General features: G+C 70.3%; 184 protein-coding genes, 1 tRNA gene, 3 rRNA genes, 1 other RNA gene and 1 pseudogene (1 of these 190 cut by a window edge). 66 read left to right on the top strand and 124 right to left on the bottom strand.

From position 1 onward, the window contains the following. On the top strand, window positions 1-53 hold the final stretch of the coding sequence (locus M4V62_RS26235; RefSeq protein ID WP_249593002.1) for a hypothetical protein. Its footprint begins 241 nt before the window's first position; only the last 53 of its 294 coding nucleotides appear in the window; the start codon falls outside the window, past its left edge; it ends in the stop codon at window positions 51-53. Between the two features lie 63 nt (window positions 54-116). On the opposite strand, the gene M4V62_RS26230 is transcribed toward M4V62_RS26235, so the two are convergent. Further along, window positions 117-743 carry an RDD family protein gene (locus M4V62_RS26230; RefSeq protein ID WP_249589667.1) on the bottom strand — a complete coding sequence of 209 codons (627 nt, stop codon included), beginning with the start codon at window positions 741-743 and terminating at the stop codon, window positions 117-119. Window positions 744-934: 191 nt separating this feature from the next. Further along, window positions 935-2,491 (bottom strand): RDD family protein, encoded by a 1,557-nt coding sequence (locus M4V62_RS26225; protein ID WP_249589666.1) that lies wholly within the window; start codon window positions 2,489-2,491, stop codon window positions 935-937. 231 nt (window positions 2,492-2,722) lie between these two features. Between M4V62_RS26225 and M4V62_RS26220 the strand changes: the two genes are divergently transcribed. After that, window positions 2,723-3,202: an SsgA family sporulation/cell division regulator gene (locus M4V62_RS26220; RefSeq protein ID WP_249589665.1), complete on the top strand. Its 480-nt coding sequence runs from the start codon at window positions 2,723-2,725 to the stop codon at window positions 3,200-3,202. A 46-nt stretch (window positions 3,203-3,248) separates the two neighbouring features. On the opposite strand, the gene M4V62_RS26215 is transcribed toward M4V62_RS26220, so the two are convergent. Further along, window positions 3,249-4,637, bottom strand: a complete 1,389-nt coding sequence (locus tag M4V62_RS26215; protein ID WP_249589664.1) for an FAD-binding oxidoreductase — start codon at window positions 4,635-4,637, stop codon at window positions 3,249-3,251. Window positions 4,638-4,735: 98 nt separating this feature from the next. Here M4V62_RS26215 and M4V62_RS26210 point away from each other — a divergent pair, with 98 nt between their 5' ends. Beyond that, complete coding sequence (locus tag M4V62_RS26210) at window positions 4,736-6,277, top strand: tetratricopeptide repeat protein (RefSeq protein WP_249589663.1); 1,542 nt, start codon at window positions 4,736-4,738, stop codon at window positions 6,275-6,277. A gap of 974 nt (window positions 6,278-7,251) precedes the next feature. Here the strand turns inward: M4V62_RS26210 and nthA are convergent. From nthA to hppD, 4 genes are read right to left on the bottom strand one after another with little or no spacing between them, the layout of a single operon-like run. Next, window positions 7,252-7,839, bottom strand: coding sequence for a nitrile hydratase subunit alpha (nthA, locus tag M4V62_RS26205; RefSeq protein ID WP_249589662.1), 588 nt, complete (start codon window positions 7,837-7,839; stop codon window positions 7,252-7,254). Next, complete coding sequence (locus M4V62_RS43615) at window positions 7,839-8,117, bottom strand: SH3-like domain-containing protein (protein ID WP_283779111.1); 279 nt, start codon at window positions 8,115-8,117, stop codon at window positions 7,839-7,841. Before M4V62_RS43615 ends, nthA begins: the two co-directional genes overlap by 1 nt. Further along, window positions 8,110-8,451, bottom strand: a complete 342-nt coding sequence (locus M4V62_RS43610) for an SH3-like domain-containing protein (RefSeq protein ID WP_283779110.1) — start codon at window positions 8,449-8,451, stop codon at window positions 8,110-8,112. The genes M4V62_RS43615 and M4V62_RS43610 overlap by 8 nt, the downstream gene beginning before the upstream one ends. 52 nt (window positions 8,452-8,503) lie before the next feature. Further along, window positions 8,504-9,673: a 4-hydroxyphenylpyruvate dioxygenase gene (gene hppD / locus M4V62_RS26195; protein ID WP_249589661.1), complete on the bottom strand. Its 1,170-nt coding sequence runs from the start codon at window positions 9,671-9,673 to the stop codon at window positions 8,504-8,506. Between the two features lie 133 nt (window positions 9,674-9,806). Here hppD and M4V62_RS26190 point away from each other — a divergent pair, with 133 nt between their 5' ends. The 7 genes from M4V62_RS26190 (at window position 9,807) to M4V62_RS26160 (ending at window position 15,080) form a co-directional block, all read left to right on the top strand. Continuing rightward, the gene (locus tag M4V62_RS26190) at window positions 9,807-10,277 is read left to right on the top strand and encodes an Lrp/AsnC family transcriptional regulator (protein WP_160505290.1); all 471 of its coding nucleotides are present in this window, start codon (window positions 9,807-9,809) and stop codon (window positions 10,275-10,277) included. 129 nt (window positions 10,278-10,406) lie between these two features. Beyond that, a complete protein-coding gene (locus tag M4V62_RS26185; protein WP_249589660.1) occupies window positions 10,407-11,054 on the top strand; it encodes an ABC transporter permease in 648 nt (215 codons plus the stop codon). Between the two features lie 73 nt (window positions 11,055-11,127). Continuing rightward, window positions 11,128-12,336 (top strand): betaine/proline/choline family ABC transporter ATP-binding protein, encoded by a 1,209-nt coding sequence (locus tag M4V62_RS26180; RefSeq protein ID WP_249593001.1) that lies wholly within the window; start codon window positions 11,128-11,130, stop codon window positions 12,334-12,336. A 5-nt stretch (window positions 12,337-12,341) separates the two neighbouring features. Continuing rightward, window positions 12,342-13,250 carry an ABC transporter permease gene (locus M4V62_RS26175; RefSeq protein WP_425575213.1) on the top strand — a complete coding sequence of 303 codons (909 nt, stop codon included), beginning with the start codon at window positions 12,342-12,344 and terminating at the stop codon, window positions 13,248-13,250. Beyond that, window positions 13,247-14,215 (top strand): glycine betaine ABC transporter substrate-binding protein, encoded by a 969-nt coding sequence (locus M4V62_RS26170; protein ID WP_425575211.1) that lies wholly within the window; start codon window positions 13,247-13,249, stop codon window positions 14,213-14,215. The genes M4V62_RS26175 and M4V62_RS26170 overlap by 4 nt, the downstream gene beginning before the upstream one ends. A gap of 52 nt (window positions 14,216-14,267) precedes the next feature. Beyond that, on the top strand, window positions 14,268-14,405 hold the full coding sequence (locus M4V62_RS26165; protein ID WP_249589659.1) for a hypothetical protein: 138 nt from the start codon (window positions 14,268-14,270) through the stop codon (window positions 14,403-14,405). A gap of 75 nt (window positions 14,406-14,480) precedes the next feature. Further along, window positions 14,481-15,080 carry an ArsR/SmtB family transcription factor gene (locus M4V62_RS26160; protein ID WP_249589658.1) on the top strand — a complete coding sequence of 200 codons (600 nt, stop codon included), beginning with the start codon at window positions 14,481-14,483 and terminating at the stop codon, window positions 15,078-15,080. Window positions 15,081-15,228: 148 nt separating this feature from the next. On the opposite strand, the gene M4V62_RS26150 is transcribed toward M4V62_RS26160, so the two are convergent. The 6 genes from M4V62_RS26150 to M4V62_RS26125 form a co-directional block, all read right to left on the bottom strand. Further along, window positions 15,229-16,035: a S16 family serine protease gene (locus M4V62_RS26150; protein WP_249589656.1), complete on the bottom strand. Its 807-nt coding sequence runs from the start codon at window positions 16,033-16,035 to the stop codon at window positions 15,229-15,231. Between the two features lie 37 nt (window positions 16,036-16,072). Further along, complete coding sequence (locus M4V62_RS26145) at window positions 16,073-16,714, bottom strand: IclR family transcriptional regulator (protein WP_249589655.1); 642 nt, start codon at window positions 16,712-16,714, stop codon at window positions 16,073-16,075. A 365-nt stretch (window positions 16,715-17,079) separates the two neighbouring features. Beyond that, window positions 17,080-18,879 carry a DEAD/DEAH box helicase gene (locus M4V62_RS26140; RefSeq protein ID WP_249589654.1) on the bottom strand — a complete coding sequence of 600 codons (1,800 nt, stop codon included), beginning with the start codon at window positions 18,877-18,879 and terminating at the stop codon, window positions 17,080-17,082. Window positions 18,880-19,025: 146 nt separating this feature from the next. Continuing rightward, the gene (locus tag M4V62_RS26135) at window positions 19,026-20,483 is read right to left on the bottom strand and encodes an MFS transporter (RefSeq protein ID WP_249589653.1); all 1,458 of its coding nucleotides are present in this window, start codon (window positions 20,481-20,483) and stop codon (window positions 19,026-19,028) included. Between the two features lie 98 nt (window positions 20,484-20,581). Then, a complete protein-coding gene (locus tag M4V62_RS26130) occupies window positions 20,582-20,854 on the bottom strand; it encodes a DUF397 domain-containing protein (RefSeq protein WP_249589652.1) in 273 nt (90 codons plus the stop codon). After that, window positions 20,851-21,723 (bottom strand): helix-turn-helix domain-containing protein, encoded by an 873-nt coding sequence (locus M4V62_RS26125; protein WP_249589651.1) that lies wholly within the window; start codon window positions 21,721-21,723, stop codon window positions 20,851-20,853. Before M4V62_RS26125 ends, M4V62_RS26130 begins: the two co-directional genes overlap by 4 nt. 156 nt (window positions 21,724-21,879) lie before the next feature. Between M4V62_RS26125 and M4V62_RS26120 the strand changes: the two genes are divergently transcribed. The 5 genes from M4V62_RS26120 to M4V62_RS26100 all read left to right on the top strand — a co-directional run bounded on the left by M4V62_RS26120 (window position 21,880) and on the right by M4V62_RS26100 (window position 24,359). Continuing rightward, window positions 21,880-22,311 carry an ATP-binding protein gene (locus M4V62_RS26120; protein WP_249589650.1) on the top strand — a complete coding sequence of 144 codons (432 nt, stop codon included), beginning with the start codon at window positions 21,880-21,882 and terminating at the stop codon, window positions 22,309-22,311. A gap of 264 nt (window positions 22,312-22,575) precedes the next feature. Beyond that, window positions 22,576-23,370 (top strand): helix-turn-helix domain-containing protein, encoded by a 795-nt coding sequence (locus M4V62_RS26115; protein WP_249589649.1) that lies wholly within the window; start codon window positions 22,576-22,578, stop codon window positions 23,368-23,370. A 74-nt stretch (window positions 23,371-23,444) separates the two neighbouring features. Beyond that, the gene (locus M4V62_RS26110) at window positions 23,445-23,693 is read left to right on the top strand and encodes a hypothetical protein (RefSeq protein ID WP_249589648.1); all 249 of its coding nucleotides are present in this window, start codon (window positions 23,445-23,447) and stop codon (window positions 23,691-23,693) included. 173 nt (window positions 23,694-23,866) lie between these two features. After that, entirely contained in the window at window positions 23,867-24,130 is a 264-nt protein-coding gene (locus M4V62_RS26105) for a type II toxin-antitoxin system VapB family antitoxin (RefSeq protein WP_249589647.1), read from the top strand. Window positions 24,131-24,287: 157 nt separating this feature from the next. Then, a tRNA-Cys gene (locus tag M4V62_RS26100) sits at window positions 24,288-24,359 on the top strand. 51 nt (window positions 24,360-24,410) lie between these two features. On the opposite strand, the gene M4V62_RS26095 is transcribed toward M4V62_RS26100, so the two are convergent. From M4V62_RS26095 to M4V62_RS26015, 17 genes are all read right to left on the bottom strand, one after another. Continuing rightward, window positions 24,411-24,905, bottom strand: coding sequence for an AAA family ATPase (locus tag M4V62_RS26095; protein WP_249592998.1), 495 nt, complete (start codon window positions 24,903-24,905; stop codon window positions 24,411-24,413). Between the two features lie 41 nt (window positions 24,906-24,946). Then, window positions 24,947-27,265: a xanthine dehydrogenase family protein molybdopterin-binding subunit gene (locus M4V62_RS26090; RefSeq protein WP_249589646.1), complete on the bottom strand. Its 2,319-nt coding sequence runs from the start codon at window positions 27,263-27,265 to the stop codon at window positions 24,947-24,949. Then, window positions 27,262-28,878, bottom strand: coding sequence for a (2Fe-2S)-binding protein (locus M4V62_RS26085; protein ID WP_249589645.1), 1,617 nt, complete (start codon window positions 28,876-28,878; stop codon window positions 27,262-27,264). Before M4V62_RS26085 ends, M4V62_RS26090 begins: the two co-directional genes overlap by 4 nt. After that, window positions 28,875-29,777: an FAD binding domain-containing protein gene (locus M4V62_RS26080; RefSeq protein WP_249589644.1), complete on the bottom strand. Its 903-nt coding sequence runs from the start codon at window positions 29,775-29,777 to the stop codon at window positions 28,875-28,877. Before M4V62_RS26080 ends, M4V62_RS26085 begins: the two co-directional genes overlap by 4 nt. Window positions 29,778-30,074: 297 nt before the next feature. Beyond that, on the bottom strand, window positions 30,075-31,691 hold the full coding sequence (locus tag M4V62_RS26075; protein ID WP_249589643.1) for a beta-N-acetylhexosaminidase: 1,617 nt from the start codon (window positions 31,689-31,691) through the stop codon (window positions 30,075-30,077). Window positions 31,692-31,788: 97 nt separating this feature from the next. Then, window positions 31,789-32,097: a DUF3039 domain-containing protein gene (locus tag M4V62_RS26070; protein WP_249589642.1), complete on the bottom strand. Its 309-nt coding sequence runs from the start codon at window positions 32,095-32,097 to the stop codon at window positions 31,789-31,791. 90 nt (window positions 32,098-32,187) lie between these two features. Then, the gene (locus tag M4V62_RS26065; RefSeq protein WP_249589641.1) at window positions 32,188-32,739 is read right to left on the bottom strand and encodes a hypothetical protein; all 552 of its coding nucleotides are present in this window, start codon (window positions 32,737-32,739) and stop codon (window positions 32,188-32,190) included. Further along, a complete protein-coding gene (locus M4V62_RS26060; protein ID WP_249589640.1) occupies window positions 32,736-33,500 on the bottom strand; it encodes a hypothetical protein in 765 nt (254 codons plus the stop codon). The genes M4V62_RS26065 and M4V62_RS26060 overlap by 4 nt, the downstream gene beginning before the upstream one ends. Further along, on the bottom strand, window positions 33,497-34,078 hold the full coding sequence (locus M4V62_RS26055; protein ID WP_249589639.1) for a hypothetical protein: 582 nt from the start codon (window positions 34,076-34,078) through the stop codon (window positions 33,497-33,499). The genes M4V62_RS26060 and M4V62_RS26055 overlap by 4 nt, the downstream gene beginning before the upstream one ends. A 13-nt stretch (window positions 34,079-34,091) precedes the next feature. Further along, on the bottom strand, window positions 34,092-35,390 hold the full coding sequence (locus M4V62_RS26050) for a putative T7SS-secreted protein (RefSeq protein ID WP_249589638.1): 1,299 nt from the start codon (window positions 35,388-35,390) through the stop codon (window positions 34,092-34,094). Further along, entirely contained in the window at window positions 35,387-35,701 is a 315-nt protein-coding gene (locus M4V62_RS26045; protein WP_249589637.1) for a hypothetical protein, read from the bottom strand. Before M4V62_RS26045 ends, M4V62_RS26050 begins: the two co-directional genes overlap by 4 nt. 182 nt (window positions 35,702-35,883) lie before the next feature. Continuing rightward, window positions 35,884-36,573: a hypothetical protein gene (locus M4V62_RS26040; RefSeq protein ID WP_249589636.1), complete on the bottom strand. Its 690-nt coding sequence runs from the start codon at window positions 36,571-36,573 to the stop codon at window positions 35,884-35,886. Further along, window positions 36,573-37,136, bottom strand: coding sequence for a hypothetical protein (locus M4V62_RS26035; protein WP_249589635.1), 564 nt, complete (start codon window positions 37,134-37,136; stop codon window positions 36,573-36,575). Before M4V62_RS26035 ends, M4V62_RS26040 begins: the two co-directional genes overlap by 1 nt. 146 nt (window positions 37,137-37,282) lie before the next feature. Beyond that, entirely contained in the window at window positions 37,283-38,629 is a 1,347-nt protein-coding gene (locus tag M4V62_RS26030; protein ID WP_249589634.1) for a putative T7SS-secreted protein, read from the bottom strand. Beyond that, window positions 38,626-38,946 carry a WXG100 family type VII secretion target gene (locus M4V62_RS26025; protein WP_249589633.1) on the bottom strand — a complete coding sequence of 107 codons (321 nt, stop codon included), beginning with the start codon at window positions 38,944-38,946 and terminating at the stop codon, window positions 38,626-38,628. Before M4V62_RS26025 ends, M4V62_RS26030 begins: the two co-directional genes overlap by 4 nt. A gap of 43 nt (window positions 38,947-38,989) precedes the next feature. Next, window positions 38,990-39,532, bottom strand: coding sequence for a hypothetical protein (locus M4V62_RS26020; RefSeq protein ID WP_430626890.1), 543 nt, complete (start codon window positions 39,530-39,532; stop codon window positions 38,990-38,992). 107 nt (window positions 39,533-39,639) lie between these two features. Beyond that, a complete protein-coding gene (locus M4V62_RS26015) occupies window positions 39,640-40,248 on the bottom strand; it encodes a YqgE/AlgH family protein (RefSeq protein ID WP_249589631.1) in 609 nt (202 codons plus the stop codon). 245 nt (window positions 40,249-40,493) lie between these two features. Between M4V62_RS26015 and murA the strand changes: the two genes are divergently transcribed. Beyond that, a complete protein-coding gene (gene murA, locus M4V62_RS26010; protein ID WP_249589630.1) occupies window positions 40,494-41,834 on the top strand; it encodes a UDP-N-acetylglucosamine 1-carboxyvinyltransferase in 1,341 nt (446 codons plus the stop codon). Window positions 41,835-41,904: 70 nt separating this feature from the next. Here murA and M4V62_RS26005 read toward each other — a convergent pair whose 3' ends face one another. From M4V62_RS26005 to M4V62_RS25980, 6 genes are all read right to left on the bottom strand, one after another. Next, window positions 41,905-42,186: an HU family DNA-binding protein gene (locus M4V62_RS26005; RefSeq protein ID WP_016645140.1), complete on the bottom strand. Its 282-nt coding sequence runs from the start codon at window positions 42,184-42,186 to the stop codon at window positions 41,905-41,907. 295 nt (window positions 42,187-42,481) lie between these two features. Beyond that, the gene (locus tag M4V62_RS26000) at window positions 42,482-43,915 is read right to left on the bottom strand and encodes an NAD-dependent malic enzyme (protein WP_249589629.1); all 1,434 of its coding nucleotides are present in this window, start codon (window positions 43,913-43,915) and stop codon (window positions 42,482-42,484) included. 377 nt (window positions 43,916-44,292) lie between these two features. Continuing rightward, on the bottom strand, window positions 44,293-46,677 hold the full coding sequence (locus M4V62_RS25995; RefSeq protein WP_249589628.1) for a HelD family protein: 2,385 nt from the start codon (window positions 46,675-46,677) through the stop codon (window positions 44,293-44,295). An 82-nt stretch (window positions 46,678-46,759) separates the two neighbouring features. Further along, window positions 46,760-47,572, bottom strand: coding sequence for an anti-sigma factor family protein (locus M4V62_RS25990; RefSeq protein WP_249589627.1), 813 nt, complete (start codon window positions 47,570-47,572; stop codon window positions 46,760-46,762). After that, the gene (locus M4V62_RS25985; RefSeq protein ID WP_249589626.1) at window positions 47,569-48,153 is read right to left on the bottom strand and encodes a sigma-70 family RNA polymerase sigma factor; all 585 of its coding nucleotides are present in this window, start codon (window positions 48,151-48,153) and stop codon (window positions 47,569-47,571) included. The genes M4V62_RS25990 and M4V62_RS25985 overlap by 4 nt, the downstream gene beginning before the upstream one ends. A gap of 95 nt (window positions 48,154-48,248) precedes the next feature. Then, the gene (locus M4V62_RS25980; protein WP_249589625.1) at window positions 48,249-48,836 is read right to left on the bottom strand and encodes a CGNR zinc finger domain-containing protein; all 588 of its coding nucleotides are present in this window, start codon (window positions 48,834-48,836) and stop codon (window positions 48,249-48,251) included. 167 nt (window positions 48,837-49,003) lie between these two features. Here M4V62_RS25980 and M4V62_RS25975 point away from each other — a divergent pair, with 167 nt between their 5' ends. Next, a complete protein-coding gene (locus M4V62_RS25975) occupies window positions 49,004-49,588 on the top strand; it encodes an anthrone oxygenase family protein (protein ID WP_344646378.1) in 585 nt (194 codons plus the stop codon). On the opposite strand, the gene M4V62_RS25970 is transcribed toward M4V62_RS25975, so the two are convergent. The 3 genes from M4V62_RS25970 to M4V62_RS25960 all read right to left on the bottom strand — a co-directional run bounded on the left by M4V62_RS25970 (window position 49,540) and on the right by M4V62_RS25960 (window position 53,339). Then, window positions 49,540-50,703 carry a uroporphyrinogen-III synthase gene (locus tag M4V62_RS25970; protein ID WP_249589624.1) on the bottom strand — a complete coding sequence of 388 codons (1,164 nt, stop codon included), beginning with the start codon at window positions 50,701-50,703 and terminating at the stop codon, window positions 49,540-49,542. The two genes, M4V62_RS25975 and M4V62_RS25970, sit on opposite strands and share 49 nt — an antisense overlap. 132 nt (window positions 50,704-50,835) lie before the next feature. After that, a complete protein-coding gene (locus tag M4V62_RS25965; RefSeq protein WP_249589623.1) occupies window positions 50,836-52,182 on the bottom strand; it encodes a nitrate/nitrite transporter in 1,347 nt (448 codons plus the stop codon). A gap of 194 nt (window positions 52,183-52,376) precedes the next feature. Beyond that, window positions 52,377-53,339 (bottom strand): flagellar basal body-associated FliL family protein, encoded by a 963-nt coding sequence (locus M4V62_RS25960; protein WP_249589622.1) that lies wholly within the window; start codon window positions 53,337-53,339, stop codon window positions 52,377-52,379. A 221-nt stretch (window positions 53,340-53,560) separates the two neighbouring features. On the opposite strand from M4V62_RS25960, the gene M4V62_RS25955 reads away from it, so the two are divergent. Further along, window positions 53,561-54,028 (top strand): cupin domain-containing protein, encoded by a 468-nt coding sequence (locus M4V62_RS25955; RefSeq protein ID WP_249589621.1) that lies wholly within the window; start codon window positions 53,561-53,563, stop codon window positions 54,026-54,028. Window positions 54,029-54,075: 47 nt separating this feature from the next. Here M4V62_RS25955 and M4V62_RS25950 read toward each other — a convergent pair whose 3' ends face one another. The 3 genes from M4V62_RS25950 to M4V62_RS25940 form a co-directional block, all read right to left on the bottom strand. Beyond that, entirely contained in the window at window positions 54,076-55,104 is a 1,029-nt protein-coding gene (locus M4V62_RS25950) for a hypothetical protein (protein WP_249589620.1), read from the bottom strand. Continuing rightward, on the bottom strand, window positions 55,101-55,760 hold the full coding sequence (locus tag M4V62_RS25945; RefSeq protein WP_249589619.1) for a hypothetical protein: 660 nt from the start codon (window positions 55,758-55,760) through the stop codon (window positions 55,101-55,103). Before M4V62_RS25945 ends, M4V62_RS25950 begins: the two co-directional genes overlap by 4 nt. 223 nt (window positions 55,761-55,983) lie before the next feature. Beyond that, entirely contained in the window at window positions 55,984-56,565 is a 582-nt protein-coding gene (locus M4V62_RS25940) for a MarR family winged helix-turn-helix transcriptional regulator (RefSeq protein WP_249589618.1), read from the bottom strand. Window positions 56,566-56,706: 141 nt separating this feature from the next. On the opposite strand from M4V62_RS25940, the gene M4V62_RS25935 reads away from it, so the two are divergent. After that, the gene (locus tag M4V62_RS25935) at window positions 56,707-57,651 is read left to right on the top strand and encodes an EamA family transporter (RefSeq protein WP_249589617.1); all 945 of its coding nucleotides are present in this window, start codon (window positions 56,707-56,709) and stop codon (window positions 57,649-57,651) included. 61 nt (window positions 57,652-57,712) lie between these two features. Next, on the top strand, window positions 57,713-58,360 hold the full coding sequence (locus tag M4V62_RS25930) for an NAD(P)-dependent oxidoreductase (RefSeq protein WP_249589616.1): 648 nt from the start codon (window positions 57,713-57,715) through the stop codon (window positions 58,358-58,360). Here M4V62_RS25930 and M4V62_RS25925 read toward each other — a convergent pair. The 5 genes from M4V62_RS25925 to M4V62_RS25905 form a co-directional block, all read right to left on the bottom strand. After that, window positions 58,344-59,840, bottom strand: a complete 1,497-nt coding sequence (locus M4V62_RS25925; protein ID WP_249589615.1) for an RICIN domain-containing protein — start codon at window positions 59,838-59,840, stop codon at window positions 58,344-58,346. The two genes, M4V62_RS25930 and M4V62_RS25925, sit on opposite strands and share 17 nt — an antisense overlap. A gap of 242 nt (window positions 59,841-60,082) precedes the next feature. Further along, a complete protein-coding gene (locus M4V62_RS25920) occupies window positions 60,083-61,405 on the bottom strand; it encodes an acyltransferase family protein (protein ID WP_249589614.1) in 1,323 nt (440 codons plus the stop codon). Then, entirely contained in the window at window positions 61,402-63,648 is a 2,247-nt protein-coding gene (locus M4V62_RS25915; RefSeq protein WP_425575208.1) for a bifunctional polysaccharide deacetylase/glycosyltransferase family 2 protein, read from the bottom strand. The genes M4V62_RS25920 and M4V62_RS25915 overlap by 4 nt, the downstream gene beginning before the upstream one ends. Next, window positions 63,645-64,343 (bottom strand): hypothetical protein, encoded by a 699-nt coding sequence (locus M4V62_RS25910; RefSeq protein WP_249589613.1) that lies wholly within the window; start codon window positions 64,341-64,343, stop codon window positions 63,645-63,647. Before M4V62_RS25910 ends, M4V62_RS25915 begins: the two co-directional genes overlap by 4 nt. 230 nt (window positions 64,344-64,573) lie before the next feature. Then, window positions 64,574-65,560, bottom strand: coding sequence for a LysR family transcriptional regulator (locus tag M4V62_RS25905; RefSeq protein WP_249592995.1), 987 nt, complete (start codon window positions 65,558-65,560; stop codon window positions 64,574-64,576). A 128-nt stretch (window positions 65,561-65,688) separates the two neighbouring features. On the opposite strand from M4V62_RS25905, the gene M4V62_RS25900 reads away from it, so the two are divergent. Further along, complete coding sequence (locus M4V62_RS25900; RefSeq protein ID WP_249589612.1) at window positions 65,689-66,987, top strand: MFS transporter; 1,299 nt, start codon at window positions 65,689-65,691, stop codon at window positions 66,985-66,987. Here M4V62_RS25900 and dacB read toward each other — a convergent pair. The 8 genes from dacB to ftsE form a co-directional block, all read right to left on the bottom strand. Then, entirely contained in the window at window positions 66,911-68,503 is a 1,593-nt protein-coding gene (gene dacB / locus M4V62_RS25895; RefSeq protein ID WP_249589611.1) for a D-alanyl-D-alanine carboxypeptidase/D-alanyl-D-alanine endopeptidase, read from the bottom strand. The genes M4V62_RS25900 and dacB overlap by 77 nt on opposite strands. Before the next feature lie 108 nt (window positions 68,504-68,611). Continuing rightward, entirely contained in the window at window positions 68,612-69,427 is an 816-nt protein-coding gene (locus M4V62_RS25890) for a collagen-like protein (protein ID WP_249589610.1), read from the bottom strand. After that, window positions 69,424-69,696 carry a hypothetical protein gene (locus tag M4V62_RS25885; protein WP_249589609.1) on the bottom strand — a complete coding sequence of 91 codons (273 nt, stop codon included), beginning with the start codon at window positions 69,694-69,696 and terminating at the stop codon, window positions 69,424-69,426. Before M4V62_RS25885 ends, M4V62_RS25890 begins: the two co-directional genes overlap by 4 nt. Window positions 69,697-69,875: 179 nt before the next feature. Continuing rightward, window positions 69,876-70,264: a transfer-messenger RNA gene (gene ssrA / locus M4V62_RS25880) on the bottom strand. Window positions 70,265-70,383: 119 nt separating this feature from the next. Then, window positions 70,384-70,905 carry an SsrA-binding protein SmpB gene (gene smpB / locus M4V62_RS25875; RefSeq protein ID WP_249589608.1) on the bottom strand — a complete coding sequence of 174 codons (522 nt, stop codon included), beginning with the start codon at window positions 70,903-70,905 and terminating at the stop codon, window positions 70,384-70,386. An 18-nt stretch (window positions 70,906-70,923) separates the two neighbouring features. Then, entirely contained in the window at window positions 70,924-72,105 is a 1,182-nt protein-coding gene (locus tag M4V62_RS25870; protein WP_249589607.1) for a S41 family peptidase, read from the bottom strand. Between the two features lie 78 nt (window positions 72,106-72,183). Further along, entirely contained in the window at window positions 72,184-73,101 is a 918-nt protein-coding gene (ftsX, locus tag M4V62_RS25865; RefSeq protein WP_249589606.1) for a permease-like cell division protein FtsX, read from the bottom strand. A gap of 43 nt (window positions 73,102-73,144) precedes the next feature. Beyond that, the gene (gene ftsE / locus M4V62_RS25860) at window positions 73,145-73,834 is read right to left on the bottom strand and encodes a cell division ATP-binding protein FtsE (protein WP_030788113.1); all 690 of its coding nucleotides are present in this window, start codon (window positions 73,832-73,834) and stop codon (window positions 73,145-73,147) included. 240 nt (window positions 73,835-74,074) lie between these two features. Between ftsE and M4V62_RS25855 the strand changes: the two genes are divergently transcribed. Next, window positions 74,075-74,266 carry a hypothetical protein gene (locus M4V62_RS25855; protein WP_160505338.1) on the top strand — a complete coding sequence of 64 codons (192 nt, stop codon included), beginning with the start codon at window positions 74,075-74,077 and terminating at the stop codon, window positions 74,264-74,266. A 128-nt stretch (window positions 74,267-74,394) separates the two neighbouring features. Here M4V62_RS25855 and M4V62_RS25850 read toward each other — a convergent pair whose 3' ends face one another. From M4V62_RS25850 to M4V62_RS25835, 4 genes are all read right to left on the bottom strand, one after another. After that, window positions 74,395-75,060 carry an LPXTG cell wall anchor domain-containing protein gene (locus M4V62_RS25850; protein ID WP_249589605.1) on the bottom strand — a complete coding sequence of 222 codons (666 nt, stop codon included), beginning with the start codon at window positions 75,058-75,060 and terminating at the stop codon, window positions 74,395-74,397. A 271-nt stretch (window positions 75,061-75,331) separates the two neighbouring features. Then, on the bottom strand, window positions 75,332-76,438 hold the full coding sequence (gene prfB, locus M4V62_RS25845) for a peptide chain release factor 2 (RefSeq protein ID WP_249589604.1): 1,107 nt from the start codon (window positions 76,436-76,438) through the stop codon (window positions 75,332-75,334). Window positions 76,439-76,954: 516 nt separating this feature from the next. Continuing rightward, the gene (locus tag M4V62_RS25840) at window positions 76,955-78,193 is read right to left on the bottom strand and encodes a serine/threonine-protein kinase (RefSeq protein WP_249589603.1); all 1,239 of its coding nucleotides are present in this window, start codon (window positions 78,191-78,193) and stop codon (window positions 76,955-76,957) included. A gap of 142 nt (window positions 78,194-78,335) precedes the next feature. Then, window positions 78,336-79,973 (bottom strand): serine/threonine-protein kinase, encoded by a 1,638-nt coding sequence (locus tag M4V62_RS25835; RefSeq protein WP_249589602.1) that lies wholly within the window; start codon window positions 79,971-79,973, stop codon window positions 78,336-78,338. 417 nt (window positions 79,974-80,390) lie between these two features. Between M4V62_RS25835 and M4V62_RS25830 the strand changes: the two genes are divergently transcribed. From M4V62_RS25830 to M4V62_RS25805, 6 genes are all read left to right on the top strand, one after another. Then, complete coding sequence (locus M4V62_RS25830) at window positions 80,391-83,633, top strand: FHA domain-containing protein (RefSeq protein WP_249589601.1); 3,243 nt, start codon at window positions 80,391-80,393, stop codon at window positions 83,631-83,633. A gap of 241 nt (window positions 83,634-83,874) precedes the next feature. After that, window positions 83,875-85,269 carry an ABC transporter substrate-binding protein gene (locus M4V62_RS25825; RefSeq protein WP_249589600.1) on the top strand — a complete coding sequence of 465 codons (1,395 nt, stop codon included), beginning with the start codon at window positions 83,875-83,877 and terminating at the stop codon, window positions 85,267-85,269. Between the two features lie 4 nt (window positions 85,270-85,273). Next, window positions 85,274-86,623, top strand: a complete 1,350-nt coding sequence (locus M4V62_RS25820) for a carbohydrate ABC transporter permease (RefSeq protein ID WP_425575283.1) — start codon at window positions 85,274-85,276, stop codon at window positions 86,621-86,623. Then, complete coding sequence (locus M4V62_RS25815) at window positions 86,620-87,501, top strand: carbohydrate ABC transporter permease (protein WP_249589599.1); 882 nt, start codon at window positions 86,620-86,622, stop codon at window positions 87,499-87,501. The genes M4V62_RS25820 and M4V62_RS25815 overlap by 4 nt, the downstream gene beginning before the upstream one ends. 185 nt (window positions 87,502-87,686) lie before the next feature. Continuing rightward, complete coding sequence (locus M4V62_RS25810; RefSeq protein WP_249589598.1) at window positions 87,687-89,936, top strand: bifunctional glycosyltransferase/CDP-glycerol:glycerophosphate glycerophosphotransferase; 2,250 nt, start codon at window positions 87,687-87,689, stop codon at window positions 89,934-89,936. A 73-nt stretch (window positions 89,937-90,009) separates the two neighbouring features. After that, window positions 90,010-90,927: a class I SAM-dependent methyltransferase gene (locus M4V62_RS25805; RefSeq protein ID WP_249589597.1), complete on the top strand. Its 918-nt coding sequence runs from the start codon at window positions 90,010-90,012 to the stop codon at window positions 90,925-90,927. A 67-nt stretch (window positions 90,928-90,994) separates the two neighbouring features. Here the strand turns inward: M4V62_RS25805 and M4V62_RS25800 are convergent, their stop codons facing one another. From M4V62_RS25800 to M4V62_RS25770, 7 genes are all read right to left on the bottom strand, one after another. After that, the gene (locus M4V62_RS25800) at window positions 90,995-92,179 is read right to left on the bottom strand and encodes a glycosyltransferase (RefSeq protein ID WP_249589596.1); all 1,185 of its coding nucleotides are present in this window, start codon (window positions 92,177-92,179) and stop codon (window positions 90,995-90,997) included. Beyond that, window positions 92,176-95,037, bottom strand: coding sequence for a CDP-glycerol glycerophosphotransferase family protein (locus M4V62_RS25795; protein WP_249589595.1), 2,862 nt, complete (start codon window positions 95,035-95,037; stop codon window positions 92,176-92,178). Before M4V62_RS25795 ends, M4V62_RS25800 begins: the two co-directional genes overlap by 4 nt. Beyond that, a complete protein-coding gene (locus tag M4V62_RS25790; RefSeq protein WP_249589594.1) occupies window positions 95,034-98,528 on the bottom strand; it encodes a bifunctional glycosyltransferase/CDP-glycerol:glycerophosphate glycerophosphotransferase in 3,495 nt (1,164 codons plus the stop codon). The genes M4V62_RS25795 and M4V62_RS25790 overlap by 4 nt, the downstream gene beginning before the upstream one ends. Window positions 98,529-98,747: 219 nt before the next feature. Then, entirely contained in the window at window positions 98,748-99,572 is an 825-nt protein-coding gene (locus tag M4V62_RS25785) for a TylF/MycF/NovP-related O-methyltransferase (protein ID WP_425575284.1), read from the bottom strand. A 55-nt stretch (window positions 99,573-99,627) separates the two neighbouring features. After that, complete coding sequence (locus tag M4V62_RS25780) at window positions 99,628-100,368, bottom strand: class I SAM-dependent methyltransferase (RefSeq protein ID WP_249592992.1); 741 nt, start codon at window positions 100,366-100,368, stop codon at window positions 99,628-99,630. Window positions 100,369-100,448: 80 nt separating this feature from the next. Then, complete coding sequence (locus tag M4V62_RS25775; protein WP_249589593.1) at window positions 100,449-101,621, bottom strand: acyltransferase family protein; 1,173 nt, start codon at window positions 101,619-101,621, stop codon at window positions 100,449-100,451. After that, window positions 101,618-103,414: a hypothetical protein gene (locus M4V62_RS25770; protein ID WP_249589592.1), complete on the bottom strand. Its 1,797-nt coding sequence runs from the start codon at window positions 103,412-103,414 to the stop codon at window positions 101,618-101,620. The genes M4V62_RS25775 and M4V62_RS25770 overlap by 4 nt, the downstream gene beginning before the upstream one ends. A 155-nt stretch (window positions 103,415-103,569) precedes the next feature. On the opposite strand from M4V62_RS25770, the gene M4V62_RS25765 reads away from it, so the two are divergent. Both M4V62_RS25765 and M4V62_RS43605 read left to right on the top strand, forming a co-directional pair. Continuing rightward, window positions 103,570-104,625: a hypothetical protein gene (locus M4V62_RS25765; RefSeq protein WP_249589591.1), complete on the top strand. Its 1,056-nt coding sequence runs from the start codon at window positions 103,570-103,572 to the stop codon at window positions 104,623-104,625. Beyond that, window positions 104,622-107,468 carry a stealth conserved region 3 domain-containing protein gene (locus tag M4V62_RS43605; RefSeq protein ID WP_283779109.1) on the top strand — a complete coding sequence of 949 codons (2,847 nt, stop codon included), beginning with the start codon at window positions 104,622-104,624 and terminating at the stop codon, window positions 107,466-107,468. Before M4V62_RS25765 ends, M4V62_RS43605 begins: the two co-directional genes overlap by 4 nt. Here the strand turns inward: M4V62_RS43605 and M4V62_RS25745 are convergent. Next, window positions 107,450-109,549: a bifunctional glycosyltransferase/CDP-glycerol:glycerophosphate glycerophosphotransferase gene (locus M4V62_RS25745; RefSeq protein WP_249589590.1), complete on the bottom strand. Its 2,100-nt coding sequence runs from the start codon at window positions 109,547-109,549 to the stop codon at window positions 107,450-107,452. The two genes, M4V62_RS43605 and M4V62_RS25745, sit on opposite strands and share 19 nt — an antisense overlap. A gap of 169 nt (window positions 109,550-109,718) precedes the next feature. Between M4V62_RS25745 and M4V62_RS25740 the strand changes: the two genes are divergently transcribed. From M4V62_RS25740 to M4V62_RS25720, 5 genes are all read left to right on the top strand, one after another. Beyond that, window positions 109,719-113,564, top strand: coding sequence for a bifunctional glycosyltransferase/CDP-glycerol:glycerophosphate glycerophosphotransferase (locus M4V62_RS25740; protein WP_249589589.1), 3,846 nt, complete (start codon window positions 109,719-109,721; stop codon window positions 113,562-113,564). Continuing rightward, on the top strand, window positions 113,561-115,153 hold the full coding sequence (locus M4V62_RS25735) for a hypothetical protein (protein ID WP_249589588.1): 1,593 nt from the start codon (window positions 113,561-113,563) through the stop codon (window positions 115,151-115,153). Before M4V62_RS25740 ends, M4V62_RS25735 begins: the two co-directional genes overlap by 4 nt. A 47-nt stretch (window positions 115,154-115,200) precedes the next feature. Next, on the top strand, window positions 115,201-116,844 hold the full coding sequence (locus M4V62_RS25730) for a glycosyltransferase family 2 protein (protein WP_249589587.1): 1,644 nt from the start codon (window positions 115,201-115,203) through the stop codon (window positions 116,842-116,844). Between the two features lie 69 nt (window positions 116,845-116,913). Continuing rightward, window positions 116,914-117,891 (top strand): UDP-glucose 4-epimerase GalE, encoded by a 978-nt coding sequence (gene galE, locus M4V62_RS25725; protein ID WP_249589586.1) that lies wholly within the window; start codon window positions 116,914-116,916, stop codon window positions 117,889-117,891. A gap of 395 nt (window positions 117,892-118,286) precedes the next feature. After that, window positions 118,287-118,454 carry a hypothetical protein gene (locus M4V62_RS25720; RefSeq protein WP_249589585.1) on the top strand — a complete coding sequence of 56 codons (168 nt, stop codon included), beginning with the start codon at window positions 118,287-118,289 and terminating at the stop codon, window positions 118,452-118,454. Window positions 118,455-118,498: 44 nt separating this feature from the next. On the opposite strand, the gene M4V62_RS25715 is transcribed toward M4V62_RS25720, so the two are convergent. After that, window positions 118,499-119,119 (bottom strand): TetR/AcrR family transcriptional regulator, encoded by a 621-nt coding sequence (locus M4V62_RS25715; RefSeq protein WP_249589584.1) that lies wholly within the window; start codon window positions 119,117-119,119, stop codon window positions 118,499-118,501. A gap of 143 nt (window positions 119,120-119,262) precedes the next feature. Here M4V62_RS25715 and M4V62_RS25710 point away from each other — a divergent pair, with 143 nt between their 5' ends. Both M4V62_RS25710 and M4V62_RS25705 read left to right on the top strand, forming a co-directional pair. After that, window positions 119,263-120,183, top strand: coding sequence for an ABC transporter permease (locus tag M4V62_RS25710; protein WP_249589583.1), 921 nt, complete (start codon window positions 119,263-119,265; stop codon window positions 120,181-120,183). After that, complete coding sequence (locus M4V62_RS25705; RefSeq protein ID WP_425575285.1) at window positions 120,176-121,057, top strand: ABC transporter ATP-binding protein; 882 nt, start codon at window positions 120,176-120,178, stop codon at window positions 121,055-121,057. Before M4V62_RS25710 ends, M4V62_RS25705 begins: the two co-directional genes overlap by 8 nt. An 18-nt stretch (window positions 121,058-121,075) precedes the next feature. Here the strand turns inward: M4V62_RS25705 and M4V62_RS25700 are convergent, their stop codons facing one another. The 3 genes from M4V62_RS25700 to M4V62_RS25690 form a co-directional block, all read right to left on the bottom strand. Beyond that, the gene (locus M4V62_RS25700) at window positions 121,076-122,218 is read right to left on the bottom strand and encodes a glycosyltransferase (protein ID WP_249589582.1); all 1,143 of its coding nucleotides are present in this window, start codon (window positions 122,216-122,218) and stop codon (window positions 121,076-121,078) included. Further along, window positions 122,215-125,103 (bottom strand): bifunctional glycosyltransferase/CDP-glycerol:glycerophosphate glycerophosphotransferase, encoded by a 2,889-nt coding sequence (locus M4V62_RS25695; protein ID WP_249589581.1) that lies wholly within the window; start codon window positions 125,101-125,103, stop codon window positions 122,215-122,217. The genes M4V62_RS25700 and M4V62_RS25695 overlap by 4 nt, the downstream gene beginning before the upstream one ends. A 153-nt stretch (window positions 125,104-125,256) precedes the next feature. Then, window positions 125,257-130,203, bottom strand: a complete 4,947-nt coding sequence (locus M4V62_RS25690; RefSeq protein WP_249589580.1) for an NAD-glutamate dehydrogenase — start codon at window positions 130,201-130,203, stop codon at window positions 125,257-125,259. A 541-nt stretch (window positions 130,204-130,744) separates the two neighbouring features. Here M4V62_RS25690 and M4V62_RS25685 point away from each other — a divergent pair. Continuing rightward, a complete protein-coding gene (locus M4V62_RS25685) occupies window positions 130,745-131,311 on the top strand; it encodes a DJ-1/PfpI family protein (RefSeq protein WP_249589579.1) in 567 nt (188 codons plus the stop codon). A 239-nt stretch (window positions 131,312-131,550) separates the two neighbouring features. Here the strand turns inward: M4V62_RS25685 and M4V62_RS25680 are convergent, their stop codons facing one another. From M4V62_RS25680 to M4V62_RS25670, 3 genes are all read right to left on the bottom strand, one after another. Next, window positions 131,551-133,869 carry an ATP-binding protein gene (locus M4V62_RS25680; RefSeq protein ID WP_249589578.1) on the bottom strand — a complete coding sequence of 773 codons (2,319 nt, stop codon included), beginning with the start codon at window positions 133,867-133,869 and terminating at the stop codon, window positions 131,551-131,553. 76 nt (window positions 133,870-133,945) lie between these two features. Continuing rightward, window positions 133,946-134,623 carry an HAD family hydrolase gene (locus tag M4V62_RS25675; RefSeq protein WP_249589577.1) on the bottom strand — a complete coding sequence of 226 codons (678 nt, stop codon included), beginning with the start codon at window positions 134,621-134,623 and terminating at the stop codon, window positions 133,946-133,948. Window positions 134,624-135,125: 502 nt separating this feature from the next. Continuing rightward, a complete protein-coding gene (locus tag M4V62_RS25670) occupies window positions 135,126-135,623 on the bottom strand; it encodes a DUF6912 family protein (protein ID WP_249589576.1) in 498 nt (165 codons plus the stop codon). 378 nt (window positions 135,624-136,001) lie between these two features. Between M4V62_RS25670 and M4V62_RS25665 the strand changes: the two genes are divergently transcribed. Beyond that, window positions 136,002-136,445 (top strand): Rv3235 family protein, encoded by a 444-nt coding sequence (locus tag M4V62_RS25665; RefSeq protein WP_249589575.1) that lies wholly within the window; start codon window positions 136,002-136,004, stop codon window positions 136,443-136,445. 128 nt (window positions 136,446-136,573) lie between these two features. Here M4V62_RS25665 and secA read toward each other — a convergent pair whose 3' ends face one another. Then, a complete protein-coding gene (gene secA / locus M4V62_RS25660; RefSeq protein ID WP_249589574.1) occupies window positions 136,574-139,414 on the bottom strand; it encodes a preprotein translocase subunit SecA in 2,841 nt (946 codons plus the stop codon). 223 nt (window positions 139,415-139,637) lie between these two features. On the opposite strand from secA, the gene M4V62_RS25655 reads away from it, so the two are divergent. Together M4V62_RS25655 and M4V62_RS25650 are read left to right on the top strand one after the other, a co-directional pair. Further along, a complete protein-coding gene (locus tag M4V62_RS25655; RefSeq protein WP_249589573.1) occupies window positions 139,638-140,219 on the top strand; it encodes a GNAT family N-acetyltransferase in 582 nt (193 codons plus the stop codon). A gap of 110 nt (window positions 140,220-140,329) precedes the next feature. Continuing rightward, on the top strand, window positions 140,330-141,520 hold the full coding sequence (locus M4V62_RS25650) for a winged helix-turn-helix domain-containing protein (RefSeq protein WP_249589572.1): 1,191 nt from the start codon (window positions 140,330-140,332) through the stop codon (window positions 141,518-141,520). A gap of 6 nt (window positions 141,521-141,526) precedes the next feature. Here the strand turns inward: M4V62_RS25650 and M4V62_RS25645 are convergent, their stop codons facing one another. The 7 genes from M4V62_RS25645 to mtnA form a co-directional block, all read right to left on the bottom strand. Beyond that, window positions 141,527-142,270 (bottom strand): response regulator, encoded by a 744-nt coding sequence (locus tag M4V62_RS25645; RefSeq protein ID WP_249589571.1) that lies wholly within the window; start codon window positions 142,268-142,270, stop codon window positions 141,527-141,529. Between the two features lie 195 nt (window positions 142,271-142,465). Beyond that, the gene (gene hpf, locus M4V62_RS25640) at window positions 142,466-143,158 is read right to left on the bottom strand and encodes a ribosome hibernation-promoting factor, HPF/YfiA family (protein ID WP_425575286.1); all 693 of its coding nucleotides are present in this window, start codon (window positions 143,156-143,158) and stop codon (window positions 142,466-142,468) included. Window positions 143,159-143,473: 315 nt separating this feature from the next. Then, window positions 143,474-144,262: a ComF family protein gene (locus M4V62_RS25635; RefSeq protein ID WP_249589569.1), complete on the bottom strand. Its 789-nt coding sequence runs from the start codon at window positions 144,260-144,262 to the stop codon at window positions 143,474-143,476. A gap of 158 nt (window positions 144,263-144,420) precedes the next feature. Continuing rightward, window positions 144,421-146,271 carry an LpqB family beta-propeller domain-containing protein gene (locus tag M4V62_RS25630; protein ID WP_425575287.1) on the bottom strand — a complete coding sequence of 617 codons (1,851 nt, stop codon included), beginning with the start codon at window positions 146,269-146,271 and terminating at the stop codon, window positions 144,421-144,423. Further along, the gene (mtrB, locus tag M4V62_RS25625) at window positions 146,261-148,420 is read right to left on the bottom strand and encodes an MtrAB system histidine kinase MtrB (protein WP_249589568.1); all 2,160 of its coding nucleotides are present in this window, start codon (window positions 148,418-148,420) and stop codon (window positions 146,261-146,263) included. Before mtrB ends, M4V62_RS25630 begins: the two co-directional genes overlap by 11 nt. 1 nt (window position 148,421) lies before the next feature. Beyond that, entirely contained in the window at window positions 148,422-149,111 is a 690-nt protein-coding gene (mtrA, locus tag M4V62_RS25620; protein WP_202121190.1) for a two-component system response regulator MtrA, read from the bottom strand. 402 nt (window positions 149,112-149,513) lie between these two features. Next, entirely contained in the window at window positions 149,514-150,695 is a 1,182-nt protein-coding gene (mtnA, locus tag M4V62_RS25615; RefSeq protein ID WP_249589567.1) for an S-methyl-5-thioribose-1-phosphate isomerase, read from the bottom strand. A 140-nt stretch (window positions 150,696-150,835) separates the two neighbouring features. Here mtnA and M4V62_RS25610 point away from each other — a divergent pair, with 140 nt between their 5' ends. From M4V62_RS25610 to M4V62_RS25590, 5 genes are all read left to right on the top strand, one after another. Then, window positions 150,836-152,143 (top strand): DUF7847 domain-containing protein, encoded by a 1,308-nt coding sequence (locus M4V62_RS25610; protein WP_249589566.1) that lies wholly within the window; start codon window positions 150,836-150,838, stop codon window positions 152,141-152,143. Between the two features lie 4 nt (window positions 152,144-152,147). Further along, window positions 152,148-152,849 carry a DUF4129 domain-containing protein gene (locus M4V62_RS25605; protein WP_249589565.1) on the top strand — a complete coding sequence of 234 codons (702 nt, stop codon included), beginning with the start codon at window positions 152,148-152,150 and terminating at the stop codon, window positions 152,847-152,849. Between the two features lie 257 nt (window positions 152,850-153,106). Further along, window positions 153,107-154,450: a DUF4350 domain-containing protein gene (locus tag M4V62_RS25600; protein ID WP_425575288.1), complete on the top strand. Its 1,344-nt coding sequence runs from the start codon at window positions 153,107-153,109 to the stop codon at window positions 154,448-154,450. Beyond that, entirely contained in the window at window positions 154,447-155,439 is a 993-nt protein-coding gene (locus M4V62_RS25595) for an AAA family ATPase (protein WP_249589563.1), read from the top strand. Before M4V62_RS25600 ends, M4V62_RS25595 begins: the two co-directional genes overlap by 4 nt. Further along, entirely contained in the window at window positions 155,439-156,749 is a 1,311-nt protein-coding gene (locus tag M4V62_RS25590; protein ID WP_249589562.1) for a DUF58 domain-containing protein, read from the top strand. Before M4V62_RS25595 ends, M4V62_RS25590 begins: the two co-directional genes overlap by 1 nt. A gap of 92 nt (window positions 156,750-156,841) precedes the next feature. On the opposite strand, the gene rrf is transcribed toward M4V62_RS25590, so the two are convergent. The 4 genes from rrf to M4V62_RS25570 all read right to left on the bottom strand — a co-directional run bounded on the left by rrf (window position 156,842) and on the right by M4V62_RS25570 (window position 163,601). Then, window positions 156,842-156,958, bottom strand: a 5S ribosomal RNA gene (gene rrf, locus M4V62_RS25585). A gap of 91 nt (window positions 156,959-157,049) precedes the next feature. Further along, window positions 157,050-160,172 (bottom strand): 23S ribosomal RNA (locus M4V62_RS25580). A gap of 305 nt (window positions 160,173-160,477) precedes the next feature. Continuing rightward, window positions 160,478-162,002 (bottom strand): 16S ribosomal RNA (locus M4V62_RS25575). Together the 16S, 23S and 5S rRNA genes form the textbook arrangement of a ribosomal RNA operon. 591 nt (window positions 162,003-162,593) lie before the next feature. Then, complete coding sequence (locus M4V62_RS25570) at window positions 162,594-163,601, bottom strand: stage II sporulation protein M (RefSeq protein WP_249589561.1); 1,008 nt, start codon at window positions 163,599-163,601, stop codon at window positions 162,594-162,596. An 89-nt stretch (window positions 163,602-163,690) separates the two neighbouring features. On the opposite strand from M4V62_RS25570, the gene M4V62_RS25565 reads away from it, so the two are divergent. Further along, window positions 163,691-164,677 carry an RDD family protein gene (locus tag M4V62_RS25565; RefSeq protein ID WP_249589560.1) on the top strand — a complete coding sequence of 329 codons (987 nt, stop codon included), beginning with the start codon at window positions 163,691-163,693 and terminating at the stop codon, window positions 164,675-164,677. An 8-nt stretch (window positions 164,678-164,685) separates the two neighbouring features. Here the strand turns inward: M4V62_RS25565 and M4V62_RS25560 are convergent, their stop codons facing one another. Both M4V62_RS25560 and ahcY read right to left on the bottom strand, forming a co-directional pair. Further along, complete coding sequence (locus M4V62_RS25560; RefSeq protein ID WP_249589559.1) at window positions 164,686-165,300, bottom strand: hypothetical protein; 615 nt, start codon at window positions 165,298-165,300, stop codon at window positions 164,686-164,688. 840 nt (window positions 165,301-166,140) lie between these two features. Then, window positions 166,141-167,598 carry an adenosylhomocysteinase gene (gene ahcY, locus M4V62_RS25555; RefSeq protein WP_249589558.1) on the bottom strand — a complete coding sequence of 486 codons (1,458 nt, stop codon included), beginning with the start codon at window positions 167,596-167,598 and terminating at the stop codon, window positions 166,141-166,143. Window positions 167,599-167,983: 385 nt separating this feature from the next. Between ahcY and M4V62_RS25550 the strand changes: the two genes are divergently transcribed. Then, window positions 167,984-170,062, top strand: coding sequence for a fructose-specific PTS transporter subunit EIIC (locus M4V62_RS25550; RefSeq protein ID WP_283779108.1), 2,079 nt, complete (start codon window positions 167,984-167,986; stop codon window positions 170,060-170,062). 79 nt (window positions 170,063-170,141) lie between these two features. Here the strand turns inward: M4V62_RS25550 and M4V62_RS25545 are convergent, their stop codons facing one another. The 7 genes from M4V62_RS25545 to M4V62_RS25515 all read right to left on the bottom strand — a co-directional run bounded on the left by M4V62_RS25545 (window position 170,142) and on the right by M4V62_RS25515 (window position 177,990). After that, a complete protein-coding gene (locus M4V62_RS25545; protein WP_249589557.1) occupies window positions 170,142-171,101 on the bottom strand; it encodes a cation diffusion facilitator family transporter in 960 nt (319 codons plus the stop codon). A 126-nt stretch (window positions 171,102-171,227) separates the two neighbouring features. Then, window positions 171,228-172,382, bottom strand: a complete 1,155-nt coding sequence (manA, locus tag M4V62_RS25540; RefSeq protein ID WP_249589556.1) for a mannose-6-phosphate isomerase, class I — start codon at window positions 172,380-172,382, stop codon at window positions 171,228-171,230. A 90-nt stretch (window positions 172,383-172,472) separates the two neighbouring features. Then, a complete protein-coding gene (locus M4V62_RS25535; RefSeq protein ID WP_249589555.1) occupies window positions 172,473-173,672 on the bottom strand; it encodes an SIS domain-containing protein in 1,200 nt (399 codons plus the stop codon). A gap of 142 nt (window positions 173,673-173,814) precedes the next feature. Beyond that, window positions 173,815-173,991 carry a Trm112 family protein gene (locus M4V62_RS25530; protein ID WP_249589554.1) on the bottom strand — a complete coding sequence of 59 codons (177 nt, stop codon included), beginning with the start codon at window positions 173,989-173,991 and terminating at the stop codon, window positions 173,815-173,817. Between the two features lie 266 nt (window positions 173,992-174,257). After that, entirely contained in the window at window positions 174,258-175,622 is a 1,365-nt protein-coding gene (locus tag M4V62_RS25525) for a phosphomannomutase/phosphoglucomutase (RefSeq protein ID WP_249589553.1), read from the bottom strand. 157 nt (window positions 175,623-175,779) lie between these two features. Continuing rightward, complete coding sequence (locus M4V62_RS25520) at window positions 175,780-177,396, bottom strand: L-lactate permease (RefSeq protein ID WP_249589552.1); 1,617 nt, start codon at window positions 177,394-177,396, stop codon at window positions 175,780-175,782. Between the two features lie 219 nt (window positions 177,397-177,615). Further along, window positions 177,616-177,990, bottom strand: a complete 375-nt coding sequence (locus M4V62_RS25515; RefSeq protein ID WP_030793262.1) for a DUF3499 domain-containing protein — start codon at window positions 177,988-177,990, stop codon at window positions 177,616-177,618. Between the two features lie 354 nt (window positions 177,991-178,344). Between M4V62_RS25515 and M4V62_RS25510 the strand changes: the two genes are divergently transcribed. Then, window positions 178,345-178,806 carry a metallopeptidase family protein gene (locus M4V62_RS25510; protein WP_249589551.1) on the top strand — a complete coding sequence of 154 codons (462 nt, stop codon included), beginning with the start codon at window positions 178,345-178,347 and terminating at the stop codon, window positions 178,804-178,806. Window positions 178,807-178,928: 122 nt separating this feature from the next. Here the strand turns inward: M4V62_RS25510 and M4V62_RS25505 are convergent, their stop codons facing one another. The 3 genes from M4V62_RS25505 to M4V62_RS25495 form a co-directional block, all read right to left on the bottom strand. Beyond that, window positions 178,929-180,428: a DUF5719 family protein gene (locus M4V62_RS25505; RefSeq protein ID WP_249589550.1), complete on the bottom strand. Its 1,500-nt coding sequence runs from the start codon at window positions 180,426-180,428 to the stop codon at window positions 178,929-178,931. Continuing rightward, window positions 180,425-184,099, bottom strand: a complete 3,675-nt coding sequence (locus M4V62_RS25500; protein ID WP_249589549.1) for a glycosyltransferase family 2 protein — start codon at window positions 184,097-184,099, stop codon at window positions 180,425-180,427. The genes M4V62_RS25505 and M4V62_RS25500 overlap by 4 nt, the downstream gene beginning before the upstream one ends. A gap of 204 nt (window positions 184,100-184,303) precedes the next feature. Beyond that, on the bottom strand, window positions 184,304-184,567 hold the full coding sequence (locus M4V62_RS25495; protein WP_016642094.1) for a WhiB family transcriptional regulator: 264 nt from the start codon (window positions 184,565-184,567) through the stop codon (window positions 184,304-184,306). 712 nt (window positions 184,568-185,279) lie between these two features. Here M4V62_RS25495 and M4V62_RS25490 point away from each other — a divergent pair. From M4V62_RS25490 to M4V62_RS25480, 3 genes are read left to right on the top strand one after another with little or no spacing between them, the layout of a single operon-like run. Then, a complete protein-coding gene (locus tag M4V62_RS25490) occupies window positions 185,280-185,795 on the top strand; it encodes a cysteine dioxygenase (protein ID WP_249589548.1) in 516 nt (171 codons plus the stop codon). A gap of 34 nt (window positions 185,796-185,829) precedes the next feature. Continuing rightward, complete coding sequence (gene cofD, locus M4V62_RS25485; RefSeq protein ID WP_249589547.1) at window positions 185,830-186,786, top strand: 2-phospho-L-lactate transferase; 957 nt, start codon at window positions 185,830-185,832, stop codon at window positions 186,784-186,786. Further along, complete coding sequence (locus M4V62_RS25480; RefSeq protein WP_249589546.1) at window positions 186,783-188,117, top strand: coenzyme F420-0:L-glutamate ligase; 1,335 nt, start codon at window positions 186,783-186,785, stop codon at window positions 188,115-188,117. Before cofD ends, M4V62_RS25480 begins: the two co-directional genes overlap by 4 nt. An 84-nt stretch (window positions 188,118-188,201) precedes the next feature. Here M4V62_RS25480 and M4V62_RS25475 read toward each other — a convergent pair whose 3' ends face one another. From M4V62_RS25475 to M4V62_RS25465, 3 genes are all read right to left on the bottom strand, one after another. Beyond that, entirely contained in the window at window positions 188,202-189,212 is a 1,011-nt protein-coding gene (locus M4V62_RS25475; RefSeq protein WP_249589545.1) for a DNA-3-methyladenine glycosylase family protein, read from the bottom strand. Between the two features lie 288 nt (window positions 189,213-189,500). Then, entirely contained in the window at window positions 189,501-190,583 is a 1,083-nt protein-coding gene (manB, locus tag M4V62_RS25470; RefSeq protein ID WP_249589544.1) for a mannose-1-phosphate guanylyltransferase, read from the bottom strand. Window positions 190,584-190,740: 157 nt separating this feature from the next. After that, a complete protein-coding gene (locus tag M4V62_RS25465) occupies window positions 190,741-192,117 on the bottom strand; it encodes a peptidoglycan recognition protein family protein (protein WP_249589543.1) in 1,377 nt (458 codons plus the stop codon). A 138-nt stretch (window positions 192,118-192,255) separates the two neighbouring features. Here M4V62_RS25465 and M4V62_RS25460 point away from each other — a divergent pair, with 138 nt between their 5' ends. The 4 genes from M4V62_RS25460 to M4V62_RS25445 all read left to right on the top strand — a co-directional run bounded on the left by M4V62_RS25460 (window position 192,256) and on the right by M4V62_RS25445 (window position 198,103). After that, window positions 192,256-193,017 carry a TIGR03089 family protein gene (locus M4V62_RS25460; protein WP_249589542.1) on the top strand — a complete coding sequence of 254 codons (762 nt, stop codon included), beginning with the start codon at window positions 192,256-192,258 and terminating at the stop codon, window positions 193,015-193,017. Between the two features lie 117 nt (window positions 193,018-193,134). Next, window positions 193,135-194,421 (top strand): LCP family protein, encoded by a 1,287-nt coding sequence (locus M4V62_RS25455; protein ID WP_249589541.1) that lies wholly within the window; start codon window positions 193,135-193,137, stop codon window positions 194,419-194,421. 227 nt (window positions 194,422-194,648) lie between these two features. After that, complete coding sequence (locus M4V62_RS25450) at window positions 194,649-196,379, top strand: LCP family protein (protein ID WP_249589540.1); 1,731 nt, start codon at window positions 194,649-194,651, stop codon at window positions 196,377-196,379. 83 nt (window positions 196,380-196,462) lie between these two features. Next, entirely contained in the window at window positions 196,463-198,103 is a 1,641-nt protein-coding gene (locus tag M4V62_RS25445; RefSeq protein WP_249589539.1) for an LCP family protein, read from the top strand. Window positions 198,104-198,164: 61 nt separating this feature from the next. Here M4V62_RS25445 and M4V62_RS25440 read toward each other — a convergent pair whose 3' ends face one another. Further along, window positions 198,165-199,205, bottom strand: coding sequence for a glycosyltransferase family 2 protein (locus M4V62_RS25440; RefSeq protein ID WP_249589538.1), 1,041 nt, complete (start codon window positions 199,203-199,205; stop codon window positions 198,165-198,167). 162 nt (window positions 199,206-199,367) lie between these two features. Here M4V62_RS25440 and M4V62_RS25435 point away from each other — a divergent pair, with 162 nt between their 5' ends. After that, complete coding sequence (locus tag M4V62_RS25435) at window positions 199,368-200,852, top strand: LCP family protein (RefSeq protein WP_486388583.1); 1,485 nt, start codon at window positions 199,368-199,370, stop codon at window positions 200,850-200,852. 27 nt (window positions 200,853-200,879) lie between these two features. Here the strand turns inward: M4V62_RS25435 and M4V62_RS25430 are convergent, their stop codons facing one another. Further along, window positions 200,880-201,428: an acyl-CoA thioesterase gene (locus tag M4V62_RS25430; RefSeq protein ID WP_249589537.1), complete on the bottom strand. Its 549-nt coding sequence runs from the start codon at window positions 201,426-201,428 to the stop codon at window positions 200,880-200,882. 129 nt (window positions 201,429-201,557) lie between these two features. Here M4V62_RS25430 and M4V62_RS25425 point away from each other — a divergent pair, with 129 nt between their 5' ends. Continuing rightward, on the top strand, window positions 201,558-202,889 hold the full coding sequence (locus M4V62_RS25425; protein ID WP_249589536.1) for an LCP family protein: 1,332 nt from the start codon (window positions 201,558-201,560) through the stop codon (window positions 202,887-202,889). 164 nt (window positions 202,890-203,053) lie between these two features. Further along, window positions 203,054-204,181, top strand: coding sequence for a dipeptidase (locus M4V62_RS25420; RefSeq protein WP_249589535.1), 1,128 nt, complete (start codon window positions 203,054-203,056; stop codon window positions 204,179-204,181). Here M4V62_RS25420 and M4V62_RS25415 read toward each other — a convergent pair. Both M4V62_RS25415 and M4V62_RS25410 read right to left on the bottom strand, forming a co-directional pair. Continuing rightward, the gene (locus M4V62_RS25415; protein WP_249589534.1) at window positions 204,178-204,576 is read right to left on the bottom strand and encodes a VOC family protein; all 399 of its coding nucleotides are present in this window, start codon (window positions 204,574-204,576) and stop codon (window positions 204,178-204,180) included. The genes M4V62_RS25420 and M4V62_RS25415 overlap by 4 nt on opposite strands. Before the next feature lie 45 nt (window positions 204,577-204,621). Further along, window positions 204,622-204,990 carry a VOC family protein gene (locus M4V62_RS25410; protein ID WP_249589533.1) on the bottom strand — a complete coding sequence of 123 codons (369 nt, stop codon included), beginning with the start codon at window positions 204,988-204,990 and terminating at the stop codon, window positions 204,622-204,624. A gap of 92 nt (window positions 204,991-205,082) precedes the next feature. Here M4V62_RS25410 and M4V62_RS25405 point away from each other — a divergent pair, with 92 nt between their 5' ends. Further along, window positions 205,083-205,610: a CGNR zinc finger domain-containing protein gene (locus M4V62_RS25405; RefSeq protein ID WP_249589532.1), complete on the top strand. Its 528-nt coding sequence runs from the start codon at window positions 205,083-205,085 to the stop codon at window positions 205,608-205,610. Between the two features lie 536 nt (window positions 205,611-206,146). Here M4V62_RS25405 and M4V62_RS25400 read toward each other — a convergent pair. Continuing rightward, window positions 206,147-207,490 carry a UDP-glucose dehydrogenase family protein gene (locus M4V62_RS25400; protein ID WP_249589531.1) on the bottom strand — a complete coding sequence of 448 codons (1,344 nt, stop codon included), beginning with the start codon at window positions 207,488-207,490 and terminating at the stop codon, window positions 206,147-206,149. A 189-nt stretch (window positions 207,491-207,679) separates the two neighbouring features. Between M4V62_RS25400 and M4V62_RS25395 the strand changes: the two genes are divergently transcribed. Continuing rightward, window positions 207,680-208,837 (top strand): acyl-CoA dehydrogenase, encoded by a 1,158-nt coding sequence (locus M4V62_RS25395; protein WP_249589530.1) that lies wholly within the window; start codon window positions 207,680-207,682, stop codon window positions 208,835-208,837. A 685-nt stretch (window positions 208,838-209,522) separates the two neighbouring features. On the opposite strand, the gene M4V62_RS44080 is transcribed toward M4V62_RS25395, so the two are convergent. From M4V62_RS44080 to M4V62_RS25360, 8 genes and pseudogenes are all read right to left on the bottom strand, one after another. After that, window positions 209,523-209,744 (bottom strand): DUF7848 domain-containing protein, encoded by a 222-nt coding sequence (locus M4V62_RS44080; RefSeq protein WP_486388582.1) that lies wholly within the window; start codon window positions 209,742-209,744, stop codon window positions 209,523-209,525. An 18-nt stretch (window positions 209,745-209,762) separates the two neighbouring features. Further along, on the bottom strand, window positions 209,763-210,236 hold the full coding sequence (locus M4V62_RS25390) for a hypothetical protein (RefSeq protein ID WP_249589529.1): 474 nt from the start codon (window positions 210,234-210,236) through the stop codon (window positions 209,763-209,765). A gap of 92 nt (window positions 210,237-210,328) precedes the next feature. After that, entirely contained in the window at window positions 210,329-210,559 is a 231-nt protein-coding gene (locus M4V62_RS25385) for a DUF397 domain-containing protein (RefSeq protein ID WP_249589528.1), read from the bottom strand. Between the two features lie 41 nt (window positions 210,560-210,600). Beyond that, the gene (locus tag M4V62_RS25380) at window positions 210,601-210,777 is read right to left on the bottom strand and encodes a hypothetical protein (RefSeq protein ID WP_249589527.1); all 177 of its coding nucleotides are present in this window, start codon (window positions 210,775-210,777) and stop codon (window positions 210,601-210,603) included. Between the two features lie 170 nt (window positions 210,778-210,947). Then, window positions 210,948-211,778: pseudogene (locus M4V62_RS25375) on the bottom strand (helix-turn-helix domain-containing protein). After that, entirely contained in the window at window positions 211,775-212,299 is a 525-nt protein-coding gene (locus tag M4V62_RS25370; RefSeq protein ID WP_249589526.1) for a DUF6879 family protein, read from the bottom strand. Before M4V62_RS25370 ends, M4V62_RS25375 begins: the two are co-directional and overlap by 4 nt. Next, window positions 212,283-212,474, bottom strand: coding sequence for a hypothetical protein (locus M4V62_RS25365; protein ID WP_249589525.1), 192 nt, complete (start codon window positions 212,472-212,474; stop codon window positions 212,283-212,285). The genes M4V62_RS25370 and M4V62_RS25365 overlap by 17 nt, the downstream gene beginning before the upstream one ends. A 1,919-nt stretch (window positions 212,475-214,393) precedes the next feature. After that, on the bottom strand, window positions 214,394-214,846 hold the full coding sequence (locus M4V62_RS25360; protein WP_249589524.1) for a MarR family winged helix-turn-helix transcriptional regulator: 453 nt from the start codon (window positions 214,844-214,846) through the stop codon (window positions 214,394-214,396). A 119-nt stretch (window positions 214,847-214,965) separates the two neighbouring features. Between M4V62_RS25360 and M4V62_RS25355 the strand changes: the two genes are divergently transcribed. Both M4V62_RS25355 and M4V62_RS25350 read left to right on the top strand, forming a co-directional pair. Next, window positions 214,966-215,523 (top strand): quercetin 2,3-dioxygenase, encoded by a 558-nt coding sequence (locus M4V62_RS25355; protein WP_249589523.1) that lies wholly within the window; start codon window positions 214,966-214,968, stop codon window positions 215,521-215,523. After that, window positions 215,520-216,404: an alpha/beta hydrolase gene (locus M4V62_RS25350; protein WP_249589522.1), complete on the top strand. Its 885-nt coding sequence runs from the start codon at window positions 215,520-215,522 to the stop codon at window positions 216,402-216,404. The genes M4V62_RS25355 and M4V62_RS25350 overlap by 4 nt, the downstream gene beginning before the upstream one ends. Before the next feature lie 69 nt (window positions 216,405-216,473). Here M4V62_RS25350 and M4V62_RS25345 read toward each other — a convergent pair whose 3' ends face one another. From M4V62_RS25345 to M4V62_RS25335, 3 genes are read right to left on the bottom strand one after another with little or no spacing between them, the layout of a single operon-like run. Next, window positions 216,474-217,673, bottom strand: coding sequence for a dipeptidase (locus M4V62_RS25345; protein WP_249589521.1), 1,200 nt, complete (start codon window positions 217,671-217,673; stop codon window positions 216,474-216,476). 5 nt (window positions 217,674-217,678) lie between these two features. Beyond that, window positions 217,679-218,221 carry a 5-(carboxyamino)imidazole ribonucleotide mutase gene (gene purE / locus M4V62_RS25340; protein WP_249589520.1) on the bottom strand — a complete coding sequence of 181 codons (543 nt, stop codon included), beginning with the start codon at window positions 218,219-218,221 and terminating at the stop codon, window positions 217,679-217,681. Beyond that, on the bottom strand, window positions 218,218-219,435 hold the full coding sequence (locus M4V62_RS25335; protein WP_283779168.1) for a 5-(carboxyamino)imidazole ribonucleotide synthase: 1,218 nt from the start codon (window positions 219,433-219,435) through the stop codon (window positions 218,218-218,220). Before M4V62_RS25335 ends, purE begins: the two co-directional genes overlap by 4 nt. Window positions 219,436-219,593: 158 nt before the next feature. Between M4V62_RS25335 and M4V62_RS25330 the strand changes: the two genes are divergently transcribed. Next, a complete protein-coding gene (locus tag M4V62_RS25330) occupies window positions 219,594-220,124 on the top strand; it encodes a GtrA family protein (protein WP_249589519.1) in 531 nt (176 codons plus the stop codon). Window positions 220,125-220,148: 24 nt separating this feature from the next. Here M4V62_RS25330 and M4V62_RS25325 read toward each other — a convergent pair whose 3' ends face one another. Then, a complete protein-coding gene (locus tag M4V62_RS25325; RefSeq protein WP_249589518.1) occupies window positions 220,149-221,426 on the bottom strand; it encodes an ATP-binding protein in 1,278 nt (425 codons plus the stop codon). Between the two features lie 161 nt (window positions 221,427-221,587). After that, window positions 221,588-222,265, bottom strand: a complete 678-nt coding sequence (locus tag M4V62_RS25320; RefSeq protein ID WP_190083462.1) for a response regulator transcription factor — start codon at window positions 222,263-222,265, stop codon at window positions 221,588-221,590. A 476-nt stretch (window positions 222,266-222,741) separates the two neighbouring features. Here M4V62_RS25320 and M4V62_RS25315 point away from each other — a divergent pair, with 476 nt between their 5' ends. Both M4V62_RS25315 and M4V62_RS25310 read left to right on the top strand, forming a co-directional pair. Further along, complete coding sequence (locus tag M4V62_RS25315; RefSeq protein ID WP_249589517.1) at window positions 222,742-224,238, top strand: peptide MFS transporter; 1,497 nt, start codon at window positions 222,742-222,744, stop codon at window positions 224,236-224,238. 188 nt (window positions 224,239-224,426) lie between these two features. Continuing rightward, window positions 224,427-225,257, top strand: coding sequence for an alpha/beta hydrolase (locus M4V62_RS25310; protein WP_249589516.1), 831 nt, complete (start codon window positions 224,427-224,429; stop codon window positions 225,255-225,257). A 176-nt stretch (window positions 225,258-225,433) separates the two neighbouring features. Here M4V62_RS25310 and M4V62_RS25305 read toward each other — a convergent pair whose 3' ends face one another. The 5 genes from M4V62_RS25305 to M4V62_RS25285 form a co-directional block, all read right to left on the bottom strand. Then, window positions 225,434-226,741 carry a hypothetical protein gene (locus tag M4V62_RS25305; RefSeq protein WP_249592985.1) on the bottom strand — a complete coding sequence of 436 codons (1,308 nt, stop codon included), beginning with the start codon at window positions 226,739-226,741 and terminating at the stop codon, window positions 225,434-225,436. Beyond that, window positions 226,741-227,919, bottom strand: coding sequence for a hypothetical protein (locus M4V62_RS25300; RefSeq protein WP_249589515.1), 1,179 nt, complete (start codon window positions 227,917-227,919; stop codon window positions 226,741-226,743). The genes M4V62_RS25305 and M4V62_RS25300 overlap by 1 nt, the downstream gene beginning before the upstream one ends. Window positions 227,920-227,939: 20 nt before the next feature. After that, window positions 227,940-228,914, bottom strand: a complete 975-nt coding sequence (locus tag M4V62_RS25295; RefSeq protein ID WP_344646430.1) for a WxL protein peptidoglycan domain-containing protein — start codon at window positions 228,912-228,914, stop codon at window positions 227,940-227,942. Between the two features lie 109 nt (window positions 228,915-229,023). Continuing rightward, window positions 229,024-229,752, bottom strand: a complete 729-nt coding sequence (locus M4V62_RS25290) for an LPXTG cell wall anchor domain-containing protein (protein ID WP_249589514.1) — start codon at window positions 229,750-229,752, stop codon at window positions 229,024-229,026. A gap of 179 nt (window positions 229,753-229,931) precedes the next feature. Next, complete coding sequence (locus M4V62_RS25285; protein ID WP_249589513.1) at window positions 229,932-230,450, bottom strand: ATP-binding protein; 519 nt, start codon at window positions 230,448-230,450, stop codon at window positions 229,932-229,934. Window positions 230,451-230,686 lie beyond the last annotated feature (236 nt).

Here is a 230,686-nt window from a genome sequence, read left to right as displayed (position 1 = left end):
GCGCCGCCGCTCCCGTGATGGCCGAGTCCGTACGCGAGCCGGCGGGCCCGTAACGATCACGAGCCCGCCGGATCTGCCGCTGTCGCTGCTGCCGCCACAGCAGTGGTCCTCGGTCGTCAGCCGGTGCTGACCACCACTGTCTTGGCCGCCTTGTCGTGCAGGCCCTGCTTGTAGGGCTTGTCGAAGAAGCTCCAGCCGCCACAGATCGCTGTCCAGATGCAGGCACAGCAGAAGGCGAAGGGCAGCCAGAGAACAGCCGCGCGGACGAGCGCGGTCTGCAGGGTGGGCGTCGCCCCGTCATTGAGGTTCGCGACCCGAAGCCCCAGCCACTTCTTGCCCAGGGTCTGGCCCGTCCTGGAGATCATGAAGGTGTCGTACGCGATGTAGAGCACGGCGGCGAGCAGGGACTGGCCGAAGCTCTTTCCGTACTCGACCTCGTCCGGGTCCACGTCGAACTCGTTCGTGCCGAAGGCCCAGGAGAGCAGCCAGACGACCACGCCCACGATGATCATGTCCAGGATGCGGGCGAGGGTGCGCTTGCCGCTCTCCGCCAGGGGCGGCATCCCGGCGAGGGGGTCACCGGCTCCGCCGTAGGGGTCTCCGCCGCCGCTTCCGCCGTACGGCGGGGGTGGCGGGGGTGGGGTGCCGTAAGGGGAGCCCGAGCCGCTGTCCTGCGGGGGCTGCTTCCTGAAGGGGTCGTTGTCGTCGGGGGGCGGCGGGTATTGCGGCGGTTCGGTACTCATGGAGCGAGTCGACCGTGAGGGAGCCGGGTTCGCATCCGGCGAGCGGCTGACTGGGTTAAGCCGGCAAACGACGGAGGGGCTGAAAGATTCAGCCCCTCCGGCGTTTGAGGAGCGGGGTCTGGGGCGGAGCCCCAGGTAGGCCCGGGGCGCAGGCACGGTTTTCGGGAAGGGGCGGGGTTGGGGAAAGAAAACTAGCCCGCCACAAACGTTCCCGCAGCCTTGTCGTGCCAGCACTGGCGCCACGGACGGTCGAACACGCACCACAGGACGCCGACGACCCCGATCACCAGGACGCCCGGCACCACATAGACCAGCCACCGCTTCAACGCCGACCCGAACGTCGGCGTCTCGTGCTCCTCCATGTCCCGCACCTGAAGCCCAAGGACCTTCTTGCCCAGCGTCCGCCCCCACTTGGCCGTGGGCAGCACCTCGTAGAGGACGCCGAACAGAAGCAGCACACCCAGGACCATCCCCAGGTACCCCGCCGTGGTGCCGTCGAGCAGCCACACGGTGACCTTCTCGCCGGACAACTTCGCCGCGTCGATCTTGCTGTCCACGTGATCGGCGGCCTTCGTGCCGAGCGGGAGCGCCGCGGCCCCGGTCACGGCCACGAGGACGACCGTGTCGATGAGCCGTGCGGCAAGGCGCTTGCCGAGCCCCGCGGGCCGCCCCGCGGCCTGGTTCTGCGCCATCGCCAGGAAGGGGTCGTTGGCCACCGGCTTCCACGGCACGACGGGCTGCTGCTGACCGTCCCCCTCGGCGAGCTGGTGCACCTGCTGTGCCCACGAGGGCGAGCCGCCACCGGGCCCCGCGGTCACGGGCGAGGCCGCACCACCCGGCGCACCACCCGGCGCACCACCCTGCTGCGGGACGGTCGGCTGAACGGGAGCAGGCGCGGGCGCAGGGGCGGGCGCGGGAGCGGGCGCGGCGGCCTGGGGAGGCACGACGGCCTGCGGAGGCGCCGGAGTCTGCGCCGCCGTGCCGGAGGACGACTTCGGGCGGAGCGCCCGGATCGCCATGGTGCCCTCGGTCGCGGGCGAGGCGGCGGTGGGCCGCACCGGCCCCGAGGGCCTGCGGAACGTCACCGTGCCCTCGGCCGGGGGCTGCTGGTCCTTCGGCGGCGCGGCAGGCGTACTACCTGACGTACTTGGCGTACGAGGCGCGCCTGCCCCGCCCGACCCGCCCGGCTTGATCGCGCGGATCTGCACCGTGCCGGGCCCGTTCGTCCCCGGAGAATTCGCCCCCGGAGAATTCGTCTCCGGAGCAGGGGAAACAGACGGGGAAGCGGGCGGAGTGTCCCCAGGGGTCGATCCGCTCGGCACCCGAGGGTCACGCGGGTCCCGCGGATCCCCGCCCCACGAGACCCGACGCTCCTGCTCGCCCCCGAGCCCCGTCTGCCGAGCCGCATCGGCCTGCCACGCGGAGGCGGGTTCGGGCCTGCTCCCGTGCTGCGAGGCCTCGGCGTCACCCGCACCGGCAGCACCCGCACCGCCCGATGCCTCGGGCACCGGCATGGGCTCCTCGTCGAAGAAGTGCGGTCCCGTCTCCTCCGCCGGGGGCGTGGACGCGGACGCGGGGCCCGCCCCCGGCGGCGCGGGGAGCGATTCGCCGTCGGTCGGTGCGGGACGGCTGGTCCCTGGCACCCAGGCCGCGCCGTTCCAGTACCGGACATATCCGGGAATGGACGGATCGGGGTAGTAGCCTTCGCGGGGCCTGTCGTCGCCTGGGGCCGGAGTTGGGGCGCTCATGTCCGTCGTCCCGTATCTGCTCGGGGGTCTTTTAGAGGTTCCACATCTATCAGACCTCTGCGTCCCCCTGTGCGTCTCCTGCCCTACAGACCACTTTCCGGGCACAGTTCACCTACGTATCGACTACGTACGGAAAAAGTTTCCGGAACCCGCGTAATGCTCCGCGCCCACCGCGCTCTCTCCTTGCACGGGCCCGCTCCAGGGCTCCGAACAAGGAAGGAACGCACCGACATGCACACCGTGGTGGAACGCGAGCTTGAGCTCAAACTCGTCCTCTCGCCGGAACGCGCCATCCCCGTCCCGGCCCGCCTCACCTACCGCACCGACGACCCCTACGCCGTCCACATCGCCTTCCACATCGGCACCGAACACCCCGTGAACTGGACGTTCGCCCGCGAACTTCTGGTCGAGGGGGTGTTCAGGCCCTGCGGCCACGGCGACGTCCGGGTCTGGCCGACCAAGGTCGAAGGCCGCAGCGTCGTCCTGATGGCGCTGAGTTCACCCGACGGTGACGCCCTGCTCGAGGCGCCCGCGCCCGCCGTCTCCGCCTGGCTGGAGCGCACGCTGCGGGTGGTCCCTCCGGGCTCTGAGGCTGAGCGGCTCGGCATCGACGACGGCCTCGCCGAGCTGCTCACGCCCACCACGGGCCGCGTCGACGAGCTCTGGCTGCGCGACCCCTGGCCCTCCGACGAGTCCAAGGACGGTGAGTGAGCTCCGCCGCCACGGGGGCGAGAGCGGAGCCGCACGTGAGCCGGTGTCAGAACAGCTTGCCGGGATTGAGGAGGGAGAGCGGGTCGAAGGCGGCCTTGATGGCGCGCTGCATCTCCACGCCCACCGGGCCGATCTCGCGCGCCAGCCACTCCTTCTTGAGGACGCCCACGCCGTGCTCGCCGGTGATCGTGCCGCCGAGTTCGAGGCCGAGGGCCATGATCTCGTCGAAGGACTCGCGGGCACGGCGGCCCTCGTCGAGGTCGGCCGCGTCGAAGCAGACGGTGGGGTGGGTGTTGCCGTCGCCCGCGTGCGCGCAGACGCCGATGGTGAGGCTGTATTTATCGGCGATACGGTCGACGCCTTCGAGCATGTCGGCGAGCTTCGAGCGCGGCACGCACACGTCGTCGATCATCGTCGTGCCCTTGACGGCTTCCAGCGCGGTGAGCGACAACCGCCGTGCCTGGAGCAGCAGTTCGGACTCCGCCGCGTCCTCGGCCGGGACCACCTGGGTGGCGCCCGCGGCCTCGCAGAGCGCGCCGACGGCCGCGAGGTCCGCGGCGGGGTCCGCGGTGTCGAAGGCGGCGAGGAGCAGCGCTTCGGTGGTCTCGGGCAGGCCCATGTGGGCCAGTGCGTTGACGGCCCTGATGGTCGTACGGTCCATCAGTTCCAGGAGTGAGGGGACGTGCCCCCCTTCCATGATCTTGCATACGGCGTCGCAGGCGTCCTTGGCCGAGCCGAACTCGGCGGCCAGGACCAGCTGTTGGGGCGGCTGCGGCTTGAGGGCGAGGGTCGCGCGGACCACGATGCCGAGACTGCCCTCGGAGCCGACGAAGAGGCGCGTGAGGTCGTAGCCCGCGACGCCCTTGGCCGTGCGCCGTCCGGTGCTCATGAGGCGCCCGTCGGCGAGGACGACGTCGAGTCCGAGGACGTACTCCGCCGTCACCCCGTACTTCACGCAGCACAGGCCGCCCGATGCGGTGCCGATGTTGCCGCCGATGGTGCAGGTCTCCCAACTCGACGGGTCCGGCGGGTAGTAGAGACCGTGTTCGTTCACGGCGCGGGAGAGCGTGGCGTTGACGACGCCGGGTTCGACGACCGCGATCCGGTCGACGGGGTTGATCTCCAGGATGCGGTCCATCTTGACCAGGGACAGCACGATGCAGCCCTCGCTGGCGTTCGCGCCGCCCGAGAGGCCCGTGCGGGCACCCTGCGGGACCACCGGGATCCGTAGCTCGGTCGCCGTGCGCATGACGTGCTGGACCTGTTCGACGGTGCGCGGCAGGACGACGACGGCCGGGGTGCCCGCGTCGCAGAAGCTCGCCATGTCGTTCGCGTACGAGGCCGTGATGTCGGGGTCCGTGAGGATGGCGTCGGCAGGGAGGCCCTCGCGGCCCTCGTGGCCTTCGCGGAGGAGTTCGATGAGTGTGCGGCTCATGATCACAGCCTCGCACCCGGGGCCATCGGTGTGAACCCGTGTGCGACGCCGGTCCGCATACCGGGATGTGCTCTTCATATTGACGCACAGTGAGCGTCATGGAGATCGAGACCGGGTCCGAGTCCGTGCCCCAGAAGGAACAGCGTCCGCCACCCGCGCCCGCCGTGTGGAGCGAGTCGCCGCGGGGCTCGCGCCGCTCCCCCGTCGTGCGCCGGGTGCTGATCGCCTCGGTCGCCGGGTGCGTGGTGCTCGGCGGGGTCCTGGTGCTGCGGCCCGGCTCGGGCGGCAAGGCGGCGCCGCCCGCACTCGGTCCCGCCGGACGGGCGATGGCGGCGGCGGGGGCCGGGGCTCCCGCGGCGCTGCCGGACCTCACCGTCCTGATCGGGGAGCGGGAGGCACACGTGCGCAAGCATCCCGGGGACGACCAGTCGTGGGCGGTGCTCGGGGCCGCCTACGTCGAGCGTGGCCTGCGGACCGCGGACTCCGCGTACTACCCCAAGGCGGAGGAGGCCCTGCGCACGTCCCTGAAGGCGCGGCCGGAGGGGAACGCGGACGCCCTGACGGGCATGGCGGTGCTCGCGAACGCGCGGCACGATTTCCGCGGGGCGAAGAAGTGGGCCGAGAGCGCGGTGAAACTGTCTCCGAAGCGGTGGTCGACGTATCCCGCCCTGATCGACGCGTACAGCGGTCTGGGCGACGCCAAGGGGGTGGGGAGGGCCCTGGAGACGCTCCAGGAGCTGAACTCGGGCGCTCCCGCCGTGATGGCCCGGTCCGGGCAGGTCTACCGCGACCGCGGCTGGCGCGAGGACGCGGCTTCGAAGCTGATGGACGCGGCGGCGCTGGCGGAGGGGTCCGCGGAGAAGGCGGTGTGCCTGTACCGGGTGGGCGAGCTTGCGTGGGAGCGGGGCGAGCCGGCGGAGGCTTTGCGCTACTACGAGGCGGCACTGCGCTCGGACCCCGACCACCACCCTTCCCTCGCGGGGAAGGGTCGCGCGCTCGCGGCCCTTGGCCGTACGTCGGAGGCGCTGCGGGCCTATCAGAACGCGCTGGTGAGGCAGCCTGCTCCGGAGTACGCCCTGGCGCTCGGCGAGTTGTACGAGTCGCTGAAGTTGGAGCCTGCCGCACGGGCGCAGTACGACGTGCTGCGGGCCCGGGTGAAGCAGGAGGGGGTCAACGGCGTCAACGACGAGCGGATCCTCGGCCTCTTCGAGGCGGACCACGGGGACGCGGACGCGGCGGTGGAGCGCCTGCGCGGGGAGTTCAAGCGCCACGGCAGTCCGGAGGTGGCGGATGCGCTGGGCTGGGCCTTGCATCGGGCCGGTGAGAGTGAGGAGGGCCTGAAGTACGCGACGCGGGCGACGGACAAGGGGCCGCGGAGTGCGGTGTTCGCCTATCACCGGGGTGAGATCGAGCGGGAGCTGGGCCGTTACGGGGCGGCGCGCCGGCACATCGGTGAGGCGCTGCGCCTGAACCCCTCCTTCTCCCCGCTGCTGGCCCCGGCGGCCCGGGAAGCCCTGGAGGCCCTGGGCGATCCCCCGGAGGGCGGTCCGGCCCAGATGTACGCCCCGGCCCCACCACCCCAGGCGGCGCCCCCGGCCTCCCCCCGCCCCAGCCCGACAAAGCCGCCCCAGCAGGGCTGACCCCGGCCTACGGCCCCCGGCGGAACTACGCCTGCGGCCCCGCTCGGGCTGACGCCAACCGGCAGGTGCTTCCCCACGCCCAGCTGTCCCCTTCGCCTGCGGACCACGCACACCCTGCCCCGCCGCTCCGCGCCGGATGTCTCCCTCCCACCCACCCGTAACCCCGCAAGACATCCGGGGGGGCGGGCAGTACGCATCCGCCACGAAGCGCGCACCGACGTCCCGCCACCAGCCGCACTACAACCAGCACCCCGGTGACCCCACTTCGCCTGCGGACCACTCACACCCTGCACCGGCGCTCCGCGCCGGATGTCTCCCACCCACCCACCCGTTACCCCGCAGGACATCGGGTGGGTGGGAGGGAAGTCTCTGGCACGAGGCAATCGGGATGCGTGGGCGGGAGATCTCTGGCGCGGCGCAATCGGGGTGTGTGGGTGAGCGGGAGGGTTCCGGCGCGGGGTGATCGGGTGGGTGGGCGGGGAGGGTCCCCGCGAAGCGGCGGGACAGGGGTGCCACCCGCCACCCGCAGACCACCACCAACAGACCCGCCGGCTCGCCCCCGCACCGCGGGGTAATCGGGTGGGTGGGCGGGAGATCTCTGGCGCGGCGCAATCGGGGTGTGTGGGCGAGCGGGAGGGTTCCGGCGCGGGGTGATCGGGTGGGTGGGCGGGGAGGGTCCCCGCGAAGCGGCGGGACAGGGGTGCCACCCGCCACCCGCAGACCACCACCAACAGACCCGCCGGCTCGCCCCCGCACCGCGGGGTAATCGGGCGGGTGGGTGGGGAGCATCCGGCGCGAAGCGGGAGAGCAGAGGGCTGCCCCACCAGCCCGCGCCTCGGGGTGAACGGGTGGGTGGGTGGGGAGCATCCGGCGCGGAGCGGCGGGACAGGGGTGCCGCATACCAGCCGCAGAAGACCGGCCCGCCCCGCGCGAAGCGGTGGCGAGCCGGGGGGGCGGTCAAGGCCCCCGGCCAGTTACTGCGGGGCCGTGCCGATCAGGGCGTTCCGGGTGATCAGGTCCGTCAGCGCCCGCTCCGGGAGCGATTCCGTGCCCGAGGGGCGGCGGGGCAGGACCATGTAGCGGGTCTCCGCGCTGGAGTCCCAGACCGTGATCTCCGTGTCCAGGGGCACCGCGAAGCCGAACTCCGCGAGCACCGCCCGCGGTTCCCGCACCACCCGCGAGCGGTACGCCTCGCTCTTGTACCAGCTGGGGGAAGGACCGAGCAGCCGCACCGGGTAGCAGGAGCAGAGGGTGCAGACGATGACGTTGTGGGTGTGGGCGGTGTTCTCCACCACCCGCAGGCGCTGCGGCTGGACCCCGCCCGCCGCGTAACCCAGCTCCGCCACCGCCGACGTACCGTCCGCGAGGAGCCGCTCCTTGAACTCCGGGTCCGTCCACGCGCGAGCCACCACCCGCGCCCCGTTCAGCGGCGACGACCCCGCGAGGAACGCGTCGAGGGCCTCGTCCAGGGCGGCACCGGCGACGACCCCCCGTTCCTCCAACAGGGCCTCCAAGCCCCGCACTTGGCGGGAGATCAGCGCATCCGCGTGCGTACCGGACATCAGTCGCCCTCCGGTTCCAAGTGGCTCTCCCACAGGTCGAGCACCACCCCGTGCTCCCCCTCGCCCCACAGCTCCCGCGCGGCGAACCGCACGGCGTACACCTGCTCCACCGGCGCGTCCCCGCGCCCCTGCGCGCTGACGTCCGCCAGCGGATGCCTGCCCTCGGGCTCGATCACCACGCCCCGCTTGCCCCGGGCGTACCGCGGCAGGCGGGTGTGGTGGGTCGGGTCGTGGTGGACGGTGCGGACGCGGGCGCCCGCGGCGAAACGGTCAGCCATCCGACTCACCGCCACCGCCACCGCCACCGTCGCCGCCACCGCCACCGCCCAGCCGAGCCTCCAGCTCGGCCGCCGTCACCACGCCCTTGCGCACCAGCAGCACCCGGATCGCGTGGAACCACCGCTCGTAGTACGAAGCCGCCAGGTACTGTGCCGGCGGCATCGTCTCGACCGCGTCCCTGAACTCGTCCAGGTTGTAGACGCCTTCGCGCACCAGCGCACTGTTGAGCGCGAACACCCGCGCCTCCCAGTCCGCATGGAAGGGCTCCGTGTCGTCGGTGGTGTCGATGGGCCCGAAGCCCGTCATCCCGCCGACGTCGTTGATCCTGGCCATGCCCGCACTCTAGCCAGCAACCCTCCGGGCCGCCGCCCTGGAGACTGCCCCCTTAGAGATTGCCGCGCTTCTCCTGCTCCCGCTCGATCGCCTCGAACAGAGCCTTGAAGTTGCCCTTGCCGAAGCCCATCGAGCCGTGCCGCTCGATCATCTCGAAGAAGACCGTCGGGCGGTCCTGGACCGGCTTGGTGAAGATCTGCAGGAGGTAGCCGTCCTCGTCGCGGTCCACGAGGATCTTCAGCTCGCGCAGGGTGTCGACGGGGACGCGCGTCTCGCCCGCCCACTCGCCGAGCGTGTCGTAGTACGAGTCCGGGGTGTCGAGGAACTGGACCCCGGCCGCGCGCATGGTGCGTACGGACTCCACGATGTCGTTCGTGGCGAGCGCGATGTGCTGGACGCCCGCGCCGCCGTAGAACTCGAGGTACTCGTCGATCTGGGACTTCTTCTTGGCGATGGCGGGCTCGTTGATGGGGAACTTCACCTTCAACGTCCCGTCGGCCACCACCTTCGACATCAGGGCGCTGTACTCCGTCGCGATGTCGTCGCCCACGAACTCCTTCATGTTCGTGAAGCCCATGACCTTGTTGTAGAAGGCGACCCACTCGTTCATCTTGCCGAGCTCGACGTTGCCGACGCAGTGGTCGATCGCCTGGAAGGTCCGCTTGGCCGGCGGCTCGACGATCGGCGACGCGGCCTTGAAGCCGGGCAGGTAGGGGCCGTCGTAGCCGCTGCGGTCGACGAGCGTGTGGCGGGTCTTGCCGTACGTCGCGATGGCGGCGAGCACGACCGTGCCGTTCTCGTCCTTGACCTCGTACGGCTCGGTGAGGCCGCGGGCGCCGTGCTCGACGGCGTACGCGTACGCGGCGCGCGCGTCCGGCACCTCGATGGCGAGGTCGACGACTCCGTCGCCGTGCTCGGCGACGTGGCCCTCGATGAAGTGGCCCCAGTCCGTGGAGGCCTTGATGACGGAGGTGAGGACGAAGCGCGCCCCGCCGTTCGTGAGGACGTAGGAAGCGGTCTCGCGGCTGCCCGTCTCCGGGCCCGAGTACGCCACGAGTTTCATGCCGAAGGCCGTGGAGTAGTAGTGCGCCGCCTGCTTGGCGTTGCCCACGGCGAAGACGACCGCGTCCATTCCCTTGACCGGGAAGGGATCGGCCTCGCGCGCGGTGTGGGGGGTGCCAGAGGTAGCCGACGTGTGCTGGGTGTTCGCGGTAGCTGCCATGTCCGCAGGCTCCCGCCGTATCGCAAGGTGCGCAATAGTTTGCGTATTCAGTGGGCAATCTGCCCAGCGGAAGGTCAGGATGGGCGGGCTATCTGTACATGATGACCACCCCAGGAGCAGAGAAGAGCACGCCATGACGATCGATCATCTGGACGGCAGGCTCATCGTGCTGCTCGCCCGCGAGCCCCGCATCGGCGTCCTGGAGGCCTCACGGCGCCTGGGCGTCGCGCGCGGGACCGTACAGGCCCGGATGGACCGCCTTCAGTCGAACGGAGTCATCCGCGGCTTCGGCCCGGAGGTCGACCCCGCGGCCCTCGGCTACCCCGTCACCGCCTTCGCCACGCTGGAGATCAAACAGGGCCAGGGCGCCGACGTACGGGCGCATTTGGCCACCGTCGCCGAGGTGCTCGAACTGCACACCATCACCGGCCACGGCGACATGCTGTGCCGTCTCGTGGCCCGTTCGAACGCCGATCTCCAACGTGTGATCGACCGTGTGGTGGGTTTTGATGGCATCGTCCGGGCCTCCACGGCGATCGTCATGGAGAACCCTGTTCCGCTGCGGATCATCCCGCTGGTCGAACAGGCGTCAGAAGACACCTGATGCGGGTAGGTAGGAAAGCGAACAGACGAACAGGCACAGCCCAGTACGGCCCCACGACGTACGCAGCACGCGGGCGCCGGGAGACTCCCGGCGCCGTCTGAACCGCGCCCGGGCGAGGTGAGCAGTTCAGTGAACTTCTGGGACTACCTCGGCAACCGCCACCAGCAGTTGCTGACGGATGCCTACCAGCACGCCAGCGCAGTCTTCCAGTGCATGGTCGTGGCGACCGTCATCGGAGTACTGATCGGCGTCATCACGTACCGCAGCGAGTGGGCGGGCAATCTGGCCACGACCGCGACCTCCACCCTCCTGACCATCCCGTCGCTCGCCATGATCGGTCTGCTGATCCCCGTCGTCGGACTCGGCGTCGCACCGACGGTCATCGCGCTGACCCTCTACGGCCTGCTCCCCATCGTGCGCAACGCCATCGTCGGCCTGCGCGGCGTGGATCCCTCGCTGGTCGACGCGGCGAAGGGCATCGGGATGTCGCGCGCCGCCCGGCTCCTCAAGGTGGAGCTGCCGATCGCCTGGCCGCCGATCCTGACCGGCATCCGCGTCTCCACGCAGATGCTGATGGGCATCGCGGCCATCGCCGCGTACGCGTCGGGCCCCGGCCTCGGCAACGAGATCTTCCGCGGCATCGGCTCGCTCGGCAGCAAGAACGCGCTCAACCAGGTGCTCGCGGGCACGCTCGGGATCATCATCCTGGCGCTGCTCTTCGACGCCGCGTACGTCCTGATCGGCCGCCTGACCATTTCGAGGGGTATCCGTGTCTGAGACCACCGCGACTTCCACCGACGGGGCGACGGCCGAGGGCGCGGCGGCCCCGAACGCCACCACGGGCGCGACGATCGAGCTGGAGAACCTCACCAAGCGGTACGCGGGCAGCAACGACCCCGCGGTGGACGCCGTGAACATGGAGATCAAGGCGGGCGAGATCGTGATCCTCGTCGGCCCGTCGGGCTGCGGTAAGTCGACCACGCTGAAGATGATCAACCGGCTCATCGAGCCGACCAGCGGCCGCATCCGCATCGGCGGCGAGGACGTCACCGACATGGACCCGGTGAAGCTGCGCCGCAAGATCGGCTACGCGATCCAGTCGTCCGGGCTCTTCCCGCACATGACGGTCGCGCAGAACATCGCCCTCGTGCCGAAGATGATCGGCTGGGGGAAGTCGAAGATCAAGAACCGGGTCGAGGAGATGCTCGACCTCGTCGGGCTGGACCCGGCCGAGTTCCACGGCCGCTATCCGCGCCAGCTCTCCGGCGGTCAGCAGCAACGCGTGGGTGTGGCACGGGCGTTGGCGGCCGACCCGCCCGTCCTCCTGATGGACGAGCCGTTCGGCGCGGTCGACCCGATCACCCGCGACCACCTCCAGGACGAGCTGATCCGGCTCCAGCACGAGCTGCACAAGACGATCGTCTTCGTCACGCACGACTTCGACGAGGCCATCAAGCTGGGCGACCGCATCGCGGTCCTGCGGGAGCGCTCGCACATCGCGCAGTTCGACACCCCGGAGGCCATCCTCACCAACCCGGCCGACGACTTCGTCTCCGGTTTCGTGGGTGCGGGCGCGGCCCTGAAGCGGCTCAACCTCACCCGCGTACGCGACGTGGAGATCGCCGACTTCGCGACGGTGACCGTCGACGACCCGCTCCAGGACATCTTCGACAAGCTGCGCTCCAGCGGTACGAACGAACTCCTGCTCCTCGACAAACGCCGCCGCCCCTACAAGTGGCTGCGGCGCGGCGACCTGATGCGCGCCAAGGGTTCGCTGGCCCGTGCGGGCACCCTCGTGCACGACACGGTCACCCGCGACGCCACCCTGCGCGACGCGCTCGAAGCGGTCCTCACGGACAACGCGGGGCGGGTCGCGGTCACCGGGCGGCGCGGCGAGTTCACCGGCGTCGTGGACATGGAGACGCTGATGAACTCCGTGCACGAGATGCTGGAGGCCGACCGGCTCGACGCCGTGGAGCACCAGCACGAACTGCAGGAACAGCGCGCCCTGTTGACCCACCACGAGCAGGAGGGCGACGGAGGGGCGGCGAAGGCGTGAGCGGCATCCCCGGGAGCAACCCCCGGATCCCCGACCACAAGCCGTCGCCCGACGACGGGCCCGACCCCAGGCCCGACGGCGAGCACGACGTCAAGGGCCATCACTTCCGTGACACGGGCGAGGCCGAGCCGGAGTCCCCGCCCTCTGCGGCGGACACGGTGGCCACGGGCCGGGCGCGGCGGATCGGCTGGCAGAAGCTGACCATCCTGCCCGCGTTCCTGGCGCTCATCCTGCTGCTGACCTGGTGGTGGTTCGAGCAGGCCGACCTGGACGCGATCTCGAAGAACGCCCTGGCGGACGGCAATGTCTGGCTCAGGCTCCGCCAGCACATCCAGCTGACGGCGATCTCCACCTTCTTCGTGCTGATCATCGCGATCCCGCTGGGCATCCTGCTGACCCGCAAGAAGCTCCGCAAGGGCGCGCCGGTGGCGATGGCCCTGGCCAACATCGGCCAGGCGACACCGGCGATCGGCCTCCTCGCCCTCCTGGTGATCTGGATCGGCATCGGCGAGAAGGCGGCCCTGATCGGCATCATCATCTACGCCGTCCTGCCGGTCCTCTCCAACACGATCGCGGGCCTGAACGCCAACGACCCGACGCTCCTGGAGGCGGCGAGAGGCATCGGCATGTCGACGTGGGGAGTCCTCGGCAAGGTCGAACTCCCGCTGGCCGTACCGCTGATCCTCGCGGGCGTGCGCACCGCGCTCGTCCTGAACGTCGGCACGGCGACGCTCGCCACGTTCGGCGGTGGCGGCGGGCTCGGCGACCTCATCACCACCGGGATCACCAACCAGCGCATGCCGGTGCTCATGCTCGGCTCGATCCTGACGATCGCGCTCGCGCTGCTCGTGGACTGGCTGGCATCACTTGCCGAACTGGTCCTTCGTCCGCGCGGGTTGGAGGCCGGATCATGAGGATGACGTTGCGTACGGCGGCCGTCGGTGTCGTGGGCGGGGCCCTGCTGGTGAGCTGCGGGCTCACCAGCGGCAGCCCGATGGTGGACGACGTCAAGCCGGGCACGATCGGCAAGGGGCTCCCCCTGAAGGGCGCCGACCTCACGGTCACGTCCAAGGAGTTCACCGAACAGCTGATCCTCGGCGCGATCATGGGCATCGCCTTCGAGGCGGCCGGCGCGGACGTCCTTGACCGGACGGGCATCCAGGGCTCGATCGGCGCCCGCGAGGCCGTCAAGGGCGGCGACGCGGACGCCATGTACGAGTACACGGGCACCGCCTGGATCACGTATCTCGGCAACTCCGATCCCATCGACGACCCGCAGAAGCAGTGGCAGGCGGTGAAGGACGCGGACAAGAAGAACGGCGTCACCTGGCTGCCGCCCGCCGAGCTCAACAACACCTACGCGCTTGCCATCAACCAGAAGAACGAGGCCAAGTACAAGCCGAAGACCCTCTCGGACGTGGCGGCCCTGTCGAAGAAGGACCCGAAGGCGGTCACGCTGTGCGTGGAGAGCGAGTTCTCCTCGCGCGAGGACGGCCTGCCGGGCATGAAGAAGGAGTACGGGATGCAGATCCCCAACTCCAACATCACCAAGATGGACACCGGGATCATCTACACCCAGGTCTCCAAGGGGTCGTGCACGTTCGGCGAGGTCTTCACCACCGACGGCCGCATCAAGGCGATGAACCTGTCGGTGATGGAGGACGACAAGCGCTTCTTCCCCAACTACAACGCCGCGCCGTCGATCAACAGCAAGGCGTTGGACGAGTACCCGGAGATGGCGGAGGTCCTGGACCCCATCACGAAGAAGCTGAACAACACGGTGGCCCAGGAGCTGAACTCCAAGGTGGACGTGGAGGGTCAGGATCCGCATGAGGTGGCGCTGGACTGGCTGGTGCAGGAGGGGTTCGTCAAGGAGTGACGCTCGAATTCACCCTGCCCTGGCAGGGCGCGCCGGACCTACGGTGGGCCGCATGAGAATCACGGTCGATCTCCCTGAAGACCTGCTCCAGGAAGCCGAGTTGCGGGCTGCGCGCAGAGGCGTCGCCGTCAGCGTCGTGATCGCCGACGCGCTGCGGGAGGCCTTCGCGCGGGAGGAAGTGCCGGAGTAGCGAGTTCCGAATATGCAAAGACTCCGTTGCAAAGAAAGGGTTGCAACGGAGTCTTTGCATATCTACCGTTGAGGCATGACGGACGGCACGACAGACCCCGAGATCCGCAAGATCCACACCCTCACCCCTCACTCCCTGCGGGGCCTGGCCCATCCCCTGCGCATCCAGCTGCTCACCTCACTGCGGAAGGAAGGCCCGGCCACCGCCTCCCAACTGGCGGACCGCCTGGGCGAGTCCAGCGGCGCGACGAGTTACCACCTGCGCCAGCTCGCCGCGCACGGCTTCGTCGAGGACGCGCCGGAGCGGGGCAAGGGACGCGAGCGCTGGTGGCGGTCGACGCACCAGGGCACGCGCCTCGACGAGTCGCTCATGGCCGACCCGGACCCGACGCTGCGCGGCGCGATCGCCGTCTACCTCCACGAGGTGGCGGCCTTCCACGCCTCGGAGCTCTCCACCTGGATCGGCACGCAGCACGACTGGTCCAAGGAGTGGACGGAGAGCTCCGACATCAGCGACTACACCCTGCGCCTGACGCCCGCGCTCACCGCCGAGCTGGTCGGCAAGATCGACGAACTCATCGAGAGCTACCGCCCGTTGGCGGTGGACCAGGACACTCCCGACTCCGCCAGGGTGCGCCTGCACACCCACGCCTTCCCGACGCACTCCACCGAGTGAGAGGCCTCAGCCATGCACTCCGACGTACACCTGCTGCTGCACCACGCCCGCGCCGCCGAACTCCGGCGAGCGGCGCCCTTACGGCAACGCCGCCCCCAGTTGCGTACTCAACTCGGCTGGACCATGGTGGAGTTCGGCCTCCGCCTGGTCAGCAGCTCGGAACCTTCCCGCCCCGCTCCAGGGAACGCAGCGCGTCAACCGTGCCCTTCAGTGTCGTGACCGGGATCAGTCGCAGGCCCTTCGGCAGCTCCGCCTGAGCGTCCGAGCACTCGGCCTCCGGGACCAGGAAGACGCTCGCGCCGTCGCGCTTGGCGGCCTGCGTCTTCATCGAGACGCCGCCGACCGGGCCGACCTTGCCGTCGGCGGTGATCGTGCCGGTGCCCGCGATGTTCCGGCCGCCCGTCAGGTCCCCTCCGCTGCCGTTGCCGTCGAGGAGGTCGACGATGCCGAGCGAGAGGAAGAGGCCCGCGCTGGGGCCGCCGATCTTGCCGAGGTCGACCTTGACCTTCACCTTGTCCGTACCGTCCACGCCGTTGTCGTCGAGGTAGGCGAGGGCGGACTGCGTGGCCGTGTCCTGCGACTTCTTCATGTCGCCGAGGTTGTGCTTCTCGACTTCCTTCACGTTGTCGCCGGTGGGGTACACCGAGTCCTTGGGCATCACGGAGCGGTCCGTGCGGAACCAGCCGTCCACCACGTCGCTCAGGCTCACGTCCATGTCGGGCCCCGTGGCCACGATCGTCGTCATCCGCAGCTGCCCGCTCGTCTCGCGGGTGGGCGCACCGCTGATCGTGATGACCCGCTTGCCCTCGCTCTCGCCGAGTACGTTCGCCGTCGACCCCGGCTGGGCCACGGCGAACGGCAGCGGCGCAAGGGCCGTGACGGCGAGCAGGGCGACCACGGGGGCGGCACAGACGGCGAGGGCCTTGGGGCGCGTGAGGCGAGAGAGGGAGAACACGGGATCAATCTAACGTGACCGGATAAGAGCTCAGGCCTTACCTCAACGCATCGGCGACCTCGCGGGCCGCGTCCACCACCCTCGGCCCCACCCGCTCCGGCACCGAGTCCGACAGCATGACGACGCCCACGCTCCCCTCGATCCCGGTCACGCCGACCAGCGGCGCCGCGGCCCCGCTCGCGCCGGCCTCCAGCTCGCCGTGCGTCAGCGCGTAGCCGGGGTCGGTGGCGAGCCCCTGCCGGGCGGCGAGGATCGCGCGGCCCGCGGCGCCCCGGTCCAGGGGGTGCCGGAAGCCGGTGCGGTAGGCCACGTGGTAATCCGTCCAGGTCGGCTCGACGACGGCGACGGCGAGTGCCTCGCTGCCGTCGACCAGCGTCAGGTGCGCCGTCGCGCCTATGTCCTCGGCGAGGGAGCGGAGAGCGGGCAGCGCGGCCTCGCGCACCAGCGGATGCACCTGGCGGCCCAGGCGCAGCACCCCGAGGCCGACCCTGGCCCGGCCGCCCAGGTCACGGCGGACCAGGGCATGCTGCTCAAGGGTGGCGAGGAGGCGGTACACCACGGTGCGGTTCACACCGAGCTTGTTCGAGAGCTCGGTCACGGTGAGCCCGTGGTCGGTGTCGGCCAACAGCTTGAGGACACGCAGTCCTCGGTCGAGCGTCTGGGAAGTCTCCGCGGTCACGACGCCCACTCCTTAGGTGAGGGTCGACGGCCCCTTGACGCGGCGGTTGCGTCGCCGGTCCCGTGGGCGACGCGCGTCAGAGGCCGCCGGTCGGAACTCCGGCTGCGCTCCGCGGCGGCGCTGCCACGGGGCGTGTACGTTGCGGGGACAGTAGCGAGGCCGTCCCGCTCAGCGGAAGACTCCGTCCAGAATCCGGTCACGAGACCGGTTGTTAGGGGCGCAATGCCCCATACGCGGGGCACGTCGGCAGGGGTGTGCACGACTCCCGCACACGGCATCCGTACTTGGAACGCGCCCCTCCTCTCCCGCCCGGAGAGAACCCGCTCGGAGGGGACCACCCAGGGACCCCCCGGGGATCACCCGCCCTACTTCATGCGGGTGGCCCACTCCCCGACCTTCGCGATCCGCTGCCGCAGCTGCCCGGCGGTGGCCTCCGCGCTCGGCGGACCGCCGCACGTGCGCCGCAGCTCGGTGTGGATCACGCCGTGCGGCTTCCCGCTCTGGTGGGAGTACGCGCCGACCATCGTGTTGAGCTGCTTGCGCAGTTCGAGCATCTCCTTGTGGGAGACCACGGGCCGCCGCTCGGCGGGGAGTTCGAGAAGGTCCGCCTCCTCGTCGGGCCGCTTCTTGCTGTGCGCGATCTGCCGGGCCTGCCGCTTCTGGAGCAGCATCTGCACCTGGTCGGGTTCGAGGAGACCGGGGATGCCGAGATAGTCCTGCTCCTCCTCGCTCCCCGGGTGGGCCTGCATGCCGAACTCGGCGCCGTCGAAGAGCACCCGGTCGAAGACGGCGTCGGACTCCAGGGCCTCGAAGGAGAACTGCTCCTGCTCGCCGGTGTCCTCGTCCTCCTCCTTGTTCGCCTCGTCCATCTCCTTCTCGGACTCGGCGTAGGGGTCCTCCTCCCCCTCCTTCTTCGGCTTGTCGAGCACGTGGTCGCGCTCGACCTCCATCTCGTTGGCGTGGCCGAGGAGGTCGGGGACGGTGGGCAGGAAGACGGACGCGGTCTCGCCACGCCGCCGGGAACGCACGAAACGGCCGACGGCCTGCGCGAAGAAGAGGGGGGTGGAAATGGTGGTCGCGTACACGCCCACCGCGAGGCGCGGCACGTCGACGCCCTCGGACACCATGCGGACCGCGACCATCCACCGGTCGTTGCTCGCGGTGAAGTCGTCGATCCGCTTCGAGGCACCTGTGTCGTCGGAGAGGACGACCGTGGCCTTCTCCCCGGTGAGCTCGCGGATCAGCTTGGCGTAGGAGCGGGCGGAGTCCTGGTCGGACGCGATGACGAGGCCACCGGCGTCCGGGATGGCCTTCCGCACCTCGGTAAGCCGCTGATCAGCGGCTTTCAGCACATTCGGCATCCACTCGCCGCGCGCGTCGAGCGCGGTACGCCAGGCCTGCGAGATGGCGTCCTTGGTCATCGGCTCGCCGAGCCTGGCCGCGATCTCGTCACCGGCCTTGGTCCGCCACCGCATGTTGCCGGAGTAGGAGAGGAAGATGACGGGACGGACGACGCCGTCGCCGAGCGCGCTCCCGTAGCCGTACGTGTAGTCGGCGGCCGACCGCCGGATGCCGTCGTTCCCCTCTTCGTACGCGACGAAGGGGATCGGGTTGGTGTCGGACCGGAAGGGCGTACCGGTGAGCGCGAGCCGCCGCGTCGCGGGCTCGAAGGCTTCGAGGCAGGCCTCGCCCCACGACTTCGAGTCACCGGCGTGGTGGATCTCGTCGAGGATCACCAGGGTCTTGCGCTGCTCGACGCGGTTGCGGTGCAGCATGGGCCGCACGCCGACACCCGCGTACGTGATGGCGACGCCCTGGTACTCCTTGCTGAGCGGCCCCGCGCTGTACTCCGGGTCCAGCTTGATCCCTATGCGGGCCGCGGCCTCCGCCCACTGCTTCTTCAGGTGCTCGGTCGGCGCGACCACCGTCACCTGCTGCACGACATGGTGGTGCAGCAGCCAGGAGGCGAGCGTCAGCGCGAACGTCGTCTTGCCGGCGCCGGGTGTCGCGACGGCGAGGAAGTCACGTGGCTGCTCCTGGAGGTACCGCTCCATCGCGCCCTGCTGCCAGGCACGCAGCTTGTTGGCGGTGCCCCAGGGGGCGCGGCCGGGGAAGGCGGGAGAGAGGTGGTGGGAGGAGGCGGAGTTGGCGGCGGTGGTAGTCACGGTCTCCGGTTTTTGGCAGCTCGGGTACGTACGACAACCGGGCCACCCTACCGGTGATGTGTTGACGCGGGGCTGATGACAATGCGGGGTCAGGGGCGGGTGCGACGGGTGTCACACGGCTTGCTCGGGCCGCGCGTTGCGTTTGCTCAGGCCGCGCGTTCCTTCAGCCGCGTCGACACCCAGGCCCCCACCAGCGCGACCGCCGCCATCGGCAGGAACACGGCGACGAAGGCGCCCGGATGCGAGCCGCCCGCCTCGCCCGCGCCATGGCCGGCGCCCACCATGCCGCCGCCAAGGGCGGCGAAGGCGGCGCCTCCTGCGGCCAGGAGCAGGGCGTTGGACAGGCCGTCCGAGATCTGGAGGGCGGCGGAGTTGGCCCCCGCGTCCTTCGGCGGCGAGAGCCGAAGCAGCAGGACGCTGGTGGACCCGATGACCGTGCCCATGCCGAGGCAGCCGAAGGCCCAGGCCACCGCGACGATCCACACCGGGACGGCCTCGATCAGGACCGTGGGCGCGGTGGCGATGGCGGCGGCGACCAGGAGCATCCCGACGACCATGAGCCGCGTCCGGTGCGGCTCCATGGCCGGCCGCGACTGTACGAACGATCCGAACGCCCAGGTCGCACCGCCCACGGCGAGCGAGAGCCCCGCCATGGTCGGCGAGAGCCCGCGCTGGGTGACGAGCATCAGCGGCACGAAGGACTCGGCGGCGATGAACGATCCGGCGGCGATGCCGCGAAGCAGCACCACGGAGGGCAGGCCGTGGGCGGCCCGGTACGTGCCGCGCGGCAGCAGACCGAGGACGGCCGGCACGAGCACGGCCGCGCCGAGCACGGCGGGCAGCAACGAGAGCCAGCGCAGCTCCTGACCCGCGTACTGGAGGAGCCCGGCCCCCAGCGAGATACCGAGCGCGAGGCGGATGCGGCGGCGGTCGAAGGGACCGGCGGGCACATCGGAGTCGACAGGACCGGCGGCCCTGCGCCGGATCTGCGGCAGGGCGAGCGCGAGCGGCGCCGCGACGAGCACCGGAATTCCGAGGAAGACCCAGCGCCAGCCCAGGTGCTCGGTGACGGTCCCGGAGACCAGCGGCCCCACCACGGACGGCACGACCCAGCTGGCCGCGAACGCCGCGAGGATGGACGGGCGCAGATGCTCCGGGTAGGCGCGGCTGACGACCACGTACAGCGCGACGATGACGAGCCCGCCGCCGAGCCCCTGCACGGCGCGGCCCAGGATGAACATCCACATGGCCTGGGCGGTCCCGGACAGGACCAGGCCCGCAGCGAAGCCGCCGATGCCGGTGGCGAGGGGACCCAGGGGCCCGCGCCGGTCGGCCCACTGCCCGGCGAGCACCATGCCGAAGAGGCTGGTGGTGAAGTACGCGGAGAAGCCGAAGGCGTAGAGGGAGATGCCGTCCAGTTCACGGGCGGCCACCGGCATCGCGGTCCCTACGGCGGTCGCCTCGAAGGCGATGAGCAGGACCACGGAGACGATGCCGAGACTGAGCGCGCGATAGGGGGCGCGCAGGATTCCGCCCTGGAGCTCGGACGGCGGGACTATCGGGGCGGCTGTGACTTCGGCGTCACGTGGTTCCAGGGCGGTCATGCTGGCCAGCGTAAGGGGCGTGGCGGGCTTTGACCCCTGTCCGGGGTCGGGGGGCCTCTGGTCCCTTGGTCGTACGTCTCCGGATGCCTGCGGTCAGCTCAGCTTTCGGAGGCGTACGTCACGAAGTCGCCCCATGCTGCGGGGGTGACGGCCAGCTGGGGGCCGAGGGTGTTCTTGGAGTCGCGGATGTGGATGGTGGCGGGGGTGGGGGCCACCTCTACGCAGTCCTCGCCGTTACTACTGTCGCTGTAGCTGCTCTTGTGCCACTCCAACGCGACCTCGACGCAGTCGTTGGGGTCACTGCTGCTGCTGTAACTACTTTTGAACCAGTTCAGCTCGGAAGTGTCCCCAGCAGAGGCCTTGCGGATCATGTCTCTCCCAGCAGGTGCTCAATGAAGGCCAGGGACTCCTCTGGCGTAAGAGCCTGGGCCCGGATGATGCCATACCGCAGCTCAAGGATACGGAGCCGCCTCGGATCAGAGACCGGGCGGCCGGCGAACTCGTCGTCAGTACGCCCCATCGCCGTACCATCCGCGAATTTCAGCACCTGAATCCGACCGCCTGTCCCGGCGTGGCCGCCACAGGCCGTCGGCATCACCTGGATCTCGACGTTCCTCAACTCCCCTACCTCCAGCAGACGTTCGAGCTGTCGGCGCAGCACCATTGTCCCTCCGATGGGCCTCCGCAGCGTTACCTCTTCCTGCACGAAGCTGAACTCGGGTGCGGGCGAACGCTCGAAGATCGACTGGCGGGCCATTCGCGCGGCCACCAACCGCTCCAGTTCTTCGTCCGAGTACGCGGGACGACGCGTCCCCAATAGCGCCCACGCGAACTCGTGCGTCTGCAACAGGCCGTGGATGTTGTGGTTGCTGTACAACCCCAACTCAACCGCCCGCTCCTCCAACTTCGCCAGCTCCCGCACCTTCTTCGGATACCGAGCCTCCCGCATCTCCTTCTTCATCGCGGAGACAAGCCCACCCGCGTCAAGGACCTCGTCCACCTTGTCCAGATACTCGGGGCGAGGAATCCGCACCCCGCGCTCGATCTTCCGGATCAGGTCCTCCCCGTACCCGATGGCCTCCCCGAACTCGGCCACCCGGAGGCCCGCCGCTTCCCTCCGCAACTTGAGCTGGTGCCCGACCACCTCGACCACCGCACTGATCTCGTCCTCCGGGTCGACGTCCCAACCGGGCTCGTCCGCCCCGCCATTACGCCCCTCGCCGCCACGTTCCACGTCCACCGCGCCACCTCCGACGTACCGTCTAAGCCCAACGCGCACTCGCACCCGGACGTCACCCGGGACAGCCGGGACAAGCCAGGACAAGCGCGGGACAAACGCGGTACGCACAGCCCGCGTCACTGTTCACGGTACGCACGCACGGCCACGCTGAGTGACGTGAACCAAGAAACCACCCGCACCCCGATCCCCGTACACCAGTTCACGATCCTGCTGTCCGCCACCCGCAGAGGCGCCCGCCTGGCGCGGCTCCTCGCACGCGAGCAACTCCGCGCCTGGGGACTGCCGTTCGAGATGGCGGAGCAGATCGTCGCCGAGCTGGCGAGCAACGCCGCACTGCACGGCCACGTACCCGGCAGAAGCTTCCGCCTGGCGCTCAAGCTCACCGAGGCGGCCACGCTCCGTATCGAGGTGACGGACGCGAGGGCGGACCGCCGCCCGCCGGGAGTAGCCCAACCCCCGCCGGTCTACGCCGAGTCGGGCCGAGGCCTGCTCCTGGTCGCCGCCCTGTCCGACCGCTGGGGCACGGAGCCGGGGCCGCCCCCTTGCAAAACCGTCTGGGCGGAAATCGATGCCCCCGTCCCCATGTGACCGCATCGAGGATTCCGCGTCCCGGCGGACCCGCGATCGGTGGGGCGCGACATCAAGTACGTAAGAAACGAGGGAGAGAACCTCCCCCACCCGCCCCAAACCCCGCCGCCGTCACTCACACGGGTGATCTCCCCCAACGCAACTGGCGCATATGCCAGTTCGCCGTGCAAGCTCGGCCTCGACAACTCCAGACATGAGACGGCCCTCGCCGGGACTGGCATCCCAATGCGAGGGCCTGACACCAAGGAAGAAGCAACCTTCCCGATGGCTGATCAGCAGCTTAACGCGCCCCCGTGCGCAGCGTCCCCCGTTCCGTCCTCCGGGATCGGGCACGACAACCGCCGCCACCCGGATCGCTTCACCGTGGTCGGCAATCACCTCACCCAGCATCGCGAGCTGAGCCTCACGGCGATCGGTCTTGCCGCCCACATCCAGTCCCTGCCCGCAGGCGCAAAGGTCAGCATCAAACGCCTCGCGGAGCGCTTCCCCGAAGGGGAGGTCCGCATCGCCGGGGCCCTGCGCGAGCTGGAGGCCCACGGCTACCTCACCCGCACTCGGGAGCGTCTGCCGTCGGGCCAGGTGATCACGCGAACGGTGTCGTACAACAACCCGCCCGCGATGGCGGTGAGCGCACAGCCGCCGCCGAGGCCCGCACCAGCACCCCCTGAAGCTCCCCTCCCCCTCCCCGAGGCGCACGACACCGCAGCGACCACCCTCCTCACGGACCTCCGGCGCCACGACCCCCGCCTCCTGCTCGCCGAACGCGACGTACGCCGCCTCGCACCGGCAGCCACGGCATGGCTGGACCGGGGCATCACCCCAGAGGCAGTGCGCCGCACGCTCACGGCGGGGCTCCCCGCGACCCCGATCCACCACCCGGCAGCCCTGCTGGCCCACCGCCTCACGGAGTTCCTGCCACCGCCGCTCCCGGCCTCCCCGACGGCCCCACCACGCCCGGACCCCCTCCAGAACTGCGACCACTGCGACCGCGCCTTCCGCGCTCCGAGACCGGGCCGCTGCCGCGACTGCATCGCGCACTCCGCTACGGCGGCGGCGTAGGCCGAAGAGAGAAGAGGCGACAGAGCACGATGAAGAATCGCTACCGTGACTGCAGAGCCAGAAGGGAGCGCATCATGGCCGAGCCGCTCAGAACCGTGGTCGACGGGGTAGAGGTCGAGGTGCCCAACAGCATTCCCGCTATTCGCGAGGCCTTGCCGGAACGCAGGCGCGAGGAATTCGACCAGGAGATCAACTCGGCCGGTGTGCACGAGATCCACGCAGTGATGCGGCACTGGATGTTCGAGGCGGTGCCGGACCCGGCTGCCGACGCGATCATGGACCGCCTCGCCCGCGAGGAAGCGGAGAGGAACAGCGCCGCGTGACCTACCGCATCTCCTACGCGCCGCCCGCCGATGACACCTTGGCGAAGATGGCGAGGACCGAGACGTTCGATACTACGTCTCGGGTTCGATCCTGACCGTCACGGTCGTCCGGCTGATCCCCGCGCCGTGAATCATGAACAGGCCGACCGGCCTATATACGCGAGGGAGTGGTCATGACGCAGATGCTCATCGACATCGACGACGAAGCGCTCGCCGAGGCCCAGAAGATCCTGGGCACGGCGACCAAGAAGGACACCGTGAACCAGGCGCTCGCCGACGTCAGGCAGCGCTCCGTGCGCGCGCAGGCCCGTCGTGAACTGGCCCGGCTCGTCGCCTCCGGCGCGATCGACCTCGACGCCCTGAACGAGAAGCACGGCTGCGACTCCTACGAGGACCTGCACAAGCCGACCGGTGAGGACCAGACGCCCGCCGCATGACCGTGAACTTCCTGGCCGACAGCTCGGCCCTCACCTCGGCGCCTGAGAGCCCGGCGCCATGAAACATGAACGCCGTATGGCAGTCCCATTGCGGCAGCCGGAGATCCCTTGAGCGCACCCCCGGCCACGGCTAGGTTCAAGGAGTCGAGTTCAGCTCGGCCGTGTGCCCGAGTGGCTTAGGGGCTGGCCTGCAAAGCCAGTAACGCGGGTTCGATTCCCGCCACGGCCTCAAGCAGTCGAAGGGCGGTCCCGTTCGGGCCGCCCTTTGGTGTGGGGGCCCTTAGACCCGCGCCTCGTCGAGCCCCGCGAGAATCGCGTCCACCGTCTCCTCGACCGTCAGGTCGGAGCTGTCCAGCCAGAGCCCGATCCTCGGGGTCGTGGACCTCAGCCCCGTGTCCAGGTCCTCCACGGTCCACGCCCCGTAGCCGGTCTTGCCCCGCCCGGCCTCCCGGGCAGCGACCGCGTCCGGCCTCGGGGCGAGCACGACGACGTGCACGGGTCGCGTACGCAGCAGATCCACGTACGTCTTCAACTCCTCGCCCAGGATGACGTCCTGGACCACCGCGACGAAGCCCGCAGCGGCGTACGCGTCGGCCGTGGACGCCGACAGGCCGTACCGCAGGCGGAGTTGGGCCGCAGCCTCGTCCGAGGCCCCGGGCTCGTACTCCTGGCCGCCCGACACGATCATCCGGCGGAAGACGTCACCCCGCACGTGCGCCGCGCGCGGCAGCCGCTCGGCGAGGGCCTGCGCCACCGTGGACTTGCCCGAGGCCATGATGCCGGTGATGACGACGACCCCGCTCAGGGCCTGCGCCGTCACGTCGCCACCGCCGCCTGCGGGCGGATCGGCAGCCTGTTGACCGGCCGCCCGGTGGCCGCACGCACCGCGGAAGCCACCGCCGCCGGAGTCGTCACGACCGGCACCGCGCTCGCCGCCTTCGCGCCGAAGGGCGCCACCACGTCCCGCTCCTCCACCAGCTTCACGATGCGGATGTCGGGGGTGTCCAGGGCGGTCGGCAGGGCGTAGCCCGTGAGGTCCGGGTGGCGGACCAGGCCGCGCGGCGTGCGGAGGTTCTCCGTCAGGGCCGCGCCGACTCCCTGCGTGACGCCCGCCTCGATCCGCACCTTCAGCTGGGTCGGGTTCAGGATGCGGCCCACGTCCTGGGCGACCGCGAGCTCCACGACCCGCACCGAACCGATCTCGATGTCCACGTCCACCACCGCGCGGATCGCGCAGAAGGCCATCCCGACGAACGCGTCGCCCTGGCCCGCCTCGTCGAGGGGCTCGGTGGGATGCGGGCGGCACTGGGCCGTGGCCCACAGTTCCTTGCCGTCCATCGCCTCCGTGACGGTCGTGCTCAGCACCCCGTCGTACGAGGTGATCTTGCCGTCCGTGATCTGGAGCAGCTCCGTGGACATCCCGAACTTGTGGGCCAGGGGCTGGAGAAGCTGCGTGCGGACCATCTTCGCCGCGCGCTCCACCGCGCCGCCCGACACCCAGGTGTGGCGGCCGTGGCAGCTCGGCCCCGCCGGGGGCTGGTCCGTGTCCACAGGGGCCACGCGGACGTCGTCGATGCCGAGGGTCTCCTGGACGATCTGGCGGGCGAGCGTGGAGAAGCCCTGGCCCGTCTCGACCGCCGCGCAGATCACCGTCGCGATGCCGTCGTGCACCTTCACCGTGGCCGTGGAGACCTCGTCCGTGCCTTCGGCGCCCAGGAGTTGGACCATGCCGAGGCCGTAGCCGACGCCGCGGCGCACCGCGGCGGGTTCGCCCGCGCCCTCGGGTCCGCCGGGCAGCAGCCACTCGTCCTCGGGCGTGTCCTTGGGCAGCTCGGGAAGGGGGAAGTCCCGTACAGCGGCGAGGAGTTCGGCCACCGGGGCCGGGCAGGTCACCGTCTGCCCCGTGGGCAGGATGTCGCCCGTGGCCATCGCGTTGCGCAGCCGCAGCTCCGCCGGATCGATGCCCAACTTCTTCGCGATCTTGTCCATCTGGGCTTCGTACGCCGCGCACACCTGCATGGCACCCTCGCCCCGGACATGTCCGGACGGCGGGTTGTTCGTACGGACCGCCCAGCCCTCGATGAAGGCGTTCGGGACGACGTAGGGACCGCAGGCGAAGGAGACGGCCGCGGCGAGCGCGTCCGACGACGTGTCCGCGTACGCACCCGCGTCGAGCAGGACCTGCGCCTCCACCTTCACCAACTTGCCCTCGGCGTCCGCGTGATGGCGGTAGCGAAGGAGCGTCGGGTGGCGGTGCGCGTGACCGAGGAAAGACTCCTCGCGGGTCGCCGTCAGCTTCACCGGGCAGCCGGTGGTCAGGGCGAGCAGGCCGAGCGGCAGGTGGAAGCTGGCGTCCTCGCGGTCGGCGGTCGCGCCGGGGACGCCGGTCACGACGACCTTCACGATCTCCGGGTCGATGCCGTAGCAGGACGCGGCCATGTCGCGGTCGGTGTGCGGGTCGGTGGAGGCGATGTACAGCTCCACTCCCCCATCGGGACGCGGCACCGCGAGCCCCGCCTCCGCGCCGATCGGCGCCGGATCCTGGCGGCCGATGCGGTACAGGCCCTCCACGACGAGCTCGCCCGCCGCCTCCGGGTCGCCGTGCCGCAGCGGGATGTGCCGGATCAAGTTGCCGTCGGGGTGCAGGGGTTCGGCCGCGAAGGCCTTCTCCGGGTCGGTGACCGGCTCCATGACTTCGTACTCGACGAAGATGGCGGCGGCGGCCATCCGCGCCGTGTCGGGATGGTCGGCGGCCACGGCGGCGATGGGCTCGCCGTGGTGGCGTACGACGTCGGAGGCGAAGACCGGGCGGTCCGCGGTCTTGCGGCCGTGCAGTGCCTCGCCCGGCACGTCCTCGTGCGTGACGACGGACCGCACGCCCGGCATCTCGCGCGCCTGGGACGTGTCGATCGAGAGGATGCGCGCGTGCGCGTGCGGCGAGCGCAGGACGGCCGCCCAGAGCAGCCCCTCCGCCCACAGGTCGGACGCGTAGGGGAACGTGCCCTCCGTCTTGGCGCGGGCCTCGGCGGACGGCAGCGAGGTGCCGATGCCGTGCGGCAGCGGCTCCGGGCCCGGGCCCGGCTGCGGTTCCACTGCGGTCGCGGTGTTCGTGCTCCCCGCGGCTTCGTTGCTCACGCCTGGCCTCCGTCCTGGCCGTACGGTCCTTCGTACGTTCCGTCCTGCGCCGTCGGGTTGACTCCTCCGGCGCCGGGTCCCGCCTGGTGCGGAATGCGCGGCTCGCCCGCCTGTTCGCCCTGGGCCGACGGCTCGGCCGCGGCCGCGGACGCCTCGCGCTCGGCGACCACTTCCTGCACGGCGTCGAGCACGCCGCGGTAGCCGGAGCAGCGGCAGAGGTTGCCGCACAGGGCGCGGCGGGTCTCCAGGTCGGACGGGGCGGGGTTGCCTTCGAGCAGGTCGTGCAGGGTCATCGCCATGCCCGGTACGCAGAAGCCGCACTGGACAGCGCCGCAGGCAGCGAGCGCCCGCTGCACGTCGGAGGGTCTGCCGTCGACGGCGAGGCCCTCGACGGTGCGCACCTCGCTTCCGGCGGCGGTGGCCGCGGGCACCAGGCAGGAGGCGACGAGCCGGCCGTCGACCTGGACGTTGCAGGCACCGCACTCGCCCTGCGAGCAGCCGTCCTTGGCGCCCGCGAGGCCGAGGCGCTCGCGCAGGACGTAGAGGAGGGACTCGCCGATCCAGGCGTCGGTGACGGGGCGGTCGGCGCCGTTGACGCGCAGGACGTAGGAGCAGAGGGGATGTTCGTCGGGGAGAGCCGTGGCGGTGGCCGCCTCTTCGGGGTCGGTCTCGCCTTCGGCGTCGGCGTCGGCTTCGGCCTCGGCGTCCGCTGCGACCTCGGCTTCGGCTTCGGCTTCGGCTTCGGGGGCGGGGTCCGCGATGACGGCCTCGACCTCGGCTTCGGGCTCCGGCTCCGGCTCCGGCTCCGGCTCCGGCTCTGCGGGAGTCTCGAGGGCCACGGGCTCCTCGGGGGCCACGGGCGCCACGGGCTCCTCGGGCACCACATGCATCTCGGGAGCGACCGGCGGCTCGGGGACGAATGCCTCCAGAGGCGCGACGGGCTCGTGGTGCTGCGGCTCGACGTGCTGCTGCGGCTGCGGCTCGACGTGCGCGTACGGGTCGGCGTGCGGCTGCTGCGCCGGCTCCGCCCACGGCGCACCCGCGCCCGCGCCACCGGTCGCCCACGGCGCCGCGGCACCGCCCGGCAGCGTCGCGGGCGGCGTACCGCCCCACTGCGCGGCGAGCGAGGACGTCGTGAACTCGCCCGATTCATCCGGAAGATCACCATTGGCGACGGGGATCGACCACTGCCCCGTGACATCTGCGGGGGCAGGGGCGGCGGGCGCGTGACCCTCCGCCTCGTGGAAGCTCCACTGCCCGGTGGCCCGGGGGTCGTACGCGTGATCCTGGGTCTCCTGGGCGTCCTGGACGGACGGCTCGGGCGCACCACCCGCCGCGGGCCACTGCACGTTCTGGACGCCGGTGCCCATGCCGGTCACCTCGGGCGGCATGGCCCAGACGCCCGTGGCCGCCGGGTCCGTGGCGTCGGCCGACGTCGGGGTGACCGTTATCTGCGGCGGCACGTAACCGTGGCCGGGCGCGGCGAGCGGCGAGTGGTCGAAGGCGTCGAGGGCGCCTTCGGGCAGCTGCACGAAGGCCGTGGCGTCCGAGTCGTACTCGCCCTGCGGATGCGGCTGCCAGCCGCCGTTGTTGTTGTTCTGGTCGTCGCTCACGACAGCGCCCTCCCCAGTGCTCGTCGGGCCAGCGCGGCGACGGTGCGCCGCAGGTGCAGTACGGCGGGCGACAGCGGCTGCGGGGAGCCGTCCTGCGCCGGAGGCTGGTCGGGGATGCACGCGGCGGCGACGTACTCGCCGAAGGCGGTGAGCGCCTCCGGCACGATCGTGCGCCCGCCGTCCCAGTCGATCAGCGAGGCGACCCACTGCTCGGCCTCCAGGGGCCGCAGCGGCATCGGCGCGACGGCACCGACCGCGCAGCGCACACCGCGCCGCGCCGGGTCGAGGACGAGCGCGACGGAGGCAAGGGCGCGGCCGGGGCCCGTGCGCCCTGTCGCCTTCAGGAAGACCTGCGGGGCGTGCAGGAGCGGCAGCCGTACGAAGCCGATGAGCTCGCCGGGGCGGAGCATGTCCATCCCCGCGAGCAGGTGCGAGACGGGGACCTCGCGGCGGGCGCCGCCGGGGCCCGCGATGATGAGGATGGCTTCGAGGGCGGCCAGGACGGGCAGGGTGTCACCGGTCGGTCCCGCCGTGGCGATGTTGCCGCCGAGGGTGCCCGCGTTGCGGATCTGCGGGGGGCCTGCGGCGCGTGCCGCCGCGGCGAGCGCGGGGATCAGGGCCGCGAAGTCGGGCCGCCCGACGCGTGCGTGGGTGAGCCCGGCGCCGAGCAGCGCGTGACCGTCCTGGTACTGCCAGCCGCGGATCTCGCTGATGCGGCCGAGGCCCACGAGCGCGGCGGGGCGCAGGAGGCCCGCGTTGACCGAGGTCATGAGGTCGGTGCCGCCGGCTACGGGCACGGCGGCGGGCATCGCGGCGAGTGCCTCCACGGCCTCGTCCAACGTCCCAGGCAGCTTCGCCGTCTGCGCGGTCTGCGCCGCCTGCGGTGCGTGCGTGGTCAAAACCGGCTGCCCCTTCCCGATGCCCGGCGGCTTTCTCGCCGTTCTCACCGTTACGCCTGTTCCGCCGTACGGTACGTGCTCACAGCCCGGACGTGGCAACTCTGGCACATCTTCCCCGGCCCCCGGCGCGGGGGTCCGCTAGGAGCTATTCGTCCCCAGACCTGGGGGATGTGCCGGTTTCACACGCCCTCGGTGGTCAGCGGGAATTGCCACTCTTCGGTGACCCTTGTACGACTTTCGTCCGGCTGCCCACGCTCGCAGCGCGGGCAGCCCGACACACGGACGATCGGGTGCGCCTCACACGTTCGGGGGCGCCCCGTCGATCGGGCGTCCGAGCACACCCGGCCGCTTCTGCCACGGCAACGGGCCGCCGGGCGGGCGGTAGTCGACGCCGAGTGCGTCAAGTCGCGCGTAGTGCGGGGTCATTCGCCGCTCGAAGTCCGCGAAGTCGCGCTCGGCCGGTGCCGGGAGCGTGCTCCAGGCGACCTCGGCGAAGGCCGCGAGGCGCGGGAACACCTGGTAGTCCACACGTGCGTGGTACTCCATCACCTCGGTCCAGACGTTGGCCTGGGTACCGAGCACGTGCCGCGCCTCGTCCTCGGTCAGCTGCGGGGGCAGCGGCTCGAAGCGGTAGACGTCCTCAAGGGTGCGGACGAAGCCGATGGGCGCGGGTTCGTCGGGGCCGCCGTCCTGGCGGTGGTCCAAGTACACCTGCTGCTCGGGGCACATGACGACGTCGTGCCCTGCCTTGGCCGCCGCGATGCCACCCCCGTACCCGCGCCAGGACGACACGGTCGCCCCCTCGGCGAGACCGCCCTCCAGGATCTCGTCCCAGCCGATGAGCCGGCGCCCGCGCGCGGTCAGCCAGGAGTCGAAGTGCCGGATGAACCAGCTCTGAAGACCCTCCTCGTCACCGACCCCCAGCTCCTTGATGCGGGCCTGCGCGGTGGGCGACGCCTTCCACTGGTCCTTGGGGCATTCGTCTCCCCCGACATGGATGAAGGTGGAGGGAAAGAGTTCGAGCACCTCCTCGAACACCCCCTCGTAGAAGCGCAGGGTGTTCTCGGTCGGGGCGAGGACATTGGGATTGACGCCCCAGGTGTCCCAGACGCCGAGCGAGGAGGTGTCGACGACGTCGGTGTTGCCGAGCTCCGGGTAGGCGTGGATGGCGGCCTGCGAGTGCCCGGGGATGTCGATCTCGGGTACGACGGCGATGTGCCGTTCATGGGCGTACGCGACGATCTCGCGGATGTCGTCCTGCGTGTAGAAGCCGCCGTGCGGGGTGTCGTTCCACAGCTCGGACGCGCGGTGCCCCCACTTCGAGCGCGGCCGCCACGAACCGGCCTCCGTCAGCTTCGGGTGGCGCTTGATCTCGATGCGCCAGCCCTGGTCGTCGCTGAGGTGGAAGTGGAAGACGTTCAGCTTGTGGGCGGCGAGGAGGTCCAGATAGCGCAGGACGCCGTCCTTGGGCATGAAGTGCCGGGCCACGTCGAGCATCATGCCGCGCCATCCGAAGCGGGGGCTGTCCTCGATCAGGCACCCCGGTACGGCGTACCGCCCGGCCGCCCGCAGCGGGGCCCGCCGGAACGCCTCGGGGCCGGTGAGCTGGCGCAGGGTCTGCGCCCCCCAGAAGACGCCGGGCGCGGCGCCGCCGAGGATCTCCACGCCCGCCTCCCCCACGGTGAGGCGGTACGCCTCGGGCGCGAGGGAGTCGTCGATGCCCAGCGAGATGCCGCCGCCCTCGCCGGGCGCGAGCGGCAGGCCGAGCGCACCGCCGAGTGTGGCCCGCAGCCAGCGCTCGGTGGACTCGGTGCCGGGCCCGGCGCGCAGAGCGGTCGACGAGTCGAGGACGAAGCCTTCGGGACGCGGTCCCTCGGCGCGTGCGGGCGCCGGGATGAGTTGCTCAAAGGTCATGCGAGGGAATCTGCCACGCGATTGCGCAACGCAAAAGGGGCGTTGCGGCACACGCAACGCCCCTCAGCGAGAAGGCTCCGGCCGGCTCGGGTGTGGGCTACTTCTTGCCGCCGCCCTTGCCGTCCTTGCCGCCCTTGTCCTTGTCGCCACCGGCGCTCATGGACTCGTAGATCTCCTTGCACATGGGGCAGACGGGGTACTTCTTCGGGTCGCGACCCGGCACCCAGACCTTGCCGCAGAGCGCGACGACGGGCGTACCGTCGAGCGCGCTCGCCATGATCTTGTCCTTCTGGACATAGTGCGCATAGCGCTCGTGGTCGCCGTCACCGTGCGACACCTGTGGCGTCGGCTCTACGAGGGTCCCCGTACCTGCCCCGCGCTCGGGCTCGGGCTCAAGAGTGCTCATGGCATCCAAGGGTACCTACGCCCGACGGTTACGGGCATCGCCCGGGACCCGGGGCCCCGCGGAACGCCCACCCGGATCAGCCACCCGCATTCACTCCACCCACCGCAGGGAGTACGCGATCGCCTCGCACAAGTCACCCATGGGCCCCTCCGTGCCGCTGAGCGGCACGGAGAACGCGAGCAGCAGATAGCCCACACCGCCCGGCATCCGCACGTGGAAGTCCAGCGTCGTGTCCGTCGTCGCACGGACCGCGTCGCCCGCCGGCAGCTCCACCGCATCGACCCGCGAAGCGTCCCCCCTGCGCCGCGCGAGGGTCTGGGCCAACTCCCCCACCTCCGGGGCGAGCCCCGGCGGCGTGGGCAGCAGCGAGACCATCAGTGATGCGGGGTAGGCCGTGCCCTCGGGCGTCTCGGTCTTGAGGTAGAACTCCAACGCACCGTCCGCCGCGCCGCGTTCGGCGATGTTGCGCAGGGTCGTCCACAGGGACCGCCGCACCTCTTCGGGCGCGCTCCCGCTCCCGGACTCGCGGTCCACGAAGGTCTTCAGCTGGCCGCGCCACCGCTCCTGCGTCAGGTCGACGCGGAACCAGTCGCGGGGCACGAGGATCCGGTAGTCCGACGGCGGCGCCACGGTGTCGCTCACGCGTCCGTGTCCCGGTCCGGGATGATCAACGGCTCGCCGTCGGCCTCGAACAGGCGGATGCTGCTCACTATGTTCCCGAACATCGTCGAGAACTGGTCCCAGCCGACCTGCGTGGGCGTCCCCAGCTCCATCACCAGGGTCGTCCCGTTCGGCAGCGGGACGTAGACGCGGATGAACGACGTCGGGATCCTGATGCCGTCCGGGGACTCGGTCAGCTCACCGGTGACCTTGTCGACGCGCGTGCCCACGCAGGACACCGCGGGGCCGCACGGCAGCAGGATCTCCCTGACCTCGCCCGCGTCGTCACGGCGCAGGCTGGACGCGATCGCCGCGAGGGGGTCCGCGTCCTCGTCCTCGGGGCTGTCGACCAGGGCCGCGTAGACCGTGGCGCTGCACGGGTCGTCGCCGACCGCGCCCACGGCGATGGCCGCGTACTCGGCCCCGGCCTCCAGCAGGTCGTCGATGCCGAGCGCGCAGATGACCGCGAGCTTGAGCATGTCCTCGTCCTCGGCACCGGGCAGCGCCTTCGCCGCGAGCTCCTCCAGGAGGCGGGCCCCTTCGTCCTCGTCCTCCTCGTGGAGGGGGAGGTCGTGGAAGATCTCCGGCATCACCCAGCGGACGTGGATGCCGTCGGAGTCGATGCGGGCACCGGCGTCGGCATCGGGCCCGGCGTTCTGCGCAGGGATCGTCGCCTCGAACCGCAACGGCTCGTAGGGAGGGGCCGCCGGGGACGTCGTGGCTGCTGGGGATTGCGTGGTCACTTGGCGCCGTTGCTTTCCGGGAGCGGTGGGATGGGGAGTTCGGGGGCCTCGGGGAAGAACTTCCGGGAGGTGGCGTACATGCCGTAGTACGGGTAGAGGCGGGGGATGTCGGCGCCGCCCCTGCGGGCGATGCCGACGATCTTCCGGTAGAGGCGGACCCGGCAGCGCATGTTCCGCAGGGTCGGATCGGCCGCATCGGGGCCGCGCAGGCGGTAGGCCACCCCGATCGAAGCCAGCAGGAGCAGTGCGTCCACGCAGAAGAAGGCGATCTGGAACGGCCTGGGCCTCAGGGACGCGACGAGATCCCAGAACGGCCACGCCCCGACCCCGAAGACGAACAGCGGCACGGCGAGGAAACAGCCGACAAGGCTCCCCTTCTCCGTGTCCCGCCGCCGCTGGAACATCAGCCAGTGCACGGCCCGGTCGTCGAGGAAGTCGAACCGCACGGCACGCCCGTACGCCTCGGCCGCCTCCCGTGCCGCGGGCACGGCGGAGATGACCGACGAGGGAACCAGCTCGTGCTCGGTCCCGTTGTCGTCGACGAACCTGCCGCGCGCCATGACGTGGTAATCGCTCATCGGCCCGCTCCTCCTACCCGGCCGGGGCCAGCGAGGAGTGGAACGACGACGAGGAAGGGCTCGGGCTCGGCCCCGGCTTCGGAGACGGCGTGGGCGTCGGCGTGCCCGGGGTCGACGGTGTGGTCGGCGGCGCGCTCGGCCTCGGTCCCGGACCCGGGTGCGGGGTGATGGGGTGGGTCTTGCCGTCGTCCGGGCCCATGGCTTCCTTCAGCCTGAGGAGGGACGTCACGTAGAGGTTCCCCAGGGCGGCACCCTTGATGTAGCGGGTGACGACCTCCGGGTTCCAGCCTCCGGCCGGCAGCTTGGGCGTGGTGATGCCGCGCTTGGCGAGCATCTTGGACGCGAAGCCGACGCCCTTGTTGATGTTCTTCACGGCGAAGCCGTTGGTGAACGCGCCCCAGACGCCCTTGCCCGCTCCGGCGAGGCGGGCGCCCTTGGCGGCCGCGGTGAGCCCCTTCAGGGCGCCGAGCCCGGGGATGATGCCGAGGACGTCGATGCCGATCGCCAGCAGGTCGAGTTTCCCGCCGCGCGCGAAGACGTCGTACAGCCGGCCGGACAGGGCCGTGGCACTCATCGCGGCCCCGACACCGACCAGGACGATCGCCAGGGTGCCGCCCGACAGGACGATCGCCGCGACGAGCGCCGCCACCGCCAGGACCGTGGCCGCGGCCGTGAACCAATCGGCGTGGTCCGCGATCCAGTTCATGAATCCGCCCGGGTCACGCACGCCGTCGTGGTGGATCACGTTCTTGATCTTCTTGGCCGCCGCGCTCGCGGCGTCGTCACGGATCTCGACCGCTTCCATGATCTTGCCGCGGTGCTGAGCCATGATCGTCGTGGCGTCGTCGCGTTTCTTCTGCTGCTTCGTCCGGTCGACCGAGTCCTCCTTGGAGGAGGGCACCGTCCCCTCGGTCTTGTCCAGCTCCTTCAGCGCGGCCTTCTGCTCGACCTCCGCCTTGCGGAACTCCTCAAGGGCCTTGTCCGCCATGCGCTGCGCGCGGTGCAGCTCGCTGGCGTACTCCTTGGACTCGCCTTCCCTGACCTTGGTACCCAGGGCGTCGGCGGCCTCGTCATAGCGGTCGAACGCCTTCTTCAGGCGCCCCGCCGTGTCACCCGCGACCTCGTGGAAGGCGCGCCCCGCGTCACTGTCCCAGCTCTCGACCGACGCCAGCGCCTTGATGTTCCGCGCCTGCTTGTCGATCTCCTCGGCCATGCCGCGCAGCTTCTTGCCCAGGCGCGCGACCTCGTACGGGTCGCCCGGCACGGGATCGGAGTCGTAGAGAGGAGTCCAGTCGCTCGGCCGCCCGCTCACTTCGCACCCTTCTTGTCGCTCTTCTTCGCGTCCCGGAGCGCATTGGCGAGCTCGTGGTCGATGTCCTCGTACGCCTTGGCCGCATCGGCGGTGATCTTGGCGAGGTTCTCGATGTCCTTGTTCAGCTTCTTGCGCGTCTTCTTCCAGGTGCTGGAGAAGTCGTCGAAGATCTCGCGCAGCTTGTCGCTGCCCAAGTCCTTCTCGTAGCCGTCGGAGGGGTCGCCGTTCTCCTTGAACTCACGGTGGATGCGGTAGAGCGACTCCGAGCAATCCTTGATGAGATCGAGGTCGTACCTGGTCCTGTCCGACACGACTCAGACCCCCCACGCGAACGAAGCCGCCACGAGGGCAGGCAACTTGGGCGGATTGCGGCGCTTCACGGTCAACCCCCGTATGCAAGACGTCAAGTACGCGTCAGGACGCTATCCGTGTGACTCGTGGTTGCGCTACCGGGAACGGCCTTGGGGCGCTGACCTGTCAGTTAAGGGACGGATCATCCGGATACATCGTCCAGAGGATTCTCGAAGCTGACGAGCTCGGCGATCTGATGGAGCAGGCGCCGGTAGTCCTCGCGCCGCTCGACAGCCATCGTGCACATGGCGAGCACCACCAGGCGTCTGCCGTCCGGATGCGGAAGATGGGCGTGCACCTGGAGGAGGGGCTCCTGGGGGAGACCGGTGCCCGCCGTGAGGATACGTACGGACTCACTGAGGGTGGCCGGGCCGCACGGCAGGTCGAGGTACTCGATGCGGGTGTGGTGCCCTGCGGGGGTGACGGTGCGGGCCGCGGTGACGGCGGGGGGCGCCACGGCTGTGTCACGCCACGAGAGGGTGAAGAAGGACAGCAGTGGCTGCCCGCTGCTCCCGCCCTCGCCCGGATCGGCCACATCATCGCGATGCAGGCCGATCGAACAGTGGACGGTGCCGACTTCACAGAGGGCTGCCAGCAGCTGCTGCCCTGAGGCAAGTTGCGCCACGAAGCGCTCGCGGGCGGTTTCGTCGGGGGCCGCATCCAGGAGCGGGCCGAGAGCGGCACGCAGCCCGTCGGCGCCAGGACCGTCGGGCGGGTGGTTCAGCAGCGCGGCCATTGGGATCGCCGTGAACCCGGCGGGTTCGGCGAACCAGACATCGGCGCCGGGGTCCTCGGCGGACGCGTCGAGCATGAATCGGGGAGCGGCGGTCATCACATCCCGTCCTGCAGCACGGGGTCGGGCACCTTCGCCCCGGCCCGACGGGCCCGCTCGAGCGCGGCGGGGCTCGCGTCCCAGCCGACCGGGGCAGCCTTCCAGCTGGGCCGGGCCGGACGCTGGTAGAGGAAGTGCAACCGCTTGGGCGCCGCGCCCCGTCGACCCGGCGCCGCGATAACGGCGTAGAAGCGGGGGTCACCCGCGAACCACAGGGGTTCGATCTGAGCCTTCAGCTCAGGCTTGGTCTTGTTCGTCCCGAAGCGCCTCATCCACCAGAACGTGCGCATGTTGGCCATGAAGAGCAACGGGATCTGAACACCCGGTTTCTCCGGATTGGGCAGCTCGTACCACATTTCGTCCTCCTGGGCATCGGGGTGCTTGTTCCGGCCCCGGGGGACGTCCTTGAGGTGCTGCCAGGGGTATTGGGCGAGGACGCGTTGCATGTTGAGGGACCAGGGAAAGTAGCCGATCTGAAGGACGGCACGGAAGGTCGCGTAGAGCAGGAGAGGCAGGAAGAACAGGAAATAGCCCTGCGACAGAAAAACGACAGGGACAGCCAAGGACCCCACCCAGACCGCGATCCAACCGATTAGACGAGCAACGATCAAGATCATGTGCCAGATCCAGGCGTTACGGGTTGGGGGGTGGTCCCAAGCAGTCGGATAGTCGGTGGGATGCATGTGAGCAGCTTTCCGTTCGCAGCGGATCAGTGGAAGACATGCCGGGCGATATCAACGAGACTGCCACCGTCGACACCAAGTCTGGTGCCATCGATACCGGCCACGGCACCGTCCTTGATTCCGTCATCGTCGGCATCCACGGCCTTCATCACCAGCCCGAATCCTGCGGTGCCGACGCCAACCGCAGCTGAAGTGACCTCAACGGTCCTGGCGATCGGTTCGGCACGCGCACCCCTGATCGTGAGGCCCAGCAGGGAATTGTCCAGGCTGGAGATGGTCCTAGCGTGCTCCATGGTGGATGCTCCCGCATTGGCCAATCGACTGCCGAGGCTGATGGCCTCCCCCGCCGCGTCGACACCACGCACCGCCGCCTGGCCCCCCTTCCAGGCGGCGCCAAGTCCAGGCAGGGCACCGAGGGCGTCACCACCGACCGTGACGAGATTGCTCCAGAAGTCGGTGTCGAGCTCACCCTTGCTGAAGCCGTCTTTGAGTGACGCCCACACCGTGGGGTCCTGGGTGACCCGCAAGGCCAGCGCCGTCGCGCTCAACGCCGCCGCAGCCAACAGCAACACCGCAGCAGCCGTCCCGCCCGTCAACACGAACAACGCCACAAGCCCGACGACGGCGGCCACAGTGCTCAGGATGTCGGGCAGGTTCTCCTTGACCCAGTCCATTGCCTTGTCGAACCAGCCCGGCTCGTGCGGCGCCAGTTTGCCCGTCGCGTCGCGGATCTTGCCCGCCCGGAATCCGGACCTCGCCTCATGCTCGTACGCAAGGTCGCGGGCCTTCTTCAGAATCCGATCGAGTTCCGCCTGGGCATCATCCACTTTGCCGTTGGCGCGCGTCCTCTCCTTCTTCGCGTCGTCCTGCCGGGTGCCCTTCTTGTCCAGGTCAGGGTCATTGCCCGCGGTGTCCGCCCGCCCCTGCGCCGCCTCCAACGCGGCTCGTGCTTCCTTCGCGTCCGCGTTCAGGCGTTTCGCACGGCCCTGGTAATCATCGAGCTCGTCGTGCCAGCGATTCAGGTGCTTGGCGGCCTTACTGATGGAGTTCGCCGCGTTCTGCAAGTTCTTCGGCAGCGGACCACCGTCGATCTGCTCACGGAAGGCGACCGCCGCGTCGCCTTTCCAATAGCTGCCGTCCATCAGTTTCGTGACCACGCCATGCGTCTCATGGAGAACTTCGGCGCAACTGGTCAGCTTCTTGTGCAGCGCCTTGACGATGTCGCAGTCGCCAGGAACCGGGTTGAATCCCAGGTCCGGGTAATGGGGGTTCGGGATGTCCGGGGAGGACTTCAGGCCTTGCGGCAGAGGACCGTTCCTGGCGGCGGGCGAACCGGCGAAGGGGTCACTCTCGGTACCCGGCGTGACTGTCACTTCGAGCCCCCGGCGCTCTTGCCCTTCCCCTTCTCCTTCAGGTTCTCCTCCAGGGCTTTGTCGACCTCGCGGTAGGCGTCCTTGCTCTTGTCGATGATCTTGGCAAGATCTTCGCTCTGCTCACCGATCTGCTCCGTGCCGTACTTCCAGTCGTCCTGGAAGTCCTCGCACGCGGAGTCGAGGTCATCGGTGCCGAGGCCTGTGATGGTCGCCTCGCTCAGCGCCTTGTGCAGCCCTTTCAACGAGTCATTCGACTTGTTGAGCAGCTTCATGAAGTTCTCGAGCTCGTCCCCGTCGACCTTCAACTTGTCGGCCATTGCCACCTCTTGAAGCTTCCCGCCGCATCGCGCGAGGGCAGGATCAGCGGTTGATGGACTGGATCTCCTGAACGATGACATCCTGGTCAGCACCGAACTGCCCGTCCGGAAGCTTCTGTTGACCGTTGACGCCGGTGCCGGTCCAGTTGATTTTCCAGGTCACGGTGGCCTTGAGGGCATACGCCCCGTCTCCCGAGGAGCGCAGGTACTTCACCCCGCACGAGGGAGTCTCGTCGGCCTTGCCCTTGGCATACGCCTCACCGATCCGGGCGCTCTCTTTACCGTCCGGGATGAAGCTGTCCCACCAATACCCCTCGCCGGCCGTCTTCTTGTTGAAGTCCTTGTAGGGCTCGCCGTTGACGTAACGGTGGCGCTGTGACAGATCCCACTCATGACCGGTGGACCCGGCCTCCCAGATCGGCTCCAGCTTCTTCTGGAGCTGGGCCGGGCTGTACGCGGGGGCGTAGTAGCAAGGCGGTGGGGTCCAGGTGGAGGTCGAAGCCACGGGCCCGACGGCCTTGCCCGTGCCGTTCTTGGAAGGGTCATAGACGACTGCCGCGGAGATCGTGCCGTCCTCGCACGGAATTACGGCCTCCCCCGGCGCAAGACGAAGTCCTCTGCCACTCGACGGACGGCATGGCTGATACCCCGCAGCTCGTTCGCTCGGCGTGGATGAGATCCCCTCGGCGACGCTCAGTTCAACGACGGATCATCCGGATACGTCGCCACCATCGCCAGCTCGCTCCGCTGTCTCCGCAGCACCGCGCGCCACAGTCGTTCCGGGTCCGGGGACGACACGTCGCCCGGCTCGGACTCCACCACGTACCAGGCGCCCTCGACGAGCTCGTCCTCCAGCTGGCCCGGGCCCCAGCCCGCGTACCCGGCGAAGATCCGCAGGGAGCCGAGCGCGGGGGCCAGGAGTTCGGGGGGTGTGTCCAGGTCGACCAGGCCGATCGCGCCGTGCACGCGGCGCCAGCCGATCGGTTCTCCTCTGGCGGGGCGCAGCCTGGATCCGGGGGACGCGCCCTCCTCGCCGGGGATCACCGCCACTCCGAGCGCCGAGTCGAGCGAGACGGGGCCGCCCTGGAAGACGACTCCCGGCGCCCCGGCCAGATCGCCCCAGCCCTCCAGGATGTCCGCGACGTCCACCGGCGTGGGCCGGTTGAGGACCACGCCGAGCGAGCCCTCCTCGTCGTGGTCGAGGAGCAGCACCACCGCGCGGTCGAAGTTCGGGTCCGCCAGGGCAGGCGTGGCCACGAGCAGCCGCCCTGTGAGCGAGGACACCTCGGTCATGAACGACATGATCCCGCATCTTTGCCCCGCGGGGGGAGGCAATGCCCGTACAGGAGTGAATGCAGCTCAGGGGCGCACAGGCGCGTCTGGAGCGCACACTTTCGCCGGTGACCCGGAGTGTCCGGTTCCGAACGGTTCGTGTTGTCGCGAACTCCTGACGCGGTTTACGCGTCCTCAGCCTTACGGAAGGGGGGTACGCGCCCATTACGCTTGCCCTTTGGTCCACCCGTCCATCCAATCGGAACGCGAGATTCATGACCGTCACCGACGATGTACTGCTTGTCCACGGCGGAACCCCGCTGGAGGGCGAGATCCGTGTCCGCGGCGCGAAGAACCTCGTGCCCAAGGCCATGGTCGCCGCGCTGCTCGGCAGCGCTCCGAGCAGGCTGCGCAATGTCCCCGACATCCGCGACGTCCGCGTCGTACGCGGACTCCTGCAGCTGCATGGCGTGACGGTCCGCCCCGGTGAGGAGCCGGGCGAGCTGGTCATGGACCCCTCGCACGTGGAGAGTGCCAACGTCGCGGACATCGACGCCCACGCCGGGTCGTCGCGCATCCCGATTCTCTTCTGCGGGCCGCTCCTGCACCGCCTCGGGCACGCCTTCATCCCCGGCCTCGGCGGCTGCGACATCGGCGGCCGGCCGATCGACTTCCACTTCGAGGTGCTCCGCCAGTTCGGCGCCACCATCGAGAAGCGCGAGGGCGGCCAGTATCTGGAGGCCCCGCAGCGGCTGCGCGGCACGAAGATCCAGCTGCCGTACCCGTCCGTGGGCGCCACCGAGCAGGTCCTGCTGACCGCCGTACTGGCGGAAGGCGTCACCGAGCTCTCGAACGCCGCCGTCGAACCTGAGATCGAAGACCTCATCTGCGTCCTGCAGAAGATGGGCGCGATCATCGCGATGGACACCGACCGGACCATAAGGGTCACCGGTGTCGACAGCCTGGGCGGCTACGACCACTCCGCCCTCTCAGACCGCCTGGAGGCCGCCTCCTGGGCTTCCGCGGCCCTGGCGACCGAAGGCAACATCTACGTCCGCGGCGCCCAGCAGCGCTCGATGATGACGTTCCTGAACACCTACCGGAAGGTGGGCGGTGCCTTCGAGATCGACGACGAGGGCATCCGCTTCTGGCACCCGGGCGGCTCGCTCAACGCGATCGCCCTGGAGACGGACGTGCACCCCGGCTTCCAGACGGACTGGCAGCAGCCGCTGGTCGTCGCCCTGACGCAGGCCGCGGGCCTGTCGATCGTGCACGAGACGGTGTACGAGTCGCGGCTCGGATTCACCTCCGCGCTCAACCAGATGGGCGCACACATCCAGCTCTACCGCGAGTGCCTGGGTGGCTCGCACTGCCGATTCGGCCAGCGGAACTTCCTCCACTCGGCGGTCGTCAGCGGCCCCACGAAGCTCCAGGGCGCCGATCTGGTCATTCCCGACCTGCGCGGCGGCTTCTCGTACCTCATCGCGGCCCTGGCGGCGCAGGGGACGTCCCGCGTCCACGGCATCGACCTGATCAACCGCGGCTACGAGAACTTCATGGACAAGCTCGTGGAGCTCGGCGCGAAGGTGGAGCTGCCCGGCAGGGCGACGCTGTAGTCCGCCTGACAGCACGCAGAAGGGGCGGCCACCCGGTTGGGTGGCCGCCCCTTCTATGTACTGCCTGAGGCTACTTGCCCTTGGCGGCTTCCTTGAGCTTGGAGCCCGCCGAAACCTTGACGCTGTAGCCGGCCGGGATGTTGATCGGCTCGCCGGTCTGCGGGTTCCGGGCGGTGCGAGCGGCACGGTGGGTGCGCTCGAAGGTCAGGAAGCCGGGGATGGTGACCTTCTCGTCGCCCTTGGCAACGATCTCGCCGACGGTCTCGGCGAACGCGGCCAGCACGGCGTCGGCGTCCTTGCGGGTCACCTCGGCGCGGTCGGCCAGCGCGGCCACCAGCTCACTGCGGTTCATGTTTGTACTCCCGTGTTCTTCTTGCCGTTGAGGCGTGCCACGCGGCGGAGCCGCATGATGGGCACAGCGAAGCCGATGCTGCCAGGGTCCTCGGTCAGGCCCCGGACCCGGGTCCGTCATCCGGACCCTCGCGCCCAGAAAGGCATCCTGCCCCCACCTGCGGCGGGAAAGCCAATCCGGGGCCCCTGGGGGTCACACGAAAAGCTTCACCGCCCCTGGAAGGTGGCAGTCGGGGGCGCGCTTCCACGCCACCCTAGAGGGCCCTGAGGACCCCTGCGTTCCGCGACGCGCCGTACTACTGGGCCGTGGCGCCTGTCACAGCCACCCCAGCCGCCTTCGCCGCGGTGCGCACCGCATCGGCGACCGCGCCCGCGACCTTGTCGTTGAAGACGCTGGGGATGATGTAGTTCGGGTTGAGCTCGTCCTCGGCGACGACGTCCGCGAGGGCGCCTGCCGCCGCCAGCATCATCTCCGTGTTGACGGTGCGCGACTGGGCGTCGAGCAGGCCGCGGAAGACGCCGGGGAAGACCAGGACGTTGTTGATCTGGTTCGGGAAGTCCGAGCGGCCCGTGGCCACAACTGCCGCCGTCTGGCGGGCGATCGCGGGGTCCACCTCGGGGTCCGGGTTCGCGAGAGCGAACACGATGGCGCCTTCGGCCATGGCCGCGACGTCGTCGGCTCCCAGGACGTTCGGAGCCGACACGCCGATGAAGACGTCGGCGCCGACGACCGCTTCCTTGAGGGTGCCACGGGCGCCCTCGGGGTTGGTGTTGTCGGCGATCCAGCGCAGCGGCGAGTCCGGCGCGGCGTCCACGAGGTCCTCGCGGTCCGCGTGCACGACACCGTGGATGTCGGCCACGACGGCGTGCTTGACGCCCGCCGCGATGAGCAGTTTGAGGATGGCCGTACCGGCCGCGCCCGCACCGGACATGACGACCCGTACGTCGCCGATGCCCTTGCCCACCACGCGAAGTGCGTTGGTCAGCGCGGCGAGCACGACGATCGCGGTGCCGTGCTGGTCGTCGTGGAAGACGGGGATGTCCAGGGCCTCGCGCAGGCGGGCCTCGATCTCGAAGCAGCGCGGCGCCGAGATGTCCTCGAGGTTGATGCCCGCGAAGCCGGGGGCGATGGCTTTGACGATCGCGACGATCTCGTCGGTGTCCTGGGTGTCCAGGCACAGCGGCCAGGCGTCGATGCCCGCGAAGCGCTTGAAGAGGGCCGCCTTGCCCTCCATGACGGGCAGCGCGGCCTTCGGGCCGATGTTCCCGAGCCCGAGGACGGCCGAACCGTCCGTTACGACCGCAACGGAGTTGCGCTTGATGGTGAGGCGGCGCGCGTCCTCGGGATTCTCGGCGATCGCCATGCACACGCGGGCCACGCCCGGGGTGTAGATCATGGAGAGGTCGTCACGGTTCCTGATGGGGTGCTTCGACTGCATCTCGATCTTGCCGCCGAGGTGCATCAGGAACGTACGGTCGGAGACCTTGCCGACGGTGACGCCCTCGATGGTGCGCAGCTGCGCGACGATCTCGTCGCCGTGCGTCGTGGAGGTCGCCGCGATCGTGACGTCGATCCGGAGTGCCTCATGGCCGGAAGCCGTGACGTCGAGGCCGGTCACCGAGCCTCCGTGGGACTCGACGGCCGTGGTGATCTGGGAGACCGCGGTGCCGCTCGCGGGCACCTCCAACCGGACCGTGTTCGAGTAGGAGACGCTGGGCGCCGTTGCCATGGCCGACTTCCTCTGCTTTCACCGTGTTGCTCTTGCCGTCCGATCGTCGCACCTACCACTGAGTACGTGGTAGCCGCCTCGGATTGCGAACTTTTCGTTCACTGGCTTTTCGGAAACTAGTTTCCACCATACGAGAAGTAGGGGGGCGCCGGTAGGGGGAAACGGAAACCGGTGGTTGAAACCGAAAGAGGCCCTCGTCACGTGGTGACGAGGGCCTCTCCCTACGTTGATGACACCGACCCGCCATGCTCGCCTCGCGGCAAGTGGTCGCTCGTAGCGACGAAGGTTGGGCCCGGGGGCTTGGATCGGGCCGGTGCCACATCAACGGTAACAAACGATCCCCGTAAGGCAATTCCCGTCCCGACAACTCTCTGAAGTCATTCTCGGAGCAGGTCCGGAACCCCGTCCCCGTCCGGGTCGTCGCGCTCGCCGGACAGGACCGTCAGTTGCTGCGTGGCGCGCGTCAGCGCCACGTACAGGACCCGCAGGCCCGCCGGGGACTCGTCCGCGATCTCCGCGGGCGTGACGACCACCGTCGCGTCGTACTCCAGGCCCTTGGCCTCCAGGCTGCCCAGCGCGACCACCCGGCCGCCGAGCCCGTCGAGCCATTTGGCCGCCTGCTCGCGGCGGTTCATCGCCACGACGACGCCGACGGTGCCGTCCACCTGGTCAAGGAGCCGCGCCGCCTCCTCGCGCACCGAAGCGCCGAGGTCCTTGTCGCGTACGACGGCGAAGCGGGGCTTGACTCCGGTGGACCGGACGGCCGACGGCGACTCGGAGCCCGGCATCGCGAGCGCGAGCACCTTGGCCGCGAGGTCGGCGATCTCGGCGGGGTTGCGGTAGTTGACGGTCAGCGTGAAGCGGCGGCGCGGGCGGCTGCCCAGGGCCTCGTCGCGGGCGGCGGCCGCCTCGTCCGGGTCGGACCAGGAGGACTGGGCGGGGTCGCCGACGATCGTCCACGTGGCGTGCCGTCCCCTGCGGCCGACCATGCGCCACTGCATGGGCGTCAGGTCCTGCGCCTCGTCGACGATGACGTGGGCGTACTCGGTGCGCTCCGCAGCGAGCCGCTCGGCGCGTTCGCGCTGGGACTCCTCGCGCTGCGGCATCAGTTCGTCGAGGCCCGTGAGCAGGTCGAGGGGGTCGAGATCCTTCTTCTTGCGGGGCTTGGGCGGCGTACCGAGAATCGACTGGAGCTCGTCGATGAGCGCCACGTCGTGCACGGACAGGGCGTCGCGCTTGAGGGAGCGGGCGACCTTGCGGACCTCGCCCGGGTTCAGGACGCGGCGCGCCCAGCGGCCGAGGCGCCGCTCGTCGCCCATCGCGGAGAGCACGGAGCGCGGGGTGAGTTCGGGCCACCAGGCGTCCAGGAAGCGGATGAAGTCGTCCTCGGAGGTGATGTCCTCGTCGAAGGACGAGCGCAGCTCGGCGGCGAGCTCCGGGTCGCTGTGCCGGCCCGCGGAGCCCGACTGCGACCACAGGGCGTCCAGGAGGAGCTTGCGGGCGCGCGGGCGCAGGAGGTTGACGGGGGCCGTGCCGCTGAGCGCGTTGCGGCGGATGCGGCCCAGGGCGTCGGCCTCCAGCTCCAGGCGGCGGCCGAAGGCGACCACACGCAGCCGCGTGGGGGGCTCGGCGGGGATCTGGGGCCCCTCGTCGTCGTCCTCTTCGCCGAGGTCCCCGAAGTCCCCGAAGGACAGCTGGCCGCCCTGTGCGGGAGCCTTGGCCGCTGCGCCCGCCCCGCCCGCAGTGCCCTCAAGGGCGCCCCGCGCCGCCTTGCGCAGGACGTGCAGCATCCGGGACGAGCCCTTGACCCGGGCCACCGCGGGCGAGTCGTAGACCGTGGCCTCCACCGCGCCGGACGCGTCGTCGGCCAGCGCGCCCACCGCGCGGATCGCGACCTGGCCCTCCTCGCCGAGGGAGGGCAGCACGCCCTCCGTGTAGGCCACGAGCAGCGGGGTCGGCGAGACGATGAGGATGCCGCCCGCGTACCGGCGGCGGTCCTGGTAGAGCAGGTAGGCCGCGCGGTGCAGGGCCACGGCGGTCTTGCCGGTGCCGGGGCCGCCCTCGACGTACGTCACCGACGCGGCGGGCGCACGGATCACCATGTCCTGCTCGGCCTGGATCGACGCCACGATGTCCCGCATCGTGTGGCTGCGGGCCTGGCCGAGCGCCGCCATCAGGGCGCCGTCGCCGATGACCGGCAGGCTCTCGCCGTTCAGGGTCGCCGTGAGCTCCGGGCGCATCAGGTCGTCCTCGACGCCGAGGACCTTGCGGCCCTTGGAGCGGATGACCCGGCGGCGCACGACGCGGCCGGGGTCGACCGGCGTCGAGCGGTAGAAGGGCGCCGCGGCCGGGGCCCGCCAGTCGATGACCAGCGGGGAGTAGTCGGCGTCCAGGACGCCGATGCGGCCGATGTGCAGGGTCTCGGCGATCTGGGCGGTGTTGTTCTCGCTCACCGCGTCCTCGGCGGGCTCGACCGACGTGTACGCGCCGTCCGGGCCCTTCTTGCCGTCCTTGCCGAGCAGCAGGTCGATCCGCCCGAAGAGGAAGTCCTCGAACTCGCTGTTGAGCCGGTTGAGATGCACCCCCGCGCGGAACACCTGCGCGTCCCGCTCGGCGAGCGCGCCGGGCGTGCCGACCTGGGAGCGCTTGGCCGCGTCGGTCATGAGGAACTCGGCCTCGTGGATCTTCTCCTCGAGACGCCGGTAGACCTGGTCGAGATGTTCTTGTTCGACGCTGATCTCACGGTCGCGTACGTCGGCCACCGAGGCCCCTTTCCGGACGTGCAGCTGCCCTATTGAGCAGCCGTCTACCGTACGCGAAAGGGGACCCCTCTGTGCACTTCTCCTACGCGTCGACCTCCACCAGGCGGTCGCCGTCGAAGGTGGTCACCTCGAAGTGGTCGATGTCGTTGCGGTCCATCGCGGCTCCCCCGTGGACGTACAGGGGGCTGCGGGCCCATTTGTTCGGGCTGTCCTCGATGCCGTATCCCCACTTCGGGACGGACCAGGTGGTCACCGTCTCCTTCTCGCCGTCCTTGCCGACCGCGACCAGGGAGCACTTGAGCGGGCCCTTCACGTTCTTCAGCTCAAGGACCGTGTGCGTGCCCCAGGCCTTCTTCTCCGTGCCGACCGTGGCGCTGACCTTGGTCTTCGGGTCCGTGGCCTTGATCTTGTCGTCCATGTGGTTGAAGAAGGCGTCCTCGGCGGGGCTCGTGGGGTGCGGTTCGCCCGCCACGTCCGTCGTACCGCCGCCGTCGCTCACCGCGAGGACCGTGAGCGGCCCGCCGACGATCAGCGCCGCCGCGGCGGCCACCAGATACATGCCGCGCCTGCGCTTCTGCGCGCGCTTCACGGAGACCTCGTCCACGAGCCGGTCCGCGAGCCGCGGGCTCGGCCTGGCGGCGAGCTGCTCACCGATCTCCGGTACACCGCGCGGTACGCCGCGTGCGTCCGGGAAGTCCGCGAGCGCGGCCAGCATCGGCTCCATGCCGGAGAACTCCTCCAGCTGGTGCGCGCAGAACGCGCAGCCCGCCAGATGGGCCTCGAAGGCCGTCGCCTCCGCGTCGTCCAGGATGCCGAGGGCGTAGGCGCCGACGGTCTCGTGCACGTCGCCCGCTTCCGCATGGCCCCGCGCGTCATGTCCGTAGGACTCGTTCATGCCGTCACCCCCCGCTCCTCGAGCGCCAGCTTCATCGAGCGAAGCGCGTAGAAGACCCGCGAACGCACCGTCCCACTGGGTATACCCAGTGTCGCGGCCGCCTCATTGACCGTACGCCCCTTGAAGTAGGTCTCGACAAGTACCTCCCGGTGCGCGGGAGTCAGGTCGTCGAGCGCATCCGAAAGAGTCATCAGCCACAGCGCCTTATCGATCTCGTCCTCCGCGGGGATGACCTCCAGCGGCGACGGATCGACCTCCTGCGGCCGGGCCTGCCGGCTGCGGTGGCCATCGATGACGATGCGCCGGGCGACCGTCACCAGCCAGGGGCGTACCGAACCGGTCGCACGATTGAGCTGACCGGCGTTCTTCCAGGCACGGATGAGCGTTTCCTGTACGACATCTTCGGCGCGCTGCCGGTCTCCCGCCACAAGCCGGAGCACATAGGCCAGAAGTGGACCCGCGTGCTCGCGGTAGAGGGCGCGCATCAACTCCTCGTCGGGCCCGTTGCGTTCAGGGACCAGGCGATGTCGGCGAGGACGTTCCTGCGGGCGCTCATCGGCCACGGCGGAATCCTTGCGCACGTCTGCCTCCGGTGTCCGCTCTTCGTCTTGGCTGGCTCACCGGGGATGTACGTACACGGGAGCGGCCGCGTTCAGCCGTGCCCGAAAGTTTTCGATCAGGCCCGCGCGAGTGCCGCCCTGCGCCGGTGTCTGGCCACCCGCTCGCGGTTGCCGCACACCTCGCTGGAGCACCAGCGGCGGCGGCGCCCGCGGGACGTGTCCAGGTACACGATGGGGCAGTTGTCGCCCTCGCACTGGCGCAGCAGGGCACGCGCGACGGGGTCGGTGAGCAGGTCGACGGCATCGCGTGCCACCACCGCGAGCAGGGCCGCGCAGCCGGGGTCACCGTCCAGGGCACGGACGAGGCTGCCGTCGGGGTGCCGTACGGCGCGCGGGGCGGGAGGCGCCGTCGCGGCGAGGGCGTTGACCCTGGCCAACGCGGCTTCGGCGGACCGCCCTTCGAGTTCGTCGAGCACCAACTGCCCGACGTGTGCGCGCAGTTCACGGAAGGCGACGAGCCAGACCGGTCCCGCTCCCGGCAGGGCCGTGTGATCCGGGATGAGCCCGGCGCCCGCGAGCCAGGCGAGCAGCCGGTCCACGGAGTCGAGCCGTTCCACGGGATGGTTCGTCGCCACGAGGTCCAGACAGCTCCGCCCGGAGTCGAATCGCAGCTCGTACGTGGCCGGGTCCATGCCCAGTGCCATGCGCCTGTCACCGCCTTGTGGGGTTACCGGTGAGTGCTCCCCCTTACAGTGCCTCGCCTTGGGCGGGCGCGGAACCCCTGCCACCGCGCATGACGTGAGACGCGCGCTTATGGGGGTGCGCTTCGGAACCATGGTCCGGGGCCCGTCCGGCCGGTTGACTCGGACCCATGAGAGACAACCGAGGGATGAACCGAGGGACGAACCAGCGGGGACAGGGCAGTGCCGGGGCCGTTCTGGGTGCGGCCGTCGTGACCATGGGCCTGATCTCCGGAACCTTCTACATCTTCGCCTGCGGCGTCATGCCCGGCCTCGGGCGCAGCGACGACCGCGTCTTCATCGAGGTCATGCAGAACATGAACGACGCGTTCAACAATCCGGTCTTCTTCGCGAGCTTCCTCGGGGCGCTGCTCTTCACGGCGGTCTCGGCGTGGCAGCTGCGCGGGACGAGCTCGTACCGGTGGGTGCTCGCGGCGCTCGTCGTCTATCTCCTGGCCTTCGCGATCACGTCGGCCGTGAACGTGCCGCTGAACGACGAGCTCGCGGACGCGGGCGACCCGGCGAAGATCTCCGATCCGGCGGCCGTGCGCGAGAAGTTCGAGGACACGTGGCTGGCCTGGAACGTGGTGCGGACCCTGCTCTCCACCGTCGCGATCGGCCTGCTCGCGCGGGCCCTGGTGCTGCGGGGACGGGACGCCAAGGCCCGTCAGTCGGAGTACTTCGACCCGGCGGCCGGATCGAGCGCGAGCCGGTAGCCCCGCTTGACCACCGTCTGCACGAGCTTCGGAGCCCCAAGTGCCGTACGCAGCCTGGCCATCGCGGTCTCCACGGCGTGCTCGTCGCGCCCCGCGCCGGGCAGCGCGCGCAGGAGCTCGGCGCGGGAGACCACCCACCCCGGGCGCCGCGCGAGCGCCCGAAGGAGCGACATGCCCGCGGGCGGGACGGGCCGCAGCTCGTCGTCGACCAGGACGGCGTGACCGCGGATCTCGACGCGGTGCCCCGCGATGGGCAACGTACGGGCGCGGGAGGGCAGTTCCTGGCACAGGATCTGTACGAGGGGGCCGAGCCGGAAGCGTTCGGGCTGCACCGTGTCGACGCCGCGGGCCTGCAGCGGCAGCGCGGTGACCGGGCCCACGCAGGCGGTCAGGACGTCGTGCTGGAGGGCGGCGAAGAGCTCGATGGACATGCCGCGGTCCTCGGCGCGGGCCAGGAAGGACGCGGCGGCGGGCGCGCTGGTGAAGGTCAGCGCGTCGACGCCGCGGGCGACGGTGGCGTCCAGGAGCCGGTCGACGGGCGCGAGGTCCTCGGGCGGCATCCAGCGGTAGACGGGCACGCCGACGACCTCCGCTCCTGCGGCGCGCAGCGACTCGACGAAGCCGGGCAGCGGTTCGCCGTGCAGCTGGAGCGCGATGCGCTTGCCCTCGACGCCTTCGTCGAGCAGCCGGTCGAGCACCTCCGCCATGGACTCGGACGAGGGCGACCACTCCTCGGTGAGCCCGGCGGCCCGGATGGCGCCCTTGACCTTGGGCCCGCGGGCGAGCAGTTCGACCCCCCGCAGACACCGCAGCAGCGCGTCGCCGAACCCCCACCCGTCGGCGGCCTCGACCCACCCGCGGAACCCGATGGCGGTCGTGGCGACCACGATGTCGGGCGCGTGGTCGATCAACTCCTTGGTCGCGGAGAGGAGTTCACTGTCGTCGGCGAGCGGAACGATGCGCAGTGCGGGCGCGTGCAGGACGGTGGCGCCACGCCGCTGGAGCAGCGCACCGAGCTCGTCCGCGCGCCGGGCGGCGGTGACGCCGACGGTGAATCCGGCGAGGGGAACCTTCTGGTGACCGTTCTGCTGACCGTTCTGAGGGGTCGCGTGCATGGCAGCTGCTCTCGTCCCGCTAGTACTGCGCGATGGTGTGGTCCGGGGTTGGACGAGCCTGCCAACAGCCCGTGACAACCCCGGATCATCACGATGTCGTACGTGTTACACCAGCGTACGACCGCCCCTTCCTCACACCTGTGCGTACGTGAGCTGGGGCTTCGTCTCCGCGTCCGCGGTCTGCCCGGAGTCCGGGACGGCCGCGGGGCGGCGAAGGTATACGGCCCACGTGACGCAGAAGCACGCCGCGTAGAAGGCCAGGAAGGCGACGAAGGCGCCGGTCCCCGACCCCACGGTCTGGAAGGACTGCCGGAAGGCGAGGTTGATCCCGAGCCCGCCGAGCGCGCCGACGGCGCCGATGAGCCCCATGGACGCCCCGGACAGCCGCCGCCCGTAGGCCGCGGCGGCTTCCCCGCTGAGCCCCTTCTGGAGGGCCTTGGCCTGGAAGATCCCGGGGATCATCTTGTACGTGGACCCGTTGCCGAGCCCGGTGAGCACGAACAGCACGACAAAGGCGGCGACGAAGAGGGCGAGCGACTCCCGCATGGAGGCGACGACGACCACGGTGGTGGCCGCGCCCATCCCGACGAAGTTCCACAGTGTGATGCGGGCCCCGCCGAACCGGTCGGCGAGCCGCCCGCCCACGGGCCGGATCAGCGAGCCGAGCAGCGGCCCGATGAAGGTGACGGCGGCGGCCTGGAGCGGCGTACGGCCGAACTGGGTCTGAAGCACGAGCCCGAACGCGAAGCTGTACCCGATGAAGGACCCGAAGGTCCCCACGTACAGGAAAGCCATGATCCAGGTATGGGCGTCCCGGACGGCCTCCTTCGCGGCGCCGGTGTCGTTCTTCACGGTGGCGAGGTTGTCCATGAAGAGCACGGCGCAGAGGGCGGAGACGAAGATGAGGGGGATGTAGATCCCCAGGAGCACGCGGGGCCCGCCGCCGGCCCCGATGACCGCGAGCCCGGCGAGCTGCACGACGGGTACGCCGATGTTGCCGCCGCCCGCGTTGAGCCCGAGCGCCCACCCCTTCTTCCTCAGCGGGAAGAAGGAATTGATGTTGGTCATGCTGGAGGCGAAGTTGCCGCCGCCGACGCCGGTGAGCAGGGCGCACACCATGAAGGTGGTGTAGGAGGTCCCGGGCTCCATGACGACGAAGGCCGCGACGGTCGGTACGAGGAGCACGCCGGCCGCGATGATCGTCCAGTTGCGCCCGCCGAAGCGGGCGACGGCGAAGGTGTACGGGACGCGGGCGACGGCCCCGACGAGGGTGGCCATCGACACGAGGAAGAACTTCCCTGCGGGATCGATCCCGTACTCGGGCCCCATGAAGAGCACCATCACGGACCACAGGGTCCAGATGGAGAACCCGATGTGCTCCGAGAGGATCGAGAACACCAGATTCCGCCGGGCGACCCGCTCGCCTCCCTCCTCCTCCCAGAACTTCACGTCTTCCGGGTCCCACCGTTGGATCCACATGACAGACCTCCGCGCGGCTGATGGCTGATGGCCCGAAGGTAGGGAGGGCGGGTTTCAGTCCTGTGGCACGCGGTGACCGGCGGGGAACTTCGCTCTCACCTGGGGGTGGGGCGGACGGTGAGGGCCCCTCGCAGGGAGGCGGCGGCGGCGGTTCTACGGAGGTTCTACGGAGGTTCCGCGCAGGTCAGGCCAGGTCAGGCCTTGTTCACCCACGGCAGTACGTCGCTGCCGCCGCCCTTGTCCCACTTGAGGGTCACTTCGTCGTTGGCCTGGGTGAGATCGGCCGAGATGTACTTCTCGTCGTCGCCGGTGCCGCACTTGAGGGCGATGCGGAAGCCGTCGCCGCCCTGCTCCTGCCCGAGCCCCATGCAGAGCCCGTCGCCACCCGCGTCGATGTACGAGACCGAGTGCTTGCCCTTGCCCTGCCCGGAGGTGAGCTTGGCGCCGACGGTGAGGGTCTTGGCCTCGCCGTTCTGCCACTGACCTTGGTAGCCGGTGTCTCCGGCGGGCCGCTCGGCAGCGGCGTCGGGATCGGCATCGGCATCGGCATCGGCATCGGCATCGGTCGGATCGTCGAGGGGGTCCTCGGTGGCGGGATCCGGTGAGGGCGCTTCGGTGGGAGCTTCGGTGGGAGCTTCGGACCCGGGGGCTGAGGGGCTGGCCGAGACGCTCTTGTCGGCCTTCGGCTTCTGGTCGTCGTCGCTGTCGCCGCTGGTGACGAGGAAGATGCCGCCGCCGACGAGCGCGGCGATGACGACGACGGAGCCGATGATGAGGGCGACCTTGTTCTTGCCGGGGGCGCCGCCGGGCGGAGGGGGCGGCGGGTAGCCGGCGTACTGGGGGTCGGGCTGACCGAAGGGTTGCTGCCCGTAGGGGTCGGGGTAAGGCTGGGCGGGCGGCGGCGCCGGTGACGCGTACGGGTTCGGGTTCTGCCCGTCGGGCTGCTGAGGCGGGGGCGGCGGGGCGCCGTAAGGACCCGGGGGCGGCCCCGGTATGGGCGGCTGGGGCTGCTGCGGAGGCCCGAATCCGTCCTGGGGCCCGCCCTGCGATCCGTAAGGCGGTCCGTACGGCGATCCGCTCTGCGATCCGCCCTGCGATCCGTACGGCGATCCTTCCTGGGGCCCGTGCTGCGGCGGCTGACCGGGAGGCTGAGTCATATGGGTTCGGATCCCCTCGCTGTCCGGCTCTTCACAGAGCCCAGCGGAAACCCCCTGCCCCCGCCCACCCCCAACATCCACCACGCGGCGTCGGGGGCACAAGGCCCACCATCGGCGGCCGGGACGCCTGGAACGGGGCAGTTCGCACGCGTATCGTCGAAGGTAGGTGGAGTGTCGAGTCCTCTTGGAGGGCGGTGCGCCCAGTGATCGAGCATCGGATAGTGGGGCCGGAAGACGGCGAGCTCCATGAGCCGGAGCAGGCGTGCGGGGACCGGTTCCTGATCGACAGCCGTGAGCAGGGTGGCCGCTTCGCGCTCGTCGAGCACCGTCTGCCGCCGAGGGTTCTCGCCGCACCGGTGCACAAGCACTCCCGCGAGGACGAGTTCAGCTTCATCCTCGAAGGCTCGGTCGGCGCGAGGTTCGGTGCCGAGGAAGTCCTGGCCGGGCCCGGCGATCTCGTGTTCAAGCCGCGCGACGAGTGGCACACGTTCTGGAACGCCGGTGACACCCCGGCCCGGTTGCTCGAGATCATCTCTCCAGGGGGCCTGGAGGAACTGTTCCGGTGGTTCGACCAGCAGAGCGAGGAGTTGAGCCCGGAGGTCATTCAGCGGAAGGCGGGGCTCTACGGCTGCTCGACGGACATGGAAGCAACCATGGCCCTCGTGACAAAGCACGGGCTCATCTTCTAGACCTGCACCTCGAACCCCAGCAACTTCCCCCCACCCCCGCCCACCATTCACCGGTTGATGGACTGGACCTCCTCCACCGCCACCGGCTGATCCGCGCCGAACTCACCGGCGGGAAGGTCACCGCCCTCACCCGTGGTGCTGGTCCAGCTGATCTTCCAGGTGACGGTTGCCTGGAGGTTGTACGAGTCGTCACCGGAGGACCGCAGGTACTGCACGCCGCACGGCGGCAACGTGTCCGCGGGCGTGCCCTTGGCGCGGGGCTCGCCGATCTTGCCGTCCTCGATGGGGCACTCTCCCGAAGCGGGGTAGGTCTCGGCGTCCGCTGTCCCCGGCTTGATGGAGAGGGACATGGGCTCAGCGGTCGCCGTCGCGGAAAGCCCCGAGCCCGGGATGCTCGCGGTGACGGAGACCTTCTTGAACTTCGCCTTGTCCAGCCAGACCCAGGTCGGGAGATTGACCTTCGTCGTTCCCTCGGGAGCCATCGTGATCTCGGTGCTGGGGACGGGCAGTTCGTCGTAGGCGTACTCAGCGAGGATCTTGGGCGAGACCGCGAGCGGTTCCTTGGGTGTGTCGCCCGTGGGCACCCAGAAGGGCATCCTCTTGCAGGAGTTGGCCTCCGGGTCGTCCTTGCGCTTTTCGTTGATGGCCGCCGCCCAGAACTGTCCCTCACCCTGCTTGTCGAGGTTGTAGTTCTTGTAGGGGTTGCCTTCCTTGAAGTACATGTCGAACACGCCACCCACGGCGTCGCCGATCCCGAATACCTTCATCCCCCGGATCGCTTTTACCGTGGCCTGGATCTGCTTCGGGGAGTAGGCGGGCTCGTACCAGCAGGCCGGTGGATCCCAGTTGCTGTTGGCAGGTGTGAGCGTGCCCGTCTTGGCGGTTTCCTGAGCACCGTTGACCGTCGTCTGAATCTTCGTCTCGACGCTGAGGTTCTGGTCCTGACGTCCGGCCTTGGCCTGTGGAGCGCCTGTTTCCCCTTGGTTACCACCGCCGGCATAGGCGACGCTCGGCGCCATGGCGACGGCCAACGCGAGAAGAGGAACGTACCGACGGCTCAGCCTGCGCTGGTTCACGGCATGCACCGCTTCGCCGCCGCCGTGGCCAACACGGTTGTCGTCTGCCAGACGCCGTCCTCGTTCTCCTCCAGCCGGGTGTTGTAGAAGGAGTAATCCTGGTCGGACGCCGGGATCGACCTGTCGACCGTGCCGGTCTTGCGATCCTTGGGGTACGTCTTGGTGGCGTCCATGCAGTACGTCACCGCGGCAGCGCCACCCTTGAGGAACGTGACCTCACGGTCGTAATACCGCGTGGTTCCGACGAAGCTCTTGCCCTTCTTGTAGTAACCCTGGGCGTAGTCCGCCGCCGACAGCAGGGCATCACCGGACGAATAGAACTTCAGCGCCGGGTGCTCCTTCGCGTCAACGGTGACCGCCTCGGTCAGCGAACTGATACGCCGCGCGTTGTCCGCCAGCACCGCGTCCTTCTTCGCGTCGCCGGTCTTACCGCCCTCAAAGACGTCCTTCACGTCCTTCGGCAGCTTGATCTCCGGCCGTTCGATCCCGTCGTCGGACGCTGTCGGAGACGGCGACTCTCTCTTCTCGCCGGACTCTGCACCCGCGATCTTGTCGTTCTCCTTGGAGTCGCCATCGCCTCCTCCGCAAGCAGCAAGCGAAAGGACTGCGGCAGCAGTGAGGGTGGCCGCTGCGAGCAGGGTGGGTCGGCGATTCACGGTCAGCTCCTGGTGAGATGAGGGTTCTCTGGAGTGAACCACGCTATCGATGAGGGAAGGGTGGCGTCATGTCGAGGTTCGCACCCAGCCGGGCATACACGGGCAAAGCATCCGTACGGCGCCGCCGTTGGCGCATATTGATCGCTCAGCGCAGCTCGACACTCACCAACAGGCACGGGGCATGGCGCCTCTTCGCCCTTTGAGTCCGCGAAGCAACCCCGGTTCACCCCAGATGCGTATCCCCCAACGAAACCAACAACCGCCGCAACGCCCCATCCAGCGCCAGCCGATCCTCGGTCGTCAAAGCCGCCACCATCCGCTCCTCGTTCGCCACGTGATCCACCACCGCCCGGTCCACCAGCTCCAGACCCGCCTCCGTCAGGCGGACCTTGATCGCGCGGCGGTCCGCCGGGTCCGGGTGGCGTTCGATGAAGCCCTTGCGTTCCAGCTTGTCCAGGCGGTTGGTGATCGCGCCTGACGTCACCATCGCCGACTTCAGGAGGCCGCCCGCCGTCAGTTCGTGCGGGGCGCCCACCCGCCGGAGGGTCGCTAGGACGTCGAACTCCGCGAATTCCAGGCCGTGTTCGGCGAAGATCGGCTTCATTCCCTTGCTCAGCAGGTGGTCCGCCCGTTTGATGCGGCCCACCAGGGCCATCGCGTCCAGGCCCGCCGCGTCCATGTCCGGGCGCTCGCGGTGCCACTGGGCGCGCAGCTCGTCGATGGCGTCGGCCTCGGCGTCCGCCGCAGTCGCCGCCGCCGTCGCCGTCGCCGTCGCCGCAGTCGGCGCCACCTTGGGGTCGGTCATTTCCGCGCTCCTCTCTCTCGGCGGCCCGCCCCAGCCAGATATCTCAATGTTCAGATACTTGACGTTCGCGGACCCAGGGCTCATATTTATCTCAACGTTGAGAATAACAGCGTTCAGGGGAAACCGAGGGGGAGCCGCATCATGTCCATCATCAGCAGCCCGCGCGTCCGCACCGCACACCGGCCGACCAGCCAAGACCGCCCCGGCCCCGCGCCGCGCAGCCGCGCCCTCGCCGCCGCGGGCCTCGCCGCCATCGGCCCCGCCACCTGGGGCACCACCTACGTCACGACCACCGAACTCCTGCCCCCTGACCGCCCCCTCCTCGCCGCGGCCCTGCGCGCGCTGCCCGCCGGGCTCATCCTGCTCGCCCTCACCCGGCGGCTGCCCAGCGGTGACTGGTGGTGGAAGGCGGGGGTTCTCGGGCTGCTCAACTTCGGGGCCTTCTTCCCCCTCCTCTTCTTCGGCGCCTACCACCTGCCCGGCGGCGTCGCCTCGACCGTCAGCGCCGTCATGCCGCTGCTCGTCGCCGGCTTCGGGGTCGGCGTGCTGAAGGTGCGGCCCACGCGTCGGACCCTGGCCGCCGGGCTCGTCGGGGTCGTCGGCGTCGCGCTTCTCGTGCTGCGCGGCAGCGCATCCGTCGACCTCGCGGGGATCGTGGCCATGCTGACCGCCACCACCCTGATGGCCCTCGCCGTCGTACTCAGCAAGCGCTGGGGACGGCCCGAAGGTGTCTCCCTGCTCGCCCTCACCGGGTGGCAACTCACCGCAGGCGGGCTTGTGTTGGCCCCCATCGCCCTCGGCTTCGAAGGCCTCCCCGACCACTTCACCGGCGCCAACCTCGCCGGATACGCCTACCTCGGCATCATCGGCACCGCCATCGCGTACGCCCTCTGGTTCCGCGGCATCGAGCGGCTGCCCGCCTCGTCCGTGTCGTTCCTCGGGCTCACCAACCCCGTCGTCGCCACCCTCGCCGGACTGCTCCTCCTGGGGCAGACCCTCACCCTCTGGCAGGTGGGCGGGCTGGTCCTCGTCCTGGCGAGCGTCTTCCTCGGGCAAGGCCGCCGCACCGCCCGCAAGCATTCGTAGATCGACCCATCAACCCACCAACCCACCAACCCATCGGCCCGCACCCCAAGGAGCAACCGCCATGCGCATCACCGTCTTCGGAGCAGCCGGAAACGTCGGCAGCCGCGTCGTCACCGAAGCCCTCACTCGCGGCCACGAGGTCACCGCCGTCGTCCGCGACCCCGCCCGCTTCGCCGAGCTCCACCCGGACGCCACGCACCGCGCCGGTGACGCCGGAGTCCCGCAGCGCGTCGCCGAGTTGAGCGCCGGGCAGGACCTCGTCGTGAACGCCACCAGACCCGCCCCCGGCCGCGAGGCCGAACACGCCGCCATCAGCCGGGCGTTGCTCGCCGGACTCGCCCGCGTCGACGGCGTACGCCTGTTGATCGTCGGCGGGGCCGGGAGCCTGACCGTGCCGGGCAAGCCAGGCGTCCTCGCCATCGATGATCCGGACTACGTCCCCACCGCCTGGCGGCACATCGCCCAGGCCTCCAACGACCAGTTCGACGCCGTCCGCACCGCCGACACCGAGGTCGACTGGACGTATCTGAGCCCGCCCGCCCTGCTTGAGCCGGGCGTGCGCACCGGCACCTACCGGCTCGGCGCCGACGAGCTGATCGTCGACGCCGAGGGCAGTTCCGCCATCTCCATGGAGGATCTGGCGGTGGCGCTCATGGACGAGGCCGAACGCCCCAAGCACCACCGCACCCGCTTCACCGCGGGGTACTGACCGCCCGCTCGAACTGCTGGTTGGCGCCCGTGCCACAGGTCCACTGGACCAGGCGGGCGCCGTCGGCCGTGGAGTCGTCCTTGACGTCGAGGCACTTGCCGCTGTGCCGGGAGACGAGCCGGTAGGTGTCGCCTCCCGGCCCGTCCCCCGGCCCGTCCCCCGGCCCGTCCCCCGTCCCGTCTCCGCGCTCCTCGAAGCGCCACTGCTGGTGCGCGCCCGAACCGCACCGATACTGGTTCACGAAGGCCCCGTCCCCGGTGGACTCGTCCGCCACGTCCAGGCACTTGCCGCTGTGCTGCGCCAGGACGCGTACGTATCCGTCGCCCGCGTCCTCCAGGCGCCACTGCTGGTTGAGACCGCCGTCGCAGGAGTACTGCGTGACGGCCGTCCCGTCGGCGGAGGAGTCGTCGGAGACGTCCAGGCACTTGCCGCTGTGCCGGGCGGCGAGGCTGTAGTGGGGTCCGCCTCCCACGCCCTTGACCGTTCCGGCGTCGGTGTCGACGGAGATCTGCGGGTACCACGGCAGGCTCATGGTGGTCCTGGTCGGGAAGTCCAGCGGCGCCCAGACGTACTGGGAGTCGTTGACCGTGCCGCCCATGGAGTTGCCCCAGCGGTCGCCCATGTAGAGGTAGGAAGTGCCCGAACTGCCTTGCACGGGAAGGACGTACGCGGTCTGGGAGCCGTACGCGGTCGCGTCACCGACCTCCTTCATCTCCGACCAGGGACCGGTGATGCTGGTGGCGGTCGCGTACTGCTGCTGGTTGGGGTACCAGCCGCTGGTGCCCGAGGTCAGCATGAAGTAGACGCCGTCCCGCTTGAACAGCGCCGGGGACTCGCGGTGGTGGGCCGGCCAGGGGTTGGCGACCTCCTTGTCGAAGCCCGTGTAGTCGGCCGTCAGCTTGTAGATGAAGAGGTCGGCGTTCTCGCTGCCGGACGAGATCTGGTACGCGGTGCCGTCGTCGTCCTTGAACAGCGTCATGTCACGGGACGTGGTCCCGCTCGGCGGCCGGAAGCTGCCCTTCCAGCTGTAGTCGCCGTCCACCGTGTCGGAGACGGCGACCGCGGTGCGGGACTCGGTGTAGTCCTTGCCGTTCTCCTTGTGCATCCACATGACGAACTTGCCGGTCTCGCTGTTGTAAATCACCTTGGGACGCTCGATGTTGGCGACGGAGAGCTCCGGATCGCTCTCCTGCGTCAGGACGTTCTTCCTGAACTCCCATGTCTTCAGGTCGGAGGAGCGGTAGACCGAGACAGCCTTGAAGGTGTTGTCCGCGTGACGGTTCTCGCCGAACCAGTAGTAGAAGTCACCCACTTTGACGGCTCCACCGCCGTGAGCGTGGACTCCGTCTCCCGTGGTGTCCGTGAACTGGGTCCCGTTGGTGACGGTGACCGGCGCGGCATGCGCCGGGAGGCCGGCGGCAACCAGCCACACCACGCTCAGGATGGCGGCCAGTAAGGGTCTGCGGGCGCGTCGGAACATCGAAGGTCCCTTCTTCGAAGGTGGGGATGGACGCTCTCAGTGACGCTTTCAGTGACGCTCTTCAGCGTTTCTAATTGTTGAGTCCTGTTGATGTCTGTTGAGGGACCGTAGATGTGTCCGATGTTTGCGTCAACACTGTGTGCGAAATTGGTCTGTTGGCCGATCTCGCGCGCCACAGACGAAGAGGGCTGACCACCAGTCGTCCTGGTGGTCAGCCCTCTGCAATCGCCCGGCCGGGAGCCTCAGCCCCGGTGTGAACCGCCTCGCGAACCGCCCCGCGCACCGCCGCCCCGCGCACCGCCCCGCGAAGGCACCGCCGAGCGCCGCGACTTCGCCCCGTTGGGCCAGAGCCTCGGACTCCGCTTCGCCGCGAAGTCCTCGATCCAGCCCACGGCCATCACCATCAGGCCGATCAACGGCCAGACCAGGACCGTCATCCACAGCATGTACGTGGAGTCCAGCGCCGAGCTCCAGCGCTCGTCCTCCATGAACGGCAGGTCGTACGCCATGTCGATGATCGGCACCGTGGCCATGATCAGCAGGTTGTGCCAGAGATAGATCGTCACCGCTCGGTTGTTGGAGAGGGTGATGAGCTTGTCCCAGCGCTTCAGACGGCCCGGCAGCTCCTGCCACGAGGGCGAGTACTGGAAGAGGATGACCACGAAGCCGAAGGACCACGCCGCCTGGGCGAGGGGGATGTCGTTCAGGTCCCAGCCGTCGGGGCCCAGATGGCCCGACGCCCACCACAGGCCGAAGGCCATGATCAGCGCCGAGACCGACACCGCCACGTAGCGCGGGACGCGGGCGAGGACGCCCTCCTGGTGGGCGATGCCGAGGATCCAGCAACTGCCGTACACCGCGAAGTCCGAGACCGCGTTGCCCGTCTCACCGGGGATCTTGACGATCTCCGTGGTGAGCACCGCCGTCAGGGCGAGCGGCGCGAACAGCGTCGCCCACGGCACCTTGCGGAACGCCCACAGCAGCAGCGGCGAGGCGATCACGAACCAGAGGTACGCGCGGATGTACCAGAGCGGGCCCGCGGCCTGCGCCGGCCAGGTGTCCTCCAGGAGGCCCGCCTTGTCCCCGATGTGCCAGGGGAAGGGCGGGGCGCCGATCGGGAAGACGTAGTTGACCATGCTGACCAGGCCCCACGTGCCCCCGTGGTCCGGGTCCTTGCTGACGTTCCAGCCGCCGTAGAAGAGCAGGAACAGCGCGACCGCGCTGAACGCCCACATGGGCGGGAGCAGTCGGCGTATTCGGCCTCTGATCACGCCCCACGCCGGGCGCTTCAGGGAGCGGGCCATCAGCGCGCCCGCCAGGGCGAACATCACGCCCATGGAGGGGAAGAGGATCGTCAGCCAGGCCCAGCCGAACAGGTGGTAGATGACGACGCGGACCAGGGCGAGCGACCGCAGCACGTCGAAGTAGCGGTCGCGGCCCGGCTTCTTGGGCGCCGCGGGGGCAGCGGGAGCAGCGGGGGCTGGGACGGGTGCGGGGCCGACCGGGGTCACCGCGAGGCCGGGAGGCGGCGGCACCTGGGGCAGTGGCTGCGTGGGATAGGTCATGCGACGGGCCTCCGGTCAGGGCTGCCCGTCCGCTGCTGCGGAATCGAGGGCGGCGATCCAAGGACCCCCGTGCGCCGGAGCTTCTGCCAGCGAAGGCGGCCTCCGGTCAGGGCGGTGATCCAGGACTGGAGCAGCACGACGTACATCAGCTGCCGGTAGAGGATCTGCTGGAGGGGCAGCGAGATCAGATGGGTCATGCGCTCGCGGTCGAGCCGGAAGGCGTACGCCGCGCACACCGCCTGGACGGCGAGCACGCCGAGCCACGCGACGATCGTCTTCTGGGTGGGGCCGAAGACCAGGCCGTAGAGGAGGAATACGTCGATCAGCGGGGCAAGGAGCGGCGCGAGGACCATGAAGAGCGACACCAGCGGCATGCCCACCCGGCCGAAGCGGCCCGATGGACCCGACTCGATCAGCGAGCGGCGGTGCTTCCAGATCGCCTGCATCGTGCCGTACGACCAGCGGTAGCGCTGGGACCACAGCTGCTGCACCGTCTCCGGCGCCTCGGTCCACGCGCGCGCCTTCTCGGCGTACACGACCCGCCAGCCGTCCCGGTGCATCGCCATCGTGATGTCGGTGTCCTCGGCGAGCGTGTCGTCACTCATGCCGCCGACCCGCTCCAGGGCCGAGCGCCGGAAGGCTCCCACGGCGCCGGGGATGGTCGGCATGCAGCCGAGCATGTCGTACATCCGGCGGTCGAGGTTGAAGCCCATCACGTACTCGATGTGCTGCCAGGCGCCGATCAGCGAATCCCTGTTGCCGACCTTCGCGTTGCCCGCGACGGCGCCCACGCGCGGGTCGCCGAACGGCTGCACCAGCTCGCGCACGGTGGACTGCTCGAAGACCGTGTCGCCGTCCATCATCACGATGAGGTCGTAACGGGCGTTGGCTATGCCGCGGTTGAGCGCGGCGGGCTTGCCCGCGTTCTGCTGGCGCACGACGCGTACGTTCGGCAGGCGAAGGCCCTCGACGATGAGCGCGGTGCCGTCCGACGAGCCGTCGTCGATAACGATGATCTCGATGGGGTGGTCGCTCGTCATGAGTGAACGGACCGTGGCCTCGATGCACTTGGCTTCGTTGTAGGCGGGCACGAGAACCGACACCGGTTCGGTGATGTCCGGGCCCCAGCGGAAGCCCTTCTTGCGCACCTTGCGCGCGTGCACCGCGGAGAGCAGCAGCATCAGGCCGAAGCGGAGCATGACCAGCGAGCCGATGACGGCGAGGGCGACGACGAGTACGCCGGTGACCTTCTCCGATGCGCCGACCAGGAAGACCCAGGCCTTGCCCTTCCACAGATCTATGCCGGTGACCGGCGCGTGCGCGCTGGGCGAGTCCAGGGCCTCGGTGAGGTTCGTGAAGCGGTAGCCCTTGTCCTGCAGATCGGGCAGGAAGGTGTCGAGCGCGGCGACCGTCTGCGAGCGGTCGCCTCCGGAGTCGTGCATCAGGACCACGGCGCCGTTGCCGTTCTTGGGCGTGGCGCGGCGGATGATCTCGGCGACGCCGGGGCGCTTCCAGTCCTCGCTGTCGGTGTTGTTGACGACCGTGAGGTACCCGCGGCTGCCGATGTACTTCGTGACCGGCCAGGACTTGTTGTCCATGGCGTCGGAGAACGAGGAGTAGGGCGGGCGGAAGAGGGAGGTGCGGATGCCCGCGGAGCCCGCGAGGGCGAGCTGGTTCTGCGAGAGCTCCCAGTCGATGCGGCTGGAGGACTGGTACGAGAGGTCAGGGTGGTTGAACGTGTGCAGGCCGACCTCGTGGCCCTCGTCCACCATGCGCTCGACCAGGTCGGGGTAGCGCGAGGCCATCGTGCCGGTGACGAAGAAGACGCCGTGCGCGTGGTGCTTCTTCAGTACGTCGAGGACCTTGGGGGTCCACTCCGGGTCCGGGCCGTCGTCGAAGGTCAGCACGAGGCGGTGGTGGGGGACGCTCAGCGTCTCCTCGTGGCCGCCGCGGGTGTCGATGACCGGGCCGCCCCCTTCGAGTACCTTCGCCGGCACCTTGTCGGTGGCCGCGGGCGGGCGCACGCGGTGGTCGGCGAGGATCTCGCTGTGCGTGTAGCCGCGCAGCATGAGCATCGCCATCAGGGCGACCAGGAGGAGCAGGGGCAGGAGATAGCGCAGGGGGACCCTGCGCCGCTTGGCGCCGCGGGCCGGCTGCGCGCGGCGTCGGCCGCCACCGCCCCGGGGCTGGGCGTGACTGTTCCTGGAGCCGGCTGACCGGCCCCTGTTGGTGCGGGAGTTCATCGCTGTGCGCCCTCCGAGGGCTGCTGGCCAGCGCTTTGCGGAGAGAGGTTGCTGACCGCCTGGGCGCCATGCGGGGACTGTGTGTCGGCGGCGGGCTGCACCGCGGGGACTTCGCCGCCGCCTCCGGCCGCGCCGCCCGGGGTCTCGGTCGACGGGTCCGGGTCCGGCGTGGTGGGGTCGTCCGTCGGGTCCGGGTCCGGGTCGGGCTTCGTGGGGTCGTCGGTCGGGTCCGGGTCGCCGCCGTCGTCCGTCGGGTCGGGGTCGGGGTTGCCGCCGCCCGTGGGGTCGGGGTCGGGTGTTTCGCCGGGCTTGTCCTTGCCGTCGTCCGGCTCGGCCGGGTCGGCGGAGCCGTCGTCACCGGTCGCGGGGGCGGTGGTGCCGCTCTCCGACGCCCCGGGAGACGGTGTCGTGCCGGGCGAGGCCGCGGGGTCGAGGGGGTCGGCCGGACGGTCCGGTGTGTCCACCTTGCTCGCCGGCTTCTCGTCCTTGGGGTCGATCGGCAGCCAGGGCGCGCTGGAGTTGCCCGAGAGCAGGGTGGACACGATGAGTGCCGCGTACACGGCGCAGGCCAGGCCGACGAGCACGCCTATCCGGCGGTACCTCCGGCTGCGGCGGCCCGTCTCGTCGACGAAAACCGGCCCGTCTGGCGCGTCCTGGTCACTCTCGGCGGCAAGATCCGCCAGCTGTCGCCCCACCCCGTCGATCTGAACGGTGACCTCGTTCGGATCATGGGTGTGTTCCGGTAGGGCATCTTCTCGCCAATTGTCCATGCGTACGCACAACCCCCCACATAACCTGAATCGGGCGCGCACGACTCCGGACAACTTGCCGTCGGACCGGGCCCCCACCCGATCCGAGCGCCCCCCTATCACACTGCGCCCGGACCATGAATGTAGCGCACGGCAGTGACAGTCGTACTAATCCTTCAGTCCAGGCTCATCATGATGAGTGCATCTGTGGCCGGAACCCACCCGTCTTCGGGCCTGCGCAGCCAGCCCTCGGCGGCGGAGAGCTCGGCCGCCGCCGCGCGCAGAGCGTCGACACCCGGGTGCACGAGCCCCTTTCTCCACACCAGGGACACGGGCGACAGGGGCACGGGGTCGATCAAGGGCCGCAGGACCGACTCGGGCATGGCCGGAAAGTCCACCGCGGCGAGCACGGGGGTCCTGTTCTTGGCCATGATCCGCCCGAACTCCTCGGCTCCCACGGCGAGGGGCGCGGGCGGCGCCACCGCGATCCCGCGTCCCTCGAAAAGGCGGTGCGCCAGGTCGGTCCACTCCAGCGTCCGGGGGTTTCCCGCACCCGCGTACACGCTCTCCCCCGCGAGCGCGCCGAGCGGCACCGCGTCCCGCTCGGCCAAGGGGTGCCCCAGCGGCAGCAGGACCGCCATCGGCTCGTAGCGCACGGGCTGCTGGGCGAGCCGCGCCCGCAGCGCCGGTTCGAGCCCCGCGTACCGCCCGAAGGAGACGTCGAGCCGCCCCGCGACGATCTCGGCAGCGGCCCCGGTGAGTCCACTCTCGAAGCGGGCCATCAGCTCGCAGTCCGGGGCGAGTTCGCGGGCCCGCTCCAGGATGCGCCCGCAGATGAGCCCCGGGCTGTTCAGGTCCACGAGCAGCGGGCGGGCCGCGCGCCCAGATCCCCCGCCCCGCGCGAAGGCGGCCGTCAGGTCGTCCTGCGCCTCAAGGACCCGCCGCGCGTACGGCAGCAGCCGCTCCCCCTCGGCCGTCGGCGTGACCTGCCGGGTGGTCCGCACGAACAGCTCGGCCCCCAACTCCCGCTCCAGGCGCCGCACATCACGGCTGAGCGCCTGCTGGGCGACGTACAGCCTGGCGGCGGCCCGCGTGAAGTGCAGCTCCTCGGAGACGGCCACGAAGGCGCGCAGGAGGCGGGGGTCCAGGTCACGCGTCGGCATGCGGGGGCCCAGGTCGCGTGTCGGTATGCGGGGCTCGGCGGTCATCCCGGGAACTTACAACGGAAGTGCGTGAGTCGGGCCCCAGAAGGTGTTGGACCCCCCACCACCGCCCCGGTGAGGGTGATCCCATGCCGCCCGCCGAAGCCCCTGCGCCCCGCCGCCGCAATCCGCCCGCCGAACCCCCCGCACCCCGAAGCCGCAACCCTTACGCCCGCCTCTTCCGGATACCCGGAGCCACCGCCTTCACCATCGGCAACCTCATCGCCCGCCTCCCCATGGGCATGTTCAGCGTGAGCGCCGTCATCATGATCGCCGGGGCGCGCGGTTCGTACGCGCTCGCCGGCGCCGTCACCGCGACGGGCCTCGCCGCGACCGCCGTCGTGGCGCCCTGGACGGCCCGCCTCGTGGACCGGCACGGCCAGGCGCGGATCGCCGTCCCGGCCACCGTCATCGCCGCGCTCGGCTCGCTCTCGCTGCTCCTGTGCGTGCACCACGGAGCGCCCGACTGGACCCTGTTCGCCTCGTACGCCGCGACGGCCACGACCCCCAACACCGGCGGCATGTCCCGCGCCCGCTGGGCCCATCTCCTGAAGGGCGACGAACGGGCCGCGCACACCGCCAACTCCTTCGAACAGGCCGCGGACGAACTGTGCTTCATGCTCGGCCCCGTGCTCGCGGCGTTCCTGTGCGGGGCGCTCTTCCCGGAGGCGGGCACCCTCATCGGAGTCGTGCTGCTCCTGACCGGCGTCCTGCTCTTCGCCGCCCAGCGCTCGACACAGCCGCCGCCCCGTGGACGTACGACGGTCAAGGAGAAATCGCCCCTCCACGCGCGCGGGATGCCCACGCTGCTCGCCGCCTTCCTCGCCACCGGGGCCGTGTTCGGCTCGATGGAGGTCGTGACGATCGCCTACGCGGACACCCAAGGGCACAAGGCGGCCGCGGGCGCGATCCTCGCGCTCCAGGCCGCGGGCTCCTGCGCGGCGGGCCTCCTCTACGGAACCCTCAAGCCGAGCGGGCCCCTTCACCGCCGCCACATCCTGTGCGCCACCGCGATGGCGGCCCTGATGACGCTGCCGCTCCTGGCCGCCGCGCTCACCGGCTCGCTCCTGGTGCTCGCCGGGGCTCTCCTTGTCGCCGGAATGGCGACGGCCCCGACGATGGTCACCGGCATGACGCTGATCCAGCGGCGCACCCCCGAGGGCCGGTTGAACGAGGGCATGACCCTCGCCGTCACCGGTCTCCTCGGGGGCATCGCGTGCGGCGCCGCGGGCGGCGGCTGGGTGGTGGAGCACATCGGCCCCACCCAGGGCTACGCGGTCCCGGTCACCGCCGCGTGCTGCGCCCTGCTGCTCAGCATCGCGCAGGCTTGCGCCACGAGCACTCCAGGTCCCCACCCGTCTCGGCCCCACGCTGCGAGCGCGGCTTGACCAGCACGGCCTTGTCCTCGGTCGACCTGGCGAGCGTCACGACGATCGCATCCTCAAGTGCCTTCACCGAAGAGGGCAGGTAGTTGTTCAGGATGATGCTGAACACCAGCTCACGCCCGCCCGCGTCCTTCACGTACCCCGAAAGAGCGGACGCCCCGGTCAACGACCCCGTCTTCGCCCGTACGTTGAGGGCCGCCGGCGTCCCGCACATCCGCGTGCGCAGCGTGCCGCCGACGAACTTGTCGGGGTCGCAGGCCACCGGAAGGGACTTGTACCAGTCGGCGTACCAGGGCTCGCCCTTCGCGGAGAGCAGCAGCTTGATCAGCTGATCGGCGGGCACGTTGTCCTTGCGCGAGAGCCCGGAGCCGTCGACCTGGCGCAGCTTGCCGGGATCGACACCGGCCGTCTTCAAGTAGGCGCTGATGGCCGCGAGACCGTCCGTCCAGTTACCCGGCCGTCCCGTCGCCTTGTGGCCCATCGCCTTCGTGAGGTTCTCCGCGTGCATGTTGTTGGAGAGCTTCATGAAGGGGATCATCAGCTCCTTCAACGGCATGGAGTCGTGCGACGCGAGCTGCCGTGCGCCCTTGGGGGTCGCGAGCCCGGCCCTGGTCGGCCCGCTCACCTTCACCCCGTGCGCCTTCAGGGCGTCCCGGAAGATCGCGGCCGCGTACCCGGTCGGCTCCCAGACGGTGATCCACTCCTTGGTGGCGTCACCCCCGACGGGGACGGTGCCGGTGACGGTGATCGTGTTGGTGCCGTGCTCACGCTCGATGGTGAGCGTGTCCTCGCCGCCCGCGGCGACGGTCCTGGCGGTGTTGTCGACCTCTACGTAGTCCGTCTTCGGGGACACCGTCACCTTCGGCCTGTCCCCGGCCTTCGCGCCGGGCGTGGCCTCGACGATGACCGTCCCGGTGTCGTAGTCGGTGTCCGGGGCGACGCTCAGCGCGGAGATCTGGGCGGCGTAGTACGCGAATTCGTCGTCCCCGGCCCAGGTGTCGCCGATCCGCTTGGCGTCGAACCGGGTGTCGTCCGCGACCAGGCGCCCCGAGACCCGCCTCACGCCCGAGTCGGCGATCTTCGCGGCGAGTTGGTCGTAGTCCTTGGCCAGCGTCGTCGGGTCGCCGGTGCCGCGCAGATAGAGATCACCGGAGAGCACGCGGCCGTGCTGCTTGCCGTCGGTGAGCACATCGGTGGTGAAGCGGTGGTCGGGGCCGAGCTGCTCCATGGCCGCTGTCGAGGTGAGCAGCTTGGTGTTGGAGGCGGGCATCAGGCGCCCGCTGGGCAGGTGCTGGTAGAGCACGTCACCGGACGCGGCGTCGGCGACGACGACGCTCGCCGCGCCGCCCTCCATCCGGGGATCGCCGAGGATGGTGTCGATGGCTTCGGGCAGGCCGCTGCGGTCGGAGTCGGCCCCGGCGGGCGATCCTGCGGAGAGGGTGGCCGCCGCGACACCGAGCACGGCGGGCCAGATCCAGTGGCGCATACGGGCGTTGACGCGTCTCACGGGTCTACTCATGACCCAGGAGCATCCCTGACTCCGGCGCCCCGCGACAGACCCCACTCCGGACACGTACGCCGTCGGACACGTACGCCGCCGGGACGATTGCCCGCCGGTGTGCCGTCGTCAGTCCACCGCTTCGGGCGTGCGGCGGCACCGGGGCAGCAGCGAGGCGAGGAGCAGGACGGCCGGTGCGGGGTCGGCGGGGGTCACGCCGTTCCGGCGGCAGACCAGGGCGTCGGGGTCGCCTGGGGGCTGCTGGAGGCGGTAGCCGTCGGGGCAGTTGGGGCCCGCGTCGCCCGCCTCGCCCTTGGGCCCGCGCTCACCCCGCGGGCCCGCGGGGCCTTCGGGGCCCGACGCGCCGCCCGCACCGTCGGCCCCGCGGGAGCCGTCGACGCCGTCGGCGCCCGGGGGCCCTGCCGCCCCTGCGGGTCCTTCCGGGCCCTGTGCTCCGTCCGAGCCGTTCGCACCGTTCGCACCGTCCGCGCCCGCGGCTCCGGGCTCCCCCGCATCGCCGGACGCTCCCGGTTTCCCGGGCTCTCCCGCATCGCCGGAGTCCCCCTTGCGGCCGCCTGCCCCCGGCGTCCCCTTCTCGCCCGGCTTCCCGTCCTCGCCCTGCGAGCCGGTGGCACCGGGCGAGCCGGGCTCCCCCGAGCGCACCCGCACCCGGTTCAGGAGGTCGTCGACGGCGTCGGAGGGGTCGGGCGCGGCAGGGGTGTCGCCGTGGGAGCGGACCTGCGCGCGCAGGGTCCGTACGTCCCGGGCCAGGGTGGACACGGCCTCGCCCCGCCGGTCCGCCTCGGTGGCGAGCTGGTCGGCACGGCGGTCGCCGGCGTCGATGCGGGCCCAGAGAAGGGCGGCGACACCGCACAGAGCGAGGAGCACGCAGACGAGGAACACACTGCGCCAACGGCGGGCCAGGAGACGCTCGAGCTGGATCACGGAGTGCCTCCGAGCCGTTGATTGTCGATGAGCAGCCGGGCGATCTCGCTCTGGTCATGGACGTGCAGAGCGTTCAACTCGGCGAGTTTCGTGTCGCGTTCGGCGACCTGGCGCTCCAGCCGGTCACGCTCGGTCTGGAGTCTCTCCGTCAGGCTGGAATATCCGGTGAGCGCGTTCTCACCGCGCTTGCCCAGATAGGCCGCCACTGCCGCGCCGAGAACCCCGAGGCTGGCGAGAAGGGAACCTAAGAGAGTGACGGTGGCATCCAAGCGACTGCCTCCTGCACTTGCGTACTCAGCCGGGCTGCTGTTCCACCCGGCCGTTGGGAACCTGCACTCGGATGCAGTAACGAGTCACATGCCCAGAGGATGTGCCCGGACATTCCATGCCCCGCACACGGAAAAAGCCCCCTGACCGACGGCCAGAGGGCTTTAACCTCACATGGGAATTGTGGAGATGGCGGGAATCGAACCCGCGTCCAACGGTGCAAAAGGAGGGCTTCTCCGAGCGCAGTTCGCTTCGATTTTCTCGGCCCCGGTGATCTCGCGAACAAGTCTCCGACGGGCCCAGTCACTGTTTGATTTCCCATCGAACCCCGTGACCGGGCTCGATGGTTTAGTTCCCTAGATTATGCCAGGGTCCGGGTCGGGAACACCCCCGGGCTGACACCCATTAAGGGTCCTTCACTCACTGCTTATTAGGCAGCGAGGGCGAAGGACTGGGAATCGCTCTTGGAATTGGCGATTATTGGTTGCGACAGGTGGTTTACGAGATCATTGTCGCTTCCTCGGCTCGCTTCCCCTGCTTCGACATCCGCTGTCGAAACCGATCATCCCCATGTTGTTTTTTCAATCTGCGCCCCGGCTGTGCGGGGCAGTGCCCATCGTACGTGACCAACGCACGCCGGGGCCAGCCAATTCCCGCGCGGCCCGCCAGGGCCGACGCGGACCAGCGGGCTAGGCGCTGCGCTGGCGCCGCTTGGCGGCCTCGATCGCGCGGTTCGTCTCGCGCAGGTCCTGCTTCTCCTTGAGCGTCTGGCGCTTGTCGTACTCCTTCTTGCCCTTGGCAAGCGCGATCTCGACCTTGACCCGGCTGTCCTTGAAGTACAGGGCCAGGGGCACGATCGTGTGACCCGCCTCCTGCGACTTGGACTCCAGCTTGTCGATCTCCGCGCGGTGCATCAGGAGCTTGCGCTTGCGGGTGGCGGAGTGGTTGGTCCACGTGCCCTGCACGTACTCCGGGACGTGGATGTTGTGCAGCCACGCCTCGCCGTTGTCGATGTGCACGAAGCCGTCCACCAGGGAGGCCCTGCCCATCCGCAGCGACTTGACCTCGGTGCCCATCAGGACGAGGCCGCACTCATACGTGTCGATGATGTGGTAGTCGTGCCGCGCCTTCTTGTTCTGCGCGATCATCTTGCGGGCGGGTGCCTTCTCAGCGGCCTTCGCGGCCTTGCGCTTTACCTTTTCCTTGGCCATAGTCAGGCCATTTTCGCACTACGAGGGGGGTCCGAGGCCAGTCAATACTGTCTCGGCCCGCGTCTCGGCGCCGTCCTCGACCTCCAGGTCCGGCGTGATGCCCCGTCCGTCGACCGCCTGACCCGAAGGCGTGCGGTAGTGCCCGACCGTCAGCTCGGCCACCGAGCCGTCGGGCAGCCGGCTCGGCATCTGGACCGACCCCTTGCCGAAGGTCTTCGAGCCCACCACGACCGCGCGGCCACGGTCCTGGAGGGCGCCCGTGAGCAGCTCGGCCGCGCTCATCGTGCCGCCGTCGACCAGCGCGACCACGGGTCTGGTGGTGTCGCCGCCGCGCTCGGCGTGCAGGGCCTTCTGCCGGCCGCGTACGTCGTACGTCGCCACGAGGCCGCCGTCGACGAGCCCGGAGGCCGCCGTGACCGCCTCCGACACCAGGCCCCCGGAGTTGCCGCGCAGGTCGAGCAGGATCCCGGCGCCCTTGGGGGCGTCACGCACCGCGGACCGCACGCGCTCGCCCGTGCCCTTGGTGAAGGACTCGACCTTGATCATGACGGCGCCGCCCGCGAGCTGCGTGACCGTGACGGAGTCCGTGGACAGGCGCGCCCTGTGCAGCGTCTCGCTCCACGCGCGCGTGCCCCGCTCCAGGCCGAGCTCGACCGGGGTGCCCGCGCGGGCACCGCGCAGCAGGGACACGACCTCGGTGACGGGCAGACCCGCCACGCGCTTGCCGTCGATGCTCCTGAGGTGATCTCCCTCGCGGATGCCGGCCTGGTCCGCGGGGCCGCCGCGCTGGACCCGGGAGACCTCGATGCGCCCGTCGGCCGCGCGCCTGGCCCAGAGGCCGACGCCGGTGTACGCGCCGTCGAGGGCCTGCTCGAACTCCTGGTACTCCCCGGGGGAGTACACCGAACCCCAGCGGTCGCCGCTGCGGCTGACGGCGTCCTCCGCGGCCTTCTTGCCGGACTTGCCGTCGGCCATCGCCTCGGCCGCGGCATCGGCGGCTTCGTCCGCGGCGTCACCGGACGCTGCGACGGAACGGGTGGAGGGAGCGGGCGACTTCCGGCCCGCCTCTGCCACCTCGCTCCAGGAGCCGGTGGCCGCGCCGGTGGCGAGCACACTCGCGAAGACCAATGTCAGGGTCGCCCCGCGGCGAATACGGCGGGGCCGGGAGAGCCGGTCGCAGAACCGGTCGGGGCCTGACATGCCGGTGAGTCTAGGACAACGAAGGGCGCCGTACGGTCGGTTGAACCGTACAGCGCCCTTCCTCACAGGCGGGTCTTGTCACACCTTGAGGTACTTGCGCAACGCGAAGAAGGCCGCGAGCGCGGGCATCAGCAGGCTGATGGCGAGCACCAGCGGCAGCTTGGTCAGGACCGCGTCCCACCCGATGAAGTTGATCAGGCTCAGCTTCTCGGAGAGCGCGAGGCCGTGGTCGATCAGGAAGTACCGGCCCACGAGGAGCATTCCGCAGGCGACACCGCCGCCGATGAGACCCGCGACGGCGGCCTCCATGATGAACGGCATCTGGATGTAGAAGCTGGACGCGCCGACGAGCCGCATGATCCCGGTTTCACGTCTCCGGCTGAACGCGGAAACACGCACCGTGTTGACGATCAGCATCAGCGCGACGACGAGCATCAGCGCCATCACCGCCAGCGCGGCCCAGTTCATGCCGTTGAGCAGCTCGAAGAGGTTCTCCAGAATGCCCTTCTGGTCCTGCACGGACTGCACGCCGTCACGCCCGGAGAAGGCGGTCGCGACCACCTGGTACTTCTCCGGGTCCTTCAGCTTGATGCGGTACGACTCCTGCATCTGGTCCGGCGTGAGGGAGCTGGACAGCGGGGAGTCGCCGAACTGCTCCTTGTAGTGCTTGTACGCCTCGTCGGACGATTCGTACTCGACCTTGTCCACGACGGGCATCTTCTCCAGGTCCGTCTTGACCTGGTCCTTCTGCTCGTTCGTGACCGCGCCCTTGGCGCACTTCGGGTCCTGCTCCGCGTCGGCCTTGTTGCAGAGGAAGATCGAGACGTTGACCTTGTCGTACCAGAAGCCCTTCATCGTGCTCACCTGGTCGCGCATGAGCAACGAGCCGCCGAACAGGGCGAGCGAGAGGGCCACGGAGACGATGACCGCGAAGGTCATCGTGAGATTACGGCGGAGACCGACGCCGATCTCCGACAGGACGAACTGGGCGCGCATGGCTCCCTTTCAGTGGATCAGTGCAGTGGATCAGTACGGGTCGTCAGTGCTGGTAGCCGTAGACGCCGCGCGACTGGTCGCGGACGAGACGGCCCTTCTCCAGCTCAATGACCCGCTTGCGCATCTGGTCCACGATCTGCTGGTCGTGGGTCGCCATGACGACGGTCGTGCCGGTCCGGTTGATCCGGTCGAGCAGCTTCATGATGCCGACCGAGGTCTGCGGGTCGAGGTTGCCGGTCGGCTCGTCGGCGATCAGGAGCTTCGGGCGGTTGACGAACGCGCGCGCGATCGCCACGCGCTGCTGCTCACCGCCGGAGAGCTCGCCGGGCATCCGGTCCTCCTTGCCGCCGAGACCGACGAGGTCGAGGACCTGGGGCACGGACTTGCGGATCTCGCCGCGGGACTTGCCGATGACTTCCTGCGCGAAGGCGACGTTCTCGCCGACGGTCTTGTTCGGAAGGAGCCGGAAGTCCTGGAAGACGGTGCCCAACTGGCGCCGCATGTGCGGCACCTTGAAGTTGGAGAGGCGGGCGAGGTCCTTGCCGAGGACGTGCACCTGGCCGTGGCTGGTGCGCTCCTCGCGGAGGACGAGCCGCAGGAAGGTGGACTTTCCGGAGCCGGAGGAGCCCACCAGGAAGACGAACTCGCCCTTCTCGATCTCCAGAGAGACATCCCGGAGGGCGGGCCGGGTCTGCTTGGGGTAGGCCTTGGAGACGTTGTCGAATCGGATCACGGATGCACCACGGGTCGCCGGGGGTAGGTGAGCGTGACCATACGCGAAGCCGGTACGCGAGCGCAGTCAGCGTCCTGAGTTGCGCGAATTGTCGCGGATATACCACGGAACGTAACAGTCGGAAACCGACGAGGACGGGCGGGCCGCGCCGAAATTCGTGGAAGCTGGCACAGTGGTAGGGGGAACGGTTGCGTTCCCCCTAGCGTTGGGCAGGCTGTAACTGTGCGGGAGGAGGAGCGCATGACCCATGACAGGTTGGTGTGCGCGAACTGCGCGGGGCCCGTGAGTGAGGGCCGCTGCCCCGTGTGCCGGGCCAGCCGCGAGCGCTTGCAGCAGGAGGGACCGTTCGGCGGTCTCAGCCCCGCGGCCCTGATAGGGGTGCTCGTGGTGCTGATCGCGGCGGTGGCCCTGCTGGCGCACCAGACCGCTTGAGCGCGCCCGAGGCGCGCGCCAGGACACCAGAAGGGCCCGGAGCTGGCTGCTCCGGGCCCTTCTGTCATGTCATGCGCCGCGTACGTCTCCGTGACGCGAGGCTTGCCCTTGTGTCAGGCGACTGCTGATCAGGCAGCTGCGCCGCGGTTGCCGACGAAGCGCGGCAGAACGCGGAAGCCGATGCCGCCGGCGATCATCGTCGCGGCGCCGATCAGCAGGAACGTGGTCTCGGCGGCGCCCGTCTCGGCGAGCTCGCCCTTGTCGGCCTTGTCACCCTGCTCGACCGGGGTGGAGCCGGTGTCGGTCAGGCTGTCCTTGCCCTTGCCCTGCTCGACGGGGTTGGAGCCGCCGTCGGGGTCGTTGTCGTTGCCGCCGGTGCCGTTGCCGTTACCCGGGTTGCTCGGGTCCTCGGTGGGCGTACCCGGGTCGGAGGGGTCCGTCGGGTCCTCGGTGGGCGTACCCGGGTCCGTCGGGTCCTCGGTGGGCTCCGTGGGCTCCTCGGTGGGCTCGGTCGGCTCCTCCGTGGGCTCGGTGGGCTCCTCGGTCGGCTCCGTCGGCTCCTCGGTGGGCTCCGTCGGAATCTCCGTGGGCTCCTCGGTCGGCTCGTCGTCGTCACCGATGCCGACGTCGACACCGATGCCGTTCTCGTCGGCGCTGGCGCTGGCCTTCGCACCACCGAGGTCGACACCGACGTCGAGGGCCGAGGCGGCACCGGCGGCGGTCAGCGAAGCACCGGCGGCGATCACCGCTCCGGCCGCTATGCGTGCCACGCGGATCCGCGTCTTCTTGGTCATCTGGCTGCTACCCCCAGTAGCTGAATCGTCAGTGAGGCAGCGCCCGGGACTGCGTTTCGTCAGGAGCGCTGAATCCGCCCCCACAGATCACACGCGCCCCAGAGATACGCATGCCGCTCGCTAGCCTTTCCAGTTTCCCCAGACACGTCAAGGTCGTTGCGCGCGCGATGTCTGAAATAGCAGGAGTTGACCGGCCTACGGAGATGTGACTGTGACGTAAAAGGCAACTGCCGCCTGATGGGCGGCAGTTGCCTTGTCGATAAAGCGGCGCTTACTTCTCCTGCTGCTTGCGCCAGCGAATTCCCGCTTCCAGGAATCCGTCGATCTCGCCGTTGAACACGGACTCGGGGTTGCCCACTTCGAACTCCGTGCGCAGGTCCTTCACCATCTGGTACGGGTGCAGGACGTACGAACGCATCTGGTTGCCCCAGGAGTTGCCGCCGTCACCCTTGAGGGCGTTCATCTTCGCCTGCTCCTCCTGGCGGCGGCGCTCGAGGAGCTTGGCCTGGAGGACGTTCATCGCGCTCGCCTTGTTCTGGATCTGCGAGCGCTCGTTCTGACAGGAGACGACGATGCCGGTCGGCAGGTGCGTCAGGCGGACCGCGGAGTCGGTCGTGTTGACGCCCTGGCCGCCGGGGCCCGACGAACGGTAGACGTCGATGCGCAGCTCGGACTCGTCGATCTCGATGTGGTCCGTCTGCTCGACGACCGGGAGGATCTCGACGCCCGCGAAGGAGGTCTGGCGGCGGCCCTGGTTGTCGAAGGGCGAGATGCGCACCAGGCGGTGGGTGCCCTGCTCGACCGAGAGCGTTCCGTAGGCGTACGGGACCTGGACGGCGAAGGTGGTCGACTTGATGCCGGCCTCTTCCGCGTACGACGTCTCGTAGAGCTCCGTCTTGTAGCCGTGGCGCTCGGCCCAGCGCAGGTACATGCGCTGCAGCTTCTCGGCGAAGTCGGAGGCGTCGACGCCGCCGGCCTCCGCGCGGATGGTGACGAGCGCCTCGCGGGCGTCGTACTCACCGGAGAGGAGGGTGCGGACCTCCATCTCGTCCAGCGCCTTCTTGACGGCCGTGAGCTCGGTCTCGGCCTCGGCGCGGGTGTCCGGGTCGTCCTCCTCCTCGGCCATCTCGAAGAGCACGCTGAGGTCGTCGATACGCCCGCGCAGGGCCTCGGCCTTCCGCACCTCCGCCTGGAGGTGGCTCAGCTTGCTGGTGATCTTCTGTGCCGCTTCCGGGTCGTCCCACAGGGACGGCGCGGCCGCCTGCTCCTCGAGCACAGCGATGTCTGCCCTCAGCTTGTCGAGGTCCAGGACGGCCTCGATCGACTCCATGGTCGAGGAGAGGGACTTGAGCTCTTCGGATACATCGACGACTGCCACGGGTCCAGCCTAACGGCTGAGGGCAAGCGGTCCTTCCTCGCGGCTACGGGTCCCCGTCCGCCGCCCGGCCGGGCGGCGCGGCCGGGGCTTGTTCCGGCCCGGTTCTGTCCCGCCGCTTCGCGGCGGAGTTTCCCGGTAAGAGGTGGGGGTGCCGCCCTTGGCTTCACTGGCTGCCTGGCTGCCTGGCTGAGGCTGGAGCGGTCCTGCCGGTCGGTTCGGGGGTCCTGCCGGTCGGTTCGGGCCGGTCCTGTCCCGGCGCTTCGCGCCGGATCCTTCCCACCCGCCCACCCATCGACCCGGGGTAATCGGGTGGGTGGGCGGGAGACATCCGGCGCGAAGCGCCGGGACAGGGGTCACCAGGCGCCGCAGATGCCCGACCCCCTACGCAGGCACCCACCCGGCAACCGCGTCCTGCCGGGTAATCGGGTGGGTGGGCGGGAAAGATCCGGCGCGGAGCGCCGGGACAGGAGCCGGCCCGCAGGGGCCACCGGGCCGCCGCGCCCCTGCCCCGCAGGGTTATGGCGCCGTCGGGGAGGAGTTCTTGGTGTCCTGGGGTGTCGCGTCCGCGTCGTCGCCGTTCGTGGCGGCCCAGGTGCCGATGCCCGCCGCGGCCACCAGGACCGCCCCCGCCACGCCGAGCGTGATCCTGCGGCGGCGGGCCGACGCGCGGTGGCGGGCCGAGCCGGGGCGGGCCGCACCCGAGGCGCGGGGCGCGCGGGCCGTGCCCCGGGCGCCCCCGGCGAGCTCATCGGGGCCCGGGACACGCATGGAGGTGTGGGTGTCGCGGTTCGAGTCGGGCGTGGTCGCTCCGGGGACGAGAGGGACCGCACCGCGGCGAGGGGCGCCGGGAGCCGGCTCCGGCGCGGGCTCCTCCTCCGCCTCCTCCGCGAGCGGCTCCGTGTCCGGCTCGTCCACGTCCAGCGGCGGCATCCCCACCACCAGCGACTGCAGCTCCCGCAGCCGCGCCGCGAGCTCCGAGGCCCGCAGGCGCGACGCCGGGGCCTTCGCCAGGCACTGGACCATCAGCTGCCAGAGCTCGTCCGGGATGCCGGGGAGGGGGACGACGGTCTCCGTCACGTGGCGGCGCAGGACCGCTCCGGGGTGGCCGCCGCCGAACGGAGTGAAGCCCGCCAGGAGTTCGTACAGGACCGTCGCGAGGGCGTAGATGTCGACGGCCGCGCGCGGAGGCAGGCCCTCGATGATCTCGGGGGCGAGGTAGTCCGGCGTACCGATGATCTTCGTCGCGCGGGTGCGGCGCGGGGAGTCGATCAGCTTGGCGACGCCGAAGTCCGTGAGGAGGGCGGGGTGCGAGCCGCCGGGGCCGAGCGGGCCCTGCATGTCGAGGAGTACGTTCTCCGGCTTCACGTCACGGTGCACGATCCCCGCCGCGTGCGCCGCCGCGAGGCCGTCGGCCACGTCGGCCACGATCGCCACCGCCGCCTCCGGGGCCAGGCGCCGCTCACGGTCGAGGCGGGTGCGCAGGTCCGTGCCGCGGACCAGGTCCATGACCAGGGCGAGGTCGTTGCCGTCGACCACCAGGTCGTGGACGCCCACCACGCGCGCGTGGTCGAGGCTGAGCAGAGCCGTGCGCTCCTGGACGAAGCGGCCGACGAGCTCCTGGTCGGACGCCAGGTCCTCGCGCAGCAGCTTGATGGCGACGGGACCCTCGGGTCCCTCGCCGAGCCACACCGTGCCGGCGCTGCCCCGACCAAGGATCTGGTGGGCGGTGTACCGGCTGCCGATCTTGCGTGCCAAGACTGCTCCTACGGATGCGTGTTGGCGACAAAGCTACGCGGCCTCGACGCCAACCTTCACTCCAGGAGCAGAAATCACCCCGCAGGTGTCGACAAATCCCCAGAGTCGGGAGGGGATTCGCCCATCACTGACCGCGGGACCGCTAATTGCCGCCCAGTTTCCCTATCCAGCCGGAGGCGGTGTCGTACCAGTCCGTCAGCTGGTCCCAGTAGCCCTTCGTCGTGCCGATCCACTCCTGGAGCGGGCTCAGCTCCCAGACGAGCCAGCTCGCCACGAAGAGGATGATCAGCGTGAAGAGGCACCCCTTGAGGCAGCCGAGACCCGGGATCTTCATCCGGTTCGGGTTCGAGCCGCGCTGCCTGGGCTCGCGCGGCGGCCGTCCGGCCGGCGGCTGCTGGGGCGGCGTCTGCTGCGGCGGCGCGTACTGGCGCGGCTGCTGCTGGGGCTGCGGGGCGTACTGCTGCTGGGGCTGCTGACGCTGCTGCTGCGGCGCGTACTGCTGGGGGCGCTGCTGCGGCTGCGGCTGCTGCACCTGGCGCTGGGGGCGGCGACGGCGCAGCGGGTCGTCGTTGGGGTCGAGGTACGACTGGACCTGCGTCTGTTCGTTGCGGTCGCGGGCCGCCCGCATCTGGTTCTGCCAGGGGTGCGGGTCGTTCGGGTCCGCGCCGGGCTGGTTCGGCGGCACCGGCGGCATGACGGCCGTCGGGTCGGCCGCGCCGCGGTTGCCGCCCGCGTCTCCCGCGCCGGGACCGGAGCCGGTGCTCTGCATGACGCTCGTCGCCGCGTTCGGGTCGTACGACCCCGCGTTGCTCGGCAGGACCTGGGTGGGGTCGGCGGCGCCGGCCGTCCCCGGGACCGTGGCGGGCGCCGGGTCGGGCATGAGGAGGGCGCCGACGCCCTCCGCCGCCGCGATCTGCGCGCTGGACGCGTGCACGCCCACGCCGTCCGCGACGGCCCGCAGGCCGCGCGCGAGGTTCTCGGCGCTGGGGCGGTGGTCGGGGTTCTTGCTGAGGCAGCGCTCTATGACCGTCCACAGGGGGTCCGGGACCGTGGAGGGGCGGCGCGGTTCGGCGCTCAGGTGCTGGTGCAGGACTTCGAGGGCCGAGCCGCCGCCGAACGGCGGGCTGCCGGTGACGAGCTCGTACAGGAGGATGCCCGCGCCGTAGATGTCGACCGCGCTGGTCTGCGGGCGGCCCTCGGCGGACTCGGGCGCCACGTACGCGGGCGTGCCGACGAATTCGTGGGTGCGGGTCAGGCCCGGGGAGTCGGCGAGGCGCGCGATGCCGAAGTCGGTGAGCATCGGGTGCATCGAGCCGTCGGCATCCTGCTTGAGCAGGACGTTCGCGGGCTTCAGGTCGCGGTGCACGACTCCGTCCGCGTGGCTCGCGGCGAGGGCGTCGGCGATCTGGGCGGTCAGGAGGGCCGCTCCGACCGGCGAGAACGGGCCGTTCTCGCGGAGATAGCGGTGCAGGTCGGGGCCCTCGACCAGGTCCATGACGAGGGCGAGGAGCTCGCCCTCGACGACCAGGTCACGGGTCCGCACGATGTTCGGGTGCGTGAGCCTGAGCAGGACGGAGCGCTCGCGCAGGAAGCGCATCACGATGTCCGCGTCGTTGGCGAGCTCCTCCTTGAGGACCTTGATCGCGACGGTCTCGCCCGGCTGACCGGGAACGGCCGCCTCGGCACCCGCGGTCTCACGCTGGCGGGCTCGCCAGACGGTGCCCGTGGCGCCGCGCCCGAGCGGCTCCTCGAGCAGGTACTTGCTGCCTACCGGCCGCACGTCATGCTCCCTGCTGATCTGGCTGGTCTGTCCGGACCCGGCTACCCGCCGGAAGGTGTTCCGACCCACTGTAGTGCCGCCGAACGGGGCACCGGCCGGTCACATTCCGTGCCGGCCGCCGGGTGACCCGACTGCTGTTCGGTGGAAAGACGCCCCACTGAGGCCGTTGGTTGCCGATGGACGGCGAATTGACCTTCGCCACCCCGCGGTGACCGGCGATCGCAACGGTCCAAGCAGGCACTTTTCCGAGCAGAGCCGACCAATCAAGATCACTTACTGGTGGCCGCCGGGCGTGTTGTCGGTGGCAGGTGCGAAGATGCCTATCTGTTACTGGCCGACGTGGCCGTGTGCGGTGGGGGGAATCACAGCGCGAGTCCCCGTGCCCTGCGGCAAGGGCAGAAGGGACCGCTGACGGCGATGCAGATCCGGCTGACCGTCCTCGGGCCGCGCAGCGGCCAGACCGCCGAGCCCCAAGGCCGTCCTGCCGCGCCGCGCGGCGCCTGTGACGTGCTTGTCACCGCCCCTGCCGGGACCGCGCTCGCCACGGTCGCCTCGGGCCTCGCCGCCGCCGTCGCGGGCGGTGACGGACCCGTCGTCCTGTATGCGGAGTCGGAGCGGCTCGACGCGCAGCGCTGCACCCTCGGGGAGCCCCCGCTGATCGACGGCGCGGTGCTGTCGCTCGGCTCGCCCGCCGAGCCAGGACCCGAACTCGCGGGAGCCGCCGCCCAGTTGCACGTGGTCGCGGGCCCCGACGCGGGCGGTGTGCACCTCCTGCACGGCGGCCAGATCCGCGTGGGCCGCTCGGCGGACGCGGACGTCCCGCTGGACGACCCGGACGTCTCGCGGCTGCACTGCGCGGTGACGCTCGCCCCGGACGGCCAGGTCACCGTCACGGACCTGGGGTCCACGAACGGCACGACGGTGGACGGCCGCGAGATCACCGACCGCCCGGTGCGCCTGACCCCCGGCTCCCTGCTGCGGCTCGGCGAGTCCGCCCTGCGGCTCACGGCGGGGGACGGGACGGGCGGCGCGCTGCCGACGGCTCCGGATGGCGAGGGGCACGTGCGCGTGCGGGTCGCCGCCTGCGGCTACGCCCCACAGGACACCCCCCTGGACGACCCCAGGAGCGCTCCCTCGGAAGCGGGCCGCACGACGCCCTCCGAGGGCACCCACCATGCGTACGGATCGGCCGGCTGGGGCGCCGCGGGCGAGGGCGGCCAGGCCGCTGCGTACGGCCAGACGTCCCTCACCGATGTGCCACTCGTGCCGCAGCAGGGCGGCGCCCCGGACGCCGAGAGCACCCGCACCGGCACCCCCGCGCGCGGGACGACCGTGCCGCGCGGCCTGCGCAAGCGAAGCGGCCTCTCGGCCTGGGCCCGGCGGCTCACGGGCGCCCGTGACGACGAGCACGGCCCGGCGGGCCACGAGGACGACGTGTACGGCACGGGGAGCGAGGCCGCGCCCCCGCAGCCGGCGGGCCCCACCCCCGAGGACCTCGCGGTGGCCGCCGCCGCGCGGACCCCGGAGTCCTGGCCCGATCCCGCGGCCCTGCTGCTCACGGCGCTCGGTCCCGGCCCCCGGCTCTGGGAGCGGGGCCCCGGCCACGCCGAGGCGCTCGCGGTCCGGCTCGGCACGGTCGACCGCGCGGCCCCGGACGAGCGCGGCCTGCTGCCCGCCGTCCCCGTGACGGTCAGCCTGCGGGAGGCGGGCGCGCTCGGCCTCGCGGGACCGCGCGAGCGGCTCACGGGGCTCGCCCGTGCCGTCGTCGCCCAGCTCGCGGCGCTGCACTCCCCCGACGCCCTGGAGATCGTGCTGCTCAGCACGGACCGCGCACGGCCCACACCGGAGCGCGCCGCCGAGTGGTCCTGGCTCGGCTGGCTCCCCCACCTGCGGCCCACGCACGGCCAGGACTGCCGCCTCCTCCTCGCCTACGACCGCGAGCAGGCGGCCGCGCGCACGGGAGAGCTGCTGCGGCGCCTCGATGATTTCGTGGCGGACAGGGCAACGACCGCCGCCCCCGACAGCTCTGCCGAAGGCCCGGCCGAAAGCTCTGTGGACGCCGGGCCCCGCACCGTCGTCGTGGTGGACGGCGACCCCGGCTCCGCCGGGCTGCGCGAAGCCGTGGTGCGCCTTGCGCGGGAAGGGGCCACCGCCGGGATCCATGTCGTCTGCCTGGCCGAGACCCCCGCCGCGTCGCCCGCGTCGCCGGTGTCCGCCACGTACGAAGCGGCCTGCTCCGTGTCGCCCGCCTTCCGCGCGTGCGGTGCCGTCGCGTTGCTCAGCGGCGACGTGGCCACCGCGCTGCGGCTGCTGCGGACCGCGGACGGGCGCCCCGCGGGGCACGGCACCGTCGCCGCGGTGGACGCGGTGTCGCAGGCCTGGGCCGAGCGGTTCGCCCGCGCCCTTGCGCCGTTCCGTACGGACGGGGCGCCCGGCGACGGCCACGCGCGCGTGTCCGCTCCCTTGCCCCAAATGGCACGGCTCCTGGACGAGTTGGGGCTCGCACGGGCCACCCCCGCCTCCCTGATGGCGCGGTGGGCCGCGGCCGCCGATGATCCCGAGGCGCTGGGCGGGCGGGCCTGGACGGTGCTCGGGGCGGGGCCGCGGGGTCCTGTGGTCGTGGACCTCGCCACCGAGGGCCCGCATGTGCTGGCCGAGGGCCCTTCGGGGAGCGGGCGTACGGAGCTGCTGCGCTCCATCGCCGCCTCGCTGGCCGCGGCGGAGCGGCCGGACCGGCTCGGCATGGTCCTCATCGACGGGCGGGACACCACGGGGAGCGGCGGCAGCGGAACGAACGGGGCGAACGTCCGGCTCGTCGAGGGCCTCGCGGTCTGCATGGACCTGCCGCACGTCACGACCCATCTCGCCGCCAACGACCCTGTCCGGATGCGGGAGTTCGCCCAGTCCCTGACCGCCGAGCTGAAGCGGCGGGCCGAGCTGCTGGGGCGGCTCGGGTTCACGGAGTGGCATGCGCAGGCGCCTCCGGCCGGCGGGGGTGGCGGGGGCGGTGCGGGCAGTGGAGTCGGTGCTGGCAGCGGAGTCGGTGCGGGCAGTGGGGGTGGCGGGGGTGATCTTGATCCGCCGCCGAGTTCCACGATGCGGCTGCGGCCTGTCGCTGCCGCCCGCAAGGGGGCCGAGCCGGGGCCGCCGTTGCCTCGGCTCGTCGTGCTCGTCGATGACTTCGACGCCCTGCTCTCGCCTGCCCTGGGGTCGCCGGGGCGGCCTGCCGCAGGGTCTGTCGTGCGGGCGCTCGAGGCTGTGGCCAGGGACGGGGAGCGGCTCGGGGTGCATCTGGTTGCCACCACGGCGCGCAGCGAGCGGACTCCTGAGACGGAGTTGGGGCGGCGGGCCGCGCTGCGGGTTGTCCTGGACGCGGTTGCTCCTGGGCCGGAGGAGCCTGCTCCCGGGCGGGGGGAGCTTCGTACCGCCGAGGGGCGGGTGAGTCCCTTCCAGGCGGGGCGGGTCACCGGGCGCATTCCTCGTACGTCCACGGTGCGGCCCACGGTCGTTCCGCTGGAGTGGGAGCGGATGGGGGATCCCCCTGCCCGGCGTCCGGTTCGCGAACTCGGGAATGGGCCGACGGACTTGGCGTTGCTCGCCAGTGCGTTGGAGCGGGCCGCGCGGTCCGTCTCCGCGGATCAGGTGCCGTCCTTGCTGTAGCTCTGCACCGTTTCCGTTGCCGGGCGCCCTGTTTATCGATGCCCGGCAGCTTCGGCGTTGTGCCCACCCGTTCCGCCCTGCGGAACGCCTGCCCACAACGGGAGCGACCCGCAGCTCATGACGGCACGTCACAACGCCATCACGATCAACCAGTTGTCATGGTTGGCGCTCTTGCCGCCTCTCCCCGCGCGGGCGTAGACAGGCCGCACGGGACACGTCGGGGCAGAGAAACGGGGCAGTGATGCGCAGCAGTCTTCGTACACGCAGGGCACCGCAACACCGGCGTACCACAGCCAAATTCGCCGCGGCATGCGTCGCGGGCGCGCTCGCGCTCACCGTCACCGCATGCGGCGGGGACGACAGCGGCGACAAGGACGGCGGGGACAAGGACGGCGGCAAGGAGAGCGCCGCCGCCGTTCAACTGCCCAAGCTGGACGGGCAGACGGTCTCCGTCGCCGCCGTATGGGGCGGCTCGGAGCGGAAGGTCTTCCTCAAGGTTCTCGACGAGTTCGAGAAGCGGACCGGGGCCAAGGTCACCTTCGTACCCGCCCAGGACCCGATCATCAGCTTCCTGGAGTCGAAGGTCGCGGGCGGTCAGCCGCCGGACGTCGCGATGCTTCCGCAGGTCGGCGCGATCGAGCAGGCCGTGGAGAACAAGTGGGCCAAGCCGGTCGGGCCCGAGGCGCAGAAGCAGCTCGACAAGAACTACTCGCAGGGCTGGCAGGATCTCGGGGCCGTCGACGACAAGCAGTACGGCGTGTACTTCAAGGCCGCCAACAAGTCCCTGATCTGGTACAACACCCAGGTCTTCGACAACGCGGGCGCCAAGGCGCCCAAGACCTGGGCCGACTTCATGAAGACGGCCCAGACCGTGTACGACTCCGGCGTGCCGCCGATCTCGGTCGCGGGCGCCGACGGCTGGACCCTCACCGACTGGTTCGAGAACATCTACCTCTCGCAGGCGGGCCCGGAGAAGTACGACGATCTCGCGGAGCACGAGATCAAGTGGACGGACCCCTCCGTGAAGGAGGCGCTGACCACGCTCGGTGAGGTCTTCGGCAAGAAGGGCTTCGTCGCGGGCGGCGCGGACGGCGCGCTGCAGACCGAGTTCCCCGCCTCCGTGAAGCAGACCTTCACCGGCGGCGACCAGCCCAAGGCGGGCATGGTCTTCGAGGGCGACATGGTCTCGCTGCCGATATCGGAGACGAAGGCCGAGATCGGCACGGACGCCAAGGTGTTCCCGTTCCCCGCGGTCGGCAATGAGTCCCCCGCGGTCGTCGGCGGTGACGCCGCCGTGGCGCTCAAGGACAGCAAGGGCGCCCAGGCGCTGCTCACCTTCCTCGCGTCGCCGGACTCGGCCAAGATCTGGGCGGAGGCGGGCGGCTTCGTCTCGCCGAACAAGAGCCTCGATCTGGCGGCGTACCCGAACGACGTGCAGCGGGGCATCGCCAAGGCGCTGATCGCGGCGGGCGACGACATCCGCTACGACATGTCCGACCAGGCCCCGCAGGCCTTCGGCGGCACGCCGGGCAAGGGTGAGTGGAAGGCGCTGCAGGACTTCCTGAAGAACCCGAAGGACGTCGAGGGCACGCAGAAGGCGCTGGAGACGGCCGCCGCCAAGGCCTACAAGGACTGACGCGGTGGCGTCCGCGAACGCCGGGGGCACGCCGAACGTGGCGCTGCCCCCGGATCCGAAACCGCGCAAGAGCGTGACCGGTACGCGCAAATCCGTGGCGGTGCTCTTCCTCGCACCCGCCCTGGTGCTGCTCGGCGCGCTCGTCCTCTACCCCATCGGGTACTCCGTCTTCCGCAGCTTCTTCGACAAGTCGGGCGACTTCACGGCGTTCGGCAACTACAAGACCCTGTTCACGGACGACACCATCCTCACCGCGATCAAGAACAACGCGATCTGGGTGGTGGTCGCCCCGACGGTCGCGACCGGTCTCGGCCTGATCTTCGCCGTGCTCACCGAACGCATCCGCTGGGGCACGGCGTTCAAGCTGGTCATCTTCATGCCGATGGCGATCTCGATGCTCGCGGCAGGCATCATCTTCCGGCTCGTGTACGAGTCGGACCCCGAACGGGGTGTGGCCAACGCCGTCTTCGTGGGGGTGCACGACACGTTCGCCGAGTCGTCCGCCTTCCCGCAGGCGCATCCCAGTACGGAGTCACCGCTGAAGTCGGCGGGCGGCGGCGCCTTCGTCACGCGCGAGGCGGTGAGCGCGGGCACTCCGGTGGCCCTGCCGCTGACCGGTGTCGCGCCGGACAACATGCCGGACGACGCCGAGTCCGCCACGGCCGCGAAGCCGGACCCCGACAAGGTCACCGGCACGGCCTGGCAGGACTTCACGCGCGGCAAGGGGCGGGGCGAGGTCAACGCCCCGGACAAGGCCGAGTTCGGCTACGCCGGGATCACGGTCGAGGCCGTCAAGGACGGCAAGGTCGTGGCATCGGCCGAGGCCGCGGGCGACGGCACCTTCGCGCTCCCCAAGGAAGCCGACGGGGCCCAACTACGCTTCCCCGCATCGAACTTCCGCGAGCCGTACAACGGCGTGGACTGGCTCGGCCCGTCCCTCATCACGCCCGCGGTCATCGGCTCGTACCTGTGGATCTGGGTGGGCTTCGCGATGGTCCTGATCGCGGCCGGTCTGGCCAGCGTGCCGCGTGAACTCCTGGAGGCCGCCCGCGTGGACGGCGCCAACGAGTGGCAGGTGTTCCGCAGGATCACGGTGCCGATCCTCGCGCCGGTGCTCGCGGTGGTGGCGGTCACGCTCATGATCAACGTACTGAAGATCTTCGACCTGATCTTCATCATCGCGCCGAACTCCTCGAAGGACGACGCGAACGTCCTGGCGCTCCAGCTCTACAACTCCGCGTTCCTCGACAAGGATTCGGGCGTGGCGAGCGCGATCGCCGTGCTGCTCTTCCTCCTCGTGATCCCGGTGATGCTCTTCAACGTGCGGCGACTTCGACGGGAGGCTCGGCGATGACCACCCAAGTCGAAGTGGTGAAGGCGAAGCAGTCGCTGGGCGGGCGGATCGCGTCCGTCCTCAGCGGCAGCCTCGTACGCGCCTTTCTCGCCGTCATCGCGCTCTTCTGGCTGGTGCCGACGGTCGGTCTGCTGCTCGGCTCGCTGCGCAGCTCGGCCGACATGGCGGAGAGCGGCTGGTGGAAGGTCTTCTCCACGCCTTCGCAGATGACGCTCGACAACTACACGAACCTGCTCAAGGACGAGACGATCACCGACTCGATCCTGTCCAGCATCATGATCACCGTCCCGGCGACGCTGCTCGTCGTGATCATCGGGTCCCTCGCGGGATATGCCTTCGCGTGGATGGAGTTCCCGGGGCGCGACTGGTGGTTCATCGGCGTCGTCGGGCTGCTCGTGGTGCCGGTGCAGGTGGCGCTGCTCCCGGTGTCGAAGATCTTCGGTGCGATCGGCATCTTCGAGACGACGGCCGGTGTGGTCGTCTTCCACGTGGCCTTCGGCCTGCCGTTCGCGATCTTCCTCCTGCGGAACTTCTTCGCGGAGATCCCCCGCGAACTCCTGGAGGCGGCACGCCTGGACGGAGCCGGTGAACTGCGGCTCTTCTTCCGGGTCGTGATGCCGCTCGGCGCGCCCGCGATCGCCTCGCTCGGCATCTTCCAGTTCCTCTGGGTCTGGAACGACATGCTGATCGCGCTGATCTTCGCCGACTCCGAGAGCCCGCCGATCACGGTCGCGCTCCAGCAGCAGGTGCGGTCCTTCGGTGACAACGTGCAGATCCTGGCGCCCGGCGCGTTCATCTCGATGGTGATCCCGCTGGCCGTGTTCTTCGCGTTCCAGCGGCAGTTCGTGTCCGGCGTGATGGCGGGCGCGGTCAAGTAGCGGGCCGTCCACGGCACAGGCGCGTCTGTTCGGTGACGGCACAGGTGCATATGTTCGGTGAGTGAGGCGGCCCGCCACCCGGGCCGCCTCACTCGCGTCCATCCCCCGTATGCCGCATATGGCGTAACTCGACCGGCCGCCGGGGCGTTGCCGGGCAGTAGCCCGCGCCGACCCATGGATGTGCCTTGCCCCGGTTCAGTGTCATCGTGCCCGTGTACAAGGTGCAGGCGTATCTGCACGCATGCCTCGAATCCGTCCTCGGTCAATCGTTCACGGACCTCGAACTGATCGTGGTCGACGACTGCTCACCGGATGCGTGCGGCGCCCTCATCGACGAATGCGCGGCCCGTGACACCCGGGTGAAAGCCGTCCACCTCAAGGAGAACGTCGGCCTCGGCCGGGCACGGAACGCGGGCATGGAGCACGCGGACGGCGACTACCTCATCTTCCTGGACAGCGACGACACCCTTACCCCGGACTCCCTGCACGCGATCTCCGACCGCCTCAAGGAGACGGACGAGCCGGACGTCCTGATCTACGACTACGCGCGCACGTTCTGGTCCGGCGAAGCCGTGCGCAACCAGTTCGCGAGCCTCCTCAAGGAGGACGGCAACGTCCCCTTCCGCCTCAGCGACCGGCCCGGCCTGCTCAGGCTCCTGATGGTCGCCTGGAACAAGGCCTACCGCCGCGACTTCATCGAGCGCGAGGGCTTCACCTTCCCGCCCGGCCTCTACGAGGACACGCCCTGGACGTACCCGGTCCTGATGAAGGCGGGCTCGATCGCCACCCTCGACCGGGTCTGCGTGCACTACCTCCAGCGCCGCCGGGGCAGCATCCTGCGCACCACGACCCGCAGGCACTTCGAGATCTTCGACCAGTACGAGCGGGTCTTCGCGTTCCTCGACGAGCACCCGGAGCTGTCGGCGGCCTGGCGGCCCCTCCTCTTCAGGCGGATGGTCGACCACCTCTCGACGGTCTTCACCAAGCGGGACCGCCTCCCGCGCGAAAGCCGCCCCGAGTTCCTGCGCAAGGCCCGCACCCACTACCGCCGCTACCGCGTCCCCGGCACCCGCCCGCGCGCCCGCACCCGGGTGCGGCACGGCCTGGTGCGCCTGGGCACGCACCGCACCTACCGCACCCTGTGGACGGCGCTGCGCCTGCGGTCCAGGGCCAGGCGGTACGCGGCCACCGCGCGGCGCCGCGCCAAGGGCGCCGTCCTTCAGCTGCACTACCGGATCCAACTGCGCCTGCCGCTGCGCGCCGACCGCGCCCTCTTCTCCTCGTACTGGGGACGCGGCTACGGCTGCAACCCCGGCGCCCTGGAAGCCGCGCTGCGCGAGCACGCCCCGCACATCCGCACCGCGTGGGTCGCCGACCCGGCCCACCACCACACCCTGCCGACGGCGACCCGCAGGCTCCGCCCCGGCACGGCGGCGTACTGGAGTGCCCTCGCGCGCTCCAAGTACCTCGTGAACAACGTGAACTTCGACCGCAGGCTCGTCAAGCGGCGCGGCCAGATCATGATCCAGACCCAGCACGGCACGCCCCTGAAGCTGATGGGCCTCGACCTCCAGGACCGCCCGGCCGCCGCGCGGGACATGGACTTCGCCGCCCTCATGCGCAACGCCGACAAATGGGACTACGTCCTGTCGGCGAACCGGCACTCGACCCTGGTCTGGGAACGCGTGTTCCCCGCCTCGTTCACGACCCTCGAGTACGGCTACCCGCGCAACGACATCTACCAGCGGGCCAGCTCCGCCGACGTGGCCCGCCTCCGCGAGTCCCTCGGCGTCCCCCAGGGCGCCATCGCCATCCTCTACGCGCCCACCCACCGCGACTACCGCCACTCGCAGCTGCGCTCCCTCGACCTGGAGCGGATGCTGCACAACCTCGGCCCCCGCTTCGTCGTCCTGACCCGCGCCCACCACTCCTACGGCGCACCTCTGGTGTCCTCGACGGACCGCCTGATCGACGTCTCGGACCACCCGAGCGTCGAGTCCCTCTGCCTGGCATCGGACGCCCTGGTCACGGACTACTCGTCGCTGATGTTCGACTACGCCAACCTCGACCGCCCCGTCGTCCTGCACGCCGACGACTGGGAGGCGTACGAGGCGGCCCGCGGCACCTACTTCGACGTGCGGGAGTTCCCGCCGGGCGCGGTCGCGCGCAGCGAGGACGAGCTCACCGACATCTTCGCCACCGGCCACTGGCGCGGCTCGCGCTCGGCGCAGCTGCGCGCCGCGTTCCGAGACCGCTTCTGCGTGTACGACGACGGGCGGGCCGCTGAACGAGTTGTGAGACATGTGGTGCTCGGTGAGGCAGGGGGTCTACCGTCTGTGGCGCCACTGGCGGACCGGCACCCGGCGCCGGCCGCGGGGGCGGTGGACGAGCCGCTGCCGCGGGCCGACGTCTCCCGGCCCACTCCCCGCTACTAGCGAACGAACCGTGCTTCTGACGGCCCTGCGCGTCCGCCGCACTGTCCTCCTTCCCCCATCCCCGGGACCAGATATGCAGAACGCTTCAGCCACCCCGTCCGCGACCGCCACCGCGACCGCCACCGGCCAGGACTCCGGTCAGCTGCCGCGGCCGGGCAGGCTCTCCGATGTGAAGGGGTGGTTCCATCCGGTCGACCAGGTGCTCTTCGACTGGATCCTGAGCCGGCAGCTGGAGCGGAGCCAGCGGGGTGACCTCCTTGAGCTCGGCGCGTATCTGGGCAAGAGCGCCATCTTCATGGGTGCGTATCTGCGCGCGGAGGAGACCTTCACGGTCTGCGACCTCTTCGACTCGCCCGCCCCCGACGAGGCCAACTCCGCCGAGATGGGCCGCTCGTACGCCACGCTCACGCGCCGCGCCTTCGAGGCCAACTACCGCTCCTTCCACGACGGTCTGCCGCAGATCGTCCAGGAGCCGTCGTCCGGGATCACCGCGCACGTGGCGGCGGACAGCTGCCGCTTCGTGCACATCGACGCCTCGCACCTGTACGAGCACGTGCACGCGGACATCGCGGCGGCCCGGGAGGTGCTCGGGCAGGACGGGATCGTCGTGCTCGACGACTTCCGCGCCGAGCACTGTCCGGGCGTGGCCGCGGCGACCTGGGGCGCGGTGGCGAGCGGGCTCAAGCCGCTGTGCATCACGGCCACCAAGTTCTACGGGACGTGGGGCGACTACGACGCGATCCACGCCGATCTCGCCGCGTTCCTCAAGGGGCGCGACGACATGTGGCACGGCGCCGAGGAGGTCGCGGGCTTCCCGATGATCCGGATCAGCGGCAAGAAGGCGAAGTCGCCGGAGCAGCCGGTGTCGCGGTACGCGGACGAGGCCGCCCCTGAGCCGACCGCCCCCGCCACGCCCCCTGCCGGCGCCGGAAGCCGGGCCAGGGGCCTGCTGTCGTCGCTGCTCGCGCGCTCGGGGCGGCAGGCCCCGTAAGGGGCGCGGGGAGCTGCGCGACCAGCCCCCACCGGCGCGCAGTTCCATCACCGCAACGGCACAGCGCTCAACGCTCCAGCAACTCGAACAACTGCTCCCAGCGCGACAGCACCCGCGCCTCGGAGAACCGCTGCACGTTCATCCGGGCCCGCTCCCCCATCGCGTCCCGCAGCCGCGGGTTGCCGGTGAGGCGCAGGAGGCGGTCGGCGAGGGCCTCGATGTCACCGGCGGGGGCGAGCAGGCCGTCCTCGCCGTGGCGCACGATCTCGCGTACGCCGGGTGCGCAGTCGAAGGCCGCGCACGGCACCGCGCTCGCCATGGCCTCCATCAGGGCGAGCGGGAAGCCCTCGCCGCGCGAGGACTGCACGAACAGGGAGCTCTCGGCGAGCACACCCGGCACATCGCTGGTCCGCCCCCGCCACTCAACCGAACCGTCAAGACCCAGGCGCGTGCACTGCCGCCTGAGGTCGGCCTCGTCCGCGCCCGCTCCGTAGATCCGCAGCGTCCAGTCGGGGCGCTGCGGGGCCACGAGCGCCCAGGTGTCGACGAGCATGTCGACGCCCTTCTGGTCGGCGAGCCTGCCGATGCTGCACACCACCCTCCGGTCGCGGGGCGAGGGCACCGCGGGGAGGTGGGCCAGGGCGTTGGGCATCGCGCCGACGTTGTGCATGCCGTCGGCGATCCAGTCGTCGGCGTCCTCCTGGGTGAGCGCGAGCCAGCGGTCCACGGAGGGGTAACTGCGCCTGACCGCGCGGTAGCGGTGGCAGGCGCGGGTGTAGGCGTACGACTCGTGGCTCATGCCGATGATGCGCAGGCCCGCGGTGTCCGCCTCCCTGATCCACTCCATCGGCCAGACCTGCGTGACGATGGCGACCGCGCCGGGGCGTGCGGCACGGAAGAGCTCCGAGAGCCGGTCGACGGTGCGGCGCTTGGCGGCGACCCGTGCCGACTCGCGGCGCCGCGCCACCACGTTGAGGCGGCCGAGGCCCCGTGCCGGGCGCGGGGTCTGCGGGTGCTCGCGGTAGAGGCTGGTCACGGGGTAGCCGAGGTCGTCGGGGAGCACCAGCTTCAGCTCGGCCTCGTGGACGCCGATGACGTGCACCCGGTGGCCGTTGCCCTGGAAGAGCCGGGCCATCTGGTGGGCCCAGGCGGTGACGCCGCCGAGTTCGTCGACGGTGTTCGCGACGAGGAAGAGGTCGCGGCTCTTCGTCGCGGTCGCGAGCTTCGTCGTGGTCGCGAGCGTCGTGGTCATGCGCCGTCCCTCTTCTCCGTGTTCCCGGACTTCTCCGCGTTCCTGGACTTCGCGTTCCCGGACTTCTCCGCGTTCCCGAACCGCTCCCCGAAGAGCGCGTCCACCGCGTCGGCCGCGGCCCGCCCCTGGTCGTACGCGCCGAACCGCGCGGCGAACGCCCGCCGGGCCTCGGCCCACGCCCCGTCGGCCTGCTTCAGCGTGGCGAGCACGCGCAGCAGTTCCTCCTCGGTCTCGACGACGGGCCCGCCCGCGTCGTCCCGCAGCGCGAAGTAGCTGCCCCGCTCGGCCGCGTACGCGTCGAGGTCAGGGGCGAAGTGCACCAGCGGCCGGTCAAGGAGCGCGAAGTCGAACATGATCGACGAGTAGTCGGTCACCAGGACGTCGGCGAGGCAGAGCAGCTCGCTCACGTCGTGGTGGGCCGACACGTCGACGACGGTGCCGGGCGGGCACACCGGGAGGCTCGCCGCCTCCATGTAGTGGGCGCGCACGAGGAGGACATGGGTGTCCCCGAAGCGGTCGGCGAACTTGCGTACGTCGAGGGGGAGGCGCACCGCCTTGTTGTTCTTGGGCAGACCGCGGAACGTCGGCGCGTAGAGCACCACCGTCTTGTGGTCGGGGATGCCGAGGTCCGCGGCCACGGCAGGACGCGGGAAGCGGCCCGAGGCCTCGTCCCTGGCGCGCGCGGCGACCAGGCGGTCGTTGCGCGGGTAGCCGCAGCGCAGCAGCCGCTCCTCGGGGATGTTGTAGGCGCGGGCCAGGGTGTTCACGTCGTGCTCGGAGCGGACCAGGAAGTGGTCGAAGCGGTCGACGGCCCGCTGGAGCCACTCGCGCTGCGGGGCGTTCTGCGTCTTCAGGCGCGCCTCGTCGAAGCCCATGCGCTTGTACGCGGAGCCGTGCCAGGTCTGCAGATACGTGGTGTGGCGGGGCTTGGGCAGTGCGTGCGGGAAGCCCTGGTTGTCGATCCAGAACTCGGCGCGGCCGAGCGCCCACAGATAGCGCCAGGACCAACGGCGCACCAGACGGGCCGAGTTGGGGAATCCGTCGGGCGATGCGGCGTACGACCAGGTGCAGCGCAGCCGAAGGCCGCGGTCGACGATCTCCTGGTGGACGGCGCGCGGGCTGTCGCCGTAGCACCTGCCCATGTGGCTCTCGAAGACCACCGAGCCCTTGCTGACGGGCAGCCGCCGCAGCACGCGGCGGTAGACGCGCAGCTTGTACGGCTGGGCGCTGAGCCTGTCCCACCTCTTGCGCAGGGCCCGCATCCGGAGCCTCAGCCCCCGCGCGGGACGGAAGTGCGTGGCGTAGTGCAGGGCCGCGCGCAGGGTGCCCGCGGCGCGGTGGCGGGGCGCGAGGCGCAGCTCCAGTCTGTTCGCGGCGGTGACGGTGAAGCCTTGGCTCGTCCCCACGGTCTCCGGCTCGGCGACGAGCTCGGTGGTCAACTCCTGCCCGCCCGCGGTGAGTTCGAGCCGCGGCTCCCAGGTGCGGTCACGGATGCCGAGGTCCCGCAGACCGGCGGTGAGGCCCACCGTGGCCCGCCAGACGACCGCGCCGCCGTCGTAGTGCACCTCTTCCACGGGTACGCGGAAGCCCCGCCGCCCCGCGCCGCGCGCCCGCACATCGAGCCAGGCGGTGAGCGGCGGCCGGTCGGGCACCAGGCGGCCGGGGAGCACGACCCGCCCTTCGAGGACCGCCCTGCCGCCGTCGACGGCACACTTGGTGAGGCGGTTCAGGAGCCGCACATCACCCAACTGCCGGTACTGATGGCCGAGTTCGCTGACGTCGAGCACTTCTCGTACGCGCGGGTCGTCGAGCCCGTCCGCGCGCCAGTAGACCGTGCCCTCCCGCTCGGTCAGCTCCGAGACGACGGTCCCCGGCCGCCCCAGCGCGTACGCGGCGGCGAGGACGCCGTCCGTGTCGCCCTCCGCGAGCAGCCGCACGCACACCCGCTCCACGGGTTCGAGCGCGTCCAGGGCGCGCGCGTCCACGCGGCCCGCCAGGTGCGGGGCGAGCCCGGCCGTGGCCCGGCGCCGTTCCTCGGCGGTGAGCTGCGGGAACGTACGGGCGCAGGGCAGCACGTGGTCGGTGAGGAAGGCGCGCTCGCGCCGGTCGCACAGGTCGAGGCGGCCCAGGCTCACGAGGAGCCCGGCGACGCGGTCGTTGGCCTCGGCGAGGGCGGGGCTCTCGCGGGCGGGGGCGGGCGCCGCGCGGCGGGTGGTGATCAGGTTCGGCACGAGGGTGATGCCGCGGGCCCCGAGGGCCGCTTCGACGCCGAAGAGGACCTCGCTGTGGTCGAGGTCCTCCGCGTACCGCAGACGCCGGCCGTCGAGGACGTCGCGGCGGACGCAGAATCCGGTGATCAGGGAGTCCCTGGCGACGAGCTCGGGGGCGTCGGAGAGATTCTCGACTCCCCTTGTCCTCGCGTGCAGTTGAGCCTGCCAGCTCGGGCCCCGCTCCTTCCTTCCGCTGCCGCCGGTGAGCCGCGTCCAGCGCCCCGCCACCAGGTCGGCCCCCCAGGTGCGCGCGGCGTCGAAGAGGTTCCGGCAGGCGTGCCGCTCCAGGAGTTCGCCCTCGCCGAGCACGACGACGTACCGGCCGCGCGCCGCGTCGAGCCCGAGATTCCGCGACGCGGCCACGGACAGCGCGCTCCCGGCCCGGACCAGGCGCACCCGGTGCGGCTGGTCGGCGGCGAGCTCCCGCGCGGCGTCGCGGGCGGGGCCGTCCGCCCCGGGGTCGACGACGACCGCCTCCACGTTGGCCATCGTCTGGTCGAGCACGGACCGCACCGACTGCCGCAGGGCCTCGACGTCCGTGCCCGCGACCACGACGCAGCTGACGTCGTGCAAGTCCGGCGTGCTCATGCGCGGCCCCCTTCGAGCATGGCGTCCGCCACACCGGCGGCCGCGTTCCCGTCGTCCAGATCGCAGAAGACCTCGCGGAATCTGTCGTACGCGTCGGCGTACGCGGCGGTGGCGGCCGCCGGGTCGCGCAGCGCCTCGATGACCTCGTCGCCGGTGGCAAGGAGCGGGCCGGGCGCCTGGGCCTCGAAGTCGAAGTAGAAGCCGCGCAGGGTGTCGCGGTAGTGGTCGAGGTCGTAGGTGTGGAAGAGCATCGGGCGCCCGGTCTGCGCGAAGTCGAACATCAGGGACGAGTAGTCCGTGACCAGGACGTCGCTGATCAGGAGCAGTTCGCTGACGTCGGGGTGGCGCGTGACGTCGCGGACGAAGTACGAGCCGGGGACGGTGCCGCCGACGAGGTAGTGCCTGCGGACCAGGAGCACGTGGTCGTCGCCGATGGCGCGCCGCGCGGCGTCGAGGTCCAGCTGGAGGTCGAGGCCGTAGCGGCCGCCCTGCTTGGGCTGGTTCTCGCGCCAGGTGGGCGCGTACAGGACGACGCGCTTGCCCTCGGGGATGCCGAGCCGCTCGCGCACGGATGCGGCGACCTTCGCGCGGTCGGCGGCGTGCAGCAGGTCGTTGCGCGGATAGCCGCGCTCCAGGACTTCCCCGGTGTAGCCGAAGGCGCCGCGCAGCAGGGGCGTCGAGAAGCGGTTGGGTGAGACCAGCAGGCTCCACTGGTCGGCGCGTCCCGGCAGGGTCGCCATGTAGGCACGGTCGCCGGACGCGTGGCCCGCGAGGTCGCGGCCGATGCGCTTGAGCGGGGTGCCGTGCCAGGTCTGCACGACGTACTGTCCTTCGGCGCGCTCGAACCACGCGGGCAGCTGGGTGTTGGTGACGACGTAGCGGCAGCGGGCCAGGGCCTCGTACCACTCGGCGCTCCACAGGGCGAGGGGCGTGGCGCTCTCGGGCAGCGCCACCTGCTGGTCGCGCACCACCCACAGGTGCTCCAACTCGACGCCTCTGCCGACCAGTTCCTCGTGCACGGCGCGGGGCGAGTCCGAGTACTGGCGTCCGTCGAAGCTGCAGTACAGGACGGCGTCGCGCAGGGGCTCACCGCGCCGCGCCGCGTACACCTCGCGCAGTCGGCGCTGGCGCGGGCCGCCCCGGTCGGTCATGGGCACCGCGGAGCCCGAGCGCAGGTGGAGGCCGTCGTGGGCGTGGCGCTTGAGGCTGATGTCACGGCCGGATCGGGTGCGCACGAGCGGGAGTCCGCGGTCCTTGCCCGGCGCCACGCACACCGGGGTGTACTGCTCGGGGTCGCTCTGGCCGGGCTCGCGCAGGAAGAGGTTCCAGCGCCCCTCGGCGAGCGGCAGGGTGCCGCCGGGTCCCGGCAGGGCCTCGGGGCGCAGCGCGGCGGCGAACCGCCCGTCCTCGATCCGCACCGGCACCACGGCCTCGTCGCCGTGACCGGCGTGCACGAAGACCAGCTCCCCGGCGCGGGCCGCGGCGTCGGGGTGGCTGCCCTCGATGAGCAGCTCGTCGTCCCAGGTCACGCTGGAGACGAGCGGCCGCACGGTCTGGTCGCGCAGCTCCAGGTTCCCCGACGCGTTGGCCAGGACGAGGAGTTCACGCCCCGGCAGCAGTCCGTACCGCCCCGGCGGCACATCGGGGCAGGCGGCCAGCGGTGTGCGGTCGCCGCCCTCGCGGACCAGGGCGACGCCCCACGGGTCGGCCTTGCGCGGTGCGCCGGTGCGCTCGTCCTCACCGGCGCGGAAGAGGGCGAGCGGCACATCCGCGCTGAAGTCACGGCCGTTGACCAGGGCGGGGGCGTAGTGCGCCTCCTTGGTGTGCCAGTTCTCGACCCGCAGGGCGTCGACGGCCTGCGACTCGCCCGGCGCCAGCCTGCCGTGCAGCCGGACGACGCCACCGCACCCCTCGTGCGCGACGAGCCGCCCCGCCACCCGCTCCGTGCGCAGCCGCAGCCGCCCCTTGCTGAGCGTGACGGCCACCCGCAGGAACTCCTCCAGATACCGCACGGGAAGCCGCGGCGCGCCGGTCATCCGCACCGGCCCGGTGCGCGGCAGCAGCCCGCTGACCACGCCCATCTCGACGTTCCAGGTGGTGCTGCGGCGCTTGGTGATGGTCCTGCGGGGATCGATGACCGTCTCGAACCCCGACCGGTCGTAGCTGTGCAGGCCCTGCTTGGAGCGGTACGTCGCCTCGCGCGCCCGCACGGTGCGCAGCTTCAGCGGCAGGACCCGCCGGCGCCCGGCCCGCAGCCAGGCGATCCTGGCGCGTGCCCCGATCCGCCCGGCGGGCAGGTTGGGGATGTAGGCGTAGCCCTTGAGCCGGAGCCTGCCCTGCTCGTCCCAGGCGGCGTGGGTGAGCTGCGCGGTCAGCGGCAGGTCGGAACGTTTCAGGGCGACGGTCTCGCGCGGCAGGCCGCCGATCCCGGGGAAGTCGGCCCGGCGCCTGCGCAGGCCGCGGACCCTGAAGGCCTCGGGGTGGGACTTCTCGTACGCCATGAAGGCGAGCAGGTCGGTGACGCGGCGCTGGCGGATGAGCTGCCAGCGCACGCGAAGGGCGAGCGGCAGTGCGGCGACGACCGCGGGGTCGACGGTGTCGAGGAAGGTGTTGGCCTGCTCCATGAAGGCGTCGTGGTACGCGGCGTCGCCGTGCGGCAGGGCCTCCATGAACAGCCACAGGTCACCGGAGAACACGGTGGTGTCATAGCGCCGCTTGGCATCGGCGAAGACCTCGGCCTGCGGTGTGCCCGCCGCCCTGGCCGCCTGCTCGGCGAGGAATCCGCCGGCCGAGAGGACGGCGGCCGTGCGGTCGCGCACGGCGCGGGGCTTGGCGCGGCGGCTGGTGATGGAGCCGTCGCGGTCGCGCCAGAGGTAGACGGGATCCTTCAGTACGTCGACGGAAGCGGCCAGGAAGTGGGCGGGGATCGTGACGGGGGTGTCCTCGAAGAGCACGCCCTCCGGGAAGGCGAAGGCGTGCCGGTCCCAGAAGTCCCTGCGGAAGACCTTGTTGCAGGCGATGCGGTCGCCGAGCAGCTCCCAGTCGCGCGTGACGTGCGTGGCGCTGCGGTTCTTCTCCATCATCTTGCGGAACATCGGCGACTGCTCGCTCCGGCCGGCGGAGCGCAGCCGGTGGACGTTGCCGGTGACGAAGTCCGAGCCGGACTCGTCGAGGGCCGCCAGCATCCGCTCGTACGCGTCACGCGGGACGACGTCGTCGCTGTCGACGAACGCCAGGTAGGTCCCCCGCGCCTGACGCACTCCCGCGTTGCGGGCCGCCCCGAGCCCCGCGTTCTCCTGCTCGACCAGCCGGAATCTCGCGTCGTCGGCGGCGAACTCGCGGGCGATGCGCGGGCTCCCGTCGGTGGAACCGTCGTTCACCATGACGACTTCGAGGTCCGGCATGGTCTGCTCGGCCAGTGACCGGAGGCAAGGGCCGAGAAACTCCTCGACGTTGTAGACGGGGACGACGACGGCAAGTCGGGGTGTCATGCGCTGCGCACATTCCTTCCGGAGAACTGACGGGCACGGCTGCGCGTCCTGCTGGGGGCCACTTGGTTAACAACCGCCGCCCTTCCGGGTCACCCGCGCAGAGCCATTCGAGTGATCACGCGGGCGGGCCCTGTGTCCGGCGGCTCGAAGCCGCCGGACACAGGGCCCGCTCACCTGCCCGCTGTCTTCAGTTGGTTGGCTCAGCTGCCCGCCGAGCGGTCAGGGCTTGACCGCGATGCGGCCCTCGTCCATGCGCAGGAGCAGCAGGCGCTCGCCGGTCTTCTCCAGGAACTCGTCGACGGCCTGGCGCGATCCCTGCCAGTAGCCGTAGTCGTCGATGAGCAGGACGCCGCCGCTGACCAACCGCGAGTAAAGCTCTTGGAGTTCGTGCTTGGTCGAGGCGTACCAGTCGGTGTCGAGGCGCAGGATGGAGATCTGCTCGGGCGCCTCGCGCGGGACGGTCTCCTCGACCATTCCCTGGACGTAGTGCACGCGCTCCTTGGGGTAGGGCACCTTCTCGAAGCCCGACTTGACGTCGTCGAGGGAGGCGACCGCCCAGATCGGACGGTCCTTGCCCTGCAGCTTGAGCAGCTCCTCGGCGGACTTGCCGTCCCGGCGCAGGTCCTCCTCGGTGGGCGGGGTCATGCCCTCGTAGGTGTCGAAGAGGTACAGGTCGCGCTCGGTGTCACCGGCGGAGATCAGCGCCTTGGCACAGGCCTGCATCGAACCGCCGCGCCACACACCGCACTCGACGATGTCGCCGGGGATGCCGTGCCGTACGACGTGCCGGGTCGCCAGGATGAAGGCGTTCAGCCGTTCGGGAGAGGTCATCGTGTACGGCTTCACCGCACGGATGATCTCCTTCGCCTCGTCGTCGTAGTCGGCGGGGAGGTTCAGGGCCTTCGGCTTGGGCTTCGGCTTCGATGCCGGGGCGGGCTTCGGCGCGGGGGCCGCCGCCGCGCGCTGGGCCGGCAGCGGTCTGCGCGTCAGCTGATATCCGGTCAGTTGCTTCAATGCGCCATTCACAGCGCGTCGCCATGCCATGAAAGCGGACAGTACGCGCAACTCATCCGTGATGTCACATTTCGTCAACATAGGTTCATTTGGCGTTACTTGGTGCCTCGACGGGCCGCTCGTCCACCGCGCGCGGGGCCACCACCTTCGGCCTGCCGCACAGCGTGCGGCCCTCGACGGGCTCGGGCAGCGGGACGCCGTCGACCCCGCCGACCCTGTTCGCCCACCACGTGGTCGTGGAGCGCACCAGGGCCATGGTGAGACGCGGATAGTTCTTGGGCCGCTGGAACACGCCGACGGAGTCGCCCCAGTAGGCGTGCTTGGCGTCGATCTGGCCATACGCGTGGCGGATGCCCTTCATGGGCGGGAAGTCCGTGTAGGCCTCGCGGAGTTCGAGCCGGGTGTACGCGGCCAGGGCGCGGAACCCGTCGGGGTAGTAGCGCCAGCAGTCCTGCGCGTCGTGCACGTGGCCGCGCGAGGGCGCCGTCACGAAGGCGATGCCCTGCGGCTTCAGGACGCGGGCGATCTCCAGCATCGTCGCCCAGAAGAAGGGGATGTGCTCGAACGCCTGGCCGGAGATGACGAAGTCGGCGCTGCGGGACTTCACGGGGATGCGGTAGGGCTTCGTCATCACCGCGTCGACGTTGCGTCCGTCGAGCACGTCGACGCCCACGTACTCCGTGTCGCGCCCTTCGAGCAGGGCCTTGTGGGTGCGGGTCTGCCCGTCGGAGACCCGGGCGCCGAGATCGACCACCCGGTGGCGCCTGCCCGTGGGCATGTACTGCTCGACACAGAGTTCCATCTGTTCGTACGCGGACTGGTGCACGTTCTCCTCCAACACATCCAGCACAGGATCTTCTGCGCGTTGCTCGCGTTCAACGTGTATCGGCACAAAGGGTCACGCGCTCAACTCGCCTCCGCCGACGCGCTCTTCTGGCTCCACCTGCGCGGGGTGCGACGCGCGCACCACTTCCTCGCCGGTTCCTCGACGTACGTGAACAGCGCCCAGGACAGGACGACCACGGTGACCGCGACGCCCAGGAGCGTGAACACCGCGGAGTTGCCGGGCTGGGGGCGGCCCCAGGTGTCGAGGATCAGCCGGTTGAGGGTCTGGTGCAGCAGATAGAAGGCGTACGACCAGAGCCCGAGCAGCACCATCGGGCGCGAGCAGAGCCAGCCCCGGTGTCCGGTCAGCTCGCGCTGGACGTAGGCGACGATGAACAGGACGGAGAAGAGGGCGGCGAACGGCCGCAGAGTCCAGGCGAGTTGGTCGGCGATGTACGGGCCGAACCAGGCGGTGCGGTGGAAGTAGAGGACGGCGTACGCGGCGAGGCAGGCAAGGACCGCCGCCGGGCCGATACGGAAGCGGTGGCCCCGGCGCAGGGCGAGCGCGCAGACCATCCCGACGCCGAACTCGGGGAGGCGGCTCACCGGGTTGCGCATGATCCACTCGGTGGCGAAGGGCGAGAGGTGGGTGGCCGTCCACCACTTGAGCAGCCACATGGCGACGAGTCCGGCGGCGGCGAGCAGGGCCAGGGTGCGGGTGCGCAGGCGCAGGGCGCCGCGGATGGCGAACGGGAAGAGGAGATAGAAGAAGGCCTCGACGCTGAGCGTCCAGGCGACGCCGTTGCCGGGGAACATCGGGACGACGCCGGGGAACCACGTCTGCACGAGGAGCAGCGAGGCGACGAAGCTGAAGGCGTCCGTCGGCACACCGGCCCAGAGGTAGAAGACCCAGATGCAGGGCAGGGTCGCGACCAGGTGGGCGGGCCAGATGCGGCCGAACCTGCGCCAGTAGAAGAGTCGGGCGAGGGTGCCGGGGCGGTGCCCCCAGGTGAGCAGGAACCCGGAGAGCACGAAGAAGAACCCCACGCCGTTCGCGCCGAGCGTCGAGTACGGGAAGAGCAGCGGCGCGTGGGCGACACCGCCCTGCGCGCTGAGACCGGTGAAGTGGTGCACGAACACCGCGAAGGCGGCGAGGAAGCGCATCCCGGTGAGGGAGTCGACGCGGGGCGCGGTGTCGGCGGCGGTGGGGAGCTCGGGGCGGGTGCGCGTCTGGCGCGGCAGAGCCGTCGTCATGCCGGGGACCCCTCTCCCGCGCGCAGCGCGGGGCCGCAGCCCGCCGGGCGCATCTCGGCGACCATGTCGTCCAAGGCCGGTCGCACCCGCTCGCGCAGTGCGGCGATCCGGGCCGGGTCGCGTACGGCGTCGGCCCGGACGAAGTCGCCGCCGTCGCCCTCGCGGTAGAGGGGGACGTAACCGGCGGCTGCCAGACGGGGGACGGTCAGGCCCGTCTTGCGCGTCCAGGCGGCGTGCACGTGGAGCAGTTCGGGGCGCACGTCGTTCAGTACGTAGTCGCGCAGGCCCGCGGTGTCGGCGGCCGCGTACGCCTCGGCCACGCGGCGGTCGGTCAGGCCCGCGACGTCCACGACGCGCAGCCGTGAGGTGAGCAGGGTGCCGCCCAGGTCGGGCAGGGCGACGGTGGCGTCGCGCAGGCCGAGGTACGCGGCGTACGCGTTGAAGGTGTGGCCGTAGCGCTCGGCCACGAAGCACATGGACAGGGTCGGGCGCTGGACGAACCTGCCGTTCTGCGCGGCCTGTCCGGTGACCGAGAGCAGCAGGGCGCCCGCGAGAGCGCAGCCGATGAGCACGCGGGCGCGGAGGCGTTCGGCCTGCCAGACGGTGACGGCGGCCAAGGAGAGTGCCGTCGCGGCGAGCACCCACACCGGGGTGGCGAAGCGGTACAGGGCCATCCAGTCCCGGCCGAGCACGCCGTACGCGAGGAGGGTCAGGGCCAGCGGGACGAGCAGCGCGGCCAGGGCTCTGCGGGCCGGTCCGGGGCGGGCGAGTCCGGGGCGGGCCGGTCCGGGGCGGGCGAGTCCGGGGCGGGCGAGTCCGGGGCGGGCCAGCGCGGTGCCGACGCAGGCCGCGCCGATCAGGGCGAGCGCCCAGCCTCCGTAGCCCAACAGCTCTCCCGCCGAGGACAGTTGGGCGAGACCCGGCGGCTTCTGGGCCTTGGCCACCGCGGTGTTCGGGACCCAGAGCCCGAAGGTCGCCCGGCGCCACAGCAGGAACGCCCCGTACGGCAGCGCGAACGTGCCGCAGCTCAGCGCCGCCGCCCGCACGGCCCGCGCGATGCCGTCCCGGCGCAGGAAGAGCAGCACGGTCACCGGATAGGCCGCCGCGAGGACCGCGCCGTCAGGACGGGTCAGCGCGGCGAGCAGGGCGATGGCTCCCGCGCTCGCGGCGATGGTGGGCCGCAGCAGGGCGCCGCGCGCGGCTCCCCGGACGAGCAGCGCTCCGGTCGCGGCGGCGGTCAGCGCGTACAGCGGGTTCTCCAGGCCCGAGAAGGACCAGGCCACGTACGACAGGTTTCCGGCGAGGACGGCGCCGGTCAGCAGGGTCACCGCCCAGGCCCGCCCCGGCAGCACGGCCCGAGCCGCCGCGGCCACGCAGGCGAGCACGCCCGCCGTGCAGAGCAGCGCGAGGGCCTTGGGGTAGAGCACCAGGTCGCTGACGCCGAGGAGTGCGCCGTGGTCGAAGAGGCCGAGCCTGCGGCCGACGAGGAGCAGGGCGAGCCAGGAGGGGTTGGAGTAGCCCTCGACGGGGTCGGCGCCCGGCTGCTGCACGGGGCCGAGGCCCTCGTCGATGCTGCGGGCGTAGGCGAAGGTGATGGCGGCGTCGTCGACGATCCACTGGCCCAGCGTGCTCGCGCGCCAGGCGATCAGGACGGTCGCGAGGGCCACGGCCGCCGGGTCGGCCCAGCGGCGGCACAGGGCCGCGACGCCCGGGGTATGGGCCGAAGAGGGGGCTTCGGCCGGTGGTGCGGATGATTCCTTACGGCGCTGGAACTGCGCGAGAGAAATGATCATTAAGGGGCTTATCGCCGCATATCGCCCAGGGTTACGCTCCCGTCCGCCAGGCGGGTGACCCGTGCGCGGCCACACCCCCCGGCGGAGCGAACAACAGGCCGCGCGGGAACGAACAGCAGGCAAAGTGGCCCAATGCACCACATTGGGTTCACGCCATGACCCCGGCCCTGCCGCCCGCCGCCCGGCGGCTGATCGCCACCGTCAGGTCCACCCGCTTCCGCGCGGAACGCGCCGCCGCGGGCCGGGTCGGCGGCGGGGCGCAGCCGCTCCTGGCGCCCGTGCATCTGTCGATCCGGGACAGCCGGACGCTCAACGTCGCATTCGCCGCCGTCTCCGCCATCCCCACCGTCTCCGCCATCCCCGACGAGCGGGTCGAGCGGGCCCACCTGGTCGTCTCGCGCGGCCACCGCCGGTTCCGGATCCCGCTCGCCTTCGAGCAGCACGCCCACGGCGGCCTGCTCCTGTCCGGGACCGCCACCTTGCGCGACGTGCGCGATACGCCCGACGTACGCGACGTGCCCGACGTACGCGACGTGCCCGACGAGCCGAACACCCCTGGCCACCCGCGCCTCGGCGAAGGCGTCTGGCGGCTCACGGTCGTCACCGCCGACGCCAGCGGACGCGTCCTGCGGCGCGGCATCGGCATCGGCATCGGCATCGAGGCGGACACCGAACCGCCGCCCACGCCCACCCTCCACCACGCCCCCGACCCCCGCACCGGCACGCTCATCCGCGTCGTCCGGTGCCGCAGCGGGCGCGCGGTGCTCCAGGTGACGCGGTCCCGGCCCCGCGCCGAGCTCACCCGGTTCGTACCCGGCGGCGACGGCATCACCGTGCACGGGCGGCTCGTCATGACGGGTGCGCGGCGGCGGTGGCGAGCCAAGGCCGTGCGGCGGCGTGACGGGGTCACCGTGCCCGTCGGGGCGGTGTGGGAGGGCCCCGAGTTCAGCTTCCGGCTGCCCCTCGCGGAGATGGCGGGGGCGAGCCCGGGCCAGTGGGTGTGGGACTTCCACGTGGAGGCGGACAGCCGTGCCGCCACGCTCCCCCTCGGCCGCTGGCTCTCCGACGTGCGCGACCCCTCGGCCGCCTACCCCACCCCCTTCCGCGTCTTCGCCCTGCCGAGCGGCGCCCTGGTCCGGGCCCACGCCCACTTCACCAAGTCCGGTGGCTTCGCGCTGACGTGCTGGGACATCTCGAAGGAGACCTCATGAAGATCACGTACCTCCTCGGCTGGGGCGACGAGATGGGCGGCACCGAGCTGGCCACCTACACCCAGGCGCAGCACCTGGCGGACCGGCACGATGTCGAGGTCATCTCCGTCTTCCGGACCCGGCCCGAGCCCTTCTTCCCCGAGGCCCGCAGCCTCCCCGTCCGCTACCTCGTCGACCGCACCGCCTCGCCCGAGCGTCCGGTGCGCGCCTCGCGCCTGGACGAGGCCGCCTGCCGCACCCTCGCCGCGCTGCCCAGCGAACTGATCAAGCCCGCCTGGGAGTCCGCCTTCGACCGGCTCTCCGACGTCGAGATGGCCGCCGCCCTGACCACCCTGGACACCGACGTCCTGGTCACCACGACGCCCGCCCTGATGGCCGCCGCCGTCGGGCTCGTCCCGGCCAGGGTCGTCACCGTGCACCAGGAGCACCGCCCCACCCAGCGCCGCGGCCCCTCCGGCGAGCCCCTGCTCCTGCACGCGCCGCGCCTGGACGCCCTGGTCACCCTCACCGAGCGCACCCGCGACTGGATCGCGGAGTCCCTGGGCGCCACCGCCCCCGAGCTCGCGGTCATCCCGAACGCCGTGCCCGACGGCTTCCGGCCGCGCGCCGACGGCGAGAGCAAGGTCATCGTCATGGCCGCGCGCCTCACCGGCGAGAAGCGCGTCGACCACGCCGTGCGGGCCTTCGCCGAGGTCGCCGACGCCTATCCGGACTGGACCCTGCGCGTCTTCGGCGGCGGCCACCGCGAGCAGCATCTGCGCCGCCTGGTCGACGGCTTCGGGCTTCAGGACCGCGTCGAACTCCTCGGTCCCTGCCAGGACATGGCCGCCGAGTGGGCCAAGGCGGGGCTCACCCTGATGACCGCGGGGCACAACGAGGCGTTCCCGCTCGTGCTGCTCGAAGCGCTCGCCGCGGGTGTGCCCGTCGTCGCGTACGACGTCCTGACCGGGCCCGCCGAGATCGTCAGGCACCGCGTCGACGGACTGCTCGTACCGCCCGGCGAGATCCATGAACTGGCCGCCGCCATGAGCGAGTTGATGGGCGACCCCGAGACGCGGCGCGGCTACGCGCACGCCGCCCGCGAAGGCGTCTACGCCCGCTTCTCCTCCACCGACGTCACCGCCCGCTGGCAGGAGCTGTACTCCCGGCTCCTGGCCCGGCGCGACGCCCCCGAACGGCTCGACGACCGCGCGGACCGGGTGGCGCTCGGCGTCGCGTCCGGCGGCAGCGGCTTCCGCCCGACCACGCCGTACACGCTGAACGCCGAGCCCGCGGCCGACGAGCGCGCCCGCGAGGACGAGATCGCCGCCGCCGACACCAGCGGCCTCGTCATCCGCTCGGTGGGCCGGCTCGCCGAGCGCCGTGACGACGTCCTCGCCCCCGACATGACCGACTGGAACCTCGAACTCACCGCCACAGCACTGGAGTCCAAGGACATCCCCTACGTCCTGGTCCGCACGTCCGGCACCACGCACACCCTCGCCGTGGCCGACGACGAGCGCGACGGGGCGCTCAAGGCGCTCGCCGAGTCCCTGCACGGACAGCCCGTCTACGCCGAGCTGGTCAACCCGCGGGACGCCGCCCCCGGGGTCGTGCTCGCCGAGCGGCTCGACGGCATCGGCGAGGTCGCGGGCGTCAAGGTCTTCAAGCCGGTGACCACGACGACGCTCTCCCTGCGGCACGGCGTCGGACAGTCCTGCACGGTGGCGTTCTGGCCGCGGGCAGCGGACGACGGGGCCGACGGGGCCGAAAGGGCCGACATCAGGCGCGCCCCCTTCGGCACCACCCTCGCCGGATCCGAGCTCCCCTCCCTCTCCCCCACGGCGACCCTCCGCATCGCCGACCGCACGTACCCGACGCTCGACGTCTTCGCCCAACTCCTCGTCGGCGACGTGGACTTCCCCATCGACGCGGTCTACACCTGGGTCGACGACTCCGACCCCGAATGGCACGCCCGCCGCAAGGCGGCACTCGGCCGCCCCGACGACGACACGTCGCCCGACCACGGCGCCGTCCGCTTCCGCAACCGCGACGAGCTGCGCTACTCGATGCGCTCGCTCGCGATGTACGCGCCCTGGATCCGGCACATCTACCTCGTCACGGCGGGCCAGACCCCCTCCTGGCTCAACGCCGCCCACCCGGACGTCACGGTCATCGACCACCGCGACCTCTTCGCCGACCCGGATACCGCGCTCCCCACCTTCAACTCCCACTCCATCGAGAGCCAACTGCACCGCATCGAGGGCCTGTCGGAGCACTTCCTCTACCTCAACGACGACATGTTCCTCGGCCGCCCCACCACCCCGGACACGTTCTTCCACAGCTCGGGCATCTCACGCTTCTTCTGGTCGTCGGCGTCCGTGCCCGCACTGCCCGTCTCACCGGACGACGAGGGCTATCTGGCCGCGGCGAAGAACAACCGGGCCCTGCTGAAGCGGGAGTTCGGCAGGACGACGACGCACAGCTTCTTCCACGCGCCCTACGCCCTGCACCGCAGCGTCCTCGCGGAGCTCACCGAGCGGTTCCCCGAAGAGCTCGAAGCCACCGCCCGCAGCCGCTTCCGCTCGAACAGCGACCTCGCCCTGGTGTCGTCCCTGCACCACCACTACGCGTACCTCACGGGGCGCGCCGTGCCTGCGGGCATCGCGTACGACTTCGTGGACATCGGAAGGCGTGAGGACCACGCGCGCCTGGGCCAGCTGCTCCAGGGCCGCAACAAGACGGCGTTCTGCATCGGCGAGTCCCCCGACAGCGAACTGGCCGACGAGGAGATGGCCCTGGCCATCCGCTCGTTCCTGACGGCGTACTTCCCGGTCCGCTCCCCTTACGAGCGGGGCGCCTGACCTTCGAGGAACAGCCGCCGCACCACCCGCTCGGCGGCGCCCCCGTCGTCGTACGGGCAGAACCGCGCCCGGAAGGCCTTGCGCAGGTCCGCCGCGTCGGCCGCGTCCCACTCCCCGCCGCGAAAGAGCCCGGCAAGCTCGTCCTCGGTGGTGGCCACGGCCCCCGGCGTCTCGCCCGGGCGCCCGGAGAGCAGGTCGAAGTAGGTGCCGCGCGCCATGCGGTAGGCCTGCCAGTCGGGGGCGTACGTCACGATCGGGCGGTCCAGGCAAGCGTAGTCGAACATCAGCGACGAGTAGTCCGTGACGAGGGCGTCGGCGGCCAGGCAGAGGTCCTCCACGCGCGCGTGGCCGGTGACGTCGACAAGCTGCGGGTGGGCGCGCAGGCCCGCGTCGGCGCCGTAGAAGTAGTGGGCGCGCACGAGCACGACGTACGAAGGACCCAGTGCGCTCACGAAGCGCTCCAGGTCCACGCGGGGCAGGAAACCCTTCTGGTAGTCGCGGTGGGTGGGCGCGTAGAGCAGGACCGTCCGGCCGTCCGCGACGCCCAACTCCTCGCGGATCCGGCGGACTTCGGCTTCGCCCGCCGTGAAGTAGACGTCGTTGCGCGGGTAGCCCGCCTCCAGGGCCTGGTAGGCCGTCGAGGGGTAGACCCGCTCCCAGACCTCCGTGGAGTGCGGGTTCGCGGAGAGGCTGAGGTCCCACTGGTCGGTGTGGTCCAGGACCTTCTGGAAGCTGATGCCGTGCGTGCCGGCGGGGTAGCGGCGCTGGTCCAGGCCCATCTTCTTGAGCGGGGTCCCGTGGTGGGTCTGGAGGTAGACCTGGCCGGGGCGCTTGGTGAAGCCGCCGGGGAAGCTGGAGTTGTTGATCAGGTACGTCGCCCTGGCCATCGCCTGCCAGTAGCGCCGCGAGCCCTCGACGACGTACTCGACTCCGGCCGGTACGCGGTGCTTGTGCCGCGATGAGACCACCCACACGCCCCGGATGTGCGGGGCGAGTTCGCGGGCCTTGGCGTGGATGGCGGCCGGGTTGCAGGAGATCCCGCGGTTCCAGTAGGCGCCGTAGACCGCGAGGTGGGGGTCCAGGGGGCGGCGCAGGTCGGCGCGGTAGGCGACGCGCATGGCGCGGGCGCGCAACTTCTTCTTCTGTTCCTTGAGCCTGCGGGTGACGCCCGTCCTGCGGGACCGGCTCTTGCGCTGCGCTTCGTAGGCGGCGTACGAGGCGGTGGCGAGGGCCTTCGCCCCGGGAGTGGGCGCCGGGCCCGCCGGGCCGTACGTGCGGTAGAGGCGGGCCGCCCCGCGGAAGAAGTCACGCCGGTCGCGCGGCGCGATGCGCCCGGGGTCGTCGAGCACCGCGAGCAGATGCGCGGCGGCGTGCGGGACGAGCCGGGCGCGGTCGGCCGGGTCCGCGGCGGCGAGCAGCTCCTCGTACCGCCCGATGACCGCGAAGTGCTCCCGGCCCGGCGACGTGGCGAAGCTGCCGCCGCGCCGCTCGCGCCAGCGGACGCAGGCCTTGTCGAGGACGGCGGTGCGCGCGCCGGGCGTCAGGGCCGCGCGCCGCACCGGCACCACGTCCTCGTAGGGGCCGTCGCTGAACGCGAGGCGGCGCTCCTGCCAGAAGCCGCGCCGGAAGACGCGGTTCCAGGCGGCGACGGTGACGGCCAGCTGGTCCCCCGCCAGGTCGTCGCCGCCCGCCCGCACGCTCTCCCACCAGTCGACGCGGTCGTGGCCGAAGACGAGGACGTCCGGGTCGTCCGCCGCGTCGAGGGCCTGTGCGATCGACTCAAGGGCGCCCGGCAGGAGCAGGTCGTCGCCGTCGAGGAAGAGGAGGTAGCTGCCGGTGGCGCGGTCCGCGCCGATGTTGCGGGCGGGACCCGCTCCCGAGTGCGCGGGGACGCGGACGAGTTGCACGCGCGGGTCGCGCTCCGCACACTCCGCGGCGATCGCGGCGGACGCGTCGGGCGACGCGTCGTCCACGACGATCAGCTCCAGATCGGCGCGGCTCTGGTCGAGCACGGAGTCCAGGCATTCCCTCAGGTAGCCCTGGACGCGATGGGCGGGGACGACAACCGAGAAGCGCGACATGAACACCGACCGTAGCCAGCCGGGCACGCCCTGTCGAAGACCGCGCCTCACTCATTGGGATGAAGCGAGGCAAAGAAATTGACCGGAAGGGGCAAAAGGGATGAATAAGCCCGTACTCCCATGATTCTCCCCACTCCCATGACTGGGAGCGTACGAAAGGCCGGTCGCCGTGCAGCCCCGTCTCAGCGTCGTCGTGCCCATCTACAACGTCGAAGAGTTTCTGGAGGAGTGCCTGGAGTCGATCGCCGGGCAGACCATGGCCGACCTGGAGGCCGTACTCGTCGACGACGGCTCGACGGACGGCAGCCCGCGCATCGCACGTGAGTTCGCGGCGAAGGATCCGAGGTTCGTCTATGTGCGCCAGCCGAACGCGGGGCTCAGCGCGGCCCGCAACACCGGGGTCCGGCACGCGACCCCGACCGCCGAGTACCTGACCTTCGTCGACAGCGACGACGTCGTGCCGCACGACGCGTACGCGCGGATGACCGCGAGCCTGGACGCGACCGGATCCGACTTCGCGAGCGGCAACGTCTGGCGCCTGAACGAGCGCGGACGCCAGCAGGCCTGGCAGTACAAGTGGCTCACCGAGCCGCGCTCACGCACCCACATCAGCCGTGACCTGGAGCTGCTCGCCGACCGCGTCGCCTGGAACAAGGTCTTCAGGCGCGCCTTCTGGGACCGGCACGGCTTCACCTTCCCCGAGGGCAAGCTCTACGAGGACACGCCCGTCATGATCCCGGCGCACTTCCTCGCGGGCTCCGTGGACGTGCTCAGCGACCACGTCTACTACTGGCGGGTGCGCGAGGGTTCGATCACCCGGCGCCGCACGGACGTGAAGGGCGTGCGCGACCGGATCGCGGCGTGCGCGCACGTCAGCGCGTTCCTCGCCGAGCACGCGCCCGAGATGCGGGGGACGTACGACACGTCCTGCCTGCGCGACGACTTCGTGTACTTCCTGGAGGGCCTGCCGATGGGCGGGCCCGAGTACCGCGCGACGTTCATGAAGGGCGCCGCCGCGTTCCTGCGCCGCGCGGATCCGGGGGTCGTCGCCGGGCTTCCGGTGTCCCTGCGCGTGAAGTGGCATCTCGTACGCGAGGGGCGCACCGCCGACCTGATCGACCTGCTCACCTTCGAGCAGCGCAACAAGAACGCCTTCCAGGTCCGCGGGGTGGTGCGGCGCAGTGCCACCTACCCGCGGAGCTCGGGCGGCCACATCCGCGTCCCGCAGGAGCTTGCGCGGCTCGGGAGGGGCGAACTGCCCGTCATCTCCCGTGTACGGGAGGCCAGTTGGGGCGCGGACGGGCTCCTTCGGATCAGCGGGTACGCGTACGTGCGCAACCTGGAGGCGACGCGGCCCGGCCACTCCATCAAGGCGGCCATCCTCAAGTCCGCCCACAGCAGGGCGCAGTTGAGGAAGATCTCCACCCGGACCGTCGCCGCACCGCAGGCCACCGAGAACTCCCAGCAGCAGCTGCACTGTTACGACCTCTCCGGGTTCGAGCTGACCATCGACCCCGAGCAGCTGAAGACCGGCGGCCGGTGGCGGCCCGGCAACTGGCTGCTCGGCGTGGTCGTCGCGGGCCACGGCTCGGTGCGGCGGGCCGCGGTCCGCCCCCTGGACGGGTCGTCCGCCCAATCCGTCGTACGCGAACTGGGCGACGGGCTGCGCCTGGTCCTCGGCTACAGCAAGGGCCGCCTGGTCCTGAAGATCCAGGACTACGTGGCGCGGGTCGACGCCCATCACCGGGACGGCGACGAGATGGTACTCAGCGGTCATCTGCCGAGCCACCTGCGCCCGACCGCCCTGCGCCTGACGCACAAGCACTCGTCGGCGGAGTTCGACTACCCCGTGACGCTGCCCGGCGACGACCGCTTCGACGTACGCGTGCGCCTCGCGGACCTGGAGGACATCGCGCCGACACCGCACCTGGCCCCCAAGGAGGTCGAGCCCCCGCACGGCGACCGCTGGCAGGCCAACCTGGTCCTGCCGGACGGCAAGCTGAAGTCCCTCGCGGCGGTACTCGACCTGCCGCCGGGCCGCTACGCATCGCGCGAGGGCGGCCGCGAGCTGTGCGCGTCGGCGAACGACCAGGGCCAGCTCGTCATCGAACTGACCCGGCAGCCGATCGCCGACCGGGTGGCGTGGAGCGCGGACGGCACGCTGACGATCGAGGGCACGGTGTCCGACGCGAGCTGGGACGCGGCGGAACTGGTGCTCCGGCACAGCGGCAGGGACGAGGAACTGACGGTACCGGTGGAGCGCACCGCCGGGCGTTTCCGGGGGGTGGTGGCGCCCGGGGGCGGGGTGCTGCGGGAGGGACGGTGGTACGCGTTCCTGCGGGAGGCCGGGGCGGGTACGGCGCCGGGGCGGGGCGGGACGGTCCGCGGGGCCGCAGGCGCGGACAAGAGCACTGCGAGGCAGGCCACCGCGGCAGCCGAAGTCCCGACGGACGCACACACCGCCCCAGCACACGAGAGCCCGAGCGGAACCGCGACCGCGCAGAGCCGTGCGACACCACACAGAGAGACGGCCGCAGGCGCGGACAAGAGCACTGCGGGGCAGATCACCGCGGCAGCCGAAGGCACGCAGAGCCATGCGGCACCGCGCGGGGACGTGGCCGGGGACGTGGCCGTGCGGGGTAGGACTCGGCAGTCGGACGCGGGCGGCGGCGCGGCGACGCCCGGTGGTCCGCGAGGCGGGGGCGGCGCCCATGCCGCCCATGCCGCCCATGCCGCCCACGGCGAGGACGGCATGCCCGTGCGGCTGCTCGCCTCCGTCTCCGCCGCGTTTCCGCTCCACCGGACCGTGGAGGGACGGGAGTTCACCGTCGACCGGCGGTTCGGGGACCGGCTGCTGCTCGAAGCGGGGTCCGTGCTCGCCCGCGGCGAGCGAGGGGCCTACCGGCGGCACCGGCTGCGCACCGCGCACTATCCGAGCAAGCGCACGCAGCCCCTGCGCGACGCGGTGCTCTACTTCGACGGGGACTCGCCGCGCGCGGTCCACGAGGAGCTCATGCGGCGCGGCGCGGACGTCGAGCACCTGTGGGTGACGCAGGACCAGCAGACGAAGGTGCCCGACGGGGCGAAGGGCGTGGAGGAGCACAGCGCCGCCTGGTACGAGGCGCTCGCCCGCTGCCGGCGCATCGTCACCGCGGGCCATCTGCCCGACTTCTTCGAGCGGCGGGACGGCCAGACCGTCGTACAGACCTGGAACGGGGCGCCCCTCAAGCGCATCGGCACCGACCTCACCGACACCCTCTACGCCGACCACGGCCACCTCGACGTCCTGCCGAAACTCTCCCGCCAGTGGGACGTGCTCGTGTCGCCGAACCGTTTCTCGACGCCTCACCTGGGGCGCGCCCTCGCCTACGAGGGTGAGGTGATGGAAGCGGGCTCGCCCCGCAACGACGTCCTCTTCTCCGAGGACCGCGGCAAGGTCGCCGAACGCGTCCGCCGCGAGCTGGACATCGACCCCGGCAAGCGGGTCATCCTGTACGCGCCGACCTACCGGGACCACCTCGCCTACTCCCCCGGCCGCTTCCGCTACGAACCCGCGCTCGACCTCGCCGCGGCGCGGGACGTCCTCGGCGACGACCACGTCCTGCTCGTGCGCAAGCATCCGCTGACGGCGGGCCGCCTGCCCGGGGCCGGCGCGCCCTTCGTACGCGATGTGTCGTCCCATCCCCGCACGGCCGAACTCCTGCTGATCTCGGACGTGTTGGTGACGGACTACTCCTCCCTGATGTTCGACTTCGCGCACACGGGGCGTCCGATGCTCTTCCACGCCTACGACCTGGAGCACTACCGCGACACGGTCCGCGGCTTCTATCTCGACTTCGAGACCAGCGCGCCGGGGCCACTGCTCGCCTCCACCGGCGAGGTCGTCGATGCCCTGCGCGACCTGGACTCCGTCACCGCCCGGCACGCGGAGGCGTACGCGGCGTTCCGCGAGGCCTACTGCGACCTGGACGACGGACGGGCATCGGCCCGCGTCGCGGAGAGGCTCATGCGATGAGCATGGCCACGCGGGGAGCGGGCCTCCTCACGCGCCGCCGGGTCCACGGCGCGACGGCCCTGCACGGGCGCAGGCGGTGGCGGCCGAGCCCGTACGTCGTGTTCGGCGGTCTGTTCTGGATCATCATGTCGCTCGCCTTCTGGCGGGTGCCGATGTGCTGCGACTTCGGGCAGCACGCGGCGGTCGTGGAGCGGCTCAAGGACAACCTGCTGCACCCGCGCCACCCGATGGCGGACCTGCCGGGCGCGGGCAGCCCGTACTACTCGCCGTACGCGGTGGCGCAGGGCGTCTTCGCGCGGGCGTCGGGGCTCGCGGGCTGGGAGGTCGTGAAGCTGGCGGGGCCGCTGAACCTGCTCGTGCTGCTCACGGGCCTCGGCCGGTTCGTGAAGGTCCTGACGCCGCGTCAATGGGCGCCGGTCCTAGCCCTGTTCGCGATGGTGGTGCTCTGGGGCACGCGGATGGCGTGGTGGAGCGGCTACCTCGGTCTGATGTCGATGACGGGGAACCTCGCCTACCCGTCGACGTTCGCGATCGGCCTGGCGTTCTGGGCGTGGGCCTGGGCGGGTTCGCTCGCGAAGTCGCCTCGCGGCGCCGGGGCGTACGCGGGTCTCGGCGCGCTGTGCGGAGTGATCCTGCTCGTCCATCCCATCTCGTCCGTGGCGGCGGTGATCGGAGTGGTGGCGTTCGCGGCCTCGGCCAAGCACCCCTTGCCCGCGCTGTGGAAGTGGGCGGTGACCGCCGTGACGGCGGCGGTGATCGCGGCGAGCTGGCCCTACTACTCGGTCTTCTCCCTCGTCGGTGACGAGAGCGTCGACTGGATCCACCGGCAGCTCTACACCGAGATGCCGCAGCGGTTCTGGCTCGCGCTGATCGGCCTGCCCGCGCTCGCGCTGAGGTTCCGCAGGGACCGCCGCGATCCGCTGGTCCTGATGTTCGCCCTGGACTGCGCGGTCGTGGCCTACGGCTGGCTCAGCGGCCACTACACCTACGGCCGCATCCTGGGCCTGACCCTCGTCCCCCTCCAGTTCGCCCTCGCGATCGAGCTCGCGGCGCCCCGCCCCTGGCGCCGGTGGCGCATGGCCCTCGGGGGCGTGGCGGCCACCGGAGCGGCCATCGGCTTCTTCACGCTCCAGGCGGGCGCGGTCGTGCCGCGCGCCCTCGACCCGGTGGGCTTCGACCAGCCGCCGCGCTGGCCCGGCTACGGCTGGGCGGTGAGCCAGATGCGCAAGGGCGACGTCGTCCTGACCAACGGCTACTACCCCACCCGGTCCGTCCCCGCGTACGGCGCCAACCTCGTCGCCCCCGCCTGGCCGGATGCTTCCCTCGCCGAGGACACGCGCAACCGCCGCCTCCAGGAGGTGCGCGACTACCTCTCCCCCGATGCGACCCGCGCCGAACGCACCCGGATCGTGCGCCGCCACCACGTGCGCTGGCTGCTGCTCTCGCCCGACCAGAAGGTGCCGAAGGAGGCGGTCGTGGTGGCGTGGGGACCGCGGACGGGCGAGGTGCTGGCGCGGGTGAGCGGCGGGAGTGCGAAGGCGAGTGGCGGGAACACGAACCGACGGGAGACGGGGAACACGAACCAGTAAAAGACCCCCTAATCGGATAATTGCTGGCAACCTCTAAAATTTCCCCCGTGGACCTCTCTCTGTCTCTCTCGCCCCCGCCGTCTCAGGTCTGTGTCGTCGTGATCGGCTACAACGACGCGGCGCACGTCACGGACGCGGTGCGCTCGGCGCTCGCCCAGGGCCCCGCCGTCCGCGAGGTGATCGCCGTCGACGACGGCTCGACGGACGGCAGCGGTGAGCTGCTCGCGGCGCTCGCGCAGGAGGACCCACGCGTCAAGCCCATCCGCCGCGCCGCCAACAGCGGCGGCTGCGGCACTCCCCGCAACGACGGGATCGAGGCCACGACCTCCGCGTACGTGATGTTCCTCGACAGCGACGACGTGCTGCCGCCCGGCGCGGTGGACGCCCTCCTCAAGGCCGCCGCGCGGCACGACGCCGAGGTGGTCACGGGCCTGTGCGTACGCCGCGAGCTGCCCTCCGGACGCGAGACCCCCTGGCAGCCCATGCTCTACAAGAAGGCCCGCCTCATCGCCCGCCCCGAGCTGCGCACCCGCCTGGTCCACGACACCCTCTGCGTCAACAAGCTCTACCGCACCGACTTCCTGCGCCGGCACGCCCTGCGCTTCCCCGAGGGCCGCTTCACGTACGAGGACTTCGTCTTCACGGCCCGCGTCCTGGCGGCGGGCCCGCGCATCGCGCTGATCACCGACCCCGTCTACGTGTGGAACGTGCGCCGCACGGCGGCCAAGCTTTCGATCTCCCTGGACCGCTCGGGCATCGACAACTGGCAGGCCCGCATGGAGGCCCACCGCCAGTCGGTCGAGATCCTCCGGGAGGCGCCGAGTCCGAGCGGGACGGCGGGCAAGCGGCTCGCACGCGCGGCACGGGCCAAGTTCATCGACCACAGCCTGCGGATGTACGCGCGTGAGCTCACCACGCGCAGTCCGGAGTACCGGCAGGAGTGGTGGACGGCCACGCGCGCGTACCTCGCGACCTTCGACACGGCCGACCTGGACGCGGCGCCCGCGCCGGGCCGGGTCATCGCCCGTGTGATCCAGGCGTCCCCCGAGCCGCGCGACCTGCCCCGCCTCCAGGAGGTCGCCGCCCGCCCCGCGCGCCTCCCGCCTCCCTACGCGCTGTCGCCGGACGGCGTCACACCCGTCTGGTCCCCGGACCTCCCCCAGGTGACCCTGGAGCACCTCCTCGTACGCCCCATCCGCCTCCTCCCGCTCGCGGTGGACGCCGAGCTGCGCCCCCGCGCGCACCGCAGCCGCCTGACGCTGCGCCTTCACGAGCTGTACGGACGGGTGGCGGACGCGGGCCCGACGACGGTCGACGTGGAGCTCGCGCCGAGGGGCGGCGAGGGCCCGTCGCTGCGCCGCACGGCGGCGTTCAAGCCGGCGGACACCGAGGCCGGGGCCACCTGGCTGACCGAGGTCGTCCTCGACCTGGGCTCGCTCGGCGGCGGCGTATGGGACCTGCGGCTGCGCCTCCACTTCGACGACGGGACAGCGCGCGAGACGACGGCGCGCGCGGTCGCGGGCCCGGGGCTGCTGCGGCGTACGGCACTGCCGTCGCGCCGGGGTCTGCTGCTCGCCCAGCCGTACGCGACGCAGGCGGGGAATCTGGCGGTGCGGCTCGCGCCGGGGATGCGGGGCGTGGTGGGGGTGGCGCGCAGGCGGCTCGCGCGGTGGGTGGGCGGCGGGCGCTGACGCCGCCCGTACGTGCGGCTCTGCGAGACTGCCCATCACTGGAGACACGACACGGAAGGCTCACTGACGATGACCTGGCTGATCACCGGCGGCGCCGGCTACATCGGGGCTCATGTGGTCCGCGCCATGACGGAGGCGGGCGAGCGGGCCGTGGTCTACGACGACCTGTCCTCGGGCATCGCCGAGCGCGTCCCCGACGGCGTGCCGCTGGTGACCGGCTCGACGCTGGACGCGGACCTGCTGTCCCGCACGCTGACGGAGCACGCCGTCACGGGGGTCGTGCACCTGGCGGCGAAGAAGCAGGTGGGCGAGTCGGTCGAGCAGCCGCTGCGGTACTACCACGAGAACGTGGAGGGCCTTCGGGTCCTGCTCTCGGCGGTGACGGACGCGGGGGTCGGTTCCTTCGTCCTCTCGTCGTCGGCCGCGGTGTACGGCATGCCCGACGTGGACCTGGTGACGGAGGAGACCCCCTGCCTCCCGATGAGTCCGTACGGCGAGACGAAGCTGGCGGGCGAGTGGCTGGTCCGCGCGACGGGCCGGGCGCACGGCCTGTCGACGGCGTCGCTGCGGTACTTCAACGTGGCGGGCGCGGCGAGCCCCGAGCTGGCCGACACGGGCGTCTACAACCTGGTCCCGATGGTCTTCGAGAAGCTCACGGACGGCGAGGCCCCGCGCGTCTTCGGCGCGGACTACCCGACCCCGGACGGCACGTGCGTACGCGACTACATCCACGTGACCGACCTCGCGGAGGCCCATGTGGCGACGGCCCGCAGGCTGGCCACGGCGCCGCGCGGCACCGACCTGACGCTCAACATCGGCCGCGGCGAGGGTGTTTCGGTCCTGGAGATGGCCAACCTGATCAACGAGGTCACGGGGTACGACCTGCCGCCCACGGTGGGCCCACGCCGCCCCGGCGACCCGGCCCGTGTGGTGGCCTCGGCGGACCGCATCGCCGCCGAGCTCGGCTGGTCGGCCAAGCGGGACGTGCGCGAGATGGTGGCTTCGGCGTGGGCCGGGTGGGTGCGGCTGCATCCGCCGCGGGGTTGAGCCCGAGCGAGCGGATCAACTGGGCGATGCCCCCAGATGCGCAGCGCGACGGCCACGGCGGCGGGCGGGTCACCGCCCGCGTGCAGCGGCGGTCGGGCGAAAGGGAGCACTCAGCGATGTTCAGGCGGCGCCGCCGGACTCGACCGGCCCAGCGCGGGGACCGTACGCGTCGCAGCCGGGAACGCTCGCGAGGGGACGTGCCGGTATGTCCGCCCGGAGCACGGTTCCCCGCACTCCAGCACCGAAGCAGCAATCGCGGCCACCGGACGATAGCGAGGACGGACATACCGGCGCGGCCCCGCCCCCAAGACGGACCAACCCCGCACCCCCGCACCCCGCACCCCCGCCCAAGCCCAAGCCCAAGCCCACCGCAGGGATCCCGCACACTTGACCCCATGAAGATCCTGCTCTGGCTCGTGCTCGCCGTCGCCCTCGTCGTCAACATCTCGTCCAGCTTCGTCATCGACGACAACACACGGCAGGCCCTGGTCAGCGTGGCCACCGGCGTCATAGCCCTCGCCTGCGGCGTGACCCTCTTCGTCAAGCGGGAGAAGCGGACCTGACCTGACGTCAGAGCTCAGCCACTGTCACTCGGCGGCAGCCCCACTCACAAAGCCCGAAGCGCCGCCGCAGTAGCCGTCGCGAGGCTGCCCAGATACCCCTTGGGCAGCTCGGCCCGCACCACCACGGACCGCCAGTAGAGCGGCCCCGACACCAGGTCGAGGGCGAGGTCCTCGTCGACCCCGTCCCGCACCTCGCCCCGCGCCACGGCCGCCCGCACGATGCCGTTCGCCACCCCGTGCTGCCCCTCCCGCAAGGCCTTCTGCATGGCCTGTGCGATCTCCGGGTTGCGTGCCGCCTCCGCCTGCAGATCGGGGATCACCTGCGAGGCCACGGGGTGCCGCAGGGCGCGCGACGTCACCTCGTACAGCAGCCGCAGATCGCCCTCCAGGGAGCCGCTGTCCGGCATCGGCAGACCCTGGACCGCTATCGCCGACACCAGGTCGAGCACCAGATGCAGCTTGGAGCGCCAGCGGCGGTACACCGCGGTCTTGCCGACGCCCGCGCGGCGCGCGATGCCCTCGATGGACATGCGCGCGTACCCGACCGCCGCGAGCTCCTCGAAGACGGCGGCCCTGATGGCCTCGGTCACATCCTCACGGAGCACCGCGGCCCCCGCGGGCGCCCTGCGGCGCGGCTGTTCATCTCCTGGCCTGCTCGTCGTCATGCGGACAGCATAGAACGTGACGACGATACGGTTGCGTTCCGACGTCGCATGGTCCTACTCTCGACGTTGCGACGATACGGACCCGTCCCGACGTCAGGCCCGGCCGCTCGCACCCCCACGGCTCCCGAGTGAAAGCAGCGGACGTGAGTCAGGTCATCGACGCTCCACCCCGCCCCGCGGCCGCCGCCCCGGCCGTCCCCGATGCCGCCGAGCTCGCCGCCCGGCACGGCCTGACCGTCAGCGGCGCCCGCCCCACGCTCCCGGCGTACGTCCGCCAGCTCTGGCAGCGGCGCCACTTCATCACCGCCTTCGCGACCGCCAAGCTCACCGCCCAGTACAGCCAGGCGAAGCTCGGCCAGGTCTGGCAGGTCATGACGCCGCTCCTGAACGCGGCGGTGTACTACTTCATCTTCGGCGTGCTGATGAACACCAAGCACGACGTCCCGGACTACGTCCCGTTCCTGGTCACCGGCGTCTTCATCTTCACGTTCACGCAGAGCTCGGTGATGGCGGGCACCCGCGCCATCGCCGGCAACCTCGGCCTGGTGCGCGCCCTGCACTTCCCGCGGGCCGCGCTGCCGGTCTCGTTCAGCCTCCAGCAGCTCCAGCAGCTCCTGTTCTCCATGGGCGCGCTGGTCGTGATCCTGCTCTGCTTCGGCGTGCCGCCGAGCATGTCCTGGTTCCTGGTGGTCCCGGTCCTGGTCCTGCAGTTCACGTTCAACACGGGCCTGGCCCTGGTGATGGCCCGCCTGGGCAGCAAGACTCCGGACATCGCCCAGCTGATGCCGTTCGTGCTGCGCACGTGGATGTACGTGTCCGGCGTGATGTGGAGCATCGACGCGATCCTCAAGGACCAGCACCTGCCGCACGCGCTCCAGGTCCTCCTGGAGTGCAATCCGGCCGCCATCTACATCGACCTGATGCGGTTCGCTCTCATCGACAGCTTCCACGCGGACCAGCTCCCGCACCACGTCTGGGCGTGGGCCGTCGGCTGGGCTCTGCTCGCCGGGGTCGGCGGGTTCATCTACTTCTGGAAGGCAGAGGAGACGTACGGCCGTGGCTGAGAAGACAGCAACCCCCACAACGACAGATCTCCCCACCGACACCCACACCCCCGCACCGACTCCAGCACCCACCCCCACCCCGGCCCCGGCCCCGGCACCAGCCCCCACGGTCATCGTCGACCAGGTCGACATCGTCTACCGGGTGCACGGCGCCGGATCCCCCTCCGGCCGGGGCAGCGCGACCGCCGCCCTGGGCCGCATCCTCAAGCGGGGCAAGGGCCGCGAGGAGTCCGGCGTACGCAAGGTGCACGCCGTCAGAGGTGTCTCCTTCACCGCCCGCAAGGGCGAGGCCATCGGCCTGATCGGCACGAACGGCTCGGGCAAGTCGACCCTCCTGAAGGCGGTCGCGGGGCTCCTGCCCGTCGAGAACGGCCGCATCTTCACCGACGGACAGCCCTCGCTGCTCGGCGTGAACGCGGCCCTGATGAACGACCTCACCGGCGAGCGCAACGTCCGCCTCGGCGGCCTGGCCATGGGCATGAGCCGCGAGCAGGTCCAGGAGCGCTACCAGGACATCGTCGACTTCTCCGGGATCAACGAAAAGGGCGACTTCATCACGCTGCCCATGCGGACGTACTCCTCCGGCATGGCCGCCCGCCTGCGCTTCTCCATCGGCTCCGCCAAGGACCACGACGTCCTGCTCATCGACGAGGCCCTGGCGACGGGCGACCGCTCCTTCCAGAAGCGCTCGGAGGCCCGCATCCGCGAGCTGCGCAAGCGCGCGGGCACGGTCTTCCTCGTCAGCCACAACAACAAGTCGATCCGCGACACCTGCGAGCGCGTGCTCTGGCTGGAGCACGGCGAGCTGCGCATGGACGGCCCCACGGAGGACGTCCTGAAGGAGTACGAGCGGTTCACGGGCGGCAAGAAGTAGCGAAGCCGCCCCGGCGGCCTACCGCTCCAGGAACAGGAACAACTCCTCCCAGCGCCGCACGACTTCATCCGTCGTGTAGCGCTGGATGTTCACCCTGGCAAGCTCCCCCATCCGGTCCCGCAGCTCCTTGTCGGACATCAACGTGTCCAGCCTGCGCGCCAGTTCACCCGTGTTCCCGAGCCGCGCGAGCAGCCCGTCCACACCGTCCCGCACGATCTCGTGCACGCCCGGCGCGCAGTCGAAGGCCGCGCACGGCACAGCGGTGGCCATCGCCTCCATCAGCGCGAGCGGAAAGCCCTCGCCGCGCGACGACTGCACGAACACCGACCCGCCCCGCAGCGCGCCCGGCACATCGCTCGTCCGCCCCATCCACTCCACGGAGCCGTCGAGGCCGAGCGACGTGCACTGCTTCTTGAGGATCTCCTCGTCCTCGCCGGAGCCGTAGATCCGCAGCGTCCAGTCCGGGTGCAGCGGCGCGACCTCCGCCCAGGTGTCGAGGAGCATGTCGATACCCTTCTGGTCGTGCAGCCTGCCGATGCTGGTGACGACCTTCTCCGTGCGCTGCGAGGGCACCTCGGGCATGAAGGGCAGCGGGTTCGGCATGAAGGACGCGTTGTCCAGGCCCTGCCTGATCCACAGGTCGGCGTCCTCGCGGGTGAGCGCGAGCATCCGGTCGACGTCCTTGTAGTGCTTGCGCACACGGTTGCCGCGCGAGGACGCCCGCGAGTAGGCGTACGACTCATGGCTCATGCCGATGACCGTCATGCCGCTGGTGTCGGCGAGTTCGACCCACTCCATCGCCCACACCTGCGTGACGATGACGACGGCTCCGGGCCCGGCCTGCGCGAAGAGCGCGGTCATCCTGGCGGCCTGCTCGTGCATGCCCGCCTCGCGCCGCGCGCGCAGCCGGTGCTCGGCCACGTTGAGCCGCCCCTTGATGCCGCGCACCGGGCCGACACGCGGCGGATGCTCGTCGTACAGCGTCGTGGTGGGGTACGGCAGGTCCGTGCCGACGTCCTGCGGTACGCCGGGGTCGGTGATGCCGATGACGTGCACGCGGTGGCCGCGCTCGACGAAGAGGCGGGCCATCTGATGGGACCAACTGGTGATCCCGCCCAGCTCGTTGACGCTGTTGGAGACGAAGAATATGTCCCGGTTCACTTGCCGCTCCAGTGCGAGAAGAACTGATCGACGACGCTCTTGGCGGCATCGCCCCGGTCGTACTCACCGAACTCGGCCACGAACCGCGCCCGCGCGTCCCCGTACTCAAGTGCCTGCTCGTCGAGCGCCTTCAGCGCCCCGAACAGCTCCTCCTCGGTGTCGACGACCGGTCCGGGAGCCCGTTCCCGCAGGTCGAAGTAAGTGCCTCGCCCTTCGTGCACGTACTCCTCGTAGTCGTACGTGAAGAACAGCATCGGCCGGTCGAGAAGGGCGTAGTCGAACATCACGGACGAGTAGTCGGTGATCATCGCGTCGGCGAGCTGATAGAGCGGTGTGACGTCGTGGTATGCGGAGACGTCGATGACGCGTCCGCGCACGGACGGCGGGAGCACCACGTGGTTGAGGTAGTGCGAGCGCACGAGCAGGACGTACCGGTCGCCGAACTCCTCGGCGAACCGCTCCACGTCGAAGGGCAGTTCAAAGCGCCCGTGCCGCCCGCCGTGCCGGCGGAAGGTCGGCGCGTAGAGCAGCACCTGCTTGTCCTCGGGGATGCCCAACTCCACTGCCAGCGAACCGCGTTCGCGCACACCGCTCGTGTCCTCGGCCCTCTTCGCCCGCACCAGCGCGTCGTTGCGCGGATAGCCGACCCGCAGCAGCACCTTCTCCTTCAGGCGCAGGGCCTTGGCGAGGGTCCGCACGTCGTGCTCGGAGCGGATCAGGAAGCGGTCGAAGCGGTCGAGCACCCGCTGCTGCTCGTCCTGCTGCGGCTTGCCGCGCAGCTTCCACGCGGGCTCGTCGAAGCCCATGCGCTTGAGCGCGGAGCCGTGCCAGGTCTGGATGTACGTCGTTCCTGGACGCTTGGTGAGCTTGAGCGGGTAGCTCTGGTTGTCGACCCAGAACTCGGCCTGCGCCAGGGCCCGCAGGTACGGCAGCGACCAGCGCCGTACCAGCGTCGCGTCCTCGGGGAAGCCCTTCGGGTTCCCGGTGTAGGACCACACGGCGTCGAAGTCGAGCCCCTGGCGCCGCATCTCCTCGTAGATCGCCCGGGGGCTGTCGCTGTACTGCTTGCCGAGGTGGCTCTCGAAGACGACCGTGCCCTTCTTCACCGGAAGGCGGCTGAACACCTCGTCGTACACGCGCAGTCTGCTCTGCCCGGACGTGAGGTCCTTCCGCAGCTTCTTCGCCCTGCGGAAGCCGGACTTGGCGAGCCGCCCCGGTACGCCCTGCGTGCCGCGCGCCACCAGGTCCTGGATCCGGCCGCCCGCCGCGTCCCGCGTGACGAGGCGGAACGCGAGGTGGCCGCGCTGCGAGACCTCCGGCTCCAGGTGGTCGGCGACCAGGCGGGTCAGCCTCGGCCGCACCGGAAGCATCCCCTCGGCGAGCCCCGGGTCGCCCGCGGTGAGCCGCGTCCGGGTGCGCACGCCGTCGGCGGTGAGGTGCAGGCGCACGTCCCACACCGCGTCGACGACGCCGAGCGGGCGAAGGCGCCGGGCGAGGTCGGCGGACGCCTCCCAGGTGATGACATCACCCTCGTACCGCACGGCGGATACCGGGAAGCGGAAGGACTGGAGGCTGCGGCGGCGCGCGCTGAACTCCAGCTCGGCGGTGAGCACGGCGTCCGGTGCGACGGTGCCGAGCGGGTTGGTGATGCGGCCCGCCATGCGCACCGTCCCCGCCGACTCCTCGTACCGCGTCAGGACGTTGCGCAGGAACATCTGGTCGAAGCGCTTGCTGTGATAGCCGAGCGCGGTGACGTCGAGGACCTGGCGGCCGAACGGGTCGTCGAGGTGCTCGGCGCACCAGTACACGTGGCCGTCCCGCTCGGCCAGCGGCGCGGAGATCTTGTCGCGGTTGGTGAGGGTGTCGACGGCTGGCAGCAGGTTCTCCCAGTCGCCCTGCTCCAGGAGGTAGCCGCAGATGGCCTGAATGGGCTGCACCTCGGCGTACGCGGCGCGGTCGAGGCCGGCGAGATAGCCGCGCGCGAGGCCCGCGAATTCCTGCCGGAAGGAGGCGTCGCGGAAGGGCAGGTCGCGCAGGTGGAGCACCAGGTCGTGCTTGAGGAACTTGATGTCCTTGGCCAGGCGCAGCTCGTCGAGGCCGCGCTCCGCGAGCAGCGCGTCGATCCGGCGGTGGATCTCAAGGCGGTGCTCGAAGTTGGTCATCTCGTGGCGCCGGTTGGTCACGGACTTCGCCTCGGCCCGCTCGTGGACGTGCCAGAAGTAGACCTGGTTGGGGATGAGCGTGATGCGCTCGGCGGCGAGGTAGGCCTCGGCGATGAACATCAGGTCCTCGTAGAACATCCCCTTGGGGAAGCGCAGGGCGTTCTCGACGAGGAAGTCGCGGCGGTAGAGCTTGTTCGTGGAGAGCGTGTCCCAGACGAACAGGTCGGGCAGCTCGGTGACGGACTCCAGGGTGCGGGTCGTGGCGTAGAGCCAGGGGTACCACCGGTCGCGCTTCTTGTTGCGGGTGTCCATGGAAAGGCGTACGCAGAGCCCGGAGACGATGTCGGAGCCGTCGCGCTCGGCGGCCTCCAGGAGGTTGCGGCAGGCGTTGCGCTCCAGGACGTCGTCGCTGTCGAGGAACATCACGTGGCGGCCGACGGTGTGGCCGATTCCTACGTTGCGGGGTTCACCGCCCGCGCCGCTGTTCTCCGGGAGCTGGTAGGCCCGCACCCGCTCGGGGTGCTCGGCGGCCAGCTCCTGCGCCGTCCCGTACGAGCCGTCCGTGCTGCAGTCGTCGACGATGACGACCTCGACGCCGCGCAGCGTCTGGTCGAGCACCGACTGGACGGCGGTCGGCAGCCGCTCGGCGTCGTTGTAGACGATCACCACTACGGACACATCGGGTCGCGCCTCCGGCGTCCCCCGCTCACCTATCGCTCCCATGCGTCCCTCCAGTCAGATGCCAGCTCATCCTACTAATTATCGCTAATGCCCGATTGGCGCTCTTCAGGGGGGTGTGAACGGCCTAGTCCCGATACGCGAAAGGGGGCGCCCCGAGCCGTCAGGCTCGGGGCGCCCCCATCGACGTACGACGGACTACGAGTGGGTGCGCAGCAGCGTCCTCATGGTCCGCATGGCGACCGACAGGTTCGCCAGGTCGAACGCGTCCGAGCTCTGGATCTCGTCCAGCGTCGTCCGCGACCGGCTCAGGATCGCCGCGTTCTTCTCCTCCCAGGCCTTGAAGCGCTGCTCGGGAGTGTCCTCGCCGTTCCCGGCGGCGAGCACGTCGGCCGTCAGGGCGGCGTGCGCCGCGTACAGGTCCTCGCGGATCGACGCACGCGCCATCGACTGCCAGCGGTCGGCCCGCGGCAGCTCGATGATGCGGTCCATGAGCTGGGTGATCCGCAGCCGATCCGCGAGGTCGTAGTAGACCTCGGCGACGGCCATCGGCTCCTTGTCCATGCGGTCGGCGATCGCCACGATGTCCAGCGACGGGAAGGCCGACGAGAACCCGGCGACGCGCTGGGCGAGTTCGTCGGGGACGCCCGCGCCCGTCAGCTCGTCCCGGATGCTCTGGTACCACTCCTGGTCGGAGCCGCGCAGCAGCTTGGGCAGCTCGGTCCAGACCTCGGCGACTCCCTCGCTGAAGAAGTCGATGGTCTCGGCGAGCTGGAGCGGCTGCGGCCGGTTGTTGAGCAGCCAGCGCGTGCCGCGCTCGACCAGACGGCGCGAGTGCAGCCGGACGCGCGTCTGGACGTCGGCCGCCACCACGTTGTCGAGCGCCTCGACCGCGTCCCAGACCTTGCTCAGACCGAAGATCTCGCGGGCCGCGAGCTGCGCCCGCACGATCTCCTCGAGCGAGGCGCCCGTCTCCTCGCGGAGGCGGTGCAGGAAGGTCGAACCACCGGTGTTCACCGTGTCGTTGACCAGAACCGTGGTGATGATCTCGCGGCGCAGCGCGTGCTCGTCGATCTGCTCGGGGAACTTCTCCTGAAGTGCCTGGGGGAAGTACGCGTGCAGCAGACGGCGCAGGTAGTCGTCGTCCGGGAGCGTGGTCTGGATCAGCTCGTCGGCGGCCGTGATCTTCGTGTACGCGAGGAGCACGGCGAGCTCGGGCTGGCTGAGCCCGCGGCCGGAGTTCAGGAGCTCACGGATCTGCCGGTCGGTCGGCAGGAACTCCAGGCCCCGGTCCAGGTGACCGTCACGGCCCAGGCGGCGCATGAAGCGCTGGTGGGCGTGGAGGAGGGACGGGGACTGGGCGACCGCGTTCGACAGGGCGGTGTTCTGCGCGTAGTTGTTGCGCAGGACCAGGGTCCCGACCTCGTCCGTCATCGCGGCGAGGAACTTGTTGCGCTGCTTGACGGTCATGTCGCCGGCTCCGACGACCGCGTTGAGCAGGATCTTGATGTTCACCTCGTGGTCGGAGGTGTCCACGCCCGCGCTGTTGTCGATGGCGTCGGTGTTGATGTGCCCGCCGGCGCGCGCGAACTCGATGCGGCCCAGCTGGGTCAGACCGAGGTTGCCGCCCTCGCCGACGACCTTGACGCGCAGGTCGGCGCCGTTCACGCGGATCGCGTCGTTCGCCTTGTCGCCGACATCGCTGTTCGACTCGGCCGACGACTTCACGTACGTACCGATGCCGCCGTTCCACAGCAGATCGACCGGCGCCTGGAGGATCGCCTTCATCAGGTCGGCCGGGGTCATCTTCGCGACGCCCGTCTCGATGCCGAGTGCCTCGCGGATGTGGGCGTTCAGCTGGATCGCCTTGGCGCTGCGCGGGAAGATCCCGCCGCCCGCGGAGAGCAGCTCCTTGTTGTAGTCCGCCCAGGAGCTGCGCGGCAGCTCGAAGAGGCGGCGCCGCTCGGCGTACGAGGTGGCGGCGTCGGGCCTCGGGTCGATGACGATGTGCCGGTGGTCGAAGGCGGCCACCAGGCGGATGTGCTCGCTGAGGAGCATTCCGTTGCCGAACACGTCACCGGACATGTCGCCGACGCCGACGACCGTGAAGTCCTCGGTCTGGGTGTCGGTGCCCAGCTCCCGGAAGTGCCGCTTGACGGACTCCCAGGCGCCGCGGGCGGTGATGCCCATGCCCTTGTGGTCGTAACCGGCGGAGCCGCCGGAGGCGAAGGCGTCACCGAGCCAGAAGTTGTAGGACTGGGCGACCTCGTTCGCGATGTCCGAGAAGGTCGCCGTCCCCTTGTCGGCCGCGACCACGAGGTACGTGTCGTCCTCGTCGTGCCGCACGACGTCGGCCGGCGGCACGACCTCGCCCGCGACCAGGTTGTCGGTGATGTCGAGCAGCGCCGAGATGAACGTCTTGTAGCAGGCCACGCCCTCGGCCAGCCACGCGTCGCGGTCCACGGACGGGTCGGGCAGCTGCTTGGCGACGAAGCCGCCCTTGGCGCCGACGGGCACGATGACGGTGTTCTTCACCATCTGCGCCTTGACCAGACCGAGGATCTCGGTGCGGAAGTCCTCACGCCGGTCGGACCAGCGAAGACCACCGCGGGCGACCTTGCCGAAGCGCAGGTGCACGCCCTCGACGCGCGGCGAGTACACCCAGATCTCGTACGCCGGACGCGGCGCCGGAAGGTCCGGGATGGCCTGCGGGTCGAACTTCATGGAGACGTAGTTGTGCGGCTTGCCGCCCTCCGCCTCCTGGAAGAAGTTCGTGCGCAGCGTCGCCTTGATGACGGTGAGGAAGGACCGCAGGATGCGGTCCTCGTCCAGGCTCGCCACCTGGTCGAGCGCGCCGTCCAGCTCCTCCAGGAGCCCGTCGGTCAGCTCGGTCCCGGCGCGCTGGCGGTCCGGGGACATCCGCGCCTCGAAGAGCGAGACGAGCAGGCGGGTGGTGTGGACGTTGTTGCGGAGGGTGTCCTCCATGTAGTCCTGGCTGAACGTGGAGCCCGCCTGGCGCAGGTACTTGGCGTAGGCGCGAAGGACCATCGCCTGACGCCAGTTGAGCCCGGCCCGCAGGACGAGCGAGTTGAACCCGTCGACCTCGGCCTCGCCCGTCCAGGCGGCGGAGAAGGCCTCCTGGAAGCGCTCGCGGCCGTCGTCGCCGAGATAGTCGCCGTTGCCGTTCTGCGACTTGGGCAGGCGAAGGCCGAAGTCGTAGATCCACGCGTTCGTGCGGTCGGTGCAGCGCAGCTCGTAGGGCCGCTCGTCGGTGACCTCGACGCCCAGGCGCTGGAGGACCGGCAGGACGGCGGAGAGCGAGACCTGGCCGCCCGAGCGGTAGATCTTGAAGCGGCGCTCGCCGGGGGCGGCGCCCACCGGCTCGTACAGGCTGAGCGCGAAGTCCTCGCGCCCGTGCTTGAGCTGCTCCAGGTGCTGGAGGTCGGCGACGGCGGCGCGCGGCGTGTGGTCGGCCTTGTACCCCTCGGGGAAGGCGCCCGAGTAGCGGCGAAGGAGTTCGGCGGCGCGCTCCTCGCCGCACTCGGCGGTCAGCGCCTCGCCGAAGCCGTCGGCCCAGGAGCGTGCGGCCTCGACGAGCCGCGCCTCGATGCGGTCGGTGTCGGCGTCGGTGAGCTGCGGGAGCCCGCCGCCCGGCGCGACACGCACCACGAAGTGCAGCCGGGAGAGGATCGACTCGGTGTTCCAGGCGGTGAAGTCGACGCTGTCGCCGCCGAGCTCCTCCTTGAGGATGTCGATGATCCGCAGGCGCACGCCGGTGGTGTAGCGGTCACGCGGCAGGTAGACCAGGGCCGAGTAGTAACGGCCGTACTCGTCCTTGCGCAGGTAGAGCCGCAGCCTGCGCCGCTCCTGGAGGTAGAGCACGGACGTGACGATGGCGCGCAGCTCGTCGGGCGGGGTCTGGAAGAGCTCGTCGCGGGGGTACGTCTCCAGGATCTGGAGCAGGTCGCGGCCGTCGTGGCTGTTGGGCGAGAAGCCCGCACCCTTGAGGACCTCCTGGACCTTGCGCCGGATGACCGGCACCCGGCGCACGGACTCGGTGTACGCGGCGGACGAGAAGAGCCCGAGGAAGCGCCGCTCGCCGATCACGTTGCCCTCGGCGTCGAACTTCTTCACGCCGACGTAGTCGAGGTAGCTGGGCCGGTGCACGGTGGCGCGGCTGTTGGCCTTGGTCAGCACGAGCAGCTTGTGCTCACGGGCCTTGGCACGCGCGTCCGCGGGCAGCCGACTGAAGGAGGGGCTGACCGGGTGGTCCTCCTCCCCGTCGTGCTGCGGGTCGGCGCGCAGGATGCCGAGGCCGGTGCCGGGCACCGCGGCGAGCGAGTCGTCGTCGTTGAGGTCGTACTCACGGAAGCCGAGGAAGGTGAAGTGGTTGTCGGCGAGCCAGCGAAGGAGCTCGCGGGCCTCGTCGACCTCCTGGTCGCGCAGGTCGTCGGCGGTCGGCTCGGAGGGCAGCTCATCGGCGATGCGCAGCGCGGCATCGCGCATCTTCTCCCAGTCCTCGACGGTCTCGCGTACGTCGGAGAGGACCCGGAGCAGATCGGCGCTGATCTGCTTGAGGTCCGCGCGGTCGGTCTCGCGGTCCATCTCGACGTGGATCCAGGACTCGGTGACCGCGTCGTGCGGGCGCTCCGTGCCGGGGTCGGTGAGGACCTCGAGGAGCTTGCCGGTCAGATCCCGTCGTACGACGACCTGGGGGTGGATGACGACATGGATGCCGCGCCCCTGCCGCGAGAGCTCATTGGTGACCGAGTCGACCAGGAAGGGCATGTCGTCGGTGACCACCTCGACGACGGAGTGGCTGCACGTCCAGCCGTTCTCCTCGACGGTCGGGGTGTGCACTCTGACGTTGGCCGTGCCCTGCGGGCGGTTCTCGGCCAGCCGGTAATGGGAGAAGGCTGCTCCGAAGACGTCGACCGGGTCACGGTCGGCGAGATCCTCCGGGGCGGTGTGCAGGTAGTAGCGCTGGAGGAACGCGAGGGCCGTGTCCTGGTCGGGCGTGGCCTCGTCGCCCTTCGACCCGGTGGGTGCCCCATTCGGTAGGCGCCCCCCAACCGGGCTGTTCTCAGCTACCCGGGCCGCCCTTGTGAGCAGCTCGGCTTTGGCTTCGTCCAGCTTGGTCTGCATTGTCCTCTGACTCCTGTCGCGCGCCGTTGCGTGACGTAGGGAAGTGATCCGACGTAACGCCGCGACGCGGGGTCTCCGGTCGAAGTCGACGTTATGCCGCGGTGAGAGATGAGCGGGCGGTTATCCGCCATTTTCAGCGGTTTCGCTGACCGATGGCCGGGATGATCTGGCTGGCCGCACCGCGAAGAAGCGTCAGCGACGCCCCGGGCACGGATGTCCTCCGTGTTCCCCGGGCGCAGGGCGGGGGCGTACACGCCCCCGCGGGATATCGCGCTGATCACGGGTCAAGGCTATCGCCCTCCACCCGGGAGTCGTCATGAGCCGTATGTGTACAAAAGCAGGGGTGGAACTTTGACACTCTGCACAGAGACTTTCGCGCCATCCGTCGACGATGAACCCTCCCCGCAAACCGGTGGGCCCTCTTGGCAAACCGGACGGGCGGATGCACGTTGAGCGGGACGGACGGACAGCGCGCGACGGACGGACCCGGTCCGCCCACGACTACGGACCCGGTCCGCCCACGATTGGGGAGCGAGCACCGATGGCAGCCAAGATCCTGATAGTGACCGGCGACGCGGCGGAGTCCCTGGAGGTCCTGTACCCCTACCAGCGGCTGCGCGAGGAGGGGTACGACGTCCACATCGCCGCCCCCGCCCGCAAGAAGCTGCAGTTCGTGGTGCACGACTTCGAGCCCGGCTTCGACACGTACACGGAGAAGCCCGGCTACACCTGGCCCGCGGACCTCGCCTTCTCCGAAGTCGATCCCGGCCAGTACGCCGCTCTGGTGATCCCGGGCGGCCGGGCACCCGAGTATCTGCGCAACGACCCGGAGCTCCGCAAGATCCTCAAGTCCTTCTTCGACTCGGACAAGCCGGTCGCCCAGATCTGCCACGGCCCGCTCCTGACGGCGGCGATCGGCGGCCTGAGCGGCCGCAGGGTCACGGCGTACCCGGCCCTGGAGCTGGACATGCAGACGGCGGGCGCGACGTTCCGTGACGCGGAGGTGGTGGTCGACGGCACGCTGGTCTCGGCCCGCGCCTGGCCGGATCACTCGGGCTGGATGAGGGAGTTCCTGACGGTGCTGCGGGCGAAGGCGCCCGTGACGTAGAGCCGGGACGCGCGGAAGGGTCGGTACGTATACCGATCAGGCCGGGGCCGTGGAAATGCGTATACGGTTCCGGGCCGGTACCGATGCAGTGCACACGCACAAGCCGTCATGCTGTCCCCTGTGCCGCTTTCCGGCCACACAGACGTGCCTGCCCTCGTCGGCGAGGGCAGGCACGGTGCGTTGTACGGGGGGGGCGATCGGATGCGTTGTACGGCGGGGCGATCGGATGCAGGGAGCCGTCAACTCCCCAAGGCCCCCAGGCCCGCAACCCCCGCGATCTCCGTCCGAGAGGAAACCCCCAGCTTCGCCAGAATGTGCTCCACATGCGCATCAGCGGTCCGCTTCGAGATGACCAGCCGCTCGGCGATCTCCCGGTTGGACATGCCCTGCGCCACCAGCGCCGCCACCTCCCGCTCACGCCGGGTCAGCACATCGAGCCCGGCACCCCCCACGCCCCGCGGCCCCGGCACGGCGGCGGGCCGGTCCAGGTCGGCCTGAGCCGCGGCCACCGCCTCCCGCATGGACAGCCGCTCGCCCTCCCCGTACCACCGGGCGAAGGCCTGCTCGCCGAGCGCCTCCGCGACCTGCTCGCGCACCTGGGCATGCAGCCCCCGCAGCGTCGGGAACATCCCGAACGTGTCCCCGGTACGGCTCCGCGCCGCCTCCACGTACCCGAGGAGCCAGGCGGCCCTGATCCACCGCTCCTCCTGGGCCGCCGCCCAGGAGAGCCCGGCGCAGCACAGCCTCGCGGCCAGCGCCTCGCCGATCCGCCCGACGGAGTCCAGCGCCTGCCGCAGCGTCTGCGCGCTCTCCTTGCCGCGGCCCGCCACCCAGAGGGAGACGCCCTTCACCATGAGGGCCGCGCCGCGCAGATGCCGCTCACCCTCGAAGGGCTCGAGGTGCGCCAACGCCTCGTCGCACAGTTCGAGGGCGAGCGCGGGATCCCCCAGCGCCGCTCTGACGGCCGCCTCCTCGTGGCAGAACAGCGCCGACCGCGCCGGGTCACCGACCTCGACGAGCCGCACCCTGGCCCGCCCCATCTCGGCCAGGGCCTCGGCGAGGTCACCGGAGCCGGAGCCCGAGCCCGAGCCCGCCGCCAGAATGACCCGGGTGCCCGCCAGTTCGGCCTCGGCAAGTCCCGCGACACCGTCGTCCCCGACGCGCCGCGCGACACCGACCGCCTCGGTGAGCCGCTCAAGGGCGGCCCCGGGATTGCCGAGCCACAGGCAGAACTCACCGGTCCTGTGCAGCCCCGCGGCCCGCTCAGGGCTGTCGCCGGGCGCCGCGCGCAGCCCCTTGTCGATCCAGCGCTCCCCCTCGGACATGGCGCCCACCGCCCGCCAGTGCGGCCAGAGCCGGGTGGCGAGCAGCAGCCCCTCGCGCTCAAGGCCCGGCGTCCCGTACGCGTACTCCAGCGCGGCCCGCACATCGTCCTCGGCATCCCGCGCCGCCGCGTGCAACGCCACCTGCTCCGCGCTCAGGAAACGCTCCTCGAAGCGCCGCCCCAGCTCTCCGTAGTACGTGAAGTGCCGCTGCCTTGCCTCGTCCGTGTCCGTCCCGAGCCGCTCGGCGCCGTACTCCCTGATGGTGTCGAGCAGCCGGTAGGTGTCCCCCGCTCCCCGCTGCACCACCGACTTGTCCACGAGCCCGATCAGATACTCGATGACCTCGCAGGCAGGCAACTCCGCACCGCCCGCGCAGACTTGCTCGGCAGCCGCGAGGTCGAAGGTCCCCGCGAACACCGAGAGCCTGGCCCACACCACGCGCTCGGGCTCCGTGCACAGCTCGTGGGACCAGTCGATCGCCGTACGCAGCGTCTGGTGCCGCGTGAGCGCGGTGCGCCGACCGCCGGTGAGCACCCGGAACCGGGCGTCGAGCCGGGCGGCGAGCTGCTCCAGCGGCACCGCGCGCAGCCGCACGGCGGCGAGCTCCAGCGCGAGCGGAATGCCGTCGAGCCGGCGCACCAGGGCGCTCAGCAGCTCCCGGTTGCCCTCGCTCACGGCGAACCCCGGCACCACGGCACCGGCCCGCTGCACGAACAGCTCCACGGCCTCGGCCCCGCCGAGCGGTTGCAGGGGCCAGCAGCTCTCGCCCGGCACGTCGAGCGGCTGTCTGCTGGTGGCGAGGACGCTGGTGCCCGGCGCCTCCCTGAGCAGCACATCGGCGAGCATGGCGCAGGCGTCCACCAGATGCTCACACGTATCAAGAACGATCAGCGCCCGCCGCTGCTGCAGAAAATCGACCACGGCGTCGAGCGGTTGCACCCCGGTCTGCTCGGGCAGTCCGAGCACGGTGGCGAGGGTCCCCGGCAGCAGCTCCGGATCCCGCAGCGCGGACAGCTCGGCGAGCCAGACCCCGTCGGGAAACCGCTCGGCGGCCCCCGCGGCCACCCGCAAGGCCACCCGGGTCTTGCCGACGCCTCCGGGCCCCACGACGGTCACAAGCCGGGACTGCCCGAACGCCCGCCCCAAGGCGGCGACATCCTCGCCCCGACCCACGAAGCTGGTGGTCTCAGCGGGCAACCGACCACTCCTGCGCTGCCCGAAGCCGAATCCCATGTCGCCCCCGCTACGCCCGCGTCGGAACCATCCCACCCAGCGTACGCACCCGACCGCACAGGGTAAGCCGCTTCACCTAAGCAGCCAGCCGCTCGGCCACCTCCACGGCCTCGGCAAGACTGTCGACCACGGGAACCTGCACCCCCACGGCCTCCAGACTGGCCCTGCTGTGCGACCCCCCGGTGTAGAGCACGGCCTGCGCACCCACATGCGCCGCCGCGACCGCGTCATCGACGGCGTCCCCGATGACCACGACACGCTCGGCGGCAGCGACTCCCTCAAGAGCCGCAAGGTGCCGCACCATCCGCTCGGCCTTGCCCGCGTGCGAGGCGTCCATGCGCCCGTCGATGCGCACGAAGTGCTCCTCGATCCCGTGCCGCCGCACGATCGGCACGAGGTGCTCGTGCGGCGCGAGCGACAGCAACGACTGCGTACGCCCGGCTGCCCGCCGCTCGGCGAGCAGCTCGGCGGCACCGTCGGCCAGGCCGCAGGCCTCGGCCCGAGCCCAGTAGTGCTTGTGGAAGACGGCGTCCATGACTTCCCACTCGGCGTCCGTGGGCAACCGCCCCATGAGCCGCTCGTAGAAGAGCGGGACAGGCACGCAGTACAGGTCGCGATACCGCTCGAGCGTGATCGGATCCAGCCCGATCTCCGCGAACGAAGCGTTCGTCGACTCGATCACCGCATGAATGTCATGCAGGAGTGTCCCGTTCCAGTCCCACACGATGTGCGCCCCGCGCTGCAGCTTCCCCATACGGAAACGCTACCCGCCCCCACCGACAACCCACTCCCCCGGCAACACAGCCCCGCAACAAACAGGCCCGCCGCTCCGCGACGGATACTTCCCGCCCGCCCACCCGATTACCCCGCAGCATCCAGTGCGCCGAACACCCAAGCAAGAAGGCACCCGCAGCCGGCAGCGCACCCGAGGGGACGTGCCGGTATGTCCGCCCGGAGCACGGCTCCCAGCACTCCCCCACCGAAGAAACCGCACGGCCACCGGACGATAGCGAGGACGGACATACCGGCACGGCCCCGCCCCCAAAGACAGACCAGCCCCGCAGCACGCACGCCCCCGCAGCCGGCAGCGCACCCGAGGGGACGTGCCGGTATGTCCGCCCGGAGCACGGCTCGCGGCACTCCAGCAGCGAAGCAACCCCGCGGCCACCGGACGATAGCGAGGACGGACATACCGGCGCGGCCCCGCCCCCAAGGCGGACCAGCTCCGTACCCCGCCCAAGCCCCGCAGGGACCCCTCAGCCGATCAACCCAGGAATCTCCTGCGTCGCGAACCACAGCAGCTCATGATCCTCGACCCCGTCCACAGTGAACCGCGCGTCATCGTCCCCCTGATCCGCAGCCCCCAGCACCCCCACCGCCGCGGCGACATCCCCCTCCGCGTCCTCCGCGTCCACATGCACGGCGGCAACCTTCTTGAACCCCAGCACCCCGGCGACCCGAACCTCACCAAGAGCCGCGTCCGGCCCCAGCTCCGGCTCCAGCCCCGCATCCGGCACATCCGCAGCCACCACAACCCGCCGCCGAGCCACCCCCGCGTCACCGGCGATCAACCGCAGCGAAGCAAGCGCGGCCCGGTTCAGGGCGGCGTACTCCAGCTCCTCGATGTCATCGGAGACGTACCACTCACGCAGAGCAGGCGTCACGGCATAGGCGGTCAGCGGCGCCGGCCCCAGCTCGCCCGCCTTGTACGCCTCGGCGAGACGGCTCAGGGTCAGGGGAACGTAGACGCGCATGACGGCCCGCTTTCACAGTCGGAATCACAGATTCTGAAGGCACCTGAAGACACCTGAGGACACCTCGAGGCACCTGAACAGGCCCCCAGAATACGTGCGGGCGTCCCCCTTCGAGCTGTGCCCCACACCCACCCCCCACGTCACCCGCGACGCCCGCCCTTCACCCGGCCCACCCCAACGCCCCCAAGGAACAACGCACCCCTGGCCACCCAGATAGGTGACTCCCCCGCCCCTCGCCCCCGGACCCCGCAGCCCCTTGCGACCCCCGCCTCCGCCCCCGTACAAGATCTCCGACGGAAGTTACTCCCCGGTATCCCAGGATCGAGCACCCCAGGAGCCGGACAGCGAAGCCGGAGGCACCACGGTATGCAGAAGGTGATGACCAGGCCCCGCCCCCGCCCGGCGACGACCACACGCCCACCGGGCCGCACGGACCCCCGCCGCCCCTCGGCGGCAGCACGTACCCCCACACGCCCCCTCAGGACCCCACCCCAACCCCCACCGCACCCCACGGAGCTCTTCGCCGAACGCCTGCTCCTGGTGCTCAGCGGCCAGAAGCCGGTCCACTGGGCGGCCCGCCACATCGCCCACACCGCGTTCGACGACCTGACCCGCCTCGCCGAACTCGCGCCCTTCAACGTGAACGACCGACGCCCCACGATCCACCGGATCGGCCACTACGAACCCCGCCCCGGGGTCTACGAGGTCTTCGCGAGGATCGGCGCGGGCTCCGCCCTCAGGGCCCTGGCGTTCCGCCTGCACCTGGGCGACGACCAGAGGTGGCGCTGCACGGCGGTAGAAGTGGGCGCTCCACCCCCGTGAAGGCCCCGGGAAGCCCCCGGGAAAGCCCCGGGGATGCCCCGGGAAAGCCCCCGGACAAGGCGAGAGGGCCGGGACACCTCACGGCGCCCGGCCCTCCACAGCACTACCTGACGCAAAGCGTCACGCCACTACTTCTTGCGGCGCCGCCCACCCTTCTGAGCCTTACGCCGCTCGGCACGCGTCATCCCGTCCGACTCGGACCGCACACCCGCGTCCTCGGTCTCGAAGTCCCCCTCGTCGACCCCGCCCTCGGCGTTCGGCGCCTGGAAGTGGAGACGGTCGGGGCGCTGCGGGGCGTCGAGCCCCTTGGCGCGGATCTCGGGACGGCCGCCGCCGGCCGGAACGGCGTCCTTCTTGTCCAGGGACGTGGCCCCGGCCGCGTCCGACACCGGAACCTCCTCGACCTGCTGCTCGACCTGGACCTCCAGGTTGAACAGGTAGCCGACGGACTCCTCCTTGATGCCGTCCATCATGGCGTTGAACATGTCGAAGCCCTCGCGCTGGTACTCGACCAGCGGGTCCTTCTGCGCCATGGCGCGGAGGCCGATGCCCTCCTGGAGATAGTCCATCTCGTAGAGGTGCTCACGCCACTTGCGGTCGAGCACCGAGAGGACGACGCGCCGCTCCAGCTCACGCATGATCTCGGAGCCGAGCTGCTCCTCACGCGTCTCGTACTGCTGGTGGATGTCGTCCTTGATGGACTCGGAGATGAACTCGGCGGTCAGACCCGCGCGGTCACCCGCGTCCTCCTCCAGCTCGTCGATGGTGACCTTCACCGGGTAGAGCTGCTTGAAGGCGCCCCACAGCCGGTCCAGGTCCCACTCCTCGGCGAAGCCCTCGGCGGTCTCCGCCGAGATGTACGCGTCGATCGTGTCGTCCATGAAGTGCGTGACCTGCTCCTGGAGGTTCTCGCCCTCCAGGACGCGGCGACGCTCGCCGTAGATGACCTCGCGCTGGCGGTTGAGGACCTCGTCGTACTTCAGGACGTTCTTGCGGGTCTCGAAGTTCTGCTGCTCGACCTGGGACTGGGCGGACGCGATCGCGCGCGTCACCATCTTGTTCTCGATCGGTACGTCGTCCGGGACGTTCGCCATGGCCATCACGCGCTCGACCATCTGCGCCTTGAACAGGCGCATCAGGTCGTCGCCGAGCGAGAGGTAGAAGCGGGACTCGCCGGGGTCGCCCTGACGGCCGGAGCGACCGCGCAGCTGGTTGTCGATGCGGCGCGACTCGTGACGCTCGGTGCCAAGGACGTAGAGCCCACCCAGGCTCTTGACCTCCTCGAACTCCGCCTTCACGGACCGCTCGGCCTTCTCCAGGGCGGCGGGCAGCGCGGCGGCCCACTCCTCGACGTGCTCGACGGGGTCGAGACCGCGCTGGCGCAGCTCCGCCTCTGCGAGGTCGTCGGGGTTGCCGCCGAGCTTGATGTCCGTGCCTCGTCCGGCCATGTTCGTGGCGACGGTGACGGCGCCCTTGCGGCCGGCCTGGGCGATGATCGGCGCCTCACGGTCGTGCTGCTTCGCGTTGAGCACCTCGTGCTGGACGCCGCGCTTGGAGAGCTGCTGGGAGAGGTACTCCGACTTCTCCACGGAGGTCGTGCCGACCAGGATCGGCTGGCCCTGCTCGTGCTTCTCGGCGATGTCGTCGACGACGGCGGCGAACTTCGCGACCTCGGTGCGGTAGATCAGGTCCGACTGGTCGGCGCGGACCATGGGCCGGTTCGTCGGGATCGGCACGACGCCCAGCTTGTAGATCTGGTGGAACTCGGCGGCCTCGGTCATGGCCGTACCGGTCATGCCGCAGAGGCCGGGGGTTTCCTTGCCGTCGTGGTCGTGGCGCTTGTAGAGCCGGAAGAAGTTCTGCAGGGTGATCGTGGCCAAGGTCTGGTTCTCGTCCTTGATGTCCACCCCTTCCTTCGCCTCGATCGCCTGGTGCATGCCCTCGTTGTAGCGGCGGCCGGCGAGGATACGGCCGGTGTGCTCGTCGACGATCATGACTTCGCCGTCGATGACGACGTAGTCCTTGTCCTTCTTGAAGAGTTCCTTGGCCTTGATGGCGTTGTTCAGGTAACCCACGAGCGGGGTGTTCACCGACTCGTACAGGTTGTCGATGCCCAGCCAGTCCTCGACCTTGGCGACGCCGGACTCGTGGATGGCGACGGTGCGCTTCTTCTCGTCGACCTCGTAGTCGCCGGTCTCCTCGATGCCCTTCAGCTGGTTGCCGGGCTCGCCCTTGGTGAGGCGGGTGACCAACTTGGCGAAGTCGCCGTACCACTTGGTGGCCTGGTCGGCGGGGCCGGAGATGATCAGCGGCGTACGGGCCTCGTCCACGAGGATCGAGTCGACCTCGTCGACGATCGCGAAGTTGTGGCCGCGCTGCACCAGTTCGTCCTTCGACCACGCCATGTTGTCGCGCAGGTAGTCGAATCCGAATTCGTTGTTCGTGCCGTACGTGATGTCGCTCGCGTACTGCTCGCGGCGCTGGGCCGGCGTCATGTTGGCGATGATGCAGCCGACGGACAGACCCAGGAACTTGTGGACGCGGCCCATCATCTCGGAGTCGCGCTCGGCCAGGTAGTCGTTGACCGTGATCAGGTGCACGCCCTTGCCCGACAGGGCGTTGAGGTACGCGGGGAGGGTGCCGACGAGCGTCTTGCCCTCACCGGTCTTCATCTCGGCCACATAGCCGAGGTGCAGCGCGGCGCCGCCCATCATCTGGACGTCGTAGTGCCGCTGGCCGAGGACGCGCTTGGCGGCCTCACGCACCGTGGCAAAGGCTTCGGGGAGGAGGTCGTCAAGGGTCTCGCCGTCGGCGTAACGCTCCTTGTACTCCTCGGTCAGCGCGCGCAGCTCGGCGTCGGAGAGGCTGACGAAGTCCTCTTCGATGGAGTTGACCTGGTCCGCGATGCGGTGCAGCTTGCGCAGGATCTTGCCTTCGCCTGCACGCATGATCTTCGAGAGGACGGACACGGGGGTTGGTCTCCTTGCCGGTCGGGCCTGGCATGGTCGGTTTACTCATAGGGCAACGGCCATCGTAAGCGAGGAGCGGGCCGCGCCGGGAGGTCTGCCGATACGTCAACGGACGGGGGGCCTGGAAGGTGCCGGGTTGTGCCGATCAGCGCTCGGCGAAATGCAGGGGAAACGTCAGCCAAAAGCACTGGCCTCGGGTCCCTCGCCCCCGCAGAATCACCGGATGGAGCCCGTCACCCTCACCACCGAACGCCTGAGCCTGCGCACCTTCACGCCCGCCGACACCGACGAGACGTACGCGGCCTGCCAGGACCCCGACATCCAGCGCTGGACCACGATCCCCTCGCCGTACGCGCGCTCGGACGCGGAGGGCTTCATCACGCGCATGGTGCCGGACGGCTGGCGGTACGACACGGAGTACACCTTTGCCGTACGCCCCCGGGACGGCGGCCCGCTGATCGCCGCCGCCAGCCTGCACCACCCGCGCTCGGGCGCCTGGGAGGTCGGCTTCTGGACGGCGAAGGAGCACCGGGGCAGCGGCTACATGACGGAGATCGTCCTCGCCCTGGCCAGGTGGGCCTTCACCGACCTGGGCTGCACCCGCCTGGAGTGGCGCGCGGAGGTCGGTAACACGGGGTCGCGCGCGGTGGTGGAGAAGACGGGCTTCACCGTCGAGGGCACCCTCCGCGGCGCCCTCCTGAACAAGTCCACGCTCCGCGACTGCTGGGTGGGCGCCCTGCTCCCGAGCGACCTCGGCCTGTCGTCGAGCCAGCCGTATCTGCCGGCCAGGGACGCCCTGGGCTGAGGCCGTGGGCTGAGGCCGGGACTGACGCCCGGGGCTGGGGCCAGACCCGGCCGCCGACGCGTTCCGGCAGGCCACTGGCGTTGTCAGTGCCGCCGCCTATCGTTTCCGGCATGACGAGCCTGCCGAGCCCCGCCACCGCCCTCTCCGCCGACGAGGCCCGCCGCATCGCGCTCCGCGCCCAGGGCTTCATGGGCGCCCCGGACCGCAGGTCCGGTGTGCGGGGCGTGCTGCGCCATCTCGGCGCGGTCCAGCTGGACACGATCTCGGTCCTGGCCCGCTCCCACGAACTCATTCCGTACGCCCGTCTCGGAGCGGTCGGCCGCGACAGGATCGAGGCGGCGTACTGGGACGGGGCATCGGCGGGCGCGGGCCCGGCGAGGGCGCACGCCTTCGAGTACTGGTCGCACGCCGCCTGCATCCTGCCCATCGAGGAGTGGCCGCACTTCGCCTTCCGCCGCCGCGCCTACCGCACCCGCCCGCACTGGCACCACGACCTGCCGGACGGTGCGTACGACACGGTCATCAAGCAGCTCACCGCCGAAGGCCCGCTCACGGCCACGGAGTTGGGCGGCGCGAAGAACAAGGGCGAGTGGTGGGACTGGTCGGACGCCAAGGTCGCCGTCGAGCGCGCGCTGATGTACGGCGAGGTGGTCTGCACAGAGCGCCGCAGCTGGAAGCGGGTGTACGACCTCGCGGAGCGCGCCATCCCGGACACCCTGCTCCATGACGACCTGGACGACGCGGAGTGCCTGCGCCGCCTGGTCCGTCTTGCCGGACAGTCGCTGGGCGTCGGCACGCGCGCGGACATCGCGGACTACCACCGCCTCAAGGGCGAGCAGTTCGACGCGGTGGTCGCGGACTCGGGCCTGGTCCCGGTGACGGTGGAGGGCTGGGACAAGCCCGCCTGGGCCGACCCCGCGGCCCTGGAGACGGCCCCGCGCGGCCGCCACCGCACGACGCTCCTCTCGCCCTTCGACTCCCTGATCTGGGAGCGGGCCCGCACGGAGCGGATCTTCGGCTTCACCCACCGCCTCGAGGCGTACGTCCCCAAGCCGAAGCGGATCCACGGGTACTTCGCGATGCCGGTCCTTGCCGGGGGCCACCTGGTCGGCCGCGTGGACCCCGCCCGCGAGGGCAGCACGCTGGTCGCCAAGCAGGTGTCCCTTGACAGCCCCAAGGCCGTGCCCGCGGTGGCTCAGGCGCTGCGTGAGGCGGCGTCCTGGGTGAACTGCGACTCCGTACGGGTGGAGCGGGTGAACCGTCCCGAGCTGACCGCCGAGCTGGTCCGCGCCCTCACCTGATCGCCCTCACCTGATCTCGAGAATCTTCTCCCGCATCGCGTAGACGACCGCTTCCATCCTGGAGTGCAGCTGGAGCTTCTCCAGGATGTTGCGGACGTGGTTCTTCACGGTGTTCTCGGAGATGAACAACTCTTTCGCGATGTCGCGGTTGTTCATGCCCGTCGCCACCAGCTTCAGGACTTCCAGTTCGCGGTCGGTAAGACGCGGCGCGGGCACCAGCCTGCGCTCGTCGGTGCGCTGGATCATCGACTTGAACTCGGTGAGCAGTTTCGACGCCATGGACGGGCTGATCTGCGACTGCCCGTCGGCGACCGCGCGAATCGCCGTGGCCACCTCGTCCGTGGAGATCTCCTTGAGGAGATATCCCGTGGCGCCCGCCTTGATCGCGTCGTAGAGGTCGGCCTCCTCGTCGCTGATCGTCAGCATGATGATCTTGGCGCTCGGCGCGACCTCCTTGATGGAGGTGCACGCCTCGATGCCGCCGCGCTTGGGCATGCGTACGTCCATCAGGATGATGTCCGGCAGCAGGTCAGCGGCCTTGTCCACCGCCTCGGCGCCGTCGCCCGCCTCACCGACGACCTGGATGTCCTCCTCGGCGGCGAGGACGATCTCCAGGCCCCGGCGGAAGAGCGCGTGGTCGTCCACCACAAGGACCCTGATGGGCTCCTTGCGCGGTGCGCCCGCGTCCGTGCCGATGCCGATGCCCTGGTCGGCATCCTGATCCCGCATCGGTCCGAAGCTGTCCGCCATCGTTCCTCCCCCTGAAGGCCATGGCCCGTTGTGCGTTGGCTGCCGCCAACCCGAGGCAACAGCACACCGGTTGGCCGGCTCCGCCCATGATTTCATGCCCGGACGGCCGCGCGGTGCGCGCAGGGGTCGCATGATGGTGCCCCTGGGGGCGCACAGCGCTCCAGGGGCACCCTCTCAGCCCTCGGCCGACCGTGGTCAGCCGCCGAGCGCACCGCCCCCGCCGCCCGTCTCGGGCTGCGCGATCATCGGGTCGGTGTTCAGACGGATGACTCCGTAGTCGTAGGCGTGCCGGCGGTAGACGACACTGGGCTCCTTCGACTCCGAGTCGACGAACAAGTAGAAGTCGTGCCCGACGAGTTCCATCTCGTAGAGCGCCTGGTCGAGCGACATCGGCGCCGCCACGTGGGTCTTCTCGCGGACCACGAGCGGGCCTTCGCCCTGGATCTCCAGCGAGCCGATCCTCTTGACGGGCACGCCGTCCGGCTCTTCCTCACGTGCGACGGTGCCGTCTCCGTTGAGAGTCGCCGCGTCCGGCACCCGCTCGGCAACCTCGGCGGCGGAGAGCCTGCCGTTGCCGCGCCGGTTGTGGCGCTTCTCGTGCTGCTTGCGCAGTCGTGCGTCCAGCTTTGCCGTGGCCAGGTCCAGCGCACCGTACGGATCGGTTGCCGAGGCCTCCGCGCGGATCACGGGTCCACGCCCGCGGAGTGTGATCTCCACGCGGTCGGAACGGTCGGCCTGACGCGGGTTGGCCTCCTTGGACACCTCGACGTCCAGGCTGATCACCTTGCCGTCGAGCTTCTGGATCTTCTCCAGATTCAGCTTCTCGGCCACGTGCTTGCGGAACCGCTCTGTTACCTCGGTCTTGCGGCCCTTGACGACGATGTCCACGCAGAACTCCGTTCCCGGATCGCTCCGCTTCGGCGGCGGAGCATCTCCCTTTTGCACCAGGCCCCGGTGACTCCCGGAGCCTCGGACTCGGTGACTTCCACCTCCTCCTCCCCCGCGAACAAGATCTCCACCCCGACCGGCCCAGGTGATTGCAGAAAACCCAGCGGCCGGCATTCCGATATGCGAGGGACGGCGTCCGCCATTCCTCACAACCGAACATATCTCGCCCGGACGGATGTCGTCACCCTCTACCGCCGCATACCTCCATTCAGGTGTATTGGCACTCTCACTACCTGCAACGATGCAAGTTCCCAGTCAGTTCCGGTTTATTCCGAAAGAATCCGGTGAGGAGGCGACAACAGCTGCGATGATCGCGTTCTCGCACGGTATTTCACGGGCTGTTACCACCGCGGACCGCCCTTTACTTTCCGTGTGTACGTCACGTATTGCGCGGGCCGCCTCCGCCAAAGACGCGCCCGTGGTCATCAGGTCGTCCACGACCACCACCCGGCCACCGTCGGCGAGGAGCCGCCCGCCACCCGCCGTCACCTCCAGGGCACCGTGCAGATTCGCCTGCCGCTGCCGGGAGTTGAGCCCCGCCTGGTCGGCCACGGCACGCCGCTGACGCAGCACGCAGAGCACCCGGGCCCGTGTCCCGCCCCGCCGCAGCTCACCCGCGGCGGCCAGCGCGATCCGCCGTACCGGATCGTGCCCACGCGACCGCACGGCCGCGGGAGCCGACGGCACGGGCACGAGCAGTACCGGAGCGTCACCATCCCCCGCTCCGGTGTCCGTCGGCCCCGCTCCGGGGTCCATCAGCCCCGCACGCACGGCCCCAGCGAGCCCCGCGCCCAGCGGCCCCGCGAGCCCCAGAGCGCCCCGCTCCTTGTGCGCGAGCAGCAGCGCCCGCACCGCGTCCCCATAGGGCGCCGCCGCGTGCACCACCGGCAGTCCGGCCGGCCGGGGATCAGGGCTCACCCGGCGCGGCGCGGCCCCGCACAGGGCGTCGCGGCACTGCGCGCAGAGCGCCGTACGAGGCCTGCCGCAGCCTCCGCACTCGGCCGGCAGCACCAGATCGGTGAGGTCCCGCCACCACCCCCGCATGCCCACCACTGTGCCAAGGCGCGCACGGCCCTGCCACCCCTGTGGACAACCGCCTGTGGACAACCGTCTGCGGGCAACTCCACGGCGCGGGAAAGCCGTTGCTGGGGAGCTGGGGAGCTGGAGAGCTGGGGAAGGGCCGTCCGGCCCTTCGCAAGGCGTCACCCCGGATAGACCGGCGCCGACCCCTCCTTGACCACCGTCTGCCACTGCGCACCCGTCGGCAGCCGCACGATCCCGTCGTCCGAGTGCGCCACCAGCGGCTGCCGCTCGTCCTCGGACGCCGCGATCTCCTTCACGCCGGTGAGGCCGGGCAGGGTCGCGCCCGCGGGAACCGAGCCGTCGCACTGGACGTACCGCATCTGCTGCACACCGCCGGACTCGCGCCCGACCACCACCAGCCGGCTGCCGCCCGCCCACGACATGGCGGTGACCTCCTCCATCTGCGGTGCCGCCCGGCGCAGTCCGTCCACCGAGATGACCGGCTGCTCGCCCTTGGCGCCCGTCCGCTCGACGCGGCCGATCTGCAGGGACGTCTTGCCGTCCTTCTTCACGAGTAGCGCGATCCGTACGCCGTCGGCCGACACCCGCACCGCCTCGATCCGTCCGTCGAGGTTCGCGATCTTGACCGGCACCGGCTCTCCCGCGCCCTGGTCAAGCCAGAGCAGGCGCGGCCGCTTCAGGTCACGGTCGGCCACCCAGAGGTCGCCGCGGCCGTCCCAACTCGGCGTGGACAGACCGTCCTCCTCCGACTTGGCCTTGCTGCGCACCTCGGGCTTGCCGAGCGGGCCGTCGGAGACCAGCGACCCCATGTACAGCGAGCGCCCGTCGAGCGACACCCCGGCCGCCCGCTCCTCGTCCCGCGACACGGCGGCGGACCGCAGCGGCTGCCCGCCGCTGCCCAACTTCCCCCGCACGGGCACCGGATCGTCCTTGCGGGCGGCCGGCATCTGCACCAGGCGCCGCTTGTCGTCGATGAGGTACTGGTAGTCGGGGTGTTCCGGGGTGCGGCGCGAGGCGACGGACTCGGCCCGTTCCTTGCTCAGGACGCACAGCTGCGAGCCGTTGCGGCGCTGCAGCTCCACCTCCTGGACGCCGGACGACGTCAGGTCCTGGAGCGTGAAGAGCATTTGGGCGGCCATCTCGGTGCACCGCTCCTGGCCTATGGGATCGGCCTTCGCGTTCAGTGGCACCGTCAGCTTGCCCTGGTCGTCGGGCGCCAGCGTCCTGGTGCCCGCCTTGAGGTGCGTACCCGTCGGGAAGCGCGTGCCCACGACCTGCTTGAGCCAGGTGGTGGGCCCGTCGAGCAGCGCCTTGACGGACTCCGTCACGGGGTCTATTCGCTGACGTATGTAGACGGGGTCGGCGACGAGCCCTTCCTGGCCGCCACCGGCCGCTCCGGTCGAACGCGTCGCGAAGTAGTACTTGTTGACGGACCAGTAGATCCGCTGGAAGTCGGACTGACCGAGCACGACGCCCGGCGGCACCCGGTCGATCCGCCACTCCTTGCCGTTGGGTCCGTCCTGCTGGGAGAGGTGGACGGACTGGTTGTACGCGGCGTTGTCGAGCTGGTACGCGTGCTCCTTGTCGACCGTGGCGACCTTGCGACCGGTCAGCGGGAACAAACGGCCGGTCCGACCGCCGCCGTCCCCGACGCTGCCCGACCCCGTGCTCGGCCCGTTCTCGAGCACCGTGGTCTGCACATCCGGGTCCCAGCCCTTGGAGGCTTCCTTGGTCAGATACTTGCGCGCCATCGCGAAGTCAGGGTCGTCGCTGGTCAGCGCCTCAAGGAAGCCCTGGACTATCTCCTCGGGGCTCGCGTCCTCACCCGGCGGCATCGCGTAGACACGGACCTGCGACTGCGAGTCCGGCCGCTGGGAGGCGTCGACCGCCTTCAGGTTGCCGCTGTCGGGCATCGAGGCACAGCCCGCGAGCAGCACCCCGCAGGAGCCGAACAGCAGACCGGCCCGCAGTGCACGCCGGTGCGGGCGGCGATCGTGGTCAGCGCCCACGAGAGGCCTCCCCTTCCCTTGCGGGATCAGCTTCCGTGTCGCTCACTCGATCCGCTTCCGTCTCGCTCACGCGATCCGCTTCCGTCGCCGGCTCACCGGTGCTCCGGTCCGCCCCGGACGCGGGCCCATCGGGCTCCTCGCCGCGCGGCATGTCGTCGTCCATCGGCCGCCGCGGCACGACGCGCGCACCGTTTCCCGGCAACGCCGTCGGGTCCACCGTCCCGCCCGACTGCGCGAGCCGCGGCGCCACCGGCGCCCTCGGCGGGACGGGCGGCGGCACTCGCTCCGCCGCCGACGGCTGCACCGGCACCGTGGCGAGCTTGTTCGCGCCACCGAGCGGGAGGCCCGCGTCGTTCAGGCCGCGGTGGCGCCGCGAGTCATCGGGCTCCAGCGGTATCGGCGAGCCCCGCAGCGCCTCGTCCGCCGTGCGCGGCAGCGTCAGACGGAACTGCGAACCACCGCCCGGCTCGCCCCACGCCTGCAGCCAGCCGCCGTGCAGCCGCGCGTCCTCCAGTGCGATGGAGAGCCCGAGGCCCGTACCACCGGTGGTACGCGCGCGTGCCGGGTCGGCCCGCCAGAAGCGGCTGAAGACCCGGGTCGCCTCGCCGGGCTTGAGCCCCACCCCGTAGTCCCGCACCGCGACCGCCACCGCACCGCCCGCCACCGCGAGCCGCACCACGACGTCCTGGCCCTCGCCGTGCTCCACGGCGTTGACCACGAGGTTGCGCAGGACGCGCTCCACCCGGCGCGCGTCGGCCTCGGCGACCACGGGCAGCTGGTCCCCGACGATCCGGATGTGGGTCCCCTTGCGGTCCGCGAGCGGCTCGGCGCCGCCCACGACCCGTCGTACGACCTCACGCAGGTCTATCGGCTCGGCCTCCAGGGCCGCCGCGCCCGCGTCGAAGCGGCTGATCTCCAGCAGATCCGCGAGCAGCGTCTCGAACCGGTCCAGCTGGTCGGCGAGCAGCTCGGCCGACCGCGCGGTCACCGGGTCGAAGTCCACGCGCGCGTCGTGGATGACGTCGGCCGCCATCCGCACGGTCGTCAGCGGCGTACGCAGCTCGTGCGAGACGTCCGAGACGAACCGCCGCTGCATCCGCGAGAGCTCCTCGAGCTGCTGGATCTTCAGCTGGAGGTTCTGCGCCATCTTGTTGAAGGCCTCGCCGAGCCGCGCGATGTCGTCCTCTCCGGTGACCTTCATACGTTCCTGAAGGCGTCCGGCGGAGAGCCGCTCGGCGATGCCCGCGGCCATCCGCACCGGCGTGACGACCTGGCGCACCACCAGCCAGGCGATGGCACCGAGCAGTACGACGACGAACAGTCCCGCGGTGGCGAGCGTCGTCCTGACGACGCCGAGGGACTCCTCCTCCTGGGTCAGCGGGAAGAGGTAGTAGAGCTGGTAGGGGTCGCCGTTCAGGTCGTTCAGGCGCTTGCCGATGACCAGGCCCGGCTGTGCGTCACGGCCGTCGTTGAAGACGATCCGCGTATTGCTCTGATACGCCCGGGTGCCCTTGTCGACGCTGTCGCGCAGGGACTCGGGCACGCTCTGGATCGGGTCCACGCCCCCGGAGGCACGCGGCCCGCGCACGCTGGCGCCGCCGGGCGTGGACGTCGGGCTCAGCGTCACCACGTTGAACGCGCTCTGACCGCCGCTGGAGAGCTGCTCCACCAGGTCGGACATCCACACGGCGGTGGGCGGTGTGGCCCCACCGCCCGACGTGCCGCTGTCCTGCCCGGAGCGCGGCCGGGCCGAGTTCGCCTCGTCCTGAGCGGCCCTGAAGCCGCCGTCGGCCTGGCTCTGCGAGGCCTTGACCTTGGCCTTGAGCAGGCCGTTGTTCACGGAGCTCATGACGGCGAAGCCGAGCATCAGCACGACCCCGAGCGACATGAGCAGCGTCGTGACGACGACCTTCAGCTGGATGTTGCGCCGCCACAGCCGCAGCGCGGGCAGCAGCGGCCGCCGCACCCAGCGCACGAAGAGCCTCAGGACAGGGCTGCCCTGCACCCCGTCCTGCAACAGCAGACCGCCGTCGAGGAGCCGCCCGAACGTGGAGCCACGCCGCGCCGGCCCCTTGGCCTTGGCCCCTCCAGTCCGCCCCGAACGGCCGCCCGGAGCCCCGGGCGGTACGGGGGAACTGTCCCGGGTCACGTCAGCTCGGTCCGGCCTTGTAACCGACACCACGGACGGTCACCACGATCTCCGGACGCTCGGGGTCCCTCTCGACCTTCGAGCGCAGCCGCTGGACGTGCACGTTCACCAGACGGGTGTCGGCCGCGTGGCGGTAGCCCCAGACCTGCTCCAGGAGCACCTCACGCGTGAACACCTGCCACGGCTTGCGGGCAAGGGCGACCAGGAGGTCGAACTCCAGGGGCGTCAGCGCGATCGACTGCCCCTCACGCTTCACGGAGTGCCCCGCCACGTCGATGACCAGGTCACCGATGGTCAGCTGCTCCGGAGCGGGCTCCTCTGACCTCCGCAGCCGCGCCCTGATGCGGGCGACGAGCTCCTTCGGCTTGAAGGGCTTCACGATGTAGTCATCGGCGCCGGACTCAAGACCGACCACGACGTCCACGGTGTCGCTCTTCGCCGTGAGCATGACGATCGGCACCCCGGACTCCGCCCTGATCAGGCGGCACACCTCGATGCCGTCGCGGCCCGGCAACATCAAATCCAGCAGTACAAGATCCGGCTTTGCCTCCCTGAAAGCGGCCAGCGCCTTGTCGCCATCAGCTACGAACGACGGCTCAAAACCTTCTCCACGCAGCACAATCCCGAGCATCTCGGCCAGTGCGGTGTCGTCGTCGACGACAAGGACTCGTCCCTTCATGCCTGACATCATCCCATTCTCGTAACTGTGACCGGGGCGCTGGTGAGGTAGGTCACTGGCCTGTGACGATAGTCGTACGAGGTCACTACTGTCTGCCGTCGCCCGCCGCCGCCGATTTCGGCCACGAATCCCGGGACGGGCGCGCCGGTGACGCGTCAGTCCGATACGACCGACAGCATTTCCGTCAGCCCGAAGGCGCCGGACACTCCGACGACGACAAGACCGATGACTACCGCCATCCAGGCGAGAGCAATCACGATCATGAGCCGGCCACAGCCGACCCCCTGCGCTCGCCGCACCGTACATCGCGGTCGACGGAGCGGCTTCGAGCAGGAGCTGCCAGGACCCAGGGCGGGTGGCGGCTGCCTGGAGTGCCTGGAGTTCCTGGAGTTCCTGGAGTGCCTGGAGGAGCGCCTAGAGCCGTGGAGCCGACCGCAGCTCCTCCAGACCCCCCGCCGTCACGGGCGACACGACGCCTTGCTCGGTGACGATCGCCGTCACCAGCTCCGGTGGGGTCACGTCGAACGCGGGGTTGTACGCCTGGGTCCCCAGAGGTGCCACCGCGATCCCGCCCCCCGCCTCAAAACCGGACATCGGCACATAGGGTGCCGTGACCTCCGTCACTTCATGGCTCCCTCGCTGCTCCACCTCGATGGCCGCTCCGTCCGGGGTTTCCGGGTCCACGGTCGTGACCGGAGCCACCACGATGAACGGAACGTGGTGGTAGCGGGCAAGGACCGCGAGCGGATAGCTCCCCACCTTGTTGGCCACCGAACCGTCGGCCGCGATGCGGTCGGCGCCGATCAGTACGGCATCCACCTCACCCGCCGCGAACAGCGACCCCGCCGCGTTGTCCGTGAGCAGGGTGTACGGCATTCCGGCCCGCGCCGCCTCGTACGCGGTCAGCCGCGAACCCTGGAGCAGGGGGCGCGTCTCGTCCACCCACAGCCTGCGCAGCCGCCCCTTCCGGTGTGCGGCGAGTGCCACCGCGAACGCCGTGCCCTCGCCGCCGGAGACCAGCGCCCCCGTGTTGCAGTGCGTGAGGATCCGGTGCCAGCCGCCGGGCAGCAGCTCGTCGAGCAGCGCCAGGCCGTGCACCGCCATCCGCGCGCTCGCCTCGGCGTCCTCCCGGTGCAGCGCCCGCGCGGCCGCCAGCGCCGCGGCGCCCGCGAGCTCCTGGTCGGCCCCGTCCGCGACCGCCGAGCGGTATGCCGTCAGGGCTCTGCGGACTCCGTACCCGAGGTTGACCGCGGTGGGCCTCGCCCCCGCGATCGCGCCCGCGGCCTCGTCCACGTCGAAGCCGCGTACGGCGGCCAGCGCGACGCCGTAGGCACCGGCGATGCCGAGCAGCGGCGCCCCGCGGACGGCCAGCGTGCGGATCGCCTGCACCAGGGCGGGGGCGTCCGTGCACACCAGCTCGGTCTCCTCGCCGGGCAGCCTGGTCTGGTCGAGGAGGACCAGTACGGGGCCCTCCGGTGGCTCGGCCCAGCGGATCGCGGGGATCGCCGGGGTCTTCACGTCCACTGGGTGCGCTGAGCTCATCGGGGTCTCGGTCGGCCGTGCGTCCTCGCCGGATTGCGCGTACTGATCAGCCATCCGCCCAGTCTGCCCCGTACCTGACGGACAATTGAAGGTGTGCAGCCCATACGCTGCCCGGTCACCGCAAGGGCGTGCCGTGGCACGATGGCTGCCAACCGGCCGCCGCGACAGCGGACGGGCACCGTGAAGGAGCGACGATGAACGACACTCCGGGCTGGGCTTCGCCCGGATCTGCCCCCTCCGACGGACAGGACTCCGGCACGTCCGAACCTGCCGAGCCCGCCGGGCCCTCGGACCAGCCGAACGGTCCGGGCTCGAAGTGGTCCAAGGAGCAGCCGCCGCCCGCCCAGTGGTCCGCCCCCAGCCCGCCGGCGGCCGGCCAGACCCCGCCTCCTCCCGCGCCGCCGCCCGGCGGCGGCTGGGGCGGCGGACGTCCCGGCGGCCCCGGCCCCGGTGGACCTGGCGGTCCCGGCGGCTATCCCGGATGGGGCGCTTGGCAGGGCCCGCCGCCCGCCGCCAAGCCCGGCGTCATCCCGCTGCGGCCGCTCGGCGTCGGCGAGATCCTGGACGGCGCGGTCTCCACGATGCGTACGTACTGGCGCACGGTGCTCGGCATCTCCCTGGCCGTGGCCGTGTTCACGGAGATCGTCGTCATCCTGTTGCAGGGGCTCGTCCTCAACGACAGCGAGACCACGGACGTCCTCGACGACCCGAGCGCGACCGTCGGCGAACTGACCCGCGCCCTGGGCGACACCCTGCTGAGCTCCGGCGTGATCCTGCTGATCACCCTGCTCGGCACGATCGTCGCCACCGCGCTGCTCACGATGGTCACCAGCCGTGCGGTGCTCGGCAAGTCGGTCACCACGGCGGAGGCCTGGCAGGACGCCAAGCCGCAGCTGCCGAGGCTGATCGGCCTGACGCTGCTGCTCCCGCTCATCGGCATGGCGGTCGTCGCCGCGGGTTCCCTGCCCGGCGTGCTGATCGCGGTGGCCGGGGCGTCCGACGCGGGCATCAGCCTCGCCGTGCTCGGCGGATTCGCCGCCCTGGGTGTCGCCATCTGGCTGCTCGTCCGCTTCTCGCTCGCCTCGCCCGCCCTGATGCTGGAGAAGCAGGGTGTGAAGAAGTCGCTGACCCGCTCGGTGAAGCTGGTCCGCGGCTCCTGGTGGCGGGTGTTCGGCATCCAGCTGCTCGCCGCGATCATCGCCAACGTAGTGGCGTCGATCATCGTCATCCCCTTCACCCTCATCGCGGGCGCGCTGAGCGGCGACGGCGTCACCGGCTTCCTCGACAGCGGCACCGGCGATCTCGGCTGGACCTTCCTGATCGTCAGCGGCATCGGATCGGTCATCGGTTCGATGCTGACGTTCCCGATCACCGCCGGCGTCACGGTCCTCCTCTACATCGACCAGCGGATCCGCCGCGAGGCACTCGACCTCGAACTCGCGCGCGCCGCGGGCCTCCAGGGCGACAACGGCTCCAACGCCCCCGGAACCCCCGGGAGCTGATGCGGTGACGGGGGCAGTACTGCACGGATCGAGGGCGCTCGCACCGTTCCTGACCCGCACCGGCGACGACGACCCGCCGGTGACGATCCCGCGCGGCCCCGCAAGGGAGGCAGCCGAGCGCGAGCTGTCCGACCCCGCGTACCACGAGAACGACCCGAGCCTCCTGCAGCGCGCCCTGAACCGCTTCTGGGAATGGGTCGACGACCTGTTCACCGCCGCCTCGGGGGCAACCCCGGGCGGCGGCCTCGGCCTCCTGGTCATCGTCATCGCAGTGGTCGCCCTCCTGGCGGCCCTGTGGTGGCGCCTCGGCACCCCGCACCGCGCCCCCACGTCGTCCCCCGCCCTCTTCGACGACCGCCCGCGCACCGCCGCGGAACACCGCGCCGCCGCCGAGGCACACGCCGCCAAGGGCCACTGGAACCAAGCCGTCCAGGAGCGCATGCGGGCGCTGGTCCGCTCCCTGGAGGAACGCGCTCTCCTGGACCCCCGCCCCGGCCGCACGGCGGACGAAGCAGCGGCGGAGGCATCGCTCACCCTGCCGACCCACGCCACCGAACTCCACGCGGCAGCCCAGTCGTTCGACGCCATCACGTACGGCGGCCGCACAGCCACAGAGCCGACATACCGCCGCCTGACCACCCTGGACAAGGCCCTGACCCACACAAGGCCAACCCTCAGCAACACCCAAGAGGGAGCCCCCAATTGACGGCCCCCCAGGACCCTAAAAACCCCTCCCCCAAAGCCGGAACCAAGCCCGGAGCGAGGGGCTGGTCCGGGGCCGAGCCCGGGACCAGGCCCGGAGCCGGATTCGGAACTGAGAGCGGAACGCCCCCTGAGGCCAATACCGACGGCCCAGCCGGTCCCAACACCCCCGGGCCCGACAGCCCCGGCACCCCTAACGACTCCGGCGTTGCCGACAGCTCGGACGGCACCGACGCCCCAGGCACTCCCGACCACTCCAGGATTCCCGACAGCCCCGGCGGGTCGGGCAGCTCTGGCAGCCCCAGGATTCCCAGCCGCCCCGGCACTTCCGGCGCCCCCAGCAATCCCGGGGTTCCCGACAGCTCCCCCGACGACCCCAAGAGCCCCAGCCGCCCTGGCAACCCCACCAGCGCCGACGGCCCCGCCCCCACCCCCACTTCCTCCGCCCCCACCCCCCGCCAACTCTGGACCCGAACCCGCGGCATCCTCCTCGCCCTGGTCGTCCTCCTGGCAGCCGCCGTCGCCATCGCCACCGTCCGCTCCGGTGCCCAGCACGGCCGCCTCGACCCCCGCTCGGCCGACCCCTACGGCAGCCGTGCGGTAGCCGAACTCCTCGCCGACCGCGGCGTGTCCACCCGCGTGGTCACCACCTCCGAAGAGGCCAGGTCCGCGGCAGACCCGGACACCACGCTCCTGGTGGCCGCCCCCGACCGGCTCACCGAGCGCCAGCAGTCACGCCTCCGCGCGGCCACCGAGGACTCCCGAGGCCGCACCGTCCTCCTCGCCCCCGGCACCCCCTCGGTCAGCACCCTCGCCCCGGGGGTCACCGCGGACGCCACCCCCAGCATCGACTCGACGCTCTCCCCCCGCTGCTCCCTGCCCGCCGCCCAGCGCGCAGGCTCCGCCGACGTGGGCGGCCTCCGCTACGACACCCTCGCCCCGGACGCCGAGTCCTGCTACCTCAGCGACGGCCTGCCCAGCCTCCTTCAGCTCCCGGCCGCCGACGGCCCCGGCGACACCGTCGTACTCGGCGCCCCCGACATCCTCTTCAACGACCGCATCGACGAGCAGGGCAACGCCTCACTGGCCCTGCAACTCCTCGGCTCCCGCCCCCACTTGGTCTGGTACCTCCCCTCACCCGCCGACGACGCGGCGACCGACGACTCCGCCGACCGCGGCTTCTTCGACCTGATCCCCGACGGCTGGCTCTGGGCCACCCTCCAACTCACCATCGCCGCCGCACTCGCCGCCCTGTGGCGCGCCCGCCGCCTCGGCCCGCTGGTCCCCGAACGCCTCCCCGTGGCCATCCGCGCCTCGGAAACCGTCGAAGGCCGAGCCCGCCTCTACCGCAAGGCGAACGCCCGCGACCGCGCGGCCGCCGCCCTCCGCTCGACCACCCGCACCCGCATCGCCCCCCTCATCGGCGTATCCCCCGGCCAGGCGCACGCGCCCGAGACCCTGCTCCCCGCCCTGACCGCCAGGCTCCGCACCCCGGGCCAGGACCTGCACCCCCTCCTCTTCGGCCCGCCGCCAGGCAACGACGCAGCCCTCATCAACCTCACCGACCAACTCGACGCCCTCGAAAAAGAGGTACGTACTTCATGATGGACCCGACCACTGACAACGCCGAGAACTCCGGAAGCTCCGGCAGCGCCCGCTCCTCCCTGGAGTCCCTGCGCACCGAGATCTCCAAGGCCGTGGTCGGTCAGGACCCCGCGGTGACAGGGCTCGTCGTGGCCCTCCTCTGCCGCGGCCACGTCCTGCTCGAAGGCGTACCCGGAGTGGCGAAGACCCTCCTCGTCCGCGCCCTCGCCGCATCCCTCGAACTCGACACCAAGCGCGTCCAGTTCACCCCGGACCTGATGCCGAGCGATGTCACGGGCTCCCTCATCTACGACGCCCGCACCACCGAGTTCTCCTTCCAGCCGGGCCCGGTCTTCACCAACCTCCTCCTCGCCGACGAGATCAACCGCACCCCTCCCAAGACCCAGTCCTCCCTCCTCGAAGCGATGGAGGAACGCCAGGTCACGGTCGACGGCACCCCCCGCCCGCTCCCGGAGCCCTTCCTCGTCGCGGCCACGCAGAACCCCGTGGAATACGAGGGCACGTACCCCCTCCCCGAAGCCCAGCTGGACCGCTTCCTCCTCAAACTCACCGTCCCCCTCCCCTCACGCCAGGACGAGATCGACGTCCTCACGCGCCACGCGGAAGGCTTCAACCCCCGCGACCTCCACGCCGCCGGCATCCGCCCCGTGGCAGGCCCCGCCGACCTGGAGGCAGCCCGCGCCGCGGTCGCCAAGACGTCGATCTCCCCCGAGATCACCGCCTACGTGGTCGACATCTGCCGCGCCACACGCGAGTCCCCGTCCCTCACGCTGGGCGCCTCCCCCCGAGGCGCTACGGCGCTCCTCTCGACGGCCCGCGCCTGGGCCTGGCTGACGGGCCGCGACTACGTCATCCCCGACGACGTGAAGGCCCTCGCCCTGCCCACCCTCCGCCACCGCGTGCAACTCCGCCCGGAAGCCGAGATGGAGGGCGTGACGGCCGACTCCGTCATCAACGCGATCCTCGCCCACGTCCCGGTCCCCCGCTGATGGCCCTCACCGGCCGCACGGCCCTCCTGGCGGCCCTCGGCAGCCTCCCCGTGGGCATCTGGGACCCCAGCTGGACAGGCATCCTCGCCGTGAACGCCCCGCTGGCCCTGGCCTGCGCCTGCGACTTCGCCCTGGCCGCCCCCGTACGCCGCCTCGGTCTGACCCGCGCAGGCGACACCTCCGTACGCCTCGGGGAATCCGCCGACGTCGAGCTGACCGTCACCAACCCCTCCGGCCGCCCCCTGCGCGCCCAGCTCCGCGACGCCTGGCCCCCCAGCAGCTGGCAGCCCGGCACCGAAGTCGAGGCATCCCGCCACCGGTTGACGATCCCTCCCGGCGAACGCCGCCGCCTCACCACCCGCCTGCGCCCCACCCGCCGAGGCGACCACCAGGCCGACCGCGTCACCATCCGCTCGTACGGCCCCTTGGGTCTGCTCACCCGCCAGGGCAGCCACCAGGTCCCGTGGACGCTCCGGGTCCTGCCCCCCTTCACCAGCCGCAAGCACCTCCCGTCCAAGCTGGCCCGCCTCCGCGAACTCGACGGCCGCACCAGCGTCCTGACCCGCGGCCAGGGCACGGAATTCGACAGCCTCCGCGACTACGTCCCCGGCGACGACACCCGCTCCATCGACTGGCGCGCCACCGCCCGCCAGTCCACCGTCGCCATCCGCACCTGGCGCCCGGAACGCGACCGCCACATCCTGCTGGTCCTCGACACCGGCCGCACCTCGGCGGGCCGCGTCGGCGACGCCCCGCGCCTCGACGCCTCGATGGACGCGGCCCTGCTCCTCGCGGCCCTGGCCTCCCGAGCGGGCGACCGGGTGGACCTCCTCGCATACGACCGCCGGGTACGCGCCCTGGTCCAGGGCAAGGCGGCAGGAGAGGTGCTCCCCTCTGTGGTCAGCGCCCTGGCCACGCTCGAACCGGAACTCGTCGAAACGGACGCCAGAGGCCTGACCTCAACGGCCCTCCGCACCGCAACACGCAGCTCACTGATCGTGCTGCTCACCAGCCTGGACGCAGCGCCCATCGAAGAGGGCCTGCTCCCCGTACTCTCACGCCTCACTCAGCGCCACACAGTCCTGCTGGCATCGGTGGCCGACCCTCACATAGAGCAGATGGCCAAGGCCCGCGGAACAACGGAGGCCGTGTACGACGCCGCAGCCGCCGCCCAGGCCCACGCGGAGCGCCATCGCACGGCAGAACAGCTCATCCGCCACGGCGTCACCGTCGTAGACGCGACTCCAACCGATTTGGCCCCGGCACTGGCAGACGCATACCTGTCCTTGAAGGCAGCCGGCCGCCTCTGAAACAGAAAAAGGCCCTTCAAGGGCCTCTATATATATGGTGAACGCAGAAAACCCCCGCACCCAGAGGGTGCGGGGGTTTCCCGTTAATAATAGTTCGGCGGCGTCCTACTCTCCCACAGGGTCCCCCCTGCAGTACCATCGGCGCTGTGAGGCTTAGCTTCCGGGTTCGGAATGTAACCGGGCGTTTCCCTCACGCTATGACCACCGAAACACTATGAAACTGTCAACCGCACCGTAGTCGTGGCCCGACATACGGGGTTGTTCGTGGTTTCAGAACCAACACAGTGGACGCGAGCAACTGAGGACAAGCCCTCGGCCTATTAGTACCAGTCACCTCCACCCGTTGCCGGGCTTCCAGATCTGGCCTATCAACCCAGTCGTCTACTGGGAGCCTTAACCCCTCAAGGGGTGGGAATACTCATCTCGAAGCAGGCTTCCCGCTTAGATGCTTTCAGCGGTTATCCTTTCCGAACGTAGCCAACCAGCCATGCCCTTGGCAGGACAACTGGCACACCAGAGGTTCGTCCGTCCCGGTCCTCTCGTACTAGGGACAGCCCTTCTCAATATTCCTACGCGCACAGCGGATAGGGACCGAACTGTCTCACGACGTTCTAAACCCAGCTCGCGTACCGCTTTAATGGGCGAACAGCCCAACCCTTGGGACCGACTCCAGCCCCAGGATGCGACGAGCCGACATCGAGGTGCCAAACCATCCCGTCGATATGGACTCTTGGGGAAGATCAGCCTGTTATCCCCGGGGTACCTTTTATCCGTTGAGCGACGGCGCTTCCACAAGCCACCGCCGGATCACTAGTCCCGACTTTCGTCCCTGCTCGACCCGTCGGTCTCACAGTCAAGCTCCCTTGTGCACTTACACTCAACACCTGATTACCAACCAGGCTGAGGGAACCTTTGGGCGCCTCCGTTACTCTTTAGGAGGCAACCGCCCCAGTTAAACTACCCATCAGACACTGTCCCTGATCCGGATCACGGACCCAGGTTAGACATCCAGCACGACCAGAGTGGTATTTCAACGTTGACTCCACGAACACTGGCGTGCCCGCTTCAAAGTCTCCCACCTATCCTACACAAGCCGAACCGAACACCAATATCAAACTGTAGTAAAGGTCCCGGGGTCTTTCCGTCCTGCTGCGCGAAACGAGCATCTTTACTCGTAGTGCAATTTCACCGGGCCTATGGTTGAGACAGTCGAGAAGTCGTTACGCCATTCGTGCAGGTCGGAACTTACCCGACAAGGAATTTCGCTACCTTAGGATGGTTATAGTTACCACCGCCGTTTACTGGCGCTTAAGTTCTCAGCTTCGCACACCCGAAAGTGCACTAACCGGTCCCCTTAACGTTCCAGCACCGGGCAGGCGTCAGTCCGTATACATCGCCTTACGGCTTCGCACGGACCTGTGTTTTTAGTAAACAGTCGCTTCTCGCTGGTCTCTGCGGCCACCCCCAGCTCACGGAGTAAATCCGATCACCAAAGATGGCCCCCCTTCTCCCGAAGTTACGGGGGCATTTTGCCGAGTTCCTTAACCATAGTTCACCCGAACGCCTCGGTATTCTCTACCTGACCACCTGAGTCGGTTTAGGGTACGGGCCGCCATGAAACTCGCTAGAGGCTTTTCTCGACAGCATAGGATCATCCACTTCACCACAATCGGCTCGGCATCAGGTCTCAGCCTTAATGTGCGACGGATTTACCTATCACACGGCCTACACCCTTACCCCGGGACTACCACCGCCCGGGCTGGACTACCTTCCTGCGTCACCCCATCACTCACCTACTACCACCTTGGGTCGGCGGCTCCACCACTTCCCTTTGCCCGAAGGCTCCAGGACGGCTTCACGGCCTTAGCATTAATGGGCTCGATGTTTGACGCTTCACAGCGGGTACCGGAATATCAACCGGTTATCCATCGACTACGCCTGTCGGCCTCGCCTTAGGTCCCGACTTACCCTGGGCAGATCAGCTTGACCCAGGAACCCTTAGTCAATCGGCGCACACGTTTCTCACGTATGTATCGCTACTCATGCCTGCATTCTCACTCGTGAACCGTCCACCACTAGCTTCCGCTGCAGCTTCACCCGGCACACGACGCTCCCCTACCCATCCCAGCAGGCGTTGGCCCTATATGCTGGAATGACACGACTTCGGCGGTACGCTTGAGCCCCGCTACATTGTCGGCGCGGAATCACTTGACCAGTGAGCTATTACGCACTCTTTCAAGGGTGGCTGCTTCTAAGCCAACCTCCTGGTTGTCTCTGCGACTCCACATCCTTTCCCACTTAGCGTACGCTTAGGGGCCTTAGTCGATGCTCTGGGCTGTTTCCCTCTCGACCATGGAGCTTATCCCCCACAGTCTCACTGCCGCGCTCTCACTTACCGGCATTCGGAGTTTGGCTAAGGTCAGTAACCCGGTAGGGCCCATCGCCTATCCAGTGCTCTACCTCCGGCAAGAAACACACGACGCTGCACCTAAATGCATTTCGGGGAGAACCAGCTATCACGGAGTTTGATTGGCCTTTCACCCCTAACCACAGGTCATCCCCCAGGTTTTCAACCCTGGTGGGTTCGGTCCTCCACGACCTCTTACAGCCGCTTCAACCTGCCCATGGCTAGATCACTCCGCTTCGGGTCTTGAGCGCGCTACTGAATCGCCCTATTCGGACTCGCTTTCGCTACGGCTTCCCCACACGGGTTAACCTCGCAACGCACCGCAAACTCGCAGGCTCATTCTTCAAAAGGCACGCAGTCACGACTACATGTGCAAGCACATATAGCGACGCTCCCACGGCTTGTAGGCACACGGTTTCAGGTACTATTTCACTCCGCTCCCGCGGTACTTTTCACCATTCCCTCACGGTACTATCCGCTATCGGTCACCAGGGAATATTTAGGCTTAACGGGTGGTCCCGCCAGATTCACACGGGATTTCTCGGGCCCCGTGCTACTTGGGTGTCTCTCAAACGAGCCGTTGATGTTTCGACTACGGGGGTCTTACCCTCTACGCCGGACCTTTCGCATGTCCTTCGCCTACACCAACGGTTTCTGACTCGTCTCACAGCCGGCAGACTGTGAAAGAGAGATCCCACAACCCCGCACACGCAACCCCTGCCGGGTCTCACACGTATACGGTTTGGCCTCATCCGGTTTCGCTCGCCACTACTCCCGGAATCACGGTTGTTTTCTCTTCCTGCGGGTACTGAGATGTTTCACTTCCCCGCGTTCCCTCCACACTGCCTATGTGTTCAGCAGCGGGTGACAGCCCATGACGACTGCCGGGTTTCCCCATTCGGAAACCCCCGGATCAAAGCCTGGTTGACGACTCCCCGGGGACTATCGTGGCCTCCCACGTCCTTCATCGGTTCCTGGTGCCAAGGCATCCACCGTGCGCCCTTAAAAACTTGGCCACAGATGCTCGCGTCCACTGTGCAGTTCTCAAACAACGACCAACCACCCGTCACAGCCCGCCGAAGCAAACTTTTACCGGGGTCGGCAGTGAAGGCAGCCTGACGGCCATACCTTCAGATACCCAACAGCGTGCCCGGCCCGACCAATCAAGAATCTGTTTTCCACGCCGAAGCAGTACTTACAGTCCCTAACCGATCGTGCCGAATAGTCAACGTTCCACCCATGAGCTAACCACCGTCGAACATTTGCCGACGTTATGGCTCTTGGACCACCAAGCAAGCTTGGCAGTCTAGATGCTCCTTAGAAAGGAGGTGATCCAGCCGCACCTTCCGGTACGGCTACCTTGTTACGACTTCGTCCCAATCGCCAGTCCCACCTTCGACAGCTCCCTCCCACAAGGGGTTGGGCCACCGGCTTCGGGTGTTACCGACTTTCGTGACGTGACGGGCGGTGTGTACAAGGCCCGGGAACGTATTCACCGCAGCAATGCTGATCTGCGATTACTAGCAACTCCGACTTCATGGGGTCGAGTTGCAGACCCCAATCCGAACTGAGACAGGCTTTTGAGATTCGCTCCGCCTCGCGGCTTCGCAGCTCATTGTACCTGCCATTGTAGCACGTGTGCAGCCCAAGACATAAGGGGCATGATGACTTGACGTCGTCCCCACCTTCCTCCGAGTTGACCCCGGCAGTCTCCTGTGAGTCCCCATCACCCCGAAGGGCATGCTGGCAACACAGAACAAGGGTTGCGCTCGTTGCGGGACTTAACCCAACATCTCACGACACGAGCTGACGACAGCCATGCACCACCTGTATACCGACCACAAGGGGGGCACCATCTCTGATGCTTTCCGGTATATGTCAAGCCTTGGTAAGGTTCTTCGCGTTGCGTCGAATTAAGCCACATGCTCCGCTGCTTGTGCGGGCCCCCGTCAATTCCTTTGAGTTTTAGCCTTGCGGCCGTACTCCCCAGGCGGGGAACTTAATGCGTTAGCTGCGGCACCGACGACGTGGAATGTCGCCAACACCTAGTTCCCACCGTTTACGGCGTGGACTACCAGGGTATCTAATCCTGTTCGCTCCCCACGCTTTCGCTCCTCAGCGTCAGTAATGGCCCAGAGATCCGCCTTCGCCACCGGTGTTCCTCCTGATATCTGCGCATTTCACCGCTACACCAGGAATTCCGATCTCCCCTACCACACTCTAGCCTGCCCGTATCGACTGCAGACCCGGGGTTAAGCCCCGGGCTTTCACAACCGACGTGACAAGCCGCCTACGAGCTCTTTACGCCCAATAATTCCGGACAACGCTTGCGCCCTACGTATTACCGCGGCTGCTGGCACGTAGTTAGCCGGCGCTTCTTCTGCAGGTACCGTCACTTTCGCTTCTTCCCTGCTGAAAGAGGTTTACAACCCGAAGGCCGTCATCCCTCACGCGGCGTCGCTGCATCAGGCTTTCGCCCATTGTGCAATATTCCCCACTGCTGCCTCCCGTAGGAGTCTGGGCCGTGTCTCAGTCCCAGTGTGGCCGGTCGCCCTCTCAGGCCGGCTACCCGTCGTCGCCTTGGTGAGCTTCTACCTCACCAACTAGCTGATAGGCCGCGGGCTCATCCTGCACCGCCGGAGCTTTCAACCCCCTCCCATGCGAGAGGGGATATCATCCGGTATTAGACCCCGTTTCCAGGGCTTGTCCCAGAGTGCAGGGCAGATTGCCCACGTGTTACTCACCCGTTCGCCACTAATCCACCCCGAAGGGCTTCATCGTTCGACTTGCATGTGTTAAGCACGCCGCCAGCGTTCGTCCTGAGCCAGGATCAAACTCTCCGTGAATGTTTACCCGTAATCGGGTGCACATCCGCGTTGAGCGGAACCAGGAAGAGGAATAATCTTCCGGTTCACAGCGTCCTCGCTGATGTTTTCTTCAAAGGAACCTCGTCCCGACCATGACGGCCGGAGACGGGGTATCAACATATCTGGCGTTGACTTTTGGCACGCTGTTGAGTTCTCAAGGAACGGACGCTTCCTTTGTACTCACCCTCTCGGGCTTTCCTCCGGGCACTTCCCTTCGGTGTTTCTTTTTGTTCTTCGTTCTTGCGTTTCCGACTCTATCAGACTCTTTCGTGTCCGATTTTCCTCGGTGCCTTTCAGGTTTCCGCTCCGGCCTTTCGGCTTTCGCGTTTCCCTTTCCGGCGGTTCCGACTTTATCAGAAGTTTTCGGCCGGTCTTACCGGCTGGACTTTCCGATTTATCGGGATGCGGCCTCTTGGCTTATGAGATTCAAGAAGCAGGCAGACATTAACTGCCGCCGCTGGACTTGTCCAGCTCTAGGCAACTGTTCGAATCTACCTCCCCAGTCCTTCCGTGTCAACGGTTTTTCTGGGGCGTCGAGGACACTAGCAGGTCAGCAGGGGCCGACGCACATCACGCTGCGGTCGGGACCGTGGCGCTGCGTTCTGCGGGATCCACGTCGCCTGTGGCGCCGGCTCGGGCCGCCCTGCCGCCCAGGACGTAGACGTATGCCAGGAAAGCCAGTTCAGCGGCGATGCCGATGCTGATGCGGGCCCAGGTCGGCAGGCCGGACGGGGTGACGAAGCCTTCGATGGCGCCGGAGATGAACAGGACCACGGCCAGGCCCACTGCCATGCCGAGTGCCGCTCTGCCCTCCTCGGCGAGGGCTGTCCGGCGTGAGCGGGGGCCGGGATCGATCACGTTCCAGCCGAGGCGCAGGCCCGTGCCCGCGGCCACGAAGACCGCGGTCAGCTCCAGGAGGCCGTGTGGGAGGACCAGGCCGAGGAAGGTGTCGAGGCGGCCCGCGGAGGACATCAGGCCGATGCCCACCCCCAGGTTCAGCATGTTCTGGAAGAGGATCCAGATGACGGGGAAGCAGAGGAAGGCACCCAGGACCAGGCACATGGCCGCTGCTTGGGCGTTGTTCGTCCACACCTGAGCGGCGAACGATGCCGCTGGGTGGCTCGAGTAGTACGTCTCGTACTCGCCGCCCGGACGGGTGAGCTCGCGCAGTTCGCTGGGGGCCGCGATGGAGGACTGGACCTCGGGGTGCGTGGCGATCCACCAGCCGATGACGGCCGCGAGGACCGTCGACAGGAGGGCCGTGGGGACCCACCAGTGGCGCGAGCGGTAGACCGCTGCCGGGAAACCGTGGGTCAGGAAGTGCGTGGCGTCGCGCCAGGAAGCGCGGCGGGTGCCTGTCACCGCACTACGCGCGCGTGCCACGAGGTGGGTGAGGCGGCCGGTGAGCTGCGGGTCCGGGGCGCTGGACTGGATCAGCGACAGGTGTGTGGCCGTGCGTTGGTAGAGGGCGACGAGTTCGTCGGTCTCGGCTCCGTTGAGGCGGCGCTGGCGGCGCAGCAGGGCGTCGAGTCGGTCCCACTCGGCTCGGTGGGCGGACACGAAGACGTCGAGGTCCATCAGGTGGCTGCTCCTCGTACTGCGGCGCGATGCTGCCTCAGCTTGGCAGACTGGCCGTTCCGAGGGCAGGGCAGGGAAGGGCGGCTGGCGTGAGTGAGCTTGTGACGGGCGAGGCGGTGGCGCTCGAGCTGCGGCCGGCGAAGCTGCCGAGCCGTGGGCTCGCCGTACTGATCGACTTGGTGGTGGCCTGGGCGGTCTACCTGGGGGTGACCGTGGGGATCGTGGCCTCTACGTCCTCGTTGGACGACGCGGCGGCCGCGGCGGTCGCCGTCGCCAGCTTCGTACTGATCCTGGTCGGTGGGCCGATCGCGGTGGAGACGCTCAGCCATGGGCGGTCGCTGGGCAAGATGGCGTGCGGGCTGCGGGTGGTGCGGGACGACGGGGGGCCGATTCGTTTTCGGCACGCGTTGGTGCGGGGTGCTGTGGGGGTCGTCGAGATTCTGCTGACGTTCGGGGTCGTCGCGTGCATTGCTTCGCTGGTGTCCGCCCGGGGGCGGCGGCTGGGGGATGTGTTCGCGGGGACTCTTGTCGTGCGGGAGCGGGTGCCCGCCGCACATGCGGCCTTCATTCCTCCGCCGCCGCCTTGGCTGGCGGGGCGGTTCGCCGAGCTTGATCTGTCCGGGGTTCCCGAGGGGCTGTGGCTGGCGATCAGGCAGTACCTGACGCGGATGGGGCAGTTGGATCAGCAGGTGGGCTGGGCGATGGCGGAGCGGCTTGCGGGGGATCTCGCGGAACGTACGGGGGCGCCGGCTCCGCAGGGGGTTCCGCCCGCGGCGTACCTGGCCGCGGTCGTGCAGGAGCGGCAGGCGCGGGACGCTCGGCGCGCGTTCGGCGGGGGTGGGAGCGAGGGGCGGCCTGGCGGGCCTGGGTCTGGGTACGCGGCACCGGCGGGGTACGCCGTGCCTGGGGCCCCTGTGCCTACGGGGTATCCGGGCGGTGCCGTGCCGCCGGGGCCCGCTTCTCAACCGGCTGCTCCGGCTTATCCGGCTTATCCGGCAGAACCGTCCGGCCCGGGGGTCGGGCAGGAGGGTGCGGACGCTGCGCCTCCCGGCACCGGGTTCGTGCCGCCCGCGTAGGGCTGGGGTCAGGCGAACGCCGAGGGCGGGGATTCGAGGTTCTCGAGTTCGATGCCAGGGGCGGAGAGGACCACGTCGCCGGTGATGTGGATGGCGTGCTGTTCGCCGGTGTCCAGGGCTGTGACCTGGTATTCGTCCACGACGAGCGGGCCGTTGTCAGTGGTGTGTGCTTCGCTTTTCAGCAGGGCCCAGGACTGGTCGAGGGTGCGGGGGGCGAGGACCGGGTCGGTGAAGGCGACGAGGCGGACGCGGGTCGCGGGGGAAGCGGGGGTGAGGCGCAGCAGGCGTGTGGTCGCGATGAGGAAAGCGGGGGATGTGCCGGTGAAGGCATGGGCAGGGGCGTTGTCCTCGGTGGCGTGGGTGCCGGTGGGGTCGGTGCGTACCCAGGTGACGCCGTCGATCGCGGCGGCGCGGATCTGCCAGTCCCCCGCGTGAAGTTCGAGGCGGATGGGGCGGCCGAGTTCGTCGAGGGCGAGGTCGACAGAGCCGGTGGGCTCGCCCGAGGGGGCGGTCCGCTGGGAGACGTAGCGCCAGCCGGAGGGGCCGGGGGCGCAGTGGAAGTGTTCTTCGCCCAGGGGGGTGTGGTCGTGCGTGTCGTGAAGCGAATAGTGGCCGCGGGGCATGGGGCTCGGTCCTTGTCGGGGGCGGGTTCCGGGCGTCGGGTGTCGGGTGTGGTGTCGGGTGAGCCCAGCTGGGATCAGGCGGGGTAATTCTGTCGGCGGGCCTCGGCGGGTGGGGGGGCGTTGGACGGGCGTGCGTCGTCGGGTGAGCGTCGTTTTGGGTGGGCGCGCGGCGTCGGGCGTGCGTCGTTGGGTGAGCGGGCGTCGGGCGGGCGTGTGTCGTTGGGCCTGCATCCTCGGGCGCGCGTCATCGGACGGGCGGCTTCGGGCGCGCGTGCGTCGTCGGGTCGGCGTCGTTGGGTGGGCGGCATCGGGCGGGCGTCGTCAGGTGGGCGGGCGTCGTCAGGTGGGCGGGCCTCGTCAGGTGGGCGGGCCTCGTCAGGTGGGCGGGCGTCGTCAGGTGGGCGGGCGTCGTTGAGTGGGTGTGCGTCGGGCGGGCGTGCGGTGTTGGGCCTGCATCCTCGGGGGCGCGCCATCGGGCGCGCCATCGGGCGGGGCGGGCGTCGTTGGACAGGCGGGCGTCGTTGGGTGGGCGTACGTCGTTGGGTGGGCGTGCGGTGTTGGGCCTGCATCCTCGGGGGCGCGCCATCGGGCGGGCGTCGTCGTCGGCGTCGTCGGGTGAGCGTGCGTCGTTGGTGCGGTGTCACCCGCCCCGGTACCTGTGCCATGGTCCGTCCCGCGAGCGGGTGGGCATGACGGCGGTCTCCTGCGCCCGCATCCGCGTCTGCCGCGTCCCCCCTGCACGGTCTGCCGCGTCTGCGTCCGTATGGGGGCAGGCCCCCGCCCTGGTGGGCGAGGGCCTGCGGTGAGCGTGGTGCCGGGGCGGAGCCCCGTGCGGCTCGGTCAGTAGCGGTAGTGGTCGGGCTTGTACGGGCCCTCTACCTCGACGCCGATGTACGCGGCCTGCTCGGGGCGCAGCGTCGTGAGCTTCACGCCGAGCGCGTCCAGGTGGAGGCGGGCGACCTTCTCGTCCAGGTGCTTGGGGAGCACGTAGACGTCGGTCGGGTACTCGTCCTGCTTGGTGAACAGCTCGATCTGGGCCAGCGTCTGGTCCGCGAAGGAGTTGGACATCACGAAGGACGGGTGGCCCGTCGCGTTGCCCAGGTTCAGCAGGCGGCCCTCGGAAAGGACGATCAGGACCTTGCCGTCGGGGAACGTCCAGGTGTGGACCTGCGGCTTGACCTCGTCCTTGACGATCCCGGGGATCTGGGCGAGGCCGGCCATGTCGATCTCGTTGTCGAAGTGACCGATGTTGCCGACGATCGCCTGGTGCTTCATCTTGGCCATGTCCGAGGCCATGATGATGTCCTTGTTGCCGGTCGTCGTGACGAAGATGTCGACCTTGTCGACGACATCGTCCAGCGTCGCGACCTGGTAACCGTCCATCGCCGCCTGCAGTGCGCAGATCGGGTCGACCTCGGTGATGATCACGCGCGCGCCCTGGCCGCGCAGGGACTCGGCACAGCCCTTGCCGACATCGCCGTAACCGCAGACGAGGGCGGTCTTGCCGCCGATCAGGACGTCCGTGGCGCGGTTGATGCCGTCGATCAGGGAGTGGCGGCAGCCGTACTTGTTGTCGAACTTCGACTTCGTCACGGCGTCGTTCACGTTGATCGCCGGGAAGAGGAGGCTGCCGTCACGGTGCATCTCGTACAGACGGTGGACGCCCGTCGTGGTCTCCTCGGTCACGCCGCGGATCTCCGAGGCGAGCTGGGTCCACTTCTGCGAGCCCTCGGTGATGGTGCGGTTGAGGACCTGCAGGACGACGCGGTGCTCGTCGGACTCGGCGGTGTCCTCGGACGGGACCTTGCCGGCCTTCTCGTACTCGACGCCCTTGTGGACGAGCATGGTGGCGTCGCCACCGTCGTCCAGGATCATGTTCGGGCCGCCGGTGGGGGTGTTCGGCCAGGTCAGCGCCTGCTCCGTGCACCACCAGTACTCCTCCAGGGTCTCGCCCTTCCAGGCGAAGACCGGGATGCCCTGGGGGTTGTCCGGGGTGCCGTTCGGGCCGACGGCGATGGCCGCGGCCGCGTGGTCCTGGGTCGAGAAGATGTTGCAGGAGACCCAGCGGACCTCGGCGCCCAGGGCGACCAGGGTCTCGATGAGGACGGCGGTCTGCACGGTCATGTGCAGCGAGCCCATGATGCGGGCGCCGGCCAGCGGCTGGCTGGCGGCGAACTCCTTGCGGATCGACATCAGGCCGGGCATCTCGTGCTCGGCGAGGGTGATCTCCTTGCGGCCGAAGTCGGCCAGGGAGAGATCTGCGACCTTGAAGTCCTGGCCGTTGGTGAGAGTCGACATTGGTGAGCTGCTCCTCGTAGGGATTGATCGAGGGTGGATGGACATGGCTGACCTGCGACAACGGCACAGAAGAGCACCGGCGCGCAGCAGCGCAGTCCGTCGGAGGCCCTCTCTCCCTCGGCCGGTCCGTGCAGGCACCGCCCGACCGCCATCAGCAGCGACGTCTGGCTCGGTCACAAAGCTACACCGATTGGCCCAGCGAGCCCCAGCCCGCCTCCCCGGGCACCTGTGTGGGCGGGGCAGCCGCGGAGGAGCTGTGGAGAGGGCGACAGACCTGCCCATTTGGGACCTTTGCGCTTTTGAACCTGCGCTCAGGTGTTGCAGGATGCCTTGAGATCGGGAACATTTGCGCGATCTTGTTTGACGAAGGTGTTAGGAGATCCACGTGACCCATCCGGCCGATCCCCCCATAGGCGGGAGCGAGGACGAGCAGAAGAAGCTCAAGCTGCTCGCGGTGACCGCCTGTCCGACCGGTATCGCCCACACGTACATGGCGGCGGAGAAGCTCTCGCAGGCGGCGGAGAGCCTCGGCATCGACATGAAGGTGGAGACGCAGGGCTCCATCGGCGCCGAGAACGTACTGACTGACAACGATGTCAGGGATGCTGACGGCATCATCATCGCCGCCGACAAGGACGTCGACCGCGGCCGTTTCGTGGGCAAGCGCGTGCTGTCCGTCGGGGTGTCCGAGGGCATCAGCCACCCCGAGCGGCTGATCGAGCAGGTGCAGAGCGCGCCGGTGCACGGCGGAGGCGGTGGCGGCGGGGCCGCCGAGCCGCTCACCAGCGGTGGCGGGGGCGGGGGCGGCAAGGAGCGCAGCCTCGCGTACAAGGCGCTGATGAACGGCGTCTCGTACATGATTCCGTTCGTCGTGGTCGGTGGTCTGCTGATCGCGATCTCGCTGTCGCTCGGCGGGCACACGGACCCCCAGGGCGGTCTCGTCATCCCCGACGACACGTTCTGGAAGCACGTCAACGACATCGGTGTCATCGGCTTCACGCTGATGGTGCCGATCCTCTCCGGCTATATCGCCTACGCGATCGGCGACCGGCCCGCGCTCGTGCCGGGCATGATCGGCGGCTTCATCGCCAACACCGGTGAGCTGTACGACTCCAAGGCGGGCGCGGGCTTCATCGGGGCCATCGTGACCGGCTTCCTCGCCGGTTATCTGGTGCTCTGGATCAAGAAGGTCAAGGTCCCGAAGTTCGCCCAGCCGATCATGCCGATCATCGTGATCCCCATCGTCGCGACGACGGCACTCGGTCTCTTCTTCATCTACGTCATCGGCAAACCGATCTCGTGGATCTTCGAGCATCTGACCGACTGGCTCAGTGGGATGACGGGGACGAGTGCGATCCTGCTCGGTGCGATTCTCGGGTTGATGATCGCGTTCGACATGGGCGGGCCGGTCAACAAGACGGCGTTCCTGTTCGGCACGGGACTCATCGCGACCGGCAACCAGACCGTCATGGGCATGTGCGCCGCCGCCATCCCCGTCATGCCGCTCGGGCAGGGCCTCGCGACGCTGATCCGCAAGCGCCTCTACAGCGAGCAGGAACGCGAGACCGGTCTGGCCGCCTTGTTCATGGGCTTCTTCGGCATCTCGGAGGGTGCGATCCCCTTCGCGGCCGCGCGGCCCGCGCAGGTCATCCCCGCGAACATGCTCGGTGGCGCCGTCGCCGGTGCGATCGCCGGTCAGGCGGGCGTCGAGGACGCGGTGCCGCACGGCGGTCCGATCGTGGCGGTCCTGGGTGCCGTGGGCGGCGTACCGATGTTCTTCATCGCGATCGCCATCGGTGCCGTCGTCACGGCGCTCACCACCGTCACCCTCGTCGACCTCAGCGAGCGCAAGCGGCGCGGGGCGCCGGTCGTCGATGTGCCGGGCGGGCCCGAGCCGGTGCTCGCCGGAGTGGGCGCCGGAGCCGTCGCCGCAGGCGGGGCCGGCACCCTGCAGAAGGCGCCCGCCCCCGCGGCGACGGCCGCCCCCGAGGCCGAGAAGGCCGAGGACGAAGTCCTCTCCGGCTATCTCACCGAGCAGACGGTGAAGGTCCAGCTGGACTCCTCGGACAAGGACTCCGCGATCCGCGAGATGGCGAACCTCCTTGCCTCCACGGGCAAGGTGAACGACGTCGAGGAGCTCGTGCAGACCGCTCTGCGCCGCGAGGCCCAGGGCACCACGGGGCTCGGCGAGGAGATCGCCATCCCGCACGCCAAGACCGATGCGGTGACCTCGCCGGTCGTCGGGTTCGCGCGGTCGGCCGAGGGCATCGAATGGGGTGCGCTCGACGGTACGAAGGCCAAGCTCATCTTCATGATCTCCGTGCCGGAGGCGGCCGCGGGCGACGAGCACCTGCGGATTCTCGCGCTCCTCTCACGCAAGCTGATGGACACCGGCTTCCGGGAGCGGCTCGAGGCGGCGCCCGACGAGGCGGCGGTCCTTGAGGTGCTGCGCGAGGTTCAGTAGCCCGTCAGTTGCTACGCGTACGAGATGGGGCCCCGCACCGAAAAGGTGCGGGGCCCCATCTGCGTACGTACTCAGAAGGTCAGTGACCGCCGGGCGACTTCGCCGGGTTGGTGCCCTCCGCGGCCGCCGTCTCGTCGTAGATGTCCGGCTCCAGGTAGATCACGCGGGCGATCGGGACCGCCGCACGGATGCGCTCCTCGGCGGTGTTTATGGCGGCGGCCACCTCGGCGGCCGTCTCGTCGTGCCGCACGGCGATCTTGGCGGCGACGAGAAGCTCCTCGGGGCCGAGGTGCAGCGTGCGCATGTGGATGACGCGGGTGACCGTCTCGCCGTCGACCAGGGCCTTCTCGATCTTCTCGACCTCTTCCGTGCCCGCGGCCTCACCCAGGAGCAGGGACTTGGTCTCCGCGGCGAGGATGATCGCGATCAGGATGAGCAGGATGCCGATGCAGAGCGTGCCGATGCCGTCCCAGACGCCGTCGCCCGTCGCGAGGGCGAGGCTGACGCCGACCAGGGCCAGGATCAGACCGACCAGGGCGCCCAGGTCCTCCAGGAGCACGACCGGCAGCTCGGGAGCCTTCGCCCGGCGGACGAACTGCGTCCACGTGAGCTTGCCGCGCGTGAGGTTCGACTCCTTGATGGCCGTACGGAAGGAGAAGGTCTCGGCGATGATCGCGAACACCAGGACACCGACCGGCCAGTACCAGGCCTCGATCTCGTGCGGGTGCTTGATCTTCTCGTAGCCCTCGTAGATCGCGAACATGCCGCCGACCGAGAAGAGCACGATGGAGACCAGGAAGGCGTAGATGTACCGCTCGCGCCCGTACCCGAAGGGGTGTTGCGGGGTCGCCTCGCGCTGCGCCTTCTTGCCGCCGAGGAGCAGCAGCCCCTGGTTGCCCGAGTCCGCGAGCGAGTGCACGCTCTCGGCGAGCATCGACGACGAGCCACTGAAGATGAACGCGACGAACTTCGCCACCGCGATCGCGAGGTTCGCGGCGAGTGCCGCGACAATCGCCTTTGTTCCGCCTGACGCGCTCATGTGTGCCCGTTGTCCCTTCGCCTGCGTACGTTCATGACCCACCACCGGCATCGCTGCCGACCGGGGCGGTGCTTTGCCCGCCCTTTGCGGTGGGTCATTGTTGCAGCACGAGGCGCTGGTGGTGAGTCAGGCCACCACAGTGGCACGGAAGAGCGTGCCCACTCCGGACACTTCGGCCTTTTCGTCCGCGGGGACGAACACGGACTGTCCGGGCGTGAGTTCCCCTGCATCGCCCACACGGACCGATCCGGCGACGCAGAGCAGGATCTGCGGCGTGGCAGCGGTGAGGTCGTGTGGTGCCGCCCCGTCGGCCAGGACGAAGCGGGAGAGGCGGAACTCGTCGATGGGGGTGTCGTAGACCTCTTCGCCGTCGGGCGAGGCCTCGGGGCGCAGGACGCCGGGGTCGGTCGCCTCGAAGCGGACGATGCGCAGGAGTTCGGGTACGTCGACGTGCTTGGGGGTCAGGCCGCAGCGCAGCACGTTGTCCGAGTTCGCCATGATCTCGACGCCGAGGCCGTCGAGGTAGGCGTGCGGGACTCCGGCGCCGAGGAACAGTGCCTCGCCGGGCTGGAGCCGGACGTGGTTGAGGAGCATCGCGGCGATGACGCCCGGGTCGCCGGGGTAGTGGTGCGCGATGCCCGCGTACGGGGCGTATGCGCCGCCCAGGCGTCCGGCGGCCTCGGTCACCTCGGTGACGGTCGCGGCCATCTCCTCGGGGTCCGCGGTCAGGACGGCCGTCAGGACCTCGCGCAGTGCGGCCTCCTGGGGCTTGGCGTGCAGCAGATCGACGTACGGCTTCAAGGAGTCGACGCCGAGACCGGCCAGCAGATCAGCGGCCTCCACGGGGTCGCGGAAGCCGCAGAGGCCGTCGAACTCCGTGAGGGCGCAGATCAGTTCGGGCTTGTGGTTGGCGTCCTTGTAGTTGCGGTTCGGGGCGTCGACCGGGACGCCGGCGCGCTCCTCGTCCTCGTAGCCCTCCCGCGCCTGTTCCAGGTCGGGGTGGACCTGGAGGGAGAGCGGGGCGCCCGCGGCGAGGAGCTTGAGGAGGAAGGGCAGGCGCGGGCCGAACTTGGCGACCGCGGCCCTGCCGAGCTCGTGCCCCGGGTCCTCGTCGATCACCTCGTCGAGCGGGCCGCGCTCGGTGCGCGAGGGTGCGCCGGGGTGGGCGCCCATCCACATCTCGGCCTGCGGTTCACCGGTCGGCTCGACGCCGATGAGCTCCGCGATGGCGGTGGTGGAACCCCAGGCGTAGGGGCGGATGGTGTTGGTGAGGCGGTCCACGGAGAGGGTCTCCCTTACGTACGTACGTGATGCGAGGCGGGGCCTGCTGTCATGACCGGGCCGTGGTCATGTGTCATGACCGGGCCGTGGTCATGATCCGTCCTTCGGGGCGAGCGCCAGGTAAACGGCGGCGAAATCCGTGACGGCGATCAGCTCCGCGAGGGTCTCGAGCTCGTCGCCGTCCTCCGGCTCCAGCTCGCTGATCGCGATGTCGTGGCCGTGGGCGAGCTCGCGGGCCGCGGGTGCGGCGCTGAGGCCACCGGCGTCCACCGGGCGGTCGCGGAGCAGGACGACGCGGGCGCGCAGCTCCTTGGCGTCCTCGACGCGGTCGCGGAAGAAGTCGTCGCCGTCGCCGCCGCTCGGGGCGAGGTTGCCCGCGAGCAGGGCGCCGTGCGCGGGCAGCGATTCCGGAAGCTCACCCGCGACCGCCGGGTGCCCGGCGAGCTCGGCGAGCGTGGCGGCGAAACGGCGGCCCACGGGGCCCGCCAGCTGCCCCTCGGTCCAGATCACCGGGAGGGCTTCGGCGAGCTCCGCTGCGAGCGTCTTGGCGGGGTTGCTGTACGTCGCGACGACCGGGCCGCAGCGTTCGGCGACGTGGTCGAGGCGGTCGGCGATCTTCTCCAGGGTCTCGGCCGGTGCGGTGATCAGGCCGGTGCGGTCCAGGAGGATGAGCAGGGGGGTGAGCAGGGCCCAGAGGGTGGCGGGGGCGGACGAGGCGGCCTCGTCCGCCTTGCGGCGCGCCTCGTACGTCCCGGAGGCGCGCTCTCCGTCGTGCGGGGCTTCGTACTCCCCGTACGGAGAGGTGGCCATCGCGACCGTGAGGCCGTGCGAACCCTCGACGCCCTCGGCCAGCGGGGAGCGGGCGGGGGCGACGGCCACGACCGTGCAGCCACGGCGGTACGCCTGCTCGGCGAGGAGTTCGAGGCCCGGTTCCGTGCCGTCCGGGGTGGCGATGAGCAGCAGGTCCAGGGGGCCCGCCCAGCCGGGGAGCGCCCAGCGCAGGGCGCCTGCCGCGGGGGCCACGCCCGTGGGGGCGAGGCGGATCACGGGGCAACCTGTTCCGGCGAGGGTGCCGAGCAGGTCGGCCACGCAGGTGGCGGCGGTGCCGGGGCCCGCGATCAGGATGGCGCGGGGGCGGCCGTCCGGCTTGAGCTGCGTGAGCCCGGCCTCCGTGGCGTGCCGCACCGCTGTGCGGACGCGGGCGCCTGCCTCCGCGGCGCCGCGGAGGAGGCCTCGGCGGTCGGCCACGGCGAGGGCCTCCGGGGCGTCGAGCAGCGATTCGTCAAGCATGGGATGGGGCCTCCGATTCGCCGGGCGACCTGTGCGGGGCGCGGGCGCGTGCGCCGCGGGTCGCGCTTCTTGTCGTTGCGCCGGGCCTTGCGGGGCCCCGCGCAGGCTTGCGCCGGGCCTGGCGCCGGCCTTGCGAGGGCCCTTACGCGGGGCGGCGGGCCTCGTCGACGAGGAGGACGGGGATGCCGTCGCGGACGGGGTAGGCGAGGCCGCAGTCCTTGCCGTCTGCCGTGCAGACCAGCTCCGTGTCCGCCTCCTTGAGGGGGGCGTGGCAGGCCGGGCAGGCGAGGATCTCCAGGAGGCCGGCTTCGAGCGGCATGGGGTGGGTCCCTTCGAGCGGGTGGGGTGCGGAATGTCGCCTGGTCAGCCTACCGCTGGCCCCGGGGCCTTGGGCGGGTGTACTGGCCGGGGCTTCGCCCCGGGCCCCGGGGGTGGGGCTACGCGGTCGTTTCTTTGTCTGCGGCCCGGTGGGGCGTTTGTGCCCACCCGTTCCGCCGTGCGGAACGCCTGCCCACAAACGCAGCAGCGGACCGGGAGGGTGGGAGCCGCGGACCGGCTGTCCACCGACCCGGTGGCCGCCTTCGTTCAGTCCCTGATGATCGCCAATGCCTCGTCCCGGGCCTTGGTCATGGTGGCTTCGTCCCTTGCTTCCACGTTCAGGCGCAGCAGGGGCTCCGTGTTCGAGGCCCGGACGTTGAACCACCAGTCCGTGGCCGTCACCGTGAGGCCGTCCAGGGTGTCGATCGTGACGCCCTCCTCGGCTTCGTACTTCGTCTTGATCGCCGCGAGGCGGGCCGTCTGGTCGTCGACCGTGGAGTTGATCTCGCCGGAGGCCGCATAGCGGTCGTACTGCGCGACGAGCTCGGACAGCGGGCCGTCCTGGCCGCCGAGTGCCGCGAGGACGTGGAGCGCGGCCAGCATGCCCGTGTCCGCGTTCCAGAAGTCGCGGAAGTAGTAGTGCGCCGAGTGCTCGCCGCCGAAGATGGCGCCCGTCTTGGCCATCTCCTCCTTGATGAAGGAGTGGCCGACGCGGGTGCGGACCGGCGTGCCGCCGTTCTCCCGGACGACCTCGGGGACCGACCACGAGGTGATGAGGTTGTGGATGACCGTGCCCTTGCCGCCGTTGCGCGCGAGCTCGCGCGAGGCGACCAGAGCGGTGATCGCCGACGGGGAGACCGGGTCGCCGCTCTGGTCGACGACGAAGCAGCGGTCCGCGTCGCCGTCGAAGGCGATGCCGAGGTCTGCGCCCTCCTCGCGCACCCGCTTCTGCAGGTCCACGATGTTCTTCGGGTCCAGGGGGTTGGCCTCGTGGTTCGGGAACGTGCCGTCCAGCTCGAAGTACATCGGTACGAGCGTGAGCGGCAGGCCGTCGAAGACCGTCGGGACGGTGTGCCCGCCCATGCCGTTGCCCGCGTCGACGACGACCTTCAGGGGGCGGATGGAGGTCAGGTCCACCAGGCCGCGCAGGTGCGCCGCGTAGTCCTTGAGGGTGTCGCGCTCGGTGAGCGTGCCGGGGGTGGCCGCCGGCTCCGGGGCGCCGGTCTGCGACCAGCCCTCCACCAGGGTGCGGATCTCGGCGAGGCCGGTGTCCTGGCCGACCGGGGCGGCGCCCGCGCGGCACATCTTGATGCCGTTGTACTGCGCGGGGTTGTGCGAGGCCGTGAACATCGCGCCCGGCAGGTTCAGCGCACCCGACGCGTAGTAGAGCTGGTCCGTCGAGCAGAGGCCGATCTCCGTCACGTCGACGCCGAGCGCCGCCGCCCCGCGCGCGAAGGCACGGGAGAGGCCGGGCGACGAGGGCCGCATGTCGTGCCCGGTGACGATCGCGTCCGCGCCCGTCACCTTCGCGAAGGCGGCACCGAACAGCTCGGCGAGCGACTCGTCCCACTGGTCCGGGACCACCCCGCGCACGTCGTACGCCTTCACGATCTGGGACAGATCAGCAGTCACGGCCAACCCTCTCTGCAGGTTCTGCGAGTTCAGCGGATTTCGGGGAGCACGGGTCAAGTGCTCGTCGGTGACCCCAAACTACCCGCAACAACTGACAACCAGCTGTGAGCGCCCTCAAGCCACCGTCAGGCTCCCCTTCCGGCAGGCATCCAGCCGGTCACGGCAGCATCCAGCCGAGCACCACCGTGCTCTGTCCCACCACGATCAGACACATCACCAGCAACAGGCCGAGGCTCCAGGGCAGCACCTTGCGGAGCAGATCGCCCTCCTTGCCCGCGAGGCCGACCGCCGCGCACGCGATCGTCAGGTTCTGCGGGGAGATCATCTTGCCGAGCACACCGCCCGAACTGTTGGCGGCCGCGAGCAGTTCGGGCGAGAGGCCCGACTGCTGAGCCGCCGTCACCTGGAGCGCGCCGAAGAGCGCGTTGGCCGAGGTGTCCGAGCCGGAGACCGCGACGCCGAACCAGCCGAGCACCGGCGAGAGGAAGGCGAGCCCCGCGCCCGCCGCCGCCACGAAGTGGCCGATGGTGGCGGCCTGCCCGGACAGGTTCATCACGTACGCGAGAGCGAGCACGGAGGTCACGGTGAGGATCGCGAACCGTAGTTCGTGCACGGTCGCGAGCCATTCCTTCACCGCCACGCGCGCGTGCACGCCGATGACGGCGGCCGTGCCCACACCGGCGAGCAGCACGAGCGTCCCGCCCGTCGCCACGAGCGGCAGCGAGAAGACGTTGCCGCCGACCGGGTCCCCGTCGGGACCGGCGACGTTCAGGAAGGGCCAGTCGAAGGTCTGCGTCGCCTTGGCCAAGAAGTCCTTCACCGGCGGGATCTGGGCGACCGAGAAGATGGCCACGATGAGCGCGTACGGGGCGTACGCGCGCAGGATCTCGGGGCGCGGGTCATCCTGGTCCAGGTCTTCGCTGCGTACGCCCGTGAGGACCGCGACGCGTACGGGCTCCGTGGCGGGTTTGCGCGCGCTGGGCACCGCCATCAGGGCGCCCGCGCCCGCCAACGCCGCCCCGATGTCGGCCAGCTGGGCGGAGACGTAGTTGGACGCGGCGAACTGCGCGGCGGCGAAGGCGAATCCGCACACCAGGGCGGGCACCCAGGTCTCGCGCAGACCGCGCCGCCCGTCCACCAGGAAGACCAGGAGCAGCGGCACGACCAGGGCGAGCAGCGGCGTCTGGCGGCCGACGACGGAGGCGACGGTGTCCAGCGGGAGCCCGGTGACCTGCGCGAGCGTCACCACGGGGGTGCCCATGGCGCCGAAGGCGACGGGCGCGGTGTTGGCGACGAGAGCGACTACGGCGGCCTTCACCGGGTCGAAGCCGAGCGCCACCAGCATCACCGCGGAGATCGCGACGGGCGCCCCGAAGCCGGCGAGTGCCTCCAGGAGCGCCCCGAAGCAGAAGGCCACGACGAGTGCCTGGATGCGCGGATCGTCCGAGAGCCGCCCGAAGGAGCGGCGCAGGATGTCGAAGTGCCGGGTGCGGACCGTCATCCGGTACACCCACAGGGCGTTGACGACGATCCACAGGATGGGGAAGAGCCCGAAGAGTGCGCCTTGGGCGGCGCCGGACGCGGTCTGCCCGAGCGGCATCCCGTACGCGGCCCAGGCGACCAGGGCGGCGACGCCGAGTCCGATGAGGCCCGCGTGGTGGGCCTTCATGCGGACGACGCCGAGCAGGACGAGGACGGTGAGGAGGGGCAGGGTCGCGATGAGGGCGGACAGGCCGAGCGAATCGGCCACGGGCTCCAGCTGCTGCACGTACACGGACGACTCCCCGGTTTCCGTGATGCGGAAAGTGATCTCTCACGAGTGGGGGAATGGTCGTGTCGACGACATGGGCACGTCAATGGGTCGCGCGCGAGAAGTTGTTCAGAAGTCAACGACAGGGCACTACGGAGGGAACTGACCACTCAGGAATCAGGAATCCGGATCAGAAACCCGGATGTAGGAACCCGGATCAGGAACCCGGATCAGGAACCCGGCTCAGGAATCCGGTGAGCGCAGCACCCGGAGATGGCCGCGGCGCGCGACCTCCATCGGGTCCGCCCTGCGCGCGCCACCGCCCGCCTCCGCCGCGCGCTCCTGCGGGCGGGCCGCCTCGCGCACCGCGTTGGCGAGCGCTTCGAGGTCGTCGCCGCTGGGGCGGGCGGGACCGGAGGCGTCGGCGAGGCGGACGACCTCCCAGCCGCGGGGCGCGGTGAGGCGCTCGGAGTGCTCGGCGCACAGGTCGTAACAGTGGGGTTCGGCGTACGTGGCGAGGGGGCCGAGGACCGCGGTCGAGTCGGCGTAGACGTACGTCAGCGTCGCGACGGCGGGACGGCCGCAAGCGGTGCGCGAACAGCGACGTACAGGGCTCACGATGTTGGACGGTACCGCACTCTTGAGCGGGCCGCGACGACTCCCCGGGAGGTCACCCCACCGTGTCGTGCTGTGATCCCCGCCACGGCGCGTTCCCGCGACGCCTCACTGACCTGCGGTGACACAAGGGGCCTGGGTGACCAGTGGTGTTGAAACCGGTCACCACTTGGCGCAAATCCCGTCATTCATCGCGAGATCGACGGTCCTGGAGAGATGCGAAATCGGGCCCAAGCCTGGCCGGAATGGTCATCGGGCGACATGCCGTGCGCCACGCGGAATCCGTGCGGAAGCCGTACGGAAGGCAGGCCGAAGCTGTGCGGAAACGCCGATCTCGAGGACTACTCTTCGTCAGTGATGGACGACCCCGTACAGCCCCGCACCGCAGACCCGAGGCCCCGCCGCCGCGACCGCCACGGCCGGGGCATGCGCGGCCCCGTCGCGCCGCCCCAGGTGCCGCTGTCCGCCAGCCGCGCCGAGGTCTTCACCGACCTGGTGCAGGACTCCGTGGAGCGCATCGAGCGGCGGTGGCCGCAGCTGAGCGAGATCGAGTTCCTGGTGCTCGAGGTTCCCGCGCTCGGGCGGGGCGGCGGTTCCGGCGAGGACGACTGGAGCGACGACGTCGTGCCCCTGGGGGGCACGATCGAGGCCTCCGACGGACGGCCCGCCCGGGTGGTCATCTACCGACGCCCGGTGGAGATCCGCACCAAGGGGCGGGACGAGCGGGCGGCGCTCGTCCACGAAGTGGTGGTCGAGCAGGTCGCCGAGCTCCTCGGCCTCTCGCCCGAGTCGGTGGACCCGCGGTACGGGGAGGACTGACTCTCCCCGGGAGGACCGGCGCTCCCCCACCTCTCCCGGGAGGACCGCCTCTCGCCCACCTCTCCCGGGAGGACCGGCTCTCGCCCACCTCTCCCGGGAGGACCGGCTCTCCCCCGCCCGGCCTACTTCTGCAGCACCTTCAGATCCTGTTCCGCCTTCGGCACCGAAACGGTGCCCCTGTCGTCCGGCAGGGTCTGGACGGTGAACATCGGGACCCCGCCGTCCGGGTCCTCCAGCATGCGGGAGGCGTAGACCTCGCCCCCCGACACCGGCTCCACCGTCAGTGCGTACGTGCCCTTGAGGCCGCTCGGGACGGGGGGCTTGACCCCCAGCGTCGTGCCGCCCTTTACGGTGTACGTCTTGCTCGTCGACGAGCCGCCCTCGCTGCCCTCCGACGCCGTGACCTTGACCTTGCCGGTCTTGCCGGGGGCGACGAGGGACAGCGTGGAGCCCTTGGCGCGGTTGTCGGCCGCCGTCGCGCGCGTGCCGATCGGGTTCGTGGCGGGGATGAACGCCGTCTCCTGGTCGGCGCCCTTGCCCCGGGTGACGCGCAGGGCGGCCACCACCGGTGCCGCGTCCTCGGTCGGCGTCAGGATCAGTGAGCCCGCCTCGCCCTTCGTGACGTCGCCGAGGTCGACGGCGGTCGTCATGCCGGTCTTCACGTGCAGGTTCGCGTGTCCGGCCGGGCTGATCGAGCCGGTGGGCGAGGCCAGTTGGACCTTCAGGTCGGCGTCGTCGGCGCCGGGCGCGAAGGCCACAAGCCGTACGGACGTGGCGTCCTTGGGGATGCCGGGCAGGACCAGGCGGCTCGCGGGGTCGGCGGACGCGGGCAGCCAGTCGCCGCCGAGCTTGTCGTCCGACGACTGCACGGCGGCCGCGACCCGGCCGCTGCGCGCGGTCACGTGCATCGTGATGTTGGTCTGCTCCTTGGGCGAGAGGGTGGACAGCAGGACCGGGACGCTGGAGTGCGGCTGGACCTGGATCGCCTCCCCCACCTCGGTCTTGAGGGCGCCGTCCTTGCCGTACAGCTCGATGTCGACGACGGCCGCCGAGTCGTCCGGGTTGGTCAGGTGGACGTAGTCGCTGCGGTCCTTGTCGGTGCTCGCGCCCGGGAACCAGAAGTCCGTGTCCGGTGCCGTGCAGTTGGCGCCCTGGAGGCCGCGGCCGCTGCCCACCGCGTACTTGGTGGTCTGCTGGACGGTCCAGCCGGGGGCCAGGCTGCCGTCGGCGGTGCCCAGGAGCGCGGGCGACTCGCCGCCCGACTCCTCACCGGTGACGGGCTTGCCCGGTGTCTTCGGGGTCAGGAAGGGCTTGACGGCCTTCTTCTTGTCCTTGCCGCCGTGCTTCGGAGCGTCCGTCAACTCCTGTGTGGCGGGCAGCAGCTCGGCCTTGCCCGCGTCGCCGGAGTCCGTGCCCTTGGGCGTGAACGCCGTGTACGAGGTCTCGGCGAGGTCGGACGAACTGGGCACCGGGCAGAGCAGGCTGGTGCGCTCGACGGGCAGCCGCGCGGCCGCCTTCGCGCCGTCGTCGCCGCTGCCGTCGGGCGCGTTGGCCGCGGCGAATCCGGTGACGGCGGCGAGCGCGGCCGCGACGGCGATCAGGGACTGGGTCGTGCGGTTCACTGCTGGCTCCCGTCGGGGCGCTCACTGTCGGTGCCGTGCGGCGGCTGCGGGGGCTGTGGCGGCATCGGCGGCTGCTGCCCGTACGTGGCGTCGAACGACTGCCCGTACTGCTCGCCGCCCTGCTGTGCGCCTCCGTAGGCGTACGGGTCGTACTGGCCGCCCTGGTAGGGGTCCTGGTACGCCACCTGGTCGGCCTGGTCGTAGCCACCCGCCGGGTACTGCGCGTCCTGGTACTGCTGCTCGCCTTGGTACGTGCCGTACTCGGCGCCCGCGTGGGCGGGGGCCTCCCACTCGTCGTACGACTGCTGCTGGGGCACCGCGGCGAAGGCCTCCTCCTCCGGAGGAGGGGGCACCGCACCGGCGGCCTCGTCCTGCCCGGCGGCTGCCTGCGCGGCCTCCTGCTCGGCCTGCGCGGCCCGCAGCCTGCGCGCCCTGCGCCCCTCGCCCTCGACCGGCTGCGCCGGGATGACGGGCTCGTCCGGGAGGTCGTCGTCCACGTCGCGGCGCCGCCCCGGAAGGGCGAGGACCACCAGGACCACGGCGAGCGCACCCTGCGCCCACAGCCATCCCGTGTGGCTCGCGGGCGATTCGTAGACGACATCCAGGCGGCCGCCCGTCGCGGGCAGGTCGAAGCCCTGAGCCCAGCCGTCCAGCGTGGTCCTGGTCAGCGGGGTGCCGTCCAGGGTCGCCGTCCAGCCGTCGTCGGCCGCGTCGGCGAGCCGCAGGGTGCGGCCCTCGTCGCCGGCCGGGATGTTCGTGTGCAGCTCGACGGGGCCCGCGGCGACGGGCAGCGGGTCGCCGGACTCGGGCACGATCGCGGCGCGCGAGACCTGGCGGTCCACACGCCACAGGGCGCTGCCGTCCTCCTGGCTGAGCCGGGTGAGGCCGGGCGTGGCGTCCAGGGTGCGGCTCATCTGGCGGGGCGCGCCGTCGCGTACGAGGACGTAGCGCACGGCGAAGCCGCCGAGCTGGTCGGCCTGGTCGGCGCCGGAGCCCGCGAGGAGCCTGGCGACGATCTTGTCGAGGTGCTGGTTCGAGCCGCCCGCTTCGGCGAGCTCGGCGTCACCGAGCCGGGCGCCGGAGCCGCGCACGAGTGTGTACGCGACCTGGGCGGCCGAGTCGCTGTCCAGGACGAGCGTGCGGGCCTGGTCCTGCGTACCGCTCTCCTCGGCGACGAACGCCGGCACCTGCACCGGGTCGCGCCGCTCCAGCGGGCCGTCGGCGCCGCGGATCATCCACCCCGCGGCGACGAGCAGCGGTCCGGCGGCGGCCGCGAACGCGATGAGGACGGCGACCGGCTGACGCCAGCCGAAGCTCTGCTCGGCGACACGCGTGCGTGCGCCGTCGGCACCGAGGGCGGCGGCCGCCAGGAGCGCGATGCCGTACCCGAGGGTCGCGGGCCCTGCCCACGCCGAGCTGTTCGAGAGCGCCGCGAAGACGAGCGAGACCAGCGCGACGAGCCAGGCCGTACGGACCGCCAACTGCCGCTCGGTGCGAAGCAGCGCGGCCAGGGCGGCGAGCACGATGCCGATGAGCAGCAGCCCGTCCACCGTCCCGGGGCCGCCGGGGCTGCCCCCGAGCAGGTCCAGGCCGGTCGCGGAGCCGGTGCCGAACTCCAGGCCCGCCTCTCCGAAGAAGCCGAAGGGCAGCAGCGAGAGCGACCAGGGCGCGAGCATCAGGAGCGGGGTGCCGAGCGCGGCGAGGAAGCGAAGGCCGTACGCCGTGATGTCGCCCCTGCGCACCACCAGGAGCGCGAGGCCGAGCACCAGGGCGATCGGCCACATGATCGGCGTGAAGGCGGTGGTGAGCGTCAGGAGCAGGGCGAACGCCCAGGAGGCGCGCCAGCTCCCGCGCGAGCCCTCCGAAGAGGTCAGTCCGCTCGCGGCGATGCCCGCGCGTGCCATCAGCGGCAGCAGGATCGCCAGGACGGCGGTGCCGATGCGCCCGCCCGCGAGCGCGCCCGTGGCGGCCGGCAGGAAGGCGTACGCGACCGAGGCCCAGGCGCGCAGCAGACGCGACTCGACAAGCGGCCGGGACGCGAAGTAGGCGGCGAAGCCGGCCAGCGGCACCGAGCCGACGAGAAGCACCGTGACAGCGAGCCCGGTGGACCCGAACAGCAGGGAGCTGAGCCCCGCGACGAGCGCGATATAGGGCGGCGCCGACTGCGTGCCGCCGGTCCCCACGGGGTGCCAGGCGTCCAGATAGCGCGACCAGAGGGCAGAGGAGTCGCCGGGCGCGGGAAGCAGCGCGCCGCCCGCGAGGGCGCCGCCGCCGAGGAGTTCACGGCAGGCGATGAGCGAGACGAACAGGAGCACCACGAAGAGCATCGGCCCCGGCTTGCGGGCCATGCGCTTCAGCCGTGCGAACTGCTCGACCTGAAGGAAGTCGGCGTCGTCACCGCCGGGCCCTGACTCGACGGCTCCGTGCCGCCCCGCGCCGGTGACGGCCTCGGGGTCGGAGCGGCCGACGACATTGCCGGCGACCTGTTCGACGGTCGCGCGCACGGTGGCGCCCGGCGGCGGGAACAGCGGCCGCATCTCGGCCGGTTCGAGCGCCGACTTGCCGCGCTGCTTGCGGGCACCGGCGATCCGTCCGGGCCGCAGCAGCGTCCCCAGGAGACCGGCGACCTCGTCGACGGCCTGGCCGGGAACCTTGCCGACCAGATACGCGACGGTGCGCAGCAGGGTGCCGAAGACGAGCCGGAAGAGCACCCAGGGCAGCACGGCCGTACGGGCGTTGACGAGCAGGGTGTAGGCGGCGCCCGCCTTGTCCACGCGGTGCGGCGACGTCGACGTACGCCCGACGCAGTCGACGGTGCGGCGCTCGCGCGAGGAGGCCTCGGCGTGCCGCACGACGGCTTCGGGGGCGACGAGGACGCGGTGGCCCGCGTTCTGCGCGCGCCAGCACAGGTCGACGTCGTCCCGCATGAGCGGCAGGCGCCGGTCGAACCCGCCCAGTTCGGCGAAGACGTCACGCCGGATCAGCATGCCCGCGGTGGAGACCGAGAGGACGGGCCGTACGTGGTCGTGCTGGCCCTGGTCCTGTTCGCGGCGGTCGATGCCGGTCCAGCGGCGGCCGCTGTTGGCGATGGAGACGCCGACCTCGAGGAGCTGGCGGCGGTCGTACCAACCGCGCAGCTTGGGGCCGACGATCGCGACGTCCTTGCCGACCTCGCGTTCGTTCTCCACGACGCGCAGCAGTTCGGCGAGGGCGCCCGGCTCGGGCGCGCAGTCGTCGTGCAGCAGCCACAGCCACTGTTCGGGCTCGCCGTGCGGCAGTTCGGGGAGGTCGTAGGCGTCGTCGCGCCAGGACCGGCTGACCGGGTCCCAGCCGCTGGGGCGCTTCAGATAGGGCAGCTCTTCCGGGGTCAGCACGCCGGCGGTGCGGTTCGCCTCGTCGACGGCGGTGCCGAAGCCGGAGCGCCGGGCCAGGTGCAGGACGCGGTCGGGGCCGAGTGCCTCGGTGACCAGGCGGGCGGAGTCGTCCGCGCTGCCGGTGTCCGCGGCGACGGCGTTCTGCACCGGGCGCTCCTGGCCGAGCAGGCCGGCGAGGGCGTCGGGCAGCCAGCGGGCGCCGTCGTGGGAGACGATCACGGCGGTGACGACGTGCCGCGGGAACTCAGGGGCGGCAGCGTCGTGGTGACTGGCTGCCGAATGGCTGTGCACGGACATCGAGGTACGGGCCCCGGTTCGATGGACTGCGGTGGACGCCTGCGCTTCATGGGGGCGCCGGGGCGTCTCGGACGGGGCCCCACACTAACGGCTGGCATCACAACAGCCCGCCGCCTGTGGATAACCCACGGGCGACGGGCTGTTCCTTACGTAGGGGTGTGTGCCGTTTGGTCGGTCGGATGGGCGGGCGGAACCAGCTGGTGTTCAGACGGCGGCCTTCTTCAGACGGCGGCGTTCGCGCTCCGAAAGGCCGCCCCAGATACCGAACCGCTCGTCGTTCGCCAGTGCGTACTCAAGGCATTCCGAGCGAACCTCACAGGCGAGGCAGACCTTCTTGGCCTCTCGCGTGGAGCCGCCCTTCTCGGGGAAGAAGGACTCGGGATCGGTCTGGGCGCACAGCGCGCGCTCCTGCCAGCCGAGTTCCTCGTCCGCGTCCTCGACCAGCAGTTCCTGAACCAGCTCGGTCATGTGCGCCCCTCGTCTGTCTGTGCGTCCCCGTGGTGCTTGCCGTTACCGATTTCGGCTGAACGACACGAGTGAAATTACAAGTGTGCCGATCCGGGCCAGTCAAGCCGAGATCTGCTATTGGGTCCCTTATTCACCCTGCGGAACCAAGGTAATGCGGAAAGTGTTCAAATCGGCATAAACCATGACAGCCGCCAGTGGCCCATCCCGACGGGCCCCGCGACCGCCTTCACCAGGGAAGGACGTCACGGAGATCCATCCCGTTGCGGCCGGTCCGCCGAAGCGAAGGGGATCACATTCGGGTCACGGGTTCACGCCGGGGTTTACGCGCCGGTTGAAGCGCGATGTGTCCCGTGTGCCCACTGCACAAACCTTTCCCCTGACAGAACAACCGGATGAGGTGAAACATATCCCACATACCGGACATAGAGTTGACAGGGAAGGTGTGAGCCGCTGTCCTAGTGGGCATGCTCGCAAACTTGGCACTCTCGACGACCCGCACCAGCGGGCTCCTCGGTGCTGCCCACGCGCGCTGTCTCTGTTCCTGTTCCAGCTGTTGACGCTTCCCGCTTCCAGCTGTTGAGCCCGCTCCGGCGCTCCGTCGCCCGAGCCCTTCTGAAGCCTTCGGGTCTCAAGCCTTCGGATCAGTCGAGCTTCTCCCCGCTCCACCTTCCCTCGCGACACCCCAGCACTCACGTTGAGGAACCACCGCACCATGAACAGCGACAGCGACCTCCAGATCGCCGGCGACATCCTCGAAGTCACCCACCTCCTGCAGCCCGCCCGCGAGCACCCGGCCACCGTGGCCGAGTTCGTCGGCCTGGCCCGCACCATCGCGGCCGACCGCGCGCAGTGGTCCCACCTCGTCGAGTACGACGCGACGAGCCGTTGGTACCACCGCCTGCGCACGGGCCCTGGCTACGAGGTCTGGCTGCTCTCCTGGGTGCCCGGACAGGGCAGCGGCCCGCACGACCACGGCCTCTCCTCGGGCGTACTCACCGTCCTGGAGGGTGAGTTGACCGAGCGCACGGACCGCGGCCAGCGCGCGCTCGGCGCCGGGGCCCAGCGCGTCTTCGCGCCCGGGTACGTCCACGACGTGGTCAACGACTCCCTGGAACCGGCCGTCAGCCTGCACATCTACTACCCCGGCCTGACCGACATGCCGATGCACGCGGCGCAGTGCGGCGTGCGGGCCACCGCTCAGGCCGCCGGAGATGTCGTAACCGCCTGACGCGCTGTCGTACCTGCCTGACATGCTTGGGCCCATGCGCATTGTGGTCCTGGCCGGCGGTATCGGCGGCGCCCGTTTCCTCCGCGGGCTCAAGAAAGCCGCGCCTGACGCGGACATCACGGTCATCGGCAACACCGGTGACGACATTCACCTGTTCGGCCTGAAGGTCTGCCCCGACCTCGACACCGTGATGTACACCCTCGGCGGCGGCATCAACGAAGAGCAGGGCTGGGGACGTACGGACGAGACGTTCAAGGTCAAGGAAGAACTCACGGCGTACGGAGTGGGTCCCGAGTGGTTCGGGCTCGGCGACCGGGACTTCGCCACGCACATCGTGCGGACGCAGATGCTGGCCGCCGGATTCCCGCTCAGCGCGGTGACGGAAGCGCTCTGCGAGCGCTGGCAGCCGGGCGTGCGGCTCATCCCGATGTCGGACGACCGCGTCGAGACGCATGTCGCCGTCACGGTCGACGGCGAGCAGAAGGCCGTGCACTTCCAGGAGTACTGGGTGCGCCTTCGGGCCTCCGTGGACGCGCACGCCATCGTGCCGGTCGGCGCCGACCAGGCCAAGCCCGCGCCCGGTGTCCTGGAGGCGATCGCCGAAGCGGACGTCGTGCTCTTCCCGCCGTCCAACCCCGTGGTGAGCGTCGGGACGATCCTCGCCGTGCCGGGCATTCGCGAGGCCATCGCCGACGCGGGCGTGCCCGTCGTCGGGCTCTCCCCCATCGTCGGGGACGCTCCCGTGCGGGGCATGGCCGACAAGGTGCTCGCCGCGGTGGGCGTGGAGACTACGGCCGCCGCGGTCGCCGAGCACTACGGAAGCGGGCTGCTCGACGGCTGGCTCGTCGACACCGTGGACGCGGGGGTCGTGGAGCGGGTCGAGTCGGCCGGGATCCAGTGCCGGGCGATTCCGCTGATGATGAGCGACATCGACGCGACCGCCGAGATGGCGCGTGCGGCGCTCGCCCTCGCGGAGGAGGTGCGGGCGTGAGCTCTTCCGACGCCGGGGCTTCCCCCTCGTACCGGGTGTGGGCCGTTCCCGGGCTGCCCGAGGTGCGGCAGGGGGACGACCTCGCCAAGCTGATCGCCGCCACGGAACCGGGGCTCGCCGACGGTGACGTACTGCTCGTCACCTCGAAGATCGTCAGCAAGGCCGAGGGGCGGATCGTCGAGGCGAGCGACCGCGAGGCGGCCATCGACGCGGAGACCGTACGGGTCGTGGCGCGGCGCGGGACCCTGCGCATCGTCGAGAACCGGCAGGGCCTTGTGATGGCCGCCGCCGGTGTCGATGCCTCCAACACTCCTGCCGGGACCGTCCTGTTGCTGCCCGAGGACGCCGACGCATCGGCGCGTGCGGTGCGGGACGGGCTGCGGGACGCGCTGGGTGTGGACGTGGGGGTCGTGGTCACGGACACCTTCGGGCGGCCCTGGCGCAACGGCCTGACGGACGTCGCCATCGGGGCGGCGGGCGTGCGGGTGCTCGACGATCTGCGGGGCGGGACCGACGCGTACGGCAATCCGCTGAGCGCGACGGTCGTCGCCACCGCGGACGAGCTGGCCGCCGCGGGTGATCTCGTCAAGGGGAAGGCCGGCGGGCTGCCGGTCGCGGTGGTCCGCGGGCTGCCGCACGTCGTCGGGGAATCCGGTGCGGCCGGGGAGGCCGACGAGGGGGCCCGGGTCATGGTGCGGAGCTCCCGTGACGACATGTTCCGGCTCGGGACGTCCGAGGCCGTCCGGGAAGCCGTGACACAGCGGCGGACCGTGCGGGAGTTCACGGACGAGCCGGTGGATCCCGGGGCCGTGCGGCGGGCCGTGGCGGCGGCGGTGACGGCGCCCGCGCCGCATCACACGACGCCGTGGCGGTTCGTCCTGCTTGAGTCCGAGGAGTCGCGGGTGCGGCTGCTCGACGCGATGCGGGCCGCTTGGGTCGCGGACCTTGAGAGGGACGGGAAGTCTTCGGAGTCCATTGCCAAGCGGGTGCGGCGGGGGGATGTGCTGCGCAAGGCCCCGTACTTGGTGGTGCCTTGTCTGGTGATGGACGGCTCGCATACGTATGGGGACGCTCGGCGGGATGCGGCCGAGCGGGAGATGTTCGTCGTCGCCGCGGGCGCCGGGGTGCAGAACTTCCTTGTCGCGCTTGCCGGGGAGCGGCTCGGGTCCGCTTGGGTCTCGTCGACGATGTTCTGCCGGGATGTCGTACGGGACGTTCTTGGGCTTCCGGGGTCGTGGGATCCGATGGGGGCGGTGGCTGTGGGGCATGCGGCGGCTGAGCCTGTCGCTCGGGCCGCGCGGGATGCGGGGGACTTCGTCGAGGTTCGGTGAGGCGGCCGACTTCACCTGCGGGTCTGGGGGGGGCTGGTCGCGCAGTTCCCCGCGCCCCTGACGGGGCGAACCGCCCGGCGGCTCTTACAGCGCGGCGATGTCTGTCTTCGGCATTTTCGGCTGTCTGCGGGCCGGGGTGCGGCCGCTCAGGAGGATCAGGCGGGCCGCTCGGTGGCGCTGGCCCGCGTAGGGCTCCAGGAGGCGCAGCATCTCCTCGTCGTCCGCCGTGCGGTCGCCTGCCAGCGCATAGCCGATGATTCCCGGCAGGTGGAGGTCGCCCACCGTGACCGCGTCCGGGGCGCCGTTGCTGCGCTGGATCGTCTCCGCCGACGTCCAGGGGCCGATGCCCGGGATCAGTTCAAGGCGGGCCTGGGCTTCGGGCGGGGTCATCGTCACCGCCTCCTCCATGCGCGCGGCCACGCGTGCCGCGCGCAGGATCGTCGACGCGCGTTTGTCGTCCACGCCCGCCTTGTGCCACTCCCAGGACGGGATCAGGGTCCAGGTCCTGGGGTCCGGCATGACGTGCAGGCGGAGCTGGGCGGGGGTCTTGCCCGGTGCCGGTTCGCCGTACTTGCGGACCAGGAGGCGCCAGGCGCGGTACGCCTCGTCCGTCGTGACCTTCTGTTCCAGGATCGACGGGATCAGGGACTCCAGGACCAGGCCCGTGCGGAGCAGGCGGAGGCCGGGGCGGCGGTGCGCTGTTGCCGCGAGCAGGCGGTGGCGGGGGGTGAAGTCCTCCGGGGTGTCCGAATCGCCGAGCAGCTGCGGGAGTTGGTCCAGGAGCCAGGCGGCTCCTGGACCCCATGCCTCCGCCTCCACCGTGTCCGCGCGGAGGGCGACCCTGAGTGTGCCGGGGCCCTGAGGGGTGCGGCTTGCCCGCCAGGCCGAGCCGTCCGGGGTCGCGCGGAACGTGGGGTCCGCGGGGCCCCTTCGCAGGGGGCCCAGGGTCAGGCCCAGGTTCAGGGGGTGGGGCGGGGTCCAGGTGCGGGTGCGCGCCGCTGTGGGTTGGCGGGGCATGCCCTGGGGGATCGCCGTTTCGCCGCCGCGCACTGTGGTGCGGGTGGGGGTGGAGCGGGGGGCGAAGCGGGATGACATCTGTACGAGGGTAGGGGCTTTTTTGTCCCCCACCCCGCCCCTTCCCGAAAACCCGCTCCATCTGGCGCGGGGGCCTTGCGTGCCGTCGATCACCGGCTCCGCCGAGTTCGTCCTCAAACGCCGGACAGGCTGAAGAACCAGCCCCCGCCCCTGTTGAGAACCCGCTGCCCTGGAGCCTTGCGCGCCCTCATCACCGGCTCCGCCGAGTTCGTCCTCAAACGCCGGACGGGCTGAAGGACCAATCCCCCGGCCCGAGCTGGAAACCTCGTCGCCCAGCCCGAGAAAGATCTACTGGTCCGACGAGAACCGCACCGCCCCCGCCGGCAGCCTCGCCCCGCACCACACCCGTACTCCGTCGCGCAGTTCGTTGTCGGGGCCGATGTCCGCGCCGTCGCCGATCACCGCGCCCGTCAGGACCGTGCGTGCGCCCACCCGCGCGCCCGCGCCGATCAGTGAGTCCGTGATCACCGCGTTCGGTTCGATCACCGCGCCCGCGAGGACCGTGCTGCCGTCCACCCGTGCGCCCTCGCCGATCACCGCGTCGTCGCCGACCACCGTGCCGCCGGTGAGCTTCGCGTCCGGGGCGACCGTGGCCGTCGGCAGGACCAGGCGGTCGCCGCAGCGGCCGGGGATCGCGGGGGACGGGGCGCGGCCGAGGACGAGGTCGGCGGAGCCGCGTACGAAGGCCTGGGGTGTGCCCAGGTCCAGCCAGTACGTCGAGTCGACCATGCCCTGGAGGTGGGCTCCCGAGGCCAGGAGGTCGGGGAACGTCTCGCGTTCCACCGAGACCGGGCGGCCTGCCGGGATGGTGTCGATGACCGAGCGCCGGAACACGTACGCACCCGCGTTGATCTGGTCGGTGACGATCTCCTCGGGGGTCTGCGGCTTCTCCAGGAAGGCCTGCACCCTGCCCGTCCCGTCGGTCGGCACGAGGCCGTACGCGCGGGGGTCGTCGACCTTCGTGAGGTGCAGGGAGACGTCCGCTCCCGACTCCTCGTGCGTCGTGACCAGGGCACGGATGTCCAGGCCCGTGAGGATGTCGCCGTTGAAGATCAGGACCGGCTCGTCGGGGTCCGAGCGCAGGCGCGATGCCACGTTGCGGATCGCGCCGCCCGTGCCGAGGGGCTCGGTCTCCGTGACGTACTCGATGTGGAGGCCGAGCGCCGAGCCGTCCCCGAAGTACGGCTCGAAGACCTCGGCGAGGTACGAGGTCGCCAGGACGATGTGCTCCACGCCTGCCGCGCGCGCCCGCGCCAGCTGGTGGGTGAGGAACGGGACGCCCGCCGCCGGAACCATCGGTTTGGGGGTGTGCACCGTGAGCGGACGCAGCCGGGTTCCCTTGCCGCCGACCAGGAGGATCGCTTCTGTCACCTGTCGTCTCTGCTTCCTGCTGGGGCCGGCCGAACTTGAGTCGCGGCCGGCCAGTGTATGCAGATGGCTTTGCAGATCGTGCAGTGCGCTTTGCGGGTCGTGCGGTGTGCCGTGTGATAGGGGTCGTGCGGTGCGGGTCGTGCGGTTCGGCCCTGCCTCAGCGGCCCTGGAAACGAGCCGAGGAGGACCGGGCCTTGCCCAGCTTCTTGTACAGGCGACTACCGGGGCATTCCGTGGCGAAACCGTCACGGTGCCCGGAGATCACATGGAGCCGGACGTTCTTGCCCTTCTTGTACAGATTGCCACCCCCGGACTTCAGATATGTCATTCCTCGCGGGTTCGCGCCGTACAGGCCGAGCTTCCAGGCGGTCAGCCGGGCGACGGCGTTCACGGCGGCCGCGGGCGGGCTGGAGTAGCCGAAGCTGCCGAGGACGGCGATGCCCATGCTGTTGGTGTTGAAACCGAGAGTGTGGGCCCCGAGGACGGGCTTGGCCACACCTCCGGCACGCCCTTCGTAGATGTTTCCGCACTTGTCGACGGCGAAGTTGTAGCCGAAGTCACGCCAGCCGCTGCTCTTGACGTGGTAGCGGTAGATGCTGCGCAGCACGGAGCCCGCCTGTGAGCAGCGGTAGTTGTTGCCGGACGCGCTGTGGTGCACGAAGGCGGCCTTCACGGACTTCGTGTACGCGAAGTCCTTCTCGCGGAGCTTCTCGTCCGCGCCCCAGCCCTTGCGCGTGATGATGCGCGGCCGGGGGCCCACGTAGGGCCTCGCCTTCCCCACGGAGTCCTCCGGGCCGCCGCGGGCCGCGATCAGGTCGTCCTGCGTCTCCTTCTTGCTGAGCGCGGGGATGGCGGATGCGCCCATCGGGGCGAGGTCGGCGTTGACCGCGGAGGAGGCCGCGGTCTCGGCGGTCAGGGCCGTGGTGCGGGGGCCTTCGGGCACGGAGCCCTGCGGGGGCGGCTCGGCGCCGGGGTCGACGAGTTCGAGACGCAGGCCCGCCGGAAGGGCCTGTTCCGCGAGGGATCCCGCGCTCGCGCGGTGCTGCGGCGCCTCTCCTCGTACGCGGATCTCGACGCCGTCCGAGTCGCCGACCCACAGCGGCGCCGTGGAGCCGCGGACCCTGCCCGTGGCGCGCTCCGGGTCGTCCGGGTCGGCGGCGTGCTCGTGGTTGTGGGTCTCCACGGGCTGCCAGCCGGACCAGGTGCCGGTGCCGCTGGCGCGCGTGCGGACCTGGACGCTGCCGTGCAGTTCGTCGTCCGGGTCGTCCCAGACGACGCCGACGAGGGAGAAGGGCCGGACATCGCGCTGGAGCAGGCCCTGTTCGCGGGATGCGCCGCCGCCGACGGAGCGGTCGGAGCCGAGTGGGGTGAGCGGGAGTGACTGTGTGCTGCCCGGAACCGATTCCGCGGATCGCCCGGCCGGCGGCTGAGCGTCCGGGGTCGCGGCGCGGGCGCCGGACGACGGCAGGGTGAGGGGGAGCGCCAGGGCGGCCGCGCACGTGACGCCGATCGAGGAAGCTAGAAATCCACGCATACGATTGATAGTTGGCATAGATGGACAATTCTGTCCATTGGGGAATTGACGGACCGTCGGTTCATGTCCGCCGAACCGGTGGCCCGCACTCCCCCGCCACGCCCGGGGGCGCAAGGGCACCCGCGTACCCTTGCGCCCGTGAACGCCACCGACCGCACCCCTGCCGACCTGCTGCGATCCGCGCTCGCCGCGGACCCGGGCCGCCCGCTGATCACCTTCTACGACGACGCCACGGGCGAGCGCGTCGAATTGTCCGTGGCCACCTTCGCCAATTGGGTGGCCAAGACCGCCAACCTGCTCCAGGACGATCTCGCCGCCCAGCCCGGCGACCGGCTCGCGCTGCTGCTGCCCGCGCACTGGCAGACGGCGGTCTGGCTGCTCGCCTGTTCGTCCGTCGGAGTCGTCGCGGACGTGGGCGGCGACCCGGCCGGTGCCGATCTCGTCGTCAGCGGGCCCGACTCGCTCGACGCGGCGCGGGCCTGCTCCGGGGAGCGGGTCGCGCTCGCGCTCCGGCCGCTCGGCGGGCGCTTCCCGCAGGCCCCCGAAGGCTTCGCGGACTACGCGGTCGAGGTGCCGAGCCAGGGCGACCGTTTCGCTCCGTACGCCCCCGTGGACCCGGACGAGCCCGCGCTCGCTGTCGGCGGCGCCGTCGTCGGCGAGCTGACGGGCGCCGAGCTGGTGGAGCGGGCCCGCGCCGACGCCGGGGCCCTGGGGCTCGCGCCCGGCTCCCGGCTGCTCTCGGGTCTTTCGTACGACACCTGGGAGGGCCTGAGCTCCGGCCTGTACGCCCCGCTGGCGGCGGGCGGCTCCGTGGTGCTCTGCCGCCACCTGGACCAGCTCGCCGACGACGGCCTCGCCAAGCGCGTCGAGGACGAGCGGGTCACCGCCACCGCCAAGTAACCCGTCCCCCCGTTCGGCCCACACGAGCCCCTGGCCCGCAGGCCCCCGGCGTCACGTCGGTCCATGGTCGTAAGAGCGCACCATGCACCGACGTCGCTATGAGGGGTGGCCGTACACGTGTCCGACACCGCAGGCATGCCCGCCGGACCGGACCGACCGGACCCGGACGGCACCCCGCCTGAGCCGCCGACGACGTACGCACCCGGCGCGGGCTCAAGCCCCACGGGCGCGGGCATCGCCCGGCGCAGGCGGCGCTGGCTGCGCTGGACGGCCATGGGGGCGGCCGGGCTCGTGCTGGTCGCCGGGGGCGCGGGCTGGGCGGTCTACAACAAGCTCGACGGCAACATCACCGAGGACACCGACGCCGCGGCGGAGCTGGCGCGCTACGAGAAGGAGCGCCCCACACCGCTGGTGCACGACGCGCAGAACATCCTCCTGATCGGCTCCGACACCCGCTCGGGCCGGGGCAACAAGAAGTACGGCCGCGACAAGGGCACCGAGCGCTCGGACACCACGATCCTGCTGCACCTCGCGGCCGACCGGCAGAGCGCCACCGCGGTGTCGATCCCGCGGGACGTGATGGTGGACATCCCCAGCTGCCGCAAGTCCGACGGTTCGCGGACACGGGCCCAGTTCGCGCAGTTCAACTGGGCGTTCCAGTTCGGCGGGACGGCCTGCACGATTCGTACGGTCGAGAAGATGACGAAGATCCGCGTCGACCACCACATGGTCGTGGACTTCGCCGGGTTCAAGGACATGGTCAACGCCGTCGACGGCGTACAGGTCTGCCTCAAGGCCCCGATCAACGACTCCGACGCGCATCTGAAGCTCCCCGCGGGCAGGCACACCCTCAACGGCGAGCAGGCGCTCGGCTACGTGCGCGCCCGCAAGAGCATCGGCAACGGCAGCGACACCGACCGGATGGACCGCCAGCAGCAGTTCCTCGCGGCACTCGTCAACAAGGTGCAGAGCAATGACGTCCTGCTCAATCCGGCGAAGCTCTATCCGGTTCTCGACGCGGCCACTTCTTCGCTGACCACGGACCCCGCGCTGGCGAGTTTGCGTGGTTTGTACGAACTGGTGCGCGGCATGCGCAACATCCCCACAGAACAGGTGCAGTTCCTCACCGTGCCCCGGCGGTCGTATGTCTACGACGCCAATCGGGATGAACTCGTCGAGCCCGCGGCGGAGGAACTCTTCACGCGACTCCGAACGGACGCACCCCTCCAAGTGACGCGCAAGGAGCCCGAAACCGCGCCCGTCGACGAGGAGACGCAGGAGTACGACGACTCCGAGGACCACGGCGACTCCGAGAGCGACGAGAAGCCGGACGACCCTTCTCATACGCCTAGCCCCGCTCCCACATTCCGGGGCAACACGGCTGCGGGAACGACCTGCGAGTAAAGCCATCCCCAAGCGCAAGACCGCCTGCACAAAGAAATAGGGCGTATTGCCCAGTTGTAGGGGAGTGGAATTTGTCACCGGCGTCGTTCACCGCCGAACTGGCCGGATAGTGTGAGCGATCCGGTGCGCCGGGCCCTTCCGGGCTGCGCACCGCTGGATGACTGACCGAGCGCCTTTCTTGAGGGGGGAAAGGCGCCGCGTGGCCCCGACGGAGGACGCAGCTAACCGTGGACGCGCAAGGCCGTGGGCGGGCGGAGAACATCGACCCCGCAGACCAGTGGGTGCTCAACCCGAACACCGGCGATTACGAACTGCGACTGAGCCCTTCCGCAGGGCAGTCGGCAGTGCCTGGACCGCGCAGATCATCGCGGTCCTCGACCCGCCAGGGAGCGCGCGGCCGCGATGGCCGACGTGACGAGCCCCGTGATGAGCAGCGCGAGGTCCCGCCTCAGCGCAGACGCCGCAATCCGCAGCCGGAGGCGGCGGGCGGGCGGCGCAAGCAGAAGCCGAGGAAGTCCAAGGGCAAGAAGGCCCTGATGTGGACGGGCGGCTCACTCGCCCTCGTCCTGGTCGCGGTCGGTGTGGGCGGGTACGTCTACTACCAACACCTCAACGACAACATCAACTCGATCGCCGATGACGGCGCGAGCACCGGCGGCTTCAGCAAGGACCGCGCCATCAACATCCTGGTGATGGGTACGGACAAGCGCAGCGGCGAGGGCAACGAGAAGTACGGCGACAAGGGAAGCGTCGGTCACGCCGACACGACGATCCTGCTGCACGTCTCCAAGGACCGCACCAACGCGACCGCGTTGAGCATCCCGCGCGACATGATCACGGACATTCCGGACTGCCCGACCACGATGAAGGACGGCAGCAAGAAGACGATCACCGGCACGAAGGGCGCCCGCTTCAACGAGAGCCTCGGGCAGAGCGAGCGCACGCCCAGCTGCACCATGCGTACGGTCACGGAGATCACCGGGATAGTCCCCGACCACTTCATGGTGGCCGACTTCAACGCGGTCAAGACGCTCTCCAGCGCGGTCGGCGGCGTCGACGTCTGTCTGGCCAAGGACATCGACGACCCGGACTCGCACCTGAACCTGCCCGCGGGCAAGCACACCATCGAGGGCGAGGAGGCGCTGGCGTTCGTCCGCACGCGCCACTCCGTGGGCACCGGCGGGGACTTGAGCCGCATCGAGCTGCAACAGCAGTTCCTCAGCTCGCTGATGCGCAAGCTCAAGTCGAACGACACGCTGACCAGCCCGTCGAAGATGATAAAGCTGGCCGAAGCGGGCACCGAGGCGCTCACGGTCGACTCCAAGATCGCGGACATCATGAAACTCCGTGACCTGGGTATGGAGCTCGGCAAGCTCGACATGAAGAACCTGAGCTTCGCGACCGTGCCTGTCGTCGACAACCCGGCGGAGAAGGTCCACACGACCGTCGTCGTGGACAAGGCCAAGGCCGACCCGCTGTTCTCCATGATGCGCGCCGACGAGTCGCTGACCGCGGTGAAGAAGAAGGAGAAGAAGGAGAAGGCGGCGGTCGCCGCCCGCCTCAAGGGCAGCAAGTCCGACGCCTCCGAGGTGCGGGTCAACATCTACAACGGCAGCGGGAAGACCGGCGCCGCTCAGGCAACTCTCACGTACTTGCAGAACACTGAGGGCATGTCCAAGGCAAGCCAGCTCGGCAACGCGCCGTCCGACCTCAAGAAGACGACGCTGGAGTACGCCCCCGACCAGGCCGATCAGGCCCGGCGGCTCGCCGACGTCATGGGGCTCTCGGGCTCCGCGATGAAGCCCGGCAAGAGCGAGAAGAACTCGCAGGGTCTCCCCGCCATCAAGCTGACGCTCGGCAGCGACTTCAAGGGGGCCGGGGTGCCCATCAGTACCCCGTCGAAGGCGCCGGAGGGCATCCAGAAGGTCGAAGCGGACAAGACTGTGTGTGCCAAGTGACCTGAAGCGGCCATTCTGCGTCTGACTAGGCGCAGGATGGCCGTAATTCGGGGTAGCGCGGGGAGCGCGGGGAGGGGCAGGGGATGGGGAGAAGCAGCGTGCGTGGGGAGGGGGCGCGACAACGCGCCCCGCACGCCAGTGATCACGGCTTGGAAGAAGGCCCGCCGCACGAGGGAGGGGAGCCCTCGGCGGACAGCGGGCACCACAGGCGTCGGCACGGGGGTGGCGGCGGACGGGCTCCGCGTCCAAGACGCCGGATACTGCGCTGGTCGGCGACGATTCTCTCGGTGCTGATACTCGGCACGGCCGGCGCCGGATATCTCTACTACCAGCACTTGAACAACAACCTGGAGACCGACGACCTGAACCTCGGCGACCACCGGGCCCCCGAGCCCACGCCGAACGCGGCGGGCCAGACCCCGCTGAACATCCTGCTGATCGGCTCGGACGCGCGGGACTCCAAGGAGAACCAGAAGCTCGGCGGCGCCAAGGAGACCTTCGGGGGCACACCGCTCGCCGACGTCCAGATGCTCCTGCACCTGTCGGCCGACCGCACGAACATGTCGGTCATCAGCATGCCGCGCGACACGCTGCTCTCCATTCCCAAGTGCACCGACCCGGACGACGGCAAGGTCTACGAGGCGTCGACGCAGCGGACGATGACGAACCAGTCGCTCGGCCGCGGCGGCCCCGGCTGCACGGTCGCCACCTGGGAGAAGCTCACCGACATCCGCATCAACCACTTCATGGAGGTGGACTTCTCGGGTGTGGTCTCCATGGCCGACGCCATCGGCGGCGTACCGGTCTGCGTGGACGCCAACATCCACTCGCGCGACAGCGAGGGCCACGGCTCCGGCCTGAAGCTCGAAAAAGGCACCACGTACGTCAAGGGCGAGCAGGCCCTGCAGTGGCTGCGCACCCGCTACGGCTTCGACGGCGGCACCGACATCAGCCGGGCCAAGGCCCAGCACATGTACATGAACGCACTCGTGCGCGAGCTGCGCGAGAACGCCAACCTCGGCAGCCCCAACAAGCTGCGCAAGCTCGCCGAGACGGCCACCAGCGCGCTCAAGGTCGACGACGGCCTGGGCAGCGTCAAGGCCCTCTTCGACCTGAGCAACGAGCTCAAGAAGGTCTCGCCGGAGCGGACCACGATGACGACCATGCCCTTCGAGTACGTGGGCGCGCGCGTGATCCCCAAGCCGGGCGACGCCGAGCAGCTCTTCCGCCTCGTACGCGACGACATCTCACTGGACGGCAAGGGCAAGAAGAAGCCCGCCAAGGAGAAGGTCTCGGACGATCCGGCGGCCGACGACGGCGAGATCGCGGTGCAGGTGCAGAACGGCACCCGCACGGACGTCGAGCCCCCGGTCGGCGGGCGCGCGAGCACGGTCACGCAGATCCTGGCGGGGAAGGGCTTCACCAAGGCTGCGGCCGACACGACGACTGTCCTCGCGCAGGAGAAGACCGTCATCAAGTTCCCCAGCGCCGACCTGGAGGGCGACGCGCAGCGGATCGCCAAGTCCCTTGGCATGAAGCTGAGTTCGGTGAAGAAGTCGACGGACGTCTCGGGGGTCACCCTGGTCGTCGGTGCCGACTGGCGGGAGGGGAACGCCCCTCCCAAGTCGAAGCAGGACGACAAGACGCCGGATTCGGCCGAGGCGCTCAACGGCTCGGACAAGAAGGCGTGCATGCACGTGGATCCGAACTTCACCTGGAAGTGAGCCCGGCCCACGGGAGATGAGCCCGGCCCACGGAAGTGGGCCGGGGCTCGTCCTGCTGTGCTCAGGCCTCGCTGAGGACGGCCGGGCGCCGGGAGGCGATGACCTTCTTGGCGAGCGAGCGCGGGCTGGTCAAAAAGCCCCAGCCCCACGACATGTGCATGGTCGCGAGGGCCACCGGGATCTGGAGGCGCGCCTTCAGCCCGAGCCCCTTGCCCGCGGGCAGCGAGCCCGCGGCGATCGCCGCGACATAGCCCGCGGGGACGACGAAGCCCCAGGGCGTCACGAGCGCGCCCACGACGACGCCTGCCGCGATCGCGCAGACCGCGGTCGGCGGCGCGAGGTAGCGCAGGTTGATGGAGCCCTCGTGGTACCGGGCGACGACGTGCCGCCAGCGGCCGTAGTCCTTGTACTGCTTGGCGAGCGCCTTCACGCTCGGCCGCGGGCGGTACTGCACCTTCAGCTCGGGCGAGAACCAGATGAGCCCGCCGGCCTCACGGATGCGGAAGTTCAGCTCCCAGTCCTGGGCGCGGATGAACTCTTCGTTGTAGCCGCCCTGCTGTTCGAGGGCCTCGCGGCGGAAGACACCGAGGTAGACGGTCTCCGCCTGCTGGGCGGCGCCACCGGTGTGGAAGGCCGCGTTGCCCACGCCGATCTTCGACGTCATGGCGGCGGCGACCGCGTGCTCCCAGTCGTTCTCGCCCTCGGCGTGCATGATGCCGCCGACGTTCTGCGCGCCGGTCTCCTCCAGGAGGCGTACGGCCGTCGCGATGTAGCCGGGCGAGAGGATGCCGTGGCCGTCCACGCGCACCACGATCGGGTGGCTCGACGCCTTGATGGCGGCGTTCAGGGCCGCGGGCGTGCGCCCCGTGGGGTTCGGGACGGTCTGCACCTTCGCGCGGTGGCCCGCGGTCTCGGCGACCAGTTCGGCGGCGATCTCGTCCGTGCGGTCCGTGGAGGGACCGAGCGCGACGACGACCTCCATCTCACCGTCGTACTCCTGCTCAAGGATCGCCGAGACGGCAGCACGCAGGTGCCGTTCCTCGTTGAGCACCGGCATGATCACGGATACGGCAGGAAGCTGCACGTCGGGCGTCGCGTTCATCGGCGCCACGTTACCGCGAATGGGGGACACCGGCGCGCGCCGCCCGGCCTGCTGCCCCGGGTCGCAGATCGTATGGGCCTACGGTTCTCGCGTTCCCCGGCCCATCGCGGGTCCCCCTACCCCGTCCCGGACAGGCCCGTCACCGCGGAGGTGTCCCTTCACGTGCCCACACCGCCCCGCCGCTCCCCCACCCCGCCACCGCGTGGCCTGCGCCCGCCACGTGCGAGGCAGCCTGTGCAGCAGCCCGCGGGGCGGCCGGTCAAGCAGCGCAGGCGGCCACGCTGGGCGATGCGGGTGGCGACCGGGTTCTCGGTGACCGTGCTCGCGGCGGCCGGGATCGGGCACGGCGTGGTCACCAGCCTCGACACCGAGATCAGCCGGGTCGACGCCTTCAAGGACATGAAGAACCGGCCCAAGGGCGGCAACGGCATGAACGTGCTGCTCGTCGGCACCGACGGCCGCGAGAAGATCACCAAGGCGGAGAAGCAGAAGTACCGGCTCGGCGGGGCGCCCTGCCACTGCACGGACACGATCATGATCGTGCACCTCTCGGAGGACCGGGACCGCGCCAGCGTCGTGAGCCTGCCCCGTGACAGCTACGCCGAGATGCCCGAGCACGTCGACCGGAACTCCGGCGACAAGCACAAGCCGCACCCGGTCAAGATGAACGCGGCGTACGCGGAGGGCGGCCCCAACCTGACCGTGCGGACCGTCGAGAACATGACGAAGGTCAAGATCGACCACTACATGGAGGTCGACTTCACCAGCTTCATGAAGACCGTGGACGTGCTCGGCGGCGTCGAGATCTGCACGGCACGCCCGCTGAAGGACTCGTACACGGGACTCGATCTCCCCGTCGGCACGCACAAGCTGAACGGCGGCGCCGCGCTGCAGTACGTCCGCACACGGCACGTCGACGGCACGTCGGACCTGGGGCGGATGCAGCGCCAGCAGCGGTTCCTCGCGGCGCTCATCTCGAAGGCCACCGGCAGCGGGGTGCTGCTCAACCCGCTGAAGTTCCGCGACGTGTCCAGGACGCTGCTCGGCTCGGTCCGCGCCGACAAGGGCTTCGGCACGAACGAGATGCTCGCCCTGGGGCGGGCGATGCGCGGCTTCTCGCCGTCGTCGTCGGAGTTCACGACGGTGCCGCTGCGCAGCAAGGGCGTGCTCGTGCCGGGCATCGGGTCGACGCTGAAGTGGGACCCGCAGAAGTCCTCGAAGCTCTTCAAGGCGCTGCGCGAGGACCGTCCGCTCGCCGCGCACGGCGCCAAGCGCAAGGCGATCGTCGACGTGTCACCGCAGCAGATCCGGGTGCAGGTGGACAACGCCGCGGGCACTCCGGGCCTGGGCAAGCGGGTCGACAGCGCGCTGCGGTCCACCGGCTTCCGCACGACGCGGGCCCCGGGCAACTTCGTGGGCAAGCCGCTGCCGCGCACGGTCGTCGCGTACGACCCGCGCTGGGACCGCTCGGCGAAGTCCCTGGCGACGGCGCTGCCGGGCAGCCAGCTGCGGGCGGTGAAGGGGCAGGGCGCCACCCTGAAGGTGTTCGCGGGCCAGGACTTCAAGCAGGTCAGGCCGGTGCGGGCGGAGGACGCCTACCAAGGCGAGTTCGGGGCGCTGACGGGCGACCAGGTGGGGTGCCAGTAGGCACGGTGGCAGGGACGTGCGCCGCGCTCAGTCGTCGAGGCCCTCGGCGGCGCGCGCCTGCCGCAGCTCCTTGATGGCCCGGCGGCGCGCGAGGCGGTGCGTACGCCGGATCTGCGCCTCCTGATACCGGCGCCGGTCCCGCTCCGTCTCCGGAAGCACCGGCGGCACGCCCCGCGGCTTGCCGTCCGCGTCGACGGCGGCGAAGACGAGGTACGCCGACCCCACCTGCTGCGCGGGCGTCGACTCGTTCCAGCGCTCGGCGAGGACCCGGACGCCGACCTCCATGGAGCTGCGCCCGGTCCAGTTCACCTGCGCCTTCACATGGACGAGGTCGCCGACCCGCACCGGCTCCAGGAAGGCCATCTCGTCCATGGACGCGGTGACCGCGGGCCCGCCCGAGTGCCGTCCCGCGACAGCCCCCGCGGCGTCGTCCACCAGTTTCATGATCACGCCGCCGTGCACCGTTCCGAGGAGGTTGGTGTCGCCGTGGGTCATGATGTGGCTGAGAGTCGTGCGGGACGCCGAGGTCGGCTTGCCCGGAATCTCCGATTCCGCGCCAGGGGCCAGGTCTGTCATGGGCTCTACCTTAAGTCGGAGGAATGTCCCGGCCGCGACCGGCGGCTTTGCATCAGCTCTGCAACAGCCCTGAACCGAAATCCCGCCTGCCCTGTGAGGCGCATAGGCAGAGACGGCACACTGGGCCACATGAGCGATTGGCCTGACGACCAGGGCAACGGCCGAGGATACGGCCGTGGCAGCGGGAGCGCGCAGCCTGAGGGCGCCCGCAGGATGCGGCATGTCCAGCGCGGCGGCCCGTCCGGCCGACCGGGCCAGCAGCAGGCGGGAGGAGTCCCGCCGCAGCCCGCGTACGACGACGGGTACGGCCGGCCGTACGGCGACGCGCGCGACGACATGTTCGAGCCCCGCAGCTCGCGCCAGGACGGCTACGACAGCGGCTACAACACCGGCCAGGTCTACGGCGCCCCGAACGGCCAGGGCAACGGCGCGGGCCAGGGCGGCGACGACGGCTACGGAACCCGCGCGCCGCGCCCCGCACCGAACTGGCGCCGGCGCCTCAAGATCGGCTCGATCACCCTGGTCGTGGTGCTGCTCGCGGTCTCCATCGGCACGTATTTCTGGGCCGACTCCAAGCTCAAGCGCGAGGTCGACCTCTCCAAGGTCATCGAGCGCCCCGAGGGCGGCGCGGGCACGAACTACCTGATCGTCGGCTCCGACAGCCGCGAGGGCATGTCCGACCAGGACAAGAAGGACCTCCACACGGGTTCCGCCGCGGGCAAGCGCACGGACTCGATGATGATCCTGCACGTCGCGGACGACGGCGGGAACACGATGATCTCGCTGCCCCGCGACTCGAACGTGACGATCCCCTCCTTCAAGGGCGCCGAGTCCGGCAAGCTCTACCCGAACCAGGGCCGCCAGACGAAGCTCAACGCGGCGTACGCGGAGGACGGCCCCGAGCTGCTCGTCCGCACCGTCGAGTACAACACCGGCCTGAAGATCGACCACTACGCCGAGATCGGCTTCGGCGGCTTCGCCAAGATCGTGGACGCGGTCGGCGGCGTCGAGATGGACATCCCCAAGGGCTTCAAGGACGAGAAGTCCGGCGCCGACTTCGAGGCGGGCAAGCAGACCCTCGACGGCAAGCAGGCCCTGGCCTTCGTCCGCACCCGCTACGCCCTGCCGGGCAGCGACCTGGACCGCACGAAGAACCAGCAGAAGTTCCTCGCAGCCCTGGCCAACCAGGCGGCGACGCCGGGCACGGTCCTGAACCCCTTCAAGCTCTACCCCACGATGGGCGCGGGCCTGGACACGCTCGTCGTCGACAAGGACATGGGCCTGCTCGACGTGGCATCCATGTTCTGGGCGATGAAGGGCGTCACGGGCGGCGACGGCAAGTCCATGAACATGCCGCTCGCGGGCTCGACCGGCGGCAACCTCCTGTGGGACAAGGCCAAGGTCAAGCAGATGGTGAACCAGCTGAACAACGACGAGAAGGTGACCGTCTCGGGCGGCTGAACCGTCTCCTGAACCTGTCGCAGGGGCCCCGCCGGCCGATCGGCGGGGCCCCTGCGCGCGGCGAGGTCACGGCCTCGTACCCCGAACGCTTCGCCCGCCGTGAAGCCGCGGCTCCCGCGTGTCACGGTTGACCGGACTGCCACCCTGAAGTCCGGAGCACTGCCATGGCAGACCTGCAGGTCGAACTGAACGCCACCGCCGAAGCCGGAGAGCTGGACCAGCCCTCCGTACGGCCCCCCGAGCCACCGCCCATATCCGAGCCCGGACCGGCGCACGAACCCGCGCCCGGACCAGCACGCGCGCAGGACCCCCTCGGTCGGGCCCGCGCGCTGCTCGCCGCGCATCCCGTCGCCGACGGCTACAGCGGACTGCCCTGGACGCTGCGCGGGCTGCCCTGGTACGACCTGGAGCTCGGCGACAGCGCCGTGGACGCCGATGTGCCGCGGCTGCGTGAGGGCGGTGTGGGGGCGCAGTTCTGGTCCGTGCACGTCCCGCAGAGCATCACCGGTGACCGCGTGCTCGGCGCGACCCTCGAACAGATCGACCTCGTCAAGCACGTCGTCGGCGGCCACTCCGACGGCCTGCGCCTGGCCCGCACGGCGTCCGAGGTGGCCGACGCCCGCCACTGCGGCCGCATCGCCACCCTGATCGGCCCGGCGCGCGCCGAGGCGATCGGCGACTCGCTCGCCACCCTGCGCGCCCTGCACGCCCTCGGTCTCTGCTCGCTCACGCTCTCCGGTACGTCATGGACGGGCCCCGAAGGTCTCACCCCGTTCGGCGAGGAGGTGGTGCGCGAGCTGAACCGGCTCGGGGTGCTCGCCGAGCTGTCCGGCGCCACCGAGGCCACGGCGCACCGGGTGCTCGCCGTCTCCAAGGCACCGGTCCTCTTCGCCAGGTCGGGGGCCCGCGCGCTGCGGGACGCCCCGGCGAACCTCCCGGACGACCTGCTCACCGCGCTCGGCGCCGCCAAGGGCCTGTGCCTGGTGCCCCTGGCCGCCGAGCAGACGGGTTCCTCGATCCATGAGGTGGCTGACCACCTCGATCACGTACGCCGCCTCGCGGGCCCGGAGAGCGTGGGCCTCGCGGGGATGTACGACACCTCGGCCGCGCACCCCGACGGCCTGGCCGACGCATCGCGCTATCCGCACCTCGTCGCCGAGCTCATGGACCGCGACTGGCCTGAGGCCGACCTCGCGCGCCTGACGTGGGGCAATGCCCAACGGGTGCTGCGCGGGGCCGACTTCACGGCACGGGCGGCGCGGGAGAGGCGGCGCCGGCAGGCGGCCGGTTAGCCTTCGTCGATCCGGCAGAGGCAGAAGGGATGCCCTGCCGGATCGGCGTACACCCGGAAGTCGCGGCTGCCGTTGTCGTCGTCGACGTCGAGCGGTTTGGCGCCCAGGGCGAGTGCCCGCTCCTGGGCGCGCTCGATGTCCTGGACGGCCGGACCCACGTCGAGGTCGAGGTGGATCTGCTGCGAACCGGCGCCCGCCTGCGGCCAGTTGGGCGGACGGTGCCCCGGGGCTTCCTGGAAGCAGAGGCGCAGGCCGCCGGGAGCGTGGAGCGTGACCCAGTCCTCACCCTCGTCGCCCTCGACGGTGCCGCCCAGCAAGTGCGCGTAGAACTCGGCCAGTTGACGGGGATCGGGACAGTCCAGGACGACATTGCGCATGCGCGCGACGGGTGTCATGCGTGTTTCCCTCCTTTGTGGATCCTTTGTTGGATCCTTTGTGGATCAGCAGGCGCAGAGACAGAACGGGTGCCCGGCCGGGTCGGCGTACACCCGGAAACTCCGCTCGCGATCCTCCGCGTCGAGCACGGTGGCGCCGAGCGCGAGCACCTCCTTCTCGACGGCGTCCATCTCCGCCTGCGGCACGTCGAGGTCCAGATGGAACTGCTGCGAGTGCGTCGCCGCGGGCCACTGCGGCGGTACGTGGCCGGGGGCGGCCTGGAACGCGAGCGGCGTGCCGTCCTGGCCCTCGAGGTGGGCCCAGTCGTCGTCGTCGCGCTTGGGGGTGCCGCCGATGACGGCCGCGTAGAAGGTGGCGAGCGCGAGGGGGTCGGGGCAGTCGAGTACGACGTAGCCGAGTTTGGCGAGCGGCATGGCTTCTCCTCGTTCGCGGATGGGTTACCTGTAGCAGCCCGCTACAGGTAACGGTTACTACATACTCCCCCACTGGAGGTAACGTCGCAAGCATGAATGACAGAGCATCTGCTCCAGGAGCTCTCGCGCTGGTCCAGGCGCTGGTGAACACCCTGGACCTGGAGTCGGGCGCGGACGCGCTCGACACGTCGGAGGGCCGCGCGCCGTTCGGCGTCGCGCCGGGCGCCGAGCTGACGGCCGCGCGCGAACTGCGGGAGTCGCTACGAGCGGCGTGCCTGGCACACGCGGGCCACGCCCCACACGCACCGGTGCCCCCGCTCTCTCAACTCCTCATGGGGGCACCGCTGTTGGTGAAGATCTCAGAGGAGGACGGCTCGGCGGAACTGACCCCCGCGGAGCCGTCCAAGCTCGCCTCGCGGGTGGCGGCGGCCATCGCGGAGGCGGTGACAGCGGGCACCTGGTCCCGGCTCAAGGCATGCGAGGCCGCGGACTGCCACTGGGCGTACTACGACCGAAGCCCGGCGAGCCGCAGCAGATGGTGCGACATGGGCGTATGCGGCGCCCGAGCAAAGATGCGGGCGTACCGAGCCCGCAAAACGCCACCCCCCGGCCAACGCTGACAGAAGCCCCCCCCCACCCGCAGCCGGAACCAAAGCACCCCGGCGGCCACCGGCCGACAGCGAGGACGCACATACCGGCACGGCCCCGCCCCCCAAGACAGACCGCCCCCGCAACACGAGCGCACCCACAGCCGGGAACGCACGCAAGGGGACGTGCCGGTATGTCCGCCCGGAGCACGGCTCCCAACACTCCAACACCGAAGCAACCCCACGGCCACCGGACGATAGCGAGGACGCACATACCGGCACGGCCCCACACCCAAGACAGACCGCCCCCGCAACACGAGCGCACCCACAGCCGGGAACGCACGCAAGGGGACGTGCCGGTATGTCCGCCCGGAGCACGGCTCCCCGCACTCCAGCACCGAAGCAACCCCACGGCCACCGGACGATAGCGAGGACGGACATACCGGCACGGCCCCGCCCACAAGACAGACCCGCACCGCACCCGGCACCCACGCACCCGCACCCGACACGCGCGCGAACACAGGTCAGGCCAAGCACCAGGCCTCAGGCCTCAGGCCAAGCGCAAGGCCTCAGGCCGAAGGCCGCCCCATCGCCCGGTAGGTCCACCCGGCCGCCCGCCACACCGCCGGATCCAGCGCGTTGCGCCCGTCCAGGATGAGCCGCTCCGAGGCCACCTCGCCCAGCGCCTCCGGGTCCAGCTCACGGAACTCGCGCCACTCCGTCAGGTGCAGCACCGCGTCCGCGCCCCGGACCGCGTCCACGGCACTCTCCGCGTACGCCAGAGTCGGGAACAGCCGCCCCGCGTTCGCCATGCCCTTGGGGTCGTACACCGTGACCTGACCGCCCTGGAGGTGGATCTGCCCGGCGACGTTCAGCGCGGGCGAGTCACGGACGTCGTCCGAGTCCGGCTTGAACGTGGCGCCGAGGACCGCGACCCGCTTGCCCAGGAAGGACCCGCCGCCGAGCGCCTCGCGCGCCATCTCCACCATCTGCCCGCGCCGCCGCATGTTGATCGAGTCGATCTCCCGCAGGAAGGTCAGCGCCTGGTCCGCGCCCAGCTCCCCGGCCCGCGCCATGAACGCCCGGATGTCCTTGGGCAGACAGCCGCCCCCGAAGCCGATCCCGGCCCGCAGGAACTTCTTGCCGATCCGGTCGTCGTAGCCGAGCGCCTCCGCCAGTTTCACGACGTCACCGCCCGCGGCCTCGCACACCTCGGCCATGGCGTTGATGAACGAGATCTTCGTGGCGAGGAAGGAGTTGGCCGCGGTCTTCACGAGCTCGGAGGTCGGGAAGTCCGTCACGACGAAGGGCGAGCCCTCGCCCACCGGACCCGCGTACACCTCGCGGAGCAGCTTCTCGGCGTGCGCGCTGCGGACGCCGACGACGATGCGGTCCGGGTGCAGCGTGTCCTTCACCGCGAAGCCCTCGCGGAGGAACTCCGGGTTCCAGGCCAGCTCGGCCTCGGCACCCACGGGCGCCGCGGCGGCGAGCTCACGCGCGAGCCGGTCCGCCGAGCCGACCGGCACGGTCGACTTGCCGACGACGAGCGCGGGCTTCGTCAGGTGCGGGGCGAGCTGCGCGAAGGCGCTGTCGACGTAGCTCATGTCACAGGCGTACTCACCGTGCTTCTGCGGGGTGTTCACGCAGACGAAGTGCACGTCGCCGAAGGCCGCGACCTCCGCGAAGTCCATGGTGAAACGCAGCCGCCCGCTGGAGCCCTCGATCCCGGCGACGTGCTTGCGCAGCAGCTCCTCCAGGCCGGGCTCGTACATCGGGACCTCGCCCCGCTGCAGCATCTCGATCTTCTCGGGCACGACGTCGAGCCCGAGCACCTCGAAGCCGAGCTCGGCCATGGCCGCTGCGTGCGTAGCGCCGAGATAGCCGGTGCCGATCACGGTGATCTTGAGGGCCATGCGGTGCTCCAGGGGTCTACGGCGTCAGTGCGGTGCCCGAGCATAGTCGGGGCCCTGAGCGGGCACGTTTCCGCCATCGCCACCCCGCCCCATGCCCGCTGTCGGCAAGCTCACGTATCCCTCGCGTGAGCCGCCCTCTAAAATTTGGGTTACTTAACGGTAATTAGCATCCTTGGAGCGTGAGAGACCTTGGCCGGATCGGCTGATTTCGACCTGTACCGCCCGTCCGAGGAGCACGACATGCTCCGCGACGCGATCCGTTCGCTCTCCGAGGCGAAGATCGCGCCCTTCGCCGCGGCGGTGGACGAGGAGGCCCGCTTCCCGCAGGAGGCGCTCGACGCCCTCGTCGCCTCCGACCTGCACGCCGTGCACGTACCGGAGAGCTTCGGAGGCACCGGCGCCGACGCGCTCGCCACGGTCATCGTGATCGAGGAGGTGGCGCGCGTCTGCGCCTCGTCCTCGCTCATCCCCGCCGTGAACAAGCTGGGCTCGCTCCCCGTGATCCTCTCCGGGTCCGAGGAGCTGAAGAAGAAGTACATGACGCCGCTCGCCAAGGGCGAGGGCATGTTCTCGTACTGCCTCTCCGAGCCGGACGCGGGTTCCGACGCGGCGGGCATGAAGACGAAGGCCGTCCGTGACGGGGACTCCTGGGTCCTCAACGGCGTGAAGCGCTGGATCACGAACGCGGGCGTCTCCGAGTACTACACGGTGATGGCCGTGACCGACCCGACCAAGCGCTCGAAGGGCATCTCCGCCTTCGTCGTCGAGAAGTCGGACGAGGGCGTCTCCTTCGGCGCCCCCGAGCGCAAGCTCGGCATCAAGGGCTCGCCGACCCGCGAGGTCTACTTCGACAACGTCCGCATCCCCGCCGACCGCATGATCGGCGAGGAGGGCACGGGCTTCGCCACGGCGATGAAGACCCTGGACCACACCCGCATCACGATCGCGGCCCAGGCGCTCGGCATCGCACAGGGCGCGCTCGACTACGCCAAGGGGTACGTCCAGGAGCGCAAGCAGTTCGGGAAGCCGATCGGCGACTTCCAGGGCGTGCAGTTCATGCTCGCGGACATGGCGATGAAGATCGAGGCCGCGCGTCAACTGACGTACGCCGCCGCGGCCAAGTCGGAGCGCGGCGACGCGGACCTCACCTTCCAGGGCGCCGCCGCCAAGTGCTTCGCATCGGACGTCGCGATGGAGGTCACCACGGACGCCGTCCAGCTGCTCGGCGGCTACGGCTACACGCGTGACTACCCCGTCGAGCGGATGATGCGCGACGCGAAGATCACGCAGATTTATGAAGGCACGAATCAAGTGCAGCGCATCGTCATGGCGAGGAACCTGCCTTAGCAGGGTTTTTGCAGGTCAGAGGGTGTTCCGAAGGCTTGATGGGGCATCTGGCATCTTTGACCTTCTGACCGTTGCGGCCCGATCAGGACCGTTCTTGGGCGTCATACTGGGGGAATCCTGGGTGGATGCCGGGTTGAGAACGGCCACTGACCTGCACAAACACCGCAGCCCCCGGCATGATGCCGGGGGCTGCTGTCGTGCACGGATCAGGCGACCTCTGACGCTTCTGTGGGGTCGTCAGCGCCGGGCGTCAACATCGTTGCGATGGCGGCCCGGCCGCGCTGCTCGGCCCCTTCGAAGATGTAGTGGTTGAAGATGTAGCCGACTACCTGAACAAGCCCCGGTCATGGGTGTACGGCAATTGGAAGGGTGAGCAGATCCCGTTTAGGAAGGTGGGGCAGTCCCTCCACTGCCGACCGATTGACTTGGAAAAATGGCTCGACGACCAGAACGATGGACGGCAAGAAGCGACGCCCCCGAGGCAAACGGGGGCTTTTTTTGTTTGCTGAGAGGGAAACGTGACAACCACCATTCTTCCCTCGGACCTCGGACCTCGGACCCGGAGCCCGCGCCCGAACCGAAGCGCCCGGAACCGCTCGCCGACTCCAACCCCTTCCGAGCACTCCTCTAACCAACGAAAGAGCCCCGGCCAGAAATGGGCCGGGGCTCTTTCGTTGCTTCGGTCCTATTCGGCGCGTTCGACCAAGGCGACCGATGTGCACAGGCGTCGGAACCGGTTGTGCTGGGTCCGGCCGGTGTGGCTCATGCACTCCACATCGACGGTCTCGCCGTCCGAAGCAGGCTTAACCTCCCAGCCGCACGTCAGGCATTTCGCCTCGAACGTCACCTCTGTGTCCGATTGCTGAGTGATCCGGTGCTTCGTATACCGCAGGATCGAACGGGGCATCGTGGTGTGCTCCCCTCATCAGGTGTGGACAGCAGTCGGGCAGGCAAGGTCCGGTGCGGCACGGTTCGGGGAGCACGTCACCAGAGCTACGGACAGAAATGCGGGCCTCTCCAGGTAGAAGCCGTGGGACACGTCTCCACCCCAGCTCAGCCGATCAGCAGCGGAGTAGACCAGTAGTGCCAGCCGTGTGCTGTCGCGGTCGGACTCGGAGGCAAATCGGGGGGCGTACTCCGTCAGTTGTTGCCCGAGCCATTCCGCCGCTTCCTTCGGCTCCTCCCAGGTGCCGCGTATCAACTTCCTGGGCTTGATCAGCCAGCGGGCCGTTTCCAGCGGTGGCAGGTCCACGGTCGGGAACTCCGCCTTCACTTCCCTGTACCGCTGGATCAGCTCCGGCTTATCGGCCGGAGGAGGATCAGGGTGCGGGGGCCGTCGCAGCGCCTCATCATCGAACTGTTGCTTGGAGCCGGTCCACAGGTAGCCGTGGTGGTGCAACTGTCGTCCCGTTCAGTGCAGGAAGAAGAGGAGCGCCCGACCGGCCCTGTCTCTCGGGGGTGAGCCAGGGCCGGGGGCGCCAGGAATGGCCGTCAGGCAGACAGGCCGAAGCGGGCCGGGTCGATACCGGCCGCGTTCAGTTCCTCGGTGGTGAAGCGCAACGGCTCCGCACCGGGCCGCTTGCTGTCGCCCAACGCCCACGCGTTGGGGCCGATCTTCGCCAGCGTGGCGCAGGACTCGCCGTCGGGGTGTGTGTTGCCCCCGCACGCCTTGAGGAACGTGGCGCCGTCGATGGGCAGGCTGTACAGGTCGGTTCCGGGCATGGGTGTGCCTTCCTGTGAGATCAGTGCTGGGGGGGGCAGACTCAGAGCCGGTACTGATCCGGCTTCGACACGTACACGACGCCGGGGCCGAGAGCCGTCGCGCTCTCCCGAAAGAGCTCGTGCAGCATCGACCGGGCGTTGTCGCGCATCGCGTTGGCCAGGTTGTCGGCCAGTAAGGCGGCCTCAGACGGGAGCAGAATCATTTCCGTGTCTGCCATATGCCGACCGTTCTTCGCCAGCCACATAGGGACGCGAATGTTCCCATCATCATCCCGGTAGGCATGATGGCTTGGAATTGGGTCCATCCGCCAACCCTGCGGGGCCTTCTCTTCTGGGTTCCTCGGTTCGGTCGGCATGAGTACATACTCGCCCTCCCGACGAGGAGTCTCTAGCCCGTTTCCTGTTCCCGCAAAAAGTCGTCGCGGATGCCCTCGACTAGCTGCCGCATTTCACTTCCAGACAGCGCCACTCGCTCAAACCCAGCAAACTTATCAACGTAGAGTTCGACATCCTTGGGGTCCGTGACGACGATCTCTGCATGAACCGTTTCTATCGTGACCATCCGGTCATCTCGGATGACGAAAGCGTGATTCGCGATGTCGTGCTGCTGAATACGTAGGGGAACCACTCGGACATCTACATGGGAGAGGCGTGAAATGGAAACGATGCGGTCGAGTTGTGCGGCCATCATCTGTGGCGGGACGATCCGCCACCGGAGGATAGATTCCGTGATGACGAATCGCAGTACCTTCGTGTTGTCGTAGAGGACCGCTTGGCGTTCGAGTCGTCCACTGATCGTCCGCGTGAGGACGTCCTCACTCAGATTGTGACGTTGCAGAACGGCCCGGATGTACTCCGGCGTCTGGAGCAGCCCGGGGACCAGAGCCGGTTGGAACAGCCGCAGCATCGACATCTGGGCTTCCAGAGCCTTGGCGGCCTGTTGGCCTTTATGGACTCCGATTCACTTGAGGAGGCGCCACGCCGTCGCCTCCGTCGCCGACGCTCGGGCAGCCTCGGCGTACTCCGCCTTGACCTCATCCGAGACACCGATGGCGGACAGAATACGCTCTACGTCCGTTGCGTTGGCTGAGAGCTTCGCATTTTCGATCTTGGACAGCTTGGATGGCGACATGAGGGCGCTACGGGCAACCGCTTTGGCTTCCTTGCCGGATGCCACTCGCAGAGCCCGCAGCGCGGCTCCAAGCTGCGCTCTGTTCACACCCCGTACTTGGCCCACCATTCGGTGAACGGCTCCGCGTGCGCGAGTGCCGCATCACGATACCGCGTGAATTCCGCCGTTCGCTCCGGTGGCAGCACTTCAGAACCCAAGTACTGCCCGTCTCCGTCGTAGTTCATCACAGCTACGGAATCGGAATCGAAGAACCAGAAGTCAGGAGCATTCTCCAGGGGGTTGGGCTTGTCGGTGACGTCAAGAATGAAGAACTCCTCTCCCCCGGTCATGTTCTTCTGGTAGCCCCACCCGAGTTCAAACCTAAGATAGTCCGTGAGCGGGCGGGACAGAACGTGCACCCGGTAAACCCTCTTTCCCTTCTGGGTGTGGGAGCGGAGTTCCTTTACCCAGCCCGCGTTATAGTCGCCCGGTTGCGGCTCTCTGCCCAGAAAGGCGTGATAGGCGTCGACGTTCCCGGACTTGCTGTAGTCGTCCAGAGTTTCCAGTCGGAACGCCTCATGCTCGAATGCGTCGAAGAGGTCGCCAAGGGTCCTAGATGAGGTTGTCACGGATGGCCTTCTGGATCAGTTCCTTCGGGATCTCGACGAGGGTTTCGTGAGCGGGAATCTGTAGCCCGTGATCGGCCGGAGTCTCACCCTGCACCAGGAAGGTGCCGCGATCCGTCGCGTAGATCGTCGGGCAGTCCTTGATGTCGCACGTGCTGACCAGCTTGGTGACCTTCATGGTCCTGGTTCCCCTCTCGCGTGCTGCCATTACCCCCGTGCGGCTCGATGCTCCCGAGGGTGAGGTGCGCGGGTCAAGCGATCACGGTTGCCGGAACAGGAAACTGCGTAACCTGCCCCGGAACGTGCTCGTCTGAGGTGCTGCCGGTGGGGGTGCCACCAGCGCGACCCCTGCCTCGGGCGATCGTTGACGATCATGGGGAAATGCTGGGGAGGTCCCCTCCAGAAGTAGTGTCCGTGCAGGTCAGCGCCGTACGACCTGTAAAGCACGCAGATTTACGAAGGCACGAACCAGGTCCAGCGGATCGTGATGGCAAGGAACCTTCCCTAGCGCCTGCGCTCTCACCGGTACGTCGCCGCCCTCGCCCCCTGCCCTGGGGCGGGGGCGGCTTGACGTACCCGGCAGGGCACTTGGGTTACCCAGGGGCCAGCAAGGCACCCGGTGCGGGGCTTCGCCCCGGCGGCCCAGCGGCGCTCCAGTCCGGCGCCCCGCGCGCGGTACTCCGGCTGAGACGCTGGGCTTCGCTGGGCCGGTGCTGGAAATGGCGCCGGGGCCGCCCGGTTGTCCTGAGGTTGGCGGTTCCGGGCCGGGTGTAAAGGGCGCTCCGCTGCGCTGCGCGTCGGCTGCGCCGATTCCGCTTCGCTCCACCCTTGACACCCGTCCCTCCACCGCGCGAAGCGATATGACCGGGCGGCCACGGGGTGGGACTCTCGACCACTCCCGTCAGGCCATCACCCTTTCACTGCCGGGTGCGGCCCGGCCCATTGCGGGTGACCCCCACGAGGGACGGGCGGGCGCCCGGTCCGCGATCGCTCCGGTGGAGGGGGCCGGTCTCGTCAAGCGGCTATCGGCCGGATCTTCCGACGTGGCCGCCACGCCGAGAAGGGCTGGCGCCCGGTCCGCGACCACTTCGGGAATGGGTGCCGGTCTCGCCAAGCGGCCGTCGGCCGGATCTTCCGGCGTGGCCGTCAGGGGGACGGGCGGGTACCCGGTCCGCGATCGCTCCGGGGGTGGGTACCGGTCTCATCAAGCGGCCGTCGGCTGGTTCTTCTGGCGTGGCCGTCACGGGGTGGCAAGGGCGGGCGGGGCAGGCGGCTGGCGGGCGCCGCGATGGGGGTTCCGTAGGTGGGGCGGGGAACGGATTGCAGGAAAGTGCCACGCCAGCACGTGTGTTGGAGGCACGTTGGGTGGGAATGTTCTGCAATCCGCTCGCGCGGGGCGTGCTCTGGCCGCCTTCGGGGTCGGCTCCCCGCGAAACCGTGCGTGACGCCCTCGCCACTCGCCACCGATACCTCGGTGCATGGGGTCTTCAAGGCGAAGCGGATGGTGTGGCGCACCTACTTTCGCAAAGTTGCGTTCTGGCAGAAGGGGGGCGCGCGTGTTGCGCAACGCGCCTTCTCGGAATTAGGTGCCGGACCCCCCACCCCTCGAGGCCGACCGACCTGCGCCAGCCGTGACCTGCACACCCCGGCCCGCGTCCGGTCGGCAGGCCCGTGACGAAACCCGCACCCTTCAGCAGGCCCCGCCCGCCCCACCCCCTGCCGACCACCCCGGAAGATCCGGTCTGCTGTCGCCTGACGAGACCGGCACCCCTCCCCGAAGCGGACGCGGACCGGGCGCCCGCCGATTCTCCGCGTGAGGGTCACGCGCAATGAGCCGGGCCGCACCCGGCAGCGAGACCCCCTGATTTGACGGGAGTGGTCGAGAGTCCCACCCCGTGGCCGCCCGGTCATATCGCTTCGCGCGGTGGAGGGACGGGTGTCAAGGGTGGAGCGAAGCGGAATCGGCGCAGCCGACGCGACGCAGGAGCGCCCTTTACACCCGGCCCGCAACCGCCAACCTCAGGACAACCGGGCGGCCCCGGCAACCATCCAAGCCACCGGGTAGCCGAAGTCGGCCTCCGGGGGCCTTCCGGAGGCTCAGTTCTGCTTGGGCGGGGCTAGCACCGGAGGGCTGCCCCACGGGAGTTCAAGCGCCGCCCGCAGCGCGTGCACCGTCTGCTCGCCGATCCGGTCGGCGAGTTCCTGCTCGACGCGGCGCAGGACCCGTTCCGCCCTGCGGTGTGTGCGCGCACCCTCCTCGGTGCGGCGGATCAGCCGCTGCCGCCCGGATGACGGGTCGGGGACCTGTTCGAGCAGGCCCGCGGCGACCAGGCCGTGCACCGCCTGGTGGGCGGTCTGCCGGGTGACGCCCATCCGGCGCGCCAGCTCGGAGACCGTCGTGCCCTGCTCGTCCAGGACGGCGAAGAGACCCGCCTGGGTCGGGGACACATGGACCTCCCCCGCCGCCTCCAGAGCCGCGAGGAGCGCGTCCTCGAACCAGCGCCGGGCGTCGCCGAGGAGTTGCGGGAGGTTGCGGCCGGTGACGTGCATCCGCCGAGCCTATGGGGTCGCGGGCCTGTTCACGGGCGATGGCTTGCCCGGCGCGGACTCTTTATGTCAGGCTGCCTGACATTCCCCGTTCCTTTCCTCAGCCATCCCCGGGAGAGCCCATGACGATCGAGTACGCGACCCGCCACCGGCGCTCCTCACGCATCCCCGCCGAACCGGGCAAGCCCTACGTCATCGAGAAGGGCGAGGGCGACCGCGCCCATCTGTTCGGCGACCTGATCACCATCTACGCGGGCGGCGAGCAGACCGAGAACGCCTTCAACTTCTTCACCGTCGAGGGCCCCAAGGGCAACGTCATCCCGGCCCACCTGCACCCGGACACCTACGAGGTCTTCTACGTCACCCAGGGCGCCGTCCGCCTCTTCGTCGAGGACCTGGAGGGCGAGCAGCAGGAGAAGCTCCTCACCCCCGGCGACTTCGGCTTCGTACCGAAGAACTGCCCGCACGCCTACCGCATGGAGCGCCACCACAGCCAGGTCGTCGGCGTCGCCGCCGGGCCGGGCGGCACCTTCGAGCGGTTCTTCGAGACCCTCGGGGCGCCCGCCGAAGGGCTCGGCCTGCCGCGCGAGCCGGTCGTGCCCACGCCCGACAAGTTCGCGACCGTCCCCGAGCAGTACGACGTGCGCTTCCTGCCCGAGCACCAGTGGCGCACCCGGTGAGCTCCGCGGACCCGGCCTTGCGGGCCCTGATCGCCGCGCCCCACCCGGACGTGGCGCCCCTGCCGCCCGCGGCGCGCCCGGCACCGGACCTGCGGCTGCTGCGCGGTGTCCCGTACGGCGAGGTCGAGGGCGGACGCCCGCTGGAGCTCGACCTCTGGCTGCCGGACACCGTGGACGGGCCCCTCCCCCTGGTCCTGTTCGTGCACGGCGGCGCCTGGCGGCGAGGGCGCCGTGACGACATGGGGATGGCGACCCGGCACTGGGATCCGGGCCCCCTGGCACGCATCGCGGCAGCGGGCTTCGCGGTGGCCTGCGCCGACTACCGGCTCAGCGGCGAGGCCCGCTTCCCCGCCCCCCTTGACGACCTGCGCGCCGCCCTGCGCTGGCTGGAGCTGCGCTCGCCGGAGCTCGGCGTCGACCCCGCCAGGACCGTGGTGTGGGGCGAGTCCGCGGGCGGGCACCTGGCCTCGCTCCTCGCGCTGGACCCCGCGGTCCCGGCCGCCGGCGCCGTGATCTGGTACGCCCCGAGCGACCTGACCGTCCCCCGCGGCCCGTTCGACCCGCACAGCGCCACGACCCCGGAGGCCCTGCTGCTCGGCGCCGCCCCCGCCACCGTGCCCGAGCGGGCCCGCGCCGCGAGCCCCGTCACGCGGGTCCACCGCGCCGCCCCGCCCTTCCTCCTGGTCCACGGCGAGCGGGACACGATGGTCCCGGCCACGCACAGCGAGGCGCTCGCCGCCGGGCTGCGGGACGCCGGGGCCGCACGCGTCGAGCTGCGTACGGTGCCGGGCGCCGACCACGGCTGGCACGGCCTGCCCGATGCCGACGTGGAGGACGTGTTCGCCCACTCGCTGCGGTTCGCGCGGGAGCTGGTGGACTGACGACAGGAAACAGGCGAAGGGCGGGGGCGGCCGATCGGCCGCCCCCGCCCTTCGCCTCAAGTGGCGTACTCAGCCGTCCAGTTGCTCAAGCGTCGCGTTCGAAGGACCGCGCCGGGACCGCACGTCACGTGCCACGTCCTCCGCCGCACCCAGTACGCGGACCGCGTTGCGCCACGTCAGCTTGGCCAGGTCCTCCTTCGCCCAGCCGCGGGTCAGGAGCTCCGCGATCAGGTTCGGGTAGCCCGCCACGTCGTCCAGGCCGTCCGGTGTGAACGCCGTGCCGTCGTAGTCGCCGCCGATGCCGATGTGGTCGATGCCGGCGACCTCGCGCATGTGGTCGAGGTGGTCGGCGACCGTCGCGGCCGTGGCGACGGGCCGCGGGTTCGCCTGCTCGAAGGCTGCGTGGACCTTCATCGCCTCCGGCTTCGTGTCCAGGTGGTGGAGGCCGTGCGCCCGCATGTTCTCGTCGGCCGCGGCCGTCCAGTCGACCGCCGCCTGGAGCACGAACTTCGGCACGAAGGTCACCATCGCGACGCCGCCGTTCGCGGGCAGGCGCTCCAGGACGTCGTCCGGGATGTTGCGCGGGTGGTCGCAGACCGCGCGCGCCGAGGAGTGCGAGAAGATCACCGGCGCCACCGAGGTGTCCAGGGCCGCCCGCATCGTCGTCGCCGCCACGTGGGAGAGGTCCACGAGCATGCCGCTGCGGTTCATCTCGCGTACGACCTCGTGGCCGAACGCGGAGAGGCCGCCGACCCCGGGCTCGTCCGTCGCCGAGTCCGCCCACGCGATGTTGTCGTTGTGCGTCAGCGTCATGTAGCGGACGCCGAGCGCGTACAACGCCCGCAGCGTGGCGAGGGAGTTGTTGATGGAGTGGCCGCCCTCGGCGCCCATCAGGGACGCGATGCGGCCCTCACCGCGCGCCGCCTCCATGTCCGCGGCCGTCAGCGCGCGCCGCAGGTCCGCGGGGTAGCGCGTGAGCAACTGGTCGACGCAGTCGATCTGTTCGAGCGTCGCGCTCACCGCCGCGTCGCCCGCCAGGTCCGTGCGGACGTACACCGACCAGAACTGCGCACCGACCCCGCCCGCCCGCAGGCGCGCGATGTCCGTGTGGAGGTGGCCCTTCTGGTCGGCGGCGATGTCGAGGCGGTCGAGTTCGTACCCCGCCTTCTCGCGCAGCGCCCAGGGCAGGTCGTTGTGGCCGTCGACCACCGGGAAGTCGGCGAGCAGGGCGCGTGCGTCGTCCAGAGAGGCACGGTCCGGGGACGTCATGCCGCTCACTTTCCCGAACCGAAGCCGAAACCGGAACCCGCGCCTTCGACCTTGGCGCGGAGCCGCTTGCCCTTCTCCGTGGCCTGCTCGTTCAGCTCCTGCTGGAACTCCCGCATACGGCCGAGGAGTTCGGCGTCGTGCGTGGCCAGGATGCGCGCCGCCAGCAGACCGGCGTTGCGCGCGCCGCCCACCGAGACCGTCGCCACCGGCACGCCCGCGGGCATCTGCACGATGGACAGGAGGGAGTCCATGCCGTCCAGGTATTTGAGCGGGACGGGCACGCCGATCACCGGCAGCGGGGTCACCGACGCCAGCATGCCCGGCAGGTGCGCGGCGCCGCCGGCCCCCGCGATGATCGCCTTGAGGCCGCGGTCCGCCGCTTCCTCGCCGTACGCGACCATCTCGCGCGGCATGCGGTGCGCCGAGACGACGTCGACCTCGTAGGGGATCTCGAACTCGTCGAGGGCCTTCGCCGCGGCCTCCATGACGGGCCAGTCGGAGTCCGAGCCCATGACGATGCCGACTACAGGTCCTACAGGTGCGGTCATTCTGTAATCGTTCCTCTGAGATAGCCGGCCGCGTGACGCGCGCGCTCGAGCACGTCGTCCAGGTCGTCGCCGTAGGTGTTGACGTGGCCGACCTTGCGTCCCGGCTTCACGTCCTTGCCATACATGTGGATCTTCAACTGCGGGTCGCGCGCCATGCAGTGCAGGTACGCCTGGTACATGTCCGGGTAGTCGCCGCCCAGGACATTGGCCATGACCGTCCACTTCGCCCGCGGGCGCGGGTCGCCGAGCGGGAGGTCGAGCACCGCGCGCACGTGGTTGGCGAACTGGGACGTGATCGCCCCGTCCTGCGTCCAGTGGCCGGAGTTGTGCGGACGCATCGCCAGCTCGTTCACCAGGATGCGGCCGTCGGGCGTCTCGAAGAGCTCGACCGCCAGGTGGCCGACCACCCCGAGCTCCTTGGCGATGCGGAGCGCCAGCTCCTGCGCCTGGCCCGCGAGGTCCTCCGAGAGGCCGGGGGCCGGCGCGATCACCGTGTCGCAGACGCCGTCGACCTGCTGCGACTCGACGACGGGGTAGGCCACCGCCTGGCCGTGCGGCGAGCGCACGACGTTCGCCGCGAGCTCGCGTACGAAGTCGACCTTCTCCTCGGCCAGGACGGGGACACCGGCCCGGAAGGGGTCTTCGGCGTCCTCGACGGAACGTACGAACCACACCCCCTTTCCGTCATAGCCGCCACGCACCGTCTTGAGGATCACGGGGAAGCCGTCATCCTGCGGATCCGCAGAGCCCTCGGCCGCGAAGGCCGCCACATCGGCCGGATCGCGCACGATCCGGTGGCGTGGACAGGGCACACCGATCTCCGTGAGCTTCTCGCGCATCACGCCCTTGTCCTGGGCGTGCACCAGCGCGTCGGGCCCCGGACGCACGGGGATGCCGTCCGCCTCCAGGGCCCGTAGATGCTCGGTGGGTACGTGTTCGTGATCAAAAGTGATCACGTCGCAGCCCCTCGCGAACTCACGCAGCGTGTCGAGGTCGCGATAGTCGCCGATGACGACATCGCCGACGACCTGCGCCGCGGAATCCTGAGGGGTGTCACTGAGGAGCTTGAATTTCAGGCCGAGGGGGATACCCGCCTCGTGGGTCATGCGGGCGAGCTGACCGCCGCCGACCATGCCGACTACCGGGAACGTCACACCCCCAGGGTATCGGCCTGTATCAGCCAAGCGGGAACGGCCGGTTTCCGTGCACCGCACGGGCTCCGTCGTCACAGAGCCGCCACAGTGTGGAGGCGTCCACGCGCGACCGGTGGGGGTCGCTGGTTAGCATGGCTGGGTTGACGCGACCGAATCACCAATACGTCGACGAGGCGAAGAGACCGAACGAATCGACGACGGGGGTTGGGGCGACCACCATGACGGAACGTGGCGCACTACGGGTGCGAATGGAGCAGCTCGCGCGCGAAGTGGCCAAGTTCGGAGCCGTGGGGGCGCTGGGCACCCTGGTCAATTTCGGCGTGTCCAACCTGCTGTGGCACACGACGGACCTCCAGGCCGTGCGCGCGAACGTGATCGCCACGGTCGTGGCCATCGCCTTCAATTACGTGGGTTTCCGTTACTTCACGTACAAGGACCGTGACAAGAGCTCCCGCACCAAGGAGCTCACGCTGTTCCTGATGTTCAGCGCGGTCGGCCTGGTGATCGAGAACGGCGTCCTGTACGCGGCGATCTACGGCTTCGACTGGGACAGCCCGCTCCAGCGCAACATCTTCAAGTTCGTGGGCATCGGCATCGCGACCTGCTTCCGCTTCTGGTCCTACCGCACCTGGGTCTTCAAGACGCTGCCCGCGCGGGAGGCCGTCGCCCGTGCGGAATCGTTCCTGGAGGACGGGACCAAGGCCGTGAAAGCGGACGAGAAGCGCCCCGCCGGGCGGGCCACCCGCTAGCCCTGCCGACCGGGCCCCGGCGGCCTAGCGCAACGTGTCCTCGGGCTCCTGGGCCCGCTTCTGCGGCGGCGTACGCGACAGGAAGAGCCCGAACACCGGCGGCTTCGTCTGCAGCATCTCCAGGCGGCCGCCGTCGGCCTCGGCCAGATCCCTGGCGACCGCGAGGCCGATGCCGGTCGAGTTGCGGCCGCTGATGGTCCGCTCGAAGATCCGCGCGCCGAGATCGGCGGGGACGCCGGGACCGTCGTCCGTGACCTCGACGACCGTCTGGGTTCCCGTCACGCGGGTCCGCAGGGCCACGGTGCCGCCGCCGTGCATGAGCGAGTTCTCGATGAGCGCCGCGAGGACCTGCGCGACCGCGCCCGGCGTGCCCACGGCCCGCAGATGCCGCTTGCCCGAGCTGACGATGGCGCGGCCCGCGCTGCGGTAGGCGGGGCGCCACTCCTCCAGCTGCTGCTTGATGACCTCGTCCAGGTCGAAGGAGACCGCGGAGCCGGTGCGCGGGTCGCGCGAGTTCGTGAGCAGCCGCTGCACGACGTCGGTGAGCCGCTCGACCTGCGCGAGCGCGATCGTGGCCTCCTCCTTCACCGTGTCCAGGTCCTCGGTGACGGTGATCTCCTCAAGGCGCATGGAGAGGGCCGTCAGGGGCGTACGCAGCTGGTGCGAGGCATCGGCGGCCAGCCGGCGCTCGGCGGTCAGCATCCGGGCGATCCGCTCGGCGCTGCCGTCCAGGACGTCAGCGACACGGTCCAGCTCCGGCACCCCGTAGCGCTTGTGGCGGGGCCTCGGGTCGCCCGAGCCGAGGCGCTCGGCGGTCTCCGCGAGGTCGGTGAGCGGCGAGGCCAGGCGGTTGGCCTGGCGTACGGCGAGGAGCACGGCGGCGACGATCGCGAGCAGGGCCACGGCGCCGATGATCAGCAGGGTGCGGCCGACCTCCTGGGTCACCGCGGTGCGCGGCTCCTCGACGGTGACCTTCTCGCCCTCCTCGCCCTTGGCCGTGTCGCGGATGACGTCACCGGTGGGGCGGCTGCCGATCTCGATGGCGGGGCGGCCCGGGATCTCGATGAGGGCGTAGCGGTCGGTGTCGACCGCGGCCACGTCGCGCAGGATCTCGGAGTTGATCTTCTCGTCGCTGATGAGCCGGCTGTCGACGATGCTGGCCAGGCGGAGCGCCTCGGAGGTGACGCGCTCCTGGGCGCTGCTGCTGATGGTCCTCGTCTCGACGATGACGAGGCTCACCCCGAAGACCGCGATGACCACGAGGACTACGGCGAGGGTGCTGTTGATCAATCGGCGGCGCATCTACTCAGTGTCGCCGATCGAAGCCGCCCCTCAGGGGCGCGGGGAACTGCGCGGCCGGCCCCCACCGACCCGCAGACGCGTCTGCCTGCGACGGGTTCCTGGCGGGTGCGGCTCTTCGTGGGTTGCTCGCGCAGTTCCTCGCGCCCCTAAAGGGGCGCTCCTCAGCTTTTCTCGAAGCGGAAGCCGACGCCCCGCACCGTGGCGATGTACCGGGGGTTCGCCGCATCGTCGCCCAGCTTCTTGCGCAGCCAGGAGATGTGCATGTCCAGGGTCTTGGTGGACGACCACCACGTGGTGTCCCAGACCTCCCGCATCAGCTGGTCGCGGGTGACGACCCGCCCCGCGTCGCGGACCAGGACCCGGAGCAGGTCGAACTCCTTGGCCGTGAGCTGGAGCTCCTCCTCGCCCATCCAGGCGCGGTGCGACTCGACGTCGATGCGCACGCCGTGCGTGGCCGGTGCCTGCTGCGGCTCGGCCGCGCCGCGCCGGAGCAGCGCCCGGACCCGGGCGAGCAGTTCGGCGAGGCGGAAGGGCTTGGTGACGTAGTCGTCGGCTCCCGCGTCCAGGCCGACGACCGTGTCCACCTCGTCGGCGCGGGCGGTCAGGATCAGGATCGGCGCCGTGTGCCCCTCGGCACGGAGGCGGCGGGCCACCTCCAGGCCGTCCATGCCGGGCAGCCCCAGGTCGAGTACGACGAGGTCGACGCTGCCCTGCAGCCCGGCGTCGAGGGCGGTCGGGCCGTCCTCACGCACTTCTACCTCGTAGCCCTCCCTGCGCAGGGCACGGGCCAGCGGCTCCGAGATGGACGCGTCGTCCTCGGCGAGCAGTACACGGGTCATGGGGTGATGGTAGTCCGCGCCGGACGACCGCCGTGGGGTGATCGCCAGCTGATGGTCGAAGCCTGCGGCTATGGGGTGCGATCCTGAGGATCACCTTTAAAAGTGGGCCGCTGGTTCCACCGCAACCTGTGATCCATCTCTCAAGTCCTTCCATATGCCGCACTGTCGTGGCGTATGGTGACCCAACGCCTGATGCACTATGCAAGGACCTTTGGCCCACTGTGCGGCCTTAGGTCTCTTTTATGTGCGGGCCGGCTTCTGCCAGCCTTGAAAGGAATGACCTGTGGTCGGGCCCTGAGCGTGAGGATGCGCCAGGGCGTGGATCCCGGAGTCGCCGTACCAGCGCCCTCCTCGACACGGAGCGCGAAACTCCCCCCGGGCGTGGGGGTGTGGACGGGACGACCCCGGTGCCGACCGCCCCCCACCGGGCGCGCACACGCTCCTGCCGCGCGTCCCGAACCCACGAGGATCGACCCATGGCGTCCAGCCTGACGAAGGACTCCGCCGGTACCCCTGGCTCTGAGAAGACCTTCTTCGGCCACCCCCGCGGACTGGCCACACTCTTCATGACCGAGATGTGGGAGCGCTACAGCTTCTACGGCATGAAAGCACTGCTCCCGCTCTATCTCATCGCCCCCGGCGGCATGAACATGAGCGCCACGACGGCGACGGCGATCTACTCCGTCTACATGTCGATGGTCTACCTGCTCGCCATGCCCGGCGGCTGGATGGCCGACCGGTTCTGGGGACCGCGCAAGACGGTCGCCATCGGCGCCATCGTCGTCATCCTCGGCCACATCACGCTCGCCCTGCCGAGCTCGGCCACGTTCTTCGCGGGTCTCGGCCTCGTCGCGCTCGGCTCCGGCCTCCTGAAGGCCAACATCTCCGCGATGGTCGGCCACCTCTACGACGGCCCGGAGGACCCGCGCCGTGACGGTGGCTTCACGCTGTTCTACATCGGCATCAACGTGGGTGCCTTCCTCGCCCCGCTGACCATCGGCACCGTGGGCGAGAACGTCAACTGGCACTTCGGCTTCGCGCTCGCCGCGATCGGCATGGCGCTCGGCCTCGGTCAGTTCATGCTCGGCTCGCGCCACCTCAGCGCCGAGAGCAGTGTCGTCTCGCAGCCCGCGACGCCGCAGCAGCGTGCGTCCGCCCTGCGCAACGGCCTGATCTGGCTGATCGTCGCGGTCGCGCTCTACACGTTCCTCGGTGTGACCGGCAACTTCGCCGACTGGGCCCTGATGCCCCTCACCATCGCCGGTCTGGTCATCCCGGTCACCGTCCTGGTCCGCATGAAGCGCGACAAGGAGCTGACGACCCTGGAGCAGTCCAAGCTCTCGGGCTACGTCTGGTTCTTCATCGTCGCCGCCGTCTTCTGGATGATCTACGACCAGAACGGCTCAACCCTGTCGATCTTCGGCGAGCACTCGACGACGAACAACCTGCTCGGGTTCGACTTCCCGACCTCCTGGTACCAGTCGCTGAACCCGATCTTCATCATGGCGCTCGCCCCCGTGGTCGCGTCGGCCTGGCTGTGGCTGAACAAGCGGGGCAAGGAGCCGAGCACGGCGGTCAAGTTCGCCTCCAGCCTCACGCTGATCGGCATCTCCTTCCTCGTCTTCCTCATCCCGCTGATCGACACCGCCAACAACGGCGGCAAGGTCAGCCCGATGTGGCTGGTGGCGATCTACTTCATCCAGACCGTCGGCGAGCTCTGCCTCTCCCCGGTCGGCCTCTCGGTCACCACGAAGATGGCCCCGGCGAAGTACACCGCCCAGATGATGGGTGTCTGGTTCCTCGCGGTCACCGCGGGCGACTCCGTCACCGGCCTGCTGACCTCCCCGCAGCTCGGGATCGACCTGAACAACTCGGGTGCGGTCGCCGTCGAGGCGGTCATCGCGGTCATCGCGGGCTTCGGCATCTGGATGAACCGCAAGAAGGTCAAGGAACTGATGGGTTCCGTCAACTGACGTCCGCAGCGCCCCCCGCGGGCCGGTAGACGTACGAAAGGGCCGCCGCACCCTCACCGGTGCGGCGGCCCTTTCCGTTCGTCCACACGGGCTCGCCTCGCGCGAACAGAGGATCGTTCGCTAACCCGTGGTGGTGACGCGGAACGTTTCTGTGCCGGTGGCGGGGCCCGCCGGTGGAGCATCTGGCCATGCGTCGTACATTGCCGGTCCTCGCCCTGTGTGTGGCGTTGCTGTCGTCCAGTGCCGCCGTCGAGGCCGCGCCCGAGCCGTCGCCGGGCAAGACCTTCTCGTACGGGGGGCACGCGCGGCAGAACATCACCGTGTACGGCGACCGGTCCGCGCGCCCCGCCCTGATGATCCTGCACGGCGGCTCCTGGGTGCGGGACACCGACTGGAGCGCCCGTGCGCGGTGGTTCGCGGCACGCGGGTTCACCGTGTACGACACCGACTACCGCCTCGCCACCGACGCCGCCTGGCCCGCGCAGCGCGACGACGTGCTCGCGGCCCTGCGGTGGGTGAAGCGGCGCGGGGGCTCCGCGCCCCTGGTGCTCGGCTCGTCCGCGGGCGGGCATCTCGCGGTCAGCGCGGGAGCGTACGGCGCCGGACGCAAGCGGGTGCGCGGCGTGGTGGCCCTCTCCCCTGTCGCGTCGCCCTACCGCGCCTGGAAGGACGGCGGGATGCCCGCCGCCTCTTCCCCGCAGCGCAAGCTGCGGGGGACGGCGGAGCTGCTCGCGGGGTGCGTGCCGGACCGGGCCGCCGGGCGGTGCTGGAAGAAGTGGGTCGACCTGGTGGCCAAGTCGCACGCCTCCGGCAAGGACGACGCGCCCCTGTTCCTCACGCACTCGGCGGCGGACTTCGTGCCGGTCGCCCACTCCACGGACCTCGCGCACGCGCAGACGGTGGCGGGCCTGCGGGACGCCACCGTGCGCATCGAGCAGGGCACGGCGCACGGGGGCGAGCTCTTGAGGAATCCGGGCTTCGCCCAGGCGGTCCTGCGGTGGCTGCGGCAGCACGCTTGACGGGGCGTCCAGGGGACGCCCCGTCAGGGGCGCGGGGAACTGCGCGAGCAAGCACATCGAGCCCGCACCCGCCGGCAGACCGCCGGAGGCAGACGCGTCTGCGTGGTCCGGACCGTACGCCTCTACAGGCCGTCGACGGCTGGTCGCGCAGTTCCCCGCGCCCCTTCGGGGCGCTTTCAGCGCAGGCCGTTCCTCCGCCTCGGGAGGAACGTGAAGACCGCGCCGCCCAGCAGGATCACCGTTCCGGCGACAAGGCCGAGGGCCCGCAAGGCACCGTTGTCGTCGGCGCCGGTCTCGGCGAGGTCGCCACCACCGCCCGCGGCGGAGCCACCGCCGGTTGCGGATCCGCCCGCAGAACCGTCGCCGGAACCACCGGCGGCGCCACCAGGCTGAGCAGCCGTATCGATCTCCAGGGACACCTCGGCCTTGGACGGGGTGCAGGTCGTCGTCGTACCCAGTGCCTTGACCGTCAGGACGCCCGGCGAGAGCGTCGACTTGCCGTCGGCGCCAGGCTTGTAGGTGCCCTTCAGGTCGGGGATCGTCATCGGGTCGCCCGATTTGATGGGCTCCTTGTTGGTGGGACCCTCCACCGCCACCGTGCCCTTGTCCGCGCCGCCCAGCTTGACCGCCATCGACGGTTTCACGGAGTCCGCGGGGATGTCGGCCGGGCTGTCCATGACCGACTTCTTGAACTGCACCGTGAGGGCGTAGTTCCCGCCGTCCTTCTTGGCGTCGATCTGGACGGGGGACGTGGCGTCCTTGTCACCGATGGGCGTCTTGCACTTGTAGGGGGTCTGGACCTCCTTGCCGGGGAAGTCGGTCTTGCCGCCGTCGTCGCCACCGCCGCCGGACGTGGAGCCACCCGACGTAGAACCACCCGAGGTGCTGCCACCCGACGAGGTGCTGCCACCCGACGAACTGCCGCCCGAACTGCCGCCGCCCTCCGTCACCTTGATGGTCGCGCCCGCCTTGACCTCTTCCTTCGGCGTGCACTTGGTGTCGGTCGAGACCGGCTTGCTGACGTTGATGTTGTACGCGCCCGGGGTGAGCGTGACCTCGCCCGCCTTGGTCAGCTTCAGCTTGCCCTTCATGTCGGACAGGATCATGGGGCTGTTCTTCTTGATGGGCGGATTGACCCGCTCACCGGCCATCGCCAGGTCGCCGGTCTGACCGCCGCCCAGCTTGATGGTGCCGCTCGGCTTCACCGTGTCCTTGTCCAGGTCGAGCACGTCCGGGTTCTTGGACGCGGCCTCCGTCGTCTTCCATACGACCTCGACCTCGTCGCCCACCTTCGCGGTGGCCGGCGCGGTGATCTCCACCTTCGTGGTGCCCTGCACGGGCGGAAGCCCCGAGATCGACGGCGGTATGCACTCCGTCTTGTACGCCACATCGGCCGCCTGCGCGGGGCCCGCGCCCAGCAGGATGCCCGCCCCGCCCAGCAGGAGCGAGACCGAGGCCGCGCCCGCTCTCCGTCGTGTGCTGATCACGTGTTTCCCTTCGTCGTCGGGCTGTTCTCTGGCGGTGCGGAGAGCTGTCCGGCGGGTGGGGTCCCTGCGCCGGGGTCTGTGTCAGGGGTGAACCACGGGAGGGTGCCCGTGTTCGTGGCGGCATCTTGGGTGGACTTGCCGGACTTGCCGGACCCACGAGGCGGTTTCGTACGTGGCGTACGTGGCGTACGGGCCGCTTCGTCCGCCGCGACCGCCCCCTGGGGCAGCCTCAACTTCGGTAGCCGGTCGGTGAGTTCGGCGATCCTGCCGGTACGGTGGCGTCCCGCGGGGCGGGAGCCGCGTCCCCCTCGGCGGCGGTTCGGGCGGAGCTTGTCCACCACCGCCATGCCGATGCGGAAGACGGCGGCCGGCACGACGACGCAGAGCAGGACCCAGAAGACGGTGACGCCCCAGGGGCGGCCGACGCCCCAGGGCTGCTCGGCGAGCACCTTGCCGCCGAACTTCAGGGAGACGAGGTAGTTGCCGTGCGCTCCGGCCGAGAGCTCGACCGGGAGCTTGATCTGGGCCTTCTTGCCGGGGGCGATGGTGCCGCGCCACTGCTGTTCCTCGAACTGCGGGGCGAACACGCCGTGGGAGGTGCCCACTTGGAAGACGGGGTCCTTGACGGGGGCCGAGCCGACGTTGCCCACGGTGAAGACGAACTTGCGGGACGGCGGGGCGCCGAACCAGGTCAGTACGCCGCTCGAACCTTCGAGCTCGGTGTCGGTGAGGACGGAGAGCCTTCCGCCGCCCTGCTGCTTGGGCAGGGGCTCCACGGGGTGGCCCGCGACCTTGAAGGAGGCGTCCGCCTGGGCCTTGTCCCCCGTGACCGTGGCCACGTGGACCACGCAGGGGCAGGCCTTGGGCGGCTCCGCCACGGGGAGCTTCTTGCTGAAGGCGCCCTTGGCGTCCGTGGTGACGGCGCGGCCGGTGTCGTTGGCGCAGGAGTTCGTGCCGCCGGGTACGCCCCTGGCCGGGGTGGACTGGCCGCAGACGAGCATCATCAGGAGGGCGTTCGGCCGCCAGCCCTTGCCCTTGACGGTGATGTCGCCTCCCTTGCCCGCCTCGGCCTTGGAGAGGGTGACGGTCGGCTTCTCCGCGGCCGCGGCTCGACCTGCGGGGAGCAGCAGGAACGCGAGTACCGCCAGCACGGCGGCCGCAGCCATCGATGTCATCACGCCTCGTCGGGTGCCGTTCACAGTTGCTCGCCCCTTCCCGTGCCCGCTCCCGCCAACTCCAGCTCCGTACCGCCCTGTTCAGGCTCGTCCCGTGGTGGATCCCCGGAGCCCCTGCGTCTGCGCACGAACCACACCCCCGCCACCGCGAGCCCCAGCACCCCGGCCGCCACCCCCGCCACCGCTCCCCACGGCACGAAGCGGGCCGATGCGGTCGCCTCGTCGTGGGCTCCGCCCGATGCCTTCACCGTGAGGGTGACCTCGACGGAGTCAAGGGCGGGGGCGTCGGTCCACGGTTCCGTCAGGGTGACCCTGCGGCCGGGGAGCAGCTCCACCGGAAGCGTGCGGGGCCCCCGGTCCAGCAGCGGGCCGAAGACGCCCTGCGCGCGAACCGTGAGCCGGGGGGTCAGGACCGTGTTGCCGCGGTTGACGACGTCGTACGAGATGCGCTCGCCCTCGGCCTTGACGCGCTCGACCGTCAGCGCGGACAGCGTGGGCCCGCTCACCCGCAGATGCACGCGGACCCCCGCGTCACGGCCGCCCTCCCGCGCGACGATCGCCCCGGGGTGGTCGCCCGGCACGGCGCCCTCGGGGACGCTCACGCTGAACGGCACCTCGGCGCGGGTGCGCGGCGGCACCTTCACCTTGCGCTCGGCGAAGGTGATCCAGGAGCCGGTGTCCTTCGGTTTGCTGCGCTTGAGGGAGTACGCGCCGCCCCGGGTGTTGTCCGCGTCCGCGCCGCTCAGCTCCACCGTGCGCGGCTTCGACCCCGGATTGGTGACCGTCACCGTGTCCTCCAGGACGGAGCCGGGCGTGCCCTCCACGTAGAAGTAGGGCCGCCCGTCCTTCGCGGGCCGTGTCCCTCCTCCCGCGGAGGGCGCGACGGACCACGCTCCCGATTCGTCGGCGGACGCCGAGGTCGCCGGCGCCGCGCCCGTCACCAGTAAGGCCACGGCCACGGTGAGGGCACGTGCAACGGACAGCAGCGACGGCATCGGCGGCTCCTGGGTCTTCGTACGTTCCGTGCGCTTTGTACGCGTCGTACGCGGCGGTCGGGCAGGGACGCGCGCGGTCACCGCGTCCCTGCGACGCCGCGCACCGCGACTAGCGCGACCGTGCCGCCTGGTTCCTGCGGGTCAGCCAGAGCGCGCCCGCCGCGCCCGCGAGCAGCACCGTGCCGCCGAGGGTGCCGAGTGCGATCGCGGAGTCCGCGGGGCCGGTCTGCGGGAGCTCGTCGCCGCCGGAGGGGGCGCTGGCCGAGTCGCCGGAGCCGGTGTCGTCGCTCGATCCGCCGGAGCCTCCCGTGGTTCCGCCGCCGCCCGAGCCCTTCACGTCGAGCGAGAGCGAGGGCTTGGGGCTGTTGGACGGCGTGCACGTCGTCGTCGTGCCCAGCGCCTTGATCGTCAGGACACCGGCGGTGAAGGTGACCTTGCCGCTCTTCTTCGGCGTGTACGTCCCCGACAGGTCACTGATCTTGATGGGGGTGTTGGCGGGGATCGCCTTGTCGTTGGGCGCCCCGGAGACCGGCACGGTGCCGCTCTCCGCGCCGCCCAGCTTGATGAGCGCGCTCGGCTTCATCGCGCCCTTGCCCAGCTCCACGGGGCTGGAGGAGACGCCCTTCTGGAAGGACATGGTGAGTTTGTAGCCGCTGCCGCTCTTGACGCTCTTGATATCGATCGGCGAGACCGCGCCCTTGTTCCCGATGGGCGTCTTGCACTGGTAGTTGACGTCCTGGACCTCGGCCTGCGCGGCGGGGGCGGCCATCAGCACCGCCGAGCCACCGGCCAGAGCCGTGGCGAGCGCGAGCGCGGCCCTGCGTTTCTGGTGAGACACCTCAAGTTCCCCTCATGCCGGTCGTGGCGTGCCGCGGTGCGGATTTACTGACGGCACATCAGATTGGGCGCTCAAGGTACGCCCGGGGCCTTGCCGAGGGAAGACAAAGAACGCGCCGGATCTCAGTGATCCGGCGCGCATACGAACCGTGGGTAACCCAAGGGGGAACTGAGCGGGCCCTACACGGGCGCGCTCAGCTCTGCCCACACCGTCTTGCCCGAGACTCCCGGGGTACGGACGACTCCCCAGTCCAGGCAGAGCCGCTGGACGATGAACATCCCGTGCCCGCCGGGCCGGCCGGCGCGGTGCGGGGTGCGGGGTGCGGGCTGGCCCGCGCCACGGTCGGAGACCTCTATCCGCAGCACCTTGCTGTCGGAGGAGAGCCAGAGCTCGTCGGGGCCCTCGGCGTGCAGGCACGCGTTGGTCACCAGCTCGGACACGACAAGGAGGACGTCCTCCGCCGCCGCCCGCTGGTCGGCGCCCGCCGCGGGCAGCCAGCCCCACGCCTGGAGCGACTGACGCGCGAAGTCCCGGGCGAGCGGCACGATGCCGCTCGCGCCGCTCAGGCTCAGCCTGCGGACCTGGCGCCCCTGACGACCCGTGGCCGCCGGAGCGACCTGGTCCACGGGAGCGTCCGCGACGACGGCCTGGTACTCCGGGCCGCGGTCGCCCGGCGAACAAGGCCGGGTGGTGCTCATCAGCGCTTCACCTCACCGACAAGAGGACTCTGGACAAGGAACTGGACAAGTAGCGGGACTCCAAGAGGATCATCGGCTGCTCGGCCGTTCCTGCTGTTGACTTGGCAACGATTGATGCGTGGACCGCTGTCGACGGATCCAGGGTGTCTCCTGCCCGGCCGAACCGTGAGAACACCCACTTATTCGACGCAACCCATGTGACGCTGGTAACGCGGTGATCACATAGAGACAACTGG

Origin of the sequence: Streptomyces durmitorensis (assembly GCF_023498005.1) — a bacterium.
Taxonomy (GTDB): Bacteria; Actinomycetota; Actinomycetes; order Streptomycetales; family Streptomycetaceae; genus Streptomyces; species Streptomyces durmitorensis.
The sequence above is the reverse complement of the archived record's forward strand: the minus strand, read 5'-3'. Positions and strand labels throughout refer to the sequence as shown.

Bases quoted from the DNA above. Each gene is read 5' to 3' on its own strand.
- M4V62_RS25715 (WP_249589584.1), bottom strand. From the start codon at position 119,119: ATGACGACGAGCAGGCCAGGAGATGAACAGCCGCGCCGCAGGGCGCCC.
- M4V62_RS25295 (WP_344646430.1), bottom strand. From the start codon at position 228,914: ATGCCGTCGCTGCTGTCCGTTGCACGTGCCCTCACCGTGGCCGTGGCC.
- M4V62_RS25770 (WP_249589592.1), bottom strand. From the start codon at position 103,414: ATGATCATTTCTCTCGCGCAGTTCCAGCGCCGTAAGGAATCATCCGCA.
- M4V62_RS26160 (WP_249589658.1), top strand. From the start codon at position 14,481: ATGACGGACGGCACGACAGACCCCGAGATCCGCAAGATCCACACCCTC.
- M4V62_RS25545 (WP_249589557.1), bottom strand. From the start codon at position 171,101: ATGAGCGCGTCAGGCGGAACAAAGGCGATTGTCGCGGCACTCGCCGCG.
- galE (WP_249589586.1), top strand. From the start codon at position 116,914: ATGACCTGGCTGATCACCGGCGGCGCCGGCTACATCGGGGCTCATGTG.
- M4V62_RS25965 (WP_249589623.1), bottom strand. From the start codon at position 52,182: ATGTGGATCCAACGGTGGGACCCGGAAGACGTGAAGTTCTGGGAGGAG.
- M4V62_RS25675 (WP_249589577.1), bottom strand. From the start codon at position 134,623: ATGGGGAAGCTGCAGCGCGGGGCGCACATCGTGTGGGACTGGAACGGG.
- M4V62_RS43615 (WP_283779111.1), bottom strand. From the start codon at position 8,117: ATGGCTGACCGTTTCGCCGCGGGCGCCCGCGTCCGCACCGTCCACCAC.
- M4V62_RS25320 (WP_190083462.1), bottom strand. From the start codon at position 222,265: ATGACCCGTGTACTGCTCGCCGAGGACGACGCGTCCATCTCGGAGCCG.
- M4V62_RS25355 (WP_249589523.1), top strand. From the start codon at position 214,966: ATGACGATCGAGTACGCGACCCGCCACCGGCGCTCCTCACGCATCCCC.
- M4V62_RS26095 (WP_249592998.1), bottom strand. From the start codon at position 24,905: ATGGCCTCGGGCAAGTCCACGGTGGCGCAGGCCCTCGCCGAGCGGCTG.
- M4V62_RS25900 (WP_249589612.1), top strand. From the start codon at position 65,689: ATGCCGCCCGCCGAAGCCCCTGCGCCCCGCCGCCGCAATCCGCCCGCC.
- M4V62_RS26170 (WP_425575211.1), top strand. From the start codon at position 13,247: ATGAGGATGACGTTGCGTACGGCGGCCGTCGGTGTCGTGGGCGGGGCC.
- M4V62_RS26135 (WP_249589653.1), bottom strand. From the start codon at position 20,483: ATGACCGCCCTGGAACCACGTGACGCCGAAGTCACAGCCGCCCCGATA.
- M4V62_RS25670 (WP_249589576.1), bottom strand. From the start codon at position 135,623: ATGCGCGTCTACGTTCCCCTGACCCTGAGCCGTCTCGCCGAGGCGTAC.
- M4V62_RS26165 (WP_249589659.1), top strand. From the start codon at position 14,268: ATGAGAATCACGGTCGATCTCCCTGAAGACCTGCTCCAGGAAGCCGAG.
- M4V62_RS25990 (WP_249589627.1), bottom strand. From the start codon at position 47,572: ATGAACGAGTCCTACGGACATGACGCGCGGGGCCATGCGGAAGCGGGC.
- M4V62_RS25960 (WP_249589622.1), bottom strand. From the start codon at position 53,339: ATGACTCAGCCTCCCGGTCAGCCGCCGCAGCACGGGCCCCAGGAAGGA.
- M4V62_RS25940 (WP_249589618.1), bottom strand. From the start codon at position 56,565: ATGACCGACCCCAAGGTGGCGCCGACTGCGGCGACGGCGACGGCGACG.
- M4V62_RS25465 (WP_249589543.1), bottom strand. From the start codon at position 192,117: ATGCGTGGATTTCTAGCTTCCTCGATCGGCGTCACGTGCGCGGCCGCC.
- M4V62_RS25325 (WP_249589518.1), bottom strand. From the start codon at position 221,426: ATGCGCCGCCGATTGATCAACAGCACCCTCGCCGTAGTCCTCGTGGTC.
- M4V62_RS25795 (WP_249589595.1), bottom strand. From the start codon at position 95,037: ATGAGCACGCCGGACTTGCACGACGTCAGCTGCGTCGTGGTCGCGGGC.
- M4V62_RS43610 (WP_283779110.1), bottom strand. From the start codon at position 8,451: ATGGCCAGGATCAACGACGTCGGCGGGATGACGGGCTTCGGGCCCATC.
- M4V62_RS25645 (WP_249589571.1), bottom strand. From the start codon at position 142,270: ATGGCGGACAGCTTCGGACCGATGCGGGATCAGGATGCCGACCAGGGC.
- M4V62_RS25475 (WP_249589545.1), bottom strand. From the start codon at position 189,212: ATGTCATCCCGCTTCGCCCCCCGCTCCACCCCCACCCGCACCACAGTG.
- M4V62_RS25790 (WP_249589594.1), bottom strand. From the start codon at position 98,528: ATGACACCCCGACTTGCCGTCGTCGTCCCCGTCTACAACGTCGAGGAG.
- M4V62_RS25360 (WP_249589524.1), bottom strand. From the start codon at position 214,846: ATGCACGTCACCGGCCGCAACCTCCCGCAACTCCTCGGCGACGCCCGG.
- M4V62_RS25440 (WP_249589538.1), bottom strand. From the start codon at position 199,205: ATGAACGCGACGCCCGACGTGCAGCTTCCTGCCGTATCCGTGATCATG.
- M4V62_RS26210 (WP_249589663.1), top strand. From the start codon at position 4,736: ATGGAGATCGAGACCGGGTCCGAGTCCGTGCCCCAGAAGGAACAGCGT.
- M4V62_RS26075 (WP_249589643.1), bottom strand. From the start codon at position 31,691: ATGACCTTTGAGCAACTCATCCCGGCGCCCGCACGCGCCGAGGGACCG.
- M4V62_RS25685 (WP_249589579.1), top strand. From the start codon at position 130,745: ATGGCAGCCAAGATCCTGATAGTGACCGGCGACGCGGCGGAGTCCCTG.
- M4V62_RS25490 (WP_249589548.1), top strand. From the start codon at position 185,280: ATGAACAGCGACAGCGACCTCCAGATCGCCGGCGACATCCTCGAAGTC.
- M4V62_RS26070 (WP_249589642.1), bottom strand. From the start codon at position 32,097: ATGAGCACTCTTGAGCCCGAGCCCGAGCGCGGGGCAGGTACGGGGACC.
- M4V62_RS26190 (WP_160505290.1), top strand. From the start codon at position 9,807: ATGACGATCGATCATCTGGACGGCAGGCTCATCGTGCTGCTCGCCCGC.
- dacB (WP_249589611.1), bottom strand. From the start codon at position 68,503: ATGAGTAGACCCGTGAGACGCGTCAACGCCCGTATGCGCCACTGGATC.
- M4V62_RS26005 (WP_016645140.1), bottom strand. From the start codon at position 42,186: ATGAACCGCAGTGAGCTGGTGGCCGCGCTGGCCGACCGCGCCGAGGTG.
- M4V62_RS25510 (WP_249589551.1), top strand. From the start codon at position 178,345: ATGGACGACCCCGTACAGCCCCGCACCGCAGACCCGAGGCCCCGCCGC.
- M4V62_RS25650 (WP_249589572.1), top strand. From the start codon at position 140,330: ATGACGAGCCTGCCGAGCCCCGCCACCGCCCTCTCCGCCGACGAGGCC.
- M4V62_RS25365 (WP_249589525.1), bottom strand. From the start codon at position 212,474: ATGAAGGTCACCAAGCTGGTCAGCACGTGCGACATCAAGGACTGCCCG.
- M4V62_RS25800 (WP_249589596.1), bottom strand. From the start codon at position 92,179: ATGACCACGACGCTCGCGACCACGACGAAGCTCGCGACCGCGACGAAG.
- M4V62_RS25925 (WP_249589615.1), bottom strand. From the start codon at position 59,840: ATGTTCCGACGCGCCCGCAGACCCTTACTGGCCGCCATCCTGAGCGTG.
- hppD (WP_249589661.1), bottom strand. From the start codon at position 9,673: ATGGCAGCTACCGCGAACACCCAGCACACGTCGGCTACCTCTGGCACC.
- M4V62_RS25530 (WP_249589554.1), bottom strand. From the start codon at position 173,991: ATGCCGCTCGAAGCCGGCCTCCTGGAGATCCTCGCCTGCCCGGCCTGC.
- M4V62_RS26000 (WP_249589629.1), bottom strand. From the start codon at position 43,915: ATGGCAACGGCGCCCAGCGTCTCCTACTCGAACACGGTCCGGTTGGAG.
- M4V62_RS25380 (WP_249589527.1), bottom strand. From the start codon at position 210,777: ATGGCAGACACGGAAATGATTCTGCTCCCGTCTGAGGCCGCCTTACTG.
- M4V62_RS25785 (WP_425575284.1), bottom strand. From the start codon at position 99,572: ATGGCATGGCGACGCGCTGTGAATGGCGCATTGAAGCAACTGACCGGA.
- M4V62_RS26110 (WP_249589648.1), top strand. From the start codon at position 23,445: ATGGCCGAGCCGCTCAGAACCGTGGTCGACGGGGTAGAGGTCGAGGTG.
- M4V62_RS26225 (WP_249589666.1), bottom strand. From the start codon at position 2,491: ATGAGCGCCCCAACTCCGGCCCCAGGCGACGACAGGCCCCGCGAAGGC.
- M4V62_RS26130 (WP_249589652.1), bottom strand. From the start codon at position 20,854: ATGATCCGCAAGGCCTCTGCTGGGGACACTTCCGAGCTGAACTGGTTC.
- M4V62_RS26220 (WP_249589665.1), top strand. From the start codon at position 2,723: ATGCACACCGTGGTGGAACGCGAGCTTGAGCTCAAACTCGTCCTCTCG.
- M4V62_RS25285 (WP_249589513.1), bottom strand. From the start codon at position 230,450: ATGAGCACCACCCGGCCTTGTTCGCCGGGCGACCGCGGCCCGGAGTAC.
- M4V62_RS25610 (WP_249589566.1), top strand. From the start codon at position 150,836: ATGAACGACACTCCGGGCTGGGCTTCGCCCGGATCTGCCCCCTCCGAC.
- M4V62_RS25400 (WP_249589531.1), bottom strand. From the start codon at position 207,490: ATGGCCCTCAAGATCACCGTGATCGGCACCGGCTATCTCGGCGCTACG.
- M4V62_RS25655 (WP_249589573.1), top strand. From the start codon at position 139,638: ATGGAGCCCGTCACCCTCACCACCGAACGCCTGAGCCTGCGCACCTTC.
- nthA (WP_249589662.1), bottom strand. From the start codon at position 7,839: ATGTCCGGTACGCACGCGGATGCGCTGATCTCCCGCCAAGTGCGGGGC.
- M4V62_RS25920 (WP_249589614.1), bottom strand. From the start codon at position 61,405: ATGACCTATCCCACGCAGCCACTGCCCCAGGTGCCGCCGCCTCCCGGC.
- M4V62_RS26105 (WP_249589647.1), top strand. From the start codon at position 23,867: ATGACGCAGATGCTCATCGACATCGACGACGAAGCGCTCGCCGAGGCC.
- purE (WP_249589520.1), bottom strand. From the start codon at position 218,221: ATGACCGCACCTGTAGGACCTGTAGTCGGCATCGTCATGGGCTCGGAC.
- M4V62_RS25855 (WP_160505338.1), top strand. From the start codon at position 74,075: ATGACCCATGACAGGTTGGTGTGCGCGAACTGCGCGGGGCCCGTGAGT.
- M4V62_RS25410 (WP_249589533.1), bottom strand. From the start codon at position 204,990: ATGCCGCTCGCCAAACTCGGCTACGTCGTACTCGACTGCCCCGACCCC.
- M4V62_RS25850 (WP_249589605.1), bottom strand. From the start codon at position 75,060: ATGACCAAGAAGACGCGGATCCGCGTGGCACGCATAGCGGCCGGAGCG.
- M4V62_RS26055 (WP_249589639.1), bottom strand. From the start codon at position 34,078: ATGAGCGATTACCACGTCATGGCGCGCGGCAGGTTCGTCGACGACAAC.
- M4V62_RS25745 (WP_249589590.1), bottom strand. From the start codon at position 109,549: ATGTCGCGCTTCTCGGTTGTCGTCCCCGCCCATCGCGTCCAGGGCTAC.
- M4V62_RS25345 (WP_249589521.1), bottom strand. From the start codon at position 217,673: ATGACGTCCCCGGACCGTGCCTCTCTGGACGACGCACGCGCCCTGCTC.
- M4V62_RS25805 (WP_249589597.1), top strand. From the start codon at position 90,010: ATGCAGAACGCTTCAGCCACCCCGTCCGCGACCGCCACCGCGACCGCC.
- M4V62_RS25405 (WP_249589532.1), top strand. From the start codon at position 205,083: ATGAATGACAGAGCATCTGCTCCAGGAGCTCTCGCGCTGGTCCAGGCG.
- M4V62_RS25765 (WP_249589591.1), top strand. From the start codon at position 103,570: ATGACCCCGGCCCTGCCGCCCGCCGCCCGGCGGCTGATCGCCACCGTC.
- M4V62_RS25300 (WP_249589515.1), bottom strand. From the start codon at position 227,919: ATGACATCGATGGCTGCGGCCGCCGTGCTGGCGGTACTCGCGTTCCTG.
- M4V62_RS25315 (WP_249589517.1), top strand. From the start codon at position 222,742: ATGGCGTCCAGCCTGACGAAGGACTCCGCCGGTACCCCTGGCTCTGAG.
- smpB (WP_249589608.1), bottom strand. From the start codon at position 70,905: ATGGCCAAGGAAAAGGTAAAGCGCAAGGCCGCGAAGGCCGCTGAGAAG.
- M4V62_RS25420 (WP_249589535.1), top strand. From the start codon at position 203,054: ATGGCAGACCTGCAGGTCGAACTGAACGCCACCGCCGAAGCCGGAGAG.
- M4V62_RS26230 (WP_249589667.1), bottom strand. From the start codon at position 743: ATGAGTACCGAACCGCCGCAATACCCGCCGCCCCCCGACGACAACGAC.
- M4V62_RS25695 (WP_249589581.1), bottom strand. From the start codon at position 125,103: ATGGGAGCGATAGGTGAGCGGGGGACGCCGGAGGCGCGACCCGATGTG.
- cofD (WP_249589547.1), top strand. From the start codon at position 185,830: ATGCGCATTGTGGTCCTGGCCGGCGGTATCGGCGGCGCCCGTTTCCTC.
- M4V62_RS25825 (WP_249589600.1), top strand. From the start codon at position 83,875: ATGCGCAGCAGTCTTCGTACACGCAGGGCACCGCAACACCGGCGTACC.
- M4V62_RS25310 (WP_249589516.1), top strand. From the start codon at position 224,427: ATGCGTCGTACATTGCCGGTCCTCGCCCTGTGTGTGGCGTTGCTGTCG.
- M4V62_RS26015 (WP_249589631.1), bottom strand. From the start codon at position 40,248: ATGTCGTTCATGACCGAGGTGTCCTCGCTCACAGGGCGGCTGCTCGTG.
- M4V62_RS25815 (WP_249589599.1), top strand. From the start codon at position 86,620: ATGACCACCCAAGTCGAAGTGGTGAAGGCGAAGCAGTCGCTGGGCGGG.
- M4V62_RS25775 (WP_249589593.1), bottom strand. From the start codon at position 101,621: ATGACGACGGCTCTGCCGCGCCAGACGCGCACCCGCCCCGAGCTCCCC.
- M4V62_RS25590 (WP_249589562.1), top strand. From the start codon at position 155,439: ATGGCCCTCACCGGCCGCACGGCCCTCCTGGCGGCCCTCGGCAGCCTC.
- M4V62_RS25535 (WP_249589555.1), bottom strand. From the start codon at position 173,672: ATGCTTGACGAATCGCTGCTCGACGCCCCGGAGGCCCTCGCCGTGGCC.
- M4V62_RS25915 (WP_425575208.1), bottom strand. From the start codon at position 63,648: ATGAACTCCCGCACCAACAGGGGCCGGTCAGCCGGCTCCAGGAACAGT.
- M4V62_RS25970 (WP_249589624.1), bottom strand. From the start codon at position 50,703: ATGCACGCGACCCCTCAGAACGGTCAGCAGAACGGTCACCAGAAGGTT.
- M4V62_RS43605 (WP_283779109.1), top strand. From the start codon at position 104,622: ATGAAGATCACGTACCTCCTCGGCTGGGGCGACGAGATGGGCGGCACC.
- M4V62_RS26040 (WP_249589636.1), bottom strand. From the start codon at position 36,573: ATGACCGCCGCTCCCCGATTCATGCTCGACGCGTCCGCCGAGGACCCC.
- M4V62_RS25500 (WP_249589549.1), bottom strand. From the start codon at position 184,099: ATGTCCGTGCACAGCCATTCGGCAGCCAGTCACCACGACGCTGCCGCC.
- M4V62_RS25980 (WP_249589625.1), bottom strand. From the start codon at position 48,836: ATGGCACTGGGCATGGACCCGGCCACGTACGAGCTGCGATTCGACTCC.
- M4V62_RS25830 (WP_249589601.1), top strand. From the start codon at position 80,391: ATGCAGATCCGGCTGACCGTCCTCGGGCCGCGCAGCGGCCAGACCGCC.
- M4V62_RS25570 (WP_249589561.1), bottom strand. From the start codon at position 163,601: ATGGACCTCGACGTCTTCGTGTCCGCCCACCGAGCCGAGTGGGACCGA.
- mtrA (WP_202121190.1), bottom strand. From the start codon at position 149,111: ATGATGTCAGGCATGAAGGGACGAGTCCTTGTCGTCGACGACGACACC.
- M4V62_RS26025 (WP_249589633.1), bottom strand. From the start codon at position 38,946: ATGGCCGACAAGTTGAAGGTCGACGGGGACGAGCTCGAGAACTTCATG.
- M4V62_RS25930 (WP_249589616.1), top strand. From the start codon at position 57,713: ATGCGCATCACCGTCTTCGGAGCAGCCGGAAACGTCGGCAGCCGCGTC.
- M4V62_RS25495 (WP_016642094.1), bottom strand. From the start codon at position 184,567: ATGACCGAGCTGGTTCAGGAACTGCTGGTCGAGGACGCGGACGAGGAA.
- M4V62_RS25720 (WP_249589585.1), top strand. From the start codon at position 118,287: ATGAAGATCCTGCTCTGGCTCGTGCTCGCCGTCGCCCTCGTCGTCAAC.
- M4V62_RS44080 (WP_486388582.1), bottom strand. From the start codon at position 209,744: ATGCCCCGTTCGATCCTGCGGTATACGAAGCACCGGATCACTCAGCAA.
- M4V62_RS25445 (WP_249589539.1), top strand. From the start codon at position 196,463: ATGGGGAGAAGCAGCGTGCGTGGGGAGGGGGCGCGACAACGCGCCCCG.
- ahcY (WP_249589558.1), bottom strand. From the start codon at position 167,598: ATGTCGACTCTCACCAACGGCCAGGACTTCAAGGTCGCAGATCTCTCC.
- ftsX (WP_249589606.1), bottom strand. From the start codon at position 73,101: ATGCGCGCCCAGTTCGTCCTGTCGGAGATCGGCGTCGGTCTCCGCCGT.
- M4V62_RS25425 (WP_249589536.1), top strand. From the start codon at position 201,558: ATGAGCGATTGGCCTGACGACCAGGGCAACGGCCGAGGATACGGCCGT.
- M4V62_RS25330 (WP_249589519.1), top strand. From the start codon at position 219,594: ATGACGGAACGTGGCGCACTACGGGTGCGAATGGAGCAGCTCGCGCGC.
- M4V62_RS25975 (WP_344646378.1), top strand. From the start codon at position 49,004: ATGAGAGACAACCGAGGGATGAACCGAGGGACGAACCAGCGGGGACAG.
- M4V62_RS25595 (WP_249589563.1), top strand. From the start codon at position 154,447: ATGATGGACCCGACCACTGACAACGCCGAGAACTCCGGAAGCTCCGGC.
- M4V62_RS25430 (WP_249589537.1), bottom strand. From the start codon at position 201,428: ATGACAGACCTGGCCCCTGGCGCGGAATCGGAGATTCCGGGCAAGCCG.
- M4V62_RS26215 (WP_249589664.1), bottom strand. From the start codon at position 4,637: ATGAGCCGCACACTCATCGAACTCCTCCGCGAAGGCCACGAGGGCCGC.
- M4V62_RS25690 (WP_249589580.1), bottom strand. From the start codon at position 130,203: ATGCAGACCAAGCTGGACGAAGCCAAAGCCGAGCTGCTCACAAGGGCG.
- M4V62_RS25635 (WP_249589569.1), bottom strand. From the start codon at position 144,262: ATGCGGGGGTGGTGGCGGGACCTCACCGATCTGGTGCTGCCGGCCGAG.
- M4V62_RS25385 (WP_249589528.1), bottom strand. From the start codon at position 210,559: ATGCCCGGAACCGACCTGTACAGCCTGCCCATCGACGGCGCCACGTTC.
- M4V62_RS25560 (WP_249589559.1), bottom strand. From the start codon at position 165,300: ATGCCCCGCGGCCACTATTCGCTTCACGACACGCACGACCACACCCCC.
- M4V62_RS25870 (WP_249589607.1), bottom strand. From the start codon at position 72,105: ATGTCAGGCCCCGACCGGTTCTGCGACCGGCTCTCCCGGCCCCGCCGT.
- mtnA (WP_249589567.1), bottom strand. From the start codon at position 150,695: ATGGCTGATCAGTACGCGCAATCCGGCGAGGACGCACGGCCGACCGAG.
- M4V62_RS25935 (WP_249589617.1), top strand. From the start codon at position 56,707: ATGTCCATCATCAGCAGCCCGCGCGTCCGCACCGCACACCGGCCGACC.
- M4V62_RS25415 (WP_249589534.1), bottom strand. From the start codon at position 204,576: ATGACACCCGTCGCGCGCATGCGCAATGTCGTCCTGGACTGTCCCGAT.
- M4V62_RS25665 (WP_249589575.1), top strand. From the start codon at position 136,002: ATGACCAGGCCCCGCCCCCGCCCGGCGACGACCACACGCCCACCGGGC.
- M4V62_RS25680 (WP_249589578.1), bottom strand. From the start codon at position 133,869: ATGGGATTCGGCTTCGGGCAGCGCAGGAGTGGTCGGTTGCCCGCTGAG.
- M4V62_RS25905 (WP_249592995.1), bottom strand. From the start codon at position 65,560: ATGCCGACGCGTGACCTGGACCCCCGCCTCCTGCGCGCCTTCGTGGCC.
- murA (WP_249589630.1), top strand. From the start codon at position 40,494: ATGACCGTCACCGACGATGTACTGCTTGTCCACGGCGGAACCCCGCTG.
- M4V62_RS25735 (WP_249589588.1), top strand. From the start codon at position 113,561: ATGAGCATGGCCACGCGGGGAGCGGGCCTCCTCACGCGCCGCCGGGTC.
- M4V62_RS26115 (WP_249589649.1), top strand. From the start codon at position 22,576: ATGGCTGATCAGCAGCTTAACGCGCCCCCGTGCGCAGCGTCCCCCGTT.